Source organism: Sphingosinithalassobacter sp. CS137 (genome assembly GCF_014334115.1).
Lineage (GTDB): Bacteria > Pseudomonadota > Alphaproteobacteria > Sphingomonadales > Sphingomonadaceae > Sphingomonas.
The window spans coordinates 1,386,430-1,610,263 of the sequence record NZ_CP060494.1; the positions used below are offsets into that span (position 1 = coordinate 1,386,430).

General features: G+C 67.3%; 219 protein-coding genes (2 of these 219 running past the window's edge). 104 read left to right on the plus strand and 115 right to left on the minus strand.

From position 1 onward, the window contains the following. Nucleotides 1–705, minus strand: partial view of a short-chain fatty acyl-CoA regulator family protein gene (locus tag H7V21_RS06845; protein WP_188056082.1) — the 5' portion only. 678 nt of this gene lie to the left of the window's left edge; the window shows 705 of its 1,383 coding nt (coding positions 1–705); its start codon is at nt 703–705; its stop codon lies off the left edge, out of view. A gap of 163 nt (nt 706–868) precedes the next feature. Here H7V21_RS06845 and aceA point away from each other — a divergent pair, with 163 nt between their 5' ends. The 3 genes from aceA (at nt 869) to H7V21_RS06860 (ending at nt 2,830) form a co-directional block, all read left to right on the plus strand. After that, the gene (gene aceA / locus H7V21_RS06850) at nt 869–2,155 is read left to right on the plus strand and encodes an isocitrate lyase (RefSeq protein ID WP_188056083.1); all 1,287 of its coding nucleotides are present in this window, start codon (nt 869–871) and stop codon (nt 2,153–2,155) included. Nucleotides 2,156–2,186: 31 nt separating this feature from the next. Beyond that, a complete protein-coding gene (locus tag H7V21_RS06855; protein ID WP_188056084.1) occupies nt 2,187–2,342 on the plus strand; it encodes a hypothetical protein in 156 nt (51 codons plus the stop codon). A 113-nt stretch (nt 2,343–2,455) separates the two neighbouring features. Then, the gene (locus H7V21_RS06860; RefSeq protein WP_188056085.1) at nt 2,456–2,830 is read left to right on the plus strand and encodes a hypothetical protein; all 375 of its coding nucleotides are present in this window, start codon (nt 2,456–2,458) and stop codon (nt 2,828–2,830) included. A gap of 22 nt (nt 2,831–2,852) precedes the next feature. On the opposite strand, the gene H7V21_RS06865 is transcribed toward H7V21_RS06860, so the two are convergent. From H7V21_RS06865 to H7V21_RS06875, 3 genes are read right to left on the minus strand one after another with little or no spacing between them, the layout of a single operon-like run. Next, complete coding sequence (locus H7V21_RS06865; RefSeq protein WP_188056086.1) at nt 2,853–3,242, minus strand: type II toxin-antitoxin system death-on-curing family toxin; 390 nt, start codon at nt 3,240–3,242, stop codon at nt 2,853–2,855. A gap of 2 nt (nt 3,243–3,244) precedes the next feature. Continuing rightward, nucleotides 3,245–3,472: an AbrB/MazE/SpoVT family DNA-binding domain-containing protein gene (locus tag H7V21_RS06870; protein WP_188056087.1), complete on the minus strand. Its 228-nt coding sequence runs from the start codon at nt 3,470–3,472 to the stop codon at nt 3,245–3,247. Between the two features lie 7 nt (nt 3,473–3,479). After that, entirely contained in the window at nt 3,480–4,946 is a 1,467-nt protein-coding gene (locus tag H7V21_RS06875) for an MFS transporter (RefSeq protein ID WP_188056088.1), read from the minus strand. Between the two features lie 171 nt (nt 4,947–5,117). Between H7V21_RS06875 and H7V21_RS06880 the strand changes: the two genes are divergently transcribed. Both H7V21_RS06880 and H7V21_RS06885 read left to right on the plus strand, forming a co-directional pair. Continuing rightward, a complete protein-coding gene (locus tag H7V21_RS06880) occupies nt 5,118–6,287 on the plus strand; it encodes an acyl-CoA dehydrogenase family protein (RefSeq protein ID WP_188056089.1) in 1,170 nt (389 codons plus the stop codon). A 17-nt stretch (nt 6,288–6,304) separates the two neighbouring features. Continuing rightward, nucleotides 6,305–7,093 carry an SDR family oxidoreductase gene (locus tag H7V21_RS06885; protein WP_188056090.1) on the plus strand — a complete coding sequence of 263 codons (789 nt, stop codon included), beginning with the start codon at nt 6,305–6,307 and terminating at the stop codon, nt 7,091–7,093. Nucleotides 7,094–7,150: 57 nt separating this feature from the next. Here H7V21_RS06885 and H7V21_RS06890 read toward each other — a convergent pair whose 3' ends face one another. Beyond that, nucleotides 7,151–9,406 (minus strand): NADP-dependent malic enzyme, encoded by a 2,256-nt coding sequence (locus H7V21_RS06890; RefSeq protein WP_188056091.1) that lies wholly within the window; start codon nt 9,404–9,406, stop codon nt 7,151–7,153. A gap of 189 nt (nt 9,407–9,595) precedes the next feature. On the opposite strand from H7V21_RS06890, the gene mutS reads away from it, so the two are divergent. After that, nucleotides 9,596–12,172: a DNA mismatch repair protein MutS gene (mutS, locus tag H7V21_RS06895; RefSeq protein WP_188056402.1), complete on the plus strand. Its 2,577-nt coding sequence runs from the start codon at nt 9,596–9,598 to the stop codon at nt 12,170–12,172. Here mutS and H7V21_RS06900 read toward each other — a convergent pair. Continuing rightward, the gene (locus tag H7V21_RS06900; RefSeq protein WP_188056092.1) at nt 12,150–12,869 is read right to left on the minus strand and encodes a GNAT family N-acetyltransferase; all 720 of its coding nucleotides are present in this window, start codon (nt 12,867–12,869) and stop codon (nt 12,150–12,152) included. The genes mutS and H7V21_RS06900 overlap by 23 nt on opposite strands. A gap of 107 nt (nt 12,870–12,976) precedes the next feature. Between H7V21_RS06900 and H7V21_RS06905 the strand changes: the two genes are divergently transcribed. From H7V21_RS06905 to H7V21_RS06915, 4 genes are all read left to right on the plus strand, one after another. After that, nucleotides 12,977–13,204, plus strand: coding sequence for a hypothetical protein (locus tag H7V21_RS06905; protein ID WP_188056093.1), 228 nt, complete (start codon nt 12,977–12,979; stop codon nt 13,202–13,204). A gap of 13 nt (nt 13,205–13,217) precedes the next feature. Then, nucleotides 13,218–14,048 (plus strand): alpha/beta hydrolase, encoded by an 831-nt coding sequence (locus H7V21_RS15840; protein WP_262504042.1) that lies wholly within the window; start codon nt 13,218–13,220, stop codon nt 14,046–14,048. Between the two features lie 38 nt (nt 14,049–14,086). Beyond that, on the plus strand, nt 14,087–14,983 hold the full coding sequence (locus H7V21_RS06910) for a glutaminase (protein WP_262504072.1): 897 nt from the start codon (nt 14,087–14,089) through the stop codon (nt 14,981–14,983). 198 nt (nt 14,984–15,181) lie between these two features. Next, nucleotides 15,182–16,051, plus strand: coding sequence for a class I SAM-dependent methyltransferase (locus tag H7V21_RS06915; protein WP_188056095.1), 870 nt, complete (start codon nt 15,182–15,184; stop codon nt 16,049–16,051). A gap of 368 nt (nt 16,052–16,419) precedes the next feature. Here H7V21_RS06915 and H7V21_RS06920 read toward each other — a convergent pair whose 3' ends face one another. The 4 genes from H7V21_RS06920 to uvrB form a co-directional block, all read right to left on the minus strand. Further along, nucleotides 16,420–16,878, minus strand: a complete 459-nt coding sequence (locus H7V21_RS06920; protein ID WP_188056096.1) for a hypothetical protein — start codon at nt 16,876–16,878, stop codon at nt 16,420–16,422. A gap of 80 nt (nt 16,879–16,958) precedes the next feature. Further along, on the minus strand, nt 16,959–17,525 hold the full coding sequence (locus H7V21_RS06925; protein WP_188056097.1) for a hypothetical protein: 567 nt from the start codon (nt 17,523–17,525) through the stop codon (nt 16,959–16,961). Nucleotides 17,526–17,568: 43 nt separating this feature from the next. Next, on the minus strand, nt 17,569–17,991 hold the full coding sequence (locus H7V21_RS06930; RefSeq protein ID WP_188056098.1) for a hemerythrin domain-containing protein: 423 nt from the start codon (nt 17,989–17,991) through the stop codon (nt 17,569–17,571). Between the two features lie 83 nt (nt 17,992–18,074). Next, on the minus strand, nt 18,075–20,264 hold the full coding sequence (gene uvrB, locus H7V21_RS06935) for an excinuclease ABC subunit UvrB (RefSeq protein ID WP_188056099.1): 2,190 nt from the start codon (nt 20,262–20,264) through the stop codon (nt 18,075–18,077). 118 nt (nt 20,265–20,382) lie between these two features. Here uvrB and H7V21_RS06940 point away from each other — a divergent pair, with 118 nt between their 5' ends. Continuing rightward, nucleotides 20,383–20,958: a DUF3617 domain-containing protein gene (locus tag H7V21_RS06940; protein ID WP_188056100.1), complete on the plus strand. Its 576-nt coding sequence runs from the start codon at nt 20,383–20,385 to the stop codon at nt 20,956–20,958. Between the two features lie 5 nt (nt 20,959–20,963). Here H7V21_RS06940 and H7V21_RS06945 read toward each other — a convergent pair whose 3' ends face one another. After that, nucleotides 20,964–21,404, minus strand: coding sequence for a hypothetical protein (locus tag H7V21_RS06945; protein ID WP_188056101.1), 441 nt, complete (start codon nt 21,402–21,404; stop codon nt 20,964–20,966). Between the two features lie 223 nt (nt 21,405–21,627). On the opposite strand from H7V21_RS06945, the gene ligA reads away from it, so the two are divergent. From ligA to H7V21_RS06985, 8 genes are all read left to right on the plus strand, one after another. Further along, nucleotides 21,628–23,757, plus strand: coding sequence for an NAD-dependent DNA ligase LigA (gene ligA, locus H7V21_RS06950; protein ID WP_188056102.1), 2,130 nt, complete (start codon nt 21,628–21,630; stop codon nt 23,755–23,757). 138 nt (nt 23,758–23,895) lie between these two features. Beyond that, nucleotides 23,896–26,334: a TonB-dependent receptor gene (locus H7V21_RS06955; RefSeq protein WP_188056103.1), complete on the plus strand. Its 2,439-nt coding sequence runs from the start codon at nt 23,896–23,898 to the stop codon at nt 26,332–26,334. Between the two features lie 386 nt (nt 26,335–26,720). Continuing rightward, the gene (locus tag H7V21_RS06960; RefSeq protein WP_188056104.1) at nt 26,721–27,818 is read left to right on the plus strand and encodes a sensor histidine kinase; all 1,098 of its coding nucleotides are present in this window, start codon (nt 26,721–26,723) and stop codon (nt 27,816–27,818) included. Next, nucleotides 27,815–28,615 carry a LytR/AlgR family response regulator transcription factor gene (locus H7V21_RS06965; RefSeq protein ID WP_188056105.1) on the plus strand — a complete coding sequence of 267 codons (801 nt, stop codon included), beginning with the start codon at nt 27,815–27,817 and terminating at the stop codon, nt 28,613–28,615. The genes H7V21_RS06960 and H7V21_RS06965 overlap by 4 nt, the downstream gene beginning before the upstream one ends. Nucleotides 28,616–28,765: 150 nt before the next feature. Continuing rightward, complete coding sequence (locus H7V21_RS06970) at nt 28,766–29,104, plus strand: hypothetical protein (RefSeq protein WP_188056106.1); 339 nt, start codon at nt 28,766–28,768, stop codon at nt 29,102–29,104. Continuing rightward, a complete protein-coding gene (locus H7V21_RS06975; protein WP_262504043.1) occupies nt 29,101–30,651 on the plus strand; it encodes a methyl-accepting chemotaxis protein in 1,551 nt (516 codons plus the stop codon). Before H7V21_RS06970 ends, H7V21_RS06975 begins: the two co-directional genes overlap by 4 nt. A 103-nt stretch (nt 30,652–30,754) precedes the next feature. After that, nucleotides 30,755–31,288 carry a DUF2975 domain-containing protein gene (locus H7V21_RS06980; protein ID WP_188056107.1) on the plus strand — a complete coding sequence of 178 codons (534 nt, stop codon included), beginning with the start codon at nt 30,755–30,757 and terminating at the stop codon, nt 31,286–31,288. After that, nucleotides 31,288–31,500, plus strand: a complete 213-nt coding sequence (locus H7V21_RS06985) for a helix-turn-helix domain-containing protein (RefSeq protein ID WP_188056108.1) — start codon at nt 31,288–31,290, stop codon at nt 31,498–31,500. Before H7V21_RS06980 ends, H7V21_RS06985 begins: the two co-directional genes overlap by 1 nt. A 99-nt stretch (nt 31,501–31,599) precedes the next feature. Here H7V21_RS06985 and H7V21_RS06990 read toward each other — a convergent pair whose 3' ends face one another. Next, entirely contained in the window at nt 31,600–31,881 is a 282-nt protein-coding gene (locus H7V21_RS06990) for a DUF3297 family protein (protein ID WP_188056109.1), read from the minus strand. A gap of 91 nt (nt 31,882–31,972) precedes the next feature. On the opposite strand from H7V21_RS06990, the gene H7V21_RS06995 reads away from it, so the two are divergent. Then, nucleotides 31,973–32,374, plus strand: coding sequence for an EVE domain-containing protein (locus tag H7V21_RS06995; protein ID WP_188056110.1), 402 nt, complete (start codon nt 31,973–31,975; stop codon nt 32,372–32,374). A gap of 70 nt (nt 32,375–32,444) precedes the next feature. On the opposite strand, the gene typA is transcribed toward H7V21_RS06995, so the two are convergent. Further along, nucleotides 32,445–34,277 (minus strand): translational GTPase TypA, encoded by a 1,833-nt coding sequence (typA, locus tag H7V21_RS07000; protein ID WP_188056111.1) that lies wholly within the window; start codon nt 34,275–34,277, stop codon nt 32,445–32,447. A 167-nt stretch (nt 34,278–34,444) separates the two neighbouring features. Here typA and H7V21_RS07005 point away from each other — a divergent pair, with 167 nt between their 5' ends. Both H7V21_RS07005 and H7V21_RS07010 read left to right on the plus strand, forming a co-directional pair. Then, nucleotides 34,445–35,647: a toxic anion resistance protein gene (locus H7V21_RS07005; protein ID WP_188056112.1), complete on the plus strand. Its 1,203-nt coding sequence runs from the start codon at nt 34,445–34,447 to the stop codon at nt 35,645–35,647. Between the two features lie 124 nt (nt 35,648–35,771). Next, entirely contained in the window at nt 35,772–36,485 is a 714-nt protein-coding gene (locus H7V21_RS07010; RefSeq protein WP_188056113.1) for a hypothetical protein, read from the plus strand. A gap of 4 nt (nt 36,486–36,489) precedes the next feature. On the opposite strand, the gene H7V21_RS07015 is transcribed toward H7V21_RS07010, so the two are convergent. Genes H7V21_RS07015 through H7V21_RS07030 form a run of 4 tightly spaced genes read right to left on the minus strand, consistent with a single transcriptional unit; the run spans nt 36,490 to nt 39,835 of the window. Continuing rightward, on the minus strand, nt 36,490–37,269 hold the full coding sequence (locus tag H7V21_RS07015) for a 3'(2'),5'-bisphosphate nucleotidase CysQ (RefSeq protein WP_188056114.1): 780 nt from the start codon (nt 37,267–37,269) through the stop codon (nt 36,490–36,492). Further along, complete coding sequence (locus tag H7V21_RS07020) at nt 37,262–38,608, minus strand: TldD/PmbA family protein (protein ID WP_188056115.1); 1,347 nt, start codon at nt 38,606–38,608, stop codon at nt 37,262–37,264. The genes H7V21_RS07015 and H7V21_RS07020 overlap by 8 nt, the downstream gene beginning before the upstream one ends. Nucleotides 38,609–38,654: 46 nt before the next feature. Next, nucleotides 38,655–39,572: a 4-hydroxybenzoate octaprenyltransferase gene (ubiA, locus tag H7V21_RS07025; protein WP_188056116.1), complete on the minus strand. Its 918-nt coding sequence runs from the start codon at nt 39,570–39,572 to the stop codon at nt 38,655–38,657. After that, entirely contained in the window at nt 39,569–39,835 is a 267-nt protein-coding gene (locus tag H7V21_RS07030; RefSeq protein WP_188056117.1) for a hypothetical protein, read from the minus strand. Before H7V21_RS07030 ends, ubiA begins: the two co-directional genes overlap by 4 nt. Before the next feature lie 261 nt (nt 39,836–40,096). Here H7V21_RS07030 and H7V21_RS07035 point away from each other — a divergent pair, with 261 nt between their 5' ends. The 3 genes from H7V21_RS07035 to H7V21_RS07045 all read left to right on the plus strand — a co-directional run bounded on the left by H7V21_RS07035 (nt 40,097) and on the right by H7V21_RS07045 (nt 43,340). Continuing rightward, a complete protein-coding gene (locus H7V21_RS07035) occupies nt 40,097–41,005 on the plus strand; it encodes a manganese catalase family protein (RefSeq protein WP_188056118.1) in 909 nt (302 codons plus the stop codon). Between the two features lie 152 nt (nt 41,006–41,157). Then, nucleotides 41,158–41,901, plus strand: a complete 744-nt coding sequence (locus H7V21_RS07040; RefSeq protein WP_188056119.1) for a 16S rRNA (uracil(1498)-N(3))-methyltransferase — start codon at nt 41,158–41,160, stop codon at nt 41,899–41,901. A gap of 65 nt (nt 41,902–41,966) precedes the next feature. Beyond that, nucleotides 41,967–43,340: a glutamate--cysteine ligase gene (locus H7V21_RS07045; RefSeq protein ID WP_188056120.1), complete on the plus strand. Its 1,374-nt coding sequence runs from the start codon at nt 41,967–41,969 to the stop codon at nt 43,338–43,340. Between the two features lie 16 nt (nt 43,341–43,356). Here the strand turns inward: H7V21_RS07045 and H7V21_RS07050 are convergent, their stop codons facing one another. Then, nucleotides 43,357–44,655 (minus strand): methyltransferase family protein, encoded by a 1,299-nt coding sequence (locus tag H7V21_RS07050; protein WP_188056121.1) that lies wholly within the window; start codon nt 44,653–44,655, stop codon nt 43,357–43,359. A gap of 126 nt (nt 44,656–44,781) precedes the next feature. Between H7V21_RS07050 and H7V21_RS07055 the strand changes: the two genes are divergently transcribed. Then, nucleotides 44,782–46,695 carry a M61 family metallopeptidase gene (locus H7V21_RS07055; protein WP_188056122.1) on the plus strand — a complete coding sequence of 638 codons (1,914 nt, stop codon included), beginning with the start codon at nt 44,782–44,784 and terminating at the stop codon, nt 46,693–46,695. 33 nt (nt 46,696–46,728) lie between these two features. Next, the gene (gene ppa / locus H7V21_RS07060; protein WP_188056123.1) at nt 46,729–47,268 is read left to right on the plus strand and encodes an inorganic diphosphatase; all 540 of its coding nucleotides are present in this window, start codon (nt 46,729–46,731) and stop codon (nt 47,266–47,268) included. A gap of 41 nt (nt 47,269–47,309) precedes the next feature. Here ppa and H7V21_RS07065 read toward each other — a convergent pair whose 3' ends face one another. Genes H7V21_RS07065 through ispG form a run of 5 tightly spaced genes read right to left on the minus strand, consistent with a single transcriptional unit; the run spans nt 47,310 to nt 50,573 of the window. Then, entirely contained in the window at nt 47,310–47,669 is a 360-nt protein-coding gene (locus H7V21_RS07065; RefSeq protein WP_188056124.1) for a TfoX/Sxy family protein, read from the minus strand. Between the two features lie 2 nt (nt 47,670–47,671). After that, nucleotides 47,672–48,151, minus strand: a complete 480-nt coding sequence (locus tag H7V21_RS07070) for a GNAT family N-acetyltransferase (protein ID WP_188056125.1) — start codon at nt 48,149–48,151, stop codon at nt 47,672–47,674. After that, nucleotides 48,148–49,050, minus strand: a complete 903-nt coding sequence (locus tag H7V21_RS07075) for a DMT family transporter (protein ID WP_262504044.1) — start codon at nt 49,048–49,050, stop codon at nt 48,148–48,150. Before H7V21_RS07075 ends, H7V21_RS07070 begins: the two co-directional genes overlap by 4 nt. After that, the gene (locus tag H7V21_RS07080) at nt 49,047–49,400 is read right to left on the minus strand and encodes a hypothetical protein (protein ID WP_188056126.1); all 354 of its coding nucleotides are present in this window, start codon (nt 49,398–49,400) and stop codon (nt 49,047–49,049) included. Before H7V21_RS07080 ends, H7V21_RS07075 begins: the two co-directional genes overlap by 4 nt. 54 nt (nt 49,401–49,454) lie before the next feature. Next, nucleotides 49,455–50,573, minus strand: coding sequence for a flavodoxin-dependent (E)-4-hydroxy-3-methylbut-2-enyl-diphosphate synthase (gene ispG, locus H7V21_RS07085; RefSeq protein WP_188056127.1), 1,119 nt, complete (start codon nt 50,571–50,573; stop codon nt 49,455–49,457). Between the two features lie 176 nt (nt 50,574–50,749). On the opposite strand from ispG, the gene H7V21_RS07090 reads away from it, so the two are divergent. Together H7V21_RS07090 and H7V21_RS07095 are read left to right on the plus strand one after the other, a co-directional pair. Then, complete coding sequence (locus H7V21_RS07090) at nt 50,750–51,715, plus strand: isoaspartyl peptidase/L-asparaginase family protein (RefSeq protein WP_262504074.1); 966 nt, start codon at nt 50,750–50,752, stop codon at nt 51,713–51,715. Nucleotides 51,716–51,725: 10 nt separating this feature from the next. After that, nucleotides 51,726–52,571 (plus strand): S1/P1 nuclease, encoded by an 846-nt coding sequence (locus H7V21_RS07095; protein ID WP_188056129.1) that lies wholly within the window; start codon nt 51,726–51,728, stop codon nt 52,569–52,571. A gap of 39 nt (nt 52,572–52,610) precedes the next feature. Here H7V21_RS07095 and H7V21_RS07100 read toward each other — a convergent pair whose 3' ends face one another. The 12 genes from H7V21_RS07100 to ruvB form a co-directional block, all read right to left on the minus strand. Continuing rightward, nucleotides 52,611–52,886, minus strand: a complete 276-nt coding sequence (locus H7V21_RS07100) for a hypothetical protein (RefSeq protein WP_188056130.1) — start codon at nt 52,884–52,886, stop codon at nt 52,611–52,613. Between the two features lie 116 nt (nt 52,887–53,002). Then, nucleotides 53,003–53,320: a hypothetical protein gene (locus tag H7V21_RS07105; protein ID WP_188056131.1), complete on the minus strand. Its 318-nt coding sequence runs from the start codon at nt 53,318–53,320 to the stop codon at nt 53,003–53,005. After that, a complete protein-coding gene (locus H7V21_RS07110) occupies nt 53,310–53,534 on the minus strand; it encodes a toxin-antitoxin system HicB family antitoxin (protein WP_188056132.1) in 225 nt (74 codons plus the stop codon). The genes H7V21_RS07105 and H7V21_RS07110 overlap by 11 nt, the downstream gene beginning before the upstream one ends. A gap of 17 nt (nt 53,535–53,551) precedes the next feature. Next, nucleotides 53,552–54,451, minus strand: a complete 900-nt coding sequence (locus H7V21_RS07115) for an SPFH domain-containing protein (RefSeq protein ID WP_188056133.1) — start codon at nt 54,449–54,451, stop codon at nt 53,552–53,554. A 75-nt stretch (nt 54,452–54,526) separates the two neighbouring features. Next, on the minus strand, nt 54,527–55,510 hold the full coding sequence (locus tag H7V21_RS07120; RefSeq protein ID WP_188056134.1) for a mechanosensitive ion channel family protein: 984 nt from the start codon (nt 55,508–55,510) through the stop codon (nt 54,527–54,529). 99 nt (nt 55,511–55,609) lie between these two features. Continuing rightward, on the minus strand, nt 55,610–56,119 hold the full coding sequence (pal, locus tag H7V21_RS07125; RefSeq protein WP_188056135.1) for a peptidoglycan-associated lipoprotein Pal: 510 nt from the start codon (nt 56,117–56,119) through the stop codon (nt 55,610–55,612). Between the two features lie 65 nt (nt 56,120–56,184). After that, entirely contained in the window at nt 56,185–57,552 is a 1,368-nt protein-coding gene (gene tolB, locus H7V21_RS07130; RefSeq protein ID WP_188056136.1) for a Tol-Pal system beta propeller repeat protein TolB, read from the minus strand. After that, a complete protein-coding gene (locus tag H7V21_RS07135) occupies nt 57,549–58,355 on the minus strand; it encodes a cell envelope biogenesis protein TolA (RefSeq protein WP_188056137.1) in 807 nt (268 codons plus the stop codon). The genes tolB and H7V21_RS07135 overlap by 4 nt, the downstream gene beginning before the upstream one ends. An 11-nt stretch (nt 58,356–58,366) precedes the next feature. Continuing rightward, on the minus strand, nt 58,367–58,813 hold the full coding sequence (gene tolR / locus H7V21_RS07140; protein WP_188056138.1) for a protein TolR: 447 nt from the start codon (nt 58,811–58,813) through the stop codon (nt 58,367–58,369). Nucleotides 58,814–58,856: 43 nt separating this feature from the next. After that, nucleotides 58,857–59,549 carry a protein TolQ gene (gene tolQ, locus H7V21_RS07145; protein ID WP_262504045.1) on the minus strand — a complete coding sequence of 231 codons (693 nt, stop codon included), beginning with the start codon at nt 59,547–59,549 and terminating at the stop codon, nt 58,857–58,859. A gap of 6 nt (nt 59,550–59,555) precedes the next feature. After that, nucleotides 59,556–60,014: a YbgC/FadM family acyl-CoA thioesterase gene (locus tag H7V21_RS07150; RefSeq protein ID WP_262504046.1), complete on the minus strand. Its 459-nt coding sequence runs from the start codon at nt 60,012–60,014 to the stop codon at nt 59,556–59,558. A 43-nt stretch (nt 60,015–60,057) separates the two neighbouring features. Then, nucleotides 60,058–61,080, minus strand: coding sequence for a Holliday junction branch migration DNA helicase RuvB (gene ruvB, locus H7V21_RS07155; protein WP_188056140.1), 1,023 nt, complete (start codon nt 61,078–61,080; stop codon nt 60,058–60,060). A gap of 107 nt (nt 61,081–61,187) precedes the next feature. Between ruvB and H7V21_RS07160 the strand changes: the two genes are divergently transcribed. Next, nucleotides 61,188–61,814, plus strand: coding sequence for a hemerythrin domain-containing protein (locus H7V21_RS07160; protein WP_188056141.1), 627 nt, complete (start codon nt 61,188–61,190; stop codon nt 61,812–61,814). Here the strand turns inward: H7V21_RS07160 and ruvA are convergent. The 7 genes from ruvA to H7V21_RS07195 form a co-directional block, all read right to left on the minus strand. After that, nucleotides 61,705–62,304 (minus strand): Holliday junction branch migration protein RuvA, encoded by a 600-nt coding sequence (gene ruvA, locus H7V21_RS07165; protein ID WP_188056142.1) that lies wholly within the window; start codon nt 62,302–62,304, stop codon nt 61,705–61,707. The two genes, H7V21_RS07160 and ruvA, sit on opposite strands and share 110 nt — an antisense overlap. 9 nt (nt 62,305–62,313) lie before the next feature. Next, entirely contained in the window at nt 62,314–62,799 is a 486-nt protein-coding gene (ruvC, locus tag H7V21_RS07170; protein WP_188056406.1) for a crossover junction endodeoxyribonuclease RuvC, read from the minus strand. After that, on the minus strand, nt 62,796–63,539 hold the full coding sequence (locus H7V21_RS07175; RefSeq protein WP_188056143.1) for a YebC/PmpR family DNA-binding transcriptional regulator: 744 nt from the start codon (nt 63,537–63,539) through the stop codon (nt 62,796–62,798). The genes ruvC and H7V21_RS07175 overlap by 4 nt, the downstream gene beginning before the upstream one ends. Before the next feature lie 153 nt (nt 63,540–63,692). Next, nucleotides 63,693–64,013, minus strand: coding sequence for a heavy metal-binding domain-containing protein (locus tag H7V21_RS07180; protein ID WP_188056144.1), 321 nt, complete (start codon nt 64,011–64,013; stop codon nt 63,693–63,695). A gap of 31 nt (nt 64,014–64,044) precedes the next feature. Continuing rightward, the gene (locus H7V21_RS07185; protein ID WP_188056145.1) at nt 64,045–64,284 is read right to left on the minus strand and encodes a DUF2312 domain-containing protein; all 240 of its coding nucleotides are present in this window, start codon (nt 64,282–64,284) and stop codon (nt 64,045–64,047) included. Between the two features lie 42 nt (nt 64,285–64,326). After that, the gene (locus tag H7V21_RS07190) at nt 64,327–65,430 is read right to left on the minus strand and encodes a S41 family peptidase (protein WP_188056146.1); all 1,104 of its coding nucleotides are present in this window, start codon (nt 65,428–65,430) and stop codon (nt 64,327–64,329) included. Nucleotides 65,431–65,514: 84 nt separating this feature from the next. Then, entirely contained in the window at nt 65,515–65,901 is a 387-nt protein-coding gene (locus tag H7V21_RS07195; protein WP_188056147.1) for a DUF1244 domain-containing protein, read from the minus strand. A 74-nt stretch (nt 65,902–65,975) separates the two neighbouring features. Between H7V21_RS07195 and pyk the strand changes: the two genes are divergently transcribed. Further along, a complete protein-coding gene (gene pyk / locus H7V21_RS07200; RefSeq protein WP_188056148.1) occupies nt 65,976–67,436 on the plus strand; it encodes a pyruvate kinase in 1,461 nt (486 codons plus the stop codon). Nucleotides 67,437–67,443: 7 nt separating this feature from the next. Here the strand turns inward: pyk and H7V21_RS07205 are convergent, their stop codons facing one another. Genes H7V21_RS07205 through ykgO form a run of 3 tightly spaced genes read right to left on the minus strand, consistent with a single transcriptional unit; the run spans nt 67,444 to nt 68,902 of the window. Next, nucleotides 67,444–68,112 (minus strand): nitroreductase, encoded by a 669-nt coding sequence (locus H7V21_RS07205; protein ID WP_188056149.1) that lies wholly within the window; start codon nt 68,110–68,112, stop codon nt 67,444–67,446. A 41-nt stretch (nt 68,113–68,153) separates the two neighbouring features. After that, nucleotides 68,154–68,729: an HAD family hydrolase gene (locus H7V21_RS07210; RefSeq protein ID WP_262504047.1), complete on the minus strand. Its 576-nt coding sequence runs from the start codon at nt 68,727–68,729 to the stop codon at nt 68,154–68,156. A 47-nt stretch (nt 68,730–68,776) separates the two neighbouring features. Further along, on the minus strand, nt 68,777–68,902 hold the full coding sequence (gene ykgO, locus H7V21_RS07215; protein WP_188056151.1) for a type B 50S ribosomal protein L36: 126 nt from the start codon (nt 68,900–68,902) through the stop codon (nt 68,777–68,779). Nucleotides 68,903–69,064: 162 nt separating this feature from the next. Here ykgO and H7V21_RS07220 point away from each other — a divergent pair, with 162 nt between their 5' ends. From H7V21_RS07220 to H7V21_RS07230, 3 genes are read left to right on the plus strand one after another with little or no spacing between them, the layout of a single operon-like run. After that, entirely contained in the window at nt 69,065–69,655 is a 591-nt protein-coding gene (locus H7V21_RS07220; RefSeq protein ID WP_188056152.1) for a DUF4136 domain-containing protein, read from the plus strand. Next, complete coding sequence (locus tag H7V21_RS07225; RefSeq protein WP_188056153.1) at nt 69,652–70,770, plus strand: carboxypeptidase family protein; 1,119 nt, start codon at nt 69,652–69,654, stop codon at nt 70,768–70,770. The genes H7V21_RS07220 and H7V21_RS07225 overlap by 4 nt, the downstream gene beginning before the upstream one ends. Beyond that, nucleotides 70,770–71,225: a GNAT family N-acetyltransferase gene (locus tag H7V21_RS07230; protein WP_188056154.1), complete on the plus strand. Its 456-nt coding sequence runs from the start codon at nt 70,770–70,772 to the stop codon at nt 71,223–71,225. The genes H7V21_RS07225 and H7V21_RS07230 overlap by 1 nt, the downstream gene beginning before the upstream one ends. 1 nt (nt 71,226) lies before the next feature. On the opposite strand, the gene H7V21_RS07235 is transcribed toward H7V21_RS07230, so the two are convergent. Next, complete coding sequence (locus tag H7V21_RS07235; RefSeq protein WP_188056155.1) at nt 71,227–71,949, minus strand: dienelactone hydrolase family protein; 723 nt, start codon at nt 71,947–71,949, stop codon at nt 71,227–71,229. 70 nt (nt 71,950–72,019) lie between these two features. Here H7V21_RS07235 and gpmA point away from each other — a divergent pair, with 70 nt between their 5' ends. From gpmA to H7V21_RS07250, 3 genes are all read left to right on the plus strand, one after another. Next, on the plus strand, nt 72,020–72,706 hold the full coding sequence (gpmA, locus tag H7V21_RS07240) for a 2,3-diphosphoglycerate-dependent phosphoglycerate mutase (protein WP_188056156.1): 687 nt from the start codon (nt 72,020–72,022) through the stop codon (nt 72,704–72,706). Between the two features lie 92 nt (nt 72,707–72,798). Next, complete coding sequence (gene purE / locus H7V21_RS07245; RefSeq protein WP_188056157.1) at nt 72,799–73,284, plus strand: 5-(carboxyamino)imidazole ribonucleotide mutase; 486 nt, start codon at nt 72,799–72,801, stop codon at nt 73,282–73,284. Continuing rightward, nucleotides 73,281–74,348, plus strand: a complete 1,068-nt coding sequence (locus H7V21_RS07250) for a 5-(carboxyamino)imidazole ribonucleotide synthase (RefSeq protein ID WP_188056158.1) — start codon at nt 73,281–73,283, stop codon at nt 74,346–74,348. Before purE ends, H7V21_RS07250 begins: the two co-directional genes overlap by 4 nt. A gap of 116 nt (nt 74,349–74,464) precedes the next feature. On the opposite strand, the gene H7V21_RS07255 is transcribed toward H7V21_RS07250, so the two are convergent. Continuing rightward, complete coding sequence (locus H7V21_RS07255) at nt 74,465–74,767, minus strand: hypothetical protein (protein WP_188056159.1); 303 nt, start codon at nt 74,765–74,767, stop codon at nt 74,465–74,467. 24 nt (nt 74,768–74,791) lie between these two features. Beyond that, nucleotides 74,792–77,674 (minus strand): M16 family metallopeptidase, encoded by a 2,883-nt coding sequence (locus H7V21_RS07260; RefSeq protein WP_188056160.1) that lies wholly within the window; start codon nt 77,672–77,674, stop codon nt 74,792–74,794. 156 nt (nt 77,675–77,830) lie between these two features. Between H7V21_RS07260 and H7V21_RS07265 the strand changes: the two genes are divergently transcribed. Next, nucleotides 77,831–79,471, plus strand: a complete 1,641-nt coding sequence (locus tag H7V21_RS07265; protein WP_188056161.1) for a M20/M25/M40 family metallo-hydrolase — start codon at nt 77,831–77,833, stop codon at nt 79,469–79,471. Between the two features lie 102 nt (nt 79,472–79,573). Here the strand turns inward: H7V21_RS07265 and H7V21_RS07270 are convergent, their stop codons facing one another. Beyond that, on the minus strand, nt 79,574–81,709 hold the full coding sequence (locus tag H7V21_RS07270; protein WP_188056162.1) for a penicillin acylase family protein: 2,136 nt from the start codon (nt 81,707–81,709) through the stop codon (nt 79,574–79,576). A 124-nt stretch (nt 81,710–81,833) separates the two neighbouring features. Here H7V21_RS07270 and clpB point away from each other — a divergent pair, with 124 nt between their 5' ends. Continuing rightward, the gene (gene clpB / locus H7V21_RS07275; protein WP_188056163.1) at nt 81,834–84,422 is read left to right on the plus strand and encodes an ATP-dependent chaperone ClpB; all 2,589 of its coding nucleotides are present in this window, start codon (nt 81,834–81,836) and stop codon (nt 84,420–84,422) included. Here the strand turns inward: clpB and H7V21_RS07280 are convergent. The 5 genes from H7V21_RS07280 to xseA form a co-directional block, all read right to left on the minus strand. Further along, nucleotides 84,410–85,876, minus strand: coding sequence for a tetratricopeptide repeat-containing sulfotransferase family protein (locus H7V21_RS07280; protein WP_188056164.1), 1,467 nt, complete (start codon nt 85,874–85,876; stop codon nt 84,410–84,412). The two genes, clpB and H7V21_RS07280, sit on opposite strands and share 13 nt — an antisense overlap. A 71-nt stretch (nt 85,877–85,947) precedes the next feature. Beyond that, a complete protein-coding gene (locus H7V21_RS07285; RefSeq protein ID WP_188056165.1) occupies nt 85,948–89,082 on the minus strand; it encodes a TonB-dependent receptor in 3,135 nt (1,044 codons plus the stop codon). 286 nt (nt 89,083–89,368) lie between these two features. Continuing rightward, on the minus strand, nt 89,369–90,313 hold the full coding sequence (locus tag H7V21_RS07290) for a M23 family metallopeptidase (RefSeq protein WP_262504048.1): 945 nt from the start codon (nt 90,311–90,313) through the stop codon (nt 89,369–89,371). Beyond that, nucleotides 90,310–90,510, minus strand: a complete 201-nt coding sequence (locus H7V21_RS07295) for a DUF2093 domain-containing protein (RefSeq protein WP_188056166.1) — start codon at nt 90,508–90,510, stop codon at nt 90,310–90,312. Before H7V21_RS07295 ends, H7V21_RS07290 begins: the two co-directional genes overlap by 4 nt. A 37-nt stretch (nt 90,511–90,547) precedes the next feature. Further along, a complete protein-coding gene (gene xseA, locus H7V21_RS07300; protein ID WP_188056167.1) occupies nt 90,548–91,927 on the minus strand; it encodes an exodeoxyribonuclease VII large subunit in 1,380 nt (459 codons plus the stop codon). Between xseA and purD the strand changes: the two genes are divergently transcribed. After that, complete coding sequence (purD, locus tag H7V21_RS07305) at nt 91,926–93,191, plus strand: phosphoribosylamine--glycine ligase (RefSeq protein ID WP_188056168.1); 1,266 nt, start codon at nt 91,926–91,928, stop codon at nt 93,189–93,191. The genes xseA and purD overlap by 2 nt on opposite strands. Before the next feature lie 329 nt (nt 93,192–93,520). Here purD and H7V21_RS15845 read toward each other — a convergent pair whose 3' ends face one another. Then, nucleotides 93,521–93,655 carry a hypothetical protein gene (locus H7V21_RS15845; protein WP_262504049.1) on the minus strand — a complete coding sequence of 45 codons (135 nt, stop codon included), beginning with the start codon at nt 93,653–93,655 and terminating at the stop codon, nt 93,521–93,523. A gap of 31 nt (nt 93,656–93,686) precedes the next feature. On the opposite strand from H7V21_RS15845, the gene H7V21_RS07310 reads away from it, so the two are divergent. The 3 genes from H7V21_RS07310 (at nt 93,687) to H7V21_RS07320 (ending at nt 96,523) form a co-directional block, all read left to right on the plus strand. Further along, complete coding sequence (locus tag H7V21_RS07310) at nt 93,687–95,141, plus strand: vWA domain-containing protein (protein ID WP_262504050.1); 1,455 nt, start codon at nt 93,687–93,689, stop codon at nt 95,139–95,141. 81 nt (nt 95,142–95,222) lie between these two features. Next, nucleotides 95,223–95,846: a hypothetical protein gene (locus tag H7V21_RS07315; RefSeq protein WP_262504051.1), complete on the plus strand. Its 624-nt coding sequence runs from the start codon at nt 95,223–95,225 to the stop codon at nt 95,844–95,846. A gap of 59 nt (nt 95,847–95,905) precedes the next feature. Beyond that, nucleotides 95,906–96,523: an exopolysaccharide biosynthesis protein gene (locus tag H7V21_RS07320; protein WP_188056170.1), complete on the plus strand. Its 618-nt coding sequence runs from the start codon at nt 95,906–95,908 to the stop codon at nt 96,521–96,523. Here the strand turns inward: H7V21_RS07320 and H7V21_RS07325 are convergent, their stop codons facing one another. Then, nucleotides 96,524–97,801, minus strand: coding sequence for a NupC/NupG family nucleoside CNT transporter (locus H7V21_RS07325; RefSeq protein ID WP_188056171.1), 1,278 nt, complete (start codon nt 97,799–97,801; stop codon nt 96,524–96,526). A 119-nt stretch (nt 97,802–97,920) separates the two neighbouring features. On the opposite strand from H7V21_RS07325, the gene H7V21_RS07330 reads away from it, so the two are divergent. The 7 genes from H7V21_RS07330 to H7V21_RS07360 all read left to right on the plus strand — a co-directional run bounded on the left by H7V21_RS07330 (nt 97,921) and on the right by H7V21_RS07360 (nt 102,290). Continuing rightward, nucleotides 97,921–98,583 carry a queuosine precursor transporter gene (locus H7V21_RS07330; RefSeq protein ID WP_188056172.1) on the plus strand — a complete coding sequence of 221 codons (663 nt, stop codon included), beginning with the start codon at nt 97,921–97,923 and terminating at the stop codon, nt 98,581–98,583. A gap of 10 nt (nt 98,584–98,593) precedes the next feature. After that, nucleotides 98,594–99,493 (plus strand): acetylglutamate kinase, encoded by a 900-nt coding sequence (argB, locus tag H7V21_RS07335; RefSeq protein ID WP_188056173.1) that lies wholly within the window; start codon nt 98,594–98,596, stop codon nt 99,491–99,493. A gap of 81 nt (nt 99,494–99,574) precedes the next feature. Then, the gene (locus H7V21_RS07340; RefSeq protein ID WP_188056409.1) at nt 99,575–99,877 is read left to right on the plus strand and encodes a YggT family protein; all 303 of its coding nucleotides are present in this window, start codon (nt 99,575–99,577) and stop codon (nt 99,875–99,877) included. A gap of 7 nt (nt 99,878–99,884) precedes the next feature. After that, nucleotides 99,885–100,187, plus strand: a complete 303-nt coding sequence (locus H7V21_RS07345; RefSeq protein ID WP_188056174.1) for a DUF167 domain-containing protein — start codon at nt 99,885–99,887, stop codon at nt 100,185–100,187. After that, nucleotides 100,184–101,059 (plus strand): bifunctional methylenetetrahydrofolate dehydrogenase/methenyltetrahydrofolate cyclohydrolase FolD, encoded by an 876-nt coding sequence (gene folD, locus H7V21_RS07350; protein ID WP_188056175.1) that lies wholly within the window; start codon nt 100,184–100,186, stop codon nt 101,057–101,059. The genes H7V21_RS07345 and folD overlap by 4 nt, the downstream gene beginning before the upstream one ends. Then, the gene (locus tag H7V21_RS07355; protein ID WP_262504052.1) at nt 101,056–101,655 is read left to right on the plus strand and encodes a hypothetical protein; all 600 of its coding nucleotides are present in this window, start codon (nt 101,056–101,058) and stop codon (nt 101,653–101,655) included. The genes folD and H7V21_RS07355 overlap by 4 nt, the downstream gene beginning before the upstream one ends. Then, nucleotides 101,652–102,290, plus strand: coding sequence for a MarC family protein (locus tag H7V21_RS07360; protein WP_188056176.1), 639 nt, complete (start codon nt 101,652–101,654; stop codon nt 102,288–102,290). Before H7V21_RS07355 ends, H7V21_RS07360 begins: the two co-directional genes overlap by 4 nt. A 3-nt stretch (nt 102,291–102,293) precedes the next feature. Here the strand turns inward: H7V21_RS07360 and H7V21_RS07365 are convergent, their stop codons facing one another. Then, nucleotides 102,294–104,105, minus strand: coding sequence for an AcrB/AcrD/AcrF family protein (locus H7V21_RS07365; RefSeq protein ID WP_262504053.1), 1,812 nt, complete (start codon nt 104,103–104,105; stop codon nt 102,294–102,296). Nucleotides 104,106–104,198: 93 nt separating this feature from the next. On the opposite strand from H7V21_RS07365, the gene H7V21_RS07370 reads away from it, so the two are divergent. Both H7V21_RS07370 and H7V21_RS07375 read left to right on the plus strand, forming a co-directional pair. Next, entirely contained in the window at nt 104,199–104,621 is a 423-nt protein-coding gene (locus H7V21_RS07370) for a GtrA family protein (RefSeq protein ID WP_262504054.1), read from the plus strand. 1 nt (nt 104,622) lies between these two features. Continuing rightward, nucleotides 104,623–105,354 (plus strand): class I SAM-dependent methyltransferase, encoded by a 732-nt coding sequence (locus H7V21_RS07375; protein ID WP_188056177.1) that lies wholly within the window; start codon nt 104,623–104,625, stop codon nt 105,352–105,354. Here the strand turns inward: H7V21_RS07375 and H7V21_RS07380 are convergent. After that, nucleotides 105,285–106,361 carry a glycosyltransferase family 2 protein gene (locus tag H7V21_RS07380; RefSeq protein ID WP_188056178.1) on the minus strand — a complete coding sequence of 359 codons (1,077 nt, stop codon included), beginning with the start codon at nt 106,359–106,361 and terminating at the stop codon, nt 105,285–105,287. The two genes, H7V21_RS07375 and H7V21_RS07380, sit on opposite strands and share 70 nt — an antisense overlap. A 99-nt stretch (nt 106,362–106,460) precedes the next feature. Between H7V21_RS07380 and H7V21_RS07385 the strand changes: the two genes are divergently transcribed. Next, nucleotides 106,461–107,615, plus strand: coding sequence for a GNAT family N-acetyltransferase (locus H7V21_RS07385; protein ID WP_188056179.1), 1,155 nt, complete (start codon nt 106,461–106,463; stop codon nt 107,613–107,615). Here the strand turns inward: H7V21_RS07385 and H7V21_RS07390 are convergent. Genes H7V21_RS07390 through H7V21_RS07400 form a run of 3 tightly spaced genes read right to left on the minus strand, consistent with a single transcriptional unit; the run spans nt 107,596 to nt 111,673 of the window. Next, nucleotides 107,596–109,233, minus strand: coding sequence for a hypothetical protein (locus tag H7V21_RS07390; RefSeq protein ID WP_262504055.1), 1,638 nt, complete (start codon nt 109,231–109,233; stop codon nt 107,596–107,598). The two genes, H7V21_RS07385 and H7V21_RS07390, sit on opposite strands and share 20 nt — an antisense overlap. Nucleotides 109,234–109,290: 57 nt before the next feature. Continuing rightward, nucleotides 109,291–111,039, minus strand: coding sequence for a hypothetical protein (locus H7V21_RS07395; RefSeq protein WP_188056180.1), 1,749 nt, complete (start codon nt 111,037–111,039; stop codon nt 109,291–109,293). Nucleotides 111,040–111,055: 16 nt separating this feature from the next. Further along, nucleotides 111,056–111,673, minus strand: a complete 618-nt coding sequence (locus H7V21_RS07400; protein ID WP_188056181.1) for a class I SAM-dependent methyltransferase — start codon at nt 111,671–111,673, stop codon at nt 111,056–111,058. Between the two features lie 154 nt (nt 111,674–111,827). Between H7V21_RS07400 and H7V21_RS07405 the strand changes: the two genes are divergently transcribed. After that, nucleotides 111,828–113,039 (plus strand): glycosyltransferase family 2 protein, encoded by a 1,212-nt coding sequence (locus H7V21_RS07405; protein WP_188056182.1) that lies wholly within the window; start codon nt 111,828–111,830, stop codon nt 113,037–113,039. Between the two features lie 9 nt (nt 113,040–113,048). Here H7V21_RS07405 and H7V21_RS07410 read toward each other — a convergent pair whose 3' ends face one another. Continuing rightward, nucleotides 113,049–114,887: a M61 family metallopeptidase gene (locus H7V21_RS07410; protein ID WP_188056183.1), complete on the minus strand. Its 1,839-nt coding sequence runs from the start codon at nt 114,885–114,887 to the stop codon at nt 113,049–113,051. A gap of 275 nt (nt 114,888–115,162) precedes the next feature. Between H7V21_RS07410 and H7V21_RS07415 the strand changes: the two genes are divergently transcribed. Further along, the gene (locus tag H7V21_RS07415; RefSeq protein WP_188056184.1) at nt 115,163–115,921 is read left to right on the plus strand and encodes a carbonic anhydrase; all 759 of its coding nucleotides are present in this window, start codon (nt 115,163–115,165) and stop codon (nt 115,919–115,921) included. Nucleotides 115,922–115,982: 61 nt separating this feature from the next. On the opposite strand, the gene H7V21_RS07420 is transcribed toward H7V21_RS07415, so the two are convergent. From H7V21_RS07420 to H7V21_RS07440, 5 genes are all read right to left on the minus strand, one after another. Further along, entirely contained in the window at nt 115,983–117,203 is a 1,221-nt protein-coding gene (locus H7V21_RS07420; protein WP_188056185.1) for an argininosuccinate synthase, read from the minus strand. A gap of 37 nt (nt 117,204–117,240) precedes the next feature. Beyond that, nucleotides 117,241–118,569, minus strand: coding sequence for an MATE family efflux transporter (locus tag H7V21_RS07425; protein ID WP_262504056.1), 1,329 nt, complete (start codon nt 118,567–118,569; stop codon nt 117,241–117,243). A gap of 157 nt (nt 118,570–118,726) precedes the next feature. Further along, nucleotides 118,727–119,956 carry an SAM-dependent methyltransferase gene (locus H7V21_RS07430; RefSeq protein ID WP_188056186.1) on the minus strand — a complete coding sequence of 410 codons (1,230 nt, stop codon included), beginning with the start codon at nt 119,954–119,956 and terminating at the stop codon, nt 118,727–118,729. 57 nt (nt 119,957–120,013) lie between these two features. Next, a complete protein-coding gene (locus tag H7V21_RS07435; protein ID WP_188056187.1) occupies nt 120,014–120,775 on the minus strand; it encodes a molybdopterin-binding protein in 762 nt (253 codons plus the stop codon). Then, on the minus strand, nt 120,772–121,539 hold the full coding sequence (locus H7V21_RS07440) for a cytochrome b/b6 domain-containing protein (RefSeq protein ID WP_188056188.1): 768 nt from the start codon (nt 121,537–121,539) through the stop codon (nt 120,772–120,774). Before H7V21_RS07440 ends, H7V21_RS07435 begins: the two co-directional genes overlap by 4 nt. Before the next feature lie 107 nt (nt 121,540–121,646). On the opposite strand from H7V21_RS07440, the gene H7V21_RS07445 reads away from it, so the two are divergent. Beyond that, nucleotides 121,647–122,258, plus strand: a complete 612-nt coding sequence (locus tag H7V21_RS07445; RefSeq protein ID WP_262504076.1) for a flavin reductase family protein — start codon at nt 121,647–121,649, stop codon at nt 122,256–122,258. On the opposite strand, the gene H7V21_RS07450 is transcribed toward H7V21_RS07445, so the two are convergent. Together H7V21_RS07450 and H7V21_RS07455 are read right to left on the minus strand one after the other, a co-directional pair. Continuing rightward, on the minus strand, nt 122,249–123,004 hold the full coding sequence (locus H7V21_RS07450; RefSeq protein WP_188056190.1) for a TSUP family transporter: 756 nt from the start codon (nt 123,002–123,004) through the stop codon (nt 122,249–122,251). The genes H7V21_RS07445 and H7V21_RS07450 overlap by 10 nt on opposite strands. A 25-nt stretch (nt 123,005–123,029) precedes the next feature. Continuing rightward, nucleotides 123,030–124,091: a mannose-1-phosphate guanylyltransferase/mannose-6-phosphate isomerase gene (locus H7V21_RS07455; protein ID WP_188056191.1), complete on the minus strand. Its 1,062-nt coding sequence runs from the start codon at nt 124,089–124,091 to the stop codon at nt 123,030–123,032. A gap of 160 nt (nt 124,092–124,251) precedes the next feature. Here H7V21_RS07455 and H7V21_RS07460 point away from each other — a divergent pair, with 160 nt between their 5' ends. The 6 genes from H7V21_RS07460 to H7V21_RS07485 all read left to right on the plus strand — a co-directional run bounded on the left by H7V21_RS07460 (nt 124,252) and on the right by H7V21_RS07485 (nt 132,998). Then, nucleotides 124,252–125,640 carry a TIGR03013 family XrtA/PEP-CTERM system glycosyltransferase gene (locus tag H7V21_RS07460; protein WP_188056192.1) on the plus strand — a complete coding sequence of 463 codons (1,389 nt, stop codon included), beginning with the start codon at nt 124,252–124,254 and terminating at the stop codon, nt 125,638–125,640. Beyond that, nucleotides 125,640–127,700, plus strand: coding sequence for an XrtA/PEP-CTERM system histidine kinase PrsK (gene prsK, locus H7V21_RS07465; protein ID WP_188056193.1), 2,061 nt, complete (start codon nt 125,640–125,642; stop codon nt 127,698–127,700). The genes H7V21_RS07460 and prsK overlap by 1 nt, the downstream gene beginning before the upstream one ends. Then, nucleotides 127,697–129,055, plus strand: a complete 1,359-nt coding sequence (gene prsR / locus H7V21_RS07470; RefSeq protein WP_188056194.1) for a PEP-CTERM-box response regulator transcription factor — start codon at nt 127,697–127,699, stop codon at nt 129,053–129,055. Before prsK ends, prsR begins: the two co-directional genes overlap by 4 nt. Further along, the gene (locus tag H7V21_RS07475) at nt 129,039–131,024 is read left to right on the plus strand and encodes a tetratricopeptide repeat protein (RefSeq protein WP_188056195.1); all 1,986 of its coding nucleotides are present in this window, start codon (nt 129,039–129,041) and stop codon (nt 131,022–131,024) included. The genes prsR and H7V21_RS07475 overlap by 17 nt, the downstream gene beginning before the upstream one ends. Nucleotides 131,025–131,100: 76 nt before the next feature. After that, nucleotides 131,101–131,916 (plus strand): ATP-binding protein, encoded by an 816-nt coding sequence (locus H7V21_RS07480; protein WP_188056196.1) that lies wholly within the window; start codon nt 131,101–131,103, stop codon nt 131,914–131,916. A gap of 68 nt (nt 131,917–131,984) precedes the next feature. Continuing rightward, on the plus strand, nt 131,985–132,998 hold the full coding sequence (locus tag H7V21_RS07485; protein WP_188056197.1) for a sensor histidine kinase: 1,014 nt from the start codon (nt 131,985–131,987) through the stop codon (nt 132,996–132,998). Nucleotides 132,999–133,037: 39 nt separating this feature from the next. Here H7V21_RS07485 and H7V21_RS07490 read toward each other — a convergent pair whose 3' ends face one another. Further along, nucleotides 133,038–133,394, minus strand: a complete 357-nt coding sequence (locus H7V21_RS07490; protein ID WP_188056198.1) for a YMGG-like glycine zipper-containing protein — start codon at nt 133,392–133,394, stop codon at nt 133,038–133,040. A 74-nt stretch (nt 133,395–133,468) separates the two neighbouring features. Next, nucleotides 133,469–135,262, minus strand: coding sequence for an ABC-F family ATP-binding cassette domain-containing protein (locus tag H7V21_RS07495; protein ID WP_188056199.1), 1,794 nt, complete (start codon nt 135,260–135,262; stop codon nt 133,469–133,471). Nucleotides 135,263–135,362: 100 nt separating this feature from the next. On the opposite strand from H7V21_RS07495, the gene H7V21_RS07500 reads away from it, so the two are divergent. From H7V21_RS07500 to arsB, 6 genes are all read left to right on the plus strand, one after another. Next, nucleotides 135,363–135,695 (plus strand): hypothetical protein, encoded by a 333-nt coding sequence (locus H7V21_RS07500; protein WP_262504057.1) that lies wholly within the window; start codon nt 135,363–135,365, stop codon nt 135,693–135,695. Nucleotides 135,696–135,726: 31 nt separating this feature from the next. Further along, nucleotides 135,727–136,398 carry a response regulator transcription factor gene (locus tag H7V21_RS07505; RefSeq protein WP_188056201.1) on the plus strand — a complete coding sequence of 224 codons (672 nt, stop codon included), beginning with the start codon at nt 135,727–135,729 and terminating at the stop codon, nt 136,396–136,398. Nucleotides 136,399–136,612: 214 nt separating this feature from the next. Next, the gene (locus tag H7V21_RS07510) at nt 136,613–137,920 is read left to right on the plus strand and encodes an ATP-binding protein (protein ID WP_188056415.1); all 1,308 of its coding nucleotides are present in this window, start codon (nt 136,613–136,615) and stop codon (nt 137,918–137,920) included. A gap of 120 nt (nt 137,921–138,040) precedes the next feature. After that, a complete protein-coding gene (locus H7V21_RS07515; protein ID WP_188056202.1) occupies nt 138,041–138,370 on the plus strand; it encodes an ArsR/SmtB family transcription factor in 330 nt (109 codons plus the stop codon). Nucleotides 138,371–138,384: 14 nt separating this feature from the next. Beyond that, nucleotides 138,385–138,813, plus strand: a complete 429-nt coding sequence (gene arsC, locus H7V21_RS07520) for an arsenate reductase (glutaredoxin) (protein WP_188056203.1) — start codon at nt 138,385–138,387, stop codon at nt 138,811–138,813. A gap of 14 nt (nt 138,814–138,827) precedes the next feature. Next, the gene (gene arsB, locus H7V21_RS07525; RefSeq protein WP_188056204.1) at nt 138,828–139,898 is read left to right on the plus strand and encodes an ACR3 family arsenite efflux transporter; all 1,071 of its coding nucleotides are present in this window, start codon (nt 138,828–138,830) and stop codon (nt 139,896–139,898) included. A gap of 9 nt (nt 139,899–139,907) precedes the next feature. Here arsB and H7V21_RS07530 read toward each other — a convergent pair whose 3' ends face one another. Together H7V21_RS07530 and H7V21_RS07535 are read right to left on the minus strand one after the other, a co-directional pair. Further along, nucleotides 139,908–140,906 carry an LLM class flavin-dependent oxidoreductase gene (locus H7V21_RS07530; protein WP_188056205.1) on the minus strand — a complete coding sequence of 333 codons (999 nt, stop codon included), beginning with the start codon at nt 140,904–140,906 and terminating at the stop codon, nt 139,908–139,910. Nucleotides 140,907–140,948: 42 nt separating this feature from the next. After that, nucleotides 140,949–143,309: a S8 family peptidase gene (locus H7V21_RS07535; protein ID WP_188056206.1), complete on the minus strand. Its 2,361-nt coding sequence runs from the start codon at nt 143,307–143,309 to the stop codon at nt 140,949–140,951. 115 nt (nt 143,310–143,424) lie between these two features. On the opposite strand from H7V21_RS07535, the gene H7V21_RS07540 reads away from it, so the two are divergent. Beyond that, on the plus strand, nt 143,425–144,096 hold the full coding sequence (locus tag H7V21_RS07540; RefSeq protein ID WP_188056207.1) for a pyrimidine 5'-nucleotidase: 672 nt from the start codon (nt 143,425–143,427) through the stop codon (nt 144,094–144,096). Further along, the gene (dapD, locus tag H7V21_RS07545) at nt 144,093–144,917 is read left to right on the plus strand and encodes a 2,3,4,5-tetrahydropyridine-2,6-dicarboxylate N-succinyltransferase (protein ID WP_188056208.1); all 825 of its coding nucleotides are present in this window, start codon (nt 144,093–144,095) and stop codon (nt 144,915–144,917) included. The genes H7V21_RS07540 and dapD overlap by 4 nt, the downstream gene beginning before the upstream one ends. A gap of 42 nt (nt 144,918–144,959) precedes the next feature. Here the strand turns inward: dapD and H7V21_RS15850 are convergent, their stop codons facing one another. Then, nucleotides 144,960–145,271, minus strand: coding sequence for a YdeI/OmpD-associated family protein (locus H7V21_RS15850; RefSeq protein ID WP_188056209.1), 312 nt, complete (start codon nt 145,269–145,271; stop codon nt 144,960–144,962). 223 nt (nt 145,272–145,494) lie between these two features. Here H7V21_RS15850 and H7V21_RS07555 point away from each other — a divergent pair, with 223 nt between their 5' ends. The 5 genes from H7V21_RS07555 (at nt 145,495) to H7V21_RS07575 (ending at nt 149,176) form a co-directional block, all read left to right on the plus strand. Next, complete coding sequence (locus H7V21_RS07555; protein ID WP_188056416.1) at nt 145,495–145,995, plus strand: DUF305 domain-containing protein; 501 nt, start codon at nt 145,495–145,497, stop codon at nt 145,993–145,995. Continuing rightward, nucleotides 145,992–146,516, plus strand: coding sequence for a DUF6692 family protein (locus H7V21_RS07560; protein WP_188056210.1), 525 nt, complete (start codon nt 145,992–145,994; stop codon nt 146,514–146,516). The genes H7V21_RS07555 and H7V21_RS07560 overlap by 4 nt, the downstream gene beginning before the upstream one ends. 4 nt (nt 146,517–146,520) lie before the next feature. Next, nucleotides 146,521–147,066 (plus strand): c-type cytochrome, encoded by a 546-nt coding sequence (locus H7V21_RS07565; protein ID WP_188056211.1) that lies wholly within the window; start codon nt 146,521–146,523, stop codon nt 147,064–147,066. A 185-nt stretch (nt 147,067–147,251) separates the two neighbouring features. Further along, complete coding sequence (locus H7V21_RS07570) at nt 147,252–148,031, plus strand: tryptophan 2,3-dioxygenase (protein WP_188056212.1); 780 nt, start codon at nt 147,252–147,254, stop codon at nt 148,029–148,031. Next, entirely contained in the window at nt 148,028–149,176 is a 1,149-nt protein-coding gene (locus H7V21_RS07575) for an aminotransferase class V-fold PLP-dependent enzyme (RefSeq protein ID WP_223177055.1), read from the plus strand. The genes H7V21_RS07570 and H7V21_RS07575 overlap by 4 nt, the downstream gene beginning before the upstream one ends. Nucleotides 149,177–149,188: 12 nt before the next feature. On the opposite strand, the gene H7V21_RS07580 is transcribed toward H7V21_RS07575, so the two are convergent. Both H7V21_RS07580 and H7V21_RS07585 read right to left on the minus strand, forming a co-directional pair. Beyond that, nucleotides 149,189–149,617 (minus strand): CoA-binding protein, encoded by a 429-nt coding sequence (locus tag H7V21_RS07580; RefSeq protein ID WP_188056213.1) that lies wholly within the window; start codon nt 149,615–149,617, stop codon nt 149,189–149,191. 3 nt (nt 149,618–149,620) lie between these two features. Continuing rightward, nucleotides 149,621–150,568 carry an Mrp/NBP35 family ATP-binding protein gene (locus H7V21_RS07585; RefSeq protein WP_188056214.1) on the minus strand — a complete coding sequence of 316 codons (948 nt, stop codon included), beginning with the start codon at nt 150,566–150,568 and terminating at the stop codon, nt 149,621–149,623. Nucleotides 150,569–150,639: 71 nt separating this feature from the next. Between H7V21_RS07585 and hflK the strand changes: the two genes are divergently transcribed. The 3 genes from hflK to H7V21_RS07600 all read left to right on the plus strand — a co-directional run bounded on the left by hflK (nt 150,640) and on the right by H7V21_RS07600 (nt 154,226). Then, entirely contained in the window at nt 150,640–151,755 is a 1,116-nt protein-coding gene (gene hflK, locus H7V21_RS07590; RefSeq protein ID WP_188056215.1) for a protease modulator HflK, read from the plus strand. Continuing rightward, on the plus strand, nt 151,755–152,615 hold the full coding sequence (gene hflC, locus H7V21_RS07595; RefSeq protein ID WP_188056216.1) for a protease modulator HflC: 861 nt from the start codon (nt 151,755–151,757) through the stop codon (nt 152,613–152,615). The genes hflK and hflC overlap by 1 nt, the downstream gene beginning before the upstream one ends. Before the next feature lie 105 nt (nt 152,616–152,720). Next, nucleotides 152,721–154,226, plus strand: a complete 1,506-nt coding sequence (locus tag H7V21_RS07600) for a Do family serine endopeptidase (protein ID WP_223177056.1) — start codon at nt 152,721–152,723, stop codon at nt 154,224–154,226. An 87-nt stretch (nt 154,227–154,313) separates the two neighbouring features. Here the strand turns inward: H7V21_RS07600 and H7V21_RS07605 are convergent, their stop codons facing one another. The 3 genes from H7V21_RS07605 to queF all read right to left on the minus strand — a co-directional run bounded on the left by H7V21_RS07605 (nt 154,314) and on the right by queF (nt 158,500). After that, nucleotides 154,314–155,594, minus strand: a complete 1,281-nt coding sequence (locus H7V21_RS07605; RefSeq protein WP_188056217.1) for a glycoside hydrolase family 130 protein — start codon at nt 155,592–155,594, stop codon at nt 154,314–154,316. Nucleotides 155,595–155,631: 37 nt separating this feature from the next. After that, nucleotides 155,632–157,905, minus strand: coding sequence for a glycosyltransferase family 4 protein (locus tag H7V21_RS07610; protein WP_262504058.1), 2,274 nt, complete (start codon nt 157,903–157,905; stop codon nt 155,632–155,634). Between the two features lie 139 nt (nt 157,906–158,044). After that, nucleotides 158,045–158,500: a preQ(1) synthase gene (queF, locus tag H7V21_RS07615; protein WP_188056218.1), complete on the minus strand. Its 456-nt coding sequence runs from the start codon at nt 158,498–158,500 to the stop codon at nt 158,045–158,047. Nucleotides 158,501–158,584: 84 nt separating this feature from the next. Here queF and sseA point away from each other — a divergent pair, with 84 nt between their 5' ends. The 5 genes from sseA (at nt 158,585) to H7V21_RS07640 (ending at nt 165,357) form a co-directional block, all read left to right on the plus strand. Then, entirely contained in the window at nt 158,585–159,427 is an 843-nt protein-coding gene (gene sseA / locus H7V21_RS07620; RefSeq protein ID WP_188056219.1) for a 3-mercaptopyruvate sulfurtransferase, read from the plus strand. Then, nucleotides 159,379–160,623, plus strand: a complete 1,245-nt coding sequence (gene metC / locus H7V21_RS07625; RefSeq protein WP_188056220.1) for a cystathionine beta-lyase — start codon at nt 159,379–159,381, stop codon at nt 160,621–160,623. Before sseA ends, metC begins: the two co-directional genes overlap by 49 nt. Then, the gene (locus H7V21_RS07630; RefSeq protein ID WP_188056221.1) at nt 160,620–161,906 is read left to right on the plus strand and encodes a mechanosensitive ion channel family protein; all 1,287 of its coding nucleotides are present in this window, start codon (nt 160,620–160,622) and stop codon (nt 161,904–161,906) included. Before metC ends, H7V21_RS07630 begins: the two co-directional genes overlap by 4 nt. Before the next feature lie 228 nt (nt 161,907–162,134). Next, nucleotides 162,135–164,339 (plus strand): TonB-dependent hemoglobin/transferrin/lactoferrin family receptor, encoded by a 2,205-nt coding sequence (locus H7V21_RS07635; RefSeq protein WP_188056222.1) that lies wholly within the window; start codon nt 162,135–162,137, stop codon nt 164,337–164,339. A gap of 22 nt (nt 164,340–164,361) precedes the next feature. Further along, entirely contained in the window at nt 164,362–165,357 is a 996-nt protein-coding gene (locus H7V21_RS07640) for a DUF6607 family protein (protein ID WP_223177057.1), read from the plus strand. Nucleotides 165,358–165,410: 53 nt separating this feature from the next. Here the strand turns inward: H7V21_RS07640 and H7V21_RS07645 are convergent, their stop codons facing one another. Both H7V21_RS07645 and H7V21_RS07650 read right to left on the minus strand, forming a co-directional pair. After that, nucleotides 165,411–167,501, minus strand: a complete 2,091-nt coding sequence (locus H7V21_RS07645) for a RelA/SpoT family protein (protein WP_188056223.1) — start codon at nt 167,499–167,501, stop codon at nt 165,411–165,413. A gap of 45 nt (nt 167,502–167,546) precedes the next feature. After that, nucleotides 167,547–167,864, minus strand: a complete 318-nt coding sequence (locus H7V21_RS07650) for a CC_3452 family protein (protein ID WP_188056224.1) — start codon at nt 167,862–167,864, stop codon at nt 167,547–167,549. A gap of 157 nt (nt 167,865–168,021) precedes the next feature. Between H7V21_RS07650 and H7V21_RS07655 the strand changes: the two genes are divergently transcribed. After that, nucleotides 168,022–168,513: a winged helix-turn-helix transcriptional regulator gene (locus H7V21_RS07655; RefSeq protein ID WP_188056225.1), complete on the plus strand. Its 492-nt coding sequence runs from the start codon at nt 168,022–168,024 to the stop codon at nt 168,511–168,513. A 3-nt stretch (nt 168,514–168,516) separates the two neighbouring features. Here the strand turns inward: H7V21_RS07655 and H7V21_RS07660 are convergent, their stop codons facing one another. Together H7V21_RS07660 and H7V21_RS07665 are read right to left on the minus strand one after the other, a co-directional pair. Next, nucleotides 168,517–168,939, minus strand: a complete 423-nt coding sequence (locus H7V21_RS07660; protein ID WP_188056226.1) for an acyl-CoA thioesterase — start codon at nt 168,937–168,939, stop codon at nt 168,517–168,519. Nucleotides 168,940–169,051: 112 nt separating this feature from the next. Continuing rightward, entirely contained in the window at nt 169,052–170,260 is a 1,209-nt protein-coding gene (locus H7V21_RS07665; protein WP_188056227.1) for an LL-diaminopimelate aminotransferase, read from the minus strand. 189 nt (nt 170,261–170,449) lie between these two features. Here H7V21_RS07665 and H7V21_RS07670 point away from each other — a divergent pair, with 189 nt between their 5' ends. From H7V21_RS07670 to clpS, 3 genes are all read left to right on the plus strand, one after another. Then, entirely contained in the window at nt 170,450–172,195 is a 1,746-nt protein-coding gene (locus H7V21_RS07670; RefSeq protein WP_188056228.1) for a PHA/PHB synthase family protein, read from the plus strand. Between the two features lie 110 nt (nt 172,196–172,305). Then, nucleotides 172,306–173,070, plus strand: coding sequence for a phasin family protein (gene phaP / locus H7V21_RS07675; RefSeq protein WP_188056229.1), 765 nt, complete (start codon nt 172,306–172,308; stop codon nt 173,068–173,070). A 175-nt stretch (nt 173,071–173,245) separates the two neighbouring features. Continuing rightward, entirely contained in the window at nt 173,246–173,575 is a 330-nt protein-coding gene (gene clpS / locus H7V21_RS07680) for an ATP-dependent Clp protease adapter ClpS (RefSeq protein ID WP_188056421.1), read from the plus strand. A gap of 9 nt (nt 173,576–173,584) precedes the next feature. Here clpS and H7V21_RS07685 read toward each other — a convergent pair whose 3' ends face one another. Beyond that, entirely contained in the window at nt 173,585–174,337 is a 753-nt protein-coding gene (locus tag H7V21_RS07685; RefSeq protein ID WP_188056230.1) for a Crp/Fnr family transcriptional regulator, read from the minus strand. Between the two features lie 102 nt (nt 174,338–174,439). Here H7V21_RS07685 and murA point away from each other — a divergent pair, with 102 nt between their 5' ends. Continuing rightward, nucleotides 174,440–175,723 carry a UDP-N-acetylglucosamine 1-carboxyvinyltransferase gene (gene murA / locus H7V21_RS07690; protein ID WP_188056231.1) on the plus strand — a complete coding sequence of 428 codons (1,284 nt, stop codon included), beginning with the start codon at nt 174,440–174,442 and terminating at the stop codon, nt 175,721–175,723. A 4-nt stretch (nt 175,724–175,727) separates the two neighbouring features. Here murA and H7V21_RS07695 read toward each other — a convergent pair whose 3' ends face one another. From H7V21_RS07695 to lgt, 8 genes are all read right to left on the minus strand, one after another. Beyond that, complete coding sequence (locus H7V21_RS07695; RefSeq protein ID WP_262504059.1) at nt 175,728–176,195, minus strand: DUF4126 family protein; 468 nt, start codon at nt 176,193–176,195, stop codon at nt 175,728–175,730. 218 nt (nt 176,196–176,413) lie between these two features. Beyond that, nucleotides 176,414–176,854: a PA2169 family four-helix-bundle protein gene (locus tag H7V21_RS07700; protein WP_188056232.1), complete on the minus strand. Its 441-nt coding sequence runs from the start codon at nt 176,852–176,854 to the stop codon at nt 176,414–176,416. A gap of 67 nt (nt 176,855–176,921) precedes the next feature. Next, nucleotides 176,922–178,232, minus strand: a complete 1,311-nt coding sequence (locus tag H7V21_RS07705) for a cystathionine gamma-synthase family protein (RefSeq protein ID WP_188056233.1) — start codon at nt 178,230–178,232, stop codon at nt 176,922–176,924. 64 nt (nt 178,233–178,296) lie between these two features. After that, nucleotides 178,297–178,755, minus strand: a complete 459-nt coding sequence (locus H7V21_RS07710) for a two pore domain potassium channel family protein (protein WP_188056234.1) — start codon at nt 178,753–178,755, stop codon at nt 178,297–178,299. 63 nt (nt 178,756–178,818) lie between these two features. Beyond that, nucleotides 178,819–179,589, minus strand: a complete 771-nt coding sequence (gene pgeF, locus H7V21_RS07715; protein ID WP_188056235.1) for a peptidoglycan editing factor PgeF — start codon at nt 179,587–179,589, stop codon at nt 178,819–178,821. Then, a complete protein-coding gene (locus H7V21_RS07720; protein WP_188056236.1) occupies nt 179,586–180,095 on the minus strand; it encodes a GNAT family N-acetyltransferase in 510 nt (169 codons plus the stop codon). The genes pgeF and H7V21_RS07720 overlap by 4 nt, the downstream gene beginning before the upstream one ends. Beyond that, on the minus strand, nt 180,092–181,138 hold the full coding sequence (locus H7V21_RS07725; protein WP_410482674.1) for a class I SAM-dependent methyltransferase: 1,047 nt from the start codon (nt 181,136–181,138) through the stop codon (nt 180,092–180,094). The genes H7V21_RS07720 and H7V21_RS07725 overlap by 4 nt, the downstream gene beginning before the upstream one ends. Before the next feature lie 4 nt (nt 181,139–181,142). Then, the gene (gene lgt / locus H7V21_RS07730) at nt 181,143–182,072 is read right to left on the minus strand and encodes a prolipoprotein diacylglyceryl transferase (protein WP_188056237.1); all 930 of its coding nucleotides are present in this window, start codon (nt 182,070–182,072) and stop codon (nt 181,143–181,145) included. Between the two features lie 78 nt (nt 182,073–182,150). Here lgt and H7V21_RS07735 point away from each other — a divergent pair, with 78 nt between their 5' ends. From H7V21_RS07735 to H7V21_RS07750, 4 genes are all read left to right on the plus strand, one after another. Next, nucleotides 182,151–184,391, plus strand: coding sequence for a xanthine dehydrogenase family protein molybdopterin-binding subunit (locus H7V21_RS07735; RefSeq protein WP_188056238.1), 2,241 nt, complete (start codon nt 182,151–182,153; stop codon nt 184,389–184,391). After that, nucleotides 184,388–185,395 carry a ferrochelatase gene (gene hemH, locus H7V21_RS07740; RefSeq protein ID WP_188056239.1) on the plus strand — a complete coding sequence of 336 codons (1,008 nt, stop codon included), beginning with the start codon at nt 184,388–184,390 and terminating at the stop codon, nt 185,393–185,395. Before H7V21_RS07735 ends, hemH begins: the two co-directional genes overlap by 4 nt. 32 nt (nt 185,396–185,427) lie before the next feature. Continuing rightward, on the plus strand, nt 185,428–186,150 hold the full coding sequence (phbB, locus tag H7V21_RS07745; protein ID WP_188056240.1) for an acetoacetyl-CoA reductase: 723 nt from the start codon (nt 185,428–185,430) through the stop codon (nt 186,148–186,150). A 218-nt stretch (nt 186,151–186,368) separates the two neighbouring features. Next, on the plus strand, nt 186,369–187,361 hold the full coding sequence (locus tag H7V21_RS07750) for an esterase-like activity of phytase family protein (RefSeq protein WP_188056241.1): 993 nt from the start codon (nt 186,369–186,371) through the stop codon (nt 187,359–187,361). A 4-nt stretch (nt 187,362–187,365) separates the two neighbouring features. Here the strand turns inward: H7V21_RS07750 and rpmB are convergent, their stop codons facing one another. After that, nucleotides 187,366–187,665: a 50S ribosomal protein L28 gene (rpmB, locus tag H7V21_RS07755; RefSeq protein WP_188056242.1), complete on the minus strand. Its 300-nt coding sequence runs from the start codon at nt 187,663–187,665 to the stop codon at nt 187,366–187,368. 148 nt (nt 187,666–187,813) lie between these two features. Between rpmB and H7V21_RS07760 the strand changes: the two genes are divergently transcribed. Together H7V21_RS07760 and H7V21_RS07765 are read left to right on the plus strand one after the other, a co-directional pair. Then, nucleotides 187,814–188,110: a hypothetical protein gene (locus H7V21_RS07760; RefSeq protein WP_188056243.1), complete on the plus strand. Its 297-nt coding sequence runs from the start codon at nt 187,814–187,816 to the stop codon at nt 188,108–188,110. Between the two features lie 108 nt (nt 188,111–188,218). Then, complete coding sequence (locus H7V21_RS07765) at nt 188,219–188,650, plus strand: nucleoside deaminase (protein WP_188056244.1); 432 nt, start codon at nt 188,219–188,221, stop codon at nt 188,648–188,650. Nucleotides 188,651–188,683: 33 nt separating this feature from the next. Here the strand turns inward: H7V21_RS07765 and H7V21_RS07770 are convergent, their stop codons facing one another. Beyond that, nucleotides 188,684–189,361, minus strand: a complete 678-nt coding sequence (locus H7V21_RS07770; RefSeq protein ID WP_188056245.1) for an OmpA family protein — start codon at nt 189,359–189,361, stop codon at nt 188,684–188,686. Nucleotides 189,362–189,509: 148 nt separating this feature from the next. On the opposite strand from H7V21_RS07770, the gene H7V21_RS07775 reads away from it, so the two are divergent. Next, nucleotides 189,510–190,820, plus strand: a complete 1,311-nt coding sequence (locus H7V21_RS07775) for a hemolysin family protein (RefSeq protein ID WP_188056246.1) — start codon at nt 189,510–189,512, stop codon at nt 190,818–190,820. Between the two features lie 14 nt (nt 190,821–190,834). On the opposite strand, the gene H7V21_RS07780 is transcribed toward H7V21_RS07775, so the two are convergent. From H7V21_RS07780 to gluQRS, 7 genes are all read right to left on the minus strand, one after another. Further along, nucleotides 190,835–191,257: a hypothetical protein gene (locus tag H7V21_RS07780; protein ID WP_188056247.1), complete on the minus strand. Its 423-nt coding sequence runs from the start codon at nt 191,255–191,257 to the stop codon at nt 190,835–190,837. Next, a complete protein-coding gene (locus tag H7V21_RS07785; RefSeq protein WP_188056248.1) occupies nt 191,254–192,123 on the minus strand; it encodes a 3-hydroxybutyryl-CoA dehydrogenase in 870 nt (289 codons plus the stop codon). Before H7V21_RS07785 ends, H7V21_RS07780 begins: the two co-directional genes overlap by 4 nt. A gap of 60 nt (nt 192,124–192,183) precedes the next feature. Further along, the gene (gene egtD / locus H7V21_RS07790) at nt 192,184–193,161 is read right to left on the minus strand and encodes an L-histidine N(alpha)-methyltransferase (protein ID WP_188056249.1); all 978 of its coding nucleotides are present in this window, start codon (nt 193,159–193,161) and stop codon (nt 192,184–192,186) included. Nucleotide 193,162: 1 nt separating this feature from the next. Further along, complete coding sequence (gene egtB / locus H7V21_RS07795) at nt 193,163–194,425, minus strand: ergothioneine biosynthesis protein EgtB (protein ID WP_188056250.1); 1,263 nt, start codon at nt 194,423–194,425, stop codon at nt 193,163–193,165. Between the two features lie 63 nt (nt 194,426–194,488). Then, the gene (locus H7V21_RS07800; protein WP_188056424.1) at nt 194,489–195,058 is read right to left on the minus strand and encodes a cob(I)yrinic acid a,c-diamide adenosyltransferase; all 570 of its coding nucleotides are present in this window, start codon (nt 195,056–195,058) and stop codon (nt 194,489–194,491) included. A gap of 4 nt (nt 195,059–195,062) precedes the next feature. Then, a complete protein-coding gene (locus tag H7V21_RS07805) occupies nt 195,063–195,290 on the minus strand; it encodes a twin transmembrane helix small protein (protein ID WP_188056251.1) in 228 nt (75 codons plus the stop codon). A 9-nt stretch (nt 195,291–195,299) separates the two neighbouring features. Beyond that, complete coding sequence (gluQRS, locus tag H7V21_RS07810; protein WP_188056252.1) at nt 195,300–196,172, minus strand: tRNA glutamyl-Q(34) synthetase GluQRS; 873 nt, start codon at nt 196,170–196,172, stop codon at nt 195,300–195,302. Between the two features lie 97 nt (nt 196,173–196,269). Here gluQRS and H7V21_RS07815 point away from each other — a divergent pair, with 97 nt between their 5' ends. The 4 genes from H7V21_RS07815 (at nt 196,270) to H7V21_RS07830 (ending at nt 201,132) form a co-directional block, all read left to right on the plus strand. Further along, complete coding sequence (locus tag H7V21_RS07815; protein WP_188056253.1) at nt 196,270–196,836, plus strand: HNH endonuclease; 567 nt, start codon at nt 196,270–196,272, stop codon at nt 196,834–196,836. A 92-nt stretch (nt 196,837–196,928) separates the two neighbouring features. After that, nucleotides 196,929–199,160, plus strand: a complete 2,232-nt coding sequence (locus tag H7V21_RS07820) for a transglycosylase domain-containing protein (protein WP_262504060.1) — start codon at nt 196,929–196,931, stop codon at nt 199,158–199,160. 47 nt (nt 199,161–199,207) lie between these two features. Continuing rightward, nucleotides 199,208–200,209: a threonine aldolase family protein gene (locus tag H7V21_RS07825; RefSeq protein WP_188056254.1), complete on the plus strand. Its 1,002-nt coding sequence runs from the start codon at nt 199,208–199,210 to the stop codon at nt 200,207–200,209. Next, nucleotides 200,206–201,132 carry a DMT family transporter gene (locus H7V21_RS07830; protein WP_262504061.1) on the plus strand — a complete coding sequence of 309 codons (927 nt, stop codon included), beginning with the start codon at nt 200,206–200,208 and terminating at the stop codon, nt 201,130–201,132. The genes H7V21_RS07825 and H7V21_RS07830 overlap by 4 nt, the downstream gene beginning before the upstream one ends. Here the strand turns inward: H7V21_RS07830 and H7V21_RS07835 are convergent. The 3 genes from H7V21_RS07835 to H7V21_RS07845 form a co-directional block, all read right to left on the minus strand. Beyond that, nucleotides 201,042–201,887: an NAD(P)-dependent oxidoreductase gene (locus H7V21_RS07835; protein WP_262504062.1), complete on the minus strand. Its 846-nt coding sequence runs from the start codon at nt 201,885–201,887 to the stop codon at nt 201,042–201,044. The two genes, H7V21_RS07830 and H7V21_RS07835, sit on opposite strands and share 91 nt — an antisense overlap. Before the next feature lie 7 nt (nt 201,888–201,894). Next, entirely contained in the window at nt 201,895–203,481 is a 1,587-nt protein-coding gene (locus H7V21_RS07840) for a M28 family peptidase (protein WP_262504063.1), read from the minus strand. 71 nt (nt 203,482–203,552) lie between these two features. After that, nucleotides 203,553–205,220, minus strand: a complete 1,668-nt coding sequence (locus H7V21_RS07845) for a M28 family metallopeptidase (RefSeq protein ID WP_188056257.1) — start codon at nt 205,218–205,220, stop codon at nt 203,553–203,555. A 119-nt stretch (nt 205,221–205,339) separates the two neighbouring features. On the opposite strand from H7V21_RS07845, the gene pepN reads away from it, so the two are divergent. Then, complete coding sequence (pepN, locus tag H7V21_RS07850; RefSeq protein WP_188056258.1) at nt 205,340–207,934, plus strand: aminopeptidase N; 2,595 nt, start codon at nt 205,340–205,342, stop codon at nt 207,932–207,934. Nucleotides 207,935–207,968: 34 nt separating this feature from the next. On the opposite strand, the gene H7V21_RS07855 is transcribed toward pepN, so the two are convergent. Then, a complete protein-coding gene (locus H7V21_RS07855; RefSeq protein ID WP_188056259.1) occupies nt 207,969–209,600 on the minus strand; it encodes an alkaline phosphatase D family protein in 1,632 nt (543 codons plus the stop codon). A gap of 112 nt (nt 209,601–209,712) precedes the next feature. On the opposite strand from H7V21_RS07855, the gene H7V21_RS07860 reads away from it, so the two are divergent. The 3 genes from H7V21_RS07860 to H7V21_RS07870 are packed head-to-tail and all read left to right on the plus strand — an operon-like array spanning nt 209,713 to nt 213,636. Then, nucleotides 209,713–211,419, plus strand: a complete 1,707-nt coding sequence (locus H7V21_RS07860) for a dipeptidyl-peptidase 3 family protein (protein ID WP_188056260.1) — start codon at nt 209,713–209,715, stop codon at nt 211,417–211,419. Nucleotides 211,420–211,438: 19 nt separating this feature from the next. Beyond that, nucleotides 211,439–212,893: a hypothetical protein gene (locus tag H7V21_RS07865; RefSeq protein WP_188052983.1), complete on the plus strand. Its 1,455-nt coding sequence runs from the start codon at nt 211,439–211,441 to the stop codon at nt 212,891–212,893. Beyond that, a complete protein-coding gene (locus H7V21_RS07870) occupies nt 212,890–213,636 on the plus strand; it encodes a DUF2334 domain-containing protein (RefSeq protein ID WP_188052984.1) in 747 nt (248 codons plus the stop codon). The genes H7V21_RS07865 and H7V21_RS07870 overlap by 4 nt, the downstream gene beginning before the upstream one ends. Here H7V21_RS07870 and H7V21_RS07875 read toward each other — a convergent pair. Genes H7V21_RS07875 through H7V21_RS07885 form a run of 3 tightly spaced genes read right to left on the minus strand, consistent with a single transcriptional unit; the run spans nt 213,612 to nt 216,293 of the window. Further along, nucleotides 213,612–214,820 carry a glycosyltransferase gene (locus H7V21_RS07875; RefSeq protein ID WP_188052985.1) on the minus strand — a complete coding sequence of 403 codons (1,209 nt, stop codon included), beginning with the start codon at nt 214,818–214,820 and terminating at the stop codon, nt 213,612–213,614. The two genes, H7V21_RS07870 and H7V21_RS07875, sit on opposite strands and share 25 nt — an antisense overlap. A gap of 10 nt (nt 214,821–214,830) precedes the next feature. Further along, nucleotides 214,831–215,361 (minus strand): DUF2141 domain-containing protein, encoded by a 531-nt coding sequence (locus tag H7V21_RS07880; RefSeq protein WP_188052986.1) that lies wholly within the window; start codon nt 215,359–215,361, stop codon nt 214,831–214,833. After that, nucleotides 215,358–216,293 (minus strand): hypothetical protein, encoded by a 936-nt coding sequence (locus H7V21_RS07885; RefSeq protein WP_188052987.1) that lies wholly within the window; start codon nt 216,291–216,293, stop codon nt 215,358–215,360. The genes H7V21_RS07880 and H7V21_RS07885 overlap by 4 nt, the downstream gene beginning before the upstream one ends. 177 nt (nt 216,294–216,470) lie before the next feature. On the opposite strand from H7V21_RS07885, the gene H7V21_RS07890 reads away from it, so the two are divergent. Then, complete coding sequence (locus H7V21_RS07890) at nt 216,471–217,565, plus strand: glycosyltransferase (RefSeq protein ID WP_188052988.1); 1,095 nt, start codon at nt 216,471–216,473, stop codon at nt 217,563–217,565. Here the strand turns inward: H7V21_RS07890 and H7V21_RS07895 are convergent. The 7 genes in view from H7V21_RS07895 to pyrE are tightly spaced (at most 21 nt apart) and all read right to left on the minus strand, a layout consistent with a single transcriptional unit that may run on beyond the window. Next, entirely contained in the window at nt 217,550–219,613 is a 2,064-nt protein-coding gene (locus H7V21_RS07895) for a TonB-dependent receptor (RefSeq protein ID WP_188052989.1), read from the minus strand. The genes H7V21_RS07890 and H7V21_RS07895 overlap by 16 nt on opposite strands. Next, nucleotides 219,613–220,239 (minus strand): maleylacetoacetate isomerase, encoded by a 627-nt coding sequence (maiA, locus tag H7V21_RS07900; protein ID WP_188052990.1) that lies wholly within the window; start codon nt 220,237–220,239, stop codon nt 219,613–219,615. The genes H7V21_RS07895 and maiA overlap by 1 nt, the downstream gene beginning before the upstream one ends. Nucleotides 220,240–220,260: 21 nt before the next feature. Continuing rightward, complete coding sequence (locus tag H7V21_RS07905) at nt 220,261–221,403, minus strand: AI-2E family transporter (protein WP_188052991.1); 1,143 nt, start codon at nt 221,401–221,403, stop codon at nt 220,261–220,263. Beyond that, entirely contained in the window at nt 221,400–222,284 is an 885-nt protein-coding gene (gene lepB / locus H7V21_RS07910) for a signal peptidase I (protein WP_188052992.1), read from the minus strand. Before lepB ends, H7V21_RS07905 begins: the two co-directional genes overlap by 4 nt. A 3-nt stretch (nt 222,285–222,287) precedes the next feature. Beyond that, nucleotides 222,288–222,695 carry a holo-ACP synthase gene (gene acpS, locus H7V21_RS07915; protein WP_188052993.1) on the minus strand — a complete coding sequence of 136 codons (408 nt, stop codon included), beginning with the start codon at nt 222,693–222,695 and terminating at the stop codon, nt 222,288–222,290. A gap of 4 nt (nt 222,696–222,699) precedes the next feature. Continuing rightward, the gene (locus H7V21_RS07920; RefSeq protein ID WP_188052994.1) at nt 222,700–223,428 is read right to left on the minus strand and encodes a pyridoxine 5'-phosphate synthase; all 729 of its coding nucleotides are present in this window, start codon (nt 223,426–223,428) and stop codon (nt 222,700–222,702) included. Beyond that, on the minus strand, nt 223,425–223,834 hold the 3' portion of the coding sequence (gene pyrE / locus H7V21_RS07925; RefSeq protein WP_188052995.1) for an orotate phosphoribosyltransferase. 172 nt of this gene lie beyond the right edge of the window; only the last 410 of its 582 coding nucleotides appear in the window; its start codon lies off the right edge, out of view; its stop codon occupies nt 223,425–223,427. The genes H7V21_RS07920 and pyrE overlap by 4 nt, the downstream gene beginning before the upstream one ends.

A 223,834-nucleotide genomic window follows, 5' to 3' on the forward strand; every position in this document is an offset into this window, starting at 1 on the left:
CAGCGCGTCGATTTCGCCACGCGCCTCGCCCGCCAGCTGCTGCGCAAGCGCGAAGCTGCGCGAGGCGGAATCGAGCAGTTCGGAGAGCTGGAGCTGGCGCGCATGCAGATCGAGCCGCTTCAGCCGATCGGGCATCACCTCGACAGGCAGGATGCGGACCGAGAGCTGGTGCTTCACGCGCAGCCGCTCGGCCATCGCGCCGTAGAGATCGCCCGCACCGAGCCGCAGCTCGTCGGCGAGCGCTTCGGCCGCGGCGTCGAGATCGGCGAAATGGTTGCGCCAGCGCTCGACTTCATGGCGGACGGCGGCGGCGGGATCGGGCGCGGCATCCGGCGCCGCCCCGCCCTTCCCCGCCCGATCAAAGGCACGGGCGAATGCCTCGGCTCCGCCCGGCGCGCCGGCGAGCCACTCCTCCACCTCGGCGCGATCGATCTCGAGATCGGCGAACAGCGGATCGGCGAGCCGGCGGCGGATCGCGTCGGCACCGCCCCCCGGCTCGCTGGCGGCAAGCGTGCGCGGATCGAAATCGAAGCTTTCGGCGAGACGGAGCAGCAGCGTCGCCGACAGCGGCCGCTGGTTGCGCTCGACGAGATTGAGATAGCTGGGAGAGAGGCCCAGCGTTTCGGCCATGGCGGCCTGAGTGAGCCCCGCACCGCGACGGAGGCGGCGCACGGCATGTCCGGCGAAGAGCTTGGGATCGGCCATTCCGGCGTTGTAAATGCCTTTACAGGTTTACACAACCATTGCGGAACGCGGCGACAGCACCACGCGGTTCGCGGCCGTTTACCCGTGCCTTTGGGAGCGGCCAGCCATTATTCACTGCATAGCACAGCGGCAAATACCGCACAAAACTGTAAAGGACTCCACAATGGCGACTTTCGAAGACCTCGTCCCCGCACCCGCCGGCCGTTTCGACGGCATCACGCGCCCCTATAGCGCGGACGATGTGGCGAAGCTGCGCGGATCGGTCGCCATCGAACATACGCTGGCGCGCAAGGGTGCGCTCAAGCTGTGGGACCTGCTCAAGAGCGAGGATTACATCAACGCACTCGGCGCGCTTTCGGGCAACCAGGCGATGCAGATGGTCCGCGCCGGGCTGAAGGCGATCTATCTGTCCGGCTGGCAGGTCGCGGCGGATGCGAACACCGCGGGCCAGATGTATCCCGACCAGTCGCTCTATCCCGCCAATGCGGGCCCCGAACTGGCGCGCAAGATCAACGCCACGCTCCAGCGCGCCGATCAGGTCGAGCATTCGGAAGGCGGCGCCAGCCGCGACTGGTTCGCGCCGATCGTCGCCGATGCCGAAGCAGGCTTCGGCGGCCCGCTCAACTGCTTCGAGATCATGAAGGCCTATATCGCCGCGGGCGCGGCAGGCGTACATTATGAGGACCAGCTCGCTTCCGAAAAGAAGTGCGGCCATCTGGGCGGCAAGGTGCTGATCCCGACGCAGGCGCATATCCGCAACCTCGACAGCGCGCGTCTCGCCGCCGACGTGAGCGGCGTGCCGACGATCATCTGCGCCCGCACCGACGCCGAAAGCGCCAAGCTGATCACCAGCGACATCGACGAGCGCGATCACGAGTTCCTGACCGGCGAGCGGACGGCCGAAGGCTTCTATCGCCTGAAGGAAGGCACCGGCGTCGACCACTGCATCAAGCGCGGGCTGGCGTTCGCCGAGCATGCCGATCTGCTGTGGTGGGAGACGAGCAAGCCCAATCTGGACGACGCGCGCCGCTTCGCCGAAGCGATCAAGAAGGAATATCCCAACAAGATGCTGGCGTACAATTGCTCGCCCAGCTTCAACTGGGAGGCGAATCTGGACAAGGACGACATCGCCCGCTTCCAGCGCGAGATCGGCGCGATGGGGTACAAGTTCCAGTTCGTGACGCTCGCCGGCTTCCACCAGCTCAACTACGGCATGTTCGAGCTGGCCCGCGGCTACAAGGATCGCGGCATGGCGGCGTACAGCGAGCTGCAGCAGGCCGAATTCGGCGCGGAGAAGGACGGATACACCGCGACTCGCCACCAGCGCGAAGTGGGCACCGGCTATTTCGATATGGTCGCCCAGGCGGTCGCCGGCGGCGAGAGCTCGACCACCGCGCTCGCCGAATCGACCGAAGCGGCCCAGTTCAAGAAGGAGGCGGCAACCGCCTGAATCCCTTTCAAGTCAGCGTAGGAGCAACACCATGGAACACCCACCGCAACGCGCCCGTGCCGTTTTTTCGACCGAGGACTTCCAGGTCCTGCGCGCGGCGATCGCCGACTATCTGCCCAAGGTGGCGGACAAGCCGGAATCGGTGAAGGTGGCGGCGCTCTACCACCGGCTCGGCCGGCTGACCTGAACCAGCTTTCCTGGGGAGGAAAGGATGCCCGTCGGTGCCCCGCACCGGCGGGCATTTTCGTGGCTGCGTCCGATAGATGTCGGAATCCTCGCTCGGTCGGCTAATCTCCACTCATGGAAGAAGCCGATTATCGCGGGATGACCCTGAACGAGCGCCTGTTCGCCGCCGGTAAGCTCGATGCGTTCGATGCGGCAGTCGCAGAGCGTGATTTCGATCGACTCATCGGTCTGCTCGCCTCGGTGCATGTCACCGAGCCCGAAGCAGTTGCGCAGACTTTGCTGGCCCTCGGCTACGAATGCTGGTTCTGCGGGCAGGCCATTGCGGTCGGAGAAGACCGGGCGATTGCAATCGGGCTTTCTCCCCTAGGAGTGGAAGAAGCCAGCGCACCGCATCAGGTGATCTATGCACATTTCGATTGCGCTGCAGCGAACATGAAGGGCTCGCGGCACCGGCTCGAGGGCGACACCCTGTTCGCGAGCGAGGAATAGAAAGAGCGGGGAGAGGCCGCTTTCAAACCAATGCTATACGCTCGCGAAACCAGTCGGCAAGCGCCGCTTCCTCGAGCTCTCCTGCCGCAAGCGCCAGCATCGTGCGAATGGCATCGGCCTTGTCGAAGGCGATTTCCACGCCATTGAGTCGCAGGAACAGCCGCGCCATCACCCAGGCGGTGCGCTTGTTGCCGTCGGCGAAGGGATGGTTGCGCGCGATGCCATAGGCATAGGCGGCAGCCAGCGCGCAAAGATCAGCTTCGCCATAGGCGAATTTGTTCTGCGCGCGCAGAATGGCGGACTCGAGAAGGCCGGCGTCCTTCACCCCTGCCAGTCCACCGTGTTCGGCGAGCTGCCGGTCGTGCACTGCCTTCGCCACGTCCGCGCCCAGGAAGCGCGGCTGAGACGGCATCGTCACCGCGCCAGCACGGCGAGGATGTCACGATCCTCGCGCATGATCTCCTCGGCCGCGGTCATCGCCTCGACGAAGTCGGGGTCCGCGGCAGTGAGCGTGACGCCGTTCGGACCCTCCGTCAGGAACAGTTCGTCGCCCAGCTCGACTCGCAGGCGCGCGAGGACTTCCTTCGGCAGGATCACGCCGGTCGAATTGCCGATCTTGATGAGCTTCAGCGGCTTGGTCATACGGATGTTATAACGGAGGTTCGCGGTTCGCGCCAGTCTCGGCAAGGCGCTCGATCCGCGCGTCATGCTCGGTGCGGCCGAAGGGGAAGCGGCGGTAGAAGAGCGCCGCGCCGAAGCCGAGCCCCATGTAGAGCAGCGCGAAGATCAGCGTCAGCCGATCGATCGTCGCTTCGGGCACCGCGCCGGGATCGGCCGCTTCGGGAAAGCCCGCCGCGGTAAGGATCAGGCCGGCGGCGAAAATGCCCAGCCCGCTGGTGCATTTCTGGACGAAGAAGGCGCCGGCGAAGAACACGCCTTCGGAGCGGCGGCCGGTGTGCACCTCGCTATGCTCCACCACGTCCGCCATCATCGAGGCACCGAGGATGGTCGAGGAGATGCCGCACGCCGCGTTGATGGTGAAGATACCGAACAGCAGCGGCAGCATCCACGGATCGCCCGGTGCCGGAAACAGCCCCGCCAGCCGCAGCAGATAGGGCGAGGCGAGCAGACAGGCGGCGGCGATCATGAAGCTCATCGCCGCGACCGGCTTGCCGATGCGCCGCGCGATCCGCGGGGCGACGAAAAAGGCGATCATCGCGCCGGCGAACAGCACGCCGGCGAGCAGCTGAAAGGCATAGGCCTCGAACCGCCAGACATAGGCGTAGAGATAGTTGGACAGCGCGAAGCTGACGCCCTGCGCCGTATAATAGCAGAGCCCCGCCCCCATCAGCACCGCGAAGGCACGGTTGCGGATCGTTTCGCCCAGCTCGCGGAAATTGTCGGCCAGCGTCTGGCGATCGCGCATCGCCGGCCGCGGCAGGCGGGCGATCTCGTGATGCGTTCCGCGCGCCGAGACCAGGATCGCCACCACCATCGCGATGCCGCTGGCGATCGCCAGGCCGACATAGCCGCCGCGGTTGAGCAGCCCGCTTTCCTGCCCGGGCTCGGGCGCCAGGAAGATGGTGTAGGAGACGATCAGCATGCCGAGCCCGCCCGCCCATCCGAACAGATAGCGATAGGCCATGATCCGGGTGCGATCGTCGTAATCGGCGGTGAGCTCGGCGCTGAGCGCCTGGCTGGGCACTTCATAGGCGGAGATCGCGCTGCGCACGAGCACCGACATGGCGAAGACCCAGAACAGCATCCCGCCCTGCGACCATTCGGGCGGGTTCCACAGCAAGAGCCAGAACATCAGGATCGGAAAGGCCGAGGCATACATCCAGGGATGCCGTCGCCCCCAGCGCGTGCGCGTGCGGTCCGAAAGAAAACCGATCGCGGGATCGACGAACGCGTCGAGGATCAGCGCGCACATGATCGCGAAGCCCACTTCGGCGGCGGGCAGCCCCAGCACCTGATTGTAGAACAGCAGGAGGAAGGTGGAGAAGGCGAAATCCTTCACCCCATAGGCGATCGTGCCGAAGCCGTAGGCAAGCGTGGTCCCGGTCGCGAGGCGGCGGGCAGGCGGAACGCCCGCCGGGCGAAGGAGTTCGGGCATCGTCTCTCCAGCAGCGTGTTTGTTGCGCAGCATAGAAGCCGCCGGAGGCCGGTCAATCACCGCAGTTTGGAAAAACGGGTATGCCCCGGCTTGTTCGAGGCGCGCTCGCGCGCTAGCGAGCATGGCAGGACTGCGCGCCGTTCGAAGGCGCGGGACGGAAGAGAGGACGCCATGGCGCTGGACCCCGAAACCTTCGACGCCCTGATCGACACGATCCGCCGGTTCGTCGCCGAACGGCTGCGCCCGCTGGAGGCGCAGGTCGAGGCGGACGATGCGATTCCCGACGCCGTCATCGAGGAGATGAAGGCGATGGGCCTGTTCGGCCTGTCGATCGCCGAGGAATATGGCGGGCTGGCGCTGACGATGGCCGAGGAATGCAGGGTGGCGATCGAGCTGGGCCGCACGACGCCTGCGTTCCGCTCGGCGTTCGGGACCAATGTCGGCATCGGCAGCCAGGGGCTGGTGATGGCCGGCACCGACGCGCAGAAGGCACAGTGGCTGCCACGGATCGCGAGCGGCGAGATCGTCACGAGCTTCGCGCTGACCGAGCCCGACGTCGGATCCGATTCGGGCGCGGTGAAGGCGCGCGCAGTGAAGGAGCCCGGATCAGGGTCCGGGCCAGGGGGCGACGTCTATCGGCTCTCGGGCACCAAGCGCTACATCACCAATGCGGACAAGGCCGACCTGTTCACGGTGATGGCGCGGACCAGCGACGATCCGGGCGCACGCGGCGTCTCGGCATTCCTCGTCCCGCGCGACCTGCCCGGCGTCTCGGTGGGCGAAGCCGAGAAGAAGATGGGGCAGAAGGGCGCGAAAGTGGCCGACGTCACCTTCGACGACGTGCCCGTTCCCGCCGCGAACCGCCTGGGCGCCGAGGGCGAGGGCTTCAAGATCGCGATGCGCGTGCTCGATCGCGGGCGGCTGCATATTTCGGCGGTGTGCGTGGGCGTGGCCGAACGACTGATCGCCGATTGCGTCGCCTATGCCAGCGAGCGCGTCCAGTTCGGCAAGCCGATCGCCGAACACCAACTGATCCAGGCGATGATCGCCGATTCGAAGACCGAGGCGCTGGCGGCAAAGGCACTGGTGCTCGAAACCGCGGCGAAGAAGGACGCGGGCGAAAATGTGGTGATGGAATCGGCCGCATCGAAGCTCTTCGCGTCCGAGATGGTGGGCCGAGTCGCCGATCGCGCGGTGCAGATCTTCGGCGGCGCGGGCTATATCGCCGACTATGGGATCGAGCGGCTCTATCGCGACGTGCGGCTGTTCCGCATCTACGAAGGCACGACACAGATCCAGCAGCTGATCGTCGCGCGCGAAACGCTGAAGCGCGGCGGCTGAACCGAGGGAGAGAGACTATGGACGTCAATTCGCTGTTCCGGCTGGACGGCAAGATCGCGCTCGTCACCGGCGGGTCGCGCGGCATCGGGCGGATGATCGCCGAGGGCTTCGTCGCTTCGGGCGCGAAGGTCTATGTCAGCTCGCGCAAGGCCGAGGCGTGCCAGGAAACCGCCGACGAGCTGGGCGAGAATTGCATTGCGCTGCCGCAGGACGTCTCGACGGTGGAAGGCTGCAAGGCGCTCGCCGCGCAGCTCGCCGAGCGCGAGGACGAGCTCGACATCCTGGTCAACAACGCCGGCGCGGCCTGGGGCGAGCCGTTCGACAGCTTCCCCGAAAGCGGTTGGGACAAGGTGATGGACCTCAACGTCAAATCGCCCTTCTTCCTGACGCAGGCGCTGCACGGCATGCTGAAGGCCGCCGCGAGCGAGGATCGTCCGGCCAAGGTGATCAACATCACTTCGATCGACGGTCAGCGCGTGAACCCGTGGGAGACCTACAGCTATCAGGCGTCGAAGGCGGCGCTGATCCACCTGACGCGGCGGATGGCGGCGCGGCTGATCGAGGACCAGATCGTCGTCAGCTCGCTCGCCCCCGGCGCCTTTCCGAGCAACATGAACAAGGTTGCGCGCGACCATGGCGACCAGGTCGCCAAGCGGCTCCCGGCCGGCCGGGTCGGCCAGGACGAGGACATGGCGGGCGCCGCCATCTATCTCGCCAGCCGCGCGGGCGACTATGTGGTGGGCGAGACGCTGACGGTCGACGGCGGCGTGGTGAATGCGAACCTGACGAGCAGCATCGACAGCTAAGAGCGGCACGGGCGAGCCCCGGCGCGCCCTGCGCCGGCGGCCCGCACGCGCTGCCGTCTAACGCGCGATGCCGCCCGCCGCGAGCACCGCCAGCGTCACCAGCTCGCTGGCGCTCGAAGTCATCGCCGCGACCTGGATCGGCTTTTCCATGCCGATCAGCATCGGGCCGATGGTGGCGTCGCCGCCCAGTTCGCGGAGCAGCTTGGCCGAGATGTTCGCCGACTGGAGCCCAGGCATGATCAGCACGTTCGCGGGGCCGGACAGGCGGGCGAAGGGATAGTTGGCGAGCTGGCGCGGGTTGAGTGCGACGTCGGGCGCCATTTCGCCTTCATATTCGAAGCCCGGCGCCTGCTCGTCGAGCACCTTCACCGCGGCACGGATATTGTCGAGCCAGCGGCCTTCGGGATTGCCGAAGGTGGAGTAGCTGAGGAAGGCGACTCGCGGTTCGTGGCCCATCCGCCGCGCCACCTGCGCCGCGCCGACCGCGATCTGCGCCAGTTCCTCGCCCGAGGGGCGCTCGTTGACGGTAGTGTCGGCGATGAAGACGGTGTGCGACTGGCCGACCAGCACGTGCATGCCGAACGAAGTGCGATCGGGCTCCTCGTCGATCACGCGGCGGATCTGGCGCATCGTCTCGGCGTAGGTGCGGGTGATGCCGGTGAGCATCACATCGCCTTCGCCGAGCTGGAGCAACAGCGCGCCGAAGATGTTGCGATCCTGATTGACCATCCGCTCGCAATCGCGGCGCAGATAGCCGCGCCGCTGGAGCCGGGCATAGAGGAAATCGACCATCTGCGGCACCAGCGGCGAATTGCGGCTGTTGTGCAGCTCGAACTCGTTCGGATTCGCGCCCAGTGCCTCGAGCCGCTCGTGCACGCTTTCGCGGCCGACGAGCACGGGCGTGCCATAGCCGCCTTCCTTGAACGCGATCGCGGCGCGCAGGACGACTTCCTCCTCGCCCTCGGCGAAGATCACGCGCTTGGGATTGGCGCGCGCGCCCTCATAGGCGAGCGTCAGCACCGAAGTCGTCGGATTGAGCCGGCCGCGCAGCGTCTGGCGATAGGCGTCCATGTCCTCGATCGCCTTGGTGGCCACGCCCGAATCCATCGCCGCCTGAGCGACCGCGGCCGGCACGATTTCCATCAGCCGCGGGTCGAACGGCGCAGGGATGATGTAATCGGGTCCGAAGCTGTGCTGGACGCCATAGGCCGTCGCCACTTCCTCGGGCACCTGCTGCCGCGCGAGCTGGGCCAGCGCCTCGGCGGCGGCGACCTTCATCGCATCGTTGATCGTCGTCGCGCGCACGTCGAGCGCGCCGCGGAAGATGAAGGGGAAGCCGAGCACGTTGTTGACCTGGTTCGGATAGTCCGACCGGCCGGTCGCGATGATCACGTCGGGGCGCGCGCGCTTCGCTTCGGGCGGCGTGATCTCCGGATCGGGATTGGCCATCGCGAACACGATCGGCCGCGGCGCCATCTTCGCCAGCAGCTCGGCCGGCAGCGCGCCCGCCGCCGAGAGGCCCATGAACACGTCGGCCCCTTCGAGCGCATCGGCGAGGCTTCGCCGATCGGTCTCGGCGGCATGCGCCGACTGCCACTGGTTCACGCCCTCGCGGCCGCGCCAGATCACACCGGTCCGATCGAGCATCAGCAGATTGTCCTGCGGCAGCCCCATCGCCTTGATCAGATCGGCGCAGGCGATCGCCGCGGCACCCGCGCCGTTCATCACCACCTTGGTCGCCTTGATGTCGCGCCCGGTGAGGTGCAGCGCGTTGATGAGCCCCGCCGCAGCGATGATCGCGGTGCCGTGCTGATCGTCGTGGAAGACGGGAATGTTCATGCGCTCGCGCAGCGTCTGTTCGATGACGAAGCACTCGGGGCTCTTGATGTCCTCGAGATTGATGCCGCCGAAGCTGGGTTCGAGCAGCTCGACCGCATCGATGAAGCGATCGACGTCCTCGGTCTTGAGCTCGAGATCGATCGAATCGACGTCGGCGAAGCGCTTGAACAGCACCGCCTTGCCTTCCATCACCGGCTTGGAGGCAAGCGCACCCAGATTGCCGAGGCCCAGGATGGCAGTGCCGTTCGAGATGACGGCGACGAGATTGCCCTTGGCGGTATAGTCATAGGCCTTGCCGGGATCCTCCGCGATCGCGCGCACCGGCACGGCCACGCCGGGCGAATAGGCGAGCGCCAGATCGCGCTGGGTGCTCATCGGCTTCGACGCGATGATCTCGATCTTGCCGGGCCGCCCCTCTGAGTGGAACAGCAGCGCTTCGCGTTCGGAAAATTCGACGTTGCTGCCTTCGTTCATCGCTTGCCACTCACCCTGGTTTCTCGGCGCCTCGCGTCTCCGGATGGGCTTGTTCCGAGGTCCGCCGCTCCGCATAAGCCCTGTCCCCGGCTCTTGCGGCACGGGACATGCCGGAACAAGACCGGCAGGACGTTTTTTTGCTCGCTGGACGCTACGTACGCCATGGCCGACGCCCCCGCCCCCACGCCGATGATGGCGCAATATCTGGCGCTGAAGGCCGAGGCGGAGGATTGCCTGCTGTTCTATCGCATGGGCGATTTTTTCGAGCTGTTCTTCGAGGATGCGAAGATCGCCAGCGCCTGCCTCGACATCGCGCTCACCGCGCGCGGCGAGCATGAGGGCGCGAAGATCCCGATGTGCGGCGTGCCGGTGCATTCGGCCGAAGCCTATCTCGCCCGGCTGATCAAGGCGGGGCATCGGGTGGCGATCGCCGAACAGGTCGAAACCCCCGAGGAAGCGAAGAAGCGCGGCGGATCCAAGGCGCTCGTCGCGCGCGCGATCGTGCGCGTCGTGACGGCGGGCACGCTGACCGAGGAAGCGCTGCTCGACAGCCGCGCCGCCAACTGGTGCGCAGCCGTGGGCGAAGCGGGTGGCGAAGTCGCGATCGCCTGCGCCGACATTTCGACCGGCCGGTTCGAAGTGATCGAATGCGGCGCCGAGCGGTCGGCGGCCGAGCTCGCGCGGATCGCCCCCGCGGAAACGATCGCTTCCGAGGCATCGGAACTGAGCGAACTGGCGACGACCCTGCGCCCCCGCGCCGAGTTCGACAGCACGCGCGGCGAAGCGCGGCTCAAGACGCTGTTCGGCGTGGCGACGCTCGACGGCTTCGGCAGTTTCAGTCGTGCCGGGCTGGCCGCCGCCGGCGGGCTGGTCGCCTATTTCGATCACACCGCCAAGGGCGCCCTGCCCTTTCTGCGCCCGCCGCGCGTCAGCCGCACCGACGCCTGCATGGCGATCGACGCGGCGACACGCGAAAGCCTGGAGCTGACGGTGAGCGCGAGCGGCAGCCGCAAGGGCAGCCTGCTCGACGCGGTCGATCGCACCGTCACCGGCGCGGGCGCGCGGATGCTGGGAGCCGACATCGCCGCGCCGCTGATGGACCGCGCCGCGATCGAGGCGCGGCTCGCGCTCGTCCGGCGATTTCACGACGATGCGGGGCTGCGCGACGCGGTTCGCGCGGCTCTGCGCGCGCTGCCCGACATCGGCAGGGCGCTCGGCCGGCTCGCCGCCGGGCGCGGCGGTCCGCGTGACCTGGGGCAGTTGCGCGACGGACTCGACGGGGCATGGCGGCTGGGCGAACGGCTGGACGGCGCCGCGGACCGCCCGCCGCTGCTCGATGGGCTGACACCGCTGCTGCGCGGCCATGGCGCGCTGATCGACCTGCTCCAGCGCGCGCTGGTTCCCGATCCGCCGGTCGATGCCGCGAGCGGCGGCTTCGTCGCGGAAGGCTATGACGCCGCGCTCGACGATCTGCGCGACACCGGCGCGGGCGGACGGCGGGCGATGGCGCGGCTGGAGGCCGAATATCGCGAGCGGACCGGCATTGCCGGGCTCAAGATCAAGCACAATGGCGTGCTTGGCTATCACATCGAAGTGCCGGCCAAGGCCGCCGACCGGCTGATGGCGCAGGATTCCGGCTTCACCCATCGGCAGACGCTGGCCGGCGTGGTGCGCTTCAACGCGCCCGAGCTGCACGATCTGGCGCTGAAAGTGACTCAGGCGGGCGCGCATGCGCTGGCCGCCGAGGCGGCGCATCTGGAGGAGCTGACCGGCGCGGCGATCGACCGGCGCGAGGCGATCGCGGCGACCGCGGATGCACTGGCCCGGATCGACGTGTCGGCCGCGCTCGCCGAGCGGGCGGCGGAAGGCGGCTGGGCATCCCCCGCGCTGGTCGATCACGCCTGTTTCGAAGTCGAGGGGGGGCGGCATCCGGTCGTCGAGGCGGCGCTGGCGCGATCGGGCGAGCGATTCGTCGCGAACGACTGCCGCCTTTCGGAAGACTCGCGGCTCTGGCTGGTCACCGGACCCAACATGGGCGGCAAATCGACCTTCCTGCGCCAGAACGCACTGATCGCGGTGCTGGCGCAGGCGGGCAGCTATGTTCCGGCGACACGCGCGACGCTGGGGCTGGTCGACCGGCTGTTCAGCCGGGTCGGCGCTTCGGACAATCTGGCGCGCGGGCGATCGACCTTCATGGTCGAGATGGTCGAGACCGCGGCGATTCTGGCGCAGGCGGGCCCACGCAGCTTCGTGATCCTCGACGAAGTGGGGCGCGGCACCAGCACCTATGATGGCCTCGCGATCGCCTGGGCGGTGGTCGAGGCGATCCATGAGGAGAACCGCTGCCGCTGCCTGTTCGCGACGCATTACCACGAGCTGACGCGGCTGGCGGAGCGCTGCGAGGCGCTGAGCCTGCACCATGTGCGCGCGCGCGAGTGGAAGGGCGAGCTGGTGCTGCTCCACGAGGTGGCCGAGGGGCCGGCCGACCGCAGCTATGGTCTGGCGGTGGCGCGGCTGGCGGGGATGCCGCCGATCACGATCAAGCGCGCGAAGGCGGTGCTCGACAAGCTCGAAGCGGGGCGCGAGAAGACCGGCGGGCTGGCCGCGGGGCTCGACGACCTGCCGCTGTTCGCGGCCGCCGCCGAGCAGGAGGAGGAACAGGTCGATGCGCTGCGCGCCGAGCTCGACGCGCTCGACGTCGATGCGCTCAGCCCGCGCGAGGCGCTCGACACGCTCTACCGGCTCAAGCGGCTGACGCAGGAATAGGCGTGGGCTCGGGTTCGGGCTCGAGCATCGTGTAGACGATCGGCCGCCGCACCCGGAAGCCGAGCGCCGCATAGAGCCGAACGGCGGGATTATCGGCAAAGCAGTGCAGGAACACTGCCTCGCCGCGCGCGAGGCTGCGTTCGATCAGCACGCGCATCAGCGCCTCGGCAAAGCCGTGCCCGCGCCATTCGGGATCGGTGCAGACCGCGCTCACTTCGGTGAAGCCCGGCAGCTTAAGCCGCTCGCCCGCCATCGCCACCAGCCGCCCGTCCCGGCGGACACCGACGAAATCGCCCATCCGGTGGGTGTTGGCGGAAAAGGGACCCGGGCGGGTACGCTCGGCGAGAGCGCGCATCTGGGGCGCGTGGGCGTCGCCCAGCGCGATCCAGTCGATCGGAGCGCGCTTGGCGGGAGGCAGCGGTGCATCGAGCAGCATCTGATCGAGGCTGGCCTGGAGCGCGATTCGCGTTTCCGGCAGCGGCGGCGGCGGATCGGCTTCGACGAGGCCGATCGCACCGTCGGCCGGTACGAGCGCGCGCAACGCCGCGGTCGCCGCCGCGCCCGCATTCGCCGCGGCGGCGAAGATGCTGATGTCCGCTCGAAAGCGCCGGGCGAGTGCATCGCCTTCGGCAAGGGCGGCATGACGCGTGGCGAGCGCGTTCCAGACGGGGCGATCGAGTGGGTGCGAGTCGGGCATGGCGGCTTCATGCCCCGGCGCGAAGGGCCGCACATCCCGGAATCTGCGTTCGAACTGCGGCGTCGCGCAGCTTGCGTCGGGCGGCGCAGGCCGCGAAAGAGAGCCGCATGACTGCCGACGACCTCATCGACCGCTTCCTGGCCGCACTGCTGCGGGCGCATGGCGGGACGAAGCACCGCTGGCGAACGGTGCTGGGGCAGGTGCGAGTCTACAGCCGCCAGACCCATCCCCATTGCAACTGGTCGATCACACCGGGCGGGACGGCGGCGGAGAACGCCGCGGTAGAGGCGCTCGCCGATCGCATGCGCAGCGAGTATCCCATCATCGGGACCTGAAGGGGAAGGCGACATGCGACGGTTGATCCCATCGGCGGCGATCGCGCTCGGGCTGCTCGCGGCGGCATGCACGCCGGCACCGAACGCACCCACGCTCGCGCACCTCCCGGCGCTGAACGGCGACTATTTCCCGCTGACGTCCACGGCGACGGGGCGGACCTATCATGTCTATGTGCGGCTGCCCGAAGCCTATGCCGAGACGCCGGACGTGCACTATCCGACCGTCTATCTTCTCGACGGCGATTCGACCTTTCCGCTGCTCGCGCCGCAGCATCTGTTCCTCGGCTATGACGACGCCATCCCCGAGGCGATCGTCGTCGGCATCGCCTATGGCGGCTTCGGCGAGGTGAACAAGCGCGGGATCGACTTCATGCCGCCTGGCAGCGCGGCCGAAGCCGGCGCGCCGGCATTTCAGGCGATGCTGAAGGACGAACTGCTCCCGCGTATCGAGGCGCGCTACCGCGCCGATCCGGCGCGCCGCATCCTCGTCGGCCAGTCACGCGGCGGCGCGTTCGTGCTCTATTCGGCGTTCACCGATCCCGATCTCTTCTGGGGCCGGATCGCGAGCAATCCGGCGCTGCCGCCCACCACCGACTTCTTCCGGGGACCGCCCGCGCCCGCCCAGCGGCAGGACCTGACGCTCGCCGTGGTGAACGGCACGCGCGATTCGGCGCGGCTCCGCCCGCACACCCAGGCATGGTTCGCCCATTGGCGCGGGCGACCGGCGCCGTGGAGACTCCACGCGATCGACCTCGACGGCGGCACTCATGCCGCCGATCTGCCCAACGCCTATCGGCTGGGGCTGCACGCGATCTTCGATGCCGAGGACGAGGCGCGCGATTGATCGACCTGGAGGAAATCGTCGCCGGCATCGCCGCCGAAATGGCGCAGGCGCCCGAGCGCGGCGTGCCGGCCGGCTATATCGCGCCGCTCGCCGCCGTCGATCCGGCTCGGTTCGGTATCGCGATCGTGACTGCCGACGGCCGCGAGTTCGCGGGCGGCGACGGCGACATGGCCTTTTCGATCCAGTCGATCTCGAAAGTGTTCGCGCTCACGCTGGCGCTGGGCGTGGCCGGCGACCAGCTGTGGACCCGGGTCGGAGTCGAACCCTCGGGCACTGCGTTCAATTCGATCGTCCAGCTCGAGCATGAACAGGGCATTCCCCGAAACCCGTTCATCAATGCGGGCGCGATCGTCGTCACCGACGTGCTGCTCGGCCGGCACGAGCCGCGCGAGGCGATCGGCGAGATGCTGCGGTTCGTGCGGATGCTGGCCGGCGACAAGGACATTTTCGTCGACGAGACCGTCGCGCGGGCGGAAGAGGAGACCGGGTTTCGCAACCTGGCGCTCGCCAATTACATGCGCGCCTTCGGGAATCTGCGGCGGCCGGTCGAGCAGGTACTCGGCGTCTATTTCCATCATTGCGCGCTGGCGATGAGCTGTCGCCAGCTCGCCCGGGCGGGCCGCTATCTGATGACCGGCGGGCGTCACCCCGAGACCGGGCACAGCATCGTCTCCGCCCGGCGCGCGCGGCGCATCAACGCGCTGATGCTCACCTGCGGCCATTACGACGGATCGGGTGAATTCGCCTTTCGCGTGGGCCTGCCCGGCAAATCGGGTGTGGGCGGAGGGATCCTGACGATCGTGCCCGGAGTAGCGAGCATCGCGGTCTGGTCGCCCGGGCTCAACGAGCGCGGGAACTCGCAGCTCGGCACCTTCGCGCTGGAGCGGCTGGTGCATCGCACCGGCTGGTCGATCTTCGATCCGCGGCCCGGCTGACCGCGGCTCCGGTTGGTCACAGCACGCGATCCTGCTATGAAGCTGGCGCCTTGCCGATACGGCCGCATCCGCTTCGGCCGCTTCCAGCGTAGTTCGACTGCGCCATCGGCAGTTCGGGCGCCACTCGGCCGCCTCTGCACGCAATGCGGCGGCGCTTTGTCGTGGCCGATCCGATCAGAATGAAACAGGGGGAGCCGAATGTCAGAGCGCGCCATCGTCGAGAACGATTCCGAGCCCAAGGCCAATATGGACGCGATCTATGTCCAGCCCGACCCGCGCGCCTATTTCCGTGAGCTGGCCAAGGTCGATTATACCATCCCCGATCTGGCCAAGCCGATCTTCCGTCGGCTTGTCGAGGCGCTCTCCGAACGCCGGGCGATACCGCTACAGGCACTCGATCTGGGCTGTTCCTACGGCGTCAACGCCGCGTTGCTGAAGCACGATCTCTCGATGGAGGATCTTCGCCAGCACTGGACGCGCGGAGCGCTGGCCCATGCGACTGCGAAGGAAATCGTCGAGGCGGATCGCGAGTTCTTCGGCGAGGACAGGGCCGACAACGATATTGCCGTCATCGGGCTGGACCAATCCGAACCCGCTATCGCCTTTGCCGAGGAAGCGGGACTGCTGGAAAGCGGAATGGCAGTCGATCTGGAGAATGTCCCCTTGCCGGCGATCATCGCCGAAAAGCTGGCCGGCACCGATCTGGTGCTGTCCACCGGCGCGGTCGGCTATATCACCGAACAGACCTTCGGAAAGCTGTTGCCGGCGATCACGCGCGACAGCACGCCGTGGATCGCCAATTTCGTGCTCCGGATGTTCCCTTTCGACGCCATCGCCGAAACGCTCGCGCAATGGGGCTATGTCACCGAAAAGCTGGAGGGGCGCACTTTCGTGCAGCGCAGCTTCGTTTCCGACGGCGAACAGGCCCGCGTGATCGCGGCGCTGGAGAAGCTGGGGATCGACGCCGCCGGCCTCGAGAGCGAGGGCCAGCTTCACGCGGAATTCTTCCTGTCGCGTCCGCGTGACGAAGCCGAGGCGCTTCCGCTCGAACGGCTGCTCGCAGACTGAGATCCCCCTCGAAATGAAAGAGGCTGCCGGATCCCGCAGGACCCGGCAGCCTCGAACATGGTCAGCGGCCGGAAGCTCCAGCCCGGGAGACCATGCGGGCCGCGCGCTCGCGGCGGTGAAGACCTTGATCGGGAAAGGAGCTTCCCGGCCTTCAGCTAGCCGGAGCGACTAGCGGCGCGTCTCCCGAACGAACTGAACCGACCCCATTGCTGAACCATGAGACATCGGATCACCTCCTTTCGCTAGTTAAAGACAGGGCGTGCCACGTCGGACACGCGCGAATCTTGAATCACCGCGACTCGCAGAACAAGTCTTGTTTTGCAGGCCGTTCTGTAGGAATCTGGAGTTCTGCGCGTCGAACCGGGCGGTCAGCCCTCGACGCAGCCACCGAGCGCGCGGCCGATCGCGGCATCCCCCGGCATCACCAGCAGCGATTCCTCGCCGATCGCGACGCCCAGACGCGCCGTTTCCCGCGCCAATGTCCGCACGAACGGCGCACCGGCCGTCAGCACTGATTCGACCTGCGGAAGCTGCGTTCCGCTCCGCCGCGCGTCGAGCGTCACCGAGCCGTCGTCGGCGACGAGGCGCATCGTCGCGGCATCGTCTTCCAACCTGCCCGAGCGCAGGAAATGCACCTGCCCCGCCTGCGCGTCGCAGCGGATCGTGAAGACGGCCTCGCTGGCAGGTGGGCCGAACAGCGCCGCGGCTTCGCCATCCCTCTCGCGGAAGAACCAGCTGCCCATCGCCAGCGGAGCATTCTCCAGTTCGGGAGCGGGCGACGTCTGCGCCGGTCCGGCGGGCGCAGGCCCACCCGCATCGCCCGCCAACCGGCTTTCCTCGCCAGCGGGGTCAGAGCCAGCGCCGCAAGCGGCAACGAGCAGAAACGCTGCTGTCGCCGCCGCGCGCATCACAGGCGGCAATCCTCTGCGACGCGCAACACCTCGGCCCAGGCCGGGATCACCAGCGGCCGCATGGTCGCGGTCTCGACGATGAAGCGGCCACGGCTGAACCCCATCGCGTCGAGCACCGGATCGCGCGGATCGAGCGCCACCGCCAGATAGTCGGGCTCACCGCCGGTCGGCAGCGCAGTCATCGGCTGCAGCATGCTGGAAGTGCGGATCGTGAGCGGCAGCCCGCCTGCCCCCGCCGTGCCGCGGCGCGAGAGATAGACGCGCCCCGCCGCGCGATCGCAGCGGATGGTGAGTTCGGCATCACCGCCAGGCTGGCCATAGAGTGCGACGCTGCCCCGCTCGTCGCGACGATAGTCCCAGGTGCCGGGAGTGAGCGCCCAGTCGCGCCAGTCGCCGGTCGGCAGATCGGCGACCGGGGCGGGCGCAGGCGCAGGCGCCGGGGCGGGCACCGGCACAGGCGGTGCCGAGGGGGGAATCACCGTCGGCGAACAGCCGGTGCAGGTCACCAAGGCGACGATCGAGGCAGCGGCGGCGAGGCCGACGGAGGGAAACAGACGGCGCATGGCGTGCCTTATGCGCGATCCGCCCGCGCCGCTCAACACGCGATCAGGCGCTTTTGATATGCAACCGCTTCAGATGCGGATGGAGCACCGCCTCCTCCATCGCGATGCACGCGGCGAGCTGGCTCAGAACCAGCCGCGTTTCCGCCTGAAATTCCCGCCATTCGCGCGTGATCCGGGCCACCGGCCACTGCTGGACATAGCGGCGGAAGCTCTCGGCGGTTTCCCCATGCTCCTGGCGGAACCGCCACGCGGCAGCGATTGCGGCTCCATCGCCCGAAACGACCAGCCGTTCATAGACCTGGCGATCGCCGTTCGCGCAATGGTCGAGCAGCGCGGCTGCCATGTTCCAGCGGACAGCCGCCACGGCTGCCGCATCGGGCACGGCCGCATCGACGATGCGCGCCAGACGCGCGGCAGCGTCCTCAAGCTCCCGATGTTCGAAAAAATGCTTCTCAATCAGTTGCATAAATCCCCGCACGGCTTGGTTCGTCCCAAGCATCGCGGGGCTGAATGAGTCCTTAAGAAGAGGCGAAAAAGGCTATGCGCGGATCAGCGCCGGCCACTGCCGAACTTGCGCTGGACCTTGCCATAGCGCGTCTTGCGGGTGCCCGGCTTTCCTTCGTTGGAACGACCCATGACCGGCGCCTTATGCTCGCCGGCGGGCAGCCCGAGTTCCTCATTCTCGAGGCTGCGGATCTGGTCGCGCAATCGGCCCGCCTCCTCAAATTCGAGATTGGCGGCCGCATCGCGCATCTTCTTCTCCAGCTCCTCGATATAGGCGCGCAGATTATGGCCCACCATGTGCGGCCGATCCGCGTCGATCTCGACGGTAACCTGATCCTTGCTGGAGACATGGGCGATGATGTCGCCGATGTTCTTCTTCACCGTTTCCGGCGTGATGCCGTGCTCGGCATTATACGCTTCCTGCTTCTCGCGGCGGCGGCTGGTTTCGCCTAGCGCGCGCTCCATGCTGCCGGTCATCCGGTCGGCATAGAGGATCACCCGCCCCTCGACGTTGCGGGCGGCGCGGCCGATTGTCTGGATCAGCGAGGTCTCCGAACGCAGGAATCCTTCTTTGTCGGCGTCGAGGATCGCCACCAGCCCGCATTCGGGGATGTCGAGCCCCTCGCGCAGCAGGTTGATGCCGATCAGCACGTCATAGACGCCCATCCGCAGGTCGCGGATCAGCTCGATCCGCTCCAGCGTCTCGACGTCCGAGTGCATGTAGCGGACCTTGATGCCGGCTTCGTGCATATATTCGGTGAGGTCTTCGGCCATGCGCTTGGTGAGCGTGGTCACCAGTGTACGATAGCCTTTGGCGGCAGTGGCGCGGCACTCCTGGATCAGGTCCTGGACCTGCTCCTCGACGGGCCGGATTTCCACCGGCGGATCGATCAGCCCGGTGGGCCGGATCACCTGTTCGACGAATACGCCGCCGGTCTGCTCCATTTCCCAGCCGCCGGGCGTCGCCGAGACGCTGACCGTCTGCGGGCGCATCGCATCCCATTCGTTGAACCGCAGCGGGCGATTGTCGATGCAGCTGGGAAGGCGGAAGCCGTGTTCGGCCAGCGTGATCTTGCGGCGGTGGTCGCCGCGCGCCATCGCGCCGATCTGCGGCACGGTCTGATGGCTTTCGTCGACGAACAACAGCGCGTTTTCGGGAAGATATTCGAACAGAGTCGGCGGTGGCTCGCCGGGCAGGCGGCCGGTGAGGAAGCGGCTGTAATTCTCGATTCCCGCGCAGCTTCCGGTTGCGGCGATCATCTCGAGGTCGAAATTCGTGCGCTGCTCCAGCCGCTGCGCCTCGAGCAGCCTGCCCTCGATCTCCAGCTCCTTCAGCCGCTCGGCAAGCTCGTGCTTGATCGCCTCCATCGCTTGCTTGAGCGTCGGACCGGGCGTGACATGGTGCGAATTGGCATAGACGCGGATGTGGTCGAGAGTGGCCACCTTGGCACCAGTGAGCGGATCGAACTCGACGATCTCCTCAATATCGTCGCCGAAGAAAGACACGCGCCAGGCGGTGTCTTCATAATGCGAGGGGAAGATTTCGAGGCTGTCGCCGCGCACGCGGAAGGTGCCGCGCACGAAAGCGGCCTCGTTGCGCTTGTATTGCAGCGCGACGAGCTTGCGGATGATCTCGCGCTGATCGACCACCTGCCCCTTCTTCAAGTCGAAGATCATCGCCGAATAGGTTTCGACCGAGCCAATGCCATAGAGGCAGGACACCGATGCAACGATCAGCACGTCGTCACGCTCGAGCAGCGCGCGCGTCGCCGAATGGCGCATCCGATCGATCGCCTCGTTGATCGAGCTTTCCTTCTCGATATAGGTGTCGGTGCGCGGGACGTACGCCTCCGGCTGGTAATAGTCGTAATAGCTGACGAAATATTCGACCGCATTTTCGGGGAAGAAGCTCTTGAACTCGCCATAGAGCTGCGCGGCGAGGATCTTGTTCGGCGCGAGCACCAGCGCGGGGCGCTGAAGCGCCTCGATCACCTTGGCCATGGTGAAGGTCTTGCCGGAGCCCGTGACGCCCAGCAGCACCTGATCGCGCTCGCCCGCGCGGGCCTGTTCGACCAGCTCCGGGATCGCGGTGCGCTGGTCGCCCGAGGGCTCATAATCGGAGATGAGCTTGAACTTCTTGCCGCCCTCGGCCTTCTCGGGCCGCTGCGGGCGATGCGGAACGAAGCTCTCGCCGGTTTCCGGCTCGTCGAGGGTGGTGCGAATCTGGATTGCCATCGCAGGCGAATATGGGTCCGGCGGCGCCGTACGCAAAGGAGCGTCGCAGCGATATCGGATTGCCTTGCCGCGCCGCAACCGGCAGGGATGCGGCGAAAGAAATACAAGGGGAATTCGGATGCAGCGTTTGATCCTGGTTTCGGCGGCGGCACTCGCGCTCGCGGCGTGCGGCGGAGCGGACAGCACCGAGGAAACCGCCGCCGCCACCGGCGAGGTCTCGGTGACCAATGCCACCGCCGAGCAAGTGGCGGCGCAGGTCCAGGCGGCGCGGACCCGCAGTCCGATGCAGGCCGGCCAATGGGAGCAGCAGCTCGAGATCGTCTCTGTCGAGCTGCCCGGCGTGCCCGAAGGTCCGCAGCGGACGATGGCCGAGCAGATGGCGAACGCCGGCGCGCGTACGGTGAACCGCTGCGTAACCGAGGAAGAGGCCAATCGCGTCAATCTCGACGCGCTGGGCGGCGTCGGGCGCAACTGTTTCTACCATCGGCTGCGCATCGCCGATGGCGAGATCGATGCGCGCTTCACCTGCACCACGCCGGGCGGCGACACGGTGGAAAGCACCATGGACGGAAAGCTGGCCGGAGATGAAATGGACCTGACGATCGATTCGTCGACCGAGCTGGCGAACACCCCCGGATCGATCGACATGAAGCTACGGATCAGCGGCCGGCGGACCGGGGACTGCCCGGCCTGAACGCGTCAGCGCTGGCGGCGGTAGGCGATTCGCCACATGAGCGCGCCGATGAGAGCGGCGACCAGCGCCAGAACGGCGCTCGTCGCCGCCGCGCTCAGCCAGCGATAGAGCCAGGTGCGATTGTCCATCGGCGGCATTTCGAGCAGTCCGAAGCCATAGGTCTGCGCGCCCAGAAAGATCGTCATCGCGGCGACCGCCCCGACCAGCGCGGCATGCCGCATCCGCCGCAATCCGGCGACGTGCATCACGAGCCAGAGCGGCCCGCCGACCGCCGTGATCCCCAGCCCCATGATGACCGTGCCGAGCACCCATGCCGCGGCCAACGCCAGCGGATCGCGCTGGCCGCCCTGCAGCACGAGCAACAAAATCACGATTCCGCCGATCGCGCTCCCTGCGGCCAGCGCAAGCCCCGCACGGTCGATCGATGCCTCATAGCGGCGCGGCATAGCTGGTGCCCGGCTTCCCACTGCGACCCTTCCCCGCAGACGCGATAGCGGGGCCGCCACGCCCGCTCAAGACGGCGATCGGCTGCCGACGCTTCATCGGGGGACTCTCCGCTCGGCGATCGCAGGTGAAGCCGGACACCGGGCGAGTTTCGATGTGGCGCCGATACTACCGAATGGCCTGCCGGCGCTTGATTGCGGACAAGCGGGAAACTACCGGCAGGCGATGCCGAATCTGCCGCAGACCGATGAGGAAGCCGCCGCCGAACTGGCGCGCCTTGCCGCGGAGATCGCGCGGCACAATGCGCTGTATCACGGGCAGGACACGCCGGAGATCAGCGACGCCGCCTTCGACTCGCTGATGCGGCGGAACGCGGACGTCGAAGCCGCCTTCCCGCATCTCGTGCGCACCGATTCGCCTTCGGCGCAGATCGGCGCCGCACCTGCGGGGCATCTCGCCAAGGTGCGCCACGCACGGCCGATGATGAGCCTCGACAATGGCTTTTCCGACGAGGAGGTGCGCGAGTTCATCGGCCGGGTGCGCCGCTTCCTCAGCCTCGATGAGGCGGAGCCGGTCGCGCTCACCGCGGAGCCCAAGATCGACGGCCTCTCCTGCTCGCTGCGCTACGAAGGCGGACGGCTGGTCCGCGCGCTCACCCGCGGCGACGGCGAGACCGGCGAGGATGTGACCGCGAACGTCCGCACCATTGCCGACATTCCCCAGTCGCTCGACACCGCCTTAGACCTCCTCGAAGTGCGCGGCGAAATCTATATGGAGAAAGCGGCGTTCGCGGCGCTGAATGCACGGCTGCGCGACGAGGCGGCAGAGGCAGGCGATCCGGGGAAGGCGCGCCAGTTCGCCAATCCGCGCAATGCCGCCGCCGGTTCGCTGCGCCAGAAGGACGCGGCGGTCACTGCCGCGCGACCGCTGCGCTTCTTCGCACACGGCTGGGGTGAGGTCTCGCAAGCGCCTGCCGACACCCAATATGCAGCGATGCAGGCGATCGCCGCTCTGGGCTTTCCGCTCGCGCCGCTGGTCGCGCGCCACGACGGAGTCGAAGGCGTACTCGAACATTATCGCAGCATCGAGGCGCAGCGCGCCGACCTGCCGTTCGACATCGACGGCGTCGTCTACAAGATCGACCGGCTCGACTGGCAGGCGCGGCTCGGCAACGTCGGCCGCGCGCCGCGCTGGGCGCTGGCGCACAAGTTTCCCGCCGAACAGGCGCAAACCACGCTCGAACGGATCGACATCCAGGTCGGTCGCACGGGCAAGCTCACCCCGGTAGCACGGCTCGAGCCAGTGACCGTGGGCGGCGTCGTCGTCACCAACGCCACGCTCCACAATGCCGACGAGATCGCCCGGCTGAACGTGTGGCCCGGCGATCGGGTGGTGGTGCAGCGCGCCGGCGACGTGATCCCGCAGATCGTGGAGAACCTCAGCCGCGACGAAACGCGCGGCGCCTGGCCCTTCCCCACCCACTGCCCCGAATGCGGGTCGGCGGCCGAGCGCGAGCCGGGCGAAGTCGACTGGCGCTGCTCGGGCGGGCTCATCTGCCCGGCGCAGCGCGTCGAGCGGCTGCGCCACTTCGTCTCGCGCCACGCGCTCGACATCGAGGGACTCGGCCTGACCCACATCGAGAGCTTCTTCCGCGACGGACTGGTGAAGACGCCGGCCGACATCTTCCGCATCACTCGCGACGCGCTGCTCACGCGCGAGCGCTGGGCCGAGGTTTCGGCCGACAATCTGGTCGCCGCGATCGACGCGCGGCGCGCGCCGCCGCTCGATCGCTTTCTCTTCGCGCTCGGCATCCGGCACGTCGGCGAAATCACCGCGCGCGATCTCGCGCGGCGCTGGACGAGCTGGACGGAGTTCCGCGAGATGATAGGCCGCGCGCTGGCGAAGCGCGCCGAGCTGACGCCAGCGCTCGGCGAAAGCGACGCCAAATATGCAGAGCGCGTGGGCAAGGAGCTGGCAGCGATCGTCGAAACCGCCGGGATCGGGCCAGAAGTCGCGCGCGCGCTGGTCGATTTCTTCGCCGAGCCGCACAACGCCGAGGCAGTCGACGATCTGCTCGAACAGGTCCGGCCCGGCGACGTGGTTCACGAAACGCGCGAGTCTGAGGTCAGCGGCAAGACCCTGGTGTTCACCGGCACGCTGGAGACGCTGAGCCGCGACGAGGCAAAGGCACAGGCCGAGGCGCTGGGTGCGCGCGTGGCGGGATCGGTTTCGGCGAAGACCGACCTGGTAATCGCCGGCCCGGGCGCGGGATCGAAGCTGAACAAGGCGCGCGATCTGGGGATCGCGGTGATCGACGAAGCCGGCTGGGCAGCAATCGTCGCCGCGGCGAAGTGATGCTTTTTTGCAACGCAACAGAACCGCTTTTCCAGCGCGTGAATACTGTCACGTAAGCGACATAATCGGGGGGCATTGGCGCCGGCGGACGGTGCAAAGCACCGCGGATACAATTGCAGCCGCACCGAAAGGAAGACCATGCGCACCAAGCTTTTCGCTGGCGTGGCGTTCGCCGCGCTCTTCACTCCCGCCGCCGCATTCGCGCAGTCGGCGGGCTCCATCGAATTCGGCGGCGATGACATCGTCGTTTCGGGCGTCCGCGCGACCGACGTCGGCGGCATCGACGTTCCGACCGAGCCCAAGGCGAAGGTCGAGATCGAGCGCGAGCTGATCCTGCGCCAGCGCCCCGGCCAGACGATCAACGACACGATCAACCTGGTGCCCGGCGTCAACTTCCAGAACAACGATCCCTGGGGCTCGCAGGGCGGCACCTTCACCATCCGCGGCTTCGACGGCGGCCGCGTCTCGCAGACGATCGACGGCATCCCGCTGAACGATTCGGGCGGCTATGCGCTGTACACCAACCAGCAGCAGGACCCCGAGACGCTCGCCTCGGTGAACGTCAACCTCGGCTCGACCGACGTCGACAGCCCCACCGCCTCGGCCGTCGGCGGCACCGTCAACATCCGCACCCGCGTCCCCGGTGACGAGCTGGGCGCCATGGTCGCCGCGACCTACGGCAACATCCTGGCCGAAGGCTCGGGCGATCGTCCGTTCAACCGCATTTTCGGCATGATCGACACCGGCGATCTGACGGGCATGGGCACCAAGGCGTTCTTCTCGGCCTCCTATGCGCATGCGGAAAGCGCCTTCAACAACTATGGCGTGACCGAAAAGCAGCAGTACAACGGCCGTATCTATCAGGAACTGGGCGCCAACGGCGACTATATCTCGGTTGCGGGCCACTATAACGAGAACCGCAACAACTTCTTCGGTTCGAACTTCCGCCTGTCGGGTTTCCCGACCGAAGGCGAAGGCCGCTTCTACGACATCAACTATCCGTGCCAGATCGACGCGCCGCAGACCGGCGTCGCCGACTCGACGAACAGCTGCGGCACCGAATTCGACCGTCGCTACAACCCTTCGAACACCGGCAACATCCGCGGTTCGTCGCGCTTCACTCTGTCGGACGGCCTGATCCTGACGGTCGAGCCGAGCTTCCAATATGTGAAGGCGAATGGCGGCGGCGTCACCTCGGCGCGCGAAGGCGGTTACACCGTCGGCGGCGAGACGCTCTATGGCTACATCGGCAACCGCTACTACTTCGGCCGTGACCTGAACGGCGACGGCGACGTGCTCGATACCGGCACCAGCTCGTCGGCGGGCGTGCTGCTCACCAACCCGAGCCAGACCCAGACGCGCCGCTATGGTGTGATCGCCGGCCTGTCCTATGAGCTGAACGCCGACAATCGGGTTCGCGTGATCTACACCTTCGATCGCGCCAAGCATCGCCAGACGGGCCAGCTGGGCTTCGTCGCCCGGAATGGCGAACCCTTTGACGTTTTCCCGGTCAACGATCCGGTGCTCGACGCGAACGGCGAAGCGGTCCAGAAGCGCAACCGCCTGTCCTACGCCACGCTGCACCAGGTGGCCGCCGACTATCGCGGCAACTTCTTCGACGACGCGCTGACGGTCCGCCTCGGCCTGCGCGCGCCGTTCTTCTCGCGCGATCTGACCAACTATTGCTTCACCACCTCGTCGGAGGGCTTCGTCGACTGCGTCAGCAGCGGTTCGGAAGCGGCCTATGCCGCGGCCAACCCGAACTATGCGCCGCCGCAGAGCCGCTACTTCGAATATGACAAGCTGCTGCCGAACGTCGGCTTCACCTACAACTTCACTCCGGCGGCCTCGGTCTTCGGCAGCTACTCGCAGGGTCTCGGCGTCCCCGGCACCGACCAGCTCTACGACAGCTTCTACTTCCCCGACGGCACGGCCGATGCGCGTCCGGACCCGGAGACGACCGACAACTTCGACCTTGGCGTGCGCTATCAGACCGGCCGCGTCCAGGCGCAGCTCGTCGGCTGGTTCACGCGTTTCGACAACCGTATCTCGACCACCTATGACCCGGTGCTGGACCAGACGTTCACCAGCAACCTCGGCCCGGTCGAGAAGTACGGCGTCGACGCCAACATCGCCTTCCGTCCGGTTCCGTCGCTCCTGCTCTATGTGTTCGGTTCGTACCTGCACTCGGAGATCAAGGAAGACGTGCCGACCGACGGTGGGGTCCTCGAGACCGCCGGGAAGTTCGAAAGCGACACGCCCGAATATTCGTTTGGCGGCCGCGTCCAGGGCACCTTCGGCGATCTCGACATCGGCGCGCAGGTGAAGCACACCGGCCCGCGCTGGGTGAACGACATCAACACCGTGCAGATCGACGGCTACACGCTGGTCGACCTCGACGTGCGCTACTCGCTGGCGTCGGCGGGTCTGGAGCAGACCTACCTCCAGCTGAACGTCAACAACCTGTTCGACGAGCTGTACATCGGCAGCATCAACTCCGATCTGACGCAGACGAACCCGTTCGTGAACATCGGTTCGCCGCGTTCGATCAGCGCGTCGCTGATCGTCGGCTTCTAAGCCGCCGCATCTTCGGACGAACGAACGGCCGCCGCTCCAGCAATGGGGCGGCGGCTTTCGTTTGCCGTCCTGATTCGAACCGGTGTGGCGATCCGCTCTTGCCCATAGCGACGAATTCGGGCTCTATGGCAGACGAATGATAACCGGAGCGGTCACAGGCACCGGACGGATGAGGATGGAGCCGGGAAGGCAGGCGCGAACGCTCGCGCGGCCCAGGCTCAGCGAGGCACCCTAGAGGTGCGGCTGCACCTGGCCGCCGCTCAGCACGAGCGGCGGCCATTTTCGTGGCGGAACAGCGCCGGCGCTCCGCCGGTTTTGCGGTGTTCGACAGCGATGATACAACGACCGCCCGTTCCGCCGCGCCAGCAAAGACCCATCCCCCGCGCATGAAGCTCGCCATCTTTTCCCGACCCTTCTTCGAACAGAAGAGCCGCGCCTTCTGGGTGCTGCAGGCGGCCGGCTGGTCGGGCTATCTGCTGCTGCGCATCGTGTCGAACATCTCGAACACCTCGCTTTCGATCGAAGGCGTGATCCGCGTGCTGATCGAATCGATCATCGGCTATTGCCTCACGCTGCTGCTCTCGACGCTCTACGGATGGTTCCGCCGGCTGCCGCGGATCACCGGAATCCTGCTCACCATCGCCACGCTGCTGATGGCGACGATCATCTATGCCGTGCTCAATGCCTTCACCATTTCGGTGATCCGCGACGCGCTGCCGGGCATTTCGCTGAACCTGATCCTCGGTAACATGTTCCTCAATTTCACGGTGCTGGCGGGCTGGTCGGCACTCTATTTCGCGATCAACTTCTACCTGATCGTCGAGGAGCAGATCGATCAGCTCCAGGTGCTCGAGAGCCAGGCATCGACCGCGCAGCTGGCGATGCTGCGCTACCAGCTCAATCCGCACTTCCTCTTCAACACGCTCAATTCGATCTCCACATTGGTTCTGCTCAAACAGACCGAGCGGGCCAATGTGATGCTCTCGCGCCTGTCCTCCTTCCTGCGCTACACGCTGGCGAACGAGCCCACCGCGCATGTGACGCTTTCGCAGGAGGTGGAGACGCTGAAGCTCTATCTCGAGATCGAGAAGATGCGCTTCGACGAGCGGTTGCGGCCGCATTTCGAGATCGACCCGCGCACCGTGAAGGCGCGGCTGCCCTCGCTGCTGCTCCAGCCGCTGGTCGAGAATGCGATCAAATATGCAGTCACGCCCAAGGAGGAAGGCGCCGACATCACCGTGACGACGCGACTCGCCGGAGAACGCGTTCATATCACCGTATCCGACACCGGCCCGGGATTGATCGAGCCGCGTTTGCGGCCGACGCTGTCGACCGGAGTGGGGCTTGCGAACATCCGCGAACGGCTGGCGCAGGCATTCGGACCGGACCACCGGTTCGAAACCCGATCGAACCCGGGAGGCGGCTTCCGCGTTGAGATCGAGATCCCGTTCCAGTTCGAGGAACCTACACGAGAGGCAGCATGACCATCCGAACCATCCTCGTCGACGACGAGCCGCTCGCCATCCAGGGGCTGGAGCTGCGGCTGCAGGCCCATGAGGATGTCGAGATCGTCGACACCTGCGTGAACGGCCGCGAGGCGATTCGCTCGATCAAGACCCACAAGCCCGATCTGGTCTTCCTCGACATCCAGATGCCGGGCTTCGACGGGTTTTCCGTGGTCCAGGGGCTGATGGAAGTCGAGCCGCCGCTGTTCGTCTTCGTCACTGCCTATTCGGACCATGCGATCCGCGCGTTCGAAGCGCAGGCGATGGACTATCTGATGAAGCCGGTCGAGGAATCGCGGCTTGCCGACACGCTCCAGCGCGTTCGCCAGCGGCTTTCCGAGCGGCGCGGCGTCGAGGAGATCGAGAAGCTGAAGGGCGTGCTCGCCGAAGTGGCGCCCGAAGCCGCCGAGACGCTGGGCGAAGGCGGCGACGGCATGGCCGCCAACCGGTTCGAAAAGCTCATCAATATCAAGGATCGCGGCCAGATCTTCCGCGTCGACGTCGACACGATCGAGCGGATCGACGCCGCCGGCGACTATATGTGCATCTACACCGGCGACAACACGCTGATCCTGCGCGAAACGATGAAGGATCTCGAGAAGCGGCTCGACCCGCGCCGGTTTCAGCGCGTCCACCGCTCGACGATCGTCAACCTCGACCTCGTTCGCCAGGTGAAGCCGCACACCAACGGCGAGTGCTTCCTGGTGCTCGATTCGGGCGCGCAGGTGAAGGTGAGCCGCAGCTATCGCGACGTGGTGGCGCGCTTCGTTCACTGATCGTCCGGTGACGCTAGGCGGAGTGCCGTGGCACCCGGCCGGGCGCTCGTGACGGGCTGCGCGAAAGCCCGTCCCGCGCGCGGCGATCACCAGTACCCGTAGGACTGCGGAGCCGCCCGCGGCGATTTTGCCCATTCTATAATGGGCTTAATGCGCACAACGTCCGTCTCGACCGTTCCTCCCGCACGGCGCCGCAAGGGCTTTGTTGTCCTCCAGGCGGTGCTGCTCGCGCTTGCGGGAGGCCTGGCCTTTCTCCCGCCCGCCCAAGGCCGCATCCTGATCGTTCCTCTCGGCACGGCGGACGCCAGCAGGGTCGCCGCCTGGGCGAGCGCCGGCGGCGCCAAGCCGGTCGATTCCGGCCCGTTCGCCGGCAGCCTGATCGTCGAGGGCGCGCGCGCCGCGCTGCTCCCCGGCGCGCTTCGCCACGGCGCGCTGCTCCTCAACACCAATCTGCCCGGCTGTTCGGGCTCATCAGAGAAACCGGCATGACCAACGCACTTTCGCTCGACCATCTGCGCCTGCTCGGCATGCGGACGATCGCGGCCATCATGGTCGCGCTTGCGCTCGCGACTGCCGCCGGATCCGCCAGCAGCGGATTCGCGCAAGGGGCGCTGCCCGTGATCCTGGCGTTCGTGCTGCCGATCTACCCCGTTCTGCTGGCGCTGCGCGGCGCGTTCGACGCGAACGCGCGGCTGATCGCGACGATGACCATCGTCTCCCAGCCGGCGCTGATGCTCTACGTCTTCGAAGGTGCGGCGTGGCAGGTGGACCTGCACATGATCTTCTTCGCCGCGCTGGCGGTGACCGCGCTGCTGTGCGACTGGCGCGCGCTGGTGGGCGGCGCGGCGGTCGTGGCGGTGCACCATCTGCTGCTCGGCATGCTCGTGCCCGAATGGGTATTCCTGGGCGGTGGCGGCATCGGCCGCATCCTGCTCCACGCGGTGGTGCTGATCGTCGAGACGGGCGCGCTCGTCCTGCTCGCGCAGAGCATCGTGGGTCTGCTCGCCAAGGTGTCGCAGGAAGCCGATGCGCGAATCGCAGCGGATGCGGCTGCGCAGGCCGAACGCGCCGAACGCGCCGCCGAACTCGAGCGGGTGGTGGCAAGCGTGAGCGGCAGCCTGGAGGCGATGGCGCGCGGCGATCTGACGCGCGAGATCCGCGAGAGCTTCCCCGCAGCCTATGCCGCGCTCAAGGCGAATTGCAACGCTACCGCCCAGTCGCTGCGCCAGCTGATCGGCAGCGTCGGCGAAGGCGCACGGCAGATCGGCACCGGATCGACCGAGATCGCCAATGCCGCCGAGCAGCAGGCGCGCCGCATCGAGCGCACCGCTGCGAATCTTGAGGAGACTTCGGTCGCGGTGGCAAGCATCGACGAGCGACTGCAGGCGCTGGCGCAGACCGCAGAAGGATCGCTCGCCTGCGCCGACGCGGCGACGGGCAGCGTCGAGAGCGGCCGCGCGAGGGCGCTTCATGCCGTCGAGACGATGGGCCGGGTGCGCCAGAGCGCCGAGGGTATCGACGATGTGATCGAGGGGCTCGACAAGATCGCTTTCCAGACGCGCGTTCTGGCGATGAACGCCGCGGTTGAGGCGGGCCGAGCAGGCGAAGCGGGCCGCGGGTTCGCCGTCGTCGCCGATCTGGTTTCGGCGCTGGCGATGCGCGCCGAGGAAGAGGCCAAGCGCGCGCGCGAGCAGCTGACCGTGACGCAGGACGAAGTCGCCGGAGCGGTCGGCGCCGTCGAGGAAGTCGATAGCGCGCTGACCGCGATCGCCGAGACCGTGGAGAAGGTGCATGCGCTGCTGAGCACGACTGCCGGCGAGAATCAGGCGCAGGCGCAGGCGATCCGCGAAATCCGTTCGGCGATCGGCGAGATGGAGATCGGCGCCCAGCAGGACGCCGCGATGGTCGAGCAGACCTCTGCCGCTGCGCGGGAGCTGCTGAGCCAGGTGCAGGCGCTGACCGAAAGCACCGCACAGTTTAGCGTCGAGGAGGCGCGGATCGAGCGGCAATGGACCGGGAGCGCCAGCCTTCACTGAGTCACGTGGCCGGCGACGTATCGAATATCGATAAATCGCTTGGCAGCGGCATCGAGGTGATGTATATCGTTTTTCGATAATGTTCTTATCGAGGAGCGATACCATGATATCTCAAGGGGTGACTGACGACTGGATACTGAAAGCCGCGCGAGTGGTGATCCGCATCCTGCAAGTGGTGGTGGGCTTCGCCGCGCTCATGATCGCAGTGGCGACGGTGGTCGTCAGCTTCGATCCAAGTTGGCTGCTCAAGGAACTGGGCGCGTCGGCCGGCATCGATGTCGCCCGCTTTCGGTGGCTGGTGGTCGCCGGGCTGCTGGGCGGCGCGGTGCTGCTCGGCCTGTTCGTGCTGTTCCTCCAGTCGCTGCACCGGATCATCGCGACGGTCGGGCGCGGCGACCCCTTCACGCCGGACAATGCCCGGCGGCTGCGCGAAATGGCGTGGCTGCTGCTGGCGATGCAGCTCGGCGCCTTTGCGCTGGAACTCTATTCCGACTGGATCGGCCGGTTCGTCGAATATGTGACCTTCGACGAAGGGCTCTCGATCACCGCACTGCTCGGCGTGCTCGTCCTCTTCATCCTTGCCCGCGTGTTTCAGCACGGCGCCGCCCTGCGCTCCGATCTGGAAGGAACCGTCTGATGCCGATCATCGTGCGCCTGGACGAGCTGCTGCACGAGCGGCGGATGACTTTGTCCGAACTTTCCGACCGCGTGGGCATCACGCTGGCCAACCTGTCGATCCTCAAGACCGGCAAGGCCAAGGCGATGCGCTTCTCCACTCTGGAGGCGATCTGCGCCGAGCTGGGATGCAAGCCGGGCGACCTGCTCGATTTCGAACCGGAGGAGCAGTGATGCGTATCCGGATCGACCTGCGGCTTCCGCCCGAACTGCTGCTGTGCACCGTGGTCGCGCTGGCCGCGATCCTCGCCTGGCCTGGCTGACCGCAGCCCCTCAGTCCGCCGCCGGCGCGTCCCCATCGGATGCGTCGGCGTCGTTTCCGCTTTGGTACCACGCCTCGACCGGGCCAGTGAGCTTGATCGTGAGCGGCTGGCCCTTGCGATCGACCTTCTTGCCCAGCTGAACGCGGATCCAGCCTTCGGAAATGCAATATTCCTCGACGTCCTTGCGCTCGACATCCTTGAAACGGATGCCGATGCCGCGCTCCAGCGCCGCCTGATCGAAATGGGGACTGCGCGGATTGACCGAGAGCCGGTCGGGGGGTGTATCGCTCATGGCCGCGCTCCTGCCGCAAGCCGCGAAGGAATTCCAGCCCCGTCGCCGATCGCCGATGCTAGAAGGGTGCGGGCGGAGGAGGAAAGAAGCGATGCGACACTGGCTGATGAAATCCGAGCCCGAGGAATATGGCTGGAACGATCTGATCCGCGACGGCGCGACCGAGTGGACCGGCGTGCGAAATCATGCCGCCGCCAATCACCTGCGGAAGATGGCGGTGGGCGATCGGGCGTTCTTCTATCATTCGGGCAAGGAACGCGGAGTCGTCGGCGTGATGGAAGTCAGCCGCGCGGCGCGCAAGGACGGCGCGGAGGGAAACTGGGTATCGGTGGAAGTGAGGACGCTCGAGCCCCTGCCCCGGCTGGTCACGCTTTCCGAGTTCAAGGCCGAACCCCGGCTAGCCGACATGGCGATCCTGCGCCAGTCGCGCCTCTCGGTGGCGCCGGTCAGCGCGGACGAATGGGACGTGATCCTGAAGCTGGCCCGCGACTGACCGGCGGGCGCGGCGGCAACGAAAAACGCCGCCCCGGAGGGTCCGGAGCGGCGTGTTCCTTGTGCCGAGCTCAGGCCGCGTGCTTGGCGCGGCTGGCGCGCTTGCGCTCGTGCGGATCGAGGTGGCGCTTGCGCAGGCGGATCGTCTTGGGCGTGACTTCGACCATCTCGTCGTCGTCGATATAGGCGATAGCCTGTTCGAGCGTCATCTTCTTGGGCGGGGTGAGGCGGATCGCATCGTCCTTGCCCGAAGAGCGGATGTTGGTCAGCTGCTTCGCCTTCATCGGATTGACCTCGAGGTCTTCCGTCTTGGCGTTCTCGCCGATGATCATGCCCTCGTAGAGCGCCTCGCCATGGCCGACGAACAGGATGCCGCGATCCTCGAGCGAGTTGAGCGAATAGGCGTTCGCCTCGCCTGTGCCATTGGAGATCAGCACGCCGTTCTTGCGACCTTCGATCGTGCCCTTGTACGGCCCGTACTTCTCGAACAGCCGGTTCATGATGCCGGTGCCGCGCGTATCCGACAGGAACTCGCCGTGATAGCCGATCAGGCCGCGCGAGGGGGCCGAGAAGGTGATGCGCGTCTTGCCGCCGCCCGACGGGCGCATGTCGGTCATCTCGGCCTTGCGCAGATTCATCTTCTCGACGACCGTGCCCGAATGTTCGTCGTCGACGTCGATGACGACCGTTTCATACGGCTCCTCGCGGCCGTTCTCGCCTTCGCGGAACAGCACGCGCGGACGGCTGATGCCGAGTTCGAAGCCCTCGCGGCGCATCGTTTCGATCAGCACGCCGAGCTGAAGCTCGCCGCGGCCGGCGACTTCGAAACTGTCCTTGTCGGCGGCCTCGGTCACCTTGATCGCGACGTTCGATTCGGCTTCGCGCAGCAGGCGGTCGCGGATCATGCGCGAGGTGACCTTGCTGCCCTCGCGCCCGGCCATCGGCGAGTCGTTGACGGCGAAGCGCATCGACAGCGTCGGCGGATCGATCGGCTGCGCCTGGATCGGCTCGCTGACGGACACGTCGGCGATGGTGTTGGCGACCGTCGCGATTTCGAGGCCGGCCATCGAAATGATGTCGCCTGCCCGCGCCTCTTCGACCGGAACGCGCTCGAGCCCCTGGAAGCTCATCAGCTTGGACGCGCGGCCGGTTTCGATGATCTTGCCGTCCATGTCCATCGCGTGGATCGGCTGGTTCACCTTGACCACGCCCGACTGGACGCGGCCGGTGAGAATGCGGCCGAGGAAATTGTCGCGATCGAGCAGCGTCACCAGGAAAGTGAAGGGCGCGTCCTGGTCGAGCGCCGGCGGCGGGACATGCTCGACGATCTTCTCGAACATCGGCGTCAGCGTGCCTTCGCGGATGTCGGGGCTGTTGCCGGCATAGCCGTTGCGGCCCGAGGCGAAGAGCACCGGGAAGTCGAGCTGCTCGTCATTGGCCTCGAGGCTGACGAACAGGTCGAACACCTCGTCGAGCACTTCCTGCGCGCGCGCGTCCGACCGGTCGATCTTGTTGACCACCACGATGGGCCGGAGGCCGAGCGCCAGCGCCTTGCCGGTAACGAACTTGGTCTGCGGCATCGCGCCTTCGGCCGCATCGACCAGCAGGATGACGCCGTCGACCATGCTGAGGATGCGCTCCACCTCGCCGCCGAAATCGGCGTGGCCGGGCGTGTCGACGATGTTGATGCGAGTCTCCTCGCCTGCCGGCGACTTCCACACGATCGAGGTGGGCTTGGCGAGAATCGTGATCCCGCGCTCCTTCTCGAGATCGTTCGAGTCCATTGCGCGCTCTTCGACGCGCTGATTGTCGCGGAAGGTGCCGGACTGGCGGAAGAGCTGGTCGACGAGCGTTGTCTTGCCGTGGTCGACGTGGGCGATGATCGCCACGTTGCGGAGGTTCATGCGTTTTCCCGGGAATGAGGTTCGGGCGCGCGCTTACCCGATTTTGCGCTGCGGCGAAAGGGCACGCACCGCTCGGGTTGCATCACAAGGTGTGATAGTTACATCATACACTTGAAGGTGGCACCGAACCCCGGCATCAGGGGCAGGACAATTTGGAGGCTGGAACGATGGCGACCCAGACGGCGACGGCAGAGCAGGATCTGGTGCTGACCCCGCCCGATCCGGTGGCGCCGGTCACTCCCGAAAAGGCGGCTGGACTGGTCCCGGTCGACGACAGCAAGAAGAGCGAACTGCAAAGCCGCGTCGAAAGCTTCATCGATGATCTGGTGGCGCAGGACGTGAACTCGCCCGAATTCGGCAAGCGAGTCGATGCCATCACGGCGATGGGCCAGAAGGAGATTCGCGAGGCGGCGGGCCAGTCGAACCGCTTCCTCGACCGGCCGGTGCGCGCGATGGACAAGGACGAGGGCGTCGGCACCGATCTCGCCGAGCTGCGCCGCACGATCGAGGACCTCGATCCGGGCAAGCGCGGCAATCTGATGCAGCCCAAGAAGCTGTTCGGCATTCTCCCCTTCGGCAACAAGCTGCGCAATTATTTCGACAGCTACAAAAGCTCGCAGACTCACATCGCGGCGATCCTGAAGCGGCTCCAATCGGGCAAGGACGAGCTGCTGATGGACAATGCGGCGATCGACACCGAGCGCGCGAACCTGTGGAACGCGATGGGGCGGCTCGAGCAGATGATCTATCTCTCCAAGGAGATGGACGCCAAGCTGGAGGACAAGGCCAACGAGCTCGACCACAGCGATCCCGCCAAGGCGAAGGCGATCCGCGAGACCGCGCTGTTCTACGTGCGCCAGCGCACTCAGGACCTGCTGACGCAGATGGCGGTGACGGTGCAGGGCTATCTCGCGCTCGACCTGGTCAAGAAGAACAATGTCGAGCTGGTGAAGGGAGTCGATCGCGCCTCGACCACCACCGTTTCGGCGCTGCGCACCGCCGTGACGGTGGCGCAGGCGCTGACCAACCAGCGGCTGGTGCTCGAACAGATCACTGCGCTGAACACGACGACGGCGAACATCATCGATTCGACCGGCAACCTGCTCAAGAACCAGACGGCGCGAATTCACGAGCAGGCGGCAAGCAGCACCATCCCGCTCGAGACGCTGCAGCGTGCATTCCAGAACATCTACGACACGATGGATTCGATCGATACGTTCAAGCTGAAGGCGCTCGATTCGATGAAGACGACCGTCACGGCGCTGTCGGGCGAAGTCGAGAAGTCGAAGGGCTATATCGCCCGGGCGGAAGGCGCACAGCAGAATGCCCTGAGCGGCCCGGGCGAGACGTTCAAGCTGGAGGCGATGTGACCCGGCAGCGCACAACGCTTCCCCTTCCCTTCGTGTCGAGCGCAGTCGGGACACGATTGCGGAGCGCCTGCGGCACGTCCCTCGACTGCGCTCGGGACGAGCGGCAATCCGAGAGGCATCCAAGGTGACCGACGTCGACCGCGAACTCGCCCGCGCCAATCAGACGCTCGCCCGGCTCGATCGCCGCGTCGGACCGCTCGAACAGCGTGCGCGGCGCCGGCGCGAGGCGGAGATACTCCGCCGCATCGGGCGGATCGCGGCGGCCGACGTGGCGATCATCGTCGCGGCGCTGGGCGTCGGCTGGTTCGTGCCGCTCGGCATGGGAGGCGCGCTGATCGTGATGGCGCTGCTGATCGCGGCCACGCTGGCTCTGGCGATTTTCCCCCTCTCCCCCGAGCCGACCGCCGAGACGCTGGGGCAAGTGCCGTTGAAGGCGCTACCAGCCACGACGGAGGAATGGCTCGTCCGCCAGCGCCCCGCCCTGCCCGCGCCGGCGCGCACGCTGGTCGATTCGATCGGAGTGCGGCTGGAAACGCTGGCACCGCAGCTCGCCACGCTGGACGATCGCGAGCCAGCGGCGGCCGAAGTGCGCAAGCTGATCGGCGAGCAGCTGCCCGAGCTGGTGAAGGGCTATGAACGCGTACCCGAACCGCTGCGCACGGTGGAGCGGAACGGGCGCACGCCCGACCAGCAGCTCGAGGACGGACTGAAGCTGATCGACGAGGAGATCGGGCAGATGTCGCACCAGCTGGCGCAGGGCGACCTCGACCTTCTGGCGACGCGCGGCCGCTATCTCCAGATCCGCTATCGCGAAGACGACGGGATCGGCAGCACCTGATACGTCAGCGCTTCATCCCTGCCGCCGCACGCTCGCGGACATGCTCGACGGCGGCGGCATGGATGCCCGGAACGGCGACCAGCACGCCATAGGCGTCGCCACGCGGGCTGTTGAAGCCGATCGGAGCCCCGGTCGCGTCGCTCACCACCGCGCCGGCTTCCGAGGCGAGCAGAGTCGCGGCGGCGATATCCCATTCGTGGCCCCAGCGGACCGTGGCGACGAGATCGGCCTCGCCCGCGGCGACCATCGCCATCCGCAGCGCGATCGAATTGGGCTGGTGCACGCGCTCGAACAGCCGATCCGCCTTGGCGAGATCGTTCGCGGGGACGCGGGCGCCAACAAGCTCGGCGCGATCGTGCACGCGCAGCCGGTCGGCATTGCGATAGGCACCCTTGCCCGCCTCGGCACGCCAGCGCTCGCCGCGCGCCGGCGCTTCCAGGATGCCGATCACCGGGCGCCCGTGCTCGACCAGCGCGATCGACACCGCCCAGCCCTTGCGCCCGCGCAGATAATCGCGCGTGCCGTCGATCGGATCGACCACCCACGCCTTGGTGGCGCCCAGCCGGTCGGCATTGTCGACCGTCTCTTCCGACAGCCACCCCGCCTCGGGCAGCAAGGCACCCAGCCGCTCGCGGAGCATCGCATCGAGCTCGAGATCGACTTCGCAGACCGGATTGCCGGGGGATTTTTCCCAACGCTTGAAGTCGGTGCCGAAGCGCGCCATCGCCACGCGCCCGGCATCGGCGGCGATCGCTGTCACCGCATCGGCGAGCGTCTCAGTCACCGGCCACCGTCATGCCGTCGACCCGCAGCGTCGGCGCATTGACGCCGTAGCGGAATTCGAGATCGTTGGCGGGAACGAGCGCGCGATACATGGCGGCGAGATTGCCGGCGATGGTGATTTCCGACACCGGCCGCGTGACCTCGCCGGCTTCGATCAGGAAACCGGCGGCGCCGCGGCTATAGTCGCCGGTCACGCCGTTGACGCCCTGGCCGATCAGTTCGGTGACGAGAACGCCGCGCGCGATGTCGGCGATCAGCGTCTGGGGTGGGACGTTGCCCGCCTCCATGTAGAGATTGCTGGCCGACACGCCTGGCCCGCCGCCGATCCCGCGCGCCGCATGGCCGGTGGGTTCGAGATCGAGCTGGCGCGCGGCGGCGCTGTCGAGCAACCAGCTCTGCAGCACACCGTCCTCGACAAGCGCGAGCGGCTGAACCGGGAGCCCTTCGCCATCGAAGCCGCGGCTGCGCAGCCCGCGCGGACGGTGCGGATCGTCGACGATGCGGATACCGTTGGCGAACACCTGCCGCCCCATCGCATCGAGGAGGAAGCTCGATTTGCGCGTGATCGCGCCGCCCGCGATCGCCGAAACGAAATGCCCGAGCAGGCTGCCCGCGACGCGCGGATCGAACACCACGGGCATCGCGCCGCTCGGCACGCGCGCCGGATTCAGCCGGGCCACGGCGCGCTCGCCGGCGCGGCGGCCGATCGTCGCGGGCGATTCGAGCAGCGTGGCGTGTCGCGCCGAATGATGCGCATGGTCGCGCTCCATGCCGCTGCCGGTTCCCGCCAGAACACTTGCCGAAATGCCGTGGCTGCTGACCGAATAGGCGCCGGCGAAGCCGTGGCTGGTCGCGAGCGCCATAACGCTGCGCGAGGCGCCGGCGCTGCCGCCCTCGCTGTTGGTGACGCCCGCAACGGCACGCGCGGCGTCCTCGGCTTCCAGCGCGCGGTCGCGCAGCGCCTGCGGATTGACGTTTGCGCCGTCGTCGAGATCGAGCAGCGGCGGCGTGCCATGGAGCAACCGCTCCTCGGGCGCGAGACCCGCCCAGCGATCTTCGGGCGCCTCGCGCGCCATCGCCAGCGCACGCGAGACCAGCGTGTCGAGTTCGTCGGAGGCGAGTTCGGAGGTGGCAACGCTCGCCGAGCGGCGCCCCACGAAGACGCGCAGACCCAGTTCCTCGCTTTCGGAGCGATCGACGGCTTCGAGCGCGCCCATCCGGACCGAGACGGAAAGCGCATTGTCTGCGGCGAACACGGCATCCGCGGCATCCGCGCCGGCGGCGAGCGCACGCTGGACAATATCCTGGACGCGGTCGCGCGCCTGATCGGTGGTCAACATCGACGCGACTTAGGATCGCAGTCGCGCAAGGTCAAAGCGGGCCGGGTCAAAGCGAGCTGGTGCCGACGACGAAGCAGGCGGCCGCCATCAGCACTCCCGCATTGCGATTCGAACGGAAGCGCACGAGCGCGTTCGCCCCGTCGCGCGGCCGCAGCGTCGCCACCTGCCAGCCGAGGTGCAGCGCCATCGGGAGGAGCGCCACCAGCGCAAGCGCGTCCGGCCGGACCGTCCAGATCGCCGCGCTCCAGAGCGTGAGCGCACCGGCGTAGCAGAGTGCGACGCCGAGCCGGACATGGCGGCCCATGGCGCGCGCGGACGAGCGGACGCCGACCAGCGCATCATCCTCCAGATCCTGCACCGCATAGATGGTGTCGTAGCCGATCACCCAGAGCACGCAGCCGGCATAGAGCCACGCCATCGGCGCGAGCAGCCCCGTGTCCATCTCCACCCAGCCGACCAGCGCCGCCCAGGAAAAGACGAGGCCCAGCCAGGCCTGCGGCCACCAGGTGATCCGTTTCATGAACGGATAGGCGGCGACCGGCGCGAGACTGGCGAGCGCGACGAGCGCCGCGGCCGGACGGAGCTGCACCAGCACGAGCAGACCGACGAGGCACTGCACCAACAGCCATGCCCACGCAGCCCGGAGCGAGACGGCGCCGCTCGCCAGCGGGCGGCTCGCGGTACGCGCCACCTGACGATCGAGGTCGCGATCGACGATGTCGTTGTAGGTGCAGCCCGCGCCGCGCATCGCGATCGCACCGAGCAGAAACCAGAGCAGCATGTCCCAACGCTCGACCGCGCGGCCCGACAGGCAGATCGCCCAGGCGCCCGGCCAGTAGAGCAGCCACCAGCCGATCGGCCGGTCGAAGCGCGCGAGCAGGGCATAGGGACGCAGGCGAGCCGGCAGCATCCCGACCAGGCCGCGATGCTCGGTATCCGGAACTGCCGGATCGGGTGCGGTCATTCGAGCTTGTCCGCGGCGTTCGATGCGGCCCAGGCATAGTCGCGTGCGGCGCTGGCCACCTCCGGATCGTCGAAGGCGGCGTCGGGGTCCGGCGCCTGGCCCAAGGCGTGCAGCAGCGCCCAGAGCGCGAAGCGGCGGCCGGTATCCCGCTCGACGGCGAGGTCGGTGCGCAGCCGCTCGATTCCCGTCTCGATCGTGGCGGGATCGGCACGCTCGATCCCGCCGGGACCGAAATAGTGGTGAAGCAGCGCGTCGAGGTCCATCACCGGCACCTGCCCGCGCCGTCGCGCAGGTTCAAGCCCGGAGTCACTTATCGACGCACTCAATCAGTTATCGCGAAATGATAGAGAGGCTTGAATGTAGATGATCCCGCAATGAGCCGCTCTCGGCCATCGAAGCTGCGATTCGACTAACCCATGTAATTCGTGGAAAAATTCGATGAACGCTCACGATCGGCAACAGCCGCTTCGTTGCTCCGTTTCCTCTTCAGCCACCCAGCAAGCCGGGACCGAGGAGACACGATCATGTTCATGCACAACAAGAAGCTGCAATATACGGTGCGCGTTGCCGAGCCCAATCCGGGACTCGCCAAGCTGATGCTCGAACAGTTCGGCGGCCCCGACGGCGAGTTGGCTGCCGCGATGCGCTATTTCACCCAAGGACTGGCGGACGAGGATCCCGGTCGCAAGGACATGCTGCTCGACATCGCGACCGAGGAGCTGAGCCATCTCGAGGTGATCGGATCGATCGTCGCGATGCTGAACAAGGGCACCAAGGCCGACATCAGCGAAGGCGCGATGGAGGAAGCCGAGCTGTACATGAAGATCAACAACGGCAGCGCGGACGCGACGCAGGCGATCCTTTATGGCGGCGGACCTTCGCTGACGAACTCGGCGGGCGTGCCGTGGTCGGGCGCCTATGTCGACAGCCGCGGCGAGCCTACGGTCGACCTGCGCTCGAACATCGCGGCCGAGGCACGCGCCAAGATCGTCTATGAGCGGCTGATCAACGTGACCGACGATGTCGGCGTGCAGGACGCGCTGAAGTTCCTGATGACGCGGGAGATCGCGCACCAGAAATCCTTCGAGAAGGCGCTGTTCGCGATCGAGGACAATTTCCCGCCGGGCAAGCTGCCGGGCGTCGAGAAATATGCCAGCACCTATGTGAACACCTCGCAGGGCGAAGGCGACGCGACCGGCCCCTGGAACAGCGGCGACGAATGGGAGCGGATCGACGACCTCACCAACACCCTGCCCGCCGATGGCGGCAGCGGCCTGCCGACGGTCGAGCTCAAGGGCGAGCAGAAGAGCGCGCTGGCGCAGCTCGCCACCCGCACCAAATCGAATCCCGACGGCAACCCGACGACCGGCGCCGATCTGGCCGCCGGCCCTGGCGCGGGACGGACGAAGAAGGTGCCCGAGGACATCGCCTGACCCATCCCAGCGGTCGAGGGAAAGGGGCGCCTGCCACGGGCGCCCCTTTCTTCGCGAGCGGAAGACCAACGTGAGGGGGCCGAAATCCGCGGAGCCGCCTTGGCCGCGCTGCGGGGGTGTCGCCCCGCACGGACCAGCGCTAGAAGCGCGGCATGACCGCGACACCCGCCTGGCCGCCGGACTCCACGCCGCGCCTTTATCTCGAGACCCCGCTCGCCGCCGGGCAGATGCTGCGGATCGAGGAGACGCAGGCGCACTACCTCATTTCGGTGATGCGGCTGAAGCCGGGCGAGCCCGTCCGCCTGTTCGACGACGCAACGGGCGAGTGGCTGGCGATCGCGCGCGACGTGCGCAAGCGCGACCTGACCCTGGAAGTGACGCGGCAGCTGGCGCCGCGCGAACCGGTGCCCGACCTGTGGCTGTGCGTGGCGCCGATCAAGAAGGGCCGGATCGACTGGATGGCCGAAAAGGCGTGCGAGCTGGGCGTCGCCCGCTTCCAGCCGGTGATCACGCGCCGCACCGTCGTCGACCGGCTGAACCTGAAGCGGCTGCACGCGCATATGGTGGAGGCCGCCGAGCAATGCGGGCGCACCGCGCTGCCCGAACTGGCCAAGCCGGCGACGCTCGCCGAGCTGCTGCGCGACTGGCCCGAGGGACGCGCGCTGTTCTTCGCCGACGAGACAGGCGGCGAGCCCGCCCTGAAATCGATGCGCGCGCATGCCGGGCCGGCGGCGATACTGATCGGGCCGGAGGGCGGCTTCGACGATGCCGAACGCGCCGCGATCCGGGCGCTGCCGCAGGCGGTGGGGATCGCACTCGGCCCGCGCATCCTGCGCGCCGACACGGCGGCGGCGGCGTCAGTGGCACTGTGGATGGGTGCGGCGGGCGACTGGTAGCGGTTCACCGCCCCCCCCCCCGATTCGATATGGCGCCGCTCTCGCTTCGGGCCTAAAGGCGCGCCATGAGCACGAAGACGGTTTCGGACAGCAACGCACCGGTGATCGAGCACCGGTCGCAGCTCATCGACTATTTCGCCGGAGGCGAAAAGCCGAAGGACCGCTGGCGGATCGGCACCGAGCACGAGAAATTCGTCTATTCGACGGTCGATCTGCATGCGCCGAGCTATGACGAGCCGGGTGGCATCCGCGACCTGCTGCTGGCGCTGACCGAGTTCGGCTGGAAGCCGGTCGAGGAAGGCGGCAAGGTGATCGCGCTTTCCGGACCCGACGGGACGGTGAGCCTCGAGCCGGCGGGCCAGCTAGAGCTTTCGGGCGCACCGCTCGACAATCTCCACCAGACCTGCGCCGAGGCCGACCGGCACCTGAAGCAAGTGAAGGCGGTGGGCGAGAAGTTGGGGCTGGGTTTCCTCGGGCTCGGCATGTGGCCCGACAAAGCGCGCGCCGACCTGCCGATGATGCCCAAGGGCCGCTACGGCATCATGGCGAGCCACATGCCGCGCGTGGGAACGCTGGGGCTCGACATGATGCTGCGCACCTGCACCATCCAGGTGAACCTCGATTATTCGAGCGAAACCGACATGGCGCAGAAGTTTCGCGTTGGGCTGGCGCTCCAGCCGCTGGCGACCGCGCTGTTCGCCAATTCGCCCTTCACCGAGCGCAAGCCCAACGGCTTCCTCAGCTTCCGCAGCCATATCTGGTCGGACACCGATCCGCACCGCACCGGCATGCTGCCTTTCGTGTTCGAGGACGGCTTCGGATACGAGCGCTATGCCGATTATGCGCTCGATGTGCCGATGTACTTCGTTTATCGCGACGGTCGGTACATCAACGCCGCTGGGCTGAGTTTCCGCGACTTTCTGAAGGGCGAGCTTGCCGTGCTCCCCGGCGAGAAGCCGACGATGGACGATTGGGCGGATCACCTCTCGACTGCCTTTCCCGAAGTGCGGCTCAAGACCTTCCTCGAGATGCGCGGCGCCGACGGGGGCCCCTGGGGCCGGATCTGCGCGCTGCCCGCGCTGTGGGTGGGGCTGCTCTACGATCAGGGGGCGCTCGACGCCGCCTGGGATCTGGTGAAGCACTGGACGATGGACGAGCGCGAGGCGCTGCGCAGCGCCGTGCCCAGGCTGGCGCTCGATGCGCCGCTGCCCGGTGGCGGCACCTTGCGCGACATCGCCGGCGACGTGCTCGACATTGCGGGCGCCGGACTGGCCGCACGCGCCCGGCTCAATGCCTCGGGCGATAACGAGACCGGTTTCCTCGATCCGCTGCGCGAGATCGTGCGCAGCGGCAAAGTGCCCGCGCAGACGCTGCTCGACAAGTTCGCCGGCGAGTGGAACGGCGACGTCTGCTGCATTTATCGCGAGACGAAATTCTAGCGCGCGGCGTGCGCGCTCAGCCCTCCACGCTCCGTCGCCGACCCGTAACCGCAGCGAAGAAGCGCGGGACAGGACCGTTGCGCTCCATCCAGGCGCTATAGTCGCGATAGGCCGGATCGAGGCTCAGATGCCGCTCCTCGGTCTTGGCGCGCCAGTAATAGACGCCGGCGACCACGGCCATCAGCACGGTCGCGCGCACCGCATCGGTCCAGCTTCCGGTGGTGAACATCGGAATCGTCGCGAACCACCAGAAGAGATTCTTCGAAAGATAGGCCGGATGGCGTGTGAAGCGATACGGCCCGTGGGTGAGGATGCCGCGGTGGGTGAGGTTGGAGAAGCGGATGCCGAAGGCGACGGTCGCCCACGCATACACCGCCGTCAGTCCGACGAGGATCGCGCCGTTCGCGGCCAGCAGCCAGTCGTGCCCGGCGTACCAGTGCGTCCAGTCGGCGGTGCCGGGATGATAGTCGAGCGGCCCGCCCTCGCCCATCAGGATGAAGGGCGGGTAGCAGATCAGCGCGGCCGCCCAGGCGGCGGCGAACGGGTTGGCGCTGCGGATATGGCTGTCGAGCGGGCGGAAAGTGAGGATATAGCCCGCGGTCGCGAACGCCACGTCGATTACGAACATGAAGGTGATGAGCCAGTTGGCGAGCGCCACCGGATCGGACCAGAGCCCGCTCATGTCCCACCGCACGAATTCGCCGAAGCCGGGCGGCACGATCGCCAGCATGAAGGCGAGGAAGAACCCCTTTACCGCCCAGCTGCGCAGGTGATTGGCGATCGCCGCCCCATCGACCGGCTCCTTCGATCCCATCAGCCAGGCACCGAGCGCCCAGGCGCCGTCCCTGGGATCGACCAGCCGCCGGTCGATCCACAGCACATAGGGGATCGAGAGCAGGAACAGCCCCGGCGCCGCCATCTGGAAGCACCACATGGCGAAGGGAAAGCCGCCCTCCCAATAGAAGCGGCAGACGGCGTAGATCACGGCGATGCCGCCCCAGGTGAGCCACAGGCCGGCGAGCTTGGTGATGCTGATATCGAGCGTTTCGCGCCACGGACGCGCGCCGCTCCAGTCGATCCCGGTGCTGGGCGCGCGGTGCACCTTGTCGACGAAGATCGACCAGAGCAGCATCGGCACTGCACAGGCGGCGACGTTGACCAGTGCGGCATAGGGCCCGTCGAGGCCGTACTGCCGCGCGACCGCCACCCAGAGCGTCATCCCAGCCAGACCCGCGAAGCCGACTCCACCGCTCACGGCGGACCGCGGACGCGGATCGGTGGCGGCGTGCCGGGCAAGGCCTGCGTCGTGATACATGACCTGCCGTGTAGGCAGGAATGGTAAGCAAGCTGTGAAGGCTGTTTGCCGGCGCGACTTTACCTCGCCGGGCGCAGCGGCTTAGATGCGGCCATCCTCATCGCCTCTCCCCGAAAGGCTAAATCCATGCGCCGCACGCTCGCTTTCGCCGCCCTTCTGCTCGCCACCACCGCGCCTGCCGCCGCGCAGCTTTCGGCGCCGCAGCCGGTGCCGATCGTCGACACCATCCCGGCGGCGCGCGACATCGACTATCCCGGCACGCTCCGCCTGACGATCGACGCGACCGACGTGGAACAGGGCATCTTTCGCGCGACCGAGACGATCCCCGTGCCGCAGGCGGGTCACATGGTGCTGCTCTATCCCGCCTGGTTGCCCGGAAAACATGCCGAACGCGGCGAGATCGAGAAGCTGACCGGCCTCACCTTCCGCGCGGGCGACACGGTGATCCCCTGGGTGCGCGACGCGGTCGACGTCTATGCCTTTCACATCGTGGTTCCGGAGGGCGTCGAGGAAATCACCGCCGAATTCCAGTTCACTTCGGCCGTTTCGTCGAACCAGGGGCGGATCGTCGTCGCGCCGAGCATGATGAACCTGCAGTTCCCGTCGATGAGCCTCTATCCGGCGGGCTATTTCACGCGGCGCATTCCGATCAGCGCGACCGTGACCTATCCCGAGGGCTGGACGGCGGTGTCGGGACTTCCGGCGACGCGCGACGGATCGACCTATACCTACGAGACGGCGAGCTATCAGGTGCTGGTCGATTCGCCGGTTTTCGCCGGGGCGCATTATCGCGAATGGGAGCTGAGCGACCGCGTCGACCTCAATGCCTTCGCCGACCGGCCGGAGATGCTGGAAGCCGCGACGCCCGAAATGATCGCCGCGCACCGCCGGCTGGTCGATCAGGCGATCAAGCTGTTCGGCACCCAGCCCTATGACCAATATGAGTTTCTGGTCGCGCTGACCGACGAGATGGGCGGCATCGGCCTCGAGCATCACCGCAGTTCCGAAAACGGCGTCGGAGTCGATTACTTCAGCGACTGGGACAATGCGCTCGGCGACCGCGACCTCTTGCCGCACGAGTTCGTCCACAGCTGGAACGGCAAATACCGCCGCGGCGCCGATCTGTGGACGCCCGATTTCCGCATGCCGATGCGCGACACGCTGCTGTGGATGTACGAGGGCCAGACGCAATTCTGGGGCTATGTGCTCGCCGCGCGTTCCGGGATGCTGAGCAAGGATCAGGTGCTCGGCGCGCTCGCCAATGTCGCCGCGGCGTATGACGCACGCGTGGGACGCCGCTGGCGGCCGCTGATCGACACCACCCACGATCCGATCGTCGCCGCGCGCCGCCCCAAGCCCTGGACCAGCTGGCAGCGCGCCGAGGATTATTACAACGAGGGTCTGCTGGTGTGGCTGGAGGCGGATGCAAAGATCCGCGAACTGACGAACGGTCGCAGGTCGATCGATGATTTCGCCAGCGCCTTCTTCGGCAGCGGTCGCGACGGCGACTATGGCGAAGTGACCTACACCTTCGAAGATGTGGTCGCGACGCTGAACGGCGTGGTGGAAGCCGACTGGACCGAATTCCTGACCGAACGGCTGATGCAGACCAGCGACCGGGCGCCGCTCGCGGGCTTTACCGAGAACGGCTACCGCCTGGTCTACACCGACGAACCGACGCCGTGGTTCCGCAACTATCAGTCGAGCCGCAACATCGCCGATCACAGCTATTCGCTCGGGCTCGTCACCAGCCGCAGCGGCGGCATCTCCTCCGTGATCTGGGACAGTCCCGCGTTCGAGGCGGGGCTCGACGTGGCAGACGACATCATCGCGGTGAACGGAAACGCCTGGTCGGCCGAGGCGCTGACCGAGGCGGTTCGCGCCGCGCAGGGCGGGACCGAGCCGATCCGGCTGCTCGTCAAGAGCGGCGAACGCTACCGCGAAGTGGCCATCGACTATCACAATGGCCTGCGCTATCCGCGCCTCGAAAAGACGGTCAGCGGCGTGGCTGGCCTCGATCGGCTGCTCGCGCCGCGCTGACCGGGACGAGCGAAAAGACAGGAATGGAAGCGAATGCGTATCGACATGGTGCCCGTGGGCGACAATCCGCCGCACAGCCTGAACGTCATCATCGAAGTCCCCGTCGGCGGCGAGCCGGTGAAGTATGAGTTCGACAAGAAATCGGGCGCGCTGTTCGTCGATCGTATCCTCCACACGCCGATGCGCTACCCGGCCAACTATGGCTTCGTACCGCACACGCTGTCGCCTGATGGCGATCCGCTCGACGCGCTGGTCGTCGCGCGCTCGCCCTTCGTTCCGGGCTGCATCGTACGGGCGCGGCCGATCGCCGTGCTGAACCTGGAAGACGAGCATGGCGGCGACGAAAAGCTCGTCTGCGTGCCGGTCGATTCGACCTTCCCCTATTACACCAAGGTGGAGGAGATGGACGACCTGCCCGACATCGTCTTCAAGCAGATCGAGCATTTCTTCACCCACTATAAAGACCTCGAAAAGGAAAAGTGGGTCCGCGTCGGCACCTGGGGCGGCGCCGAGGAAGCGCGTCGCATCGTAGTCGAAGCGATCGAGCGCGCCGAGCAGGCAAAGGCGGCCTGAGCGGGTAGCGGGCGGGACTCGCTCCCGCCCGGCCTGGATCGTCAGCGCGGGCGGCTGCGGGGCTTTCTCTTCGGCGCCCGCAGCCCCGCTTCGATCGCAACCGCTGCCCAGCGGCGCATCACATCGGCATCGTCGTACACCGCGTCGGGCGCGCGGCGATAGTTCATGCTGCCGGTGCGGCCCACGCCCATCGCATAGGTGAATCGCGGACAGGCTTCGGCGTCCCACAGCGCGTCGCTTTCGCCATCCGCCTTGAACCAGAGTTCCCCGTCGCCTGCGATCGCGAAGACCGTGCCGTCGCAATAGAGCGTGGCGCCGCCCATCATGCGTCGCATCGTGACGCTGCCGATCGGCGCCAGCGCCTCGCGGACCCATTCGACCAGCCCCTCGTCGACCGCCACCGCTAGCGCCCCGCCAGCCGCGCGAGCGCATCGCCCGAGACGCGGCGAATGCGCCATTCGTCCATCGCTTCGGCACCCATGGCTTCGTAGAAGGCGATCGCGGGCGTGTTCCAATCGAGCACCGCCCATTCGAAGCGAGCGCAGTTGCGATCGCGGGCGATCCCCGCAAGATGGCGGAGCAGCGCCGTCCCCACTCCGGAGCCGCGCGCTGCGGGCGTGACATAGAGATCCTCGAGAGAGAGGCCGCGCCGCCCCTCCCAGGTCGAGAAATTGTGGAAGAACAGCGCGAAGCCGACCGGCGCTCCGCCGCGCTCCGCGATCACCGCCTCGGCGGCGGGAGGCGCGGCAAACAACGCCTTGTGCAGCGCTGGCTCGGTCGCCTTCACGGCATCGGGCGCGCGCTCATAGTCGGCCAGTTCGCGCACGAACCGAAGGATCGTCGGCACGTCCTCCGGAACGGCGGCGCGGAGTTCGATCGTCACAGGCTGGTCTCCACGGTGGCAGGGGCGATGCGGGGCGTTCGCGCAGCCCAGATGCACCCCCCCACGATCAGCACCGCGCCGACGACCGTCCAGAAGGACACTACTTCGCCGAAGACGAGATAGCCGAGCAACGATGCCCAGAGGAATGCAGTATATTCGGTCGGCGCCAGATAGCTCGCGTCGGCCCGGGCATAGGCCCAGCCGAGCAACAGCAGCGAAGCCGTGGCCAGCGCCGCCGCGAACAGGATCGCGGGCCAGTGAACGAGCGCGGGCACGCTGCCGAGCCACGGCGCGGCGAGCGCGAGCAGCAGCGTGACGATCGCGCTCTGAAAGAAGGCGATCTCGAGCGGACCGGCGACCTGCGCCTGCTGGCGCATCAGGATGATGTTGTACGAATAGCAGACCGCCGAGGCCATCACCGCCAGCGCGCCGAGCAGCGCCGCGTCGCCGAGCTGCGACTGCGTCTGACCGTAGAGAATGGTCGCGACGCCCGCCAGCGCGACCAGCGAGGCGAACACCGTGCGCCGCCCGATCCGCTCCTTCAGCAGCAGCGCGGCGAGGAACAGCGCCAGCAGCGGCGCGATATGCGTCAATGCGATAGCCTGCCCCATCGGCACGCGCGCAAGGCCCCAGAAGAACAGCACTGCCATCACCGTCGACACGATCCCGCGCAGCAGATGCAGCCGCAGCGCGGTGCGGCCCGGCCAACGCGGGCCGCGCCGCAGCCACAGCGCCCCGCTGAACAGGATGCCCGCGGCATTGCGCCAGAGCAGCGCCACATAGACGCCGATCGCCAGCGACAGGCCTTTGAGCACGGCGTCCATCGCCGAGAAGAGCGCGATCCCCGCCGTCGCGACAAGAAAGGCGACGACCGGCGACGCCGGCTGCCGGGTGGTCACGCGCGCATGCGAGGAGCGAGGCAAGGCACCCGCCGCAGCCCGCTCACCAGCAGATCGTCGGCCAGCATCGCCGCGGCAGTGAGAGAGAGAATCGCAAGGCCGATCCCGAGCGGCCCGGGCGCGATCGCGCCACCCTGCGTGCCGAGCGCGACCAGTCGCAGCCCGGGCAGGATCGCCAACACCGCCGCGCCCCGCCCGATCCACGTAGCGGCCGCTGCGGCGACATCGGCACGATCCCCGCGCCGCATTCGGCGCCACGCAAAGAGCAGCAGCGGATATTTGCAGGCCGCGAGCAGCGCCGCGGGAACCAGCGCATCGGCCACGGCGGCGTAGGAAGAGGCGGTCGGCATGGACGGGGCGGCTCCGCTACCGCCTGCAGCGCGGTGCGCGATGGGAGGACAGGCTCAGGCGGCCTGCGGTTCGGCGGTCGTCGCCTCGATCTCGGCGGCCTTGGCTTCGACCAGCTTGACGATGTGATCGATCATGTCGGCGTCGCTGACGTGATGATCGGTGACGCCCGAAAGATAGACCATGTGCTTGCCCGCGCCGCCGCCGGTGATGCCGATATCGGTCTCGCGCGCCTCGCCGGGGCCGTTGACGACGCAGCCGAGCACCGAAAGGCTCATCGGTGTGCGAATGTGGCTGAGCCGTTCCTCCAGCGTCTGCACCGTGCGGATCACGTCGAATCCCTGGCGGGCGCAGCTGGGGCAGCTCACTACCCGCACGCCGCGATTGCGGATGCCCAGTGCCTTCAGAATCTCGAATCCGACCCGCACTTCTTCCTCGGGCTCGGCCGAGAGGCTGACGCGAATCGTGTCGCCGATGCCGAACCAGAGCAGCGAACCGATTCCGATCGAGGATTTGACCGTACCGCCGACGAATCCGCCCGCTTCGGTGATGCCCAGATGCAGTGGACAATCGACCGCTTCGGCAAGCGCCTGATAGGCGGCGACCGCGAGGAACACGTCGGACGCCTTTACGGCGACCTTGAACTCGTGGAAGTCGTGGTCCTGCAGCAGCTTTATATGATCGAGCGCGCTTTCGACCAGCGCCTCGGGGCACGGCTCGCCGTATTTCTCGAGCAGATCCTTTTCTAGGCTGCCCGCATTCACCCCGATGCGGATCGCGCAGCCGTTCGCCTTGGCCGCATCGACCACTTCGCGCACCCGCGCGTCGGACCCGATGTTGCCGGGGTTGATGCGCAGGCACGCCGCGCCGGCGTCAGCGGCTTCGAGCGCGCGCTTGTAGTGGAAGTGGATGTCGGCGACGATCGGCACGCGCGAGGCGCGGACGATCTGCTTGAGCGCGCTGGTGCTCTCGACATCGGGGCACGAGACGCGGATGATGTCGGCGCCCGCTTCCTCGCAGCGGCGAATCTGGTCGATCGTCGCCTTCACGTCGGAGGTGGCCGTGTTGGTCATGGTCTGCACCGTCACGGGCGCATCTCCCCCGACGGGGACATTGCCGACCATGATCTGGCGGCTTTGGCGGCGCGCGATATCGCGCCAGGGACGAACGGACATGGGGGCTGCTCGCTAACGCTCGGGTACGAGGCTCGTCATATAGCGTTCCCAGGGCCGCGGCGAAAGGACGCTCTCCGCGCAACCGGTGGCACGGGCGCCACGATCTGCTACCAAGGCGCCCGTTCTTCAGGGAGTGCCGTATGCGCCTCGTCCTCGTGCTGCTCGGAGTGTTGTTGATGCCGCTTACCGCAAATGCCCAGACGCCGGGGGAACAGCGCCCGGAATGGACGCTCGTGATCCACGGCGGCGCCGGCACGATCACCCGGGATCGGATCACTCCCGAACAGGCCGAAGCCGTGACCGCCGGGCTGAACGCGGCGCTGGCGACCGGATCGGCGATCCTCGCCGAGGGCGGCAGCGCGCTCGACGCAGTCGAAGCGGCGGTGCGCGTGCTGGAGGACGATCCCAATTTCAATTCGGCGCGCGGCGCGGTGTTCACCTGGGAAGGGAAGAACGAGCTCGATGCTTCGATCATGGACGGCAGCAATCGCGCGGCAGGGGCGATTGCGGGCGTCACTACGATCCGCCATCCGATCAGCCTTGCGCGCAAGGTGATGGAGGAGAGCCCGCACGTGATGTTGTCCGGCACGGGCGCCGAGGAATTCGCACGCGACCATGCGGACATCGAGATCGTCGATCCCAGCTGGTTTGCCACGCCCGAGCGGTTGCGCCAGCTGGAAGAGCTGAAGGCACGGCAGGCGAACTGGTTCGACGTCGACCTGAAATATGGCACCGTCGGCGCGGTCGCGCTCGACAGCGAAGGCCATGTCGCCGCCGCCACCTCGACCGGCGGGTTGACTGGCAAGCGCTGGGGTCGAATCGGCGATTCGCCGATCATCGGCGCCGGCACCTATGCCGACGATCGCGGCTGCGCGGTCTCGGCGACGGGCGCAGGCGAGTATTTCATCCGCGAGGGCGTGGCGCACGAGATCTGCGCGCGCGTGCGCTTCCTCGGCGAGACGCTGCAGGAGGCGGCCGATGTGGTGCTGGCCGAAACGCAGGCGCTGGGCGGTTCGGGCGGCGTGATCCTGACCGGCCCGAGCGGCGAAATGTCGTGGAGCTTCACCACCCCGGGCATGTATCGCGGCCGCATTTCGTCGGACCGCGAAGCCGAAGTGGCGTTCTACGGCGAGGCCGAGTAAGGGCGCTGCCATGTTGCGTTCGCTTTTCGCCGCGCTGACGGCACTGCTCCTGCTCGCCCCCGCGCCCGCCTTCGCCTGGTGGGAATATGGCCACCAGACCGTCGCCGCGATCGCCTACCGCAACGTCGCGCCGGAAACGCGCGCGGCGATCGATCGGCTGCTCGCGCGCCAGGCGCTGCTCGAAACGCCCAGCTGCCCGGCAGGAACGATCGAGGAAGCAAGCGTGTGGGCCGATTGCATCAAGCCGCTCGGCGCGCGGTTCAGCTACGCCTATTCATGGCACTATCAAAATGTGAACGTGTGTCAGCCGTTCGACCTGGAAAGCGCGTGCAAGGACGGCAATTGCGTCTCGGCGCAAGTCACGCGCAACGCCGCGCTGCTCAAGGATCGCTCGGTGCCGCTGCGCGAACGGGTGATGGCGCTCGCTTTCCTCGTCCATTTCGTCGGCGACCTGCACATGCCGCTGCACGCGGGGGACAAGGGTGATCTGGGCGGCAACCGGCTCAAGACCAACTACGGCATCTATTCGACCGATCGGCTGAACCTGCACAGCGTGTGGGACGGGCTGCTCGCCGAACGCGCGATCTCGACGCCGCCGTCGCTGGTCCATGCCTATCCGGCCGACGAGCGGGCGCGTATCGCCGCGGGATCCGTCGAGGATTGGAGCCGCGAGAGCTGGGAAGTGAGCCGGCAGCACGCCTATGCCGCCGCGCTGGACGGCAAGCCATGCAGCACCGATCAGGAGCGCGGGCATCTCTCGAACGAGACGATCGAGACAATGGTCGAGCCGGCACGCGAGCAGATCAAGCGCGCCGGCCTGCGCCTCGCGCGGCTGCTCGACGAGGCGCTGGGCTGAGGCATCTACCCCGGCCCGCAACACTGTCCCGTCCCGGCGCTAGCGCCTCTTGTCGGGCCCCCAGTGCCAGCTGAACCCGCCCTCGGTCTTGCTGTGGACGAGCCAGAGAAAGCCGAGCAGCAGCGGCAATCCCACCGCGGCCTTCAACAGCTCGCCCGGCACCAGCGCGATCACGAGCAGAAACACCGCGATGAACCCGAGGGTGAGCAACCAGCCCTGCCACGTCACAGGCGTCGCGCCCCAGCCGAACAGCTTGGGCGCGAACCAATAGCCTTCGCGCACCTCGAAATGGCGCTCGATGTCGCGCAGTTTCATCCGCCCAGCGCCATCAGCGCGATGCCGCCCAGCAGGAGCAGGCTACCGCCGGCGGTCAGCCACGGCAGGTGCGCTCTCTTGGCGAACAATGCAGTCATCATGCGGGTCTCTCCTTGCTATCTCCGACGCTGCTCATCCTCGCGCCACTTGCGGAATTCCTTCAGCTCGCGTGCCATCTCGGCGATGTCGATCACTTCCGAGCGGCGCAGCGAGAGACGGATCAGCAGGACGCACGCGATCGCGACGAACAGCAGATAGGGCACCATCACGATCCACACCGCGCCTGTGCCGGCGACCCAGATCACCAGCGGCAACGGCGCAAGCGTGACCAGCAGGAAGGCGAGCAGCACACCCCACCCCTTCGCGTTGCGCGGCACCACGCGCAGCAGACCGGGGCCGCGATAGGTCGTGAACCAGGGATCCTTATCGGTCATTGCTTCCGCCTCCAGTGGCATTCTTGGGCGGACGACCGCGTTTGCGCTGCACCGGCTCCGCCAGCTTCACCCCGCGCTTCGACAGCGCTTCCCGCAGCAGACACTCGACCTGCGCATTGACGCTGCGCAGGTCGCTCGCCGCCGAGCGCTCGATCGCGGCGTAGAGCGCCGGATCGAGCCGCAGGGGAAATGCCTTCTTCGGGGGTGCCGCCACGCCAGCTCCTCAGCCGCTCACTGGTAGAGCGAGCCTGCATTCACCACCGGCTGGGTGTCGCGCTCCGAGCACAGCACCACCATCAGGTTCGAAACCATCGCCGCGCGGCGTTCGTCGTCGAGCTCGACCACATTCTTGGCCGAAAGCTGCTCGAGCGCCATTTCGACCATGCCGACCGCGCCCTCGACCAATGTCGCGCGTGCCGCCACCACTGCCTCGGCCTGCTGGCGCCGCAGCATCGCCTGGGCGATCTCATAGGCATAGGCGAGATGGGTGAGCCGGCATTCCTCGATCGAGACGCCCGCGACCGCGACGCGTTCCTGCAGCTCGACCTTGATCTCGTCGCTCACCACGTCGGCGTCGCCGCGCAGCGTGATCTTCGCATCCTCGAAATCGTCATAGGGGTAGCGCGAGCCGATCGCGCGCACGGCGCTTTCGATCTGGATGTTCACGAACTCGCGATAGTCGTCGACGTCGAACAGCGCCTGGGCGGTATCGGCGACGCGCCACACCACGTTCGATGCGATTTCGATCGGATTGCCCCGCAGGTCGTTCACCTTCAGCCGCTCGGACGTGATGTTGTGGATCCGAACCGAGATCTTCTGCTTCGTGAGCCACGGCCAGGTCCAGCGCAGGCCGGTGGCGCGATCGGTGCCCCGATAATCGCCGAACAGCAGGATCGCCGCCGCCTGATTGGGCTGGAGGAGATAGAAGCCGACCGCGATGAACAAGACGGCCAGCGAGCCGATCCCGACCGCCACTGCGACCTGCCACTCGGGATAGCTGCCGAACTGCAGGCCGGCGAAGACGGTCGCGACGAGCAGCACGAACGCCAGCAGGAGCGGGATCCAGCCGCTCGAAGTATGTGCCGGGCGCTCTTTGCTGTTGCGCAGGGCGTGGGCAGCGAAGTCATTCATGTCCGCCTCCTTAATTGTGATATCGGATTTATATCGCAGGAGGGAATGGGGCAAGCGAAATCGGAAAGCCGCGCGTCAGGCGCCCGAGGCGCCCCGCCCGGACAGCGCCGGACGCGGGCGGGGCGGCCGGTCGCCTGGCGGCCAGCCTTCGCGCTGCCGGGTGCGGTCGCCGTCGGTTTCCTCGGTCTGGTCGTGGAACAGCAGCACCTGGGTGGGGAAAGGCAAGTCGATCCCGTGCGACTTTGCGGTCTCGTAGAGCGCCAGGATCACGCGGGCACGGGCGTGGACTGCGCTGGTACGCTGCGAATCGGTCCACCAGCGCACCTTGAGCACGACGGCACTGTCTTCGAGACTCCACGGCAGCACCTCGGGCGCCGGCTCGGCCACGATCCCCTCAAGGCCGCGGATCGCCTCGAGGAACTTGCCGGCGGCCTCGGCCGGCCGGTCGCCGAAACCGATGCCGACGTCATATTCGTCGCGCCGCACCGGGAAGGCTGTATTGACCACGACGGGAGAGGTATAGATGTCGGCGTTCGGGATGATCACTCGGCGCCCGTCATAGGTGCGCAGCAAGGTCGCCCGGCTTTCGATATGTTCGACCGTGCCTTCGAAGCCCTGCGCCTCGATCTGATCGCCCTGAAGGAAGGGGCGGCGCAGCAGGATCAGCACGCCCGCGAACAGATTCTGCAGAATGTCCTTGAACGCGAAGCCGATCGCGACCGATCCGATGCCGAGCGCGGCGAGGATGTCTCCCGGATGCACCGTTGGGAAGATGATCGCGGCCGCCACCAGCAGCGCCGCCACCATGAGTCCGCCAAAAGCGAGCGACCCGAGCAGATTGCCGAGATCGGGGCGCCGCCGCCGGACCGCTATCCGCCGCACCAGCCGCGCCAGCAGCTTGCCCACGATCCACGCGAGCAGCAGGAAGATGAGCCCCGCGACCACGCTGGGAAGCTGGGCATAGAAGCCGTCGACCCAGCCCTCCATCGTCTCCGTTACCAGATCGACCGGTTCGCGCAGTCGGGCAGCGGTTTCGGTGGAGGTGGCGGCGACGGACATGGCAGGCCAATGCGGGGGCGGAGCGGCGGTTCCGCCAGCGCAACAAAAAGGGGAGACGCCGGCGGGCGCCTCCCCTCCCCGGATTCGTGCCGAACCGGCTCAGTTCAGGACGATGGTCACCGCGCGGCGGTTCTGCGCCCATGCCGACTCGTTCGAGCCGAGCGCCACGGGGCGCTCCTTGCCGTAGCTGATCGTCGTGATCCGTGCCGGCGAGACTCCACGCGCGGCGAGATAGTTCTTGGCCGAGTTGGCGCGACGATCGCCGAGCGCGAGGTTGTACTCGCGCGTGCCGCGTTCGTCGGCATGGCCTTCGATGGTGATGCGGCGGTTCGGATACTGGGCCAGCCAGCGCGCCTGGCTGTCGAGGATCGCGCGCGCCTCGGCATCGATGTCATGCTGGTCGAGCGCGAAATAGACGGTGTCACCCATCACCGAGCGCCGGAAATCCTCGGGCGAACCGGGGATGACGCCCGTCGTGGTGTCGCCACCCGGCGGCGGCGTGGGCGTGGTCGTGCCGGGGCTCGGCGGCAGCACCTCGGGGCGCTTCTTCGCGCAGCCCGCGGTTGCGAGCAGTGCGACGCCGATCAACAGAGTGGTCGTCTTCTTCATGGCCTTCCTCCTTGAAACCTCATCGCCCGAAGCTCGGGCTACTACGCGCAACTCGCCGCCCCGGTTCACGGACGGAGCGGCCCCCAGCTCGGGTCCGATCCGCCGAGCGGAGTCGGAATACGACGCGCATTGACGCCAGTGAGGTCGACCGACCAGACATCGGCGCCACCTCCCTGCCCGGCGCGGAAGAACATCAGGACGCGGCCGTTGGGCGACCAGCTGGGCCCCTCGTCTCCCCAGGCATCGGTCAGCAGCCGCTCGCCGGAGCCCGACGGACTCATCACGCCGATCCGGAACGCGCCGCCGCCCAGCCGGGTGAAGGCGATCAGGTCGCCGCGCGGGCTCCACACCGGAGTCGCATAGCGGCCGCCGCCGAAGCTGATCCGCTGCTGCCCCGAACCGTCTGCGTTCATCACATAGAGCTGCTGCGATCCGCCGCGATCGCTTTCGAAGACGATACGGCTGCCGTCGGGCGAATAGCTGCCGCCGGTGTCGATGCCCGGCGAATTCGTCAGCCGCTGCGGCGATCCGCCCGAGGCACTGACGCGGTAGATGTCGGTATTGCCGCCCACCGCCATCGAGAACAGCACCCAGCGCCCGTCAGGCGAAAAGCGCGGCGCGAAGGTGAGGTTCGCATCGTCGACGAGCAGCCGCTGGCGGCCGCTGTCGAGATCATAGACGTACAGCGAGGGCCGATCGTTCTGATAGCTCATATAGACGATCGACTGATGGTTGGGCGCGAAGCGCGGCGTCAGCACGATCGACTGGCCGTTGGTCAGGAACCGATGGTTGGCACCGTCCTGGTCCATGATCGCCAGCCGCTTGATGCGCCGGTCTTTCGGCCCCGTTTCCGAGACATAGACGACGCGGCTGTCGAAATACGGGCCTTCGCCGGTGAGGCGGGTGTAGATCGCATCGGCGCACTTGTGGGCGGCGCGGCGCCAATCCCCTGCGGAAACGACGAAGCCCTGCCGCACCAGCTCGGTCTGCAGCGCCACATCGTACAGATAGCAGCCGACCGTCAGCCCATTGCCGCTCGCGCGTACATAGCCCTGCACCAGCGCCTGTGCGCGATTGCCGAACCAGAAGGTGAAATCGGGCGACGTGACTTCGGTATAGCCGATGCCGCGCGCCTGATTGGGCCCGATCGTGTTGAACAGGCCGGTGTTGCGCAGGTCCGCCTCGATCACCTCGGCGATCTGCCGTCCGAGATCGGTGGTCGAGCCCGCCGCCGTCTGCACATTCTGCGAGGTCGGCATCGCTGGAATGGCGATCACGAGATCGGAGGCGCCGCTCTCGTCGGTCACGTCTACCCGCAGCGGCGCATCCTGCGCAGGTGCGGTCGGGACGGGATCGCGCAACGGAGTGTCCTGCGCCAGCGCTGGCGCTGCGGTGAACAGCGCTGCGGCGGCGAGGGCAAGGAACGTCTTCACAGCGAAAGCCTCCTGTCAAAACTGGGCTCGATGACGCGCCAGGCGTCGTAATACTCATCAGGCAACCGGAACGGTGCCGCGAGCTCGACCGCACGTATAGCACGTTCGGCATGCAATTCCGTCTGCGCCCGGTTGCTGGGGGTGACTCCGGTCTGCTCCACCAGTTGCGGCCGCGCGGCGAGCGAACCGTCGCGATTGAGCCGCACGCGCAAGATCGTGACCAGCCGGTCCGCGTCTGCGCCGGTCGGCGCAGTCCAGTGCGGCTTGAGCTGGCGGCGGATCTCGGCGACGAGCGCCGAACGGACCTGCGGGCCAAGCGTCGCCGCGGGAGGCGTCGTCGATTCGCTGCGCGAGGGCGTGTCCGAACGGCCGATCTCCAGCCCGTCGAGCCGTCCGGTCGGGCGGCGCGGCTGCTCGCGCGGGCGCTGCGCCGCCTTCGGGGCGGGCGGAGTCGGTCGGCGCGGCTCCGCCTTCTCGGCGGGGCGGGGGTCGGGTCGCGGCGCGGGCGCAGGCGGCTGCTGCCGCGGCTGGGGGGCCTGCTCGGGCTCGTCGGCAGGCTCGGGCGGCGCAGTATCCGGCTCGACCGGCGCTTCGACTTCGGAGAGCTGGGCGGCGGGCACCTCGGCATCGGGCACTTGCGACATGCTTTCGAGCGCAACTTCGTCGGTCAGCGAGACTTCGATCGGCTGCTGCTTCAGCTCGACCGGATTCGGCGTGGTGAGAAAGCTCGCTGACAGCGCGCCGAACACCGCCGCATGGCCGATCAATGCAAGCCCGATGCCGGTGCCCTCCGTCCGGTCCACGCCGATCGCCCTTATTGCTCGCCGCCGCCGGTCGCGGCGGTAACGAGCGAGACGCGATTGAGTCCGGCGCGGTTGAGCTCGCCCATCACCTGCATCACCTTGCCGTATCCGAGCGCCTGATCGGCGCGGAGAAACACCTGTGGCGGGCGGGCCTCGGCGCCGGTGCGCTGGGCGATCTGATCGAGCAGCGGCGGCAGCGCGTCGGCGGCGACCGGCGCTTCGTCGACGAAGATGGCGCCGGTCTCGTCGATCGAGATCTGCACCGGCTGCTGGTCCTGCTCGAGCGCCTTCGCGCGGCTTTCGGGCAGGTTCACCGGCACGCCGGCGGTGAGCAGCGGCGCAGTGACCATGAAGATGATGAGCAGCACCAGCATCACGTCGACGAGCGGCGTGACGTTGATCTCGGCCATCGGCGCGCGCCGGCCCTTGCCACGCTGCGAAGGCAGCTGCATCGCCATCAGACGCCCCCTGCCCGCCGCAGAAACATGGTCCCGGCCGGTCTCACGTCTGCGCCTCCAGCTTGCGGCTGAGCGCGGCGTGGAAGCCATCGGCGAAGCGGTTCAGCCGCGCCTCGACCTTGTTGATCGAATGGCTGAAGCGATTGTAGGCGATCACCGCCGGGATGGCCGCGAACAGTCCGATCGCGGTTGCGAACAGCGCCTCGGCAATACCCGGCGCAACCACTGCGAGCGAGCTGTTCTGCTCCGCGGCGATCGCCGTGAAGCTGCGCATGATGCCCCACACCGTGCCGAACAGGCCCACGAACGGCGCGACCGAGCCCACGGTCGCCAGCACGTTGAGGCGATCCGACAGCCGATCGATCTCCTGTGCCACCGTGGCGCCCATCGCCGTGGCCAGCCGCTCGCGCGTGCCGCTGCGATCCACTGTCGCGCCGGCGGTCGAGCGGCGCCATTCGGTGACTCCCGCCGAGAAGACGCGGGCAACAGCGATGTTGCGTCCGGCGATCCGGCGATGGAATTCGTCCATGTCGTCCGCCTCGCGATATTCCTGCTCGAACTGGTCGGTCGATTTCCGCACCCCGCCGATGCGGATAACGAAGCTGATGATGATGCCCCATGTCCAGATACTGGCGAGCAGCAGGCCGAGCATCACGCCCTTCACCACCCAGTCCGCCTGCAGAAACAATGCGAACGGCGACATGGTCGCCGCGTCGGTCGTCGCGAGAAACTCCATCGAGGCTCAGTCCCCCTTCCAAACCAATGGCGCGAACGCCTCCACCCAGGCGGCGGGTTGTCGGCGCGGCCGCCCGGACGGCGCCACGAACACCGCCTCGATCTCCACTTCCGCCACTATGATCCCCGAACGCATGACTCGTTGATGAATGTCCACTGATGCACCGCGCAATTCGACGAGGCGGCTGACCACCGTCAGCGTGTCTCCAAGCCGCGCGGGCGCCCGATAGCGCAGCCGCGCGTCGCGGATCGCATAGGCGCCCTCGCCCGCCTCGAACGCAGCGCGCTGATCGACGCCCGCCGCGGCGAGCATATCCGATCGGGCACGCTCGAAGTAGCGCAGATAATTCGCGTGATAGACCACTCCGGTAAGATCCGTGTCCTCGAAATAGACACGCAGGACGAAGTGATGCTCGCCATCCTGGAAATGGCCGAGCGGCTCGAGCGGTGCGGCTTCCTGTCTCACGGCTGCGCGGGTAGCGAACGACATGCTGACGGGGAAGCCGGCTTCAGTCGAACAGCCCGTCCTGCGCGCCCTGCGGCGGTTCGATGCCGAGATGCTTCCAGCCGGCGGCATTGAGGCAGCGTCCACGGGCAGTGCGGGCGACCAGGCCGAGCTGGATCAGATAGGGCTCGATCACTTCCTCGATGGTGTCGCGCGGCTCGCTCAGACCGGCGGCGAGCGTCTCCACGCCGACCGGGCCGCCCTTGTAGATGTCGGCGATCATGGTGAGATAGCGGCGGTCCATCGCATCGAGCCCGAGCGCATCGACCTCGAGCCGGTTGAGCGCCGCGTCCGCGGCCTTTGCATCGACCAGTTCCGCGCCAGCCACATTGGCGAAATCGCGCACCCGCCGAAGCAACCGGCCGGCGATGCGCGGCGTGCCCCGCGAGCGCCGCGCGATTTCCTGTGCACCATCGGCAGCGACGGGAAGGCCGAGCAGCGCCGCGGCGCGCGCGACGACCTTTTCCAGCTCGCCCACTGTATAGAATTGCAGCCGGATCGGAATGCCGAACCGGTCGCGCAGCGGCGTGGTGAGCAGCCCCTGACGCGTAGTGGCACCGACAAGCGTGAAGCGCGGCAGATCGATGCGGACCGACCGGGCGGACGGCCCCTCGCCGATCATCAGATCGAGCGCGCGATCCTCCATCGCCGGATAGAGTACTTCCTCGACCGCCGGCGCCAACCGGTGAATCTCGTCAATGAACAGGACGTCGCCGTCCTCCAGATTCGTGAGCAGCGCGGCGAGATCGCCCGACTTGGCAATCACCGGGCCGGATGTCGCCCGAAAGCCGACGCCCATTTCCCGCGCCACGATCTGCGCCAGCGTGGTCTTGCCGAGCCCGGGCGGGCCGAAGAACAGCACATGGTCGAGCGCATCGCCGCGCGCCTTGGCGGCTTCGATGAACACGCGCAGATTCTCGCGCGCACTGCGCTGCCCGACGAATTCGTCGAGCGCCTTTGGGCGCAGCGCCGCGTCGACGTCGTCGGATCGGCGCTCCGGGGCGAGGATGCGATCGGGATCGGTCACGTCCGTTCCCTAGCTGTTCCTGAGGGCTGCTGTCGAGCGGTTCGAAGGCGACGCAAGCGTCTATAACATAGGGACTGATCTGATCGCACCGGCAACAGGAGTATCGCGTGACCCCGGTAGAACGGCTGTTCCTCGACCAGAAATCCCTGCAGTCCGCCATCGAAGCGCTCCACGCCATCTGCACCTCGCCCGAGCCGCCTCTGCGCGAAAGCCTCGCGCAGATCCGCTGGACCTTCGCCCGCACGCTGATGCGGCATCTTCAGCTCAAGGATCGTGTCGTCTACGCGCGGCTGCGCAATCACCCCGATCCGCTGGTCCAGGCGACCGGCGAACGGTTCCGCAGGGAAGCGTTCGAACTCTACGCGCGCTTCGAACAGCATTCCGAACGCTGGACCGCCGACGCCGTCGCCGCCGACTGGCAGACCTATCGGGCGATGGCGGCGCAGATGATCCGCATGCTGAACGATCGCGTCGCCCGGGAAGAGGCCGAGCTCCTGCCGCATCTCGATTCGGCGCCCGACCTTCCGGTGCTGCGGACCGAACAGGATCACAACTGGGCCGCCGCCGGATGGAAAATGCGCGCCTGGTTCGGCGTCGACCGCGAGGAGGCGATTCCGCCGGCCGCTATTTCGCCGCCTTCCGAAGCGCGCGCCGCACCAGCGCGTCGAGGCCTGCGCCCTCGCCCAGTTCTTCCCCTGCCGCCTTCACCGCCGCGCTCGCCTCGGCGGGTTTGAAGCCGAGGTTGAGCAAGGCGGAAACGGCATCGGCCGCCGCGCCGCCGGCGGGGGCGGCCAATGCTCCGGCGCCGCCGCTGCCCAGCACGACGCCTGCCTTGTCCTTCAGCTCGTTGACGATGCGCTGGGCGAGCTTTGGCCCGACGCCGTTGGCACGCGCCACCATCGCGGAATCGCCGCGTGCGATCGCCCCCTGCAACTCGTCCGCCGTCAGCACCGACTGGATCGCCAGGGCGACGCGGGCGCCGACGCCCTGCACGCTCGTCAGCAGGCGGAACCAGTCGCGCTCCTCGGCGCTGGCGAAGCCGACCAGCCGGATGAAATCCTCCGCCACCAACATCTCGGTATGCACCGTCACCGTGTCGCCGGTGATTCCGATCCGCTCGAGCGTCTTCGCCGAAGCACCGACCAGATAGCCGACACCATTCACGTCGATCACCGCGTGATCCGCGCCGGTGCTCGCCAGCCTGCCTGTAAGATGGGCGATCATGGAACGGACCTAGAACGTCCGGCGCGCCGACGCCAGATGGTGCGCGTGGCAGATGGCGACCGCCAGCGCATCCGCCGCATCGGCTCCGGCGATCCTGGCGCCAGGAAGCAGGCGCGCGATCATCGCATGGACCTGCGCCTTTTCCGCCGTTCCAGTGCCGACGACCGCCTTTTTGACGAGGCGCGGAGCATATTCGCCGACTTCGATCCCGGCCCGTGCCAGCGCGCAAAGCGCCACTCCGCGCGCCTGCCCCAGCTTGAGCGTCGACTGCGGGTTCGAATTGACGAACACCTCCTCGACCGCAGCCGCCTCGGGCGCGCGATCGGCGATGAGCGCGGCGAGCATCGCATCGAGATGCGCGAGGCGCCGGGCGAGCGGCGCCTTCGCATCGGTTTTCAGCTGACCATTGGCAAGATGGCTCAGCCGGTTGCCTTCCGCGCGGATCAGCCCCCAGCCGGTGGTCCCCAGGCCAGGGTCAAGGCCGAGCAGGATCAGCCCAGCTTCTCCATCACCGCGTCGGAGACTTCGTAATTGCCCCAGACGGTCTGCACGTCGTCGTCGTCGTCGAGCGCGTCGATCAGCTTGAACAGCGTGCCCGCATCATCCTCGCCAACCTCGACCATCGTCTGCGGGCGCCACGCGAGCTTCGCGCCTTCGGGCTCGCCGAGGACGGGGGTGAGCGCGCTTGCCACTTCGTGCAGCGAATCGGCGGCGGTCCAGATCTCATGGCCGTCCTCGCCCGACTGGACGTCCTCGGCACCCGCCTCCAGCGCGGCTTCGAACACCGTCTCTGCGTCACCTGCGCTTGCCGGGTAGCTGATGAGGCCCATGCGGTCGAACCCGTGGCTCACCGAGCCGGCCGTGCCGAGATTGCCGCCGTTCTTCGACACGGCGGTGCGCACGTTCGTCGCGGTGCGATTGCGATTGTCGGTCAGCGCTTCGATGATCAGGCTCACGCCGCCGGGGCCGAAGCCTTCGTAGCGGATTTCCTCATAGCTCTCGGTATCGCCGCCCACGGCCTTGTCGATCGCGCGCTGGATATTATCCTTCGGCATCGACTGCGCCTTGGCGGCGTTGACTGCGGCGCGCAGCCGCGGATTCATGTCGGGATCGGGCGTACCCATCCGAGCCGCGACAGTGATTTCGCGGCTCAGCTTGGAGAACATCGCCGAGCGCTTCTTATCCTGCGCTCCCTTGCGATGCATGATGTTCTTGAACTTGGAATGGCCTGCCATTGGTCTCTCGAATCTCTCTCACATCCGTTCGCCTCGAGTGGGGAACTGTGCGAAGTCGAAGTCTCCGTATCGAAGGGCGGTTCGATACGCCACTTCGGCATGCACAGTGGCTACTCAGGACAGACCGGAAAAGCGAGCGCGCCGCGCGTCGTCTCAGCTCAGCGTGACGGCGGTTCCGGAGATCGACACCATCAGCATCGATCCCTGTTCGCCGATCACTTCATAATCGATGTCGATCCCGATCACTGCGTTCGCGCCGAGCCCCTTCGCCTGATCGGCGATCTCCTCGAACGCCATCTCGCGCGCCTTGCGCAGCGGCTTTTCGTAGCTGCCCGACCGGCCGCCGACGAAATCGCGAATGCCGGCGAAGATATCGCGGAAGACGTTCGCGCCAAGGATCACTTCGGATGCGACGATGCCGTGGTAGCGAGTCGCCGTCTTGCCCTCGATCGAATTGGTCGTGCTCAGGATCATCAATCGCTCCTTCGTCTGTCCGCGACGGGCGTCAGCCCAGGCCGAGGGCCGCCTTATAGGTTTCCAGCAGCGCCTCGGCCTCGTCGCGGTGATGCTTTTCCATCTTCCGCAAACGCACGATGCTGCGCATTGTCTTCACGTCGAAACCGGTCGATTTCGCTTCGTTGTAAACGTCCTTGATGTCGTCGGCGATGCCCTTCTTCTCTTCCTCGAGCCGCTCGATCCGCTCGATGAAAAGGCGCAGCTGGTCGGCAGCGATCACGTCGCTCATGAATTCCCTCCTGGTGTGAGGGCACGCGTCTAGCCGCTCCGGTCAGGAGCGCAAGGGGCGCCGACGCACCATCGGCTCGCCCGGCACGTGGCTGGCCGAAAGCGCCTCCGCCTGCTGTGCAGAGACGCCCGATCGGACCAGCGCCTCGACCAACGCGCGCTCGGGCGCGACCGCGATGTGCGGCGTCACACCGACACCTTCCCAGCCCTGCTTTCCCGGAAAATAGCTGTGGCCGACGGGAATGAAGGCGTCATAGCCGCCGGGCAGATCGATGCCGCCGCCGTAGTTGCCCGCTCCGGCAGTCGTATCGCCGATCAACGTGGCGCGGCCGGTTTCCTTCAGCACGGTCGCCAGATGCTCGCCGGCGGACGCGGTGCGGCCCGAGGTCAATAGGAAGATGCGCGTATCCGCCCAGGCGGAGCGCTCGGACCGGGGCACGACGCGATGTTCGGCGCGGTGCAGCTCGGCCGGCGCGGACACCTGCACCAGCGAATCGAATGGCAGCCCGCCCTCCTCCGCCGCAACGCTGGCACGCGTGTCCATCACCATCACTGTTCTGGGCTCGGTGAAGATGCGCGGGAAGAGCACATCCATCTCGCTGAGCCCGCCGCCATGGTGCGTGCGCGCATCGATGATCAGCGTGCGCGCGCCTTCGTGGCCGTCGAGAAAGGCTTCGAAATCGGCGACCTGCTGGGCGCTGCCGAGGAAGGCGTTGAACCGCACATAGGCAACTCCGTCGGCGATCCAGCCGGCCTGCTCCATCGGATCGGGATAGACGCGCCGCCGTGCCGGTTCGCCTTCCGCCGCCGCCGGCAGCGGCGGGCGCATCTTCAGATGCCCGTCAGGCGCCACCGCCTGCAGATCCTCGGTCACCATCGTCGCGAGTGCGGCGGCATCGGCGGCGCGGTCATAGGCGCCGTCCGCGAGCCGCTCGCGCAGCCGGGCGGCATAGCGCCGCGCCACATCGGGGAAGACGAAGGTCCGTTCGAGCTCCTCGGCGAGGACCGCGACCGCGCGCTTCCCTTCGGCGAGGTCGAAACCAGGCGCGGGCGCGGGCGCCACGAGCGCGACCGCCTGATGCGCCACTGCCGCAGAGGCCGAAGCCGCCGCCGCCAATCCGAGCCCCAGGAACATCGCACGCCGCATCGCTGCCTCCATCACCGATCTAGTGATATAGGTAGATAATACACTAGGTGCGCGCGGTCCAGTGTCGATCGCGCTGCCTGCGGATCAACGGTGCGGCCGCGTGATCGACGGCGGATCGCTGGCGGGAAAGGTTTCGTCGAGCGCCTCGTCGAGCAGTTCGTCGTCGTGGCGATTCTTCGCCACGCTTTCCTCCATCCGCGCGAGCTGCTCCGGCGTCGCCTCGCTCTGATGCGTGGCCTTCCACTCGGAATAGGGCATGCCATAGACGATCGCGCGCGCCGCATCCTTGTCGAGCGGCCGCCCGGCGTTCGCGCTCGCCTCCTCGATCCAGTCGGACAGGCAGTTGCGGCAGAAACCGGCGAGCCCCATCAGATCGATGTTCTGCGCGTCGCTGCGGTGGCGCAGATGGCGGACGAGCCGGCGAAAGGCGGCCGCCGCAACGGCGTCGTCCAGCGTATTGAGGTCGGTCATGGCGCGCTCCGAGGTTGATCGTCCCGCAGTAACGGGTAGAGCCGGCCCCGCACAAGCCAAGGGAGCGCGGAACCATGAGCAAGGCCATCAGCCCCCGTTCGCGCAAGGTGCGCGTGCTCGCCACATTGGGGCCGGCGAGCAGCTCGCCCGAAATGATCGAGCGGCTGTACGCGGCCGGTGCCGACGCCTTCCGCCTCAACATGAGCCACGGCGATCAGGAATCGAAAATCGCGCTGATCAAGGCGATCCGCAGTCTCGAGCGCCGGTTCGGCCGACCCACGACGATCCTCGCCGATCTTCAGGGACCCAAGCTGCGCGTCGGCAAGTTCGCCGAGGGCAAGGTGACTCTGGCCCAGGGGCACCAATTCACGCTCGACCGCGAAACGACCCCCGGAGACGCGACGCGCGTGGAGTTGCCGCATCGCGAGATCTTCGAAGCTGTGGAGGAAGGCACGCGGCTGCTGCTCGACGACGGCAAGCTGGTGCTGCGGGTGTTGAGCCACGAGGCCGACCGGATCACGACGATGGTCGAGGTCGGCGGAACACTGTCGAACAACAAGGGCCTCAACGTCCCCGACGTGGTGCTGCCGATGGCGGCGCTGACCGACAAGGACCGCAGCGACCTGGCCTTCGCAGTCGAGCAGGGAGTCGACTGGATCGCGCTCAGCTTCGTCCAGCGGCCCGAGGATCTGGCCGAGGCACGTCGACTGATCCAGGGGCGCACCGCGCTGCTGGCGAAGATCGAAAAGCCGAGCGCCGTGGCGCGGATCGAAGAAATCGTGGAGATGTGCGACGGCGTGATGGTCGCGCGCGGCGATCTGGGCGTCGAGCTGCCGCCGCAGAGCGTGCCGCCGCTTCAGAAGCGGATCGTCGAAACCGCGCGGCGCATGGGGCGGCCGGTAATCGTCGCGACCCAGATGCTCGAATCGATGATCACGGCGCCGACGCCAACCCGCGCCGAAGTCTCCGACGTGGCGACCGCCGTCTATGACGGGGCGGATGCGATCATGCTCTCGGCCGAAAGCGCGGCGGGCGAATATCCGGTCCAGTCGGTGGCGATGATGAATGCGATTGCCGATGCGGTGGAGCGCGATCCCGCCCATGGCGATCGCGTGCACTTCACCGTGACTCGCCCCGATCCCACCACTGCCGATGCGCTGGCCGAAGCGGCCAAGACGATTTCCGCCACCGTTTCGGCGAGCGCGATCATCTGCTTCACCATGTCCGGTTCGACAGCGCGGCGGATCGCACGTGAGCGCCCGTCGGTGCCGATTCTGGTGCTGACGCCCCGGCTGGAAACCGCACGGCGGCTGGGGCTGCTGTGGGGCGTTCACGCGGTTCAGACGCGGGACGTGAACTCCTTCGAGGAAATGGTCGCCAAGGCCAAGCGCATGGCGCTACGGCACAAGATCGTCAGCGGCGGCGATCGGGCGGTGGTGTGCGCCGGCGTGCCGTTCGGCACCCCGGGGTCGACCAACGTGCTGCACGTCGTGCAGATCCTCGGCGATGAGCTGAAGAACTACCGCGGCGACTGAAACCCGTTCAGGCGTGGACGGTCAGCACTTCGTCGAGCGGCGCACGCGGCACTTCGAACGTGTTCACCGGCGCCTCCGGGTCGCGCCAGCCGATCGCCATTCCGGTGAACAGCATCAGATGATCGGGCGTGCCGAGGAAGTCGGACACGGTCAGGTGGTGCGTCGTCCACGCTTCTTGCGCGCAGCTGTCGAGCCCCGCGTCGCGCAGCAGCAGCATCAGCGTCTGGAGCATCATTCCGCAGTCGGACCATTGCGGCGGCCCATGCGTGCGCTCGACATAGCAGAACAGGCCTACCGGAGCGCCGAAGAAGCGATAGTTGTTGCCGAACCACGCCAGCCGTCTGTCGCGGTCGCCGCGTTCGATGCCCAGCGGCGCGTACATCGCTTCGCCGACCTGAAACCGGCGGCTGCGATAGGGCTCGCCGAGCTTTTCGGGATAGACGGGGTATTCCGCGCCGTCGCCGAACGGCGCCTCGGCAAGCCGCGCTTCCATCCTCGCCTTGAACGCCGCCATTCGCTCGCCGGCGAGCAGATGCAGGTGCCAAGGCTGAAGATTGCCGCCCGAAGGCGCGCGAGTCGCCACTCCGATCAGCTCGCGCAGCAGATCGAGGTCGACCGGCTTGTCGAGGAATGCCCGAACCGAACGACGGCTCTCGACGGCTTCGCGAACGTCCATGACGGCTCTCCCTTTCCCGGAGCGACCCAAGCAGAGGAGAGTCAGTCGAGCAACCCGAAGCGCACCAGATCGGCGCGGAAGGTGGCGGCGTCGGTGAAATGCACCGCGTGGATCCCGGCATCGGCGGCGGCATCGACGTTCGGCGGCGAATCGTCGACGAACACCGCTTCCGGTCCGCTGAGGCCGAACCGATCGAGCGCGAGCGCATAGATCGCCGGATCGGGTTTCACCAGCCGCTCGGCGCCCGACACGACGATGTCGCGGAAGCGCCCGAACAGCGCCTCCTGGCTCGCGCGGAACGGCGGCCAGAATTCGTGGCTGAAATTAGTGATCGCGAACAGCGGCACCCCCGCGGCGTCGAGTTCCTCGACGATTTCCGGCATCCCAGGTACCGGCCCCGGAAGCTGTTCGTTGAAGCGTGGCCCCCAGGCGCGAATCAGCGCCTCATGCCGGGGATGTGCCGCGATCAGCTCCGCCGAGGTATCGGCGAAGTCCCGGCCCGCATCGTGCTGAAAATGCCACTCGGGCGTGCAGACTTCGGCCAGAAACGCGTCGAGCGCCCGATCGTCGTCGATCAGGCGCTCGTACAGAGCTCGCGGCTCCCAGCGGAAGAGCACGTTACCGACGTCGAAAACAACCGCCGTCGGATTCACGCGCGCAGACCTCAGCCCTGGCGGGCCTTGAACTTCCGCACGGTCTTGTTGATCACGTAGATGCGCCCACGACGGCGGATCACGCGATTGTCACGGTGCCGCCCCTTGAGCGACTTCAAAGAGTTCACGATCTTCATGATCGGGCTCGCTTCCAAATCTCGAATGCCTGAAAAGAGGCGCCCGCCTATAGAGGGGCGGCTGCCGAGTCAAGGCGCTGCACCGCGGCACGGAACCGACTCGATGCGATTCGGGTTGATCGGAGGATCGTTTCGCTCGCGCCACGGAAAGGCACCCTGCCGATGCATCGACTTGCCGTCCTCACTCTCGCCGCCGCGGCGTTCGCCACTGCGGGCTGCACCACTACCATGGGGAGTCGCGCCGGCCCGGTGGAAGCCACCCGCTACCATCTGGGCGCGCCGATCGAACGCGGCACCATTTCGCTCGAACCGCTAGCGAGCACCGACACCATCAGCCCTGAATACCGCCTCTATGCGGATGCGGTCGCCGCCGAGCTGGCGCGAATCGGTTATGTACCCGCGACGGATAGCGCCACGTCCGATTATATCGCCGGGGTCGCCTTCACGCGCGCACCGATCGGCGTGCTGCGCGAGCGCCCACCGGTTTCGATCGGCCTGGGCGGCGGCAGCGGCGGCCTGTTCGGCGGCCTGAACTTCGGCATCGGCGGCGGCAATCGGGAGCTGATCGTTTCCGAACTCTGGGTGCAGCTGCGGCGGCGGTCAGACAATACCGTCGTTTGGGAAGGTCGCGCCCAAGCCGAAGCCGTGGACGGCGCGGCGACGGCCCAGCCCTCCGCCGTCGCACAGCGATTGGCGGATGCGCTGTTCAGGGGGTTTCCGGGAGAGTCGGGCATCACTATCACGGTGCCATGAGCATCGACATCTGCGCCGCCTTCGACAGCGGCAACATTCGCGTCGTCGATATCGACGGCGATCGCGTGGACCTCGAGATCGTGCAGGACCACAAGTCCGAATTCTATCAATGGTTCCACTTCCGCGCGGCCGGCGCCAAGGGGCGCACCCTCACCTTCCGCATCCTGAATGCGGGCGGGGCGGCCTATGCCTTTGGCTGGCCGGGGTACAAGACGCGCGTGTCGCTCGATCGCGAAGTCTGGCGCCAGACCGAAACCGACTATGCCGACGGGGCGCTGAGCTTCACGCACCGGTTCGACAGCGACGTCGCCTGGTTCGCCTATTTCGCGCCCTATTCGATGGAGCGTCACCACGATCTGGTCGCGCGTATCGCGCTGATGCCGGGGGTCACGCACCGCACGCTGGGGCACACGCTCGACGGACAGCCGATCGACTGTCTGACGATGGGCGACGGCGCGAAGCAAGTCTGGATCTACGCCCGCCAGCATCCGGGCGAGACCATGGCCGAATGGTTCATGGAAGGCGCGCTGGAGAAGCTGACCGAGCCGGGGGACACCGGCGCCCGCGCGCTGCGCGAAAAGGCGACGCTGCACCTGGTGCCCAACATGAATCCCGACGGATCGCGTCGCGGCCATCTGCGCACCAATGCGGCCGGAGTGAACCTCAATCGCGAATGGTCGAGCCCGACGCGCGAACGCAGCCCCGAAGTGCTGGCGGTCCGCGATGCTATGGACGCGAGCGGCGTGGACTTCGCCATGGACGTGCACGGCGACGAGGCGATTCCCGCCAACTTCCTCGCCGGCTTCGAAGGCATCCCGAGCTGGACCGACGCACACGGCGAGAAGTTTTACGAATACGCGCGGCGGCTCGCTTCGGCCACGCCCGAGTTCCAGCTCGATCTCGGCTATGAGAAGGCCGCGCCCGGCAAGGCCAATCTGTCGATGTCGACCAACCAGGTGGCGGAGCGTTTCGGCGCGGTGGCGATGACACTGGAAATGCCGTTCAAGGATCATGACGCGAACGCCGATGCGCAGTTCGGCTGGAGCCCGGCACGCTGCAAGGCGCTGGCACATGCCTGCCTCGACACGCTGGCCGGGCAGCTGGACGAGATCTGATGGAGGTTCGCGAAGGCGGGCTCGAGCATCCGGCGGTCATCGCGCTGCTCGAGGAGCATTTTGCCGGGATGCTCGCCGCCTCGCCGCCCGGCACGTGCCACTTCCTCGACCTGGCGAAGCTGGCGGCGCGCGACGTGACCTTCTGGACCGTGTGGGATGGCAAGACCCTGCTCGGCTGCGGCGCGCTCAAGGAGCTCGATCCCTCCCATGGCGAGATCAAGTCGATGCGAACCGCCTCGGCGGCGCTTCGGCGCGGCGTGGCCGCGGCGCTGCTGGCCCGGATCGTCGAGACGGCGCAGGCGCGTGGTTATGATCGGCTGAGCCTGGAGACGGGGACGGGAACCGCATTCGAGGCAGCACACGCGCTCTATGCGCGCCACGGGTTCGAGTATTGCGCGCCCTTCGGCGACTATCAGACGACCGACTTCAACCGCTTCATGTCCCGGGCGCTCTGATCTAGACGAACAGTTCCTGAAGGAAGTCCTGCATCGCCTGCCAGCTGCGGCGATCGGCGTGTTCGTCATAGGCGAACCCGGAGCGCTCCCCTCTCGCGCTACCGTCGGTGAAGCTGTGGCCGGCGTGGCCATAGGCGTCGAGCTGCCAGTCGGCCTCTGCGGCCGTCAGTTCGGCTGCGAGTGCGACCACCGACTCGGGCGGCGCCAGCGGATCATCCCAGCCGTGGCAGATCAGCAGCTTCGCCCGGATCGGCGCGGTCACCGGATAGGGCGGCGGATCGAAGATGCCGTGGAACGAGACCACGCCGAGCACGTCGCCGCCCGACCGCGCGAGATCGAGCACCGATTTGCCGCCGAAGCAGAATCCGATCGCAGCGCACCGTTCGGGATCGACCTGCGGCAGCGCCCGCATCGCGGCAAGCGAGGCATGTAGCCGGTCGCGCAGCAGCGGCCGGTCGGCGTTCAGCTCGTTCATGTACACGGCCGGGTCCGGGGATTCGCGCGTGGTGCGCCTGCCCCGACCATAGGTATCGCAGGCGAAGCCGACATAGCCGAGCGCCGCCAGCGCCTCGGCCTTTTCATTGTCGGCTTCCTTCTGCCCAAGCACATTGGGCACGATCATCACGCCGGGCCGCTGCCGCGCCCATTCGTCGTCATAGGCAGCGACGCCTTCGAAAGGGCCGTCCGGCCCGTCGTACACGATCGTTTCGCGCCGGATCGTCATCGCTCGCTCCCGCGTTGCCCTCAGCGCACCAAACGCTAGAGACGGGGCAACCCGACTGCAAGGAGATGCCATGCCCACGCTCGTCCTCATCCGCCACGGCCAGTCCGCCTGGAATCTGGAGAACCGCTTCACCGGATGGTGGGACGTGGACCTGACCGAAAAGGGCGAGAAAGAGGCCTGGGCAGCGGGCGAGCTGCTCCGCGAAAAGGGCTTCGATTTCGACATCGCCTACACCAGCTTCCAGACGCGCGCGATCAAGACGCTCCACCTCGCGCTGGAGGCGATGGGGCGACTGTGGCTGCCCGAAGTGAAGAGCTGGAAGCTGAACGAGCGCCATTATGGCGGGCTCACCGGACTGGACAAGGCGGAGACCGCCGCCAAGCACGGCGACGAGCAGGTGCATCTGTGGCGCCGCAGCTTCGACATCCCGCCCCCGCTGCCCGAGGAAGGCACGCCGTGGGATCTGTCGAAGGACGTGCGCTATCGCGGCGTTCCGATCCCGCAGACCGAGAGCCTGAAGGACACGATCGCCCGCGTGCTTCCTTATTGGGAGGAGCGGATCGCTCCCGACATTCGGGCCGGCAAGCGCGTGGTGATTTCCGCCCACGGCAATTCGCTGCGCGCGCTGGTGAAGCATCTGTCGGGCATCTCGGACGAGGAGATCCCGGGGCTCGAGATTCCGACCGGCCAGCCGCTGGTCTATCAGCTCGACGACGAGCTGCGCGAAGTGGAGCGCTATTATCTGAGCGAGCGCTGAGGCGCCGGCGCGAACGGCCGGGCACGGGCACCCATTGCCCTGCCCCGCCGCCGCGATTAGGAACCGACGCTTCCTCGGGCATTCGGGCGGACATGACGGAAACACCTCGCGTCGGCATCATCATGGGCAGCACTTCCGATTGGGAAACGATGGCGCACGCCGCCAGGCTGCTCGACGCGCTCGACGTGTCCTATGAAACCAAGGTGGTTTCCGCACATCGCACACCGCAGCGGCTGGTCGACTATGCAACCGGCGCCGCCGATCGCGGGCTGAAGGTGCTGATCGCCGGCGCGGGCGGCGCGGCGCACCTGCCGGGCATGGCGGCATCGATGACGCATCTGCCGGTGCTGGGCGTGCCGGTCCAGTCGAAGGCGCTGCGCGGCTTGGACAGCCTGCTCTCGATCGCACAGATGCCCGGCGGCGTTCCGGTGGGCACGCTGGCGATCGGCAAGGCAGGCGCGATCAACGCCGGGCTGCTCGCCGCTGCGATCCTGGCGATCGCCGACGACGCTCTCGCCGAGCGGCTGAAGGAATGGCGCGCGGCGCAGACCGAAAGCGTGGCGACCAACCCCGAATGAAGGCGCTTCCTCCCGGCTCCACCATCGGCATCCTGGGTGCCGGCCAGCTCGGCCGGATGCTCTCGGTCGCGGCGGCGCAGCTCGGCTATCGCACGCATATTTTCGCACCCGACAGCGGGCCGGCAAACGACGTGAGCGCCGGCTATACTCGCGGCGCCTATGACGACGCCGAGGCGCTGGCGGTGTTCGGGTCGCATTGTGACGTCGTCACCTATGAGTTCGAGAATGTCGCCGCCGATCCGATCGCCGAGCTCGGGCGGCACGTGCCGGTACATCCCTCGCCCGGCGCACTGGCGATCGCGCAGGACCGCATCGAGGAGAAGCGCTTCGTCGCGGAGATGGGCGGCCGCACGGCGCCGTGGCGCCCCGTGCGCTCGCCCGCCGAGCTCGACCAGGCGCTCGCTGAGATCGGCTGCCCTGCGATCCTGAAGACCACCCGCTTCGGCTATGACGGCAAGGGGCAGGCGCGGCTGATGGGGCCGCACGACGCGGCGGCGGCCTGGGAAGCCATCGGGGCGCGACCTGCGATCCTCGAGGCGCTGGTGGCGTTCGAGCATGAGTTCTCGATCGTGCTGGCGCGCGGCGCCGACGGCACGACCGCCAGCTGGCCGCCGCCGCTCAACGAGCATCGCAACGGCATCCTCGCGCGCTCGACCGTGCCCGCTCCGGCGGCGGTCGCGGCGCAATGGACCGAAGCCGCGGCACTCGCCGGGCGGGTGGCCGAGGCACTCGGCTATGTCGGTGTCCTGACGCTCGAATTCTTCGCGAGCGCGGACGGGCCGGTCTTCAACGAAATGGCGCCGCGCGTGCACAATAGCGGCCACTGGACGATCGAAGGCGCCGTCACCTCGCAGTTCGAGAATCATATCCGCGCGATCTGCGGGCTGCCGCTCGGCCCGACGGGGCTTGCCGGCACGCGCGTGGAGATGGAGAATCTGATCGGTGCGCAAGCCGATGCCTGGCTCACCCTTGCCGCCGAGCCGGGTGCGCACCTCCATCTCTACGGCAAGAGCGAGGCCCGGCCCGGACGCAAGATGGGGCACGTCACACGGGTGGAGCGCTAGAAGCCGCGATCCGGGCGGGGGGTGCCAATCCTTCGCCTTCAATCCAGAGCCCGCACGAAAAAGGGCCCGGCTCCTCGGCGGAACCGGACCCCTTTTTCGCTACGTAGCGCGTCCGCTCAGGCCTGGCGCACGCCGGTCAGCGGGAAGCTGCCGAACGCGCCAGCCTTCACCGTGCCGCTCAGCGTGTCGCCGTCGACGGTCGCTTCGCAGTCGAGCGTCATCGGCATCGGCACCGTGACGTCGACCTTGAACTTGATCGTGTCGCCGGCAACCGTGCCGTCCTTGATGTCGGTGGTGCCCATCCCGCCCGAGAAGGTACCGGTGAAGGTATCGCCCGAGCTGTTGACCGTGAGCGTCGCCTTCTGGTCGCCCATCGGGCTCTTGGTCACGGTTTCCCAGGTGCCGTCCACATTGGCCATGATCGTCTCTCCTGCGTCAGGGGTTCATTCGGCTTCGGACGCCGCACCGGCGACCGACGCTGCAGGCACCACCTCGACAGGCAGGCCGATGCTGTCAAGCTGCGGGCGCACGGTCGAGGCATCGCCGACGACGACCCAGACGAAGTCGTTCGGGTCGAGAGCCGCGCGTGCCGCAGCGTCAAGCTGCTCGCGGGTGAGGCCACGATATTTTTGCGCGATCGTCTCGTAATAATCGTCCGGACGGCCGAAGAGATCGTTCTGCTGCATCGCCGAGAGCACGGCGTCGCTGGCTTCGAATCCGCCGGCCAGCTCACGAACGTTGCCGTTGATCGTCCGCTGAAACTCGACGGGCGTGATCCCCTCGTCCGAAAGGAACGCCGCGATTTCCCGGCGCAGCGACACGATCGCCTCGCCGGTCTTGTCGGCCTGCACCGGCGCCTGGATGATGTAGGGCACGCTGTTCTCGTAGCGCTGGACGTAGCCGCCGGCTCCATAGGACCAATGTTTCTCCTCGCGCAGATCCATGTTGATGCGCGAGAGGAAATCGCTGCCCAGCACGTCGTTCGCGGTGAGCACCGGCAGCAGCTCGTCGCGGCTCGACAGCTCGGTAAGCTGACCGCCCAGAATCAGCGACTGCGGCGAATCGGGGCGGTCGATCAGCAGGATTCGCGGGCTGGCCTGAACGGCGGCGCCGTCGAATGCCTTTGCGGCGGCGGCACCGGCTGGGGACCAGTCGGCGAATTCCGCTTCGAGCGCCGCCTGCACTTCGGCCAGCGGGCGATCGCTCACCACGAAGATCTTGAGCTTCTCCGGCCGGAGCCATGCCTGGTGGAAGGCGGCGAGATCGTCGCGGGTCATCGCCTGCACCGCCTGCGGATCCCCGCTGCCCGCGCCCAGCTTCGCATAAGGCGAGGCCGAGCCATAGACGAGCGGCGGCAATGCGCGCATGCCGAGCGCACCCGGATTGGTCAGCTCGGCCGAAATGCCCGCCAGAAGCTGGCTGCGCAGCCGCTCGACTTCCGCCGGAGCGAACGCCGGATTGCGGACGACGTCGGCCAGCAGATCGACCGACCCGGCAAGATTGGGGCTCGGCGTGTACAGCGTCACGATCGTCCGGTCGGCGGTGCTGCTCGTGCCGATCTCGGCACCGAGCCGCTCCTTGGCCTCGGCCAGCGCAACGGCATTGCGGCTCTGCGTGCCCTCACTCATCACCGAAAGCATCAGCGACTGGAGGCCCAGCTTGTCGGCCGGATCGGCGACTCGGCCCGCGTCGAAGCTGAGCGCCATCTGCGTGATCGGCACCGCGTCGCGCTGCGCATAGACGAGCTCGATTCCGTTGCCGAGCCGGGTGCGCGTAACGTCCGGGAAGTCGAGGTCGCCGATCTCGCCGACGGCGGGCATTGCCCCGCGCGTTCCGGGCGCAGGCCCCTCCTCGGGTCCAGCGGCGACCGTCTGGCCCGCAGGCGGCTCGGCCGGAGCCTCGCCCGCTTCGACATATTGCTCCTCGCGCGCACCCGGCACGACAGTGAGCTGATAGAAGGGCTGATCGAGCCATTCGCGGGCAGCCGCCTGCACTTCTGCCGGCGTCGTCGACGCCAGCTCGGCGAGCTCGCGCTTGTAGAAGGCCGGATCGTCCGAATAGAGCGCGCCCTGCGCCAGCGCCACCGCCTTGCCGCCGAAGCCGCCAACCGACTCGAGCCCGGCGAGCTGCCGGGCCATGGTGCTCGTGGCGACGCGCTGGACTTCATCGGCGGTCGGTCCCTCGGCGAGGAACTCTGCGACGATCTGGTCGAGACGTGCTTCCACGGTCGCCGGATCGACGCCGGGGCGCACGTCGACCGTCACGTCGAAGGTGCCGGTCTGGGCCATGGTATCGGCATCGGCACTGACCCGCACCGCGAGCTGCTCGTCGCGCACCAGCACATTGTCGAGCCGCGAGCTCGAAAGCCCGCCGAGCACGCCGCCGGCGATCTTAAGCGCAGTCGCATCCTCATGGTTGAGGCTGGGAATCTGCCAGATGCGATAGATGCGCGCGGTGGCGACGCGATCGTTCATCGTCTCCTTGATCGTGGCCGGGATCGGCCGCGGCGTCACCTCCGGAAGCACGCTTTCCGGCCCGCTCGGGATTTCGCCGAAATATTTCTCGACCAGCGGGCGCGCCTCGGCGGCGTCGACGTCGCCGGCGAGCACGAGGATCGCGTTGTTCGGGCCATAGTGCGAGCGGAACCAGCTGCGCACGTCCTTGAGGCTGGCGGCATCCAGATCGGCCATCGAGCCGATCGGCGAATGGCTGTAGGGATGTCCCTCGCCGAACACGCCTTCGAGGATGTTGTACCAGGCGAGGCCATAGGGCTGGTTGTCGCCCTGGCGCTTCTCGTTCTGGACGACGCCGCGCTGCTCATCGAGCACCCCCTGGGTGACGGCGCCGAGCAGATAGCCCATGCGGTCGCTCTCGAGGAACAGCGCGCGCTCGAGCGCCGGGCGCGGAACCGTCTCGAAATAGTTGGTGCGATCGAACGAAGTGGTGCCGTTGAAATCGGTCGCACCCACTTCGCGCAGCGGCTCGAAGAAATCGCCCGGGGCGTTCTCCGAGCCGTTGAACATCAGATGCTCGAACAGATGCGCGAAGCCGGTGCGGCCCTCGGGCTCATGCTTCGAACCGACGTCATACCAAGTCGAAACCGCGACGATCGGCGCCTTGCGATCCTCGTGCACGATGACGCGCAGCCCGTTGGGCAGCGTGAATTCCTCATAGGGAATATCGATCGCGCGGGCGAGTTCGGAAACCGGCGCTGGTGCGGGCGCATCGGATGCCTGCTGCGCGGAAGCGACCGGCGCCGTGGCGGGAACTGCCGTGATCGCGAGCGCGCACGTGGTCACGCTCAGAAAGGTGAGGAACGTCTTCATTGCTGCCCCTTCGGGAATCGTCGAATGAAGCGACCATAGTCCGGCTGCCCGCCGCTGCAACTGCAAAGCGTGTTGTGGACGCAAGCCACCTTGCGCGGCGGCGGAATGGCGATAGGTTGCCGCCTGCAACCGCTATTTCCCCGGGGGAGCCCTTTCATGCGCATGCCGCTGTTTCTGACGGCGATCTCGCTGGCACTCGTGCCTGCGACCGCCATCGCCCAAACCGCCGAACCCAGCTTCTCGCCCCAGCGCGTGAAGGCCGATGTCGAGTTCCTTGCCAGCGACGAGCTGGAGGGCCGCAACGCCGGTACCGAAGGCTATGAAGTCGCTGCCCGCTTCGTCGCCACGCGCTTCGAGGCGATGGGGCTTCAGCCTGGTGGCACCGACGGCGGCTGGTATCAGCAAGTGCCGCTGGCGAACGTCGCGCTCGATCCCGCCAACCCACCGTCGCTCACCATCGGGCAGCAGCGTTTCGCGAGCGGCGAGCACATCCTGATGGGCGCGGGCAGCCGGATCAACGAAGCGCAGCAGAGCGTGAACGGCGAAGTCGTCTTCGTCGGCCACGGCTTCGAATCCGAGGCGCTAGGGCTCGATCCCTATGCGGGCGTCGATGCGCGCGGCAAGTTCGTGGCGATGCTCGTCGGAACGCCGGCGAACCTGACGCCCGAACAGCAGCAGGCGCTGCAAGGCGTGGACCGCAACGAAATCGCGGCCGAACATGGCGCGATCGGCGTGTTGATGCTGGTGCGGCCGCAGGATCTTCAGCAATTCCCCTGGGCGATGGCTTCACGCTATTTCGCGCGGCCGCAGACCAACTGGGTGGATGCGGCGGGCAATGTCGGCGGCGAGCCGGCGGGCAACATCCGCATTGGTGCCTATCTCGACCAGACGGCGACGGAAGCGCTGTTCGAAGGCGCGCAGATGTCCGCGGAACAAATCTATGCAGCCGCCGAGGCAGGCGACCTGCGCAGTTTCCAGCTCGCGCAGCCGGTGCTCGCCAAGCGCAACATCGTCGTGACCCGGCTCGACAGCCCGAACGTGATCGGCATCCTGCCCGGCAGCGACCCGGCGGTAGCCAACGAGACGGTGCTGCTTTCTGCGCACCTCGACCACGATGGCGTCGACACCGCGCTCGCCGGCGACCAAATCTACAACGGCGCGATGGACAATGCCGCCGGCACTGCGACGATGCTGGAAGCCGCGCGCGCCTTCATGGAAAGCGGCACGCGTCCTCGCCGATCGATCATGTTCGTCGCGCTGACCGCCGAGGAAGACGGGCTGCTCGGTTCCGAATATCTCGCCAAGCATCCGGTGAATCCGCAGGCGAACATCGTCGCGAACGTCAATCTGGACATGCCGGTCCTGCTCTATGACTTCACCGACGTGGTCGCGTTCGGCGCCGAGCATTCGACGCTGGGGCCGATCGTCGAGGCGGCAGCGGCGCGCGCCGACGTCACGCTCTCGCCCGATCCGATGCCCGAGGAGAATCTGTTCGTCCGATCGGATCACTACAGCTTCGTGAAGGAAGGCATCCCGTCGGTGTTCCTCGTCACCGGATTTCAGAACGGCGGCGAAGAGGCGTTCCGCACCTTCCTCGCGACGCATTATCACAAGGTGTCGGACCAGACCGACCTTCCCTTCAACTGGGAGGCAGGCGCCAAGTTCGCGCGGATCAACTATCTGATCGCGCGCGAGATCGCGAACACCGAACAGACGCCGCGCTGGTACGAAGGCAATCAATATGGCGAGCGCTACGCTCCGGACGCGCCCAAGGCACCGGCGCCGGCCGCCGAATAGTCTTTTGCCGAGGAGCTGAAGGGGGGAGCGGAGGCCGAGTGCTTCCGCTCCCCCTTTTTTGCGCGCCGGATGCGCTTCGCCCGTGCGGGGACGGGCTTCGGATCAGGGCCGGTAGCGGCGCTCGACGTGCCCTTGCAGCGCCGCGGGATCGAACCACACCGGCTTGGTGCGATGCGATACAAACAGCGGCGCCTGATCCGCATAGTGCGGCGATTCCGGCCGCGTGGTCGCCGCGCCGAACGGCTGGATCGAGCGCGAGTGCACAGTGCCCTCGCGATCCCATTCGACGAACATCAGGAAGCTGTCGCCATGGCGCACGCGCAGGCGGCCATCGTCGTCCACGTCCCAGTTGGCGGCGGCGCGGAGCACGTCGAAGCCACCGTCGAGCGGCAAGTCGACATCGCCCCGTCGCAGCCGCAGCAATTCGCCCATCGGCGGATCGAGTCGTCCGAAGTGCGTGTTCAGATGCTCCACCGCCCCGGCGAGCGCCTCGCGCGGCTCGACCTCGGGCGCGGTCCGCCGATACTTGAACTGCCCCGCCTTGAGCAGCAGCGTCATCAACGCGTCCGCCGCGCCCTCCCCGTCCTGGTCCCAGTCCCATTCGCGAATCAGCGCCTGCGCACGCCGCAGATCGGCGTCGCCCTGGGGATCGACGGCGAGCAGCTGGGCGATCCATTGCGGCCACCAGCTGTTGCGACTGACCGCCGTGTCATATTTGATCGCTTCGAGTTCAGCACGGCTGATCGACCTGTCCGCCTCCAGCAGCTCGACCGCGCGAATGCCGCGATTGGTGAAATCGGTCTCGATCCCCAGCAGCGGCGAGAAATCCGCCGGGCTGAGCTCCGATCCGCTGCCCGCCGCCAGGAACGGCGTATTGTTGGCGTTCATGATGAAGCCAGACGCCGGATTGATGATCCGCGGCACCATTGCCCAGGGCACAGTACCACTCCACAGGTTGCGTGAGGTGTCGCCGGGCAGCACCTCGCGATAGTCGAACCCCTCCTGCCGCAGCGGGAACATGGCGTTGTAGAAATAGGCGATGTTCCCTTCTGCATCGGCATAGAGGAAGTTGGTGGCGGGAACGCCCTGCATCGCCATCACCTGGCGCCATTCGGCGAAGTCGCGCGCGCGATTCAGCCGATAATATTGCTCGACCATCTTGAGCTGATCGATGCCGGCGTAGCGAATGGCGAAGGCGCCGTCCTCGTTGCGAATCACGGGCCCGTGAAGCGAATGCCACACCGTCTGACGCACCGGCAGGTCCAGAGGGCCGACCTTTACGGGCAGCCAGACATGGCGCGCCTCGAGCGGGTGCCATTCGCCGTCGAACCGATACTTCTCGCCGGACTCGTCGAGTTCTAGCCGATAGATGTCGATCAGGTCAGGCCGATTGACGGTGTTGGTCCAGCCGAGCGTCTTGTTGTGCCCCAGCAGCGGATAGGGAGCGCCGGGAAAGGTGGCGCCGGCGAAGTCCCAGCCGGTTTCGGAATGCACCACCAGTTCGTACCAGGCGACGCCGCCGTTCCACGGCTGGTGCGAATTGGAGACGAGGTGGGTGGCGCCGTCTTCCGAGCGGCTGGGCGCGATCACAAAGGCGTTCGAGCCTTTCTCCAGCTCCTCGGGGCCGGCGGGCGTGGCGTTCGGCGCGTCCGGCAACGGATCGGCCATCTCGCGCGGTGGCGCCTCGCCTTCGCTCAACCGCCCCAGCACCGTATCGAGCCCAAAGAAGAAGGGCGAGCGCAGCACGAACCCCGCGGCGATATCGCGGCCGCTGACCGGGAAGAGCCGCGCCAGCTGGACTTCCTCAGGATGTTGTTCGGCATAGTGATTGAGACCGGCGGCATAACCATCGAGCAGTGCGCGCACATCCTCGGGCTGGGCATCATAGTCGCGATCGACCGTGTCGCGGATGCGGAGCAGGTGGAACACATAGTCGGTTTTCGCGCCTTCGGATCCGGTCATCGCACCGAGCCGGCCGCGGACCATCGCGACCACCTGTTGCAGCGTGTCGAAATCATCCTCGGCATGCGCATAGGCGATGCCATAGGCCACATCGGGATCGGTCTTCCCAAAGATGTGCGGCACGCCGAAGTCGTCGCGAACGATCTCGACGTCATAGTCCCGCGCCGGCGGCGGCGCCGCGCGCGAAGCGGAGAGCGGCTCCCACGCCGCGAGCACCACGGCGACGAGCATCAGCAGCGCCAGGGCCACCAGTCCGATCCGGCGCGCCAGCCTCATCGTGCGATCCCGTATTGCGCACGCGCGCGCGCCTTCACAGATACTGGCTGCATCATGTCACCCTCCCCTTGTGTTGCATTTTTGCAACACTATCTCGAATGCCGAAGCGTAACAGGGAATTGCGATGAATCTCGAAAAATTTACCGATCGCGCCAAGGGCTTTCTCCAGTCGGCGCAGACCGTGGCGATCCGCCTGAGCCATCAGCGGATCGCGCCCGAACATCTGCTGAAGGCGCTGCTCGAGGACAGCGAGGGGATGGCCTCGGGCCTGATCGCCAAGGCGGGCGGCGACGCCAGGCGCGCGCTTGCCGACACCGATGCCGCGCTGGCGCGCATTCCCGCCGTTTCGGGCGGTGGGGCGCAGCAGACGCCGGGGCTGGACAATGATTCGGTCCGCGTGCTCGATCAGGCCGAGCAGGTGGCGACTAAGGCCGGCGACAGCTTCGTCACGGTCGAGCGGCTGCTGCTGGCGCTCACCCTTGCCACGACCACTGCGGCAGGCAAGGCGCTCGCGGCCGCGGGTGTGAAGCCCGAGGCGCTGAACCAGGCGATCAACGAACTGCGCGGCGGGCGCACTGCCGATACCGCGTCCGCCGAGGATCGCTACGATGCGCTCAAGAAGTTCGCCCGCGACCTGACCGAGGCGGCACATGCCGGCAAGCTCGATCCGGTGATCGGCCGCGACGAGGAAATCCGGCGCACGATCCAGATCCTCGCGCGTCGCACCAAGAACAATCCGGTGCTGATCGGAGAGCCCGGCGTCGGCAAGACGGCGATCGCCGAGGGGCTGGCGCTGCGCATCGCCAACGGCGACGTTCCCGACAACCTCAAGGATCGCAAGCTGATGGCGCTCGACATGGGCAGCCTGATCGCGGGCGCGAAATATCGCGGCGAGTTCGAGGAGCGGCTGAAGGGCGTACTCGACGAAGTGAAGGCGGGCGAAGGCACCATCATCCTCTTCATCGACGAGATGCACACGCTGATCGGTGCGGGGAAGACCGAAGGCGCAATGGACGCGGGCAATCTGCTCAAGCCGGCGCTCGCGCGCGGCGAGCTCCACTGCATCGGCGCGACCACGCTCGACGAATATCGCAAATATGTCGAAAAGGACGCGGCGCTCCAACGGCGCTTCCAGCCCGTGTTCGTCGGCGAGCCGACGGTCGAGGACACGATCTCGATCCTGCGCGGGCTCAAGGAGAAGTATGAGCTGCACCATGGCGTGCGGATCACCGACGGCGCGATCGTCTCCGCCGCGACGCTCTCGAATCGCTACATCACCGACCGCTTCCTGCCCGACAAGGCGATCGACCTGATGGACGAGGCGGCGAGCCGCATCCGCATGGAAGTCGAAAGCAAGCCCGAGGAGATCGAGGCGCTCGACCGTCGGATCATCCAGCTCAAGATCGAGCGCGAGGCGCTGCGCAAGGAGACCGACGCCGCCTCGCGCGACCGGCTCGACCGGCTCGAGGACGAGCTCGCCGATCTGGAGCGCCAGTCGGCCGAGCTGACGCAGCGCTGGCAGGCCGAGAAGGTGAAGATCCAGTCCGAGGCGACGCTGAAGCAGCAGCTCGACCAGGCACGGATCGAACTCGAGCAGGCGCAGCGTTCGGGCGACCTCGGCCGTGCGGGCGAGCTTTCCTATGGCGTGATCCCGGGGCTGGAAAAGCAGCTCGCCGAGGCCGCCGGGGCGACCGAAGGCGCGATGCTGCGCGAGGAAGTGACCGCCGACGACATCGCCGCGGTGGTGAGCCGCTGGACGGGCATTCCGGTCGACCGGATGCTCGAGGGCGAGCGCGAGAAGCTGCTCAACATGGAAGCCGCGCTCGGCGCGCGCGTGATCGGCCAGGCGGATGCAGTGAAGGCCGTTTCCACTGCCGTCCGCCGCAGCCGCGCGGGGCTGCAGGATCCGAACCGGCCTCTCGGGAGCTTCCTGTTCCTCGGGCCCACCGGCGTCGGCAAGACCGAACTGACCAAGGCGCTCGCCGAATTCCTGTTCGACGATGCCAATGCGATGGTCCGCATCGACATGAGCGAGTTCATGGAGAAGCATGCGGTCGCCCGGCTGATCGGCGCGCCTCCCGGCTATGTCGGCTATGAGGAGGGCGGCGTGCTGACCGAAGCCGTGCGTCGGCGCCCCTATCAGGTGATCCTGTTCGACGAAGTGGAGAAGGCGCACGGCGACGTGTTCAACGTGCTGCTCCAGGTGCTCGATGACGGGCGGCTGACCGACGGCCAGGGCCGCACGGTGGACTTCGCGAACACGATCATCATCATGACGTCGAACCTCGGCTCAAATTATCTGACCAACCTTGCCGACGGCCAGTCGGTGGAGGACGTCGAGCCGCAGGTGATGGAGATCGTCCGCGGCCATTTCCGCCCGGAATTCCTCAACCGGCTCGACGAGATCATCCTGTTCCACCGGCTGGGGCAGGAGCATATGGGGCCGATCGTCGAGATCCAGGTCGCGCGCGTCCAGCGCCTGCTGGCCGATCGCAAGATCCGGATCGAGCTGACCGCTGGGGCGCGCGATTGGCTGGGGCGCGTCGGCTACGACCCGGTCTATGGCGCGCGCCCCCTCAAGCGAGCGGTCCAGCGCTATCTCCAGGATCCGCTCGCCGACCTGATCCTCAAGGGCGAAGTGAAGGACGGATCCACGGTGCAGGTCGGCGAAGGCGACGGGGGGCTGGTGCTGAGAGTAGATCAGTCCGCCTGATAGGCGTCGAGGAAGGGCTGGAGCTGTTCGCGATACGGCTGGGCAATTCCGATGGCGCGCTGATGAATCGGCTGGCGCACCTGCGCGACGCTGGCCGTCGTCACGCGCCGGCTGGTCTTGTGCGGCTCGAGCACTGCGGGCTCGAACTCCAGTCCACAATGCTCGAGAATCGCTCGAATCACGGTGGCGGGATCACTTACGAGCTGCTGATACTCGACCTGCAGCATTCGCTCGCCCAAGAGATCCTGCCACTGCGCGAACAGCTGGTCCTCGAGCTTGAAATGTTCGGCGATCGTCAGGGGATTCCAGCTCCACGACAGGCCGGCCACGAAGAAAGTGCGGTAGCAGGACCAGGCACAGTCGAGCGGGTCGCGCCGCAGCCAGATGATCGGAGCGGCAGGCAATGCTTCGGCCAGAACGCCCAGATAGCGGCTCGCGCTCAACGTCTTGTCGACGAAGCGGCCCGAACTTCCGAGCCGCTCGCTCGCCAGATGGAGATACAATCCGGCGATGGCCCGTGCGCTTCCGCCGCGGGAATACAGCGCGTCGAGCGATGCCGCGCTCGCTGCTCCCAGGTCACGGCGCAGGATCGGAAACAGGCCGAGTTCCTCTCCGGCGGCGACGGCGCTGTGGCTGACCAGGATCTGCTCGACGAGCGTGGTGCCGGAGCGGGGAAGCCCCGTGACGAAGATCGGGCGATCCGCCCCCGGCACCTGCGGCGCCTCGCCGGCGCGGGCGAAGCGGTCGGTCGAATAGCCGCGAACCGCTTCCTGCGCGCCGCGGACGTCCGTCGACCGATCATAGGGTAGCTGTCGCGCCATGATGTCGGCGCAGCGCCCGAAGTGCTCGCGCGCCGTCTGCGCATCGCCCTCCAGGTCGTGCACCGCGCCACAGGCCGAATGATAGGCGGCGCGATCGAGAGGTGCCGCCTGTGCGGCCACCGATGCGGCGGCGCGCAAGCGCTCTTTCAACTCTGCGCAAGTCTCGCGCCGCGCGATCATCGCCAGGGCGAGCCATGCCTGGCCGGATGCGGGAGCGATTTCGACGGCCCGGTTCAACTGTTCGCGTGCCGTATCGAACCTGCCGCGGTTGGTTTCAACGGTCCCGCGAAGATAGGCGTGCTGAAGCGGCGTCGGCCGGTCGGGATCGAGCGACTCCAGCAGGCCTGCCGCCTCGTCGAGACGACCAGAACGCGCGAGAACCGATGCTTTTTCAAAGCGCGCCGCGTCGCTGCCCCCCGTCTGTTCCACCAGCAGGTCGGCCGCCGCGAGGCTCGCTGTCAGTTCGCCGTTCTGCTCCAGGAGCTGGACGAGCGCTCGCCATTGGGAGCCGAGCGGAGCGCGGGCGCGGATCAGGGCGAACGCCGCTCGATTGACGTCCGCCCGGTGTCGCCGGGCGATGGCGTTCTTCAACGCTGCGACCTGAGTCGCGGCCACGGCGGATCGCGCTTCCATTCGGGGGCGGATAGCAAAAAAAAGGGGCGGCGCCAGCGGCGCCGCCCCCAATTCTCCAGTCTCGACTGGCCTTAGCGAACGTCGCCGCCGAAGCCCATCTTGAGCGAGAAGCGCACGAAGCGCGGGGTCTGATACCCCGTCACCTGACCGTAGCGCGGGTTCGCACCGGCGTTGTTGAAGTCGCCGAATTCCTGGAAGTCGACTTCCGCCTTCGAGTTCAGCACGTTGAACACGTCGATACCCAGCTGCACGCCATCCAGACCAGGGATGGTAATTGCGGCCTTGAGGTCGAGCGAGGTGCGCCAGTCGCTCTCGAACGCGGTACCACGCGGGATCAGCGCCGGAACGGTGGTGACACCGTCGTTCTCGCCCGGGGCGACGACGCCGTCACCATCGGCATCATATTCGAACAGCGGGTTGCCGGTGGCGTTCACGTTCGAGCAGAAGAAGCTCGCCGCACCATAACCATATTCGAAGTCGCCGAAGGGGTAATCGTCCTCGTCCAGCGGGTTGCCGTCGCTGTCCCAGTTACCGATGCACGAGAACTTGCGCGGCGATTCGGCTGCGAAGTTGAAGCCGAGGCGCAGCCATTCGGTCGCCTGGAAGCCGCCGTAGAGCTTGAACGAATGCTCACGCTCGTTCGCAAGCGGACCATAGGCACCGACCAGGAAGCCCGGCTGGTCGAAGTCCTGGGTCAGGCCGGTATCGCTCTGGTTGTTGTCCGACTTCACGCCACCTTCGAAGTTACCGCGCAGATGGGTCCAGGTGTACGAGCCGCCGAGGCTCCACACGCCGTCCCACGGCTTGTCGAGAGTGAACTGCACCGAGTCATAGTTGCGCTGTGCCTTCGGATAGCCGAGATCCTCGGCCGCCAGGGTCACAACGTCGCACTGGCCGGGGATCGAGCAGTCGCCGTCCAGACGAACGGTGATGTCCGAACCGGGGTTCGCGAGCACATACTGATGGAAGCCGGTCCATTCGCTGTCGCAGCCGGCAATGCCGTTTTCCGCGCAGTAAGCGAGGACCGCGGCATCGACCGCGACGTCTTCCAGCGTGTCGCCGAGACGGCGGTTGGTGTAGGTCAGGCTCACGTCGAACGCGTCGAACGAGTGCGAGATGCCCAGGATCCACTCATCCTGATAGCTGGGCTGCAGGCTGCTCGCCACCAGCACGTCAGTCGGCTTGATCGAACCGTCGGCATAGACGGTGTAGCAAAGCTCGCCTGCGTTCGGCGAACCCGCCGGGCAGGGGTTGGAGCTCGAGAACACCGTGCCCGTCAGCACCTGGTTGGGGTCGATCCCCGCAGGAAGCCCGTACGGGTCCAGGGCCGCGAGCGAGGGGTTCACACCCGCCGGATAGCGCATGACCTGGCGATAATAGGTCTCGGCACCCGCCAGACGCAGGTTGGTGTTGGTCGCGATCGGCAGATAATAACGGCCCCAGAAGGCGCTCAGCTTGGTGCGCTGGTCGCCGAACAGGTCGAAGGTCGCGCCAAGACGCGGGCCGACCTTGTAGTCGGTCTCATAATAGACTTCGCCGAACTGGTTGCTGTTCTCGAACTTGTCGAAACGCACACCCAGGTTCAGGTTGAGGCGACCATTCATCAGCGCCCAGCTGTCCTGGACGTAGAAGGCGCTCTGCTGCGTCTCGAACTCGCCGACGTTCCGGTAATAATAGCGGAAGAAGTAGCTCGGGTAGAGCAGGTAGCGATATCCGCCCGGGCCGGTATAGGCCGTATCCTCCAGCGCACGCAGATCTTCGCGGTCGTACCCGAAGCGGAAATGGTGCTCGCCGAGGAAGCTGGCGTACACGTCGGCGTCGATGCGGTACACGGTCCGCTCATCGTCGTCGCTCGTGTATGCCGATGCCACGCCCGAGGCCTGCAGGCTCGTTCCGGTGATGTTCGAAACATAGGACGACAGGTTCGGCGAAACCGCCTGGATGCCCTTGTTGCGGTTCTCACCATAGGAGGCCGAAATCGTGAACCAGTCGGTAAAGGCACCGGTATAGGTCGCGATGAAGTTCTGACCACCCGAAGTGACCGAGCGGCTGCCGTAGAAGCCCAGGACTTCCTCCGTAGCAGCATCGAAACGGTAATAGTCGGTGTACGACGTGCGCTCGTCCGAGAAGTAGGTCAGTTCGAGGCGGTGACCATCGGTGATGATCGCATCGAACTTGCCGCCGTAATATTCGGGCGAGGTGTTGCCGAAGGTGCGATAGCCGCCAGTGATCGACGAGTTCTCCGCAGTCGAATGACGCGGGTTGTAGAAGCCGTAGAAGAACAGACGATCGCGGATGATCGGGCCGCCCAGATAGAAGGTCGCGTCGACTTCCTCGACCTGGTCGGTCTCGTTGAACGCCGCATAGGTGTTCGGCGAATCCGAGCGCAGCGCGTCCGGCTCCCAGCTGACCACGACGCCGCCCTCGAACTCGTTCGTGCCGCGCTTGGTGGTCGCGCTGACGAAGCCGCCGAGCGCACGGCCGAATTCGGCCTGGTAGCCACCGGTGTTCACATCGAACGAATCATAGAATTCGAACGGAACGATGCTGCTGCCGAGGAAGGTACGGAAGTCGGTCGTGTTCAGACCGTTCACGTAATAGCTGTTCTCGGCAACGGTCGCGCCGCCGATCGACGCCAGGTTGCCGAAGCCCGTGTCGCCGGCGGTCGTGCCCGGCGAAAGGAGGATCAGCGACGTCTGGTCGCGGTTGACCGGAACGGTGTCGTAGAGCTCGTCGACGTTGAGCGTCAGGCCCGTGCGGGTCGCCGCGAAGTCGTTGGTGCGCTCCGCGGTGCCGGTCACGAGAATCTCGTCGCCTGCAACTGCCGTGGTGAACACATAGGTGTTCGCCGTGTTCGCCGCGATACGGACCGACTGGTCGGTGACGACGGCGCCGCTCGCGGTCGTGATCGTCACGGTATAGGTGCCGGTCGGAAGCTGCGGAACGCGGAAGCGACCGTCGGATCCGAACGTCGTGGTGCGCGTGAAGCCCTGCTGATTCGACGTGACGGTAACGTCGCCGCCGGTGGCCGGAACGCCGGCCGAATCCTGCACGGTGCCGACCAGAATACCCGTCGTGTAATCCTGAGCCGCGGCAGGTGCGCTCGCGACGGCGGTGATCGATGCCCCGGCGCCGATCAGTGCAAGCGCCTGAAGCGCGGTGCCCGCGCGCAGCTTCTTGCGTGTGGTATGAAGAGTGTTCTTCACGATGGTTTTCCCTCGTCTGATCCGGTCGACCCGCAATGGAGCGCCCCTGACCGGAGTGTGCCCGCCTCCCTCACAGGCACACGAAGTGCCCGAAGCGAGACCTAGGCAGGATGGATGAAGCGCGGGTTTCCCGCTGTAAAGGCAGCATTCAGCTTTGCGCGACCTTTTGAACCGACTGTAGCGCAAATGTCACAGCTTCGCAGCGATAGGGTAGTAATCCATCCCTATCGCGGGCGATTTTTTGTGCAGCTGCGAAAAGAACTGCCGCTTTATTGCGCAGCGGGCATCATTGCACCGCGGGCATCGGCCCGGCGATCAGGAGCGGGTCGATCCGCGCGTCCTGCCACTTCATGCTCCAGTGGAGGTGCGGCCCCGTCGCGCGTCCTGTGGCGCCAATGGCGCCCACCGGCTGGCCGCGGCGCACACGCTCGCCCACGCCCACGTCGAGCCGCGACAGGTGCAGAAACGCGCTGTTCAGCCCCATGCCATGGTCGATCATGAGGAGCTTGCCCTCCAGCGTGAACTCCGCCTCGGCGGCGAGAGTCACGACGCCGTCCGCCGGCGCGAGGACGGTGGTGCCGGTCGGTCGGGCGACATCGACTCCCGAGTGATAGGAGCCCGGCTCCCCGCGATAGATGCGTTGCGACCCGAACATGCCGGAAATCCGCCCGGTTACCGGCCAGAGAAAGCTCTGGCGCCAGCCCTCGGCGTCGGTTTCCATCGCCCGCGCCGCGACGATCTGGCGCAATTCCTCGGGACGGCGGCGGCGGAACTCGGCCGACGGCTGAGAGACGCGCGGCAAGCGATCCAGCCGCTCGATCCGCCACGCGCGCGGGCTGACGGCCAGCGTCTCGCGCACTTCGCTTCCGTCGGCGAGGCGCGCGACCAGCACCGCTTCGGAATCTGCGTCGCGATCGAACGCGATCAGGAATTTGCCGTCCGCGGCGACCGGCACCGATTCGCCGTCGAAGCTCAGCAGCGTCGTTCCGGCCGGCGCGGTGCCGAGCAGAACGCCGCCCTGCGTCCTCGGCCCTTCCAGAGTGAAGCGGCGAGGGGTGCGATCGGCCGCATCGGCATCCTGCCGGTCCGCGGCGACGCCAGTCCCATTCGCAGGCGCAGCATCGGCCTCGGCAACCTCGGCATTGGCTCCGTCCGCCAGCGGCAAGGCGGCGCATGCCGCGAGCAGCGCCAGCAGCCCGCCCGCCGCAGGAAAACGCAGCCGCACGCTCACCGATCCGCCATCGCGCGCGCCGCCAGCTGTGCGCTGGCATATGCCTGCTGACGCTCGACGCACCAGTAACGCAGCTCATCGAGCGGAATCTTTTCGCCACTGACGGCGCAGGCGACGTGGTCCCCCGGGGAAAGCACGCGAAAACCGTTGGCCATATAGTGGAGGCGTGCGGCTCGGGCCGAGTTGGACATCAGCATCGCTGGGGTGCCTCTTGCGGTTTGAATAGCAGCGCCGTCACAGCAGAGTCGGCTGCTCAGGCTTTTTCGCTTCATAGGTTTTGCCGCCGCTGCGCTCAACCCGCGCCTCCACGGCGCCATCGCGGAAGTGGAGGGTGAGCGCCTGGGCGCTGCGCGCCTCTGCGGCGGTCGCGGCCACCTTTCCGGTCGCACGCGCCTCCACCCAGGCATAGCCGCGTTCGAGCGGCCGCTCGGGATGCGCGGCGTCGAGCAATCGCCCCGTCCCTGCCAGCCGATCGCGCGCGGCGGCGAGCCGCTGCGCGAGCATTGCCGGGCGCAGCGCACCGGCGCACCGGTCGAGCTCGGTCCGCGCCCGGGTGACGCGGCGTTCCAGCCCGCGATCGAGCCGCCCGCCCAGATCGTCGAGCCGCTGCCGCTGCGGGCCCAGCAATGCGTCCCGCTTGGGCAGCAGCCGCACCAGCGACGTGAGCCGTTCCTGTCCGCGCTCCTGATAGCGGCGGGCGCATCGCTCCGCGCGCAGCGCCAGCGTTGCGAGGCCGTTCGACAGTTCGGCGAGCACCGGCACCGCCATTTCCGCCGCCGCGGTGGGCGTAGGCGCGCGCAAATCGGCGGCGAAATCGCACAGGCTGGTGTCCGTTTCATGCCCCACGGCGGAGATCACCGGAATCGAGCAGCCGGCGACCGCACGCACCACTGCCTCTTCGTTGAATGCCCACAGATCCTCGATCGAGCCGCCTCCGCGCGCCACGATCAACAGATCGGGCCGCGGCACCGGCCCGTTCGCCGGCATCGCATCGAACCCGCGCACCGCCGCCGCCACTTCGGCTGCGGCGCCTTCGCCCTGCACCTTCACCGGCCAGACCAGCACATGGCACGGGCAGCGATCGGCGAGCCGATGGAGGATGTCGCGGATCACCGCGCCGGTGGGCGACGTCACCACGCCGATCGTGCGCGGCAGATAGGGCAACGGCTGCTTGCGCTCGGGCGCGAACAGCCCTTCGGCGGCGAGCTGCGCCTTCAGCTTCTCGAGCAGCGCCATCAGCGCGCCCTCGCCCGCAAGCTCCATCCGCTCGACGACGATCTGGTATTTCGAACGGCCGGGAAATGTCGTCAGCCGGCCGGTGGCGACGACTTCGGCGCCGTCCTGTGGGCTGAACGGCAGCGCGGCGGCCTGGCCGCGCCAGATCACTCCGTCGATCACCGCGCCTTCGTCCTTGAGGCACAAATAGCAGTGCCCGGAGGCCGCGCGTTTCCAGCCGGAGATCTCGCCGCGTACCCGGACGAAGCCGAACTCCCCCTCCACTATCCGTTTGAGACGTGAAGAGATTTCGCTCACGCTCCACGGTGCGGCGTTGTCGCCGGGACTCTCCTCGGCTACCAGACGTTGCGAAGACGAATCGAAAAAGGGATCGGGCATGAACGTCCTGCTGATCGGATCGGGAGGTCGCGAACATGCGCTCGCCTGGAAGCTCGCGCAATCGCCGCGGCTGGAAAAGCTCTTCGCCGCGCCCGGCAATCCGGGGATCGCGCAGCACGCGCAACTCGCCGATATCGCCGCCACCGACCACCGATCGATCATCGATTTCTGCCTGCGCAATTCGATCGAATTCGTGGTGATCGGACCCGAGGCGCCGCTGGTGGCGGGCTTGGCCGACAATCTGCGCACTATGGGGATCGGCGTGTTCGGCCCGGGACGCGACGCGGCGCAGCTGGAGGGGTCGAAGGGCTTCACCAAGGATTTGTGCGCGCGCGAACGGATCCCGACCGCCGGCTATGTCCATGTCCACTCGCGCGACGGCGCGATGGCCGCGCTCGCCGATTTCCCGCTGCCGGTCGTGGTGAAGGCGGATGGCCTCGCCGCCGGCAAGGGCGTGACGATCGCCATGTCACGCGAGGAGGCGGAGGAAGCGATTTCGGCCATCTTCTCGCGCAACGGCGCCACCGCCGTGATCGAGGAGTTTCTCGAAGGCGAGGAAGCAAGCCTGTTCGTGCTCACCGACGGAGTCACGGTGATGCCGTTCGGATCGGCGCAGGATCACAAGCGCGTCGGCGAGGGGGACACCGGGCCGAACACCGGCGGCATGGGCGCCTACAGCCCGGCGCACGTGCTGACCCCGGCGCTGGAGCGCGAGGCGATCGAGCGGATCGTCCGCCCGACGATCGCCGCGCTTGCCCGGGCGGGAAGCCCCTATTCGGGGGTGCTCTATGCCGGTCTCATGCTCACCGAACAGGGGCCGAAGCTGATCGAATACAACGTCCGCTTCGGCGACCCCGAGTGCCAGGTGCTGATGCCGCGACTGGAGGACGATCTGCTCGAGCTGATGCTGGCGACCGAGGCGGGCGAGCTGGCAGGACGGCCCGATCCGGTCTTTTCGCAGAGCAGTGCGCTCGCGGTGGTGCTGGCGGCGAAGGGCTATCCGGGCACTCCCGAGAGCGGCGGCGTGATCGGCGGCATCGATGCGGCGGAAGCGACGGGGGCGCGCGTCTTTCACGCTGGAACGGCGCTGGAAGACGATCGACTGGTGGCAAGCGGCGGCCGTGTGCTCAGCGTCGTCGGAACCGGCACGGACGTACGGGCAGCGCAGGCTGGCGCCTATGCCGCGGTCGCCGAGATCGATTTTCCGAGCGGCTTCTGCCGCGGCGACATCGGCTGGCGCGCGCTGGAACGCGAGTCGGCATGAACAGGCACGACAGCTGGAACGCCAGCGACGGGGAAAGACGAGTTACAGAATAACATCACTGTTCATCGGACGCTCATCCGGCCGGGTCGAGACTTTGCGCAACCGTTTCGAACAGGGACGGCAAGATAAGGGGAGATCGTCATGTCGCGTTCGTTGCTTCTGCTGGGTAGTTCCGCGTTTCTGCTGACGTCCGCCGCGCCGCCTCCGCTGGCCGCAATACCGCTGCCGCAGCGGGCACAGGACAATAGTTCGCCGGTACGCTGCACTGTTTCAGACATGCGCTCTGGCCAGCCGACACCCACGCTCGCGCAGACGAGGCAGCAGGCCCCTCAGCCGCAGCCGATCATGATGCCGCCGCCGCCCGCCCCGCCGGCGCCCCCCGCCCCGCCGGCGCCCCCCGCTCCGCCGGCGCCGCCGCCACCACCGGCACCAGCACCCACGGCGTCCGCCGAGACGGTCGTCACCGGCAACGCCGCCCGCGCTCCCCACCCGGTCGTGGCCGCGCCCTATGGCTCGCGAGAGAACACCGAGCGCTACGCTGGCGAGGAGATCGCGGCGGTCCAGACGGTGGCCGAAGCGCCCGTCTCGACCTTCTCGATCGACGTCGACACCGGCAGCTACGCCAATGCGCGCCGATTCCTGCGCGACGGGCGAATGCCGCCGCAGGAGGCGGTGCGCACCGAGGAGATGATCAACTATTTCCGGTACGACTATCCGCTGCCGCAAGCGCGCACCCAGCCGTTCAGCGTGACCACCGATGTCGCTCGAACGCCCTGGAACCCGGACACGCGGCTGCTGCGCATCGGCCTGCGCGGCTATGATGTGACCGCGGACGGGCGGCCACCGGCGAACCTGGTCTTCCTCGTCGATGTTTCCGGATCGATGGGAAGCGAGGACAAGCTGCCGCTGGTGAAGCGCGCGCTGTCGATGCTCGCCGATCGCCTGGGCGAGCGCGATCGAGTGTCGATCGTCGTCTATGCCGGCGCGGCGGGCATCGTGCTCGAACCGACGAACAGTGCCGAGCATATACGGGCCGCGCTCGAATGCCTTCAGGCAGGCGGCTCGACTGCCGGCGGCCAGGGCCTCGAACTCGCCTATGCCACCGCACGGGCGAGCTTCATCGAAAACGGGATCAACCGCATCTTCGTCGCCACCGACGGCGACTTCAACGTCGGCGTCAGCAGCAACGACGCGATCGAGCAGATGGTCGAGCGCAACCGCGAGAGCGGCATCACGCTGACCACCCTGGGCTTCGGCACCGGCAACTATAATGAGGCGCTGATGGAGCGCATCGCCGACATCGGTAACGGCAACTACGCCTATATCGACAGTGCGATGGAAGCGCAGAAGGTGCTCGACGACGAGCTGGCTGCCACGCTCGTCACGATCGCGGGCGACGTGAAGGTGCAGCTCGAGTTTAACCCGGCGCACGTCAGCGAATATCGGCTGATCGGGTACGAGAATCGTCTGCTGGCCGAGCAGGATTTCGACAATGATGCCGTGGACGCCGGTGAGATCGGCGCCGGGCACCAGGTGACCGCACTGTACGAAATCGTCCCCGCCGGGTCGCGCGGCTGGCTTCCTGAGCGGCGATACGAAGCCAATCGCGCCGCTGCGCCACACGGCACCGGCGACGAACTCGGCTATGTGAAGCTGCGCTACAAGCTGCCGGGCGAGGAGGAATCGCGGCTGATTTCGAGGCCGATTCCCGCGCGCACGCTGGCGACTGCCGAAGCGCCTTCGGGCGACATGGCTTTCGTCAGCGCAGTGGCGGCGTTCGGACAGAAGCTGCGGGGCGACAACTATCTGAACGGCTTCACCTTCCCGCAAATCGAAGCGCTGGCGGGACAGCCGAGCGGCTATTGGCGTGAAGAGTTCGTCCAGCTTGTCCGGCTGGCCGGGTCACACGCGCCGGGCGCTCTCAAAACGGAAAACGGCGGCGGCGAATAACGCCGCGACGACTGGACGCACTCCGATCCGGCGTTATGCATTTGTCCAGTACGGCAACCGCATGACGCCGGAGGGAGGGCAATGAACCAGCAATCGACATCGGCCACGGCCGCGCCCATCATCGAAGGTGCGCCGGAATATCTGACGCTGCCCTTCGTTCTGATCGCGATCGGAGTCCTGGTGGCGCTCGCAGTGCTTCTGTGGGGAGCGCGGCGCGCGCGCGAACGGCGTGCCGCCGAGCACGAGCTGACCCAGAGCGGCCAGGCGAGATATGTCGACGAAGCCGCAGTTGCCGAGCCACCGTCCGAGACCGAGCGCACGATCGCGGCACCGCCGGTCGCGCCCGCCCCTCCGCCCGTCGCCGATGCCGAAGTGCCCGCGGCGGAGCCGGAACCAGTGCCGCAGCCTCGGCCCGAGCCGGCCACGGAAACCGTCCCGCCCGCAGGAGCGTCCGCTCCCGCGCCGGCCAGCGACGACCTCACTCGGATGAAGGGAGTGGGCCCGCGGCTGGCCGAGCGCCTGAACGGCCTCGGCATCACGCGATTCGAACAGATTGCGGCGCTTTCGCCGGAAGATGCCGCGGCACTCGACGCGCAACTCGGCGACTTCCGCGGAAGGCTCGAGCGCGATCGCTGGATCGAACAGGCCGAACTGCTCGCGAAGGGCGATATCGCTGCCTATGAGGAGCGGTTCGGCAAGCTCTGATCGTGGAGACAAGCTGCTGCTGAGGCGTTCCGGACCGGCAACGGTCAGGGAACATCGGGATGGCCGCTCAGGCGGAAAAGACTGCAGACTCCGGAAAACCGCTCGAGAACCTGCTCGACGAAGCGATTGATTCGGAAGAAAATGGCGATGTCACGATCGGCACGTTGCTGAGCGCATTCGGCAGCCGAGGGTTCGGGCCGCTTCTCTGCATCTTCGCGCTGATCGCGATCCTTCCCCCCATCGGCGGCATTCCGGGCGTGCCCACGTCGATGGGCCTCCTCACCATGTTGATCGCGGTGCAGATCCTGATCGGTCGGCGGCACCCCTGGGCGCCCGGCTTCATTCGTCGCCGCGGCGTCTCGAAGGGCAAGGTCGAAAAGGCGCGCGACAAGGCGAAGGGCCTGCTCGCGAGGATCGACGCGCTCGTCGGCCGACGCCTCACCTTCGCCACGACGCGGCCCGCCGAGTGGTTGGCGGCGCTGTGCTGCATGCTGCTCGGTTTCGCCATGCCGCCGCTCGAACTGCTACCGTTCGCCGCGGCGCTGCCGGCGAGCGCGATTCTCCTGTTCGGTCTCGGCCTGACGGCGCGCGACGGGCTGCTGATGCTGTTCGGTTTCGCGGCGACCGGCGGCAGCCTCTACGTCGTGACGACGAACCTGCCTGCCCTGCTCGGCTGATCAGAATTGCAGCAGCAACCCCGCGAGCGCGGCGCTCATCAGATTGGCGAGACTGCCCGCGATCAGCGCCCGGATCCCCAGCCGCGCGATCATCGGCCGCTGATTGGGCGCCAGGCTGCCGGTCGTTCCCATCTGGATCGCGATCGAACTGAAATTGGCAAAACCGCACAGCGCGAAGGTGACGATCGCGCGCGTCCGCTCCGAGATATCTCCAAGCTCGCCGAGCTGAATGAAGGCGACGAATTCATTGAGCACCAGCTTGGTGCCGAACAGGCCCCCGGCGATATCGGCCTCTTCCCAGGGAATTCCCATCAGGAACATGATCGGCGAAAACACGGTGCCGATGATCGCCTGGAAGCTCAGCTCCGGATATCCGAACCAGCTTCCGACACCGCCGAGCAGCCCGTTGGCCAGCGCGACCAGCGCGACGAACGCCAGCACCATCGCGCCGACGGCGACTGCGATTCGCACGCCGGTCTGCGCGCCTTCGGCGGCGGCCTGGATCACGTTCGCGGCAGGCGTTTCCTCCGCCACGACTTCGGCCGCGCGGATCACTTCCTCCTCACGCGCGATCGGATCGGTTTCGCGCGCATGGTTGCCATCCTTCGGCGGGAGCGCGTCGGGCATGATGATCTTGGCCATCAACAGCCCGCCCGGCGCCGCCATGAACGACGCCGCGAGCAGATAGGGCAGATAGTCCGCGCCGAGAAAGGTCGCATAGGCGGCCAGGATGGTCCCCGCCACGCCCGCCATGCCGACCGACATGATCGCGAAGAGCTGCGACGGAGTGAGACTGGCGAGATAGGGACGGATGACCAGCGGCGATTCGCTCTGCCCCACGAAGATGTTGGCGGCCGAGCACAGCGATTCGACCTTGGAAACGCCGATCACCTTCTCGATCGCGCCGCCCACCCAGCGGATGACGAACTGCATGATGTGCAGATGGTAGAGGACCGCGACCAGGCTGGCGAAGAAGATGATCACCGGCAGTGCCGAAATGGCGAAGCTCGTCCCCCCGATTTCGGGCGAGGCGAGCGGGCCGAACAGGAAATCGGTGCCTGCCTGGGCATAGCTGAGCAGCGCCGAAACGCCGCGCGCCATCGCCGCGATCGCCAGACGACCGGCAGGGACGTACAGCACCAGTACTGCGATTCCGACCTGAAGCGCGAAAGCGGCGGCCACGACGCGCAACCGGATCGCCCGCTTGTTGGTCGAAAGCAGGAAGGCAATGGCCAGGATTGCGGCGATCCCGACGATGCCAATCGGAAACTCGGTCATTGGTGGCGTTCATTCCCCGGGAGGCCGGCGGCGCCGGCGACATGGCGCGCCACCATACATGCTGGCGCCGAATCGGCTAGGCGCTTCCGCGACTGCGAAAATCCCGCTAGCACCACGCGATGACGACCGCCACTCCGCCCGTGATCTCCCGCTCGCTCTTCGTCCTCTCCATCTTCTACGGAGGCATGGTGTGCATTGCCGGCGTGCTGGGGAACAAGCAGGTCGCGCTCGGTCCGCTCGCCGTCGAGGCCGGAATCTTCGCGTTCCTGCTGCTGGTGGTGGTCTCCAGCGCCGTTGCCGAGCTACACGGCCGCGCGGTCGCCAACCGGCTGGTGCAGTTCGGTTTCATCCCGCTGATCGTCTCGCTGCTCCTCTCGCTACTCGTCTATGCACTGCCGCCGTCGAGCGAGATGATCGAACAACGGCCCGAGGCACTGACAGCGATTCAGGGAATTCTCTTTTCGACCTGGCGGATCTGGATCGGCGGCATCCTGGCCTATGGCATTTCGCAGACGCTGAACGTCACCATCTTCGCGGCCCTGAAGGGCAGCGAAGGATCGCGCCTGCTCTGGTTCCGCTCGGCAGTGGCGGGCGTGCTCAGCCAGATCGTCGACACGCTCGTGTTCGTGTTCGTCGCCTTCTACGGCCTGTTCGACGTCACCAGCCTGCTGATCGGCCAGATGCTTGCCAAGGTCGTGCTGTCGGCGCTGCTGGTGCCGCTGCTGATCTATCTGGTCGTGTGGATCGGTCGTTCGCTGGACCGTGGCGCGGCGCGGCCCTAAGCGTCCCGCGATGACCGACCATTCGCCCGATCCCGCGCTGCTCGCCAAGGCAGAGACACTCACCGAGGCGCTGCCCTATCTCCAGCGCTACGCGGGCAAGACCTTCGTGGTGAAATATGGCGGCCATGCGATGGGCGATCCGGAGCTGGCGCGCGACTTCGCAGAGGACGTCGTGCTGCTCAAGGCGGTCGGCATCAATCCGATCGTCGTCCATGGCGGCGGCCCCCAGATCGGATCGATGCTCAAGCGCCTGGGAGTCGAATCGCAGTTCGTCGGCGGCCTGCGCGTCACCGATGCGGCGACCGCCGAAGTCGCCGAAATGGTCCTGGCGGGTAAGATCAACAAGGAGATCGTCGCCTGGATCGCCGAAGCCGGCGGCCGCGCGGTCGGTATCTCGGGCAAGGATGCGGGGCTCGTCGTCGCCGAGAAGGTCAAGCGCAGCGAGCCCGATCCCAATTCGGGTATCGAGCGGCACGTCGATCTCGGCTTCGTCGGCGAACCCGTCGCGGTCGATCCGACGATCCTGGGCACGCTGGCGCGCGAGGGGTTCATCCCGGTGGTCGCGCCGGTGGCGCTGGGCGCCGACGGCAACACCTACAACATCAATGCCGACACCATGGCCGGCGCGATCGCCGGCGCCTGCAACGCATCGCGTTTCTTCCTGCTGACCGACGTGGCCGGCGTGATGGACAAGTCGGGTGCGCTGCTGACCGATCTCGACGCGGCGCAGATCGCCGATCTCAAGGCGGACGGCACGATCTTCGGCGGCATGATTCCCAAGGTCGAGACCTGCACCGCCGCCGTCGCCGCGGGAGTCGACGCCGCCGTCATCCTCGATGGGCGCGTCCCGCACGCGATGCTGCTCGAAATCTTCACCCGCCGCGGCGCGGGCACGCTCGTACACAAATAGGGGCGCCGCCCTTGCCGCGCGGCCGGGCGATCCTATAACCACGGCAACACGCGTGTTTGGAGACCTTGCTTGAACGCCTTCCTGATCGTGCTGCTGCAGATCGTCCAGCTCCTGCTGAACGTGCTGTGGTGGATCATCATCGTCCAGGCGATCCTTTCGTGGCTGATCGCCTTCAACGTGATCAACACCTACAATGATTTCGTCCGTACCGTCTGGAACGCGCTGCGCACGCTGACCGAGCCGATCTACCGGCCGGTCCGGCGAGTCCTGCCCGATTTCGGCGCACTCGACCTGTCGCCGCTTGTGGTGTTGCTGCTGCTCTACATCCTCAACGAGATCGTCATCCGGCAGATCCTCTACAGCCTGGCCAGCGCGGCCTATTGAGCCGAGCATGCCGGCCTGGCGGCTGCGGGAGGACGGGATCGAGATCGCGGTGCGCGTGACGCCGCGCGCCGCGCGCGACAGCTTCGCCGCGGGAACCGAGGAGCATTTCGCCGCCCGGCTGACGGCACCGCCCGTCGACGGTGCCGCGAATGCGGCGCTGGTCGCGCTTGCCGCCCGCAGCTTCGGCGTCTCCAGACGCGCGGTGACGCTGATCTCCGGCGACACGGCGCGGCTCAAGCGGCTGACGATCGAAGGCGAGTCGCAGGCGCTGGCACAGATCGCCGCCAGCCACTATGGGTCGGCCGCATGAGCGCCCGGATCATCGATGGAAAGACGTTCGCGGCCGGGCTGCGCGCCCGCGTCGGCGCCGGAGTGGCCGCATTTCGCGAGCAAGCGGGCCGCGCGCCGGGGCTCGCAGTCGTGCTGGTAGGCGAGGACCCCGCCTCGACGGTCTATGTCCGCAACAAGGGCAGGATGACGCGCGAGGCGGGCATGGAGAGCTTCGAACATCGCCTGCCCGCCGACACGAGCCAGGAGGCGCTGATCGCGCTCGTCGATCGGCTGAACGCGGACCCGAAGGTCGACGGCATCCTCGTCCAGCTCCCGCTGCCCGGCCATCTCGACACCGAGGCGGTGCTGCTGCGGATCGATCCGGACAAGGACGTCGACGGCTTCCATCCGGTGAACGCGGGGCGGCTCGCGGTCGGCCTGCCGGGTTTCGTGCCCTGCACGCCACTCGGCTGTCTGATGCTGCTCGAGGACGAGATGGGCGAGCTTGCGGGGAAGGACGCGGTCGTGATCGGCCGATCGAACATTGTCGGCAAGCCGATGGCCGCGCTGCTGACGGCGAAGAGCTGCACCGTCACGATCGCCCATTCGCGCACCCGGGATCTCGCACGGCACGTCGGCAATGCCGATATCGTCGTCGCCGCCGTGGGCCGCCCGCGGTTCGTGCCCGGCGACTGGCTGAAGCCGGGCGCCACCGTGATCGACGTCGGCATCAACCGCACCGAGGGCGGCCTGGTGGGCGACGTCGATTTCGACAGCGCGGTGGAAGTGGCGGGCGCGATCACGCCTGTGCCCGGCGGCGTCGGCCCGATGACCATCGCCTGTCTGCTCCGGAACACGCTGGTCGCCGCGCACCGTCGCGAGGCCGTGCCGCTCGACGAGGAGGCGCTGTGATCGCAGTGGCGCTGCTCCTCATCGCCGGCGACCCCGAAACCGCGCTCGACGCCGAGCGCGCGTTCAGCACGGCGGCGCAGGTGGAGGGGCAATGGGCGGCGTTCCGGCGCTTCGCCGATACGGATGGCGTCATCTTCATGCCCGCGCCCGCCAATCCCCATCGCGCGCTTCCCGCCGAGGAGCCCCCGATCGCCGTGCAATGGTGGCCGGCGCGCAGCTTCGTCTCGTGCGACGGCAGCGTGGCGGTGAACACGGGGTCCTGGGCGCGGCCGCATGCGAGCGGCTATTTCAGCACGGTTTGGGAGCGGCAGCCGGACGGCAGCTGGAAATGGGCGCTCGACCATGGCGACATCGTCGACGGCGGGCGAGCACTGCCGGAGCGAGTCGAGGTTCGTACGGCCGATTGCTCCGCCGTGCCGCCGGTCGCCGTGATCCCGTCGCTCGGTGCACGACAGGGCAACGGCGCCTCGCGCGACGGCACGCTGCGCTGGGGCTGGACGGTGTTCGACGACGGATCGCGCCGGTTCTTCACCAACCTGTGGAACGGCAGCGCGTTCGAACGAGTGATCTACGACGAAGTGGGGTCCGGCGCATGATCGAACTGTTCGTTTCCGCGCTCATCACGTTCTTCGTCGTGATCGATCCGCCCGGCTGCGCGCCGATCTTCGCCGGGCTGACTTCCGACGCGACCACGGTCCAGCGGCGTACGATGGCGATTCGTGCCGTGCTCGTCTCCGCCGCGATCCTGTTGTTCTTCGCGCTCGCCGGCGAAGAGCTGCTGCGCGCACTCGGCATCAGTCTCGACAGCTTCCGGATCGCCGGCGGCATCATGCTGTTCCTGATCGCGATCGAAATGGTGTTCGAGAAGCGCACTCAGCGACGCGAGGATCGCGCGCAGAAGGTCGCCGCCGATCCCGAACAGGACGACATTTCGATCTTCCCGATGGCGATGCCGATGATCGCCGGGCCCGGATCGATCGCCAGCGTGATGCTGCTGACGTCGCAGCATCCGGAGAGCTCGGGCGTCATCCTGGCGGCGATGGCGACGATCCTGCTGCTCACGCTGGGCGCGTTGCTTGCTGCCGGCCCGCTGATGCGGCTGCTCGGCGCAAAGATCGAAGCGATGATCACGCGGCTGCTCGGCGTGCTGCTGGCGGCGCTCGCCACGCAATTCGTGATCGACGGGGTGCGGGCGAGCCTCACCGCCGGCGGCGCGGCGGCTGTCGCCTGACGATCACGCTCCCGCGCGTCGCTCCCGCTCGACCCGGAACAAAAGGAAGGGCGAGTTTTCCGGCAGGCTGATCGGCTCGATCCACTCGGGCACCCGACCGCCGACGATCTGCGCATAGAATCCGTTCGGATTGCGCGCGCGATAGACGGTGGTCTCCGACATGTCGCGGCAGATCAGGAGATAATCGGCCTGGTGCCGTGCGATCAGCCCTCGCGCGCGCTCGGCCGATCCGGTGAAGGCGCGATGCACGTCGAGAATCGCGCGTTCGTTGCGATGATAGGGGCCGGCGACCGCATTGTGCCGCGTGAGCGCGATCAGGCGCGGTCCCAGATCGACCTGCGTGAAGATCGTCCCGCGCGGCAGCCGGTCGAGCGGCTGCATCGCCCAGAAACGCGCGCAGCTCGCATTGGCGTTGCGAATCGCGACGCTGCGGTTGCTGGGCGGATCCTGCGGAAGATAGCGCAGCACGAATCCCGCGAAGAGCCCCGAGACGAGCAGAAACGCCGCCACCGACCCGCCGATCCGCACCCAGATCCAACGGTGCCCGAGGCACCAGGGCACCACCACCCAGACGAGCGCCGTCGCCCCCGGCACGCTCAGCATCTGCGCGGCGGGACCGGCGCGCACCTGCCAGAGCAGCATCGCCGCCGCGAACGCAGTGAACAGCGCGATCGCCGCCCAGCCGACCACCCGCTCGCTCCGCCGCCACCGCCAGGTAGCGAACAAGGCGCCCAGGATGCCGATTACCGGCAGCACCGCGACCGGAAAGGCAGTGCGCAGCGGATGCCGATAGATCGGCCGCGCCTCGCGGACATTGTTGAGCCAGGTGTCGGCGAGCGCCTGGCTGACGCCCTCGGGCCGCCCGAGACACTGCGGGTAGAGGCCCGCGAAGCCCCCCAGAATGGCGGCGCCCGCGACTGCCGCGAGGCCCAGCCGGGCCCAGCGCGCGCTCGGATTGGCGAGCGCGAGCAGAAACAGGAGCAGCCCCGCCGCTACCATCACCGAAAGCCACACCGGAGTCAGCGCGTCGCACCGCATCGCCTGATTGGCGTGCGAGGCGAACAGCGCGAAGCCGAGCGCGCTGCCGCCGCCCAGAGTGAGACCATAGACGAGCATGCGGCGCGCCTCGGCCGCGTCCCAGATCCAGCGTAGCGCGACGATCGCTCCGGCCATCGCGCAATAGGGCAGCATCTCGAGCCCGATCGTCAGCGACACCGCGCTCGAAAGGCCGACGGTGGCGCCGCCGCGTGCGCGCCGCGGATCGGCGAGCCCGGCGACCGTGACGGCAAGACAGGCGAGCTGCCAGCCATGATGATCGATCCGCAACGGCGCGAACATCAACATGGTCGAGGTACAGCCCATCAGCACGATCAGCGCGACCGGCCACGCCGCGGGCGCGATCAGCCGCCGCGCCGTCACGGAAAGCGCCGTCATCACCACCGCCAACGGCAGCAGCGGCGCGATGCCGGAGGCGAGCCGCTCGGCCCAGGCGGTCCCCACGAACGGCTTGAACAGTCGGATCAGGCCGGCGAGCGGCAAATCGACCAGCCGCGACCAGTGAATGTCGAACCCGCCGAACGCCGGATCGAGCCGATATTGGCGCAGATCGTACCACCCCTGCCCGGCCAGCCAGGCGCGGACCTGCATCAGCCGCATATTATCGTCGGTATCGCCCAGCGCGAGCCACTGGACCTGCGGCCAGCGCTGCCACAGATACCAGACGGCCACCGCCGCCCAGGCAAGCAGCGCCCAGCGCAGCCAGTGGCGATCCAATTCCCGATCGAGGCGGAACCCGCCCCATCCCAAGCGCTTCAAAAGGCTTCCCCTATGCTCTCCGGCGCCTTAGTGCGCTCGACGCCCGACGGAAACTCCTTCCGTTCGTGCGGCGGGCGAAAGAGCAGGACAGACGTGACGGCGATCGTTCGACGGGTGCAGGCGATGCGGGACAGCGGCCTTCTCGGCCAGCTGATCCGCTATGGCATCACCGGCGGCGGCGTAACCCTGCTGGGCGGCGCACTCTACACGGGACTCGTGCTCTCGACGGCGATTCACCCGCAGGCGGCGATGTTCGGCGCTTATCTGGTCTGCGTCGCGGTCGGCTATGTCCTCCACAGCCGCTGGAGCTTCAAGGGCCACGGCCGGCGCGACGATGTGCGGCGAACCACGACTCGCTTCTTCGTCGTCAGCCTGATCAGCTATGGCCTCAACGCCTTCTGGACGTGGTTCTGCGTCGCGCTGCTCGGGCTTCCGGAATGGACACCGGTGGTGCCGCTGCTGTTCGTGACGCCGCTCGCCACTTTCGCGCTCAACCGGCAATGGGTGTTCGGCTGATATGGAACGGATCGTCTACGAGCGGATGGCGCAGCACGACACCAGCCACTGGTGGTATCGCGCGCGCCGCGAGGTGCTGGCGGACTATCTGAAGCGCTGGGGCGGTCTGCCGCGGGACGCGCGCATTCTGGAGATCGGCTGCGGCACCGGCCACAACCTGCCGATGCTCGCGCGATTCGGCGAAGTCGACGCGATCGAGATCGACGAAACGGCGGGCGCGATGGCCGCCGAGCGGCTGGGAAAACCGGTCGGCACCGCGCCGCTGCCCGAGTTGGGAGACGTGCCGCGCGGCGCCTATGATCTGATCGCCGTGCTCGACGTGGTCGAGCATGTGGCGGACGACGTCGCGGCGCTGCGGGCGATGGCGCAATGCCTGAAGCCGGGCGGGAAGATCCTGATCACCGTCCCTGCCCATCAATGGATGTGGAGCGCGCACGACACGGTGAACCATCACCAGCGGCGCTATTCGAAGAAGACGCTGAAGGCGGCGCTGCGCGCGGCCGGTCTGCGCTGGCGCAAGCTCGGCTATTTCAACTCGCTGCTGTTTCCCGCTGCGGTCGCGGCACGCCTGGCGGGCAAGCTGACCGGCAAGGACGATAGCGACGATTCGCCGCCGCCTGCCCCGCTCAACGCGGCGTTCGAACGGATCTTCCGCCTCGAGCGTCACGCGCTCGGGCGTATCCCGTTCTCGCCCGGACTGTCGCTGATCGTGCTCGCCTCGCCCTCGGGCTGATCCCAGACCTGCGGCGAGACGCTGACCGCGCCCGAATCCTGATAGCGATAGCCCAGCCGGGCATGGCCCTGCACCGGCCCGGCCACGTCCGCGACCAGATAGAGCGGGCGTCGCTTCGATTCGACGTAGAGCCGGCCGAGATATTCGCCGATCATGCCAAGCACGAACATCTGCACCGCGCCGAGCAGCACGACGACGAGCATCGTCGAGGTCCAGCCCTGCACTGCCGACCCGCTGAGCCAGCCGACCGCAATGTAGAGCACGAGCAGCACCGACGCCGCCGTCAGCCACAGGCCGACATGGCTGGCGAAGCGCAGCGGCGCCGTCGAGAATCCCGTGACCGCGTCGAGCGCGAAGCGGATCATCTTGCCAAGCGGATATTTGCTTTCGCCCGCATGGCGTTCGGCCCGGTCATAGACGAACGGCACCTGGCGGAAGCCGATCCAGGCGACCATCCCTCGGATGAACCGCGCCTGCTCGGGCAACGAGAGGAAAGCGTCGAGCGCGCGGCGGCTCATCAGGCGGAAGTCGCCGGTGTCGAGCGGAATGGGCGTGTCGGTCACGCGGTCGAGCACACGATAAAAGGCCGCCGCCGTAAGCTTCTTGAAGAAGGTCTCGCCTTCGCGCCTGCGCCGCACGGCATAGACTACGTCGGCCTGCTGCGCCGCCATGGTGGCGCGCATGTCGGCAAGCAGCTCGGGCGGATCCTGGAGATCGGCGTCGATGATCAGGATCTCGTCGCCGGCGCAGAGATCGAGCCCCGCCGTCAGCGCGAGCTGATGGCCGTGGTTGCGCGACAGATTGATCGCGACAAGGTGCGGATCGGCGGCGGCCAGCCGCTGCATCACCTGCCAGGTCGCGTCCTTCGATCCGTCGTTGACGAAGACGATCTCGTAGGAGTCGCCCATGGCGGTGCGCGCCGCGGCCGATACGCGCGCATGCAGCGCGTCGAGACAGCCCTCCTCGTTGTAACAGGGGACGACTACGGAAAGCCGGGGACGATTCATGGGCGCGCGTCTTAGCGGAGCGCGCGGGACACGTCATCAGCGACGATGATCCGGGCGCAGGCGATTGCCTGTAGCTCAGCGCCTCCTACATTCGTGCGCGTGAGCGCCCTTCCCATCACTGCCCGCATCGCCGATGGTGTCGCTTCGATCCCGGCGGCGCACTGGGACGCCTGCGCCGGCAGTCGCAACCCGTTCGTCAGCCACGCCTTTCTGTCGATCCTCGAGCGATCCGGCTCGGCGACGCCACGCGCCGGCTGGCAGTCGATGCCGCTGGTGATCGACGATGCCGCGGGTATGCCGGTCGCGGTGGCCCCCGCCTATGCCAAGTCGCACAGCCAGGGCGAATATGTGTTCGATCATGCCTGGGCCGATGCCTGGGAGCGCGCCGGCGGTCGCTATTATCCCAAGGTGCAGGTGGCGGTGCCGTTCACGCCGGTACCGGGCCCGCGGCTGCTGCTGCGCGCCGACGCACCCGAGGCGGCCGCCGCCGCGCTGATCGCCGCGATCGAGGCGCTGACCGACCAGAACCGCCTGTCGTCGGCGCACGCCACTTTCGTGGCGCCCGAACAGCTGCCGGAGTTCGAACGGGCCGGCTGGCTGGTACGCGCCGGCACGCAATTCCACTGGGCCAACCGGGACTACGACAGCTTCGACGCGTTCCTCGGCGACCTTGCCAGCCGCAAGCGCAAGGCGATCCGCAAGGAGCGTGCCGCGGCGCTGGAGAGCGGCATCACCGTTCGCCATCTGAGCGGCGCGGCGATCACCGAGGCGCACTGGAACGCCTTTTGGGAATTCTACCAGGATACCGGCAGCCGCAAATGGGGCCGCCCCTATCTCACCCGGCCCTTCTTCTCGATGCTCGGCGAGGCGATGGGCGACAAGGTGCTGCTGATCCTGGCCGAGCGGGACGGCCGGCCGATCGCCGGCGCGCTCAACCTGATCGGCGCGGACACGCTCTATGGCCGCTATTGGGGGTGCGTCGAGGACGTGCCGTTCCTCCATTTCGAGCTCTGCTATTATCAGGCAATCGACGCCGCGATCGCGCGCGGTCTCTCCAGCGTCGAGGCAGGCGCGCAGGGCGAGCACAAGCTGGCGCGCGGCTATGCGCCGGTGCGCACCTGGTCGGCGCATTATCTGCCCGATCCCGGTTTCCGGCGCGCCGTCGCCGACTATCTGGACCGCGAGCGCGAGGCAGTCGCGGCGGAAGAGGAGTATCTGGGCGAACTGATGCCGTTCAGGAAGGCCTCGGCGTAAGGGGCGCACGCGGCGCCTCGCCTGCGGGCGGCGGCACCGAAGGATCGACGCGGTAGAGGCCGCTCGATCCGCTGCGCCACACCGGCTCCAGCCCCTGCATCAACGCCGGATCGATGCGCGGCGGCTGGACGATCCAGACATAGTCGAAGGCGTCGCGCGGAAACCGCGCCAGCGCGCGATCCGCGGGGCGCCACCACTGGCCCCGGCACTGACGCGGCGTGATGAGTTGCGACGGATCCTGACGGAAACCGCGCGCCGCGCGATAGCGCGCGGTGAGAAGCTGCGCCCCGGCCATCGACCATTGATCGTTGCTGTAGGAAAGCCGCCGCACCAACGCCATCGCGGGAATGTGCTCGAGCCGCGACATTTTCCACGGGTTGGCGCAGCTATACCCCACGAAGGTGACGACCCGCGATCCGGGCGGCAGTTCCTCCAGTGCGGCAAGCTCGCGATCATAGCTGCGATCGAACAGCGCATAGCTCCACGTCGTGCCGCCGATCCGCACAAGGAAAAAGGCGAGCCCCGCCGCCGCGACGAGCGCCGCGCCGCGCATCGAAAGCCCGGGCTTGGGCCGCAGCGCGACCAGCCCGATCGCGATCATATAGGGCGCCAGCCGCATGTCGGCATAGGCCGAGCCGAACACGATTCGCGGCAGCAGCAGATAGACCGCGAGCAGGAACAGCGCGGAAAGCAGCAGGTTGCGCGAATATTCGATGTTCGGGTCGCGAACGCCCTTGAACAGGATCAGATAGAGCACGCCGAGGCTGGCGAGATCGAACAGCTGCCAGCGATCGCGAAACACCATGGTGACCCACTGCATCTTCGCGCGCCAGTTGAACCAGTCGGCGGTCTGGCCGGAGACGTGATCGCCGGTCCGCCAGGCGAACATCAGCAGGACCGGCGGCGCCAGCACGAGGCACTGGATGCCCGCGCGGAACCACGGGACGATCCAGCTCGAAACGAAATCCTCGTGCCATCGCGCGCCCTTGCGCACGCGCACGTCGTGCTGGCGGATCAGCTCGGCCGAAAAGGCAAGCACGCCCAGCGTTCCCCATCCGAAGGTGTGGGTCAGCCAGATGAGGCAGCTCAGCGGTATGAACAGCCAGCTCCGCAGCACGAACCGGCCCTGCCGCGCCAGCCGCAGCCACAGCGCGAAGGCGTTGAGCGCCAGCGCCATCGACAGCGCGAAGTTCACGAAGCCGAATTGGAAAGGGAAGTTGTAGGCGAGCGGCAGCGCAAACAGCGCGGTCGCCGGGATCTTCCCGTGCACCTCGCGCGCGATCCACAACAGGCCCGTCACCGTAAGCGGCGGGATCGTCAGAACGATCAGCTTCACCGCAAGCTCGAGACCGAACAGCTTGGCAAGCGGAACGACGAGCAGATCGACTCCGAGATTGCCGATCAGCTGCCACTGGAAGTCATACCAGTCGTTCAGCCAGGGATAGGTGTCGCGGTCGAGCTGGACCCGATAGCGCCCCATATGACCAGGCAGATCGACGAGCGGAGGAATGTCGGGCCAGAGCAGCGGCACGGCCGATGCCAGCGCCGCGAACAGCACGAACCAGCGCGTCTGCCACCAGCTGCGCGTTTCCAGCCTGTGCCGGTCCGTCGTCTCCAAGGCGCCCGCATCCCCCGCAACCGCGACGCGAAGCGCTCCGCGCCGCGCCGCGCCAATTCAGCGGATGCGATAGAAGCGAAGGCCAGTGTCGTGCAAGGGGAGCGGCTCGGCCCATGCGGGCGGTTCGCCGCGTGAGAGCTGCGCGGCCAGGCTGCCCGGCCGCGCATGGGGCACGCCGACTTCGGAGAAGTCGCCCGGACAGAAGAGGATATAGCGCACCTGCCACTCCGCCGCGATCGCTCGCGCCTGTTCGGGCGCGGCGAGAAAGAAGCGATAGCTGGCCAGATTGCCCCGGTTGTTGCGATGATAGCCGGCGCCGACGGAGGCGTGGTGGGTTCCGCCGATCACCCGCGCACCATGATCCATCGCAGTCATCACGGTTCCGGCCGGATAAGCGTTCAGCCGGTGCCAGACATCGCCCTGTTTGCACGACTCCGCCTGTTCGGTCGCGGCGGCGATGCGGGGGCGAAGCTGCTCCTCGATCCAGCCGGTGACGACCAGCCAGAGCACGCCCGCCGACACACACCAGGCGCCGACAAGCGCGAACGGACGCCAGCGCGGCGCGCGAGCCCGGGCGGCGAGCACGAGCTGCGCGAGCATCGGCGCCGCGACCGCCGAGCCCATATAGGCGCCGCGCAGCTGGAACAGCAGAATCACTGCGCTCGCCAGATAGACGGCGCCGAGCGGCAGCATCGCGAGCCGTTGCGCGGCATCGGCCCGGCGAAGGCGAAGCGCGAAAACGATCAGCGCGATCGTCAGCAGCGCCGCCGCCTGAATCGCTGCGGAAACCTTGGGCTGTTCGAAGACCCCGATTGCCTCGGGAATGCTGTCGATGATCGCGTGCTGAAGAAACGGCCCCATCGGTCCATAGGGACCGGTGAGACACACCGGATAGCTCGCGAGCGTGGCCGCCAGCGCCACAGTGCCGAGCCCAGCTCCGACGGCGAACCGCAGGCGCCAATCGCGCAACGCCGGCGTGAGTGCACCCAGCACCAGCCATGCGACCCCAACCGCCACCGCCCCGGTTACGGAGGCAGGCGTGAAGGCATCGCACCATTCGGCGCTCCAGTAGCTCGGACGCGCGAACAGCAGCAGCGCCAGCGTGGCCACCGTCAGCATCGCTCCGAAGCCGATCGCCCGCGCACGCTCCTCCTTTCCTCGCACAAGCCAGAGCAGGAAGAACGCTCCGACGAGCGCGGCGAGCTGGGGCGCGGTCTCGAGCCCGATCCCGAAGCTTAGCGCCACCATCGCGCCCACAACCGCACCCGACCGCCAGCCGCCGCGGCGCATCACCGCCAGGAGAGCGATTTGGAGCAGCACGACCTGCAGCGCGTGATGATCGACTCGGCCCGGCAGGAACAAAGCGTTGGCGGGATAGGCCAGCGCCGCGATCACGATCGCCGGAAGCGCGCCTGCGGGAGGCCCGATGCGCCGAGCCATCCGAGCGGAGAGAGTGAGATAAAGGGCGAACAGCAGCGTCGGCGCGACGATCACCGCCATCAGTTCGGCATTCGACTGACCGAGCAACGGCCGCGCCGTCAGGATCAGCGCAGCCGGCAGCAGATCGTTGAGCCGCGACCAGTGCATCGGAGCGCCGGCCGGCGGCGCCAGCCGATACTGAGTCCAGTCGGCAAAGCCCTGCCCCGCGATCCAGTCCCGGACCTGCGCGAGCCGCATCATGTCGTCGGTATCCGGAAGGTTGAGCCAGCGCAGCTGTGCCCAGTCGCGCGCGACCCAGCAGGCGGCGAGCAGCAACGCGAACGCCGCTGCCGTGAGCGCATCCTTGCGGCGGCCGTCGAACGTCATGGTCCGCTCCTGTCGGTCAGCGCGCGATCCCGGCTGCTCCGCCGCCGGCGGTCAGCACCGTCACGAAGTGGAGCCGCCGGTCGAAGAACCAGCCGAGCGGCCCCGGATACAGCGCGAGCCGATCGGCAAGCTCGCCGGGCAGGAGCCCGCGCTCGCGCCACAGCGCTGCCCATTCACGCCGCGAAAGATAGTTGTAAGGCAGGCGAACCCCGTGGGCGGCGTTGCCCACCCAGTCCATCAGCCGCAGCGTCGCGCCGGCGGCGAGGCCGTCGCGGAAATGGTCCTTCACGACGACATGGCGCGCGACCCGCGCGGCCTCTGCCAGCACCGCGCCCGGATCGTCGGTGTGGTGCAACACATCGACGAGGATCGCGGCGTCGAAACCGGCGTCGGGGAAGGGCAGGCTGACGCCGTCATAGGGCCGGACGGGAATGGCAGTGTCAGGACGCACGAGCACGTCGACGCCCTCGATCGTCACATCGGGCCGCAGCGCCATCACCCGCCGCGCGAGGTCGCCGCTGCCCGCGCCGATATCGAGCACGCGCGCACCGTGCGGCAGGCGCTGCGCCACCGCCACCGAGAGCTTTCGAACGCGGCGGCCGAACACGATACGGGCATGCAGGCGCTTGAGCATCGCGTTCCCTCGAGTGGCAGGTCCGTCTTCTCCTGCGGCATCCGCCTTGAAGGATGGTTAACGGCGCCGCGTTTCGGATTGGCAGGAGCGGTGCGTTAACCACTTCTTCGGGGGCGGCATCCTAGTTCCCGGACAACCCGTTGGAGACGCCGCCATGTCCGCCGCCCCTGCCCGCGCCCGGCCACTGCCGCGCACTCCTACGCCGTCCAGCGCTGCCGCACCGATCGAGCTTTCGATCGTGATGCCGTGCCTCAACGAGGCGGAGACGCTGGCGGTCTGCATCAAGAAGGCCAATGCGTTTCTCGCAAGGCATGGCGTGGCGGGCGAAATCATCGTCGCCGACAATGGCTCGACCGACGGTTCGCAGCAGATCGCCAACGCGCTGGGAGCGCGGATCGTGGCGATAGAGGCACGCGGCTATGGCGCCGCACTGATCGGCGGAATCGCCGCGGCGCGCGGCCGCTATGTGGCGATGGGTGATGCCGACGACAGCTATGATTTCGAAGCGCTGCTGCCGTTCGTCGAAAGCCTTCGCGCGGGCGCCGACCTGGTGATGGGCAACCGCTTCCGCGGCGGCATCGCGCCCGGCGCCATGCCGGCGCTCCACAAATATCTGGGCAATCCGGTGCTCAGCTTCGTCGGCCGGACCTTCTTCGGCACGCGCGTTGGCGATTTTCACTGCGGCTTGCGTGCGTTCCGCCGCGACGCGGTGCTTGCCCTGGGTCTGACCGCGCCCGGAATGGAATTCGCAAGCGAGATGGTGGTGAAGGCCGCGCTGCGCGGGCTCGACATTCGCGAAGTGCCGACCACGCTTCAGCCCGACGGGCGCAGCCGCCCGCCGCACCTGCGCACCTGGCGCGACGGATGGCGGCATCTGCGCTTCCTGCTGATCTATGCTCCGAAGTGGCTGCTGCTCTATCCGGGGCTGGCGCTCGCGGCGGCGGGATTGCTGGGCGTGATCGGATTGCTCCCCGGCGACGTCGCACTCGGCCAGATCCGACTGGGCGTGCACACGATGATCTTCGCGGCGATGGCAGTGCTGATCGGGTCGCAATTGGTGGGCCTCAGCGTGCTCGCGCGGCGCTATGGCGCGATCGCAGGACTCTGGCCCGAAAGCGGCTTGATGCGCCGCGTGCGCAACTGGTTCACCGTCGAGCGGGCGTGCATCGCCGGTGCGCTGATGCTGGCGGGTGGGATCGCCGGCGCGGGACTTGCGACGGCGATCTGGGCGCAGAGCGGATTCGGCGCGATGGACCCGGCGGATCTGATGCGGCTCACCATCCCGTCGATGCTGCTCGGCTGCCTTGGCGTGCAAACGGTGGTGACTGCCTTCTTCATCGGCCTGCTCGATCAGCCGCGCCGCTGAGCGCAGTGGCTATCCGGCGGTGCCCAGCCACGCCTGACGGAAGGCGCGCTGCGCATCGGTCAGCGGCATCCCCTTGGCTTCAAACGGCACGATCGTGATTGCAGGATCGGCGGCATAGGTCATCGGCAGGGCGACTTCGCTTCCATCGCGGCGGCGGACCGCCACGACCACCCGGTCGCCGGGCGCACGCGCCTGCGTGGCGGCGCTCCAGGCGCCGGGGTCCGCCACGGCGGCGCCATCGACGGCCAGAATGGTGTCGCCGGTGTCGACGCCAGCCGCATAGAGCGGCGATCCCGGCGGCGGAGCCTGCGTCACGCGCACGCCTCCTTCGCCCGCTTCGAGCCCGACCGGTCCCGCCCAGGCTGCCGTGGGCCGCGCCAGCTCGTAGGAAAGGCCCGCCTGCGCGAGCAGCGGCGCGAAATCGGGCAAGCCGCTCGCCTCGATGGTCTCGGCGAAGAATTGCTCGGCGAAGGCCGCGTCGCCGGTCACCTGCGCGAGCGCCGCCTGCAGATCATCGGGCGTATAGGGCCGCTCGGAGCGTCCGTGCGTTTCCCACAGCAGGCGCATGTAATCGTCCAGCGTCACGCCCTCGAACCGCTGGCGCAACGTCAGGTCGAGCGCGAGCCCGATGATCTGGCCATAGGGATAGTAGGAGGTGAAGATGCTCTCGTTGACCGGGTCGATCGCCGTCGCCGCATCGACGAACGGAGCGCGCAGGCTCATCTCTTGCGGCGAGCCATAGCGGCGGCCGGGAGCGTTGACGATGTAGTTGAGTGTTCCGCCGGTCACATTGAGGAACTGGCCGAGGTCCCATTCGCCGGCCCGGATCAGTGCCAGCGGCGCATAATAGCTGGTGAAGCCCTCGGCGAACCATAGCGAAGGCGTGGGATTTGCTTGGGTGAAATCGAACGGTTGCAGTTCCGCAGGGCGCAGCCGCTCGACGTTCCAGGCGTGAATGAACTCGTGGCTGAGCGTGCCGATCTGCTGATAGTTCGCCGCTTCGAGCCCGCGCGTGTTGCTGAGAATCGTCGAATTGCGATGCTCCATTCCGTCGCCGGAAACCCACGGCAGATAATCGGCGATGAAAGTGTAGCTGCCATAGTCGAACCGCGGCAGCTCGCCCCAGACGGCGATCTGCGCATCGACGACGCGCTTGGCCATTTCGGCGAAGCGATCGGCGCTTTCGGCGCTGCCCTGGTGATGGATTGCGAGGCGGATTGTCTGGTCGCCCACCTGCCATTCGCGGACCATGTGGTCGCTCAGCTCGGTGGGGCTGTCCATGAAATATTGGAGGTTGGGCGCCCAATAGGCATTCGCCTCGCCGTCGACCGCCGGCAGCTGAGTCGCGACCTTCCAGTCGGCGCCTTCCAGCGGCTCGAACCGCACGCGGATGCGGCGCTCCTCCTGCCCCTCGGCCCACAGGAAGGTGGCGGGCATGTTGAGATGCGCATGGGTAGTGTCGATCTGCGAATAGGTGCCGTCGGCCCGATCGGCATAGAGCGTGTAGCTCAGCGCCACCGTCCCGTCATGCTCGGGCACCGTCCAGCTGTAGGGATCGGTGCGCGCGATCGGCAGCGGATTGCCCGCGCCGTCGACCGCGGAAACCGAATAGACGTTCTTGGCGAATTCGTGGATCGCATAGCGCCCCGGCGACGAGCGCGACATGCGGAAGGTGACCGGTTCGGCGGGCAGGTCGCGATAGGTGACGGTGATCCGCGCCTCGTGATGCTCCGCCTCGGGAAAGGAGACGTCATAGGAGACCGGCGCGTCCGGTGCGCTATCCTGCGCATGCGCCGAACCCGCCATCGCCAGCGCCACAACCGCCGCACCCGTCGCCCAATTCCGCATCGTTCCGATCCCTCCGCTTGGCAGCGCCTCCACGCGGCGCCGCGTGCGCGTTTATGGAGCGGCGGAGGGCGGCAGTCCATGGGGGCGGATCGTCAAGGCGCGAGGCGACAGGCGAAGGCGGCGCCGGCCGACGCACCCTGCTTCTGCTCAGAACCCTTTGGCGACAGGCCCGTTGGCGAAGAGTGATCGGAACAGAAGGGCGCGCGCCGCCGAGCCTCGCGAAGCCCTTTCCTGAGTCGATCCATACTGAGGAGACAGACGAGAAAGGAAAGAAAATGGCCATCAGATCCGGATCGATCGCCATGCTGCTGGGCGCCGCCGCGCTGGCGGGTTGCACCGTGGCCGACACGCCGCCCGCCACAGGCGCACATGGCGCCACGTGGGGCTATGAAGGCGCCACGGGGCCCTCCGCCTGGGGCGAGATCAGCGAAGACTATGCCTTGTGCACTACCGGCCGGCAGGGATCGCCGGTGGACCTGCACGACGCCATTCCTGCCGCGCTGGGGCCGGTGGCGATCGGCTGGCAGCCGGTGGAGGGCGAAGTCGTCGACACCGGCCATGGTGTTCAAGTGAACGTGGCCAATGCCGGCGGCTTCACCAGCAGAGATCACCGCTACGAGCTGCTTCAGTTCCATTTCCACACGCCCGCCGAACATCTGCTGCAAGGCAGGCGCTTCCCGCTCGAGGCCCATTTCGTGCATCGACGCGAGGATGGGATGCTCGGCGTGATCGGCGTCTTCGTGCAGGAAGGCGCGGCCAATCCGGCGCTGCAGGCAGTGCTCGACGAACTCGAGGGCGAGCGCGGCGCCGCGGCGCGGCTCGCCATCACCAATCTGCTTCCACAGGAGCCGGCAGTGTACCGCTATGCCGGATCGTTGACGACCCCGCCATGCAGCGAGACCGTCGACTGGTTCGTGATGGAGCAGCCGATCACCGGCTCGCCCGAGCAGATCGCCGCGCTGGCGCGCCTCTATGCCGACAACGCCCGGCCGGTGCAGCCGCTCAACCGACGATTCATCCTGCACTCGGACTGAGCCGGAGTACGGAGCGGCGCCGCAGCCGGCTTGCAGTCGCCGGCTGCCCCGCCCCGACTTCCTACCCCCGATCCCGCCGCCCCAGCAGCCGCAGCCGCAGCGCATTGAGCTTGATGAAGCCCGCCGCGTCGCGCTGGTCGTAGGCGCCCTGATCGTCCTCGAAGGTGACGACCTTTTCCGAATAGAGGGTGTTGGGCGACTTGCGCCCGACGACGTAAACGCCGCCCTTGTAGAGCTTGAGCCGGACGGTACCCGCGACCTTCTCCTGGCTGTGGTTGATCGCCGCCTGGAGCATCTCGCGCTCGGGACTGAACCAGAAGCCGTTGTAGATCAGCTCGGCATAGCGCGGTGCCAGCTCGTCCTTGAGGTGCGCCGCGCCGCGATCGAGCGTGATCTGCTCGATGCCGCGATGCGCGAGGTGATAAATGGTGCCGCCCGGCGTCTCGTACATGCCGCGGCTCTTCATCCCGACGAAGCGGTTCTCGACCAGATCGAGCCGGCCGATGCCGTGCTTGCGCCCCAGCTCATTGAGCGCGGCCAGCAGCGTGGCGGGCGACATCGCCTGCCCGTTCAGCGCGACGCCGTCGCCCTTTTCGAAATCGATGGTGATGAATTCGGGCGCGTCGGGCGCGTCCTCGGGGTTCACCGTGCGCGAATAGACGTAATCGGGCACTTCGTCCCACGGATCCTCGAGCACCTTGCCCTCGGACGAGGTGTGGAGAAGGTTCGCGTCGGTGGAGAACGGGCTTTCGCCGCGCTTGTCCTTGGGCACGGGGATCTGGTGCTTCTCGGCGAAGTCGATCAGCGCGGTGCGGCTGGTGAGATCCCATTCGCGCCAGGGGGCGATCACCTTGATGTCCGGATCGAGCGCATAGGCCGAAAGCTCGAAGCGGACCTGATCATTGCCCTTGCCGGTGGCGCCGTGCGCGACCGCGTCGGCGCCCACTTTATGCGCGATCTCGATCAGCCGCTTGGAAATGAGCGGGCGCGCGATCGACGTTCCGAGCAGATAGAGCCCCTCGTAGAGCGCATTGGCGCGCATCATCGGGAACACGAAATCGCGGACGAACTCCTCGCGCAGATCGTCGATGTAGATGTGCTCGGGCTTCACGCCCATCAGCTCGGCCTTGGCGCGGGCAGGCTCCAGCTCCTCTCCCTGCCCCAGATCGGCGGTGAAGGTGACGACCTCCGCCTGATAATTCTGCTGCAGCCACTTCAGGATCACACTGGTGTCGAGCCCGCCCGAATAGGCAAGGACGATACGGTTGATCTTGTCGGCCATGCGGAAACTCCAGATCGGCAGGAAATCGTCCCGCGCTCTAGGAGCGAGGCGCGGGTTCCGCAATGCTCCGCGAAAGCCCGGGCCAATAGACGCCCAGCGCGGCCGCGCGATAGACATAGGCGAGCACGAAGGCAGTCCAGGCGCCCGCGAGACCGAACGGGCGGAACAGCAGATCGGTCGCGATGTAGAGCCCCGTCGCGAGCAGCGCCGCGTTGCGCAGCGCATGTCCTTGCGCCGCCCCGATGAACACGCCGTCGAGCAGCCACGCCGGCATGCCGACCAGCGGCACGGCCGCCGCCATCGGCAGGAAGGCCCGCGCCGTCGCCCGGACCTCCGGATCGGTCGTCAGCAGATCTATCAGCGGCGGCCCGGCGATCAGGAACGCCGCTGCGAAGAACAGGCCCGCCGCCAGCGAAAATTCGCCGGTCAGCCGAACTGCGCGCGCAAAATCCGCCCGTGCGCCGCCGCCGATCGCGATTCCGACCCGCGACTCGGCAGTGAAGGCGAAACCATCGAGCACGAAGGCCGAGACCGACACGAACTGCAGCAGCACATGGTTAGCCGCGAGCGGAACCGTGCCCAGCCGCGCGCCGGCATTGGTGAACCAGGCGAAGAGAGTGAGCAGCGCGACGGTGCGGATCATGATCGCTGCATTGACGCCGAACAGCCGCCGCATCGCTTCGAGCGCGAACACGCCCTTGCCGCGCAGATCGAGCAGCGCCCGTCCGCCCAGCAGGCGCGCGGCGATCACCAGCCCCACCGCCAGCGCCGTCCATTCGGCAAGCGCGGTTCCCAGCCCGACGCCCTCGGCGCCCATGCCGAACTGCCAGACGAACAGTGTGTCGAGCCCCGCGTTGACGACGTTCATCACGATCTGAAGCAGCAGCGCCGCGCGGGTCCGGCCGAGCCCCAGCAACCAGCCGTTGATCGCGAACACCCCGAGCGCGGCAGGCGCGCCGAGAAAGCGCGCAGTGACATAGCCCCGCGCCGCGGCGTCCAGTCCTTCGCCACCGGACAGCAGCGCGAGCGAAGCGGGGATCAGCACCGTCTGCAACAGGACGAGCAGCACCCCGAGCGCGAGCCCCGCGGCAAGCCCCCGCGCCAGCATCGCGTGCACTTCGGCGGCGTCGCCGGCGCCCTCCGCCTGCGCAGTGAGCCCCGTCATTCCCATGCGCAGAAAGCCGAAGCTCCAGAACAGGAAGTTGACGATCGCGGCGCCCAGCGCGACACCCGCAAGCGCAGCGGCATCGCCGGTGCGGCCGACCACCGCAGTGTCGACCAGCCCGACGAGCGGCACCGTCGTCTGGCCGAGCATGATCGGCCAGGCCTGGGCGAAGATCGCACGGCGACTGAGCGGGCGGGACATCAATGCCGCCCTACTGCCGGGAAGCGGCGGGCACCAGCGGTGGCAGCGGGGTGCCAGTCGCGCCGCGGAAGGATCCTGCGTCTATACGAGGCGTGGGTACCGTGGCTCTCGGCCCCGCCAAGTTCGGCTTCGGCGGCGATCGCCACGAAGATGCCGCCTATCCGTCCTGACGCAGTGCCCGCTCGGCGTCGATCATATAGTCGCGCGTGATCGGCAGCGTGTCGCGCGCGCGGGAGAATTGGAGCTGGTAATTCGCCATTCCGCCGTAGCGGAACGAAAGGCACGCTCCGGCGAGATAGAAGGTCCACATGCGATAGAAGCGCGCGTCGTAGAGATCGACGATCGCCTCGCGCGCGGCGACGGTCCGGTCGTACCAGTGCTGGAGCGTGATGCCATAGTGGAGGCGCAGCACTTCTACATCCGTCAAAAAATAGCGCATGCCCTCATAGCCGCGCGCGATCTCGGACAGCGCCGGGATATAGCCACCGGGGAAGATGTATTTGGAGGTGAAACGATCGGTGACGCCGGGTTTTCCGAGCCGGCCGATCGTGTGGATCAGCATCACTCCCTGGGGCGTCATCAGTTCGCGGCACCTGGCGAAGAAGGTGCGATAGTTCGGGGGCCCGACATGTTCGAACATGCCGACCGAGACGATCCGGTCGAACCTGCCCGCGACGTCGCGATAATCGATCAGCTCGAAGCGGACGTGGTCCGAAACACCCGCTTCGGCGGCGCGGCGGCGCGCCACCTTCAGCTGTTCCTCGGACAGAGTGATGCCGGTGACATCGGCACCGGTCTTGGCGTGGAGATAGAGCGCCATCCCGCCCCAGCCGCAGCCGATGTCGAGCACGCGCATCCCCGGCTCGATCGCCAGCTTCGCCGCGATATGCGCCTTCTTGTCGGCCTGTGCCTGCTCGAGGCTGTTCGCCGGATCGGAGAAATAGGCGCAGCTATATTGCCGGTCGGCATCGAGGAAGAGATCGTAGAGGCGATCGGAGAGGTCGTAATGGTGCGCCACGTTGCGCTTCGCCTGCCGCCGCATGTTGATCCGGCCGAGGCGATGCCCGATCGCATCGACGCTGCGGCGCAACGGCCCGGGAAGAAGCAGCGTGTCGTTTGCCTCCCAGGGACTGTTCGCCATGGCGAGCGTCAGCACGCCCATGATGTCGCCCTGTTCGATCGTAAGCCGACCGTCCATGAACGCCTCGGCCAGGCCCAGCCCTGGGTCGCGCAGGATCGCGGCGGCGGCACCGCGCGACAGCCGGATGGTGGCGGAGGGGAGTTCGGGGTCCGGCTCGCCGAAGGTCCGTCGGCTGCCGTCGGGATGCACTACGGTCAATAGGCCGCGCCGGAAGGCACGCGCGAACAATCGATCGATCACTGCCATGGCAGCGGCACCTACCGAAAAATGCTGCGACGCGCCATCGGCTTCAGCGGCAATGTCTCAGATCCCCGCATACCAGGCATAGCCAGCAGCATCCTCCCAATAACCGCCGCGCCCGCCGCCGATCGCGTCGAGCGATTCGACCGCTTCGATTCGCATGACGAACTTGGCGTGCTTGTAGCCGAGCTGCCGCTCGACGCGCAGTCGCACCGGCGCTCCGTGTCCGCGCGGCAGCAGCCGGTCGTTCATCGCCCAGGCGAGGATCGTCTGCGGATGATAGGCATCCACCAGATCGATCGACTCGTAGTAGCGGGTGCCGCCGAAGCTGTCGGCGCAGTGGAAGACGATATAGTTGGCGCGCGGATCGAGCCGCGCAGCGTCGAGCAGAGTCGCCAGCCGGGGCCCCTGCCACTTGCCGATCGCGCTCCACCCTTCGACGCAGTCGTGCCGAGTGATTTGCGCGCGCTGCGGCAGCGCCTGAAGCTGCGCCAGGCTGACCGCAAGCGGCCGGCGCACCAGTCCGTCGACTCTCAAGCGCCAATCGGCAAAGCCGTTCGCGAAATGCGCCTCATATTCCGGCGTGTTCGGATTGGTGTTGCCGTTGGTGCGGAAGTGCGGGCTCATCTGCTCCGGCGAAAACTCGCGGGCGAGCGCGCGGCGCGTCATCAGCCCGCGCTGGAGCGCCTTGTGAATATGCTCGCCGGTGAACAGCACGCTGCGGCCGGTATCGCTCTGCGTGATCGAATCGCATCCGGCGAGCATCCCGCCCGCGCCGGCGGCCAGTCCGCCGATCAGCGTGCGGCGCGTGATCAGGCGAGTCATGAATGGTCCTCCTCGGGCACGCGCCAGCGGCCGGTGAGCATCGAACGGATCTCGTTCACCGGGCCGGCAAGGATCACCAGCGCGAGATGGACGACGATGAAGAGCGTGAGCAGCGCGGCGGCGATGAAATGGACCGAGCGCGCGCTCTGCCGCCCGCCGAACAGATCGAGCAGCCACGGCCAGGCGGCATCCATTCCGGGCGCGATCGCCAGGCCGGAGAAGATCGCCACCGGCAACAGCACAAAGATGACGCCTGCATAGGAGAGCTTCTGAAAGCTGTTGTAGGCGCCCGGATCATCGGGATCGTGGAACCGCAGCGTCGCATGCGCCCGGAGATCCGCCCAGAGCGCGCCCGGCCGCAGTTCGCGCCGCCGCACGCGCAGATCGCGCTGAAAATGGCGGTTCGCGAGGCTCCAGATCATGAAGATCAGCAGCCCGAAACCGAGCACCAGCGCGAACAGCAGATGCCAGCGGCGCGCCATCGCCAGGCTGTAATAGCTCGGAATGGTGATCTGCATGTCCCAGCCGAACAGCCCCCAGTCGGTGAAGCGCGGCAGGCTCAGCCAGGGTTCGTCGAAATTGGCGCCATAGTGCCCCCAATAAAGGTGCGGATGCGCATCGGAGATCACCATGCCGCTGCCGATCAGGACAAAGATTGTCAGTGCGGTGATCCAATGCCAGATGCGCGTCGCCACCGCATGGCGATAGACGCTGCGCGGCGGCTCGGCCGCCTGCGCATCAGGCTCGGGGGCGGGCGCTTGCATCGCATCTCCTCGCATCGGCACAGCGATAGTCTAGGGACAGATGCGGCCGGGGAACAGGGCTGCCGTCGCGCGTTTCTCTCCTCCATGGGCCGCAACGATCAGGGGCTATTGTGACCGCATTCCATTTCTACGAACCCACTGCCGGCCATGGGCTGGCGCACGATCCGATGAACGCCATCGTCGCGCCGCGGCCGATCGGCTGGATCAGCAGCCTGTCGGCGGCGGGCAAGCGCAACCTGGCGCCGTACAGCTTCTTCAACCTGTTCAACTATCGCCCGCCGATCATCGGCTTTTCCTCGGTCGGCTGGAAAGGCAGCGTCGCCAATATCGCGGAGACGCGCGAATTCGTGTGGAATCTCGCCACCCGCGCTCAGGCCGATGCGATGAATGCGACCTCCACCGGCGAGGATGTCGACGAGTTCGAGCGCGCCGCGATCGATCCCCTGCCCAGCCGGCTGGTCGCTCCACCGCGCGTCGGAGGCAGTCCGGTGCAGTTCGAATGCCGGCTCACCCAGTTGATCCGGCTGACCGACCACATAGGGGCCGAGATCGACGCCTGGATGATCCTGGGCGAAGTCATCGGCGTGCACATCGACCCGGCGATGCTGGAAGGCGGCGTTTACGTCACCGAGCGCGCGCGCCCGATCCTGCGCGGCGGCGGCCCGGCGGACTATTTCGAGCCGGGCGAGAAATTCGCGATGCGGCGCCCTCAGCCATAGGCGCGCACGAAGAAGACGATCGTCGTCGCGGCCGTGATCGCCAGCGTGCCGCCCCGCACGAGCGCGGGCGAAAGCCCCTTGCCGAGCCGCGCCGCCAGCCAGCCGCCGGCGAGCGCCCCCGCCAGCACCGGCAGGCAGCGGTCCCACGCTACCATCGCAAAGGCGACGAACACGATCGCCGCCGCGAAGTTCGCGACCGCCAGCATCAGCGTGCGCGCGGCGAACATGTCGCGCGGACTGACGTTGGCGAGCAGGCCGTAGGTCGCAGTCGTCATCAGCCCTACGCCGCCGCCGAAATAGCCGCCATAGATGCCGAGCAGCGACTGCGCCGCCATCAGTGTACGCCGCCCGATCGTGACGCGCGCATGAAGCCATGCCGCCGCGCGCCGCCCGAAGGCGAGCACCACGAAGGCATAGAGCGTCAGCCACGGGATGAGGACGTCGAACGTTTCGGTAGGAGTCAGCACCAGCAGCAGGCTGCCGACCAGTCCACCCGCGAAGGTGATCGCCGCAAGCAACGGGATCGCAACTCTGGCGATCGGCGAGAGCTCGTCGCGAAACGTCCAGGCGCTCGCCGCCGCACCAGGCAACAGCGCGAAGTTCGACGTCGCGTTGGCGATGTTCGCCGGCAAGCCGAGCGCGAGCAGCGCGGGCAGCGTGGCAAAGGTGCCGCCGCCCGCCAGCGCGTTCATCGCGCCCCCCGCCAGACCGGCCGCGACGGCAAGGATCAGATCCGCGAAATCCATCGGGCCACGCCGGGCGAGCCGCCCGTCAGCCCTTCTTCATCGCTTCGATGATCTTCTTCACGTCCTGGCTGCGCCCGCGCGGCAACACCAAAACGTCGTCGCCGCTCGCCACGACGATCAGGTCGGAGACGCCGACCAGCGCCACGCGCTTGCCGCCCTCCGCCCGGATCAGGCAGTTCTGCGCATCGATCGCCAGGATGCCCTCCCCCCGGCAGACGTTGCCGCCCTCGTCGCATGCGCTGATCGCATGCAGCGCATCCCAGCTGCCGACGTCGCTCCAGTCCATCGAGACGGGCACGACGGCCACCCGCGGCGCTTTTTCCATGACGGCATAGTCGATCGAATCGGCGGGCGAGGCGGCGAATTCCTCCGCGTCGGGCCAGATGCGCGCGCCCTCGCGCCGCGCCTTTTCCATCGACCGCTGCGTGGCGACCAGCATCTCGGGAGCATGCGCCGCCAGCGCACCGAGGAAAATATCGGCACGGAACAGAAAGATGCCGCCGTTCCAGGCATGATCGCCCGAGTCAAGCATCGCCTCGGCCGCTTCGCGCGGCGGCTTTTCGACGAACCGCTCGACTTCGTGCACGCCTGTGCCGATCGCCTTCCCGATCTTGATCCAGCCATAGCCGGTCTCCGGCGCGTCCGGCGCGATGCCGAACGTGACCAGCCAACCTTCGGCGACGAGCGGCAGCGCCGCCTGCACTGCGGCATGAAACGCCGCGACGTCGCCGATAACATGATCGGAAGGCATCACCAGCAGCGGATCCGGCCCAGCACCCGCTGCGATCGCAGCCAGCCCGATCGCAGGCGCGGTGTTGCGCCCCATCGGCTCGAGGATCAGCGCCTGCGCTTCCGCCCCCGCGGCGCGCAGCTGGTCCTCGACCAGATCCGCATGCGCTGCGTTCGCGACGACGATGGGCTTCGCGAACGCAGCGCCGTCCGCTCGCCGTGCGGTGAGCTGGAGCATCGTCTCCTCGGCGGTGAGCGGCAGCAGCTGCTTCGGCTTTTCAGGGCGCGACAGCGGCCACAGGCGGGTTCCGGAGCCGCCGGACAGGATGACTGGAACGATCGGCTTGACGGTCGACATCGCGGCTTCTCCTTGCCGCCCCTTTAGAGTCTGACCGACGGCGGTCAAACCGCTTCGCGCGCGCTTTCCCGGCACGTTCAGCATTTCTTCGTCAATTTCGGCGACACCGACTGCCAGTGTCGGTATCGTTTACACTTGGACCCAAGGGCGAGCGGCCGCAGTGATCCGCCTTTTCAAACACTATGTTCCCAATGCCGTGCTGCTGCTCGGCCTGCTGGACATCGTGCTGCTCGTCGTTGCGGCCGAGCTGGGCTGGATCGTCCGCGCCCAGCAGATCGGCATGCTCACCCAGCCGGTCTACACGCGCCTTCCCCAGCTCGCGAGCTTTGCCGCATCGCTCGAACTCGCGATGATCGCGGTCGGCGTCTATGGGCCCGATGCGCTGCAATCGCTGCGCTACGCCACCGCCCGGCTGATCGTCGCGGTGTCGCTGGGCGTGATCTTCCTGAGCGTCATCTTCTTTCTCGTCCCGGCGCTCACCTTCTGGCGTTCGAACCTGCTCTTCGCGATGGGCTTCGCGATCGTGCTGCTCATCCTGCTGCGCATCCTGCTCGGCTCGACGCTGGGCAGCCAGGCATTCAAGCGGCGCGTGGTCGTGCTCGGCGCGGGGCCGCGCGCGGCGCGGCTCAAGGCTCTGTCGAAGACGCCCGGCTCCGGCTTCGTCATCGTCGGCTATGTCGCGATGAGCGACGTCAATCGCGTGATTCCCGAAGCGATCGCGCGCGACGCCATCTACAATCTGGCTGATCATGTCGTGCTGCTCAACGCGAGCGAAGTGGTGCTAGCGCTCGAGGAGCGTCGCAACGCGCTGCCGCTGAAGGATCTGCTGCGGATCAAGACCACCGGCGTCCACGTCAATGACACCTCGACCTTCCTCGAGCGCGAGACCGGTCGGGTCGATCTCGACAGCGTCAATCCCAGCTGGCTGATCTTCTCGGACGGATTCTCCTCGGGGCGGATGCTCTCGGGCGTGTTCAAGCGCATGTTCGACATCGCTGCCAGCCTCGTGCTGCTCGCACTGACCCTGCCGCTCATCCTGCTGACAGCGCTGCTCATCCGGATCGACAGCAAGGGCCCTGCCTTCTACCGCCAGCGGCGCGTCGGCCTTTATGGCGAGGGCTTCGACATCATCAAGCTGCGCTCGATGCGAGTCGATGCCGAAGTGGCGGGTACCGCCGTCTGGGCCGAAAAGGACGATCCGCGCATCACGCGAATCGGCCGGGTCATCCGCAAGCTGCGCATCGACGAGCTGCCGCAGTGCTGGAGCGTGCTCAAGGGCGAGATGAGCTTCGTCGGTCCGCGCCCGGAAAGGCCGCAGTTCGTCGACGATCTCGAACAGAAGCTGCCCTATTACGCCGAGCGCCACATGGTGAAGCCGGGCATCACCGGCTGGGCGCAGATCAACTATCCCTATGGCGCTTCGATCGAGGATGCGCGCCAGAAGCTTGAATATGACCTCTTCTACGCGAAGAACTACTCGCCTTTCCTCGACCTGCTGATCCTGCTCCAGACGCTGCGCGTCGTGCTGTTCCCCGACGGTGCCCGCTGATGGCAGGAGCGCTCATCCTGTGGACCCACGCACTGGCGGCGCTTCTCTTCGGCGCCGTTGCGCTCTGGGCGTTCCGCAGCCGCGAGGAACAGGTGCCGCGGCTGCCGCTCACCGTCGCGCTGACCGCGACTGCGCTCTGGGCGCTCGCCGTCGCCGGCATCGGCGCCGACGATCTGGTGACGGTGCTCGCCGAGCTGCTGCGCAACCTCGCCTGGTTCGGCTTCATGGTCGTTCTGCATCGGCGCGACGGCAGCATCCGCCCGCCCTTCGCGCTCGCCACCGTCTATGGAGTCGTGGGGCTGGTGGCGCTCGGTTCGGCGGGGCTGCAGATGCTCGGCAGCGCTGCTCCGGCGGATCGCGCCGCCGATTTCGCCGACGCCGCGTTGCTGCTTCAGATGCTCGTCACGGTCGCGGCGCTGCTGCTCGTGCAGGCGCTGCACACCGCAGTCGCGCCCGGCGCAGGCGCAGGGCTCCGTTGGATCGTCCTCGCGCTCGGCGGGCTTTGGCTCACCGATCTCAACATCTTCACCGTCGGCTATCTGACCGGCGAGCTCGCGCCCGAGCTGTTCGTGCTGCGCGGCGTTGCCATGGTGCTGGTCGCCGCCGGCATCGGCGCGGGGCTGCACCACAAGGGCGACTGGTCGATGCAGGTATCGCGCACGGTCGCCTATCAATCGCTCTCGCTCGTGGGCATCGCCGCCTATGTCGCCCTGCTCGCGCTCGCCACCAGTGCGCTGGCGACGGTGGGCGGCGAGAACGCCCGCGTGCTCCAGACGGCATTCGTCTTCGGCTCGACCGCCGCGGTGCTGACGCTCGTCTCCTCGCCATGGCTGCGCGCCTGGGCGAAAGTGAAGCTGGCCAAGCATTTCTTCCGCCACCGCTATGATTATCGCGCCGAATGGATCCGCTTCACCGAAACGCTGGGCCAGCCGGAAGGCGCGGCTCCGCTGGACGAGCGAATCGTGAAGGCGATCGCCGATCTGACCGATTCGCCGGCCGGGCTGCTGCTTGTCCCGGACGGCAGCGGCCTCGGCCCGGGCGCTGCCTGGAATTGGGGACGCGACATGCTGCCGGCCGCCAGCGATGCGGCACTTGCCCGCCATCTCGCCCGCACCGGGCGGATCATCGAACTCGACGCGCTGCGCCAGAACGCTGCCGAAGGCGCCGATCTCGCCGCCGTGCCGCAATGGATGCTCGATCTTCAGAAGGCCTGGGTGCTGGTGCCGCTGCCGCATCTGGGGCAGCTCGCCGGTGCGATCCTGCTCGCGCGGCCGCCGCTGCCGCGCGCGCTCGATTGGGAGGATTTCGACCTGCTCAAGGTCGCCGGCCGTCAGGTCGCCAGCTATCTCGCCGAAGCGCGCGCACAGGAAGCGCTCGCCGAGGCGCAGCGGTTCGATGAATTCAACCGCCGCTTCGCCTTCATCCTTCATGACATCAAGAATCTCGTGAGCCAGCTGACCCTCGTCGCCCGCAACGCCGAGCGCCACGCCGACAACCCGCAGTTCCGCGCCGACATGGTCGTGACGCTGAAGGAATCGGTCGAACGCATGAACGCACTGCTCGCCCGCCTTTCGCAGCACCATCGCAGCCGCGCCGAAGCACCCCATGCGGTCGAGGTCATGCCGCTGGTCGAGCGCCTTGCTGCGGCGCGCGCCAAGCAGCATCCGATCGCGGCCACCGGCACGCGCGCCGCCGTCGCCCACGCGGACCCCGCGCGGCTCGAGCAGCTGCTCGGCCATCTGATCCAGAACGCAGTCGATGCCAGCCCGCCGCACGAGCCGGTGACGCTCGATGTCGGCGCCGATGGGCTCCGCGTCACGATCGACGTGATCGACCGTGGCTGCGGCATGTCGCCCGGCTTCGTGCGCGACCGGCTGTTCAAGCCCTTCGTCTCCTCGAAGGAAGGCGGCTTCGGCATCGGCGCGTTCGAGGCGCTCCAGCTCGCGCAGGCAATGGGCGGCAGCATCGCGGTCACGTCGCGCGAAGGCAGCGGTAGCCGCTTTCGGGTGACGCTGAAGGCAGCGCACGCCGCCGATGTGGGAATGGGAGAAGCGGCATGACCGATCCTCGTCCCAAGCTGCTGATCGTCGAGGACGACGCCGGCCTCCAGCGCCAGCTGCGCTGGGCCTATGACGGTTATGAGGTGCTGGTCGCAGGCGACCGCGAGAGCGCGATCGCCCAACTGCGTGCCGAAGAGCCGCCAGTCGTCACGCTCGATCTGGGCCTGCCGCCCGATCCCGACGGCACCTCGGAAGGCTTTGCGACGCTCGAGACGATCCTCAGCCTCAAGCCGGACACCAAGGTGATCGTCGCTTCCGGCCATGGCGCGCACGAAAGCATGCTGAAGGCGATCGCGCTGGGCGCCTGGGATTTCTACCAGAAGCCGATCGATATCGACGCGCTGGGCCTGATCGTCGCGCGTGCCGTTCACGTTCACGCGCTGGAAGCCGAGAACCGACGCCTCTCCGAGAAAGTGGAGGCCGGCGCGGTGCTGGGCGGCATGATCACCGGCAGCCCGGAAATGCTGAAGGTCACGCGTACCATCGAACGCGTCGCCGGCGCCGACGTGTCGGTGATGCTGCTCGGCGCCAGCGGCACCGGCAAGGAATTGCTCGCGCGCGGTCTCCACCAGGCGAGCCCCCGCAGAAAAGGCGCATTCGTCGCGATCAACTGCGCCGCGATTCCCGAAACGCTGCTCGAAAGCGAGCTGTTCGGCCATGAAAAGGGCGCCTTCACCGGCGCGGTGAAGACCACCGAAGGCAAGATCGAGCAGGCGAACGGCGGCACGCTCTTCCTCGACGAAGTGGGCGACATTCCGTTGCCGCTCCAGGTCAAGCTGCTGCGTTTCCTGCAGGAACGCGTGATCGAGCGGATCGGCGGGCGCAAGCCGATCCCGGTCGACACGCGCATCGTCTGCGCCACGCATCAGGACGTGGACGCGATGGTCGCCGACGGCCGCTTCCGCGAGGATCTTTATTATCGCCTCGCCGAAATCGTGGTGCGCATCCCCAGCCTGGCGGAGCGGCCGGGCGACGCCGGGCTGCTGGCGCGCCATTTCCTGCGCAAACATGCCGAGGCGATGAACACCGGCGTTCGCCAGTTCGCGCCCGACGCGCTGGCCGCGATCGACGCGTGGAACTGGCCCGGCAACGTCCGCGAGCTGGAGAATCGCATCAAGCGCGCGGTCATCATGGCCGACGGCAAGCACGTCACCGCCGCCGATCTCGATCTCGAATCCGCGGATGCCGAGGCGCAGCCGATCAACCTGAAGGCTGCGCGGGAAATCGCCGACCGCAAGGCGATCCGCCACGCGCTGGCGCGCGCCGAGGGCAATATCTCCGGCACCGCGCGGCTGCTCGGCATCAGCCGTCCCACGCTCTACGATCTGATGAAGGCCTATGACCTCCAGCCGTAAGCGGCGCCGCCGCCTGCCCCTCCGTCGCTTTGCCGTGATCGGCGCGGGCCTCGCCGTCTGTGCGCTTGCCCTCTATCTGTTCTGGACGCTGACGCCGGCGCGCAGCGATCCCGCCGCCGCGCGGGCGGCGTTGGCGAAGAGCCAGCAGTTCCTGCGCGATCATAATTCCACCGCTGCGCGATCGCAGGCGCTGGAGGCGGTGCGCAACGATCCGCGCTGGGGCGCCGCGCACGCGATGCTCGCGCGAACGATGCTGGAGCACGACGACGGCATCGGCGCCGAGGGCGAGCTCAATCGCGCCGTCGCCACCGGCTATGATCCCAAGCGCATTCCCCATCTCATGGCGCACGCGCTGCTGTTGCAGGGGGATCTCGATCGCGCGCTTCAGACGGTGGAACAGACTCATGCCGATGACCGGCTCTACGGTCTGCGGGTCCGGGCGCGCATCCTCACTAGCCAGGGCGAGTTCGGAGCGGCGCGCGAGGCACTGCGCGAGGCGCTGCGGCTGGCGCCGCGGGACGCCGCAATCGTTGCCGATATCGGGCGTTTCCGCGCCACCGCCGGTGACCTGCTCGGCGCGATCGAGGCGAGCGAGCGTGCAGTGGCGCTCGATCCGGGCAACACCGACGCGCTGGTGCTGCGCGGCGAGCTGGTGCGCAGCCAATATGGTCTTGTCGCGGCGCTTCCCTGGTTCGAAGCGGCGCTGAAGCGCGATCCCTGGCACCATGACGCGCTGATCGAATATGCCGCCACGCTGGGCGATGCGGGCCGCACCGTCGACATGCTCGCCGCCACGCGGCGCGCGCTTCAGGCGCGACCCGGCAGCCCGCAGGCCCATTATCTCCAGGCCGTGCTCGCCGCGCGCGCAGGCGATCCGGACCTCGCCCGCAGGCTGCTGGCGCGCACCGGCGGCGCACTCGCGAATCTGCCCGGCGCGGTGCTCCTCAACGGGGCGCTCCAGCTCGAAGCGGGCGCCGATCGCCAGGCGATCGAGGCGCTGCGCCAGCTCGTCGCGATGCAGCCGATGAATATTACCGCGCGCAAGCTGCTCGCGGTTGGGCTGCTGCGCACCGATGCCGCGCGCGACGCGCTCGACGTCCTGGCCCCGGTGGTGCTGCGCGGCGACGCGGACAGCTATGCGCTGACGCTCGTCGCGCGGGGGCTGGAGCGCATCGGCGACCGCGAGAACGCCGCGCTGTTCCTCGACCGCGCCGCCTATCCGGCACGGCTCGGGTCGACCTCGTTCAGCGCCGACGACAGCATCGCCGTGCTTGCCGCGCCCGCCAGCGCCAACCCCGGAGACCCCGCCGCCGTCATTCCGCTGATGCGCGCGCTGATCGATGCCGGCAAACCCGGGCAGGCGCTGGACCGTGCCCGCGAGATGGCCCGCGACAATCGCGGCGTGCCGGGCGCGCACATTCTTGTCGGAGACATGCTGATGCTGCTCGAGCGCCCCCGGGAGGCGGCGCAGGCGTTCGAGCGCGCCGCGGCGATCCGCTTCGACGAACCCACGATGCTTCGACTGGTGGAGGCCGAAGAGGCTGCGGGCGACCGGCGCGCGGCTGCGCGTGCCGTCGCGCTGTTCCTGTCGCAGAACCCCGGCAACCTCGCCGCGCTCCGCCTCACCGGCCATTGGCAGATCGCTGCGCAGGAATATCAGGCGGCGATCGACACGCTGGAGTTGCTCCGCGCGAGCGTCGGCGAGCGTGACGCGGCGCTCGGCGCCGAACTGGCGATGGCCTATGCCGGGGCGAACGAACTGGAAGCGGCCCGCGAGGCGGCGGAAAGCGCCTATTCGATCGCGCCGTCGAATCCCGCCGCCGCCCACGCCTATGGCTGGGTGCTCTATCGCGAGGGCGATCTGGAAGGCGCCGAGGAACTGTTGGTGAAGGCAGCCAAGCTCGCGCCGGGCCACCCGGGAATCCGCGAGCATCTGGCGCGCGTGCGGGCAGAGCGCGGCGCCGCCTGATCGTCCGCTCCATCGCCGGACGGGGCGATCGCATGTGCGCTTGGGGAGCACCGGCTCCTCGCCTATAGCCTCCGGAATGACCGACCCGCTCGCCCGCATCGCCGACGCGCTCGATCGAATCGCGCCTCCACCGCCGGCGGCGGCCGATCCGCTCGCCCACCGGGCCTATGTGTGGCGCGGGGAAACGCTGGTGGCAGCGCGGGAGTTCGATCCGCTTCCGCTCGATCATTTGCGCGGGATCGATGCGCAGCGCGAGGCACTCGTCGCCAATCTCGCGCGGCTTGCGGAGGGCCACGCAGCACAGGATGTGTTGCTCTGGGGCGCCCGGGGCACGGGCAAGTCCGCGCTCGTGAAAAGCGGCGTGGCCGCGGTTCAGGCCAAAGGTGGCGCGCTTGCCTTGGTCGAGGCCGTCACCGGCGGCCTCGACACGCTGCCGGCGCTGTTCGCACTGCTCGCACCCGTGCCGCGCCGGTTCGCCGTGTTCGTCGACGATCTGGGCTTCGATGCCGCCGCCGATGGGCGCGCGCTGCGCTCGCTGCTCGAGGGCGGCGCCGAGGCGCGCCCCGCCAATGTGCGCCTTCTGGTCACGTCCAATCGACGTCATCTGGTGCCGCGCGATCTCGCCGAGCAGGAAAGCGCGATCAATCCACGCGACAGCATCGACGACAATCTCGCGCTTGCGGATCGTTTCGGGCTCAGCCTGGGCTTCCATGCGATCGATCAGGAAACCTATCTCGAGATCGTCCGTGGCTATGCCGATGCGCATGGACTCGCCTTCGACCCGACCGACGCGATCGGCTGGGCCACTCGACGCGGCAGTCGCTCGGGCCGGGTGGCGTGGCACTATGTGGTCGAGCTTGCCGGCCGCGCGGGCAAGTCGTTGGAAAACTGACTGATCCAGATCAGATTGCTCCCGCGACGTGCTTGACTTTCGGCGGGGTCTGTTCTGTCGTTCCGGCGATGGCACGAATTGGCGAGCTAGACCTTCCTGACCGGCTCGCACCTGCAGTGCCGCGCCTGATTACACAGATCGGCTTCGCCCTTCTGTGCTCCGGCGCCACGACGATGGTGCGGGCGCTGGTGGATGTGGTCGCCACTTCGGCGGGGCCGTTCGCGCTCGGCTATCCCGCGGTGCTGATCGCCACCTTGTTCGGCCGATCGACCGCCGGTGTGCTGACCGCGATCATCGTGCTTTTCTACTCCTGGTTCTTCATCCTGCCGGAGTTCGGATCCTTCGCCTTCGCCGAGCCGGCGGACTGGGCGCGGCTGCTCGTCAACGCATGCGCCTATGGCTTGGTCGTCGCCGTGGCGGAGCTGTTTCGCCGCGCGGTGCGCCGCGCTTCGGCCGAGCGCGACCGCGAAGTCGCCGAGCGCGACCTGTTCCTCCAGGAGTTCGATCATCGGGTGAAGAACAATTTCGCCCTGGTCGCGAGCCTGCTCGACCTGCAGCGCCGCCGCGCTGCCGAAGCCGCAACGGTGGAAGCGCTCGGCGATGCGCTTTCCCGCGTCGAGAGCATCGCGCGGGCGCACCGCCACCTCTATCGCGGCGGCAGCACGGTGGGCGAAGTGGACATCGCCGCCTATCTGCGCGAACTCTGCGCGGCACTTTCGGACTCGCTGTTTTTGCGCACCAGCATCACGCTGCTGTGCGACTCCGATCATGCGCAGATCGCCCGCGATCGCGCCGTATCGATCGGGCTGGTGGTGAACGAACTCGTGACGAACGCAGTCAAGCACGCCTTCGCCGGACGCGAGGCGGGCGAGATTCGAGTCGAATTCCGACGGCACGATGGAGGCTATCTGCTCACCGTGCGCGATAACGGGATCGGCATGAACGAAGATACGCCGGTCGCCGACCGGCAGAGCGGCCTCGGTCAGCGGCTGATCGACGCGTTCGCGCGGCAGGCCGGCGGCACGCTTTCGCGCGACACCGGCCCGTCGGGAACGACGTTCAGGCTCGAACTGGAGCCTTGAAGCGGCAGGTGCGTGTCGCACCCGCCGCTTCGCATCCGCTTACTGGCAGGCGAGATCGGTGCGATCGATCGCCCGGCCCGCCGCCGCACCGGCGGCACCGCCGATCAGCGCGCCGACCGTCTTGGAACCGCCCGGCGCGATCAGATTGCCGAGCAGCGCGCCGGCACCCGCACCGACCAGCGTGCCGGTCGTGCCATTCTCGCGACGGCAGTAATAATTGCCCTGCGCGTCCCGATAGATGACGGTGTCGTCGGAAATCTGGTCGGGGCCGGGATTGTAGACGCGGCCGCCGCTGCCGAGCGCGCCCTGGGGCCCGAACACGCCATTGTCGGCGCAGCCCGCGAGCGGGAGCGACATGGCCGAGAGCGCGGCCGCGGCAACGAGAGACTTACGCATGGGGAACCTCCAACGGTGGTGAATTGCCCTCCCTCAACCGCTGAGGCGCGATTCTGTTTCCATCGCGAAATTGGTCAGCCGAGCGCTTCGACAGCTTCGGCGAGTTCGAGCCAACGCAGCTCCGCCGCCTCCTTCTCCTCGCGCGCCGCGGCGATCGCCTTGCCAAGGCTCGCGAATTTCGCTGGATCGCGGGTGTAGAGATCGGGATCGGCAAGCGCCGCCTCGTCGCGCGCGATCGCCGCATCCAGCTCCTCGATCCGGCCCGGCAGGCGATCGAAATCGCGCTGGTCCTTGTAGCTGAGTTTGGCAGCCTTTGGCTTCGGCGGCTCGGGCGCGCGGTCCGTTGGCTTCGCCACTGCCTTTTTCTCTGCGCGCGGCCGCCGCTTGGCCTCCCAATCGGCATAGCCGCCGACGATCGCGTCGACGTCACCCGATCCGTCGAGGCCCAGCGTCACCGTCACTGTCCGGTCGAGGAAGTCGCGATCGTGGCTGACGATCAGCACCGTCCCCTCATAGTCGGCGATCACTTCCTGGAGCAGGTCCAGCGTCTCGAGGTCGAGGTCGTTGGTCGGCTCGTCGAGCACCAGCAGATTGCTCCGCCGCGCGAATTCGCGCGCCAGAAGCAGCCGCGAACGTTCGCCGCCGGACAGAGTCCCGATCTTCGCCTCGGCAATGGCGGGGTCGAAGAGGAACTCCTTGAGATAGCCGTGGACGTGCTTCTTCACGCCCAGCACCTCGATCCAGTCGCCGCCCTCCGCCAGCACTTCCCGCACTGTCTTGTCGGGCTTCATGAGGCTGCGCTGCTGGTCGATCACGATCCCGTCGAGCGTCTTGGCGCGTCGCACGATGCCCTCGTCGGGCTCGATCTCGCCGGTGAGCAGCTTAAGCAGGGTCGACTTGCCCGCGCCATTCGCGCCGACGATGCCGATCCGGTCGCCGCGGGTGATGCGGAAGCTGAAATCGCGAAGGATCGTCCGCGCCTCGGCACCTTCGCCGAATCGCTTGGTGACATTCTCGACGTCGATCACCACTTTCGTCTGCACATCATCCGCACCGGTAGCGAGCTTGGCGGCACCCTCCGGCCCCACCATTGCTGCGCGGGCCGCGCGCATCTCCTTGAGCTTCTCGAGCCGCCCCTGATTGCGGCGGCGGCGGCCGGTTACGCCGCGCTGGAGCCAATGCTCCTCCAGCTTCAGCTTGGCGTCCAGCCGCGCCGCGTTGCGCTCTTCCTCGGCATAGACCTGCTCGGTCCACGCATCGAACCCGCCGAAGCCGATCTCCGCGCGGCGGATCGAGCCGCGGTCGAGCCACAGCGTCGAGCGTGTCAGCCGCGTGAGAAAAGTCCGGTCGTGGCTGATCACCACGAACGCGCCCGAGAAGCGCTTGAGCCAGTCCTCGAGCCACTCGATCGCGGCGAGATCAAGGTGATTGGTCGGCTCGTCGAGCAACAATATGTCGGGCTCCTGCGCCAGCGCACGCGCGATCGCGGCGCGCCGCCGCTCGCCCCCGCTCGCAGTCGCCGCCTCGCGCGTCAGGTCGATGCCCAGCTGGTCGGCGATCGCCTCGGCCGCGTATTGCGGCGGGGCGTCGTCGCCGCGCAGCACGAAATCGAGCAATGTCGCGCACCCGTCGACCTTCGGATCCTGCTCGAGCAGCACCACCTTCGTGCCGGGCACGATCGTCCGCCGCCCCTCGTCGGCTTCGATCCGCCCGCCGAGCAGCTTGAGCAGCGTCGTCTTTCCCGCGCCGTTGCGGCCGATCAGCGCCAGCCGGTCGCGCGCGCCGATATAGATGTCGAGGCCGCGGAAGAGCCAGCCGGCGCCCTGGACCAGGCCCAGGCCTTCATATGCGAGTAGGGGTGCTGCCATGATCGGCGCGAGGTAGGCGCAAGCCTCGCGCGGAGCAAGCTGGACGGCGGAAAACAGGCCATTCACAGGCTGTTCAACGCAGCGACCCTATGCCATGCCGATGTCGATGGTCGCGAAGATGTGCGTCTGGTGCGTGGTGGCTGTTGCCGGGATCGGCGGCATCGACACCGCTCGCGCCAGGATCGCCCCCCAGCAGGGCATGCAGGACGCCTCGCAGGCGCGCGCCACCGTGCGCCAGGAACGCGGCCAGAACCTTCCCGCACGGGAAATCGAACGGCGGATCGTGCCGCGGATGCGTGGCGCGCAATATCTCGGCTTCGACTATGATCCCGAAACGAACATTTACACGCTCAAATTCCTGCGCGATGGATCGGTGATCTGGGTGGACGTCGACGGCCGCAGCGGCCGTGTCGTCCGCCAGACCGGCAATTGATCGCCCCGCCACGGCAGTACGAGGAACAGACATGCGCCTATTGATCGTAGAGGATGAACCCACTCTGGGTCAGCAGCTGCGCAATGCGCTCGAGGGCGCCGGCTATGCGGTCGATCTGGCCACCGACGGCGAGGAGGGCCATTTCCTCGGATCGACCGAAAGCTACGACGCAGTCATTCTCGACCTCGGCCTGCCCGAAATCGACGGGCTGACGGTGCTCGATCGCTGGCGCAAGGAAGGCAAGACCACGCCCGTGCTGGTGCTCACCGCGCGCGACAGCTGGTCGGACAAGGTGGCCGGGCTCGACGCCGGTGCCGACGATTATGTCGCCAAGCCTTTCCAGACCGAGGAACTGATCGCGCGGCTGCGCGCGCTCATCCGCCGCGCCTCGGGCAATGCCTCGGCCGAGCTCACCGCCGGCGATATCCGGCTCGACACGCGCTCGGGCAAGGTCACCAAGGCGGGCGAGCCGGTGAAGCTCACCGCCCAGGAATATAAGCTGCTCAGCTATCTGCTCCACCACAAGGGCAAGGTGGTGAGCCGCACCGAACTGATCGAACACATCTACGATCAGGACTTCGACCGCGATTCGAACACGATCGAAGTGTTCGTCACGCGGATCCGCAAGAAACTGGGCGCCGACACCATCACCACGATCCGCGGCCTCGGCTACAGCCTGGAGGAGCCGGAAACGGCTTCGTGACCGGGCTCCGCTCGCCTCTGCTCCGGCGGCGCTGATCATGGCGGACGCCGGTACGCCTCCGGCACCGAACGGTTTGCGGCGCCGGCTCGCCAGCGCACGCGCCCGGTTGTCGTCGCGCTGGCCGCGGCGACAGCCCGGCCTCGCACCCGGTGTCGATATCGAAGCGCCCCCGCCCCGTGCCTATGTCCGCGTGACCGGCTCGGTCAGCCGGCGCATGATCGTCGTTGCCAGCGCCTGGATCATCGTGCTGCTGGCGGGCGGCGGCTTCGCGCTCGATCGCGTCCTCACCTCGGCGGTCACGCGCAATTTCGACGAACAGCTCGAATTCCTGCTCTCGTCGATGATCGCGTCGGCCGAACTGGGGCCGGGCGGCGAAGTGCTGCTCAATCGCGAGCTGGCCGACCAGCGGTTCCTCGAGCCCTTCTCCGGCGCCTATTGGCAGATCAGCGGCGACGGCTACGAGACCTTTCCCTCGCGCTCGCTCTGGGATTACCGCCTGTCCACCGGACGCGCGCACGACGATATGGAAGTCCATATCTATGACAGCGTCCAGTTCGACGAGGAGCTGCGCATCGCCGAGCGGGACCTGACGCTCCCCGGATCGGAGGTTCGCTGGCGCTTCCAGGTCGCGCAGAATCGCAATTCGCTCGATGCGCAGATCGCCGATTTCCGCAGCACGCTGCTGGTCAGCTTCCTCATCCTCGGCTTTGGCCTCATCATCATGGTGGGGCTGCAGACCTGGGTCGGGCTTCAGCCGCTGCGCAAGGTGCGAGTCGAGATCGCCCGGATGCGCGCCGGCGAATCGAGCCGGATCGATGCGCCGATGCCCTCCGAAGTCGCGCCGATGGTCGAGGAGCTGAACGCGCTCGTCGAGCACAACGAGCGCCAGGCCGAAGAGGCACGCCGCCATGCCGGCAACCTCGCCCACGCGCTAAAGACCCCGCTCAGCGTCATCATGAACGCCGCCGCCGCCGGGCAGCCCGATCTGGCCCAGGCGGTGATCCGCGAGGCGCGGACGATGCGCCGCCAGATCGATCATCATCTCGCCCGCGCCCGCGCGGTAGGCCGCCGCGGCAGCGCCCATAGCCGCGCCGAGATCTGGCCCGCGATCGAAGCCGTCGAGCGTGCGGTTTCGCGGCTCTATCCGAACGTTCGGATCGACATCGACGGGCAGAAGGATCTCGTCGCCCACATCGAGCGGCAGGATTTCGACGAAATGCTCGGCAATCTCGTCGAGAATGCCGCGAAATATGGCGGCGGCAGCGTCTTCGTCACTGCCGGCGCACAGGCAGGTTTCGTTGAAATCCTCGTCGAGGACGACGGCAGCGGAATTCCGCAGGCCGACCGTCTGCGCATCTTCGATCGCGGCGTGCGGCTCGACAGCGGCAAGCCTGGCACCGGCCTCGGCCTCGCCATCGTTCGAGACGTCGCCGAAATCTACGACGGCACCGTCAGCCTTGAGGAAAGCGAGGATTTGGGCGGCCTGCTCGTGCGGCTCAGGCTCCCGGCGGCTTCGAGCTAGAGGAGTCGAGCGGCACGCCGGACCCCAAGGGCCGCGCCACCAGTCCAGCTCGCGCTCAATGCATCGGCAAATACCGATACGTCTTGACCCATAACGATCCCATCGGCTATTCCCGATACGATGAAGGATCAGGACGCTCTCGCCGCGCTGGCAGCGCTCGCGCATCCCACGCGGCTGCTGTCGTTTCGCCTGCTCGTCCGCAACGAGCCTGAGGGGCTGACCACCGGCCAATTGGTTGAGGTGACCGGCCTCAGCCAGAGCACCCTATCGACGCACCTCGCGATTCTGGTGAAGGCGGGGCTGGTCCAATCGGAGAAGCGCGGCCGGCATTTCCTCCAGCGCGCACGGATCGATGCGCTTCGCGCGCTCATGGTCTTTCTCGCCCGGGATTGCTGCGAAGGGCGCGCCGATCTTTGCGAGCCGCTGATGGCGGAGCTCGCCCGGTGTTGAGGGAGGAACCGGAGATGCCGATCGATGTCATCGTCTATCACAATCCCGAATGCGGCACATCGCGCAACGTGGTGGCGATGATCCGCAACGCCGGCATCGAGCCGCACGTCGTGGAATATCTGAAGACGCCACCGTCGCGCGCGCTGCTCGAAAATCTGATCGAGCGGGCCGGCCTCACTCCGCGCGAACTCCTGCGCCGGAAGGGCACGCCCTATGCCGAATTGGGTCTCGACGATCCTGCGCTTGCCGATGCGCACCTGATCGCCGCAATGCTGGAACAGCCGATCCTCATCAACCGGCCACTGGTTGTCTCTCCGCTGGGGGTGAAGCTGTGCCGCCCCTCCGAGGAAGTGCTCGACCTCCTGCCGGTGCCGCAACAGGGCGCGTTCGCCAAGGAAGACGGCGCGCAGGTGGTCGACGGCGAAGGCCGGCGGATCCGTTGAAAGGAAGTTCCGAAATGGCGCAGCTTGCGGCTACCGACCTGTCCAGATCCGCGCCGCTAGGACGCTTCGAGCGCCTGCTCTCGCTGTGGGTCGCGCTGGCGATCGCCGCGGGAATCGCGCTCGGCGTGCTTGCGCCCGCGTCGGTCCGGTTGCTCGCCGGCCTGGAAATCGCATCGGTGAATCTGGTCGTGGCCGTGCTGGTCTGGGCGATGATCTTCCCGATGATGGTCGCCGTGGACTTCGCCAGCGTGCGCGACATCGGCCGCAAGCCGAAGGGGCTGGTGATAACGCTGGCGGTCAACTGGCTCGTCAAGCCGTTCACCATGGCGGCACTCGCCGTGCTCTTCTTCGATCATGTCTATGCCGGCTTCATCGGCGCGGGCGAGGCGGACCAGTATATCGCGGGGCTGATCCTGCTTGGGGCGGCGCCGTGCACGGCAATGGTCTTCGTGTGGTCGCAGCTGACCAGAGGCGATCCGGCCTACACGCTGGTGCAGGTTTCGGTGAGCGATCTGGTCATGATCGTAGCCTTCGCACCGATCGTCGCCCTGCTCCTGGGGGTGACCGAGATCGCGGTGCCGTGGGAGACATTGCTGCTTTCGGTCGCGCTCTATGTCGTCGTCCCGCTGGCGGCAGGGGCGGTCGTGCGGACGCTTCTGCTCTCCACGCACGGCGGTGACGCAGCGGCAGTCGAAACTTTCCTCGCGCGGCTAAAGCCGGTGTCGATCATCGGCCTGCTCGCCACCGTCGTGCTGCTGTTCGCCTTTCAGGCAACGACGATCCTCGGCAATCCGCTGCTGATCCTGCTGATCGCGATTCCGATCCTCATCCAGTCCTACGGCATTTTCGCACTCGCCTATTTCGCAGCCAAGGCATGGCGCGTGCCGCATGCCATCGCCGCGCCCTGCGCACTGATCGGCACGTCGAACTTCTTCGAGCTCGCAGTGGCGGTGGCGATCGGCCTGTTCGGCCTGTCGAGCGGAGCGGCGCTGGCAACTGTCGTCGGGGTGCTGGTCGAAGTGCCGGTGATGCTCTCGCTGGTCGCATATGCGAACCGCACGCGCGGGAGCTTTCCGGCAAACTGACGTCCGCCGCTACGCTGCCACTGGCCCGGCCATCGCTTCCGCCGCGATGCTCAGGCTCTTCTTGCGCGCTTCGTGGTCGTAGATCGAGCTCACCAGCATCACTTCGTCGACGCGCGTGCGCTCGACGAACTTCGCCAGCTCGCGCGTCACTATATCGCGGGTGCCGGTCGCCGAACAGCCGAGCACATGATCGAGCACTGCCTGCCCCTGCCCGCCCAGGCTCTCGCGAAATCCGGGGATCGGCGGCGGCAGCGGAATCCCCTTGCCGGTGGTGCGGATCGCAACGAACGCCTGTTGTGCGGAAGTTGCCAGCAGCTCGGCCTCCTCCTGCGTCTCGGCGGCGAACACGTTGAACCCGGCCATCGCATGCGGCTTGTCGAGCACCGCCGAGGGGCGGAAATTGCGCCGATAGACGTCGAGCGCCTCGTCTAGCAGGGCCGGCGCGAAATGCGACGCAAAGGCATAGGGCAGCCCAAGCGCCGCCGCCAGCTGAGCCCCGAACAGGCTCGATCCCAGGATCCACAGCTCGGGCTTCGCGCCCGCCCCGGGCGTCGCGCGAATGCCGGTCTGCCCGTCGTCGGCAAAATAGCTCTGCAGTTCGAGCACGTCCTGCGGAAAGGCGTTCGGATCACTTTCCAGCGTGCGGCGCAGCGCCCGCGCGACCGTCTGGTCCGATCCGGGAGCGCGGCCCAGCCCCAGGTCGATGCGACCGGGGAAAAGCGCATCGAGCGTGCCGAACTGTTCTGCGATCACCAGCGGCGCATGATTGGGCAGCATGATGCCGCCCGCGCCGATGCGGATCGTTTCCGTCGCCTGCCCGACATGCGCCAGCACCACCGAGGTCGCGGCACTGGCGATGCCCTCCATGCCGTGGTGCTCCGCGACCCAATAGCGCGTGTACCCCTGCGCCTCGACATGGCGTGCCAGATCGGCGGCATTGGCGAGTGACTGTCGAACATTCCCGCCCCGGGTCACCGGGACGAGATCGAGAAGCGAATAGCGTGTCATTCGGAATAGATGGGGCGCCGCCGGGCGCCCCGCCACCCCGGGTCAGAAGTCGAAGTTCAACCGAACCGCCGCGCCGATATCGTCGGGCGCATCGGCGAAATTGCCCGGATCGCGCCGCAGGAACAGGTTGGTGCTGATGTCGCCGCCCCGGATCGGTGCCATATAGCGCAGCTCGAAATCGCGCTCGCGCCCCTCGGGCGTGAGGTTCATCCGCTGATGGCCCCAGGCGCTGACGCTTTCGGTGGCATAGTCCCAGCCCTGCGGCAGCCGCAGGTCGAGCCCGCCCGTTTCGACGCGCAGCGGCTGCGACACACGCACCCCGATGCTGTCGCGCCGGCCGAACACCCCCGTCTTGCCGATATCGGCCGAGAAGCCGCTCGTTTGCAGCGTGCCGCTCCCCTCCAGACCGCCGCGCAGCTGCGCCGTGGTCCAGCCGCGCCGCCACGATCCGCCGAGCGTCCACCCTTCGGCGGAGCGCCAGCGCAGTGCTGCGTCGACGAAGGTCGTGTCCGCCCGCGCCGCGCCCAGCGCGCCGGTGAAGCGGGCGCCGAGCAGCGTGTCCTCCTCGCTGAGCCGGGTCGCACTCAGCCCCGCACGCAGGTCGCCGAAGCGCCGGTCGACGCCCAGCGTCAGTCGATTGTAGCCGTTGCGCTGATAGCGGCGCTGCACGGCGACGAGAGTCGATTCCTGCCGCGAGAGCACGTCGCCGGTCTCGGTCGCAACCGTCACGCCCCAGCCGCCGAACGTGCGGCGCAGCGCGAAGGCCCCGGTCACGTCGCTTTCGAAGCCCGCGCTGGTCGTCGGATCGCGCGCGATCAGGAACGCCGGTTCGGCGCGGCCCGCCAGCCGCCCGGCGAGCGCGCCGCCGCTTTCGGAGGCGCCGATCGCGAACTGCGTTTCGCTGCCCAGCCGGCCGGTGACCGAGGCGGCGATCGCCCGCGCCTGTTGCGCGTCCGGCTCGCCGATCGCCAGCCGCTCGATTCGCAGCGTGTCGCGCCCCGGCGCCAGCGTAACTGCAACCGACAGGTCGCGATAGCCCACGGCAAAGCTCTGCTGCCGCATCGCCAGCGTGCGGCGCAGCTGCGAATCGGGACGGTAGCGGCGGATCGTGTCGGCCAGCTCCATCGCAAAGGCCCGGTCGAAGCCGTCGAGCACGACTGCGCCGAGCGAGGCCTGCTGCGCGTCGCCCATCGGCGCGGAAAGCTCGGCGTTGACGGTGCGCGATGCGACCTGCCCCGATCCCGCTACCGCCGTCTGCCCGACCGGTTGAAAGGCGCGCGTGAGATCCAGGATCCCGCGTCCGTAGATCGGATCGGTGCCCGGCGCCCCGGCATCGCGCGCCGTGGCATAGAGCAGCGCCACGATGTCCGCGCCGGTCAGGTTGGGGAATGCCTGGGCGAGCAGCGCAACCGCACCCGAGATCTGCGGCGCCGAAAAGGAGGTGCCGGACCAGAGATAGGGCGTGCCGTCCGCGCCCGGCGCGCGCACGCGCTCGCCGACCGCCGCCAGGTAGAAATCCGCCGAGGTGCCGGCCCGGTTGCTGAAATCGGAGATCAGATCGTTGGTGCCGACGGAACCCGCGATAATGATGATCCCGCGCGAGATGCTCGGATCGGTCGCCGGATCGGTGAATTCGTTCGGGTTGACGGCCTCCGGATTCTCCGAAACCGGACCGTCGTTTCCGGCAGAGATCACCACCACGACTCCTGCAGCCGTGGCGCGCGCCAGTGCCTGCCGAACGCTCGACCCGGCGGGGCCGCCGCCCAGCGAGATGTTGATCACGCGCGCGCCATTCTGAGTCGCGATGTCGATCCCTTGCGCGATCGCCGAATCGGGGTGGCGGCAACCGCTCAACTCGTCGTCGGGATCGTCGTTGGCGCAGCTTCCGGGCGAATCGGAGCGAATGACGATCAGCTCCGCGTCGAATGCGACGCCGTGCGTCCCGACGCCATTGCGCCGCCCGGCCACCGTGAAGGCAACGGCCGTGCCATGGCCGTCCTCGTCGTCGATCGTCCGGCTGCCTGCGGTATCCGCCGACACGCCGAGGATGCGGCCGCCGAATTCCTCGCTCTCGAGGTCGATGCCGCTATCGATCACGCCGACCCGGACACTGCTGCCGGTTGCGCCGGTCTGATAGGCAGTCAGCGCATTCATCGAGACCGGACCGATCGAGGCGCGATATTCGGCGGTGTCATAGTTTGCGGGCGGCGGCGCCGGTGTGGGAGCCGGCGCGGGCACCGGAGCAGGTGTCGGCGAAGGCGTGGGAGTCGGCGCCGGTGCGGCGGGCGGTGGGGGCGTGTACCCCGTGCCGCCGCCACCGCCGCCGCCCGAACAGGCCGCGAGCAACACAATTCCCCCGAGCGCCGCCGATTGCAGCAGGCGCGAACGCAGCTTCGCATTCATGAATGACGACCCCGTTGTCGGTCCAATCAGCAGTAACCCTTATGTTTCCGAAGGTTAACAGGGGATGTCAGGCGCGGTTGCGATATATACTGCCCCGGCCTAGACCGCCGCACCAATGCTTGCCGAGCTTCGCCACGTCCGCAACTGGGTCTTTGACCTGGACAATACGCTATATCCGGCGAGCGCAAACCTCTTTGCGCACGTCGACCGGCGCATGCGCGACTATGTCGCCCGACTGATCGGGTGCGGCCCCGAGGAAGCGCACCGCATCCAGAAACACTATTTCTTCGCGCACGGCACCACCCTCTCCGGGCTGATGGCCGAGCATGGCGTCGATCCGCACGATTTCCTCGACTATGTCCACGACATCGAGATGGAGGCGCTCGAGCGCAACGAGCCGCTTGCCGCCGCTATCGCCCGGCTGCCCGGCCGCAAGCTCGTCTTCACCAACGGCGACGCGCCCTATGCCGCGCGCGTGCTCGAACGGCTGGGCCTCTCCGAAAGCTTCGAGGCAGTGCACGACATCCATGCCACTGCCTATCGTCCCAAGCCCGATCCGACTGCCTATCGCGGTTTGTGCGACGCCTATGACCTCGCGCCCGAGGCCTCGCTGTTCGTCGAGGACATGGCGCGCAACCTCAAGCCCGCCAAGGCGATCGGCATGACGACGGTGTGGGTGAACAACGGCTCGGAGCAGCCGCCCGACTGCACCGACCGGACCTTCATCGACTATACCACCAACGACATCGCGCAGTGGCTGCACGACATTCTGGAGACCGATATATGACCGCAGATCTCGCCCCTCAGATCGACGCCGCCTGGGAAGACCGCGCCTCGCTTGGCCTTCACACCGACGGCGCGGTGCGCGAAGCGGTGGCCGAGGCGCTCCTCCTGCTCGATCGTGGCGAAGCACGGGTGGCCGAGCCCGACGACGCGGGCGGCTGGCGCGTCAACCAGTGGCTCAAGAAAGCGGTCCTCCTCTCGTTCCGGCTCAACGATAATGCAGTGATTCCGGGCCCGGGCGTCACCAACTGGTTCGACAAGGTGCCGTCGAAATTCTCCAACTGGGGGGAGGAAGCGTTCCGCACCGCGGGCTTCCGCGCGGTTCCCGGCGCGATCGTCCGCCACGGCAGCTTCGTCGGCAAGGGCGCGGTGCTGATGCCCAGCTTCGTCAACATCGGCGCCTATGTCGGCGAAGGGACGATGGTCGACACCTGGGCCACCGTCGGCAGCTGCGCCCAGATCGGAAAGAATGTTCACCTCTCCGGCGGCGCGGGCATCGGCGGCGTGCTCGAGCCGCTTCAGGCCGATCCGGTGATCATCGGCGACGGCGCCTTCATCGGCGCGCGCAGCGAAGTCGCCGAGGGCGTGCGTGTCGGCGAGGGCGCGGTGCTCTCGATGGGCGTCTATCTCGGCGCGAGCACCAAGATCGTCGATCGCGCGACGGGCGAGGTCTTCCGCGGCGAAGTGCCGCCCTATTCGGTGGTCGTTCCCGGCACGATGGGCGGCGGCGAGGGCAAGCCGAGCCTCTACTGCGCCGTCATCGTCAAGCGAGTCGACGAGCAGACGCGCAGCAAGACGAGCATCAACGAGCTGCTGCGCGACTAGGCCGCAGCCGGGGCGAAGGAAGCGCGACCGGCCCTGGCTGGCCTAGGCGTCGCGCTTCTTGCCGTCGATCAACACCGCCTGCTGCCAGCGGCTCGGCGCCTTGTCCGTTCGATGGATGCATCCGGCCCAGCAGCAGGGACGCTTCTTTCCCTCGAGAAGCTCCTCGCGCGTCCGTTCGATGCGGCGCGCGCGCGTTGCCGGTCGCTTCGCATCCTCGATCCAGCAGATGAACTCGTTGCGTCCGAGCGGCGTCAGCGACTCCCACAGCGCCAGCAGCTTCGGGTTTTCCGCCAACGCCAGTTGAAGATCTCCGGGCGCCCGATGGACGGTGCCGTGCGAAAAGGCGCTCGCCACAGGATTCTCCCGCTGCCGTCCGAACCACCGCTGCGCAGCCTGCGCGTCCGGGCGGCCAATGTCCACCGCCGTGCCTGCGTGCCCCGTACGGTCGAATGGAACCACTCGCCGTGTGAAACCGTAGCTTCCCGCATCAGCCGGAGGAACAGCATTGGCCGAGCAGCAGGAAAAGCAGGACCAGCAGCACGAACAGGGCGGCGGCATGTATCTCCGCTTCATGGCGATGATCGGCACCTCGACCTTCGTCATGTTCCTGCTGATGTATTTCAACACCTACAGCGCCAACCACATCTTCTTCAGCGAGACGCGCTTCTGGATGGCCTTCGTGATGGGCACGGCGATGATGGTCGTCATGCTCCTTTTCATGTGGGCGATGTACAAGAACCGCACCAAGAACTTCATCATCCTCGGCGTCGCCGCCGTCACGTTCGCGCTCGCGCTGTGGCTGGTGCGCAGCCAGACAACCATTGATGACAGTGAATATATGCAGGCGATGATCCCGCATCATTCGATCGCGATCATGACCAGCGAGCGTGCGCACATCCGCGATCCGCGCGTGCGCCAGCTGGCAAAGGACATCATCGTCGCCCAGCGCCGCGAGATCGCCGAAATGCGCTATCTGATCGCCGACATCGAGGAGAACGGCATCCGCCTCACCGAGCGGATGCCCACGGCGGAGGAACTGGCGCCGGCCGGCACGCCCGCCGCGGAGGATGGCCAATGATCCGCACCCCCCTGCTCCTCGCCCTGGTGCCCGTCCTCATGCTCGGCGCCTGCAACCGCAACACGGCCCCCGGCAACGACCGCGAGGCACAGATCGACGCCGCGCCGACGCCGGCCCCGGTGATGCCTGCCGCGCAGGCGTTGTCGGGCATCGCGACCGAGGCGATCGCCGTCGAGACGATGACCGATGCCGATCTGGCCGCGCTCGGGGGGCCGGAAGGCAAGTGCCTGATCCGGCTGACCGAGGTCGGCTTTCCTTCCTTCGTGCACGACGGGCTCGACGGCACCGGCGTGATCAAGCTGAACGGAAAGCTGATTCCACTCACCGCCGAACGGGCCGGCATGTTCTCGTCGGACGGGCTGCGCGTGGCGATCCGGCCGGTCGAACGCGACTTCGGCTCGGACGGAATGCGCGAGGCCGAGATGATCCTGATGCTTCCGGGCGCGAGCGACGAACACGGCTACCGCGGCTATGAGGATTGCGCCCACCGGGCCGGCCGTCTCGAAGACGAAGGGGGCTAGTCCCATGTTCGCAAATCTCTCCTGGCGCAGCGTTGTGATCGGCGCAGTCGGCATGTGCCTGCTGCTCGGGCTCGTGGCGTTGATCGTGATCGAAACCGGCGCCTATGACGTCGCCGCCGACGAGCGGCACGAGACGCCGGTCGGCTGGGCCCTGGCGACCACGATGCGCAACTCGGTCGAGCTGCGCGCGGGCGACATCGAGGCGCCTGGCTTCACGCCCGCGATGGTCGCTGCCGGCGCGCGCGAATACAAGGCGATGTGCCAGCACTGCCATGGCGGCGTCGGCGCCGGTCGCGCCGGGTGGGCCGAAGGCATGCGACCGAAGCCGCCCGCGCTTGCCGGTGCCGCTGACCAGTGGCGGCCGCGCGAGATATTCTGGATTGCAAAGCACGGTATCAAGATGACCGGCATGCCCGCCTTCGGCGGCTCGCATGACGAGGCGACGCTGTGGAACATCGCAGCCTTCGTCGATGCGCTGCCGACGATGAGCGCCGAGCAATATGCCGCCTATTCGGCCGAGCATGGCGGCGAGGGCCATCACGGCCACTGAGCCGCAACCCCTGTCCTACAGCCCGCGCTTTGCGCTACACCGCCCGGCATGAACCTGACCATCCCGCCTCGGCATCATGCCCGCACCCGCATCGAACCCCGTGCCAGAACCGGAAACCAGGGGGGACGTATCGCTGCGTTCGTTGCGTTCTGCACGAACGTGAAGGTATGCGGAGGCGCGACTCGATGACCGCCGGCGAACCCAATGGCATGACCTATGGCCAGTATCTCGCGCTCGACGAGATCCTCGGCGCGCAGCATCCGCTTTCGGACAAGCATGACGAGCTGCTGTTCATCGTCATCCACCAGACCAAGGAGCTGTGGCTCAAGCAGACGATCGCCGAGCTGCTCCAGGCCAAGGCGCTGGTGCAGGAGGATCGCCATGTCGAGGCATACAAGAGCCTCGCGCGCGTCAGTCGGATCCAGTCGGTGATGACGCTGAGCTGGGAGATCCTCGCGACGATGACGCCGAGCGACTATACCCAGTTCCGCGGCGTCCTCGGCACCAGCTCGGGTTTCCAATCGGACCAGTTTCGTGCCGTCGAGACGCTGCTCGGCCTGCGCGGCGGCGGACCGGAGGCAGGCCCGTTGACCGGGCAATTCGAAGCGATGCCCAGCCTGTGGGACGATGCCAATGCCGCGCTCGCGCGCGCCGGCTTCGATCTGCCCGCTGCCGTGCTCGCCCGCGAATGGCCCGAACCCTATGTGCCGAACGATGCGGTCGAGGACGCCTGGGCCACCGTCTATCGCGACACGACACGCTATTGGGATCTCTATCAGCTCGCCGAGAAGCTGGTCGATATCGACGATGCGCTCGCCACCTGGCGGCACAAGCACGTCCTCACCGTCAGCCGGATCATCGGCGGAAAGCGCGGGACCGGCGGCACCGCGGGAGTTCCGTATCTTCAGTCGACTCTGTCGAAGCGTGCTTTCCCGGAACTCTGGACGCTGAGGACCCAGCTGTGAGCCGAAGCTGGAAGCATCTGTTCCAGCGGTCGATCGCCGCCGCTCCCGATCGGCTGCACATGGCGGCGCACAGCCATCATCTCTGGCCCGATGCCAGCTTCTTGGGGCAGCTTGCCGCATGGGAGGATGCCGCCCGCCTTGCCGATCGCAAATGGGATCGGGTGATGGGCGAGATCTGGCCGGCCGCGCAACGCCACGTCGCCGACGAGTTGCACCTGCCGGACCCCGCGACGACTGTCTTCGCGCCGAACACGCACGAGCTGCTCGTCCGGCTCGTCTCCGCCATCGGGCGGCGCCCCGTGCGCGTGCTGGCGAGCCGCGGCGAGTTTCACAGCTTCCGGCGTCAGGCCGCGCGCTGGGAGGAGGGCGGCACGATCACGCTCGAGACGGTGCCGGTCGAAGGCGACTTCGCCGGGCGCTTCCTAGAGCGTGCCCGATCGGGCGAGCATGATCTGATCTTCGTCAGCCAGGTGATGTTCGGCACCGGCACGCGGTTCGACGGGCTGAACGAACTCGCCGCCCTCGCTCGACCCGAGGGGCCTTGGGTGACGATCGACGGCTATCACGGCTTCATGGCGGTCGAGACCGACCTGTCCGCCGTGGCGGACCGGCTCTTCTACACTGCTGGCGGCTACAAATATGCCATGGCCGGCGAAGGGGCAGGCTTCCTTCATGCGCCGCCCGGCTTCGGCCCCCGGCCCGAAGTCACCGGCTGGTATGCCGAGTTCGACGACCTTTCGCTGCCGCCCGGCAGCATCGGCTATGCGCCCGACGCGCGCCGCTTCCTGGGCGCGACCTTCGATCCGTCGGGCATCTATCGGTTCGTCGCCGTGCGCGACATGCTCGCGGACGAGGGGCTGACGACGCAGCGGATCAGCGAGCACGTCGTGGCGCTCAAGGCGCGGCTGCTCGGAGGGCTATCGGAAACGCCGCTCGGGGCCGCCGAGCTGCTCAATCCGCACGCCGAGCCCGATCAGGCGCGCTTCCTTGCGCTGCGCGCGCCAAAGGCAGCGGACTGGAAGGCTGCGTTCCAGGAAAGGGACGTCACCGTCGACGTGCGCGGGGACGTGCTGCGCATCGGTCTGGGGCTCTATCATGACGAACGCGACGTCGACCGCTTTCTCGCCGCCGCCGCCAAGCTTTGAAAGCGGCGCGGGTCAGCCGACCGCGGCGACACCCAGCCGGGGGATCTCGATCTTCGGGCAGCGATCCATCACCACCTCGAGCCCCGCCGCCTCGGCAACGGCGGCCGCGGCGTCGTTGACGACGCCCAGCTGCATCCATACCGATTTCGCACCCGCCGCGATCGCCTCGTCGACGGCGGTGGCCGCCGCCTCGGAATTGCGGAAGATATCGACCATGTCGATCGGCTCGCCGATCTGCGAAAGGTCCCGGAAGACGAACTCGCCGTGGACATGCTCGCCGGTGATCGTCGGGTTGACCGGAATCACGCGATATCCGCGGCTTTGAAGATAGGCCATCACGCCATAGGATGCACGGTCGGGCCGGTCCGAGGCGCCGATCATCGCGATCGTGCGCGTCCGTTCGAGCAGCGCCTTGATGTCCTCGTCGCGGGTCAGCGGCATGCCCTATCCTTTCGCTTGGTTCAGCCAGTCTTGAAGCTTCGCGGCAATCTCTCCGAACGCGGGCGCTTCGGCAGCGTTCCCCGAATCCGAAGCGGTGCGGATCTCGAGTTCGAGCGGGATGCGGCCCAGGAAAGGGATCCCGAGCGCCGCCGCCGCGGCCTCGGCCCCGCCGCGCCCAAACGGGTCGGACAGTTCGCCGCAGTGCGGGCATTGATACCCCGCCATATTCTCGATCAGCCCGATCACCGGCACGTCGACCCGCCGGAACAGGTCGATCGCCCGCGTCGCGTCGATCAGCGCCAGATCCTGCGGCGTCGACACGATCACCGCGCCCGCCGGCTTGTGCTTCTGCACCATGGTAAGCTGCACGTCGCCCGTGCCTGGCGGCAGATCGAGGATCAGCGTGTCGACATCACCCCAATGAGCATCGATCAGCTGGCCCAGCGCGCCGCCCGCCATCGGCCCGCGCCAGGCGATCGCCTGCCCCTCGGGCACGAGTGCGCCGGTGGAAAGCAGCGGCACGCCGTGCGGCGTCTCGATCGGAATCAGCTTCTCGTCGCGCGCTTGCGGCCGCACGCCTTCCGCACCCAGCAGCTTGGGCTGCGACGGACCATAGATATCGGCATCGACCAGGCCGACGCGGACGCTCGACCGCTTCAGCGCGATCGCCAGATTTGCGGCAACGGTCGATTTGCCCACCCCGCCCTTGCCGCTCGCCACCGCGATCAGCCGACGCGCCGTGCGTTCGCTCGTCTGAAGCACGCGCACTTCGTCCACTCCGGCGATGGCAGCCGCGGCAGTGCGGACATCCGCCTCCAGTTCGCTGCGGGCCGTTTCGGGCAGACCGGTGACGTCGAGCACGACGTCGGCGCGGTTTCCCGCAAGGCGCGCAGTGGCGCGCCCGGCGGCAATGGGGGCAAGAGCGGCTTGAAGTTCGGCGGTATCGGTCATGTCGATGCCAGATAGGCACACAATCGACGGCTGCCACTGTAAATTCAGCCGCGCGCACTTATAAAGGCAGCATGGCGAAACGAACGGGCTGGCCGCACTGGGCCGGCATCTTCAACAACGAGAACTCCAAGGGCCCCTGGGGCGGAGGCTCTGGCAGCAATGGCGATGGGGATGGCGGAAGCCGCGGCCCGCGCAATCCCTGGGCGTTTCCGCCCGAGGGCCGACGCACGCGTCCAAGCGGCACCGCGAGCACACTCGACGAATTCCTGAAGCGTAGCCGGCGCGGCGGCGGCGGTGGAGGCGGCTCGGGCGGCCTGCCGGGAATACCCGGCGGCCGTTCGCTGTGGCTGCTGATCGCGGGCGGGCTCGTGCTCGCCTGGATCCTGTTCACCAGCATTCACCCGATCAGCCCCGAACAGCGCGGCGTCGTCACCTATCTCGGCCGCTATACCGGCACGCTCGGCCCGGGCATCCAGTTCACCGCGCCGGCGCCGTTCGCGTCGGTACGCACCGTCAACGTCCAGGAAATCCGGGACGAGGATTTTCCCCAGGGAACCGAGCCAAATCTGATGATCACCGGCGATCAGAACATCGTCGATCTAGCCTATCAGGTGCGCTGGGACGTGGCCGATCCGCAGGACTTCGTCTTCCAGATTCGTGATCCCGAGGAAACGGTCCGCGCCACTGCCGAAAGCGCGATGCGCGCCGTGGTGGCCACCGCGACTCTCGACGAGACGATCGGCGCGGGCCGCACGGAAATCGAGGCGCGGGTTCGCGAAATGATGCAGCAGATTCTCGACGAATATAATTCCGGCGTCCGCGTTCAAGGTGTCGCGATCAAGAACGCCACGCCGCCGGCCGCCGTCGACGAGGACTTCAAGCAAGTCACCGCCGCACAGCAGCAGGCGCAGGCCAACCTCAACAACGCGCGCGCCTATGCGCAGCAGATCATCGCCCAGGCACAGGGCGAGGCGGCGCAGTTCGACAAGATCTACGAGCAATATCGCCTCGCGCCGGAAGTGACCCGCCGCCGTCTTTACTATGAGACGATGGAGCGCGTGCTCGAACGCTCCGACACGACGGTCATCGAGGCAGAGGGCGTGACCCCCTATCTGCCGCTGCCCGAAATACAGCGGCGTACCCAGCAGCAGGCACAGCAGCCTCAGACGAACGGGGAGGCGCAGTAATGCCCGGTATAGCTCGCAATCCGCTCGCTCTCGGCATCGCCGTGCTGCTGGTGCTCGTCATCCTCGTCAGCGCGATCGCGATCGTGCCCGAGACGCGCCAGGCAGTGATCCTGCGCTTCGAACAGCCGATCCGCACCGTCAACGCCTATCAGGAAGGCGAAGAGTTCGGCGGCACCGGTGCAGGGCCGATCCTGCGCGTGCCGTTCGTCGACCGTATCGTCTGGGTGGACAAGCGCGTGCAGAGCATCACGCTCGACAACCAGCCGGTGCTTTCGACCGACCAGCTGCGGCTCGAAGTCGATGCCTTTGCGCGGTTCCGGGTCGTCGATCCGCTGCGCATGGTGGTGACGGCTCGCAGCGAGGAGCGCGTCGCGCAGCAGCTCGCGCCGCTTCTCGGATCCGCGCTGCGCAACGAGCTCGGCAAGCGCCAGTTCGCAGCGCTGCTCAGTCCCGAACGCGGGCAGGTGATGGAGAACATTCAGAACGCGCTGCAGCGGCAGGCGAGCCAATATGGCGTCGAGATCGTCGACGTGCGGATCAAGCATGCCGACCTGCCCGACGGATCGCCGCTGGAAAGCGCGCTCCAGCGGATGGCGACGGCGCGGCGACAGGAGGCCGCGACGATCGAGGCACGCGGACTTCGGGAGGCGCGGATCATCCGCGCCGATGCCGATGCGCAAGCAGCACGCATCTATTCGGAAAGCTTCGGCAAGGACCCGGATTTCTACGACTTCTATCGCGCCATGCAGTCCTACCGCTACACGTTCGGCGGCGAGAACGGGCGGACCGATGGCGGAGAGGCGTCGATCATCCTGTCGCCGGACAACGAATATCTGCGGGAGTTCCGCGGACGCCGATGACGCGAGGCGAACCGTTCATATTCAATGCGCGTTCAGCCGGGATGCGCCAGATGTGAACGGAACGCCATGCCCACCGACATGCGACCAAGAAGAGGAATTTCATCCGTGCGGTACGCTTACGCTCTTACCACTGCACTTCTCCTTGGCGGTGCTGCCGCCACCCTGACCGCCAACCAGCCGGCCGGCGCGCAGACCGCGCAGAACGAGCCCGGCGCGATCACCGCGCAGGCGCCGCGCTCCGGCGCGCCGATGAGCTTTGCCGACATGGTCGCGCGGCTCCAGCCGGCCGTGGTGAATATCTCCACCACCCAGCGGGTTCAGGTTCCGACCAATCCCTTTGCCGGCACTCCGTTTCAGGAGTTCTTCGGCAATCGCGGCGGCGGCCAGCCGGCGACCCGCCAGGCCGAATCGCTCGGCTCGGGCTTCATCATCTCCGAAGACGGCTACATCGTCACCAACAACCATGTCGTCGCACCCGGCAACCGCACGGCAGTGGTCGAGACGATCACGGTGACTCTCGCCGACGGCCGCGAATTCGAGGCGCGCCTGATCGGGCGCGATCAGCAGTCCGACCTCGCTGTCCTCAAGATCCAGGGCGACGACCTGCCCTTCGTGCGGTTCGGAGATTCGAGCGCGGCGCGCGTGGGCGACTGGGTGGTCGCGATCGGCAACCCGTTCGGCCTGGGCGGCTCGGTCACGGCGGGCATCATCTCGGCGGTCCATCGCGTGACCGGCCAAGGCGGTGCCTATGACCGGTTCATCCAGACCGACGCTTCGATCAACCGGGGCAATTCGGGCGGCCCGATGTTCGACCTTCAGGGCAACGTCATCGGTATCAACTCGCAGATCTATTCGCCCACCGGCGGCAATGTCGGTATCGGCTTCGCAATTCCTGCCGAAGAGGCGCGCCCGGTGATCGAGACGCTGATGCGCGGCGAGGCCGTGGAGCGCGGCTATATCGGCGTCGAGATGCAGCCCTGGACCGACGATCTGGTCGAGGCGCTCGAAGTGCCGCGCGGCCGCGGCACGCTGATCGCCCGCGTCGTTCCCGGCGAGGCGGCCGAGCAGGCGGGGATCCGCGCGGGCGACGTGATCATGTCGGTCAACGGTCAGGAGATCACCCAGGACCAGACGCTGAGCTACATCGTCGCCAACATCGAACCGGGCAGCCGCGTGCCCGTCGAGCTGCTGCGCGACGGGCGCAGCGAGCGCGTAACGCTCACCGTCGGCACCCGCCCGAGCGAGGAAGAGCTCGCCTTCGATTCCGAGGAAGAGGCGCCGATGACGCCCGAGGATCGCGAGGCAATGGCCGGCGCGTCGCTGGGGCTCGCGCTGCGTCCGCTCACGCCGCAGATCGCGCGCAGCGTCGGCGTGCCCAGCGATACGCAGGGCGTCGTGGTGCTCGGCGTCGATCCCACCGGAGACGCTGCGCAGAAGGGTTTGCGTCGCGGCGATGTGATCACCAGCGTCAATCGCCAGCGGATCGCCTCGCCGGAGGAAGCCGCACAGGCGCTCGAACAGGCGGCGAGCCGCGGAGCGCGCCAGGTGCTGCTGTACGTCCTGCGTCGCGGCCAGGGACAGTTCGTCGCAGTGGATATCGCCGGCGAATAAGCGCGCTCGCGCTTTCAGACGGTGCAAGGCGCCCGCTTCGCTCCGGCGAGGCGGGCGTTTTGCATTGGGGAACCGCTCCTCGCCCCGTCACATCTGCGCGAGCAGCGCCTGGATCGGCACGAAGGCGAATGCCACCGAGCTGTCGGCCACGCCATAGGGCATGAACAGCATGTCGCCGTGTCGGATCGCTCCGCAGGTGTAGACGACGTTCGGCACATAGCCCTCGCGGTCCTGATCGGCGGCAGCGACGATCGGCTCGCGTGTGCGGCCGATCACTTTCGAAGGGTCTTTCTTGTCGAGCAGCGCCGCGCCGATCGAATATTTGCGCATCGCGCCGACGCCGTGGGTGAGCAGCAGCCAGCCTTCGTCGAGCTCGATCGGCGGGCCGCAATTACCCATCTGCACCAGCTCCCAGGGGTAGGTGGGAGTCAGCAGCTTCTGCCCTTCGTCCCAATGGGTCAGCCGATCGCTATCGAGCAGGAAGATGTTCTCGCCGTCCTGCCGGCCGATCATCATATATCTGCCGTTCACCTTGCGCGGGAACAGCGCCATGCCCTTGTTGCGCGCGGCACTGCCCGTCATCGGTACCAGATCGAAGGCGCGCCAGTCGCGCGTCCGCAGCATCTCCGACTGAATCACCGAGCCGTTATAGGCGGTGTAGGTGCCGAGCCATTCGATGCTGCCGTCGTCATGCTCGAAATGGCACAGCCGCAAATCCTCGAGCCCGTTCGACTGCGCGCGCGTGATCGGAAAAATCACGGTTCCCGAAAGCGTGCTGTCGCGATGGCGATAGACGGTGACCGGCCCCTCCGGCACCGTCTCTTCATCGCCGATCGCGTCGGCGGCGGTGGCGAAGGGGGGCTCGGGTGCCAGTTTCAGCTCGCACCCATCGGAGATGATCCCTTCGCGAAACGCGACCGAGGAGATGTGCCCCTCCCCCACCGCGCGCAGCGACATCAGGATACGCAGCGATCCTTCCGCCATTCCCGACTGATCATAGTGCGGCACCGCACTGGGATTCATCAGCGCGGCAGCGGCATAGCTGTACTCGTGGCAGAAATAGGCACCGATCAGTTGGCGCTTCTCCTCGCTGATCGCGCTGTCGTCGAGGCCGAGCTGGGTCCGGATCTCCTCGTAGCGAGTCATGAAGACGCGACGCGTTTGCCAGTGCCGCGCCTCGAAGTCGCGAAGCACGCGATCGAGCTGAGCGCGCGCTTCCGCCGGCGCCATTCCGAGCACCTCGCCCACCAGCCGCTCCGTTCGACTGGGGACGCCGCCGTTCGATTGCCAGCCGATATGGAAGGGACGTACCACCACGCGCGAGGGATCGGCCCGCAGCCGCAGCGAGTGGTGAAAAAGTTCGAACATTCGTCCCCCGCGTCGTGGTGCGCCGGCGCGTTGGGCCTCAGGCGACGGCGCTCGCCGGTCCTGCCACGTTTTCCGCAGCCTTTGAAAGAGCGGAAATGGCGCAGGATGCCAGCTGAAGCGCGAGAATCGACTCGGCGCCCTGGTTGCGATTGAGCCCCGTCGGCATCAGCCCGTCGAAACAGCCGCCATCCTGCGCAGTCGCGAGCGGCAGATCGAGATCGTTGGCGCCCAAATACCAGCGATAGGCGCGCATCGCCTCGTCCAGCCAGCGCCGGTCGCGCGTGGCGGCGTAGGCAGCGTCGCACGCGTCGATCGTCGCCTGCGCCTCCAGCGGCTGCTGGTCGAACGGCAGCGGATCGGCATATTCGCGGCCGAAGCTCTCGGTGCCGACCGCGCGGAACCGCCCTTGGGGCGAAGTCTGCCGAGCGACGATCCAGTCGAGCGTCTCGACCCCCACTTTCACGAAATCGTCGCGCTGCAACGCCTTGCCGGCGCGCAGCAGCGCCTCGGGAAGCCGCGCATTGTCATAGGCGAGCACAATCTCGAACCAGCTCCATTCCGGCCGCCGCGCGGCATCGAGCAGAGCGATCAGCTCGTCGCCGAAACGGCTCAGGATCGTCCGCGCCATCGCGTGGCCCGGATGTGCTTCCAGCATCGCAGCGGCGCCCAGCATGGCGAAGGCGCGGGCCCGTGGGCTCCCGAGTTCGAGTGCGATCGAGGCAGTCGCGTCGAACAGCGACACTGCCCAGTCGCGATGCTTGTGCGCATGCGCCTCATGCGCCGTCACGCCGAGCGCCCAGAGTGCTCTTCCGTTCGAATCCTCGGAGCCCTCGTCTTCGCACCAGTTGCGGTCGAAATGCATGAAGTTGCGGAATCGGCGCCGCTCGGGGTTCCAGGCATGCTGGACGAACGCCGCATAGATGCTCATCCATTTGTCGCGCACCGCGTCATCCAATCCCTCCATCCGCGACAGCAGGATCAGGGCACGCGCATTGTCGTCGATACAATAGCCGTGGCGCCGGTCGGGCACCGAATAGATCGAATGCTGGAGCATGCCCGTCGCATCGCTCATTCGCTCCACTGCCGAAAGGTCCGGGGCCAGGGGCGCGAGTTCGGTCACATTTTCCAGCCGGCGCGGTCGCATCGCCAGCGCCTCGCCGAGACAGGTCATCGCGCGCTCCACTCCGCGCGGCCACAGCATCGCCCGGCCGCGCGCATAGGCCCGCCGCGAGAGCGCGGCGCGCTCGGCATCGTCGGACAACAGCTCGACGATCTCGCGCGCGAAACCGGCGCTGTCGCCGAACTGCACGATCCTGCCGTGATCCCCGTCGAGGATCTCGCGGGCGTGGATATAGGGAGTAGAGACCACCGCCTTGCCGACACCCACCGCATAGGCGAGGGTTCCGGAAGTGATCTGGGCCGGGTTGGTGTACGGAGTCGCGTAAATATCGGCCGCTTGAAGATAATCGACCAGTTCGTCCTGCTCGAGGAACGTGTCGATGAAGCGGACATGGTCCGCGACGCCCTTGCTCGCCGCGAGCATCTTCAGCCCGTCGCGATACGCCTCGCCCTCATGCGCGACGAGATTCGGGTGCGTCGCGCCAAGCACTATGTAGAGCGCCTGCGGCTCGTTCGCGACGATCTCCGGCATTGCGGCAATCAGCGTCTCGATGCCCTTGTTGGGCGCGAGGAGCCCGAAGGTGAGCACGACTTTGCGGCCTTCCCATCCGAAGCGCGCCTTGAGTGCATCCGGCTCGGCATATTCCCGGTCGGGCACGCCATGCGGGATAACGGCGATCGCCCTGCCGTCGGCGCCGTGCACGCGCTCCAGGATTTCCTTCCCCTTCTCGACCATCACGATCACCTTGGAGCAGCGCCGCAGCAGCGCCTCCATCACGCGCCGCTCGTCGGCCGAGGGATGTTCGAGGACAGTGTGCAGCGTTGCGATGACGGGGATCGTCAGCCGATCGAGCAGCGCGATCAGATGCGCGCCGGCGGCGCCACCATAGATGCCATATTCGTGCTGGATCCACAGCGCCTGCGCGCCGCTCGCCTCGATCCGGCGCGCGGCATCAATATAGGCGTCGCGATCCTGTTGCGCGATGCTGTGGGTGACTTCGGGCGGATAGGAATAGCGCCCCGGGTGATCGTCCATCGCGTAGACATCGACGCGAACCTTCGGGAAACGCTCCCTTACCGCCTTGAAAACGTCGGTCGTATAGGTCGCGAGACCGCATTTGCGCGGAAGGAAGTTTCCGATCAGTGCGAGATGCTCGATGCAGGGCGCATCTTCCGACATCAGCCGTTCCATTCCCGTCCTCTCAGAAAGCGAATTTGTCGGACTAAATCAGCCCGTTACATCCAGCTTCGAAACTCCCGACTCAGTATATGGTTGCAAAGATGTTGCGCCGCAGCATGCGCGTCTCGGGCGACTATTGTCAAATCTGCGGTCAGCCGCGTCCGCGATACCCAGGCACATCCTGCGGCGGCAGCCAGACTTCCGCCGGCGGCGGGCCCGACTGCCAGAAGACATCGATCGGAATCCCGCCCCGGGGATACCAATAGCCGCCGATCCGAAGCCATTGCGGCTTCATCTCTTCGAACAGCCGCTCGCCGATGCCGACGGTGCAATCCTCGTGAAAGGCCCCGTGATTGCGGAAACTGCCCAGAAAGAGCTTGAGCGACTTGGATTCGACGATCGTTTCGCCCGGCACGTAATCGATCACCAGATGCGCGAAATCGGGCTGTTCGGTGATCGGGCAGAGCGACGTGAATTCCGGCGCGGCGAAGCGCACCAGATAGGCGCGCCCGGGCCGCGGATTGGGAACATAATCGAGCACGGCTTCTTCTGGCGAAGCCGGGAGCGCGCTTGTCTTGCCGAGATGCACAGGGTCCATCACGCGCATGTAAGCTGCCGCGCCCGCGGATCAATCTCTCGACGCACGGCCCTGCAATGGTAAGACGGACGAAACAGAAGGAGGACGAGGCCGATGGACGCGCTGGTGACAACCGAATGGCTGGCCAACGAGCTGGGAGCGATCGACCTTCGGGTGGTCGATGCCAGCTGGTTCCTGCCCGAGCATGGCCGCGATGCCGCCGCCGAATTCGAAGCGGGGCACATTCCCGGTGCGGTGTTCATGGATCTCGACGATCTTGCCGACACCAGCTCGAGTCTGCCCTCGATGCTTCCTCCGGCGGAAAAGTTCGCCAGCCGGATGCAGACGCTGGGCCTGGGCGACGGCAGCCGCATCGTGATCTATGACGACAGCCCGCTGCACACTGCCGCGCGCGCGTGGTGGATGCTCCGCACTTTCGGCGCGCATGACGTGGCGATCCTCGACGGCGGTCTCGCCAAGTGGAAAGCCGAGGGCCGTGATCTGGAGAGCGGCAAGCCGCAGGTCCGGCATCGCCATTTTACCGTATGGCACGATCCGCAGGGCGTCCGCTCGCTCGATCAGATGAAGAGCAACGTCGCGAGCGGCGACGAGCAGGTGATCGATGCCCGCTCCGCGGCGCGGTTCAGCGGCGAGGAAGCCGATCCGCGGCCGGCGACCCATGCGGGGCACATCCCCGGATCGCGCAATATTCCCTTCGGCCGCTTCTTCCACGAAGACGGCACCTGGAAGCAGGGCGCGGCCTTGCGCCAGGTCTTCGAGGAAGAAGGCATCGAGCTCGACAAGCCGATCGTCGCCACCTGCGGATCGGGCATCACGGCAGCGGTGATCGTGTTCGGGGCGCATCTGCTGGGGCAGCCGGCGGCGCTCTACGACGGCAGCTGGGCCGAATGGGGCGCGGATCGCGACACGCCGAAGGCGACGGGCGCGGCTGCGTGAGCGACGTGCCCGATGCCGGATCGGAAGGCGACGCCACCCGCGTCGTCGAAGCCGGACGGCGCGAGGAGTGGACGCAGGGCATCGTCAATGTGCCCGTCTGGCGAGCCTCTACGATCCTCTATGATTCGGTCGGCGAGCTACGTGCCGCCGGCGGGCGCGACAGCCATCACCGGCTGTTCTACGGGCGCCGCGGCACGCCGACTCAATGGTCGCTCGCCGATGCGCTGACCGAACTGGAGCCTGGCGCGGAGGCGACTCTGCTCTACCCCTCGGGCGTCGCCGCGATCGCCTCGGCGCTGCTCGCCGTGCTCTCGCCGGGCGACGAACTGCTGCTCACGGACAGCGCCTATGATCCGACGCGGGGCTTCGCCGACCATTTCCTGAAGCGGTTCGGTGTCACCACCCGTTATTACGACCCGATGATCGGCGCGGGCATCGCCGATCTGATCGGCGAACGGACGAGGGCGATCTTCCTCGAAAGCCCCGGCAGCTTGACGTTCGAAGTGCAGGACGTGCCGGCGATCGTCGGCGTTGCGAAGGATCGCGGCCTCGTCACGCTGCTCGACAATACCTGGGCGACCCCGCTCCTGTTTCCGGCGATCGCGCGCGGCGTCGATTATACGATCCTTGCCTGCACCAAATATGTCGTCGGCCATTCGGACGTGATGCTGGGTTCGGTCACGGCTGCGACAGGCAAGTATGCAGCGCTGCGCGACGCGAGCTATGCGCTGGGGCAGACCGCCAGCCCCGACGATGCCTGGCTCGGCAGCCGAGGCCTTCGGACGATGGGCGTGCGGCTGAAGGCGCAGGGCAAGGCCGCGCTGGAGATCGCGCGGTGGCTGGAAACGCGCCCCGAAGTGGCGCGGGTGCTGCATCCGGCGCTGCCCGCCTGTCCCGGCCATAAATTCTTCGTCCGCGACTTCAAGGGCAGCTCGGGACTCTTCTCCTTCGTTCTCAACGGCGGCGGCGAGCGCGCGCGCGCGTCGCTGATCGACGGGCTCACACATTTCGGCATCGGCTTCAGCTGGGGCGGCTATGAAAGCCTCGCCCTGCCGGTCGATCCGCAGCGCCACCGCAGCGCCACCGAGTGGCAGGCGGAGGGCCCGGTCGTTCGGCTTCAGATCGGTCTGGAAGAGCCGGGCGACCTGATCGCCGACCTCGAAGCCGGGCTGATGCGTTTCCGGGAAGCCGCATGACGAACGATGTCGTCCGCTGGCTCGCCGCGCGCGGCATCGAGCTTCCCGACACCGCGGCACTGATCGAGGCGGGAATCGCGCTCGCCATCGTCTTCGCCGCACTCGCCGCGGGCTGGTTCGCCGGACGCAAGCTCGGGCCGGTGCTGGCGAGCTTCTGGCACAAGAATGTCGGCGGCCATGCCGAAGGCCTGGGGCCGCGGATGTGCGACATCACGCGGCACGGCGTCGCTGCAATCCTGCTGGCCATCCTCGCCGCGGCCTGGCCGTGGCAGCCGCTGGCAGCGCTCGGCATCGGCTTCGCCGAAGGCGCGGCGGTGGCGCTTGTGCTCGTCGCGTTCCTGCGCGGCCTCGGCATTCCGCGCTGGGCGACCTGGACCTTGGCGCTGCTCGCCTTCGTGGCGATCCTCTCGAATGCGATCGGCGGCTTCAACGTCATCGAATCGACGCTCGAGCGAGTCGGCTTCAACATCGGCGAGCGCCGCTTCTCGCTATTGTCGCTGCTCACCGTACTGGTGATCCTCGTCGTGCTGTTTGCCGGCGTGCGGCTGGCGAACCGCATCGTCAATCACTGGATCGAGCGGACTCAAGGGTTCGATGCCACCCAGCGGCTGCTGTTTCAGAAGCTCGCGGGCATCGCCGTGCTGGTGGTCGCCTTTTTCATCGGCATCGATCTGCTCGACGTCGATCTGACTGCTTTCGCGGTCTTTTCCGGCGCACTGGGGCTGGCAGTAGGGTTCGGTCTCCAGAAGACCGTCGGCAATCTGATCGCAGGGATCATCCTGCTGATGGATCGATCGATCAAGCCGGGCGACGTGATCGTCGTCGGCGAGAGCTTCGGCTGGGTCAACAAGATCGGCGTCCGCGCCGTGTCGATCATCACGCGCGACGGCAAGGAGCATCTGATTCCGAACGAGAATCTGATGACCGAGGAAGTGGAGAATTGGAGCTATTCGGACAAGAACGTCCGCGTGCGCATCCCGGTCGGCGTCTCGTACAACAGCGATCTCAAGCTCGCGCAGGAGCTGATGCTGCGCGCGGCCACCGAGAGTACGCGTGTGCTGAAGAACCCCAAACCCAACGTCTGGCTTGCAGCCTTTGGCGACAGCTCGGTCGAGCATGAGATCCTCGCCTGGATCAACGATCCCGAAGGCGGCGTGGGCAATGTGAAATCCGACGTGCTCAATCGGCTCTGGCTGCTGTTCAAGGAACATGGGATCGAAATCCCCTTCCCGCAGCGCGACGTGCACGTGAAGGAATGGCCGCGCGAGCGCGGCAGCGACTGACGCCGTCCACTTATTCACGAGAGCACCGCCGGCCTCGCTGCGGTGCGCGAAACCGCGCGCCCGCTGCTTGGAGTGCCACAGCCGCTGTCACGGCCATGCCTTGTACACCCCCGCCATCACCGCTGCTTCTGCCCCTGCACCTGCCCCTGCCGCGATTGACGCGCTCTCCAACTCCGTTTAGCTGCGCTAATGAGAATCATACGCAATAGCAAAGTTAGGGGGAATTCAATGAGCTTGTTTCGATTCGCCTGCGGCGCCAGCACCAGCCTCGTCGCACTTGCGGTAACGGCGCCTGCAGTCGCGATGCCCGACCCGGACACCGAGCAGCGCGATCCGGAGAAGCAGACGATCACCGTGACGGCCACGCGCCAGCCGGTCGATACGCAGGAAGCTCCTGCAACGGTCACCGTGATCGACGACGAGCAGATCGCCGATCAGCTCATCACCGACATTCAGGAGCTCGTCCGCTATGAGCCCGGCGTCAGCGTCCAGCGCCAGCCCGCGCGCTTCGGCGCTGCGCTGGGATCCACCGGACGCGCGGGGAATGAGGGCTTCACGATCCGCGGCATCGGCGGAAACCGCGTGCTGATCCAGGTGGACGGCGTGCGCATTCCCGACGGCTTCGCCTTTGGCGCGCAGAGCGTCGGGCGCGGCGACTATGTCGATCTGGGGCTTATCAAGTCGGTCGAGATCCTGCGTGGGCCTGCGTCGGCGCTCTATGGCAGCGACGGCCTTTCCGGCGTGGTCAGCTTCATCACCAGCGATCCCGAAGACTTCCTCGAGAACGGCAGCTCGATCGGCGGTCTGGTCCGGGCAGGCTATCACTCCGCCGACGAGGAATTCTCGGAGACCGGAATCGTCGCGGGCCGCAGCGGCGCCTGGTCGGCGATGCTGGCCTACACCCGGCGCGACTTCCAGGAGCTTGAGAACCAGGGCGAGGTCGGCGGCACAGGCTCGGCACGCACCGAGCCCAACCCGCAGGACGGTCATTCGAATGCGGTTCTCGGCCGTGTCGTCTATTCCCCCGGCGGCGGCCATCGCTTCCGCGTTACGGCGGAATATCTCGACACCTATCTCCACACCGACGTGCTTACCGGCGTGGGACCCGGCCTAGGCGGGACGGTCGACCTGCTCACCGCGCGCGACACGGGCGGGCGGGCGCGCATCGGGCTCGACTGGCACTGGCAGGGCAGCGGCACGATCGATCAGGCGCGGCTTGGCGTCTATTGGCAGGATTCGGAGGACCGCCAGTTCACCGACGAGGACCGGACGCCCGCCGCCGACCGCGAACGGCTGAACACGTTCGAGAATCGCGTCATCGGCGCTTCCGGCGAGATCGGCGCCGGGTTCGCGACCGGCAGCTTCGCGCACCGGATCGTGCTCGGCGGCGACGTGAGCGTGACGCATCAGGAGGGATTGCGCGACGGAACGGTGCCGCCCGCGGGCGAGACTTTTCCCACCCGCGCCTTCCCCGAAACCGATTATACGCTGGCCGGCATCTACCTGGCCGACGAAGTCACGGTCGGCCCGCTCACGCTCTATCCGGCGCTGCGGTTCGACTGGTACAGCCTCGATCCGCAGGACGATCCGCTGCTGCCGGCCTTCACAGGTGCCGCGCAGGATGGTTCGCGCCTTTCGCCCAAGATCGGCGCGGTCCTGAATCTGGGCGGCGGCGTGCGGCTGTTCGGGAACTATGCCCAGGGATTCAAGGCGCCCGAGCCCGGCCAGGTCAACCAGTTCTTCGAAAATCTCGCCTTCGGCTACACGTCCGCGCCCAACCCGGACCTGCGCCCGGAGACCAGCGAGAGCTTCGAAGCCGGGCTGCGTCTCGAAGGCAGCAACATCCGCTTCGGCGTCACTGCCTTCCATGCCGATTACCGCGACTTCATCTCGCAGGAAGTGGTGGGCGGCAGCTTCACGCCGATGGATCCCGCGGTCTTCCAGTTCGTGAACCTCGATCGCGCCGAAGTGGAAGGTCTGGAAGGACGCTTTGAGGGCTGGACGGACAGCGGCTTCTCGGGTCGGGTCGCGATCGCCTATGCCGATGGCGAGGTGATCGACCCATCGGGTTCGCGCAACCCGCTTTCGAGCGTCGATCCGCTGCAGCTGGTGATCGGCGGCGGCTGGCGCGATCCGGGCGGCCGCTTCGGAGTCGATCTCACTGCGATCCATGCCGCGCGCAAGGAACTCGAGGCGACGAGCGGACTGTGCAGCGGCCCCTGCTACCGGCCCGACAGTTATACAGTGCTGGACATGACGGCCTTCGTCCGTCTCGGCGGCGCCGCCACGCTGCGTGGCGGCATCTTCAACCTCACCGACGTGAAATACGCAACGTGGAGCGACGTTCGCGGGCTCGCCGAGAGCTCGCCCGTCACCGACGCCTATACACGGCCCGGCCGAAACGGCAGTGTGTCGATCAGCTATCGCTTCTGAATTGCAGCTGGGGGATTTTGGAATGAACCTTCGCAACTGGACATCGGCGGCGGCGCTTGTCGCACTGACTGCGCTTCCGAACTTCGGGGCCGCCGCCCAAGCCGCTCCGGCCGCCGCACCGACCACGCAGGAGGAGGCGCAGCAGGTCTCGTTCGATGAAGCGCGTGCCGCCATCCTGGCCATGGCCGGCAATTATCGCGTCCGCTTCGACATGCGCGAAGCAACGCCATGGCGGGCTGACTATGAACCGATCGACCCGAAGATCTCGGGCGGCCACGAAGTCGTTCGCGTGATCGAGGATAGCGGCGAGCGCATCGTCCTGCAGCATCTGCTGGTGATCGAGCATGAAGGCCAGACCCACATCATCAAGCACTGGCGGCAGGACTGGGAATATGAACCCGCGCGCATGCTGGTCTACAGCGACACCGACACCTGGCAGTACCGCGACGTATCCGAAGCGGAACGGCGCGGCCGTTGGGCACAGACGGTGTGGCAGGTCGATGATAGCCCGCGCTATGCCGGGATCGCCGCATGGAAGACTGTCGCAGGCATTCCGACGTGGCAATCGAACCCTACCTGGCGCCCGCTCGCGCGTCGGGATGCTGTCCGCAGCCCCGTCTATGATCGCTACTATGGCATCAACCGGCACCAGCTGACGCCTGCCGGCTGGATCCATTGGCAGGACAATATGAAGATGGGCTGGTTCGATGCGAAGCTCGAACCGGTCGTGCAGGAATATGTCCTCAACACCTATAGCCGTTTCGACGGCTATGATGTCGCCGCCGCCGACGCCTATTGGGAATCGACCAAGGGCATGTGGGCCGCCGTGCGCGACGAGTGGGAGCGGATCGCGGAGGAAAAGAACGGAATCCGCGTGATGGAAGTCGCCGAGACGGGCAGCGCCGCCAGCGTGCGCCTGCTGGAGATCGCCGACGCGCTCCATTCGGGCAGTCTCAGCGAAGCCGAGGCAATCGCGCAGGCCAAGGCGCTGATGGATCAGGCGACTCAGCAAATCTGACAGACCGGCGAGGCGACTCTCGCGAGCGCCTCGCCCGGCTCGCCCCGACCCGGCTACACCCTTTCGGCCGAACTCACCGCCTCTGCTGCGCGCAGCGCCGCCAGCAGCCGCATCAGATGCTTGGCGTCACGCACGTCGAGATCGATCGTGTTGGTGTGAAAGGTCGTGTCCCGATTGTCGAGGCGCAAGTTCAGGATGTTCGCCTTGTGCGCGGCGATGATCGACGCGACCGCGGCAAGGGCGCCCGGCTCGTTCTTCAGCGTCACGCTGATCCGCGCGGTGCCGCCGGAGGCCTTGTCGCCCCAGGCGAGATCGATCCAGTCCTCTTCCGCCCCATCGGCCAGCGCGGCGCACGCGATGCCGTGGACCTCGATGCCCGCGCCGGGGCGACGGACGCCGACGATCCGGTCTCCCGGCACGGGCCGGCAGCATTCGGCGAGATCATAGGCCACCCCCGGGGTCAGGCCCTTGATCGAAATCGCCTGCCGTTGCGGTGGCGACGTCGCTTCCGCATCGCTCGCCGAGCCGGGCATCAGCGCTTCCATCACCTCGCTGTCGGTGACCTTCTGCCGCGCGATCGCCTCCATCAGCGCCGCCTCGTCGGGCAGCTTGAGCCGCTTGAGCGCATCCAGCAGCCCATCGCTTCCCACCGGCGCGGGCAGCCGCTCGACGATCTCGTCGTACAGCTTGCGGCCCAGCGCCTCGATCTCCTCGCGCTCCTTGTGGCGCAGGTGGCGCCGGATCGCCGCGCGCGCCTTTCCGGTAATCGCGAAGTTGAGCCAATTCTCCTGCGGAGTCTGCGCCTTGGACCGCAGGATCTGCACCTGATCGCCCTGGGCGATCTCGGTGCGCAGCGGAACGACGCGGCCGTTCACCTTGGCCCCCACCGCCTGATCCCCCAGATCGGTATGGACCGCATAGGCGAAGTCGATCGGCGTGGCGCCCTTGGGCAACTGGATCAGCTCGCCCTTGGGGCTGAAGGCGAAGATGCGATCCTGATACATCGCCATCCGGGTGTGCTCGAGAAGCTCCTCCGGACTCTCGGCATGTTCCAGGATTTCGATGAGATCGCGAATCCAGCGGACCTGGGTCTCGGGGCGCACGGCAGCCTGCTTGTAGGCCCAGTGCGCAGCGAGACCGTATTCGGCCTGGGCATGCATCTCACGGGTGCGGATCTGCACTTCGACGCGGACGTTCTCGGCATAGAAGACGCTGGTGTGCAGCGAGCGATACCCGTTCCGCTTGGGTATGGAGATGTAATCCTTGAACCGGCCGGGCACCATCGGCCACTTGCGGTGAATCACGCCAAGCGCGCGGTAGCACTCCTCCTCGGTCCCGACGATCGCCCGAAAGGCAGTGATATCCGAAAGCTGTTCGAGACTGACGTGCCGCTCGGACATCTTCCGCCAGATCGAATAGGGCGCCTTTTCCCGCCCCGAGACCTCGGCATCGATCCCGTTGCGTTCGAGCAATTGGGTGAGCGTCTTCCCGATCTTCTCGACGCGGTCCTCGCCGCCTTCGTCGCGCAACGCTTCCAGTCGGCGAGTGATCGATTCATACGCCTCGGGCTCGAGTTCGCGGAAGGCGAGGCTCTGCATCTCCTTCATGAACTCATACATGCCGATCCGCTCGGCGAGCGGCGCATAGATGTCCATCGTCTCGCGGGCGATGCGCTTGCGCTTGTCCTCCTTCGCGATGTGGTGGAGCGTGCGCATGTTGTGCAGCCGATCGGCAAGCTTCACCAGCAGGACGCGGATATCGTCGGACATCGCGAGCAGGAACTTGCGGAGGTTTTCGGCGGCGCGTTCGCTTTCGGTCTGCGCTTCGATCTTCGACAGCTTGGTGACGCCGTCGACCATCCGCGCGACGGACGGGCCGAATTTGGCGAGGATCTCGTCGGGCGTGGCGACCGTGTCCTCGATTGTGTCGTGAAGGATCGCGGTCGCGATCGTCTCGTCGTCGAGATGCAGGTCGGTCAGAATGCCTGCGACTTCGATCGGGTGGCTGAAATAGGGATCGCCGGAAGCGCGCTTCTGGCTGCCATGCGCATGCATCGAAAAGACATAGGCACGGTTGAGCAGCGCCTCGTCGGCGCCCGGGTCATAGCTCTTGACCCGTTCTACAAGTTCATATTGCCGCAGCATCCGACCTAGATGGGGCCGGGCGCTGCGGCATTGCAACAGAAATACTTACGAGCGGGCGCGTGCGTTGCAACGCTCCAGCGCCTCGGCGTCGAACGCCTCGCCTTCGACCTTGAACTCGGTCAGCGCGCCGACTTCGCGGGCCAGAAGCTGGCACATGATCGCGTCGCGCGCAGTGCCCTTCGCCGCGACGCAGGTGCCGCCGCCGCAGCGCCAGATGACGTTGCGCGTGACCAGGCTGTCATTCGCAGGTGCGGAAACGGGCGTTGCGCTGTAATAGCCGTTCGCCGACTGTGCGGAAGCAACTGCGGGCAGCATTGCGAGCGAGGCTGCAACAGCCGCCGCGACGGAAATGACAGACTTCATCGAGGTTCTCCAGGGTGAAACCATTGCAATAAGGTTGCAGTTCGCTACTTACCTTTGGGTAAGCAGCGGGTCAATACCAGTTGCATGGAAAAACTTTTGCTGCAATGCAAGATGTTATGCCGTTCCGCGCGCGGAAAAATTGCGATAAGGTGACAACATGGGTGAAGGGCTGCGAGAATCGCTGCGCGAACTGGCCACTGCGTGCAGCCTTCCGGCCGCGCTGGAGGCAATGGGCGAGCGCTGGTCGTTCCTCATTCTGCGCGGATCGTTCAACGGGCTGCACCATTTCGAGGAATTCCAGTCCGAGCTCGGCATCGCACGCAACATCCTGGCGAACCGGCTCGGCCGCCTCGTCGAGCACGGCATCCTCGAACGCCGCCCCTGCCCCGAGGATCGGCGCAAGATCGAATATTGCCTCACCGAAAAGGGCTATGCCCTGCTCCCGACGATGGTCGCGCTACGCCAATGGGGCGAGCGCTGGGAAACGGGAGTCACCGCGAGCCCGGTTCTGGTCGATGCGCGCGATCGCAAGCCGATCCGGCCTGTCCAGGTGCTGAGTCACGACGGGCGTGCGCTCGGCCGGGGCGATCTGATCTGGTCGTTGCCCGAGGACGTTTCCCCCACGGAGTCGGCTGAGGCCGCCGAGTGATCGTCAGCCTGCGTCGACCGCGGCGAGCCGCTCGCGCACGCCGGTCGGCAGCGGGACGGCGCGGCGGGAGTTCAGGTCGACGTTGACGTTGACCAGCTCGATCGTCGCGTGCAGCTCGCCCGTCTCCGCGTGGCAGAGATGGATTTCGGTGGTCAGGCTGGAGGTGCCGACCCGCGCCGTGCGCGCGAATGCTTCAACCGTGTCACCAAGGCGGAACGGCCTCTTATACTCCACCAGCGCGCGGACGATGTTGAACTCCAGCCCGTGCCAGCCGGGCAGCAAATCCATCTCGGCCCGCTCCCAATAGTCGGTGATCGCGACATCGGCATATTCGAGATAGCGCGAGTTGAAGACGATCTTCTGCCCGTCGATTTCGGAATAACGGACGCGAAAGCGCGTGGCGAAGGCGAAGCCGGGACGTTTCATCACAAGGCTGCATGGCGGCGCAGCGCCGCCATGACAAGCCGCGTTCAGCGAAGCGCAGAGTGGCGACAGACGACGATCGCCGCGTCGTGATCCGCCGGGTCCGCCCGCGATCCTATCCCGATTGCGCGCCCGGGGCATTCACACCCATCGACTGGAGGTAGCGCTTCACGTTGCGCGCCGCCTGGCGCAGCCGCTGCTCGTTCTCGACCATCGCGATGCGCACATAGCCCTCGCCATTCTCGCCATAGCCGACCCCCGGAGCCACCGCGACCTTGGCATGGGTGAGCAGCTGCTTGGAAAACTCCAGGCTGCCGAGATGTGCGAGCGCGGGGGGCAACGGCGCCCACGCGAACATCGATGCGGCGGGAGCGGGAATCTCCCAGCCGGATCGCGCGAAACTCTCGACCATCACGTCGCGGCGCTTGTGATAGAGTTGGCGGTTCTTCTCGACGATGTCCTGCGGCCCGTTGAGCGCGGCGCAGGCGGCGGCCTGCACCGGCGTGAAGGCGCCGTAATCGAGATAGCTCTTCACTCGCGTCATCGCGGCGATCAGCCGCCGGTTGCCGACCGCGAATCCCATTCGCCATCCGGCCATCGAATAGGTCTTGCTGAGCGAGGTGAACTCGATCGCCACGTCCTTGGCGCCCTTCACCTGCAGGATCGAGGGCGTCGGCTTGCCGTCGTAATAGAGTTCCGAATAGGCGAGATCGGAGAGGATCCACACCTCGTTCTCGCGCGCCCAGGCGACGAGCCGCTCGTAGAAGGCGAGGTCGACCGTCTCGGCTGTGGGGTTCGACGGATAATTCACCACCAGCACGCTCGGGCGCGGCACGGTGAAGTACATCGCGCGCTCGAGACTTTCGAAATAGCGGTCGTCCGGCGTGGTCGGCACCGCGCGGATGGTGGCGCCTGCGATGATGAAACCGAAGGTGTGGATCGGATAGCTCGGATTGGGCGCCAGGACGACGTCGCCGGGCGCGGTGATCGCCGTGGCCAGGCTCGCCAGCCCCTCCTTCGATCCCATGGTTACCACCACCTCGGTCTCCGGATCGAGATCGACTCCGAAGCGGCGCGCATAATAGTTGGCCTGCGCCCGCCGCAGCCCCGGAATGCCCTTCGACTGAGAATAGCCGTGCGCGTCAGGTTTACGCGCGACTTCGCACAATTTCTCGATCACATGATCGGGCGGCGGCAGATCGGGATTGCCCATGCCCAGATCGATGATGTCCTCGCCGCCGGCCCGCGCCGCTGCCCGCATCGCATTGACTTCGGCGATGACATAGGGCGGCAGGCGCTTGATGCGGTAGAATTCTTCGGACATTCCATTTCCCGTGACGAGGCTCTCGTGTAACGATCGTGCGCCACTCTAGGGCATTCGGAAGCGCCCGAAAATCCTGTGGCGGCATGTTTTTTCGCTGCCGTCCTGGCGCACGAGGGTTACGGGATTCCCACTGTCGAGAAGACGGTAAGACGGTGCTAAATGCACCGCACCCGAGGAGAGAGAAGCGCCATGGCCGAAGTCGGCTCGTCCCAACCGCCGCGCCTGCCGTCGCTGGAGGATCTGCAGCACTGGACCTGGGTGCTGGGGCGCGCACAGCAGTTGATGCTCGAACACGGATTCGATCTAGCCGAGCGCCTTCCTGCCGCGCCTCCCTTCGGCCCGATGATCGATCCCACTGCGGCGGTGCGTGCCACCGCCGGCTTCTGGGCGGATACGATGCAGCTCTGGCAACGTTTTCTCGATCCCGATCACGCCGAACCCTTCGAAGAGACGCCCGAACAGGCGAAGGACAAGCGTTTCAAGGCGCCGCAGTGGCGCGAACAGCCGGTCTTCGATTTTCTGCGCCAGAGCTATTTCACGATCGCCGACCATCTTCTGAAGGGCGTCGATGCGATGGAGAATATCGACGAGAAGCAGCGCGAGCAGATCCGATTCGCCACGCGCGGGTTCGTCGATGCGATGAGCCCTTCCAACTTCCCGGCCACCAATCCGCTGGTGATCGAAAAGACGATCGAGACCCGGGGCGAGAATCTGTTGCGCGGACTGCAGCACATGCTGAACGACGTGACCAAGGGCCAACTCACGCAGACTGCGCCTGACGCGTTCGAGGTCGGGCGGAATCTCGCGACGACGCCCGGCAAGGTCGTGAAGCGAACCCCGCTTTACGAACTGATCCAGTACACGCCGACCACTGACGAAGTATATCGCACGCCAGTCCTCATCTTCCCGCCCTGGATCAATCGCTTCTACATCCTCGACCTCAATCCCGAGAAGAGCTTCATCCGCTGGGCGGTCGAGCGAGGTCTCACCGTGTTCGTCGTTTCCTGGCGCTCGGCAGACGCTTCGATGAAGGATGTCATGTGGGACGATTACATCGAGCGCGGCCAGATCGATGCAATCGACACCGTCCGCGACCTGCTGAAGGTCGATAGCGTTCATGCGATCGGATATTGCGTCGCGGGTACGACGCTCGCGGCGACGCTCGCTGTGCTCGCCGCCCGCGGCGAAGCCGAGAAGGTGAAGAGCGCGACATTCTTCACGGCGCAGGTGGATTTCAGCGAGGCCGGCGACCTGCACCTGTTCGTCGACGACGACCAGCTCCAGCTGATCCGCAGCCTGGCGAGCGACGGGTTCCTCGACGGCCGCTACATGGCGGCGACGTTCAACCTGCTCCGCGGCCGCGATCTGATCTGGAACTACGTCACCAGCAACTATCTCATGGGGCAGGACTATGTGCCCTTCGATCTGCTGCACTGGAATTCGGACGTCACCAACCTGCCGGCGAAGTGGCACCTCAGCTATCTGACCGACCTCTATCGCGACAACCGGCTGGCAGTCCCCGGATCGATCACGGTCGGCGGAACGCCGGTCGATCTGCGGCGCGTGACCACGCCCACTTATGTTCAGGCCGGACGTGAGGATCACATCGCGCCGGCGCACAGCGTGTGGAAAATCACGCACCATTTTCAGGGGCCGCTCAAGTTCGTTCTCGCCGGATCGGGACACATCGCCGGGGTCGTCAATCCTCCGGCGGCGGGCAAATATCAGTATTGGACCAACGATGCTGGAGCCGACAGCCTCGCCGACTTCATCGCCGGAGCGAAGGAGACCAAGGGAAGCTGGTGGCCCGATTGGGCGGACTGGCTCGACTCGCTCGATTCGGTGAAAGTACCGGCCAAGGGCGCCCGTGTTCCCGGGCGCGGCAAGCTCAAATCTCTCGCCGATGCTCCCGGAGACTATGTCCGCGCGCGATAAGATCGGCCGGACACGCAACGAGTACTTCGCTGCATTGCACAATAGGACTTGCAACCACCTTCGCGGCGCGCTACATGCTGCACTGCAGCAACAGCACGAGGGAGGCCGTTATGGCCAGCAAGGGACCGAAGACCGGCCGGGCAAAGGCGCCTGCAGTCGCTCCGAAGCCCGCGTCGCGCCCGCGCAAGGTCGCGCCGAAGGCCAAGGTTGCTGCATCCGAGGCCGAGAAGAAAGCCGTGCCGGTGCCGATGGCGGAGACTGCGGTCCCGCCGAAGCGCGAAGAGCCGGCCGCGGCCCCGGTAGCAGTGCCGCAGGAACCGAAAAACGTCGAAGCGGCCGTCGAACCGGCGGCCGAAGCACCGGCGAAAGCCGTAGCCACAGAAGCCGTCGCCGCCGCACTGGTGGTGGAGGCGTCCGCCAAGAAGGAAGCCGAGACCATGGATACCACCGTTGAGACCAACGTGAACCGCGCGCAGGCGATGTTCGCCGACATGAACGAGCGCACCAAGGCCGCCGTCGAAAAGTCGACGAAGATGGTCGAAGAGATGAACGATCTTGCCAAGGGCAATCTCGAAGCGGTCGTCGAATCGAGCCGCATCACTGCCAAGGGCTTCGAGTCGCTTGGCCAGGAAGCCGCCGAATACGGCCGCAAGTCGTTCGAAGAGGCCACTGCTGCACTGAAGCAGATGGCCACGGTCAAGTCGCCTGCCGAGCTCTTCAAGCTTCAGAGCGATTTCGTCCGCAAATCGTTCGACAGCTATGTCGCCGAAGCCTCGAAAAACACCGAAGCGATGCTGAAGCTGGCCGGCGACGCCACCCAGCCGCTTTCGAACCGCTTCGCGGTCGCCGCCGAGAAGGTGAAGACCGCCGCCTGAGCGGTTATCGCACCCGAAATCGAAGGGCGGCCGCACCCGATGCGGCCGCCCTTTTTCGTTGCCCTTGATTGCAGAAGCGCGACAATTCGCGGATTCCGCCCCGGCAGCCTTGCCCTCCGGAGGTCGGTGCAATATTTTCATGGTGATGGCAGTGGACCGCATTCACCCGAACCTGATGGCCGAGGATGGCGACCGCGACGAGGGAAACGACTCCTCCGTCGGTGTCGCGACGCGGACGCGCACCCGGACGAAGAAGCCGACGCCCTATCGCGTGCTGATGCTGAACGACGACTACACGCCGATGGAGTTCGTCGTTCTCGTGCTCCAGCGCTTCTTCCGCATGAGCATGGAAGACGCGACTCGCGTGATGCTGCATGTCCATCAGCGCGGCGTCGGCGTGTGCGGCGTCTTCAGCTATGAAGTCGCGGAAACCAAGGTGGCGCAGGTGATCGAGTTTGCGCGGCAGAACCAGCACCCGCTCCAGTGCACGCTCGAAAAGGCCTGAACGAGCCGCTCAGCCCGGCTCCGGCAGCCAGCTGAGATCCAGGCCCGTGTACCGGTTCACATAATTCGCCGCGCGTGCGAGCGCGCGCTCGTCGAGCAAGGTCACGCGCCCCGAGTCGCGCGCGATCAATCCCTCCTCCTCGAGCTGGCGGAGCATTCGGTTGACGTGCACGGCTGTCAGCCCGGTGGCGTCGCCGACTTCTTCCTGCGTCAGCCCCAGCGGAAAGACGTTCGTCATTTCCTTGTCGGTCGCACGAAGGCGGTTGCGCAATTCGAGCAGCAGCGCCGCGACGCGGGCCTTAGCCGACGTGCGCCCCAGCGCCGCCAGCCGGTCGGTCAGAGCGACGCGCTCGATCTGACAATAGACCAGGATCATCGCGGCAAGCCGGGGGTGGCTGCTGAAAATGTCGGAAAGCGCAGACCGGTCGAACGGGCAGACAACGCAATCCGAAAGCGCGCACAGCGTTTCAGGCGCCTCGCGATAGATCATGGCCGACACGCCGAGCATGTCGCCTGGAAACAGGAAGCGCAGAATCTGGCGGCTTCCGTCGTCCAGGATGACGTAGCTCATCATCAGCCCCTTGCGGAGCACGAACAGCTCGCCACCCGATTCGTTCTCGCGCTGCAGCACGGCGCCGCGGCGCACGTGCCGCTGGCGTTCCTCAAGCGCATCAAGCGCCTGGCGTTCCCGCGAAGTGAGCGCGATCAGCTCGCTGAGAACATCTGCGAAGCAACTCGCGGACACGGTGTTCTTTCCCCCCATTCCAAGTGCAAAGCAGGCGTCTGGAATCAGCGCATTAAAATCGATCAAGCTGTGGCGATCGCCACCCTTGCACCGGCGTCGCGACTCATTAGAAGCCCCGAAATGGACCGCATCCTGATCCGCGGCGGCAACCGCCTGTCCGGCCGCATCGCAATTTCCGGGGCAAAGAACGCCGCGCTCACGCTGATGCCGTGCGCGCTGCTGACCGACGAACCGCTCACGCTGCGCAACCTGCCACGGCTGGCGGACGTCGACAGCTTCGGACATTTGCTTAACCAGCTCGGCGTCTCGACGATGGTCGAGGGTGCGCATCCCACCGACTTCGGCCGAGTGATGACGATGCGCGCCGCGCGACTCACCTCGACCGTCGCCCCCTATGACATCGTGCGCAAGATGCGCGCCTCGATCCTGGTGCTGGGTCCGCTTCTCGGCCGAATGGGCGAAGCCACCGTATCGCTGCCGGGCGGCTGCGCGATCGGAAATCGCCCGATCGACCTGCATCTGAAGGCGCTCGATTCGATGGGCGCCGAAATCGAGATCGCCGCCGGATATGTGAAGGCCACCGCTCCGGGCGGACGGCTGAAGGGCGGCCGGGTCAGCTTCCCCGTCGTTTCGGTCGGCGCGACCGAGAACGCAGTAATGGCGGCCGTCACGGCGCAGGGAACGACCGTGATCGAGAATGCCGCACGCGAACCCGAGATCGTCGACCTGTGCAACCTGCTGACGGCGATGGGTGCCGCGATTGACGGCGTCGGAACCGAGACGCTGACGATCGAGGGCCGGGACAGGCTGCATGGCGCCACCTACCAAGTGATGCCGGACCGGATCGAGGCCGGCAGCTACGCCTGCGCCGCCGCGATCACTCATGGCGCGCTCGAGCTGGTCGGCGCGCGCGCGAACGACATGCGCGCGACTCTGGCGGCACTTTCGGAAGCGGGAATCACCGTCGAGGAGCGGCCCCGTTCCGTCTATATCGAAGCGTCGAACGGCATCGCGCCGCTGACGCTCTCAACGGCACCCTACCCCGGCTTCGCAACCGACATGCAGGCGCAGTTCATGGCGATGCTGACGCGCGCGAACGGTGCCAGCGTGCTGACCGAGACGATCTTCGAAAATCGCTACATGCACGTTCCCGAGCTCGCGCGAATGGGCGCCGACATTCAGGTGCGCGGCCATGCGGCGGTGGTGCGCGGTGTCGACCGTCTGGTCGGCGCACCGGTGATGGCGACCGATCTGCGCGCATCGATGAGTCTCATTCTCGCCGGGCTCGCCGCCGACGGCGAGACGCAGGTGAACCGCGTCTATCATCTCGATCGCGGATACGAGCGGCTGGAGGAGAAGCTGCAGGGCGTGGGCGCCGATATCGAGCGCGTCGGCGACGGCTGAACCGCTAGACGAGCGCCACCGCAGCGATCGCAAGCGCCACGGCGAACCAGTCCTCGACCAGCGCGGCGGGCATGTCGCGGCCGAACGCTTCGGCCAGTCTGCCGCGGCAGAAGAAGCCGCCATAGGTGCCGATCAGCGCCCCGGCCGCCCCCAGCATGACTCCGATCGGGAGCGACAGCGCAGCGGCAGCGGCGAGCGCGCCGCCGCTCAAGCCCCCGCTCGCGATTCGCGCGATCACCGCCCCCGGGCGCCGGCGGCTCGGCGTGCGCGGATGCTTGTCCCCCAGCAGTTCGGCCAGGGCCAGCAACAGCAGCGGAACCGCCGCCCAAGGGCTGGCCAGCCAGGCCAGCGGCGTGTCGCCAAGATGCAGCAACTCGAGCCAGGCTGCGACTGCAACCGTGGCGAGCGGGGTGAAGGTTCGGCAGCCTCCCGACAGGCCAAGCAGCAGCGCGAGGATCAGCACATGAGACATCGTGTTTCGGCTCTCCTCGACACGGCGCAGGCATTTTCACTCGCAGGCCAGCGTCGGCGCCTTCGCGGCAGCACACGCGCCGATGGATAGATCAGGAGGGGAGTGACCGCCAGCGCCCTGCCTCGCGCCCTATGCGAGCCGCCGGCGCCGGCGCCGCCGCCCCTTCCGGAGCACCGTCGCCGGCCGCAAGTCCGATCCGCGAGGACCGAAACCGATGCTCAGGTCATCGAATGCTTGAGCGCCGACATCCGGTCATGCGCAGCCTTCACCGAAATATAGCATTCCTCGATCACCCGACGCGCATCGACGGTCAGTTCGCCGTCCTTCAACGCCTTTTCGAACTTGGCCTTGATGTGGTCCTCGCCGCGCTCGACTTCCTTTACGACCGCCGTGTCGTCGGTGCCGGTGACGGCGTTCTTCAGATCCATGAAGCCGCGATGCGCAGCGCCGATCACGCCGCTGTCGTCCGCCGGGTCTCCGCCCTGGCGCCGGACTTCACCCTGAAGCCTGCTCGCGATCTCGCTGCGCTCGCGCGCCAGTCCCGCGAAAGTGTCCGCGAAGCGCGCGGACGCATCCTCGCACGCGTCGAGATAGCCTTTGCGGCTGTCGAGCGTCGTTTTGATGAGATCGTTCAGAACAGAAATGTCGTGGTTGCTCATGGGCTTCCTCCATTGGTTTTGCTTACGCTCAACCAACGGACGAAGCCCGTGATCTATCCGAGTCCGTTCAGATCGCGTCGAGCGCGGCGGCGAAATCGGCGATCAGATCGTCGGCGTCCTCGACCCCGACCGAGATGCGCACCAGATTGTCGGTGATGCCCAGCGCCGCCTTGCGGTCTTCCGGCACCGACAGATGCGTCATCGCCGCAGGATGACTCGCCAGCGTCTCGGTACCGCCCAGGCTCACGGCAAGCTTGGCGATTCGGAGTGAATCGAGGAACTTGAACGCCTCCGCCTCGCCGCCCTTCAGGTACAGCGAGAAAGTCGACCCGGCGCCGGTGCAGTGCCGCTGATAGATGTCCGCCTGCGCATCGTCCTTCAGGAATCCGAGATAGCCGACCCGCTCGACCTTGGGATGGTCGCGCAGGAATTCGCACACCTTGGCCGCATTCTCGCCCGCGCGGCTCATGCGCAGTTCGAGCGTTTCGAGGCTGCGGCAGAGCATCCAGGCAGTGTTCGGGTCGCAGATGGTGCCGATCGTGTTGCGCATCGCGCGGATCGGATCGAGCGCCTTCTTGGTGCCGAGCACGCCGCCCGCCACCAGATCGGAATGGCCACCCGCATATTTGGTGAGGCTGTACACCACGATATCGGCGCCGTGATGCAGCGGCCTTTGCCACAGCGGGCCGAGAAAGGTGTTGTCGATCGCGACCGGAGGCTTCTCCTCGTGATCGGCGAAGACCTTGTCGCGCGCGGCAGCGACCGCTTCCACATCGACCAGCATGTTGGTCGGGTTCGCAGGGCTCTCGAGATAGATCAGCGCCACGCGGCTGTCGCCGGCCCGGCGCAGCACCTGCTCGATCTCCTCGGGGCTCGCATCGGCAGGAAAGTCGATGAACTTCACACCAAACTTGCCGAGAATGCGGCCGATCAGCGTTTCCGTCGCCGCATAGAGCGGGCCCGAATGGATGATCGTGTCGCCGGGATTGCACGCGGCGAGGAACAGCGTCGCGATCGCCGACATGCCCGACGAGAAGGCAAGCGCCTCTTCGGCTTCTTCCCACACAGCCAGTCGATCCTCGAGGATCTCCTGGTTGGGGCCGTTGAAGCGCGAATAGACGAGGCCTTCGGCGCCGCCGGGCCGCTTGCCGGTGATCCCTTCGAAATGGCGCTTGCCGGCGGCGGCGCTGGGAAACACGAAGGTCGAGGTCGCGAAGATCGGCTGCTTCAGCGATCCTTCGGACAGCGCCGGATCAAAACCATGGCCCATCATCAGAGTCGAGGGCTTGAGCTTGCGGCCGCCGATTTCCTCGATATCGGGCTTTGGCCGGCGCCGCGGGGTGATGCCGGTCATGTCGGCTTCGGTTTCGTCCTTCATGCGATCTCCTCTCTGGGCTGGCCTATAGGCGGGCGTCGCCGCCGACAGAAGGTATCATCTGCAACTATTCCGACTTCTCCTGGCGCAGGCTGTTGATCGCGCTCACGATGAACGCCGCCGACCACGAGATGAGCACGAAGCCGATGACGGCCTCCACGGCGATCATCAGGCGCCACTCGTGCGGGAAGCCTTCGTCGGGACGGCCGAGCGTGGCATAGGCGGACGCCGAGAAATACAGCGCCTCCTCCGCCGTCTCGAGCGCGCCGATCACGCGATAGAAGACGGCGAACATCCCGATCTCGATCAGGTGCAGCGCGAACAGCGCGACGCCGAGCGCGCCGAGCCGCAGCATCGAGCGCGAGTTCACCTCGCGCTCCGCCAGATTCTCGGGCGCGAGGTTGAACAGCCGCATCACCAGCAACAGCCCCAAACCATGCACCATCGTCATCAGCAGCACCGAGAGCCCCGCGGCGCCGAGTTGCGTGCCGAGCGTGACCGCCTGTTGCTGCGTTTGCGGATCCAAACCGGCCTCCCTGTCGCGGGGACAAGCGCGCCGCGACAGATTGCGTTCCGAAGCGAGGGGCGCTCAGGCGCCGGAGAGCGCAATGATGCTGATCTGACGCCCATAGTCTGGCTCGCCGCGGTGCGTGGCCCGGCGATAGCTGTAGAACCGCTCCGGATCAGCATAGGTGTCGAGCCCCAGTGCCTCGATGGTGCGAACACCCGCCGCGGCAAGCCGGTGGACCACATAGGCTTCGAGGTCGAACTGATGGCGCCCGGCGCGGCCATCGACGAAGAAGCGTTCGTTCTCCGGGCTCTCCTCGACAAATCGGCGGAAGAACCCGGCGTCTACTTCATAGCTGGCGCGCGCGATGCATGGCCCCACCGCCGCAATGATCCGCTCGCGCCGGGCGCCAAGCGACTCCATGAGCGACAGTGTCGCATCGGTAACGCCGCCGATCGCCCCCTTCCAGCCGGCATGGGCGGCGCCGACCACCTCGGCCTCACGATCGGCGAACAGCACCGGCGCGCAGTCCGCAGTGAGGATGCCGAGCGCCAAGCCGGGCCGATTCGTCACGAGCGCATCGGCGTGCGGGCGCAGCCGATCCGCGAACGGCTCGACCACGGCGACCGCATCGGGCGAATGGACCTGGTAGAGCGTCACCAGCGCGGCGCCCGGCGATACTGCCTCGGTCGCGCGGCGGCGGTTCTCGGCGACTGCCTCGGGCGCATCGTCCGAGCCGGGGCCGACGTTGAGCCCCGCGTGGACGCCGCTGGAGACCCCGCCCCGGCGGCCGAGGAATCCGTGCGCCACTCCGTCCAGCGCCGCCGCGCGGATCACATCGACGCCGCTCATAGATCGAGACTCCAGATGCGATCGTCGTCGATCTGTTCACCGACCCGGAATTCGTAGCGGCCCACCTCGGTGAAGCCGTAGCGTGCATAGAAGCGCTGGGCACGGATGTTGTCGACGAAGACGCTGAGCACCATCCGGCGATAGCCGTCCGCGCGCGCCTTCGCGAGCGCCCAGTCCATCAGCACCGGCGCCACACCCTCGCCTTGCCAGGGGCCAAGGACGTAGAGCTGGTGCAGCTCGATCACGTCCGCGCCCCAAACGCCGGGAAACGCGACCGGCCCCAGCTTCGCGAAGCCGACGATCGCTTCCGCGTCGCGCGCCAGCCGCACGGCATAACGCCGATCGGAGAGGTGCGAGGGCAGCCCTTCGTCGCCGAAGGTGGAATCAAGAAACGCAGCCAGATCGGACGCGCGATACAGGCTACCGAAAGTGTCGGTGAAGGCGCGCTTCGCCATGCCGGCGAGCGCCGGACCGTCCGCAGGCGCCGCATCGCGATAGGCGATCACGCGAATCCCGCTGGTTCGGGCCAACCAGGCGCAGTGAGCCCGAGCATCTTGAACAGGCTGCCCATCTGCTCCGCCCCGGTCAGCCGGGAACGCGCCTCGGCGACTTCCTCCGCACGCGCCGGCGCGCTGCGGACCAGCGCCTCGGCACGCGGGCCGATTCCGAGCGCTTCGAGAAACAGCCCCTGCTCGACCGGGCCATGGGCGATCAGTTCCTCCGCTCGTGCCGCTTCGGCGAGCGTGGCAAAGTCCACATGCGCAGTGAGATCCTGCTCGCCCGGATCCTCGAACGGGTTGGCGAAGCGGTGACCGCGAACCGCCTGGAACGTGTCCCCCACTGCCGGCCCGGAATAGCCATAGTCGGCGATCAGCACGGCGCCGCCCTGTGCCGTCAGCCGCTTGGCGAGCTGCCGCATCAGCGCCACGCTGGCCGGCGAGGTTTCGAGGATCGAGCCATAGGGCGCATCGCGCAGCTCGGGCGGGATGATGCTGTCGAAGCTGCGATCGCCGACCACCGGCAGGAACAGCGTGTCCTGGCAGGCGACCAGACGCTCGCGCCAGCCTTCCGCAGTCTTGACGAGCTGGCGGATCGGCAGCGCATCGAAGAATTCGTTCGCAACCACCAGCAACGCACCGTCGTCGGGCACGCCGACGAGATCGACGTGCCATTCGGCGTCCGGCACCCGCTCGGCCTGCGCGGCCCGCAGCGTCGGGCTGGTCTCGATGAAATGCACCGGCGGCGCCAGCCCTGCCTTTGCCATCGCCCGCAGCGCATCCTGCGCAAGCGTGCCCCGGCCAGGCCCCAGCTCGACGTAGCGCGCGGGCGGGCGGCCGGCGCGGTCCCACAGATCAGCAAGCCACAGACCGATCAGTTCACCGAACATCTGGCTTACTTCGGGCGCGGTCGTGAAATCGCCGCGTTCGCCCAGCGGATCGCGAGTCGCGTAATAATGCGCGTTCGCGGCGCCCATATATTGCGACAGCGGAATCGGGCCCGCGAGGGTGATCGCGCGGGCGAGGCGCTCGGGCAGATGCGGCTCGCTCACTGGCTCAGGCAACGCTTTCGCTGCCCGGCACCGGCGCGGCACGTGCGCTGCGCTTGTGTGCAGTGACGATCAGATAGATGCCGCCGGCGATCATCGGGAGCGTGAGCAGCTGGCCCATGTGGATGGTGGTCGCGAGGAAGGTGCCTTCGAACTGGCGATCCGGCTCGCGGAAGAATTCGACGAAGAAGCGCGCCAGGCCATAGCCGAGCAGAAAGACGCCGACGAGCAGACCCGGCTTCCAGCGGGCGCGCGTCCGCCAGAACAGGAAGGCGAGCAGTGCGAAGAGCAGCAGCCCTTCGAGCCCAGCCTCATAGAGCTGGCTCGGGTGACGCGCCGGCTCGGGCCCGAAGGCGACCGTATGCGGGAAGACCACGGCCCAGGGAACGTCCGTCGGCTTCCCCCAGAGCTCGCCGTTCACGAAGTTCGCGCAGCGGCCGAGAAACAGCCCGATCGGAGCGCAGCAGGCGACATAGTCGTGGATGCGCAGCCAATCGAGCTTGTGGCGATGCGCCATCCAGATCAGCCCGAGCGATGTTCCGATCACGCCGCCGTGGAACGACATGCCGCCATCCCACAGCTTCAGCACCGAGATCGGATTGAGCAGCATCATCGGCTGATAGAAAAGGACATAGCCGATCCGGCCGCCCAGAATGACGCCGAGGGCAGCATAGACGAACAGATCGTCGGCATGGCGCTTCGCCATCGGCGCGCCCGGCTGCGCAATCAGCTTCAGCAGATACCACCAGCCGATCGCCAGCCCGGCGATATAGGCGAGCGAATACCATTTGAGCGCGAAGGTCGTCCCGAACAACGGGATCGAGAACACGTTCGGATTCAGCCCCAGTTCGGTGAAAACCAGATGCGAACTGGCGGCAGCGAGGATGGTCTGGAGCACGCTTGGAGGACCCTTTCCCGGGCGGTTCGCGCGTCCCATAGCGTGCGCGTCGAGGAAACCCAAGCGCCGTTGCGGGAGCGACTGGCGCACCACGCCCCCGCGCGATAGAGCAACGCCATGGCGGTGGACGAACGCGCGAGCAAAGGACCCAGCAGGCGCACGATTCTGATCGGCGGCGGCCTGGGGCTCGGGCTGGTGGTCACCTGGGCAGTATGGCCCCGCACCTATATGCCGAACCTGACGGCCGAGCCGGGCGAGACGATCTTCGGCGCCTGGCTGAAGATCGGGACCGACGGCCATGTCACCGTCGTCGTGCCGCAGACCGAGCTGGGGCAAGGCGTCTATACCGGGCTCCCGCAGATCCTGGCCGACGAGCTTGGCGCCGACTGGAACAGCGTGGGCGTCGAAGCCGCGCCGCTCAATCCGCTCTATGCCAATCCGCTCGCTTCGGTGACGCTGTTCGAGACGAGCCTCGGCGCGCTGCCCGAGGGGCTCCAGCGGACGCATGCCACCCGCAACGCACTGGTCCTCACGGGCGCCTCTTCCTCGGTTCGCACGTTCGAGGACCAGTTGCGCCTGGCGGGCGCCTCGGCGCGGGTCCTGCTGTGCAAGGCGGCGGCGCGGCGCTGGGGTGTCGACTGGCAGGCGTGCGGCACGGCCGACGGCTATGTCGTGCGCGGCAACGCACGACTTCCCTTCGGCGCGCTGGCGGCAGAGGCCGCCGACGAAAGCCTGCCCGATCCGGTGCCGCTGCGCTCAGGCGAGGGGAGCCGCCTCTACGGGGCTGCGGTGCCGCGGCTCGACGTGCCGGCCAAGGTGGATGGCAGCGTCAACTATGCCGCCGACATCCGCCTGCCCGACATGGTCTTCGCCTCGGTGCGCCAGGCGCCGCCGGGCACCGGAGAATTGACCGGCCTCGACGAACGCGCGGCCAATCGCGTGCGCGGAATGCTGGCCGTGGTGCGTGCCGACCGCTGGGTCGCCGCGGTCGCGGACAACTGGTGGGCAGCCGATCGCGCGCTGGAAGCGATGCGCCCCCGCTTCGCCATCGAAGGCGAGGTTCTCAACAGCGATTCGATCGAGGAAGCGCTCACCCAGGCACTGGAAGGTGACGGCGTGCGCATCGCCAGCCAGGGCGACCTCGCCGCCACCTTCCGGGACGCGCGCGTGGTGACCGGGGAATATCGCGTCGGTCTCGCGGTTCATGCCGCTGTCGAGCCGATGACCGCCACCGCGGCGTTCCGCGACGGTCGGCTAACGCTGTGGGCGCCGGCGCAGGCGCCTGGCCTGACTCGCGCCGCTGCGGCCCGCGCGGCGGGATTGAGCGAAGAGCGAGTCACGCTTCACCCGGTCATGGCGGGCGGCTCGTTCGGCGCCAGGCTTGAGCATCAGGTGGCAACGCAAGTGGCCGTGATCGCCAAGCAGCTCGAACGGCCGGTGCAGTTGACCTGGTCGCGTGCCGAGGATCTGCGGCAGGACCGCTTTCGTCCCGCCGCGGCCGCGCGCATGGCCGGGCGAATCGAAAACGGCAGCGTCACCGGCTGGCTCGCCAAGATCGCCGCCCCCGCCACGAGCCGGGAACTGGCCGATCGGCTGCTCGGCAGCGACCCCTTCATCGCCGCGTCGCTCGCCATCCCCACCGGGCGCGATCCGAGCGCCGTCGCAGGCGCCGTTCCGCCCTATGCGATCCCAGCCTATGCCGTCGATCATCATCCGGCCGAGCTGCGCGTGCCGACCGGTCATTGGCGTTCGGCGGCGCACAGCTACACGGCGTTCTTCACCGAGTGTTTCCTCGACGAACTCGCCCATGTCGCCGGAGTCGAGGCGCACAGCTTTCGCATGGCGATGCTGCGCGAGCAGCCGCGGCTGGCACGATGCCTGACAACGGTTGCTCAGCTCGGCGGCTGGCGAGGCGGCGTGCAGGGGAGCGGCCAGGGCATCGCCTGCCACGCCTTTCGCGGCAGCTACATCGCCGTGCTGGCCGAGGCGCGGCTCGGCCGCGACCGCAAGGTGCGAGTCGACCGGCTGGTGGCGGCGGTCGACTGCGGGCAAATCGTCAATCCCGATCTGGTGCGCCAGCAGATCGAAGGCGGCCTGATCTTCGGCATGTCGGCGGCAGTCGGCGCAAGCACCGAAATCAGCGATAATCTGCCGACGCACCAGCGGATCGGACAACTCAACCTGCCGCGCCTCGCCGACACCCCGGAGATCATGGTCGAGCTGATCCGCAGCGGCTCGGATCCGGGCGGTGTCGGCGAAATCGCCGTGCCGCCGGTCGCCCCGGCGATCGCCAATGCCCTTCAGGCGTCGACCGGAGTACGCTTCCGCCGCCTGCCGCTTCTTTCGGAGCTCGAATGACCCCCCCCCAAGATCACCCGGCGATTCCGCCACGCCGCATCGGCGTGCTCCTCATCAATCTCGGCACGCCCGACGCGCCCGATGCGCCCGCGGTGCGCCGCTATCTGGGCGAGTTTCTGTCCGATCCCCGCGTGGTCGAGATCCCGCCGCTCGTGTGGCAGCCGATCCTGCGCGGCATCATCCTGCGCACGCGGCCGAAGCAATCGGCGCATGCCTATTCGCAGGTGTGGCAGGAGGAAGGATCGCCGCTCGCCGCTGTGACGAAGGCACAGGCCGCAGCCTTGCAGGGTAGCTGGGGCCCGGACGTCACGGTCGACTGGGCGATGCGCTACGGCAATCCGGCGATCGGAGACCGGCTGCGCGCGATGAAGGAAGCAGGCTGCGAGCGCATCCTGCTGGCGCCGCTCTATCCCCAATATTGCGCCGCGACGACGGCGACCGCGAACGACAAGGCCTTCGCGGCGCTGGCCGGAATGCGCTGGCAACCGGCAGTGCGGACGCTGCCGCCCTATCATGACGATCCCGCCTATATCGGCGCGTTGAAGCAATCGGTGGAAACGGCGCTCGCCGAACTGGATTTCACCCCGGACGCGCTCATCGCCAGCTTCCACGGCATGCCCGAGCGGACGCTGCACCTTGGCGATCCGTACCACTGCCACTGCCGCAAGACCGCGCGGCTGCTGGGCGAGGCGATGGGCCGCGAGCTTCGCGTCGCTTTCCAGTCGCGATTCGGCCGCGCAAAGTGGCTCGAGCCGGCGACCGATGCTACGCTGGCCGCGTTGCCCGGCGAAGGCGTCCGCAAGGTCGCAATCCTCGCCCCCGGCTTCTCCGCCGATTGCCTCGAGACGCTCGAGGAACTCGCCATCCGCGGCCGCGAAACCTTCCTCGAGGCGGGAGGAACCGATTTCACCTATCTGCCCTGCCTCAATGCAAGCGACACCGGGATAGCGATGTTGCAAACGATCCTGTCGCGCGAGCTTGCAGGCTGGACGGACGCCGCCTAGCGTCGCGGCAACCAACAGGAGAGGAACGGCACATGGCACGCGTAGCGATCGTCACCGGCGGAACGCGCGGCATCGGCGAAGCGATCAGCCTGGCGCTCAAGGATCAGGGCGTCCGCGTCGCAGCCAACTATGCCGGTAATGACGAGAAGGCGCGCGCCTTTACCGAACGGAACGGCATCGCCGCGTTCAAATGGGACGTGGGCGATTTCGCTGCATGCGCCGCGGGCGTGAAGCGCGTTGAGGAGGAACTCGGCCCGGTCGAGATCCTCGTCAACAATGCCGGCATCACGCGCGACGCCACGCTGCACAAGATGACCGCCGAGATGTGGGACGAAGTGATTCGCATCAATCTTGGCGGATGCTTCAACATGGCGCATGCCTGCTACCCCGGAATGCGCAGCCGGCGCTGGGGCCGCATCGTCAACATCGGCTCGATCAACGGACAGGCAGGGCAATATGGCCAGGTGAATTATGCCGCCGCGAAATCGGGCATCCATGGCTTCACCAAGGCGCTGGCCCAGGAAGGCGCGCGATCGGGCGTCACCGTCAACGCCGTGGCGCCCGGCTATATCGATACCGATATGGTCGCCGCGGTTCCCCCCGAAGTGCTGGAAAAGATCGTCGCAAAGATTCCAGTCGGCCGGCTCGGCCAGGCGAGCGAGATTGCGCGCGGCGTGGCATTCCTCTGCTCGGAGGAAGCGGGCTTCGTGACCGGATCGACGCTGTCGATCAACGGCGGCCAGCACATGTACTGAGGCGGGCGTCGAAAGGGCGGGCGTCGAAAGGGCCGGCCCCGAAGGACCGGCCCCCACCCCTCGATACGCTACGCGAGGGAAGTTACGCGACAACTGTTGTCGGTGTAGCGAGGTTCCGTTGATTCCAAGCTGAACAGCGTGGTTATCGGACGTTCAGGAAGCTGAAGATTCCGCTGCGGGGCTGACGCTCGCGCGCTGCCGTCGCTATGGGGTCTTTGGTGCGTATCTTCCTGTCGATCCTTCTCCTGATCCTGCTCGTCCCGGGCTATTCCGGTGAAGCGCCGCTGCGGCGGCCCTCCGGCACTCCCAGCCTGAGAGCCACGCCCGTCGCGCTGTTTCCGCTGGCGCCGCACGAGCGGCAGCTGGGGCCGCTCACCTATCTTGGCGGGCTGCGACTGGCGAGCGGCGATCCGGCTTTCGGCGGCTTCTCCGCGCTCGCGGTGGAGGGCGACCGGTTCACGCTGCTGAGCGACGGCGGCAACTTCCTCCGCTTCCGGTTGGGCGCCGACTGGCAGCCGCGCGACGTCGAGGCCGGATCGCTGCCCGACGGCCCCGGCACCGGCTGGTCCAAGGAGGATCGCGACAGCGAATCGGTGGCGATCGACTCCGCGAGCGGCCGGATCTGGGTCGGATTCGAGCGGGACAATGCGATCTGGCGCTATGCCCCGGGCTTCGCGCGCGCCGAACGCCGGGCGAGGCCGCGCGAAATGTCCGACTGGTCGCTCAATCGCGGAGCAGAAGCGATGGCCCGGCTCGCCGACGGATCGTTCCTGGTCTTTGCGGAAGACGTGGTGGAGAGTGACGCCTCGCTGCATCCGGCGCTGTGGTTCCGCAGCGATCCCACCGAGCCTCCTCGGCGGGGCTTCGCTTTCCGATTCCGCGCGCCCCCCGGCTATCGGCCGGTGGCGGCGGCGGAATTGCCGAGCGGCGACATTCTGGTGCTCACGCGCGCGGTTTCGATCGCTCGGGGATTCACTGCAAAGCTGGTCGTGGTGCCCCGCGCGGCGATTCGTTCGGGCGCGACGGTGGGCGGGCGCACGCTCGCAACGTTCGCGCCGCCTGCCCTGCACGATAACTTCGAGGCACTCGCCGTCACGCGTGAAGGCGGCGCAACGATCCTGTGGATCGCGTCGGACGACAACGAGAGCCTGTTTCAGCAGACGCTGCTGCTGAAGTTCCGGCTCGACGCGAACGCCGCGCCGGAACGCTGAGGTTTCAGGCCGCTGCGGACGTGCCGGCGACGGCCTTGCGCACGTCGCGCTTCAGGCGGCGGGCGCGCAGCGAGAGATCGTCGTCACGGGTCTTGAGCAGCCAGTTGTCGAGACCGCCGACATGCTCGACCGAACGCAGCCCGTGCGTCGAAACGCGCAGGCGGACGCTGCGGCCCAGCGCGTCGGACATCAGCGTGACGTTCTGCAGGTTGGGCAGAAAGGTGCGCTTGGTCTTGTTATTGGCGTGGGAAACATTGTGTCCCACCTGCCGGCCCTTGCCGGTGAGTTCGCAGATGCGCGACATCGCTAGATTCCTGAGTTTCGGGGTTGCCCGGAAAGGCGGCGCCGATAGCCATTCTGGGACGCGGCGTCAACCAATTCCCCATTTACCACAGGGCGACGATGGTGGATAGCATCCACGCTGCGCAAGCAATCCAAAGGGGGGAGATTGAATGATGCGTGCGATTCTAGCCTTGATCGGAATAGCTGCTCTCGTACTCGTCGGTCTCATGGCGCTCGGAATGCTGCGCTTCGAACAGCAGGACGACGCCGCACTGCCGAAGATCCGGTTCAGCATGGAGGAAGGGCGGATGCCCAGCTTCAAGGCGGAGACCGGCAAGATCTCGGTCGGGAGCACCAACACCACGGTCGAACTGCCGACGGTGGAAATGCGCAACACCACCATTTCGCTTCCGACGCTCGAGGTTGAGCAGGCGTCGAACGGCACGGCGGCGGCGAAGGAAGAATAGGACCACCCACCGATTCGGTCCGGCCACCTTCCGGCGCGCCCGTGCCGCCGGTGACGACGCGGGCGCATTGGGCTAGGCGAGACCGCCATGTTTCCGATGCCTCCAGCAATGCGCGCGGCGCTCGAGGCCGCGCGCGTCGCGGGCGAGGCCGGCGAAGTGCCGGTCGGCGCCGTGATCGTCTGCGGCGGCGAGATCGTCGCCGGCGCCGGCAATGCGCCGCGCAGGTTGCACGATCCCACCGCCCACGCCGAGATTCGCGCGATTCGCGAAGCAGCGGCGCGGCTGGGGCGCGAACGACTCGAGGATTGCGACCTGTGGGTTACACTCGAGCCCTGCGCGATGTGCGCGGGCGCGATCGCCCATGCGCGAATCGCGCGGCTCTATTTCGGCGCGAGCGATCCCAAGGGCGGCGCGGTGGAACATGGCCCGCGCTTCTTCACGCAGCCCACCTGCCACCACCGGCCGGAAGTCTATGGCGGCATCGGCGAGAGCGAGGCCGCCGCGCTGCTTCGGGAATTCTTTGCCGCGCGACGCGGCTGATGCCTCCCCGGCGCAGCCGGGGAGGCGCGAGCATCAGTTGGTGTAGCTTTCCTGCACTGGCACGATCTTGATCTCGACCCGACGATTTTCCGCACGGCCCTCCTCGGTGTCGTTCGACGCGATCGGCTGGGTTTCGCCGAAACCGCGAGTGGCGATTCGCGCCGAGTTCACGCCATTGCTGGTGAGATAGTCGGCGACCGAACGCGCACGCCGCTCCGACAGCGTCTGGTTGTAGGCGTCGCTGCCGGTCGAATCGGTATGGCCGTACACATCGACATACGTCTGCTCATATTGCGAGAGCACATCGGCAACCTGATCGAGCGTCGGGCGGAACTGCGGCTGCACGGTTGCGCTGTCATAGCCGAAGGTGATCCCCGACGGCATGTTGAGGATCAGCTCGTCGCCCTGGCGGATGACGTCGACGTCGGTCCCCGCGGTACGGCGGCGCAGCTCCTGCTCCTGGCGATCCATATAGTTGCCGACCGCGGCGCCGGCGATGCCGCCGATTCCCGCACCGATGATCTTCTCGGTCCGGTCGCGGCGCCCGCCCACGAGATCGCCGAGCAGATAGCCGCCCAGCGCGCCGCCGACGCCGCCGATCGCGGCCTTGGAAATCCGGCGCTCGCCGGTCACCGGGTCGGTGACGCAGGCGGCGGTCACGGTCATCGCGGCCAGTGCCGAGGCAGTGAGAAGCTGGGGTATCAAGCGCATTGCGGTCCTCCTTGCGGGCGATTCCTGTGGGGCGGAAACAGCTGCCCCGGGCGGCTTGTTCCGCAGCCGGATTGAACGGCGGATGAGCGAAACCCCTCCGCGCCCATTGTGAAACACAGGATTCTATGACTATGGAGGGGCGCTGGCTATGCACCCGCTTCCCCCCTTCCCCTGGATCGACGTCGCGATCATTCTCGCGCTGGTCGCGTTGAACGGCCTTTTCGCCATGTCCGAGCTGGCGATCGTCTCCGCCCGCAAGGCACGGCTGGACGCGATGGCGCGCGTCGGCCGGAGCGGGGCAGCGACTGCGCTGCGTCTTGCCGCCGATCCGGGCAAGTTCCTTTCCACCGTGCAGATCGGCATCACGCTGATCGGCATCGTGGCCGGCGCCTATTCGGGAGCGAGCCTGGGCGGCCCCGTCGCCGCGCGGCTCGAGCTGCTGGGGCTGAGCGCCGAAACGGCGCAGACCGCGAGCCTCGCCCTGGTGATCGGCCTCACCACCTATGCCTCGCTGGTGATCGGCGAACTGGTGCCCAAGCAGTTCGCGCTGCGCTCGCCCGAGCCGATCGCCGCGATGGTCGCCCTGCCGATGCTGTGGCTCAGCCGCATCACCGCGCCGATCGTGTGGCTGCTCGATTCGACCAGCGCGCTGCTTTTCCGCCTCGTCGGCCTCAGCCGCGAATCGGAAAACCGCGTCACTGCGGAGGAGCTGCACCTGATCGTCGCCGAAGCGACCCGCTCGGGCGTGATCGAGGAGCATGAGCGCACGATCATCTCGGGCGTCGTGCGGCTCGCCGACCGGCCGGTGCGCGAAGTGATGACGCCGCGCACCGAAGTCGACTGGCTCAACGCCGATCTCGACGAAGCCGCGATCCGCGCCGCGCTGCTCGAAACGCCGCACACACGGCTGCCGGTGGCGGAAGGCTCGGTCGATTCGGTGATCGGCGTGGTACAGGCGCGCGATATCGTCTCGGCGATGGTCCGCGGCGAACCGCTCGACCTGCGGCGACTGATGCGCGAGGCGCCGGTGCTGCCCGATCAGGTCGATGCAATGGACGCGCTGGGCGCGCTGCGCCGCGCCGATGTCCCGATGGGCTTCGTTCATGACGAATATGGCCATTTCGAAGGGATCGTGACTCCGGCCAATCTGCTCGCCGCGATCGCCGGCGACTTCGCGTCCGACACCGATCCGGGCGATTCGCCGAACATCGTCGAGCGCGAGGATGGGTCGCTGCTCGTCTCGGGCCAGATGGCGGCCGATTCGCTCGCCGATCGGCTCGGAATCGATCTGCCCGAGGATCGCGACTATGCGACCGTGGCCGGGCTGGCGCTGGCGGCGCTCAAGCACCTGCCGGTCGAAGGCGAAGTGTTTCGCGAGCACGGTTTCCGCTTCGAGATCGTCGACATGGACGGTCGCAAGATCGACAAGCTGCTGGTGAGCGAGGTCGACGAAGACTGAGCCCCCCGCTCAGATCAGGCACGAACCAGCAGTTCCGCCTCGCCCAGTTCGACCACAGGCACTTCCCAGGGATGCGCTTCGAGAATTGCCTCCAGAGCGCGCGCGAACGCCTCAACAGCAATCTCCGCAGCAACGTGCACCGTCAGCACCAGCGTGGGCGAGGCCGCCGGCACGCCAGGCTCACCGAACGCGGGAGCGGCACGATCGCCGGGCGTGAACAGCTCCCAGCCGGGCGCAAGCTCGATCACTGAGCGGTAGATGCCGAAGTCGCCCAGCCCCGTATGCGCGCGGACGGCCGCAAGCATCTTCGCCAAGGTGGGATCACCCAGGTCCGTCGGCGATTCTCCCGCCGCGACTCGGCGCAGCACCTCCACACCCACGGGGCAATAGATTCGCAGCACCCGCACCCGGCGAGTCCGCACACCCGCGCCGATCACCGCGTCGGCACCGGTTCCTCGCTGGAATAATCGTAGAAGCCGCGCCCGGTCTTGCGGCCGTACCAGCCGGCTTCGACATATTTGATCAGCAGCGGCGCGGGGCGGTATTTCGGATCGCCGGTGCCTTCGAACAGCACCTTGCAGATTTCCAGGCACGTATCGAGCCCGATGAAATCGGCCAGCGTCAGCGGCCCCATCGGGTGGTTGAGCCCCAGCTTCACGGCGGTGTCGATGTCGGGGATCGTCGCCACGCCCTCGCCCAGCGCGAAGCAGGCTTCATTGAGGAAGGGCATCAGCACGCGATTGACGATGAAGCCCGGCGCGTCGTTCGCGTGGACGATCTCCTTGCCCAGCGTCTTGCCGAACGCCTCGACCGCCGCAACCGTGGCGTCCGAGGTCGCAAGCCCGCGGATCAGCTCGATCAGTCCCATCACCGGAACCGGGTTGAAGAAGTGGACACCCATGAAGCGCGCTGGATCGGGCGCCGCCTGCGCCAGCCGGGTGATCGGGATCGACGATGTGTTGCTGGCGAGGATCGCGTCGTCGCGCAGCACCTTGCCGACCGCTTCGAAGATCTTGCGCTTGACCTCCTCGCGCTCGGTCGCTGCTTCGATCACCAGATCGCACGGCGCCATCGCCGACACGTCTCCCACCGGCTCGATGTGGGCGAGCGCCGCGTCCCGATCGGACTGGCTGATCTTTTCCTTCGCAACCGCACGGTCGAGCTGCTTGGCAATGCCCGCCTTGCCCTTTTCGGCGTGCGCGAGGTCGAGGTCGGAGAGCAATACGCGATAGCCGGCCTGTGCCGCCACCTGCGCGATGCCCGCACCCATCTGACCCGCACCGATTACGCCCACCGTCTTCATGTCGATCTCCCTGGATTTTTCCCGCCCCCTATCGGGATGGCGGGGAGCGACCGCAAGGCTTCAGGGTGCCCTGCGCACCGGCTGCGCTTCCGCCAGGATCAGCGCGAACCAGTCCTTGGGATCGGTCCATTCGGCGATCGGAGTCCAGCCGCCCGCGCGCAGCAGCAGCCGCGCGTCGCGCGGGCCGTATTTGTGGCTGTTCTCGGTGTGGATCGTCTCGCCCGCCGCCATTGCGAACGCGCGGCCCGCAACTTCGAACGTTACGTCGCTCAGCGCCTCGATGTGCATCTCGATCCGACCGATGCGATCGTTCCACACTGCCTTATGGCGAAAGGCATCGACCGGAATCGTGCCGTCCAGCTCGCGATTGATCCGTTCGAGCAGATTGAGGTTGAACGCCGCCGTCACGCCCGCAGCATCGTCATACGCCGGGATCAGAATCGCGGGTTCCTTCGCCCGGTCGATCCCGATCAGCAGCATCGCGCCCTCGCCCAGCGATCCGCGCATCGCCCGAAGCAGGTCCACTGCGGCGGGCGCGGTCATGTTGCCGACGGTCGATCCGGGAAAAAAGCCGAGCTTGGGCAGCGCCTTCACGGCATCGGGAAAGGCGATCGGCCGAAGAAAATCGGCCTCGACCGGATGCACCGGCAGACCCGGAAACGCATCGCCGAGCTGGGCCGCCGAATCGCGGAGGAACTCCCCCGAAATGTCGATCGGCACATAGGCCGACGGATCGGCCGCGGCGAGCAGGATCGGCGTCTTCGCCGACGAGCCGGAGCCGAATTCGACCACCGCACGCCCCGCCCCGGCGATCTTCGCCACTTCGGGGCAGGCGTCGCGCAACAGCGCGGTTTCGGTGCGCGTGGGATAATATTCGGGTAGATCGGTGATGTCCTCGAACAGCTCCGATCCGCGCCGATCGTACAGCCAGCGCGCCTGCACTGCCTTGGGCTTCTGCGACAGCCCCTCGAGAACGTCGTGGCGAAAGGCGGAGTCCGCGGGCGCGACACGCACTTCCTCAGCCTCGGGCTTCAGCATCTCAGAGATCCTTTGCGAGCCGGACGCCGGTGAACTGCCAGCGCTGATGGGGATAAAAGAAATTGCGGTAACTCGCGCGGACATGACCGCGCGGCGTGGCGCAGCTGCCGCCCTTCAGGACGAACTGCCCGCTCATGAACTTACCATTATATTCGCCCACGGCCCCCTCGGCCGCGCGGAAACCGGGATAAGGGCGATAGGCGCTGCCAGTCCATTCCCAGACGTCGCCGAAGAAGGCGGGACCGCACGACGACGGCCGCGGTTCGATCGGGCCAGCGCCGTCGAGCTGGTTGCCCCGCGCGGGATCGTGCGTCGCGGCGGCATGTTCCCACTCCGCTTCGGTAGGCAGCCGTGCTCCCGCCCAGCTGGCATAGGCATCGGCTTCATAGAAGCTCACGTGCGTCACCGGTGCCGCCGGGTCGATCGGGCGCCGGCCGTCCAACCCGAACCGCGTCCAGACCCCGTCCCGCCGCTCCCAGTACAGCGGTGCCCCGATCGCTTCCGCCTGAACCCAGGCCCAGCCGTCCGCGAGCCAGTGGCGCGGGTCGGCATAGCCGCCGTCGGCGATGAACGCGGCCCATTCGCCGTTGGTGACGGTGCGGTCGGCCAGCGCATGCGGGTGAAGCAGCTCGGCATGGCGCGGCCCTTCGCAATCGAACGCGAAGCCGCGGCTCTCCTCGTGGCCGATCTCCACTGTTCCGCTGGCGCCTTCGATCCACCGGACGGGGCCGGGCATCGGCACGGGGATCTTCGGCGCTCCCCGCCACACGGCGGGTTCGAGCGGATTGCACGAAAACAGGTGCAGCAGATCGGTGAGCAGCAGTTCCTGATGCTGCTCTTCATGATGGCAGCCGAGCGTCACCAGCGCCCGCGCCGCCTCGGGCAGACCGGACAGCGCCTCCGCGAGCGCCGCATCGACCGCGGCGCGCCAGCGCAGCACGGCGTCCAGCGTCGGCCGAGTGAGCATGCCGCGCCGCGGGCGCGCGTGGCGCGCACCTTCGGCTTCGTAATAGCTGTTGAACAGATAGGCGAAGCGCTCGTCGTGCAGCGCATAGCCCCGAACGTGATCGCGCAGCACGAAGGTCTCGAAGAACCAGGTCGTGTGCGCCAGATGCCATTTGGCGGGCGAGGCGTCGTCCATCGACTGGGCGGTGGCATCGGCATCGCTCAGCGGCGCAACGAGCGCTTCCGACACCTGCCGGACTCGGCGATAGCGCGAAAGGAGCTCGTCAGGGGCTTTCTCGCTGGCCGGGTTCGCTCGCATCCGCCTTCTCCTCACTCGGGCCGCAGCGGCCCCAATCGCCTGCGCGATCTTTAACGCCCCGCCTCAGCGCGAAGCTCCCGGCTCCCACAGAATATCGCCGCCTTCCGCCGCATTGGTGACGCGGGCGAAGACGAACAAATGGTCCGAAAGTCGGTTGAGATACGCCAGCGCTTGCGGATTGAGCGCAACCGCGCCCGCTGCGGCGACTGCCTCGCGCTCGGCACGACGCACCACCGCACGCGCGACGTGCAAGCACGCGGCGCCCATTCCGCCGCCCGGCAGCACGAAGCTGGTCAGCGGGTCGAGCCGTGCATTCATGCCATCAATTTCGGCTTCCAGCCGCGCGACCTGCGCCTGCGTGATGCGCAAAGCGGTGTCAGTGAGCGTGAAATCCTCACCCGGCGTCGCCAGGTCCGCGCCCAGATCGAACAGGTCATTCTGGATGCGCCGGAGCGGCACCGTTGCCTCGCTCGCTCCCAACGCGGCGATCGCCACTCCAATCGCGCTGTTGGCTTCGTCGACTGCGCCGATCGCCGCCATCCGCGCATCCGATTTGGGCAGACGCGAGCCATCCACCAGACCCGTGGTGCCGTCATCCCCGGTACGGGTGTAGATCCGGTTCAGCCGGACCAGCGGCTCAGCCTCGGCCGGCGAGCAGCAGCAGAAGCGCGACGATCACCACGGCCACGCCCTGAAAGAGCACGCGCGCCTGCATCATCTTGTTCGATCGCATGCTCGACGCGCTGGGACCGGTGCCGTTGAGATCCGCCTCCGTGGTACGAATGAAGGCAACGATGCCCCGCACGAGGGCAACGACAGTCGCGATCATCGCCGCGATCAGAAGCAGGACGAGGAAAAGGTTCATGCCCCCAATCTAGTCCTTCGCGCGCGCGATGCCAACCGGCAGAGAGCCCGAACGCAATGTTTCCGCGAGCGCACGTCCGTCCTCTCCTGCCGCGCGCAGTGCCGCCAGCGCCGGCGCGCCGCTGCGCTTCGCAAGCCGCCGTCCAGCGGCGTCGGTGAGCAGCGCGTGGTGCCGGTATTCCGGTACGCGAAGCGCGAGCAGCGCTTGGAGCAGCCGATGGACGTGAGTCGCGTCGAACAGGTCGCGCCCGCGCACGATGTGGCTCACGCGCTGGGCCGCATCGTCGATCGTCACGGCAAGATGATAGGAAGCGGGCGCATCCTTGCGTGCGAGTACCACGTCGCCGAAAATGGCGGGAGCTGCGCGGACGGTCCCGGCGAACGCGTCGTGCCAGTCGAGTGCTCGCCCGGCGCGCCCGACTGCGGCCGCCATATCGAGCCGCCAGCAATGCGCCTCGGTCGCGACGCGCGCGGCGCGTTCGTCCTCCCGCAAGGCGCGGCATGTGCCGGGATAGACCGGCCCGTCGGGACCGTGCGGCGCCGAAACGCTCGCTGCGACTTCGCGCGCGATCTCTGCCCGCGTGCAGAAACAGGGATAGAGCAGGCCCATTCCCCTCAGCCGGTCGAGCGCAGCCTGATAGAGCGGCAGCCGCTGCGACTGGAATACGGGTTCGCCGTCCCAGTCGAGCCCCAGCCAGTGCAGGTCGGCGAGGATCGTATCGACATTTTCGGGGCGGCTGCGGGTGCCGTCGACATCCTCGATCCGCAGCAGGAAACGGCCGCCGTTCGCGCGGGCGAAATCATGCGCGAGCACCGCCGAATAGGCGTGGCCGAGGTGCAGCTGGCCGGTGGGGCTGGGGGCGAAGCGGGTGGTGACCAACATCAAAGTGGCCCTTGACCGCGAGTCGCACGCTGTGCTGTCATCATGGCGTCATCCTGATTGCCGAAAGGCATGCCGGAAACGAGAGCGAGGGGAGCGCATGTATCATCCCGATCTGATCCGGCATCCGGACAGTTGTCCCGCACTCGTCCTCAATGCCGATTACACGCCGCTCAGCTATTATCCGCTCAGCGTGTGGCCCTGGCAGACGGCGATCAAGGCAGTGTTCCTCGAACGGGTCGACATCGTCAGCTACTATGAACGCGAGGTCCGAAGTCCCAGCGCGAGGCTGAAGCTCCCTTCGGTCATCGCGCTCCGACAATATGTTCGCCCCTCCCAATTCCCTGCCTTCACGCGCTTCAATCTCTTTCTCAGAGACAAGTTCAGCTGCCAATATTGCGGCTCCCAGCGCGACCTCACTTTCGATCACGTCATTCCCCGCGCCCAGGGCGGCCGCACCACCTGGGAAAACGTCGCCACGGCCTGCGCGCCCTGCAACCTGCGCAAGGGCGGGCGCACGCCGAAACAGGCCGCGATGCCGCTCCATATCGAGCCGATCCGTCCGACCAGCTGGCAGCTCCAGGAGCACGGCCGCCGCTTTCCGCCGAATTTTCTGCATGAAACCTGGCGCGACTGGCTCTATTGGGACGTCGAGCTGGAGGCCTGACAACCCGATCTCCACCTTGCCACGCAACGGTCGAAACGGCTGCTTGAACGGCCTGTTCTATATCGCTAATACAGCGGATCGAGCGAGCAAGAGTGAGCGACTCCGATCCTTTCGACTGGACCCGCGTCCGGCATGACGGCAGCGGCGATCCGCTGGAGCTGACCGGCGGGCTGCCGCCCGGCCGCTCGGCAAAGGTACCGCTGCGCCCCGCGCCTCCCGGTCCGCCCTCTCCGCCGGGGCCGTCCGTCGCTGCGGGGCCGTTCGAGCCCGCGCCCGGCAGCTACACGACCAACCTGCCGGTGGTCTATCGGCCAAGCCCGTGGCGCTGGGTCGTGCGCGGCGTTGCGGCGCTGATCGTGCTGATGATCGTCGCGATCGGCTGGCTGACGCTCACCGCCCCACTTTCCAAATCGCTCCAGCCGCCCGCGCCGCCCTCGATCACGCTGCTTTCGTCGGACGGAACGCCGATCGCGCGGCGCGGCGCCAATATCGGCGCGCCGGTGGACGCCGCCGAACTGCCCGAGCATGTCCGCAACGCCTTCATCGCGATCGAGGACCGCCGCTTCTACGGCCATTGGGGAATCGATCCGCGCGGCATCGCGCGGGCGATGCTCGCGAACCTCTCGGAAGGTGGCGTCCGCCAGGGCGGCAGCACCATCACCCAGCAGCTCGCCAAGAACGCGTTCCTCGACCTAGACCGCACGATGGGGCGCAAGTTTCAGGAGATGCTCATCGCCTTCTGGCTCGAAGCCTGGCTCAGCAAGAACGACATTCTCTCGCGCTATCTGTCGAACGTCTATTTCGGCGACAATGCCTATGGCCTCACCGCCGCCGCGCGCCACTATTTCAGCAAGACGCCCGAGGAACTGAGCGTCGGCGAGGCCGCGATGCTCGCGGGGCTGGTACAGGCGCCGTCGCGGCTGGCGCCGACCGGCAATCTCAGCGGCGCGCGCGAGCGGCAGCAGCTGGTGGTCGGCGCGATGGTCGATGCCGGACTGCTCGACCCCGAGGAGGCCGAGGAGGTCCGCCCAGCCCGGCTCGACACCCATCGCGTCCGTGCGCTTCCCAGCGGCACCTATTTCGCGGATTGGGTGCTGCCGCAGGCGCGCGACCGCGCCGGCGAAATCGCCAGCGAGCAGACGGTGCAGACTACGCTCGACGCTCGGCTCCAGCGCGCCGCCGATCGCGCGGTGGCAAATGCCGGGCTGCGCAAGGCGCAGGCGGCGCTGGTCGCGATGCGCCCCGACGGCACCGTAGTGGCGATGGTCGGCGGCAGGAACTATCGCGAAAGCCCGTTCAATCGAGCGACGCAGGCGCGGCGCCAGCCGGGCTCGACCTTCAAGCTGTTCGTCTATCTCGCGGCGCTGCGCAGCGGAATGACTCCGAACACGCTGGTTCGGGACGAGCCGGTGACGCTCGGCGACTGGTCGCCGGAGAACAGCGACGGCCGGTACCTCGGGCAGATTCCGCTGTGGCAGGCGTTCGCCCGATCGAGCAACGTCGCCGCGGCCCGGCTGATTCGTCAGGTGGGCCCGCAGGCAGTGATCCGTGCCGCGCGCGATCTGGGGATCACCACGCGGATCCCCGCCGACGCTTCGATCGCGCTCGGCACGTCGAACGTCTCGCTGATCGAACTGACCGCCGCCTATGCAGCGATCGCGGCAGGCGAAGCACCGGTGCGGGTGCGCGGTCTGCCCGAGGATCAGGACCGCACGCGGTGGCTCTCCGGCTCCGGCGCATCGCCGCTCTCGCGACGTGAGCTGGAGGGGATGCGAACCTTGCTCGCCGCTTCGATCCGCGAAGGCACCAGCCGCCCGGCCGGACTGTCGATCGACGCGTTCGGCAAGACCGGGACGACGCAGGACAATCGCGACGCCTGGTTCGTCGGCTATGCCGGCGATCTGGTCGTCGGCGTGTGGGTAGGCAACGACGACAACACGCCGAACGCGGGCCTTTCCAGCGCGATTCCGGCGCGCATCTGGCGCGATTTCATGACCACGGCGCTCGGCGTCTCCGCACGACGCGCCGCTCCCCCGCCGCAGGTCGAGGAAGCCGCTGTCGAAGAGACGGAGCCGGGCTTCTCGATCGAATTCGACGAGGCTCCGTTCGGATTGGAAGGCGAGTTCCGCGGGCGCGGCTTCAGCCTGGAAGTCGGCCCGGATGGCGGCATCACCGTCGCCGAGCCCGGCGCACCCGTGGAAGACCGGAAGGAGAGCCCCGACCGGCTCGAGATCCTCCCGCCCGAACGCCGCGGAATCGCGCCACCGCCGCAGCGCCAGCCGCTCCCCCGAGGCGACGGCGAACCGCTCTACCAGCCACAGTAGAAAAGCCGCTGTTGACGCAGGCGCGGACACTGCCGCAAGGCGCCGCCATGCGCTTCTTCTCGGACAACGCCGCCCCCGTCTCGCCCGCCGTGTTCGACGCGCTCGCCGCCGCGAACACGCTCGACACCGCCTATGACGGCGATCGCTGGAGCAAGGCGCTCGACGGCCGCTTCTCCGAGCTGTTCGAGCGCGAGGTTCGCGTCCTGTGGGTGCCGAGCGGGACCGCGGCGAACTGCCTCGCGCTCGCCGCGCTCTGCCCGCCGCATGGCGCGGTCGTGTGCCACCGCGAGGCGCACATCAACACCGACGAATGCGGCGCACCCGGCTTCTACACCCATGGCGCCAAGCTGCTGCTCGGCGAAGGGCCCGCCGCGAAGCTGACCCCCGAAGCGATCGAGGCGGTGCTTGCCGGCATCCGCGACGACGTACACCAGGTGCAGGCGCATGCGATCTCGATCACCAACGCCACCGAATATGGCCGAGTCTACACGCCCGCCGAAGTTGCGGCCATCGGGGTGCTGGCGAAGGAACGCGGGCTTGGCTTCCACATGGACGGCGCCCGTTTTGCCAATGCAGTCGCGCACCTCGGCTGCACCCCGGCCGAGCTGAGCTGGCGCGGCGGAGTCGATGCGCTCAGCTTCGGCTTCGTCAAGAACGGGGGGATGAGCGCCGAGGCGCTGGTGTTCTTCGACACACATCTTGCCGATGCGACTCTCTATCGCCGCAAGCGTGCCGGTCTGCTGCTGTCGAAGGGTCGCTATCTCGCGGCACAGCTGCTGGCGATGCTCGACGGTGATCTGTGGCTGGCGAATGCGCGCGCCGCCAACGCCGCGGCCGCGCTGCTGGCGCGGGCAGCCGGCGAACGCCTCGTCCATCCGGTCGAAGCCAACGAAGTGTTCCTCAAGGTGAGTGCGGAAGAGGCCGCGCGACTGCGCGGGCTGGGCTTCGATTTCTACGACTGGGGACCAGGCGAAGCGCGGCTGGTGACCAGCTGGGATCATTCCGAAGCGGCGATCCGCCCGCTCGCCGACGCGATCGCCGCGCTGTGAGCAACGAGGACATAGTCGAGCCGCCGCGCTCGACTCGGCTGGCGATCCTCATTCCCTTCTTCGTCGTGACGCTGATCTGGGGATCGACCTGGATCGTGATCCGCGACCAGATCGGCCAGGTGCCGCCTAGCTGGTCGGTCACCTATCGCTTCGCGGTGGCGGGGCTGGTGATGCTCGGCTGGGCTATTGCCAAGCGCCAGCCGCTCCGGCTCGATGTGCGCGGCTGGCGCTTCGCGGCGGTGCTCGGGCTGATGCAGTTCGTCCTCAATTTCAACTTCGTCTATCGCGCCGAATTTTACGTCACGTCCGGGCTGGTCGCAGTGGTGTTCGCGCTGCTGCTGGTGCCCAACGCGATCCTTGGCCGCCTCTTCCTGGGCCAGCAGCTCGGCCGGCAGCTGCTCGTCGGATCGGCGATCGCCATGGCGGGAGTCGCGCTGCTCTTCATCCATGAGGCGCGGCAGGACCCGAGTGCTACAGGCAATGTGCTCACCGGAGTCGCGATCACCTTCGCCGGCGTGCTCTCCGCCTCGGTGGCCAATGTGATGCAGGCGACCAAGACCTCGCGCGCCTATCCGATGGTGCCGATGCTGGGAACGGCGATGCTGCTGGGCGCGGGCATGAACGCGCTCTGGGCATTCGTCACCGCCGGTCCGCCGACGGTGGAGTGGAGGCTCGGCTATTTCGCCGGCATCGCCTATCTCGGCATCTTCGCCTCGGCGCTGGCCTTCACGCTCTATTTCGGAGTGATCCGCGTGATCGGACCGGCCAAGGCCGCCTATTCGAGCGTGCTGGTGCCGGTGATCGCGATGCTGCTCTCGACTCTGTTCGAAGGCTATCGCTGGTCCGCGCTCGCGGCGGCCGGCGCGCTGCTGGCGCTGGCCGGGCTGGTGGTGGCGCTCAGGGCGCGCAGGCCGAACCGATAGTCGGGATAGCGCAGGGTCAAGCCAAGCAACCGCTTCGCCTTGCCGTTCGCGACGCGGCGGTTCTCCGAATAAAAGGCGCGTGCGGCGGGCGAGAGATCGGCCTGCGCCAGCGGCACCAGCGGCGGCACCGGCAGGCCGAGCAGCCGACAGGCACAGGCGATCACGTCCGATTGCGGCGCGGGCAGATCGTCGGCGAGGTTGTACGCACCCGCCGGCCCCTGCAGTCCGCGCACCAGCCCCTCGACGATGTCATCGACATGGATGCGGCTGAAGACCTGTCCGCCGGCGTTGATCCGCTGCGCCCGCCCCTCGCGCACGCGATCGAGCGGCGATCGGCCGGGTCCGTAAATGCCCGGCAGGCGAAACACATGCGCATTGGGCAGCGCCAGCCACGCCGCATCGGCCGCGGCGCGGGCCATGCGCCGGCCAATGCCGGTCGGCGCGCTTTCATCGACCCAGCCGCCGCCGCTGTCGCCATAGACGCCGGTGGAGGAAAGATAGCCGAGCCACGCGCCCGACGCGGCCAGGTCGGGCCCATAGGCTGCAAGTACCGGTTCCGCCTCCTGGGCCGGCGGAACCGACGAAAGGATGTGCGTCGCCTCGCGGATTTCGAACCGCACGCGTTCGGTGTCGGCAAAGGCGATACTGCCCTCGCGCCCGTGCCGCGTGGTGCCGGCGACGCGCCATCCATGGTCGCGCAGGCGCGCCGCCAGCCGCGAGGCGGTATAGCCAAGGCCGAGGATCAGCAGCCGCAAGTGCGGCTCACTGCGCTCCGTAGCCGTTGAAGCGCACGCCATATTCGTTGCCCGGGTTCCAGGCGGGGCGTGCGTCCGCATCGGCCACGTTGCGGACGACGGTGTAGGTCAGGTCGGCGAATTTCGCTGCCGACTGCCAGTTGATGAGGCCGATCTCGTCGGAGGGCTCGTGATAGTGATTGTCGAGGAAGGTACGGATCGCCGCCGCTCCCTCGCCGCCCGGGCCGCTGTCGATCGAGATCGCCGGAATTCCCGCCTGCACGAAGCTGTAGTGATCCGAGCGGACGAAGAAATTCTCCTCCGGCAGCGGATCGGGAACGACCGTCAGGCCGACCTGCTCCGCGGCCTCGACGGTCGCCGGGCCGAGAGTCGAATGTTCCTGCCCCAGCACGACCACATCGACGAGCGGATAGCTGATGATCGGCATGTCGAAATTGATGTCGCCTACCACCGAGCCGACCGGCACCGTGGGATTCGCCGCGAAATAGCTCGATCCTAGCAGGCCCTTCTCCTCGGCGGTCAGCGAGATGAAGAGGATGCTCCGCCGGGGCGCATTGCCCGAGCGCTGGAACTGGCGGGCGACCTCGATCAGCGTGGCGTTGCCGATCGCATTGTCCATAGCGCCGTTGTAGATCGTGTCGCCCTCGGCGTCGGGCTCGCCGACACCGACGTGATCGAGATGCGCCGACAGCACGAGATACTGGTCGCGCAGCACGGGATCCGATCCGGGCAACAGGCCGATCACATTGGGGCTTTCCACTCGGGTGACGTCGGTCGCCACGGTCGCGTCGAGCGAAACGCCGAGCGGCCCCATCGGCATCGGCTCACCCGTGGTCTCGGCGGCGCGCACCGATGCCCAGTCGATCGTCGAGCCGGCGAACAGCTTCTCGGCGCCTTCCCGGCTCAGCAGCCCCAGCGGCCGGTTGTCGGCGCCGCCGCTGACCTTCGGCTGGCCCTCGCCATCCAGCGTCGTCATGCGCGGGCGGCCGAGGTAATTGGCGATCATCGCCCAGGGGACCTGCGCGCGCTGCTGCTGCGATTCGATCAGGATCACGCCGGCGGCGCCCGCCTCTCGCGCCATCCGCACCTTCTCGCTCACTGCGCCCAGCCGCTCCGCCGCCGCTTCGTCGAGACCCTGGGGAACGCCGACCAGAACGGCGGCGATCTTGCCGGCGATATCGAGTCCGGAATAATCGTTGCGACCCAGGGCGTCGTCATTGATCCCGAATCCGGCGAACACCACGTCGCCCGATGCCTGCTGTTCGGGCTTGAGCGGATTGGCATCGACGACGAAGTCGCTGCCGAGCGCCAGCGCCGTCGAGGTACCGTCGCGCAGGAGACGCATGCTGCTCGCCTCGCCCGGCTGGAAGCTGACGAGCGGCACCTGCTGATACCAGCTGCCGTCGGTGCCGCCGGGCTGAAGCCCCGCCGCGATCATCTGCGACACCATATATTCCGCGGCGACGAGATGATCGGCGGTGCCCGCCTCGCGACCCCGCAGCGCGTCCGACGCGAGGAACGAGACATGTGCCTTCATCGCCGCCTGCTCCTGCGGCAGCGTCTGCGCGGTTGCGGCGAGGGGAGCGAGCAGCATCGAAGCCGCTAGGAGGAGGGAACGGCGCATGCGGGTCCTTTCATATCTGGCGGCAGGCGAATCCTGCGAAGTCAGCGGGCCATCGGGCCTTCGTAGAGCGTGCCGAAGAAATCGCCCGCATTCCAAACCGGCCGCGCGTCGGCATCGGCGATCTCGCGCGCGATCTGATAATTGACTTCGATGAAGCGCACGCCTGCCTCCCAGTCGATCACGGGCGCCTGATCCAGCTGGTCGGACGGGCGGTGATAATGGTGCTGGAAGAAGTGATTGGTTCCTTCGGCACCCGGGCCAGCATGGCCGGGCCACAGGAACACCGAGGGAATGCCCTGCTGGACGAAGCGATAATGGTCCGAGCGGACGAACAGGCTCTGCTCGGGCATCGGATCAGGCGAGAAGCCGACGCCAATGTTCTGCGCGGCGCGGCGCACGATCGGGCCGAGTGTCGAGCGATCCGCGCCGAACGCGATCACGTCCTCGAAGCGATAGGTGAGGATCGGCATGTCGAGGTTGACGTTGGCCACCAGCGTCTTGCCCGGCAGGCTGGGATTCTCGGCGAAATAATCGGCGCCGACGAGCCCCTTCTCTTCGGCGGTCACCGCCAGGAACAGGATCGAGCGGCGCGGCCGCTCGCCCGATTTCTGGAAACGGCTCGCTTCCTCGATCAGCGAGGCGATGCCCACCGCATTGTCCATCGCGCCGTTGTAGATCGAATCGCCCTCGACCGGCCGGCCGACGCCGACATGGTCGAGATGCGCGGTGAGCACCACGACTTCATCGGCCACCGCCGGATCGCTGCCCGGCAGCAGGCCGGCGACATTCGCGCTTTCGAACAGCTCGCGCTCGGTCTTGAGCGTCACCGCGAGACGGCCCGGCAGGTTCATGGCCCGCAGCCGCGCGTTCGAATCCGCTGCCGCCGCCTGCACCTGCTCCCACGAGGTTCGTGCGCCCTGGAACAGCTTGGCCGCACCTTCCCGGCTCAGCGTGCCGAGCACCGGCGTCTGCGGCGTATCGACATGGCCGCTGCCGTCCGGATTGACCCAGGTGGTGCGGCTGCGCTGCCAGTTCGCCGCCTGCGCGGCGAAGGGCAGCGAACGCGGCCCGGGATTATCGATCGCGATCGCGCCGACCGCGCCGAGCCGCCCGGCCATGTCCGCCTTGGCATTCGCGCTGCCCAGCGACGCGCGGATTTCGCTGTGCAGCTCTTCCGGCACACCGTTCAGGAATACGACGATCTTGCCGCGCACGTCGACGCCGCGATAATCGTCGCGGCCTTCGGAGGGAGCATGGATGCCCCAGCCGACGAACACCAGCGGCGCATCGACCGTGGTGGTCTCGCTCGTCGGGTCGCCGGCGGGCACAAAATCCTCGCCGAAGCTGAGCGTCACCGGCTCGGCGCCACGGCGCGTGAACACGAAGCTGCCGTGCTCGGCAGGCTTGTAGTTCATCAGCGGCACGCGCTGCAGGAAGCCGCCATTGTCGCCAGCCGGGCGCAACCCATTGGCGTAGAAGCGCGCCGCGACATAGTTGGCGGCGATGTCATATTCCTCGGTTCCCGCTTCGCGGCCCTGCATCGTGTCGTCGGCGAGGAACAGGACGTGCGCGCGCATCGCCGCCTGCTCGAGCGGGAGATCGGGATAGGCGGGAGCGGCCTGGACCGGAGCAGCCGTCTGCGGCGCCTCCTGGGCGAAAACCGGAGCGGCGCCGGCAAGCAGTGCGAGCGCGATGGTCGTGCGGAGCATTCGGGATCCTTCGATACGGCGATTCTGGCACGAGGTGTACCAGTCCAGCAGCACGGCGCAAGCATGCCGACCGCGCTTTTCGATGGAAGCGCTGCGACTTGCTCCTATATTCGCCGGCGATGGCAGATGTTCTGAACGCACCCGAAGCCCCGTCCGTAACCCGTCGAGACGCCTATACTCCGCCCGACTGGCAGGTGCCGGAGATCGCGCTCGATTTTGATCTCGACCCCGCCGAAACGCGCGTACATGCCACGCTCTGGGTCGAGCGCACCGGCGCGCACGACCGTCCGCTGCGGCTGGATGGCGACGGGTTGCGGCCGCTGGCGGTGCGCGTCGACGGCGCGGAGATCGACAGTTGGCGAATGGACGGGCCGACCCTCGTCGTGCCGCTCACGGGCACCCAGCACCGCGTCGAGACCGAAGTCGCGATCGCGCCCGAACGCAACACCCAGCTGATCGGCCTCTATGCCTCTGGAGGGATGCTCTGCACCCAGTGCGAGGCCGAGGGCTTCCGCCGGATCACCTTCTTCCCCGATCGGCCCGACGTACTCAGCCGCTATCGCGTGCGGATGACGGCGGACAAGGCACGCTTTCCGGTGCTGCTCTCCAATGGCGATCCGGTTGATCAGGGCGAGCTCGACGGCGGGCGCCACTGGGCCGAGTGGCACGACCCCTTCCCCAAGCCGAGCTATCTCTTCGCACTGGTGGCGGGCGATCTGGTGGCGAACCGCGACACCTTCGTCACGATGTCGGGCCGGGTGGTGCAGCTCGGCATCTGGGTGCGCGAGGCCGATCTGCCGCGCACCGACCATGCGCTCGAGGCGCTCAAGACCTCCATGGCCTGGGACGAGAAAGTCTATGGCCGCGAATATGACCTCGACGTGTTCAACATCGTGGCGGTGGGCGACTTCAACTTCGGCGCGATGGAGAACAAGGGGCTCAACATCTTCAACTCGCGCTACATCCTGGCCGATCCTGACACGGCAACCGACCAGGACTATGACGCGATCGCGGCAGTGGTGGCGCACGAATATTTCCACAACTGGTCGGGCAACCGCATCACCTGCCGCGACTGGTTCCAGCTTTCGCTGAAGGAAGGCTTCACCGTCTTCCGCGATCAGGGTTTTTCCGCCGATCAGGGCTCGCCCGCGGTGAAACGGATCGAGGATGTGCGCGCGCTGCGTGCCGCGCAATTCCCGGAAGACGCCGGGCCGCTCGCGCATCCGGTGCGCCCCGACAGCTATATCGAGATCTCGAATTTCTACACGGCGACGATCTACAACAAGGGCGCCGAGCTGATCCGGATGATGGCGACCATCCTCGGCCCCGCGAGGTTCCGCCAGGCGACCGACCTCTATTTCGAGCGGTTCGACGGCACCGCCGCAACCTGCGAGGATTTCGTCCAGTGCATGGAGGAAGCGGGCGGAGTCGATCTCGAGCAGTTCCGCCGCTGGTACAGCCAGGCGGGCACGCCGCGCGTTTCGGCGACGCTGACGCACGAGCCCGGCAGCGGCCGCGCGCTGCTGAAGCTGCGCCAGACCGTGCCGCCGACGCCGGGCCAGCCGGAAAAGGCGCCGATGGTGCTGCCGCTCAAGCTGCGGCTGTTCGGCGACGAGGCGCAGGGCCCGCTCACCGACGAGCGGCTGGTACTGCTCAGCGATACCAGCGAGGAGATCCTGTTCGAGGGGATCACCGACAAGCCTGTGCTCTCGATCAATCGCGGATTTTCGGCGCCGGTGATCGTCGACACCAACCGCACGCCTGCCGACCTCGCCTTCCTCTCGGCGCACGACGACGATCCCTTCGCCCGCTACGAGGCGATGCAGCAGCTGATGCTCGACACGCTGGTCGGCGCGGCCACCGACGGCACCGCCGATCACGGGCCGGTGGTCGAGGCAGTGCGCAACACGCTGCTCGACGCGCGGCTCGACCAGGCGTTTATCGCAGAGGCCGTGCTGCTGCCTTCGGACAGCTTCATCGGCGACCAGATGGCGGTGGTCGAGCCCGAAGCGATCTTCCGTGCGCGCGAGGCGCTGCGGCGCGATCTCGGCCGCAACCTCGAGCGCGAATGGCGCATGGCCTATGAAGGCGCGCGCGCGAACCGCTTCGAGCTCTCTCCTGCGGCCAAGGGCGCACGGCGGCTCAAATCGGTGTCGCTCGGCTATATCTCCGCCAGCGGCGCACCCGACGCGGCGAGCCTCGCCTTCGTCCAGTTCGAGCAGGCCGACAATATGACCGACCGGCAGGGTGCGCTCACCACGCTGGCAAACGGCGCGTCTGACAAGCGCGTGGCGGCGCTCGACATCTTCTACAACCGCTACCGCGACAATCCGCTGGTGCTCGACAAATGGTTCCAGACCCAGGCGCTCGCCGCACGCGAGGACACGCCCCGAATCGTCGAGGAGCTGGCGGAGCATCGCGACTTCACACTCGCCAACCCCAACCGTGCCCGCGCACTGATCGGCGCGTTCAGCGTCAACCAGCGCGCGTTCCACGACGCGAGCGGACGCGGCTACCGGTTCGTGGCCGACCAGCTGATCGCGCTCGACAAGCTCAACCCGCAGACCGCCGCGCGGCTGGTGCCGCCGCTCGGCCGCTGGAAGCGATTCGATCCGGCGCGCGCCGAGAAGATGCGCGCCGAACTCGAACGGATCGTGAAAACCCCCGGGCTAAGCAAGGACACGTTCGAGCAGGCGTCGAAGAGCCTCGACTGAACAGGTCGCGCCGGCGATGCGGGCAGGCGTTCGCCTACCCCGCCATCGCTCTCGCTCGGCGCAGCACGGTCGCGCTGTGACCCACCCGGGCCGCGAGGCTGCGCTGGAGGATCGTGTCGACGAAGACCCAGTCGTTGGTCGCCCGCTCGGGCGTGAGCGTCAGCGCCATATAGCCGCGGTTCGACGTGTCGCACCATTTGAGCTCGGGGTTCGCCTCGACCATGCCACGTGCGATGACCGCGGGATGGGCCGCGGTCGCGCTCTCATATCCCGGCGAGCTCACGCTGTGGCCGGCGAACTCGACGCCGGCCGGCCGGCCTTCGTGCATCAGATCGAACGCCCAGGCATTGTGGCTGTCGCCGCACAGCACGATCAGCTCGGCGTCCATCGCCTGCGCTGACGACAGGAATCGCGCCCGCGCTGCCGGATAGCCGCCCCAGCTGTCCATGTTCGACGGCAGCCCCGCCTTGCCCGCCAGGATGCCCGCCTGAACATAGGCCTGGGTGCGGGCTGGCGCGTCGGGCGATAGCCAGCCTGCCGCCGCCTCGGGAACCTTGGTGTCTCCCAGGATGGTTCCGAAGCCAACGAGCTGCCACCGCTGCCCGGCCCGGACCGAACGCGCCATCGCCGCCGCCAGCCATGCCTCCTGCTCGGTGCCGAGCATCGTCATCGCCGGATCCCGCCAGGCGCCGTCGCGGAACTCGGCGAGCGCCTGCATCGGGTTCGACTGCTGGAACAAGGGGCCGAGGTTGCGCGGCTCGGTGCGGCCGAGCAACCGCGTCTCGGTGCGGAAGAAGGTGGCGAGACTGCCGATGTCGTAGCTGCCCCACGGCGCGTCAGAGACGGGCATCCATTCGCGATAGACCTGCATCGCCAGCTGCTTGCGGACGCTCCAGTCGCCCTCTTCCTCGGGCTGGTGGTTCTGCGCGCCGCCCTCCCAGCTGTCGTTGGTCGATTCGTGATCGTCCCAGGACGCGAGCATTGGCTTCACCCGATGCAGCTCCTGCAGATCGGGGTCGCTGCGATAGCTGGCGTAGCGCAGGCGATAATCGGCCAGCGTGATCATCTCGCTCGCCGGCTCGGGCCAGCGGCCGTCGACTGCACCGCCCGCGGGCGCATAGCCGCTGCGGCCATATTCGTAGAGATAGTCGCCGAGGTGGACCCACAGATCGATGTCGTCCCGGCGCGCGGCATGGCCATAGGCGTTGAAATAGCCGAACGGGAGATTCGAGCAGGAGAAGACGGCGATGCCGTAGCGCGCCACATCCCCCTGCGGCAGCGTTTTGGTGGTCCCGACCGGCGAGAAGCTGCCGTCCGGCGCCACGAACCGGTAGAAATAGGAAGTGCCGGGCGCGAGGCCCTCGACCGTGATCTTGGCGGTGTGATCGCGCCAGGGGCCGGTCGTCATCTGGCCGCCGCCTGCGATCCGGGCGAAATCCTCGGTCTGCGAAAGCTCGACCTTGAGGTCCGCCGCGCCGCTGCCAGCAGGCACATAGCGGGTCCACAGCAGTACCGAGTTCGCCGCGGGCTCGCCCGAGGCGACCGAATGGGTGAAGCCGGTCGCATCCGCCACGCTGGGCGTCTTCGCGAAACCGGGCACGGCAAAGGCGCCGAGCCCCAGCGTTCCGGTGAGCACGAAGGAACGGCGATCGATGCGAAGCGTCATGTGGCAATCTCCCTGGGTCGGCCGCTGCTTGCCTCCGCCATGTGGCGGGTTCGTGACAGCAGCGGAGCACAGCGCTAGAGCGTTGCCCAGCCCGTCATTCACGAGGTCCGCGATGCGCCTGCTCCTGCTCTCCCCCCTGCTTCTGGCGAGTGCCGCCTGCACCCAAAGCCGCGCGCCGATGGATCCGCTCGGCCCCGGCGTCGGCTTTCGCGATTCTGTGGCAGTGCCCGACCCGATCCCCGCGGGGGTCAACGCCGACGCGCGACTCGCGAAGCTGGCGCGGATCGAAATGAACCCGAACACCGCCTTCCTGAATGCCGAGGAGCGGCAGGTGGTGAACCTGCTGATCGACGCCTCGCAGCTGATGTCCGAAATCTATCTGCGCCAGCGCGACCCGCGCAATCCGGAGACGCGGCTCGCCATCTCGCGCACGCGCCGCGCCGATCGCGATCAGGTGCTGGCGCTGTTCGACCGCTATTTCGGACCCTGGGACGAGCTGGACGAGTTGCACCCCTTCTGGGGCGGCGCGGAGATGCCCGAAGGCGCGGGCTTTTATCCGCCCGATCTGACGCGTGCCGAATTCGACGCCTATCTGACCGCGCATCCCGACCAGCGCGAGGCGCTGACCAGCCCCTACACTGTCGTTCGCCGCGACGGCGACCGGCTGGTCGCCATTCCCTATTCGGTCGAGTATCGCGAGTGGCTGGAGCCTGCGGCACAGCTGCTCGAAAGGGCCGCGGCGATCACCACCAATCCCAGCCTGAAGCGCTTTCTCACCCTGCGCGCGCAGGCCTTCCGCACCGATGACTATTTCGAGAGCGAACTCGCCTGGATGGACCTCACCGGCACGCCGATCGAAGTCGCGATCGGGCCCTATGAAGTCTATACCGATCGGCTGATGGGGACGAAGACGGCGTTCGAGAGCTTCGTGACGCTGAAGGATCCCGAGGAAAGCGCCGCGCTCGACAAGTACAAGGGCTATCTGCGCGACATGGAGGCGAACCTTCCCATCGAGGATCGCTACAAGAATTTTCAGCGCGGCTTCGAAAGCCCGATCGTCGTCGCCGATCAGGTGCGCGGCGGCGGCGACAATGTGCCCGGCGTGCAGACCATCGCCTTCAACCTGCCCAACGACGAGCGCGTGCGCGAGGCGAAGGGCGCGAAGAAGGTGATCCTGGCGAACGTGCTCGCCGCCAAATACGACCGGATCCTTGGACCAATGGCACCGCTGGTGCTCGTCCCCGAGCAGTCGGGCCTCGTCGCCGAGAAATATATGGAACTCGAGACGCTGTTTCACGAGCTGTCGCACAGCCTGGGGCCGGGCACGATCACCGTCGATGGTCGCGCCACCACCGTGAACGAGATGCTGCGCGACCAATATTCGGCGCTGGAGGAAGCCAAGGCCGATGTGATGGGCGTGTGGAACATCCTGCTGATGATGGAGAAGGGCGAACTGCCCGCATCCGAAGTCGAGCAGCTCTACGCCACCTATCTCACCGGCATGTTCCGCGCGATGCGCTTTGGGATCGAGGAAGCGCATGGCCGCGGCGCCGCGCTTCAATATGGCTATTTGAGTGACAAGGGCGCCTTCGCCTGGGATGCGGCGGCGGGCCGCTATCGGATCGACATGGCGGCGATGCAGGGCGCGGTGCGCGACCTGCTGCACGACATGCTGATGCTGCAGGCGACCGGCGACTATGAAGGCACGCGGGCCTTCTTCGATCGCTGGGCGCGCCTCGATGCGCATGCCGAAGGCGTGATCGCTTCGATGCGCGACATCCCCGTCGACATTCTGCCGATCTATCCGGACCAGGTCTGACGAAGGCCCGACGCGCGACATGACGCTTCTCGACCGGCTGGGCGCGGCGCCGCGCTGGGCCGTGCTGCTGACGGTCGCGCTGGCGGCGCGCGCGATCACCTTCGGCAATCCGATCCTGCACGTCGACGAGGAATTCTACTTCGTCACTGCGCACGCGATGCTCGACGGCGCGCTGCCCTATGTCGAGATCTGGGATCGCAAGCCGATCGGGCTGTTCCTGCTCTATCTGCCCGCCGCGTTGTTCGGCTATCCGCTCGGCATCTGGGCCTATCAGGCGATGGCGCTCGTCGCGGCGGTGGCGACGTCAGTGCTGATCGGGCGGCTGGCGGATCGGGCCGGATGGAGCCGCGGCGCTCTGTTCGCGGGAGTCGCCTATCTCCTGTGGCTCAACCTGTTCGAAGGCCAAGGCGGCCAGGCGCCGGTTTTCTACAATCTCCCGATGGTACTCGCTGCCACGCTGATCGCGCCGGGTGGCCCGGAGGACGCGCGGCGCCGGTTCCGGCGCGGGCTGCTCGCGATGCTGCTCGTCGGAATCGCCATCCAACTCAAATATTCGGCCGTGTTCGAAGGCTTCTTCTTCGGCCTGTGGCTGCTGTGGCGCGAATGGCGCATCACGCGCACCGCGCTCTACACGATGCTGCGCGGCGCCGCCTGGGCCGCCGTCGCGCTGCTGCCGACCGTCGCCGCGCTCGGCTATTACTGGCTCATCGGCCATACGGAGGCGTTCGTCTTCGCCAATTTCACGTCGATCGCGCTGCGCAATCGCGATCCGGCGATCGAGCTGCTGGGCAACCTCGCCGAGATCCTGCTGATCGGATCGCCGCTGATCGCGATGTGCGTGCTCGCATGGCGCTGTCGCGGCGGCGATCCGGCTGCACGGCCGGTGCAGCAGTGGCTGTTCGCCTGGGCGCTCGCGGCGCTTCTCGGGCTGCTCGCCTTCGGAAGCTGGTTCAATCATTATGCGCTGCCGCTGCTCGTTCCCGGCTGCGCCTGCGCCGCGGGATTCGTCGCGGCCCACCGCAGCGGGATGAAGGTGGCGCTGCCGCTGCTCGTGCTGCTGTTCCTCGGCGGGCAGGCGCTGCTGATCGCCAAGCGCGCCGGACGAGGCACGCCTGCCGAATTCACCGCTCTCGCCGATGCAGTGGGCAGCGGCCCCGGATGCCTGCACGTCTATTCGGGCAATACGATGCTCTACGTCGCAACGGGGCGTTGCGCGCGCAGCGCATGGCGCTTTCCAAGCCATCTGGGCCGCACGCGCGAGCGGGGTGCGATCGGCGTCTCGCAATCGGCCGAGCTCGAACGCATCCTGGCAGAGCGCCCGGCGATGGTGGTCGTGCGCAACGCCTATCGCGGCGAACGGCCGGAACAGCGCGCACGCACGCTCGCGGCGATGAACGACGGCTATCGGCTGCGCGCAGTGCGGCCGCTGGGCGACCAGCAGGTTGCGGTCTTTGCCCGGAGCGAGGCGCGATGACCGCCGAACGCCGGCTGCTCGCGTCGATTCACGATGTGAGCCCGCGCTTCGAGTCGCAGATCGATGCGCTCGTCGATCGATTGTCCGCGCGGCTCGGCGGCACGCGCTTCGCGATGCTGGTGGTGCCGGATCATTGGAACCGAGCGCCGCTCGCCGCCGATCGCGGATTTCAGGCGCGGCTGCGCAATTGGGCCGATGCGGGTGTGGAGATGTTCGTCCACGGCTGGTCGCATCTCGACGACAGCAGCCATGCGAATGCCGCCGATGCGCTGCGCGCACGCCACCTGACCGCCGGCGAAGGCGAGTTCCTGGGCCTTGACCAGGGCGAGGCGCTGCGCCGCATGCGCCGCGGCAAGGCGCTGATCGAAGAGGTGATCGGCAGGCCGGCGGCCGGCTTCATCGCGCCTGCCTGGCTCTATTCGGAGGGCACGCGCAGCGCACTGACGGAAGCAGGCTTCGCGCTGGCCGAGGATCATCTGCGGGTCTGGCGCCCGGCCAGCGGCGCAGTGGTCGCGAAGGGCCCGGTCATTACCTGGGCCAGCCGCAGCCGATCACGCCAGCTCAGCTCGCTGGCCGCCGCCGCCGTGCTGCGCCAGGCGATGCGGCGGGCGCCAATCGTGCGGGTTGCAGTGCATCCGGGGGATACGAGCGTGCCGCGGCTTCTGGAGAGCATCGATCGGACGCTCGCCACGCTGCTGCGCGGGCGGAAGCCCGGCCGTTACGAAGCGCTCGCCGCCAGCTGAGGCGGCGGCGCGACTCCGAGCCGCTTCGCGTCGACCAGCGTGGCGTAATAGTCGACCAGATCGCGTGCGTGATCGGTGTCGGTGCGCACCTGCCCGGCGGCGTGGCGCGCCGCGGCACGCAGGATCGCCGGTTCGCGAGTGAACAGTCGCCGGGTCGCCTCCGCGGCGGACCGCGCGTCGCAGGCCCTGTAGGTTTCGGCGAACAGCGGGTCCGCGATCTCCGAACAGCCGCCTTCATCGGGCACGATCAGCGCGAGCCCGGATGCGAGCGCCTCGGAGCCGACCAGCCCGAACGTCTCGGTTTCGTTGCCGTGAATCAGCGCGTCGCAGCTCGCCATGATCCGCGCCAGCCGGAGCCGGTCGTACACCGGCGCGAACAGCCGCACATGAGGGCTGTCTGCAGTGCGCCGCTCGATCGCGCGCCGGTCCACGCCGTCGCCGATCAGCACGAGCCCGATCGGAAGCGTGGCGGCGGCCGCCTCGACTGCATCGATCACCATCGGCCAGCGCTTTTCCGGATGATGCCGGCCAAGCCCGAGCAACAAATGCCCCTCCGGCGGCAGGCCGCACTGCTCGAGCAGCGCCGCACGCAGCTTCTCGTCCCGCAGCGCGGGCGAGAAATAGCCGCGGTCAATCCCCAGCGGCTCGGCGCGATCGACCGGCAGACCACGCCGCTCGAACCGGCCGCGCATCGTCTCGCTGTTGGTGACGACCGCGTCGAACTTGGCCAGGAAGCGCCCCATGTAGCGCGAATAGAAGCCGAACATCTCCTCGACCCGGCGCGGCGAGGCGACTCCTTCGAGCCAGCGCTGGGGATAGGCGGCGATATTGTCGTTGTGCGTGAAGAAGACCTTCACTGCGTCGCCCTTCCAGTCGCCGACGATCCACGCCGGCCGCCAGGGCGAACTGGTCTCGACGACATCCGGCTTCAGCCGGTCGAGCAGATCGGTGATCGGCGCCGCATCGTAGAAGATGCCATAGTTGCGATCGAAGATCAGCGGCGGCGCCTTGATCCAGTGGATCACGCCGCCGCCAGGCCGTTCCTCGATGCGATTCTCGCGCGCGGGCGCGACGACGATCAGTTCGTGGCCCATCTCGGCCAGGATCGTCATCTTGCGATCGAGATAGGTGCGAACCCCGCCGCCGGTGGGCGAGTAGAACTCGTTGACGTCGACGATCCGCACCGGGCGCTCCTCAGTCGTCCAGCGGCGAAAAGCCGCCGAGGCCGCGCAGATACTGAACTCGGATGTTTGCGACGGTAACGCCGCTGCCGACGTTCACGATCGCCTGCTCGACCTTGGGCCGGCTGCGGCCGAGCCGCTGATCGCTCACGAAGCCCGCACCGTCGCGCCAGAAATTGAACTTGTTCTTTCCATCGCGATCATGCGTGAAAAGCAGCGCATAGCGGCCGGGGCCGGGCACGCGGATGCACATCGCGATGTCGCCAGAAGCCGGCGTATCGGCCCAGACCCGGCGGAAGGTGCGGCCATCGCGGATCAGGTCGCGATCGTCGCGCAGAAAATCCTCTTCGGTGGCGGGATAAAGCTCGAGCTTCAGCCGGCCGGTGCGGTCGCGCAGGCCCGCGATATTGGCGCGGATCGCCGGTCCGCCGCCGGTGCAGGCCGCCGCGTCGCTCCCCAGGATCCGCTGCGCCGAGGCGGGCGCGGGCACCAGCATCGCCGCGGCGATCGCCGCCATAGCGAGTTTCGTGGTGGTCGTGATCATTGCTTCCTCATCAACGATTGAAGGCCGAAGCCGCCGATGAGCACCACATGCACCAACAGAGTTAGCGCTGCGGTGAACGCGAGCAGCTCGGACACCGCCTCTCCCTGCCCGATGAGGAGGATCGCGAAATTGGCGAAAAGGAGGTCCTTGTTGGGCACGAGCGGCAGGCGCGACACCAGCAGCCGCCCCGCGACGAGGAACAGCCAGACCAGCACCGACACGTCGGGCAGCGCGAAATACCAGGCGAAGGCCAGGAAGATCGTGCCCGAGACGATCCGCGCGCACTGGACGCCGAAGATCCACCAGAGCGTGGGCCGCGCAAGCGAGAAGACGCGCTTGGAGAAGATCACGAACGGCACGATCATCGCGACGAGCAGCGCGACCGAGCCGATCAGCATCCGCTGATCCCCCTGGGTCAGCAACTGCAGCCCGAAGGGCAGCGCAATGGCGACGATCGCCAGCGTGACGGCATGGCCCGCCATCGCCGAGAGGATTGCGACATCCTTCACCGCGCCGAACGGAGCGGCCACCATCTTCGTGCGCTGGCGGGCCCAGGCATAGAAATAGGCCTCGCCCGAATAGCCGATCAGCACTTCGTTTGAGATGCGCTTCTTGTGGAGCGCGATCATCCCCGAAGCGGGAATCCGCCACAGCTTGCGAAAGATCACGAAATCGAAGGTCGGCGGACCAAGATAGAAAAGCGCGAAGGAAATCCAGAAGAAGGGGCTGCGCGGGATCGTCCGCGAAAGGCCGGCAAGCCCCGAACCGAGCAGCTCATATGCGAGCGCCGCAACCATCAAGAGCGACAGCGCCGCCCCAAGGACCAGCGGCCAGCGGCGGCGGATGCGCTCGATGGGCTGGAGCCCCGCGAGGTCGGGAGTTTCCGGAAGCGCGGTTCCCGCCGCCAACGGTACATTCAACGAGGCATCCATGCCTGAGTCGTTCCTCGATCCGCCAAGCGGCGCGCGTGTTGTCGGAGGTATTCGTCGGTCCATTCCAGCGCCTTGACGACCCCCTTCAAGGCGCCCGTGCACGTCCGCGCTGCATTGCAGCGAATTACGGTTACATGAAGAGTGGATTTGGGCGCTAGAAAGGCACTTCGCAAGCCCATGCCCGATTCGCCCCCCCGCACAGCCGAACGTATCGCGACGATCGCCCAGACGCTGGAAGGCGGAGGAGTGGAACGCGCGATGCTGCGACTCGCGCGCGGATGGATCGATGCTGGACGCGAAGTGACGCTGATCGCCGGCCGCGCGACAGGCCCGCTCGCGGCCGAATTGCCGGACGGAATTCACATCGAGGAAATCGGCGATTCGCGCTATCGCACACTCTATGCGCTGCCGCGCTTCCTCGATCGGCTGCGTCCCGACCTGCTGTTCTGCCCCGGCAATCATTATACCAGCTTCGCCGCCTGGACGCGGCTGCGCATGGGCAGCGCCTGCCCACCGATCGTGGCGAAAGTTTCCAATGCACTGGTGCGATCCGAAATGCGGGGAATCGAGCGGAGGGGCTATCCCCATTGGCTGCGCCTCCACCCGCGTTTCATCGACCGGTTCGTCGCCATGTCGCCTGCGATGGCCGCGGAAACGGCGCGCGAGATGCGAGTCGATCCCGCGCGCGTCTCAGTGATCGCCAATCCGCCCGCGCGGGCGCTCGCCGAGGCTGCGCCCCTGATGCTGCCGGCAGGCCGCTATCTGCTCGGCGCCGGGCGGCTGGAGCCACAGAAGCGCTGGGATCGGCTGATCGAGGCGCTGCCGCGGCTGAAGCGGGACGACGTCTCGCTGCTGCTGCTTGGCGAGGGCAGCCTGCGGCGGGCACTCGAGGCGCAGGTGGCTGCGCTCGGCCTGCGCGATCGCGTGCACCTGCCCGGCCATGCCGCCGACCCGCTGCCGGCGATCGCCCGCGCGCAGGCAGTGGTGCTCACGTCCGACTATGAAGGCGTTCCGGGCGTGCTGCGCGAGGCGCTCGCGCTCGGAACGCCGGTGGTGACGACCGATTCGAGCGTTGCCATCGCCGAACTGGTGCCGACGCCCGGCCACGGCAGCATCGTGCCGCCCGGCGATGCCGAGGCGCTGGTCGCGGCGCTCGACCATTGGCTGGCGCCGGAACGGCAGCGACCCGAACCGCTCGCGCAGACCGGGCCGGATTCGGTCACAGCCTATCTGGCGCTGTTCGACGAACTGGTCGCTCAGCGCAGCCGATAGCGCAGGCCGATCCACAGCGTGCGCGGAGTCGCACGCTCCAGCACGTCGCTGATCCCGGTCTCGACCCGCTCGTCGAACAGATTCTCCGCGCGTCCCTCGATCAACAATGCATCCGTGATCGGCAGCGCCGCGACGGCATCGAGCGTCACGGCCTCGGCCAGCCGCTGGAGATTGCGATCATCCTCGTACTGGGGACCGATGTAGCGCAGCGTGAGCGAGCCGCCCGCGCGATCCCGCCACCAGCCCGCCGTCGCCGAGGCGCGGTGCCGCGCGGTCTGTGCCGGGCGCAGCCCGTCGAGCGGCGTCGCCGCGCCCGAGGCGTCCACGCGCGCATCGATGAAGGAATAGGAGGCGGAAACCAGCCAGTCGCCCGGCCGCCAGCGTGCGTCGAGCTCGACGCCCTGCGATTGGACGGCGTCGAGATTGCGCCGCTGGCTGTAGGTGCCCGCCGCCGACACGAAGCCGACTCCCGGAAAGCTGCCCGGCCCGCTGGCGAGCGTTACGTTTGCAACCGCATTTTCCAGCCGGCTCCAATAGCCGGTGAGCCGTAGCAGCACCGCTTCGCCCGGCGCCCAGTCGACCCCCGCCTCGGCGCCGGTCAGCCGCTCCGGCGCCAGATCGGCATTGGCGGCGAACGCATCGGCACCGACCCGATACGGGCGATAGAGTTCGTTGAGCGTCGGCAGCCGCCAGCCCCGATAGGCCGCGGCGCGCAGCGTGACTCCTTCGTGCACTTCATAGGCCGCTCCCAGCCGCCCGGTGGCTTCCCATCCCTCGCGCGGTGCGAAGCGCGCGTCGGTGAGCGGGGCGCCGCCCGCGAGCGGCTGTTCGATCAGTCGCCCCTCCCCGATCCGCCAATGATCGAGCCGCCCGCCCGCGTTGAGCGTGAGCGGCCCTGTCTCGTAGCTCGCATCGGCGAAGGCGCCGAGAGTGAGGCTGTTGCCGCCCGCCTCGCGCCGCCGGGCCGGATCGAGGCCAGTGAAGATATAGCGCTCCTGCGTCTCGCCCTCGACGCGCCGCGCATCGGCCCCGAGCCGCAGCGACAGCGCTTCGCCGACCGGCGGCGCGACTTCGAGCCGGGCGCCGAGGCCGGTGGAAGGCACATTATATTGCTGGAGCGCCGGGTTCGCCTCCGTCCGCGCATCATTGACGCTGGCGAAGCCGCTTTCGAGAACGCGGGTCTGGACATAGGCGAGCGCCGACCAGCCCCATGCGCCGCGTCCGACCACGCGCAAGCTGGCGTCGACGCCCTCGCTCTTCACATCGGTGAAATCGACGCCGCGGTCGCGGTGATCGACGAAGCCGGAGAGGTTCGCCTGAAGCTCGGTGTCGCCGCCGATGTCGGTGACGCCGCGCAACGCCAGGCTCGCCTGTTCATAGGGCGCGGTGCGGTCGACCGGCCCGCGATCCTCGGCGACGATCGGCGCGAAGCCGTCGCCGCGGGCATATTGCCCGGCGAGCGTGACGAAGCCGCGGCCCAGTTCGGCGGCACCGGTGCCGACCAGATCGATGCTGTCGCGGCTGCCGTAGGCGCCCCGCAGGTCGAGCGTGCCAAGTTCGCCCGGTCCGGCGCTGAACAATTCGACGGTCCCGGCGAGTGCGCCCGGCCCCGCATAGCCGCTGCCGCCGCCGCGCGTGACGCGGACTCGGCCCAGCCGCTCGGGCAGATAGGCGGGAAACGCCACCCAGCCGCCGAACGGATCGGCCTGGGGCACGCCGTCGAGCAGCAGCAGCGCGCGGCTGGAGGCATTGCCGCCCAGCCCGCGCAGCGTGATTCCCTGCGCCGTCGGGTGCGCCGAGCGCGAATCGGCGCGGCGGAACTGAGCGACGCCGGCGACATCCGCGAGCACATCCTCCAGCCGGCCGCTAGCCGTATTCGCCAGCCGCGCACGCTCCACTTCGGCGACGGCGTAGGCAGCCTCGCCGGGAGGTGCCTCGAGCCCTTTGCCGGTGACGGTGATGACCGGTTGAGCCTCCTGGGCGAGCGCAGGCGTGGCAACGAACAGCGCGGCGGTCGCCGCAGCGGCCTTGCGTGGCGTTCCCTTCATCAGTCCGGCTTCACGGCGTCGGGATGTGCGTCGGCGAAGGCAGGCAGCTCGGCTGCGGCGGCTTCCGCGCGCAACAGCTTGGGATAGCTGTCGAGCGGCGCCTCGAACCGACGTGCGTTGTAGAGCTGGGGTGTGAGGAACACGTCGGCGATGTCCGGCCGGTCGCCGCCGAGGAACGGTCCCTCGCCCGCCATCGCCTCGAGCGCGGCAAAGCCCTCGCCGATCCAGTGGTGGATCCATTCGGTGCGCCGCGGCTCACCGATCTCGAGCTCCTGGGTCAGCCAGCGCAGCACGCGCAGATTGTTGAGCGGATGGATGTCCATACCGATCACCATCGCGCGGGCGAGCGCCGCCGCACGGGCATCGGGCTCGGCGGGGATCAGGCGCGGCTCGGGATAACGCAGGTCGAGCCATTCGATGATCGCGAGCGACTGGGTGAGTATCAGCCCGTCATCCGTCTCAAGCGCCGGCACGAACCCCTGCGGATTGCGCTCGAGATGCTCGGGCGTGCGCTGCTCGCCGTTGAGCAGCGAAATCGCACGCCGCTCATGCACGATTCCCTTCAGATTGAGTGCGATCCGCACGCGATAGCTGGCGGAGGAACGATAGTAATCGTGCAGAATCATTGATGCAGTCCCTCCGGTCGATCACCCAACGGCGGCATCGGGCGGCGGTTCCTCCGGCGAAGCCACGATACGGCCGCCGCGACGTCCGCGTCGTCGCCCGCGCCGCCGCCGCGATTTCGCGGAAACCTGCGATTCGCGCTGCAGCGCCACCTTGATCATCGCCAGCATCGGATCGGCGAGCGCGAGGCCGAGAACGCCGAACAAGGTGCTGAACAGGATCTGGGAGGACAGAGTCAGCGCCGGGGGCAGGTCGACCGTGCGGCGGGCGACCATCGGGATCACGACATAGCCGTCGAAGGTCTGCACACCGAAATAGATGGCGATCGCCCAAAGGCCTTCGCTGGTGCCAGCCGAAAAGCCGACCGAGACCATCAGTACGCCGCTCACGAAGGCGCCGATGTTGGGAATGAACGCCAGGATACCGGTGATGATGCCGAGCAGCAGCGCCATCGGCACTCCGGCGAGCCACAGCAACAGCCAGGTGACCACGCCCTCGAACAGCATCCCCGCCAGCCGCCCGGCGAGCAGCCTGCGCATGTTGGTCGCCATCGCGGTGATGGTGATCGCGAACTCGTCGCGCTCGGCCACCGGCACCATCCATTGCAACCCGCGATCATAGATGCGCGGCTCCATCGCCACGAACAGTCCGATGATCATGATCATCAGCAAGGTCGCGCCCGCGCCCAGCAGCGAACCGACCGCCGAGGTAAGCCGTCCGATCGAGCCGAGCACCTGCTGCGCCAGTCCGGAGAAATCGGTGGGACTCTCCATCAGTCCGAGATCGACCGCCAGCCGCGCGATGCGATTCGATTGGGCCTCCAGAGTCGCGCGCAGCTGCTCCGCCTGCTCCACGATCTGCACGCCCATCGCATAGAAGGTACCGCCGATGAAGATCGTCACCAGCATCACGACGAGCGCGAGCCGGACCGGCCGGGGGAGCGGCGCGACTCGGCCGAGCAGCCGAACGCCGCCGTCGAGCATCGAAGCGAAGACGAGACCGCCGAAGATGATCAGCAGCGGATGGATCAGCAGGACGACCAGCCCGATCGCCACTGCAAGGCCGAACCACACCGATGCGCGCTTCAGCTCGGCCCGGATCACCGGGTCGCGCATCTCGTTCGGCCCCGGCTCCTGATAGACGGAAACGGAGTCGTCTTCCCTCATTGGCGCGGTGGTTCCGCGCGCGCCGGGTGGAGCGTCTGGCCGGCGCGCCCGGCACGGAACGATTCGAACCAGGTCAGCGGGTTCCAGCTCGCGGTGCCGTCGAGCGAAAAGGTGATGAATTCGGCACGGCCGCCGACATTCTCCCACGGCACGGGTCCGCCCAGACCGCTGTCGGCCAGCGCGTAGCGGCTATCAGCCGAATTGTCGCGATTGTCGCCCATCAGAAAGACATGGCCCTTGGGCACGCGGACCGGGCCGTAGTTATCGCCGGGGCTCAGGCCGATATCCACCGTGTCGTAGCTGCGCCCGTTGGGCAGCGTCTCGCGGAAGATCGGCAGCCGGCAATAATCGCGGCCGTCCGCGCCGGTGACGAGCAGCCCGCGATATTGACGCGGCTCGCAGCGGGTGTTCGCGTCGACCGGCACCATGCGGTCGCCCATCGCCGTGCGCGGCACTGCCCGGCCGTTCAGGATCACCGTGCCGCCGCGCACTTCGATCGTGTCGCCGGGCAGGCCGATCACGCGCTTGATATAGTCGGTGTCCTTCCCCGGCGGAGTCGCGATCACCACGTCGCCGCGCTCGGGCAGGCTGCCGAACAGCCGCCCGGGGATAAACGGAAGCAAATGAAAGGTCGGCGTGATGAACGAGAAACCATAGGGATATTTGGTCACGATCAACCGATCGCCGACGAGCAGCCCCGGCATCATGGATTCGGACGGAATGTAGAAGGGCTTGGCGATCAGGCTGTGGAAGCCGAGCACCGCGAGCACGAGCCAGAAGATGCCCTTCACCTCGGCCCACCAATCGGTGCCGCGGCGCGCTTCGGCATTTTCCCGGCTGTCGATCTCGTTCCGCTCCAACGCCAAATCGTCCGCGGCCATCCACTATCCTTCTTGCGCCAGCGCCTCGATCACCACCAGCGCCATCGCCCATGGATGGTCGTCCGTGAGCGTCAGATGTACGCGGGCGAGGTGGCCAGCGGGGACGAGCGCGTCAAGCCGCGCGCGCGCTCCGCCGGTCAGCGCCAGTGTGGGCGCTCCCGATCGCGCATTTACCACACCGATGTCCTTCAGGAACACGCCCTGCTTGAACCCGGTGCCAACCGCCTTCGAAAAGGCCTCTTTCGCGGCGAACCGCTTTGCCAGAGTCGCGGCATAGGTGTGCGGCCGCCGCTTCGCCTTCGCTAGCTCGGTTTCGGTAAACACCCGGTTCTCGAACCGCGTTCCGAAGCGATCGAGCGAATTTTGGATCCGCTCGATATTGCAGAGGTCTGAGCCCATGCCGATGATCATGCGCTCACCGCGCCTCGTCCATCAGGCCGCGCATCCGCCGTACGACCGGCACAAGCCCGTCGAAGATCGCCTCGCCGATCAGGAAATGGCCGATGTTCAGCTCGGCGAGCTGGGGAATCGCCGCGACCGGGACGACATTGTCGAAGGTGAGGCCGTGGCCGGCATGCACTTCGATCCCGTTCTTCGCCGCCAGCGCCGCCGCGTCGGAAAGCCGGCGCAACTCGTCCGTCTGTTCGGCCCCCGCCAGTTCGGCATAGCGGCCGGTGTGCAGTTCGACCACGGGCGCGCCCAGCCGGATCGCCGCATCGATCTGCCGCGCATCGGGCTCGATGAACAGCGACACGCGGCTGCCGTTGTCGCGCAGCCTGGCGACCATCGGCGCGAGGTGATCGTGCTGCCCCGCCGCGTCCAGCCCGCCTTCGGTGGTCCGCTCCTCGCGCTTTTCGGGAACGATGCATACCGCGTGGGGGCGGTGGCGCAGCGCGATCGCCAGCATCTCGTCGGTCGCCGCCATTTCGAGGTTGAGCGGAATCGGCAGCCCTTCGGAAAGCCGGGCGATATCGTCGTCGGTGATGTGGCGCCGGTCCTCGCGCAGATGCGCGGTGATGCCGTCCGCCCCCGCCTCGGCCGCGAGCAGCGCCGCCCGCACCGGATCGGGATAGCCCGATCCGCGTGCGTTGCGCACGGTGGCGACGTGATCGATGTTGACGCCGAGGCGCAGGTGCCCGGTCACGCCGGTACCCGGCTTCCGGGCTTCACCGCGGGAATCGCGGCCAGCTCGGGCGGAAGCTGATCGGCGGGATAGGCGGGCACGTCCATCTTGAGCAGCGAGACGAGCGGCACGCCCACATCCGCGGTTCCATTCGATCGGTCGACGATGCACGCCGCGCCGAGCAGCGTGGCGGGATGCTTGCGGATCGCGGCGAGGCACTCGCGCGACGAAAGCCCGGTTGTGACGATATCCTCCACCATCACCACGCGCGCGCCCTTGGGAATCTCGAATCCCCGCCGCAGCTGGAATTCGCCGTCCTCGCGCTCGACGAACACGGCCTTGCAGCCGAGCGCACGCGCCGTCTCATAGCCGGGAATGATGCCGCCGATCGCCGGTGAAACGACCAGATCCACTTCGCCGAACGATT

Excerpts from the sequence above, each read along its gene's own strand:
- H7V21_RS07175 (WP_188056143.1), bottom strand. The coding sequence starts at position 63,539 with ATGGCAGGCCATTCCAAGTTCAAGAACATCATGCATCGCAAGGGAGCG.
- H7V21_RS06955 (WP_188056103.1), top strand. The coding sequence starts at position 23,896 with ATGCGCACCAAGCTTTTCGCTGGCGTGGCGTTCGCCGCGCTCTTCACT.
- H7V21_RS07105 (WP_188056131.1), bottom strand. The coding sequence starts at position 53,320 with ATGACCGATAAGGATCCCTGGTTCACGACCTATCGCGGCCCCGGTCTG.
- H7V21_RS07185 (WP_188056145.1), bottom strand. The coding sequence starts at position 64,284 with ATGAGCGACGTGATCGCTGCCGACCAGCTGCGCCTTTTCATCGAGCGG.
- H7V21_RS07030 (WP_188056117.1), bottom strand. The coding sequence starts at position 39,835 with ATGGACCTCGACGCGCTGCTTCACCACTATTTCGGTCCCGGCGGGATC.
- mutS (WP_188056402.1), top strand. The coding sequence starts at position 9,596 with ATGATGGCGCAATATCTGGCGCTGAAGGCCGAGGCGGAGGATTGCCTG.
- H7V21_RS07320 (WP_188056170.1), top strand. The coding sequence starts at position 95,906 with ATGGCCGCTCAGGCGGAAAAGACTGCAGACTCCGGAAAACCGCTCGAG.
- H7V21_RS07565 (WP_188056211.1), top strand. The coding sequence starts at position 146,521 with ATGTTCGCAAATCTCTCCTGGCGCAGCGTTGTGATCGGCGCAGTCGGC.
- H7V21_RS07395 (WP_188056180.1), bottom strand. The coding sequence starts at position 111,039 with ATGACGTTCGACGGCCGCCGCAAGGATGCGCTCACGGCAGCGGCGTTC.
- H7V21_RS07640 (WP_223177057.1), top strand. The coding sequence starts at position 164,362 with ATGAACCTTCGCAACTGGACATCGGCGGCGGCGCTTGTCGCACTGACT.
- H7V21_RS07860 (WP_188056260.1), top strand. The coding sequence starts at position 209,713 with ATGCGCCTGCTCCTGCTCTCCCCCCTGCTTCTGGCGAGTGCCGCCTGC.
- ppa (WP_188056123.1), top strand. The coding sequence starts at position 46,729 with ATGCGTATCGACATGGTGCCCGTGGGCGACAATCCGCCGCACAGCCTG.
- H7V21_RS07645 (WP_188056223.1), bottom strand. The coding sequence starts at position 167,501 with ATGCTGCGGCAATATGAACTTGTAGAACGGGTCAAGAGCTATGACCCG.
- H7V21_RS07055 (WP_188056122.1), top strand. The coding sequence starts at position 44,782 with ATGCGCCGCACGCTCGCTTTCGCCGCCCTTCTGCTCGCCACCACCGCG.
- purD (WP_188056168.1), top strand. The coding sequence starts at position 91,926 with ATGAACGTCCTGCTGATCGGATCGGGAGGTCGCGAACATGCGCTCGCC.
- tolQ (WP_262504045.1), bottom strand. The coding sequence starts at position 59,549 with ATGGAGTTTCTCGCGACGACCGACGCGGCGACCATGTCGCCGTTCGCA.
- H7V21_RS07480 (WP_188056196.1), top strand. The coding sequence starts at position 131,101 with ATGACCGACCCGCTCGCCCGCATCGCCGACGCGCTCGATCGAATCGCG.
- H7V21_RS07770 (WP_188056245.1), bottom strand. The coding sequence starts at position 189,361 with ATGCGCTTGATACCCCAGCTTCTCACTGCCTCGGCACTGGCCGCGATG.
- aceA (WP_188056083.1), top strand. The coding sequence starts at position 869 with ATGGCGACTTTCGAAGACCTCGTCCCCGCACCCGCCGGCCGTTTCGAC.
- H7V21_RS07530 (WP_188056205.1), bottom strand. The coding sequence starts at position 140,906 with ATGACACGCTATTCGCTTCTCGATCTCGTCCCGGTGACCCGGGGCGGG.
- H7V21_RS07765 (WP_188056244.1), top strand. The coding sequence starts at position 188,219 with ATGCGCGCGGCGCTCGAGGCCGCGCGCGTCGCGGGCGAGGCCGGCGAA.
- prsK (WP_188056193.1), top strand. The coding sequence starts at position 125,640 with ATGGCAGGAGCGCTCATCCTGTGGACCCACGCACTGGCGGCGCTTCTC.
- H7V21_RS15840 (WP_262504042.1), top strand. The coding sequence starts at position 13,218 with ATGCGACGGTTGATCCCATCGGCGGCGATCGCGCTCGGGCTGCTCGCG.
- H7V21_RS07430 (WP_188056186.1), bottom strand. The coding sequence starts at position 119,956 with ATGGCAGTGATCGATCGATTGTTCGCGCGTGCCTTCCGGCGCGGCCTA.
- H7V21_RS06940 (WP_188056100.1), top strand. The coding sequence starts at position 20,383 with ATGCAGCGTTTGATCCTGGTTTCGGCGGCGGCACTCGCGCTCGCGGCG.
- H7V21_RS07775 (WP_188056246.1), top strand. The coding sequence starts at position 189,510 with ATGCACCCGCTTCCCCCCTTCCCCTGGATCGACGTCGCGATCATTCTC.
- H7V21_RS06900 (WP_188056092.1), bottom strand. The coding sequence starts at position 12,869 with ATGCCCGACTCGCACCCACTCGATCGCCCCGTCTGGAACGCGCTCGCC.
- H7V21_RS07050 (WP_188056121.1), bottom strand. The coding sequence starts at position 44,655 with ATGTATCACGACGCAGGCCTTGCCCGGCACGCCGCCACCGATCCGCGT.
- H7V21_RS07100 (WP_188056130.1), bottom strand. The coding sequence starts at position 52,886 with ATGAAACTGCGCGACATCGAGCGCCATTTCGAGGTGCGCGAAGGCTAT.
- H7V21_RS06860 (WP_188056085.1), top strand. The coding sequence starts at position 2,456 with ATGGAAGAAGCCGATTATCGCGGGATGACCCTGAACGAGCGCCTGTTC.
- H7V21_RS07670 (WP_188056228.1), top strand. The coding sequence starts at position 170,450 with ATGGCCGAAGTCGGCTCGTCCCAACCGCCGCGCCTGCCGTCGCTGGAG.
- rpmB (WP_188056242.1), bottom strand. The coding sequence starts at position 187,665 with ATGTCGCGCATCTGCGAACTCACCGGCAAGGGCCGGCAGGTGGGACAC.
- H7V21_RS07610 (WP_262504058.1), bottom strand. The coding sequence starts at position 157,905 with ATGGAACGGCTGATGTCGGAAGATGCGCCCTGCATCGAGCATCTCGCA.
- xseA (WP_188056167.1), bottom strand. The coding sequence starts at position 91,927 with ATGCCCGATCCCTTTTTCGATTCGTCTTCGCAACGTCTGGTAGCCGAG.
- folD (WP_188056175.1), top strand. The coding sequence starts at position 100,184 with ATGAGCGCCCGGATCATCGATGGAAAGACGTTCGCGGCCGGGCTGCGC.
- H7V21_RS07235 (WP_188056155.1), bottom strand. The coding sequence starts at position 71,949 with ATGACGATCCGGCGCGAAACGATCGTGTACGACGGGCCGGACGGCCCT.
- H7V21_RS06960 (WP_188056104.1), top strand. The coding sequence starts at position 26,721 with ATGAAGCTCGCCATCTTTTCCCGACCCTTCTTCGAACAGAAGAGCCGC.
- ruvA (WP_188056142.1), bottom strand. The coding sequence starts at position 62,304 with ATGATCGCCCATCTTACAGGCAGGCTGGCGAGCACCGGCGCGGATCAC.
- H7V21_RS07375 (WP_188056177.1), top strand. The coding sequence starts at position 104,623 with ATGGAACGGATCGTCTACGAGCGGATGGCGCAGCACGACACCAGCCAC.
- H7V21_RS07555 (WP_188056416.1), top strand. The coding sequence starts at position 145,495 with ATGATCGGCACCTCGACCTTCGTCATGTTCCTGCTGATGTATTTCAAC.
- H7V21_RS07265 (WP_188056161.1), top strand. The coding sequence starts at position 77,831 with ATGCGCATGCCGCTGTTTCTGACGGCGATCTCGCTGGCACTCGTGCCT.
- H7V21_RS06970 (WP_188056106.1), top strand. The coding sequence starts at position 28,766 with ATGCGCACAACGTCCGTCTCGACCGTTCCTCCCGCACGGCGCCGCAAG.
- H7V21_RS07840 (WP_262504063.1), bottom strand. The coding sequence starts at position 203,481 with ATGCTGCTCGCTCCCCTCGCCGCAACCGCGCAGACGCTGCCGCAGGAG.
- H7V21_RS07825 (WP_188056254.1), top strand. The coding sequence starts at position 199,208 with ATGCGCTTCTTCTCGGACAACGCCGCCCCCGTCTCGCCCGCCGTGTTC.
- clpS (WP_188056421.1), top strand. The coding sequence starts at position 173,246 with ATGGCCGAGGATGGCGACCGCGACGAGGGAAACGACTCCTCCGTCGGT.
- H7V21_RS06870 (WP_188056087.1), bottom strand. The coding sequence starts at position 3,472 with ATGACCAAGCCGCTGAAGCTCATCAAGATCGGCAATTCGACCGGCGTG.
- H7V21_RS07005 (WP_188056112.1), top strand. The coding sequence starts at position 34,445 with ATGGCGACCCAGACGGCGACGGCAGAGCAGGATCTGGTGCTGACCCCG.
- H7V21_RS06995 (WP_188056110.1), top strand. The coding sequence starts at position 31,973 with ATGCGACACTGGCTGATGAAATCCGAGCCCGAGGAATATGGCTGGAAC.
- H7V21_RS07760 (WP_188056243.1), top strand. The coding sequence starts at position 187,814 with ATGATGCGTGCGATTCTAGCCTTGATCGGAATAGCTGCTCTCGTACTC.
- metC (WP_188056220.1), top strand. The coding sequence starts at position 159,379 with ATGGGGCGCGGATCGCGACACGCCGAAGGCGACGGGCGCGGCTGCGTG.
- argB (WP_188056173.1), top strand. The coding sequence starts at position 98,594 with ATGACCGACCATTCGCCCGATCCCGCGCTGCTCGCCAAGGCAGAGACA.
- H7V21_RS07665 (WP_188056227.1), bottom strand. The coding sequence starts at position 170,260 with ATGTCCGAAGAATTCTACCGCATCAAGCGCCTGCCGCCCTATGTCATC.
- H7V21_RS07450 (WP_188056190.1), bottom strand. The coding sequence starts at position 123,004 with ATGGATTTCGCGGATCTGATCCTTGCCGTCGCGGCCGGTCTGGCGGGG.
- H7V21_RS07035 (WP_188056118.1), top strand. The coding sequence starts at position 40,097 with ATGTTCATGCACAACAAGAAGCTGCAATATACGGTGCGCGTTGCCGAG.
- H7V21_RS07650 (WP_188056224.1), bottom strand. The coding sequence starts at position 167,864 with ATGAAGTCTGTCATTTCCGTCGCGGCGGCTGTTGCAGCCTCGCTCGCA.
- H7V21_RS07045 (WP_188056120.1), top strand. The coding sequence starts at position 41,967 with ATGAGCACGAAGACGGTTTCGGACAGCAACGCACCGGTGATCGAGCAC.
- pyk (WP_188056148.1), top strand. The coding sequence starts at position 65,976 with ATGAGCAAGGCCATCAGCCCCCGTTCGCGCAAGGTGCGCGTGCTCGCC.
- ispG (WP_188056127.1), bottom strand. The coding sequence starts at position 50,573 with ATGTCCGTTCGTCCCTGGCGCGATATCGCGCGCCGCCAAAGCCGCCAG.
- H7V21_RS07805 (WP_188056251.1), bottom strand. The coding sequence starts at position 195,290 with ATGAACCTTTTCCTCGTCCTGCTTCTGATCGCGGCGATGATCGCGACT.
- maiA (WP_188052990.1), bottom strand. The coding sequence starts at position 220,239 with ATGATTCTGCACGATTACTATCGTTCCTCCGCCAGCTATCGCGTGCGG.
- H7V21_RS07630 (WP_188056221.1), top strand. The coding sequence starts at position 160,620 with ATGACGAACGATGTCGTCCGCTGGCTCGCCGCGCGCGGCATCGAGCTT.
- dapD (WP_188056208.1), top strand. The coding sequence starts at position 144,093 with ATGACCGCAGATCTCGCCCCTCAGATCGACGCCGCCTGGGAAGACCGC.
- H7V21_RS06980 (WP_188056107.1), top strand. The coding sequence starts at position 30,755 with ATGATATCTCAAGGGGTGACTGACGACTGGATACTGAAAGCCGCGCGA.
- H7V21_RS07490 (WP_188056198.1), bottom strand. The coding sequence starts at position 133,394 with ATGCGTAAGTCTCTCGTTGCCGCGGCCGCGCTCTCGGCCATGTCGCTC.
- H7V21_RS07190 (WP_188056146.1), bottom strand. The coding sequence starts at position 65,430 with ATGCGGCGTGCGATGTTCCTGGGGCTCGGATTGGCGGCGGCGGCTTCG.
- H7V21_RS07255 (WP_188056159.1), bottom strand. The coding sequence starts at position 74,767 with ATGGCCAATGTGGACGGCACCTGGGAAACCGTGACCAAGAGCCCGATG.
- H7V21_RS07250 (WP_188056158.1), top strand. The coding sequence starts at position 73,281 with ATGAAGGCGCTTCCTCCCGGCTCCACCATCGGCATCCTGGGTGCCGGC.
- H7V21_RS07700 (WP_188056232.1), bottom strand. The coding sequence starts at position 176,854 with ATGAGCAACCACGACATTTCTGTTCTGAACGATCTCATCAAAACGACG.
- H7V21_RS07845 (WP_188056257.1), bottom strand. The coding sequence starts at position 205,220 with ATGCTCCGCACGACCATCGCGCTCGCACTGCTTGCCGGCGCCGCTCCG.
- prsR (WP_188056194.1), top strand. The coding sequence starts at position 127,697 with ATGACCGATCCTCGTCCCAAGCTGCTGATCGTCGAGGACGACGCCGGC.
- H7V21_RS07380 (WP_188056178.1), bottom strand. The coding sequence starts at position 106,361 with ATGAATCGTCCCCGGCTTTCCGTAGTCGTCCCCTGTTACAACGAGGAG.
- ykgO (WP_188056151.1), bottom strand. The coding sequence starts at position 68,902 with ATGAAGATCGTGAACTCTTTGAAGTCGCTCAAGGGGCGGCACCGTGAC.
- H7V21_RS07180 (WP_188056144.1), bottom strand. The coding sequence starts at position 64,013 with ATGATCCTGAGCACGACCAATTCGATCGAGGGCAAGACGGCGACTCGC.
- H7V21_RS07785 (WP_188056248.1), bottom strand. The coding sequence starts at position 192,123 with ATGAAGACGGTGGGCGTAATCGGTGCGGGTCAGATGGGTGCGGGCATC.
- H7V21_RS06945 (WP_188056101.1), bottom strand. The coding sequence starts at position 21,404 with ATGCCGCGCCGCTATGAGGCATCGATCGACCGTGCGGGGCTTGCGCTG.
- hflC (WP_188056216.1), top strand. The coding sequence starts at position 151,755 with ATGCCCGGTATAGCTCGCAATCCGCTCGCTCTCGGCATCGCCGTGCTG.
- H7V21_RS07570 (WP_188056212.1), top strand. The coding sequence starts at position 147,252 with ATGACCGCCGGCGAACCCAATGGCATGACCTATGGCCAGTATCTCGCG.
- hflK (WP_188056215.1), top strand. The coding sequence starts at position 150,640 with ATGGCGAAACGAACGGGCTGGCCGCACTGGGCCGGCATCTTCAACAAC.
- H7V21_RS07020 (WP_188056115.1), bottom strand. The coding sequence starts at position 38,608 with ATGTTGACCACCGATCAGGCGCGCGACCGCGTCCAGGATATTGTCCAG.
- H7V21_RS07295 (WP_188056166.1), bottom strand. The coding sequence starts at position 90,510 with ATGCTGATGTCCAACTCGGCCCGAGCCGCACGCCTCCACTATATGGCC.
- H7V21_RS07420 (WP_188056185.1), bottom strand. The coding sequence starts at position 117,203 with ATGGCCGACAAGATCAACCGTATCGTCCTTGCCTATTCGGGCGGGCTC.
- arsB (WP_188056204.1), top strand. The coding sequence starts at position 138,828 with ATGGCGCAGCTTGCGGCTACCGACCTGTCCAGATCCGCGCCGCTAGGA.
- clpB (WP_188056163.1), top strand. The coding sequence starts at position 81,834 with ATGAATCTCGAAAAATTTACCGATCGCGCCAAGGGCTTTCTCCAGTCG.
- H7V21_RS07605 (WP_188056217.1), bottom strand. The coding sequence starts at position 155,594 with ATGTTCGAACTTTTTCACCACTCGCTGCGGCTGCGGGCCGATCCCTCG.
- H7V21_RS07400 (WP_188056181.1), bottom strand. The coding sequence starts at position 111,673 with ATGCTCAAGCGCCTGCATGCCCGTATCGTGTTCGGCCGCCGCGTTCGA.
- H7V21_RS07540 (WP_188056207.1), top strand. The coding sequence starts at position 143,425 with ATGCTTGCCGAGCTTCGCCACGTCCGCAACTGGGTCTTTGACCTGGAC.
- H7V21_RS07485 (WP_188056197.1), top strand. The coding sequence starts at position 131,985 with ATGGCACGAATTGGCGAGCTAGACCTTCCTGACCGGCTCGCACCTGCA.
- H7V21_RS07325 (WP_188056171.1), bottom strand. The coding sequence starts at position 97,801 with ATGACCGAGTTTCCGATTGGCATCGTCGGGATCGCCGCAATCCTGGCC.
- H7V21_RS07095 (WP_188056129.1), top strand. The coding sequence starts at position 51,726 with ATGTTGCGTTCGCTTTTCGCCGCGCTGACGGCACTGCTCCTGCTCGCC.
- pal (WP_188056135.1), bottom strand. The coding sequence starts at position 56,119 with ATGAAGAAGACGACCACTCTGTTGATCGGCGTCGCACTGCTCGCAACC.
- purE (WP_188056157.1), top strand. The coding sequence starts at position 72,799 with ATGACGGAAACACCTCGCGTCGGCATCATCATGGGCAGCACTTCCGAT.
- phaP (WP_188056229.1), top strand. The coding sequence starts at position 172,306 with ATGGCCAGCAAGGGACCGAAGACCGGCCGGGCAAAGGCGCCTGCAGTC.
- H7V21_RS07410 (WP_188056183.1), bottom strand. The coding sequence starts at position 114,887 with ATGCGGAATTGGGCGACGGGTGCGGCGGTTGTGGCGCTGGCGATGGCG.
- H7V21_RS07090 (WP_262504074.1), top strand. The coding sequence starts at position 50,750 with ATGCCGCTTACCGCAAATGCCCAGACGCCGGGGGAACAGCGCCCGGAA.
- H7V21_RS07705 (WP_188056233.1), bottom strand. The coding sequence starts at position 178,232 with ATGAAGGACGAAACCGAAGCCGACATGACCGGCATCACCCCGCGGCGC.
- H7V21_RS07515 (WP_188056202.1), top strand. The coding sequence starts at position 138,041 with ATGAAGGATCAGGACGCTCTCGCCGCGCTGGCAGCGCTCGCGCATCCC.
- H7V21_RS07655 (WP_188056225.1), top strand. The coding sequence starts at position 168,022 with ATGGGTGAAGGGCTGCGAGAATCGCTGCGCGAACTGGCCACTGCGTGC.
- H7V21_RS07260 (WP_188056160.1), bottom strand. The coding sequence starts at position 77,674 with ATGAAGACGTTCCTCACCTTTCTGAGCGTGACCACGTGCGCGCTCGCG.
- H7V21_RS07280 (WP_188056164.1), bottom strand. The coding sequence starts at position 85,876 with ATGGAAGCGCGATCCGCCGTGGCCGCGACTCAGGTCGCAGCGTTGAAG.
- H7V21_RS06910 (WP_262504072.1), top strand. The coding sequence starts at position 14,087 with ATGGCGCAGGCGCCCGAGCGCGGCGTGCCGGCCGGCTATATCGCGCCG.
- lgt (WP_188056237.1), bottom strand. The coding sequence starts at position 182,072 with ATGGGACGCGCGAACCGCCCGGGAAAGGGTCCTCCAAGCGTGCTCCAG.
- H7V21_RS07880 (WP_188052986.1), bottom strand. The coding sequence starts at position 215,361 with ATGATCACGACCACCACGAAACTCGCTATGGCGGCGATCGCCGCGGCG.
- H7V21_RS06885 (WP_188056090.1), top strand. The coding sequence starts at position 6,305 with ATGGACGTCAATTCGCTGTTCCGGCTGGACGGCAAGATCGCGCTCGTC.
- arsC (WP_188056203.1), top strand. The coding sequence starts at position 138,385 with ATGCCGATCGATGTCATCGTCTATCACAATCCCGAATGCGGCACATCG.
- H7V21_RS07865 (WP_188052983.1), top strand. The coding sequence starts at position 211,439 with ATGACGCTTCTCGACCGGCTGGGCGCGGCGCCGCGCTGGGCCGTGCTG.
- lepB (WP_188052992.1), bottom strand. The coding sequence starts at position 222,284 with ATGGCCGCGGACGATTTGGCGTTGGAGCGGAACGAGATCGACAGCCGG.
- H7V21_RS07315 (WP_262504051.1), top strand. The coding sequence starts at position 95,223 with ATGAACCAGCAATCGACATCGGCCACGGCCGCGCCCATCATCGAAGGT.
- H7V21_RS07580 (WP_188056213.1), bottom strand. The coding sequence starts at position 149,617 with ATGCCGCTGACCCGCGACGAGGACATCAAGGCGCTGCTCGAACGGACG.
- H7V21_RS06975 (WP_262504043.1), top strand. The coding sequence starts at position 29,101 with ATGACCAACGCACTTTCGCTCGACCATCTGCGCCTGCTCGGCATGCGG.
- H7V21_RS07695 (WP_262504059.1), bottom strand. The coding sequence starts at position 176,195 with ATGTCTCATGTGCTGATCCTCGCGCTGCTGCTTGGCCTGTCGGGAGGC.
- phbB (WP_188056240.1), top strand. The coding sequence starts at position 185,428 with ATGGCACGCGTAGCGATCGTCACCGGCGGAACGCGCGGCATCGGCGAA.
- H7V21_RS07885 (WP_188052987.1), bottom strand. The coding sequence starts at position 216,293 with ATGGATGCCTCGTTGAATGTACCGTTGGCGGCGGGAACCGCGCTTCCG.
- H7V21_RS07440 (WP_188056188.1), bottom strand. The coding sequence starts at position 121,539 with ATGCAAGCGCCCGCCCCCGAGCCTGATGCGCAGGCGGCCGAGCCGCCG.
- H7V21_RS07115 (WP_188056133.1), bottom strand. The coding sequence starts at position 54,451 with ATGAATGACTTCGCTGCCCACGCCCTGCGCAACAGCAAAGAGCGCCCG.
- H7V21_RS07735 (WP_188056238.1), top strand. The coding sequence starts at position 182,151 with ATGGCGGTGGACGAACGCGCGAGCAAAGGACCCAGCAGGCGCACGATT.
- H7V21_RS07535 (WP_188056206.1), bottom strand. The coding sequence starts at position 143,309 with ATGAATGCGAAGCTGCGTTCGCGCCTGCTGCAATCGGCGGCGCTCGGG.
- H7V21_RS07330 (WP_188056172.1), top strand. The coding sequence starts at position 97,921 with ATGACGACCGCCACTCCGCCCGTGATCTCCCGCTCGCTCTTCGTCCTC.
- H7V21_RS07360 (WP_188056176.1), top strand. The coding sequence starts at position 101,652 with ATGATCGAACTGTTCGTTTCCGCGCTCATCACGTTCTTCGTCGTGATC.
- H7V21_RS07870 (WP_188052984.1), top strand. The coding sequence starts at position 212,890 with ATGACCGCCGAACGCCGGCTGCTCGCGTCGATTCACGATGTGAGCCCG.
- H7V21_RS06985 (WP_188056108.1), top strand. The coding sequence starts at position 31,288 with ATGCCGATCATCGTGCGCCTGGACGAGCTGCTGCACGAGCGGCGGATG.
- H7V21_RS07225 (WP_188056153.1), top strand. The coding sequence starts at position 69,652 with ATGAGCATCGACATCTGCGCCGCCTTCGACAGCGGCAACATTCGCGTC.
- typA (WP_188056111.1), bottom strand. The coding sequence starts at position 34,277 with ATGAACCTCCGCAACGTGGCGATCATCGCCCACGTCGACCACGGCAAG.
- tolR (WP_188056138.1), bottom strand. The coding sequence starts at position 58,813 with ATGGCGATGCAGCTGCCTTCGCAGCGTGGCAAGGGCCGGCGCGCGCCG.
- H7V21_RS07405 (WP_188056182.1), top strand. The coding sequence starts at position 111,828 with ATGTCCGCCGCCCCTGCCCGCGCCCGGCCACTGCCGCGCACTCCTACG.
- uvrB (WP_188056099.1), bottom strand. The coding sequence starts at position 20,264 with ATGGCAATCCAGATTCGCACCACCCTCGACGAGCCGGAAACCGGCGAG.
- H7V21_RS06925 (WP_188056097.1), bottom strand. The coding sequence starts at position 17,525 with ATGCGCCGTCTGTTTCCCTCCGTCGGCCTCGCCGCCGCTGCCTCGATC.
- H7V21_RS07855 (WP_188056259.1), bottom strand. The coding sequence starts at position 209,600 with ATGACGCTTCGCATCGATCGCCGTTCCTTCGTGCTCACCGGAACGCTG.
- egtB (WP_188056250.1), bottom strand. The coding sequence starts at position 194,425 with ATGCGAGCGAACCCGGCCAGCGAGAAAGCCCCTGACGAGCTCCTTTCG.
- gpmA (WP_188056156.1), top strand. The coding sequence starts at position 72,020 with ATGCCCACGCTCGTCCTCATCCGCCACGGCCAGTCCGCCTGGAATCTG.
- H7V21_RS07040 (WP_188056119.1), top strand. The coding sequence starts at position 41,158 with ATGACCGCGACACCCGCCTGGCCGCCGGACTCCACGCCGCGCCTTTAT.
- H7V21_RS06930 (WP_188056098.1), bottom strand. The coding sequence starts at position 17,991 with ATGCAACTGATTGAGAAGCATTTTTTCGAACATCGGGAGCTTGAGGAC.
- hemH (WP_188056239.1), top strand. The coding sequence starts at position 184,388 with ATGACCCCCCCCCAAGATCACCCGGCGATTCCGCCACGCCGCATCGGC.
- H7V21_RS07205 (WP_188056149.1), bottom strand. The coding sequence starts at position 68,112 with ATGGACGTTCGCGAAGCCGTCGAGAGCCGTCGTTCGGTTCGGGCATTC.
- H7V21_RS06965 (WP_188056105.1), top strand. The coding sequence starts at position 27,815 with ATGACCATCCGAACCATCCTCGTCGACGACGAGCCGCTCGCCATCCAG.
- H7V21_RS07435 (WP_188056187.1), bottom strand. The coding sequence starts at position 120,775 with ATGACTCGCCTGATCACGCGCCGCACGCTGATCGGCGGACTGGCCGCC.
- H7V21_RS07270 (WP_188056162.1), bottom strand. The coding sequence starts at position 81,709 with ATGAGGCTGGCGCGCCGGATCGGACTGGTGGCCCTGGCGCTGCTGATG.
- H7V21_RS07895 (WP_188052989.1), bottom strand. The coding sequence starts at position 219,613 with ATGAAGGGAACGCCACGCAAGGCCGCTGCGGCGACCGCCGCGCTGTTC.
- H7V21_RS07475 (WP_188056195.1), top strand. The coding sequence starts at position 129,039 with ATGACCTCCAGCCGTAAGCGGCGCCGCCGCCTGCCCCTCCGTCGCTTT.
- H7V21_RS07505 (WP_188056201.1), top strand. The coding sequence starts at position 135,727 with ATGCGCCTATTGATCGTAGAGGATGAACCCACTCTGGGTCAGCAGCTG.
- H7V21_RS06875 (WP_188056088.1), bottom strand. The coding sequence starts at position 4,946 with ATGCCCGAACTCCTTCGCCCGGCGGGCGTTCCGCCTGCCCGCCGCCTC.
- H7V21_RS07585 (WP_188056214.1), bottom strand. The coding sequence starts at position 150,568 with ATGACCGATACCGCCGAACTTCAAGCCGCTCTTGCCCCCATTGCCGCC.
- H7V21_RS07815 (WP_188056253.1), top strand. The coding sequence starts at position 196,270 with ATGTATCATCCCGATCTGATCCGGCATCCGGACAGTTGTCCCGCACTC.
- acpS (WP_188052993.1), bottom strand. The coding sequence starts at position 222,695 with ATGATCATCGGCATGGGCTCAGACCTCTGCAATATCGAGCGGATCCAA.
- ubiA (WP_188056116.1), bottom strand. The coding sequence starts at position 39,572 with ATGACCGCACCCGATCCGGCAGTTCCGGATACCGAGCATCGCGGCCTG.
- H7V21_RS07890 (WP_188052988.1), top strand. The coding sequence starts at position 216,471 with ATGCCCGATTCGCCCCCCCGCACAGCCGAACGTATCGCGACGATCGCC.
- H7V21_RS07905 (WP_188052991.1), bottom strand. The coding sequence starts at position 221,403 with ATGAGGGAAGACGACTCCGTTTCCGTCTATCAGGAGCCGGGGCCGAAC.
- H7V21_RS06855 (WP_188056084.1), top strand. The coding sequence starts at position 2,187 with ATGGAACACCCACCGCAACGCGCCCGTGCCGTTTTTTCGACCGAGGAC.
- H7V21_RS06990 (WP_188056109.1), bottom strand. The coding sequence starts at position 31,881 with ATGAGCGATACACCCCCCGACCGGCTCTCGGTCAATCCGCGCAGTCCC.
- H7V21_RS07120 (WP_188056134.1), bottom strand. The coding sequence starts at position 55,510 with ATGTCCGTCGCCGCCACCTCCACCGAAACCGCTGCCCGACTGCGCGAA.
- H7V21_RS07425 (WP_262504056.1), bottom strand. The coding sequence starts at position 118,569 with ATGTCCCGCCCGCTCAGTCGCCGTGCGATCTTCGCCCAGGCCTGGCCG.
- egtD (WP_188056249.1), bottom strand. The coding sequence starts at position 193,161 with ATGCTGAAGCCCGAGGCTGAGGAAGTGCGTGTCGCGCCCGCGGACTCC.
- H7V21_RS07345 (WP_188056174.1), top strand. The coding sequence starts at position 99,885 with ATGCCGGCCTGGCGGCTGCGGGAGGACGGGATCGAGATCGCGGTGCGC.
- H7V21_RS07220 (WP_188056152.1), top strand. The coding sequence starts at position 69,065 with ATGCATCGACTTGCCGTCCTCACTCTCGCCGCCGCGGCGTTCGCCACT.
- H7V21_RS07660 (WP_188056226.1), bottom strand. The coding sequence starts at position 168,939 with ATGAAACGTCCCGGCTTCGCCTTCGCCACGCGCTTTCGCGTCCGTTAT.
- H7V21_RS07510 (WP_188056415.1), top strand. The coding sequence starts at position 136,613 with ATGATCGTCGTTGCCAGCGCCTGGATCATCGTGCTGCTGGCGGGCGGC.
- murA (WP_188056231.1), top strand. The coding sequence starts at position 174,440 with ATGGACCGCATCCTGATCCGCGGCGGCAACCGCCTGTCCGGCCGCATC.
- ligA (WP_188056102.1), top strand. The coding sequence starts at position 21,628 with ATGCCGAATCTGCCGCAGACCGATGAGGAAGCCGCCGCCGAACTGGCG.
- H7V21_RS07230 (WP_188056154.1), top strand. The coding sequence starts at position 70,770 with ATGGAGGTTCGCGAAGGCGGGCTCGAGCATCCGGCGGTCATCGCGCTG.
- queF (WP_188056218.1), bottom strand. The coding sequence starts at position 158,500 with ATGCGCGTGATGGACCCTGTGCATCTCGGCAAGACAAGCGCGCTCCCG.
- H7V21_RS07685 (WP_188056230.1), bottom strand. The coding sequence starts at position 174,337 with ATGGGGGGAAAGAACACCGTGTCCGCGAGTTGCTTCGCAGATGTTCTC.
- H7V21_RS07495 (WP_188056199.1), bottom strand. The coding sequence starts at position 135,262 with ATGGCAGCACCCCTACTCGCATATGAAGGCCTGGGCCTGGTCCAGGGC.
- H7V21_RS07560 (WP_188056210.1), top strand. The coding sequence starts at position 145,992 with ATGATCCGCACCCCCCTGCTCCTCGCCCTGGTGCCCGTCCTCATGCTC.
- sseA (WP_188056219.1), top strand. The coding sequence starts at position 158,585 with ATGGACGCGCTGGTGACAACCGAATGGCTGGCCAACGAGCTGGGAGCG.
- H7V21_RS06865 (WP_188056086.1), bottom strand. The coding sequence starts at position 3,242 with ATGCCGTCTCAGCCGCGCTTCCTGGGCGCGGACGTGGCGAAGGCAGTG.
- H7V21_RS06890 (WP_188056091.1), bottom strand. The coding sequence starts at position 9,406 with ATGAACGAAGGCAGCAACGTCGAATTTTCCGAACGCGAAGCGCTGCTG.
- H7V21_RS06905 (WP_188056093.1), top strand. The coding sequence starts at position 12,977 with ATGACTGCCGACGACCTCATCGACCGCTTCCTGGCCGCACTGCTGCGG.
- H7V21_RS06880 (WP_188056089.1), top strand. The coding sequence starts at position 5,118 with ATGGCGCTGGACCCCGAAACCTTCGACGCCCTGATCGACACGATCCGC.
- H7V21_RS07500 (WP_262504057.1), top strand. The coding sequence starts at position 135,363 with ATGTCGATGGTCGCGAAGATGTGCGTCTGGTGCGTGGTGGCTGTTGCC.
- pepN (WP_188056258.1), top strand. The coding sequence starts at position 205,340 with ATGGCAGATGTTCTGAACGCACCCGAAGCCCCGTCCGTAACCCGTCGA.
- H7V21_RS06915 (WP_188056095.1), top strand. The coding sequence starts at position 15,182 with ATGTCAGAGCGCGCCATCGTCGAGAACGATTCCGAGCCCAAGGCCAAT.
- gluQRS (WP_188056252.1), bottom strand. The coding sequence starts at position 196,172 with ATGTTGGTCACCACCCGCTTCGCCCCCAGCCCCACCGGCCAGCTGCAC.
- H7V21_RS07635 (WP_188056222.1), top strand. The coding sequence starts at position 162,135 with ATGAGCTTGTTTCGATTCGCCTGCGGCGCCAGCACCAGCCTCGTCGCA.
- pgeF (WP_188056235.1), bottom strand. The coding sequence starts at position 179,589 with ATGAGCGGCGTCGATGTGATCCGCGCGGCGGCGCTGGACGGAGTGGCG.
- H7V21_RS07080 (WP_188056126.1), bottom strand. The coding sequence starts at position 49,400 with ATGCCGACCGCCTCTTCCTACGCCGCCGTGGCCGATGCGCTGGTTCCC.
- H7V21_RS07195 (WP_188056147.1), bottom strand. The coding sequence starts at position 65,901 with ATGACCGACCTCAATACGCTGGACGACGCCGTTGCGGCGGCCGCCTTT.
- H7V21_RS07415 (WP_188056184.1), top strand. The coding sequence starts at position 115,163 with ATGGCCATCAGATCCGGATCGATCGCCATGCTGCTGGGCGCCGCCGCG.
- H7V21_RS07455 (WP_188056191.1), bottom strand. The coding sequence starts at position 124,091 with ATGTCGACCGTCAAGCCGATCGTTCCAGTCATCCTGTCCGGCGGCTCC.